This is a genomic window from Agrobacterium sp. fls2-241-TYG-188a (genome assembly GCF_030209845.1).
Genome location: NZ_JARVRD010000001.1, coordinates 1 through 230686, shown reverse-complemented (window position 1 = coordinate 230686; position 230686 = coordinate 1). Strand labels below are relative to the sequence as shown.

Sequence of the window (230686 nt, the reverse complement as noted above, 5' to 3'; positions counted from 1 at the left end):
TCAGCGAGCGCAAGGCAAAAGCCGACGTTCTCTCTGCGAAAGCAGCGCTGGCATCGTCGCAACTGACACTGAACCGGACAAAGGTATATGCCGTCGATGATGGGATCATATCGGCACGTTCGGCCTCTCTCGGTAACGTCGTGAATGCCGGTGACGAGCTGTTCAAGCTCATCCGGCAGAGCAGGGTCGAATGGCAGGCCGAATTGCCGGTCAAGCGGTTGGCCGATGTAAAGCAAGGAACCAGAGCAGTTATACCGACGCCTGACGGTCATATAAGTGGCGTGGTCAGGTTGGTTTCACCCACCACGTCCACGAATAACGGTCGGGTCACGGTTTATGTGACCCTTCAGCCCGAGGCAGGAATGCAAACCCCGAAGACCGGCATACTCGCCAGCGGCTACTTCGAATTCGACCACACCGATGCACTGACGGTGCCAGCGACCGCCGTTACGCTCCGGGACGGATTTTCCTATGTCTTCATTCTGAATGAGGCCGACAAGGTAACCGTTGCGCGCAAGCGCGTCGAAACAGGCCGCCGACAGGGCGACCGTGTTGAGATCGTTTCTGGTATCGAAAAGGCGGACAGGGTCGTCACAGCAGGTGGCGCTTTCCTCGCAGATGGCTCGGTTGTCAGAGTGTCTGACGGTGCCACGATCGCCGGGAAGGAGCGAGCAAAATGAATTTCTCCTCATGGTCCATCCGCAATCCCGTTCCGCCCGTTCTGCTTTTCGTGTTGTTGACCGCCTGTGGTCTGTGGGCCTTCAATCGTCTCGACGTCCAGAATTTCCCCGATATGGATCTTCCAACCATCGAAATCAGTGCTTCGCTGGATGGGGCGGCGGCGTCGCAGCTCGAAACGGAAGTGGCTCGCAAGATCGAGGATGAACTCACGGGCCTTTCCAAGCTGGACTCCGTTACAACAACGATTACCGATGGTTCTGTCAGCATCTCTGTTGCCTTCCAGGTCGGAAAGGACACCCAGGAAGCACTGGATGAGGTCAAGAGTGCTGTCGACCAGGCAAATAACGACCTGCCGGAAGAAATGAACGCGCCAATCGTTTCGAAACAGTCGTTGAACGCCTCGCCACTCATCACCTACGTCGTGCATTCAGACAAATTGGATTCTGCAGAGCTGTCCTGGTTCATCGACAACGATCTGTCGCGCGCGCTGATGGCGGTGGACGGTGTTGGTGAAGTCGGCCGCCTCGGAGGGGTCGATAGAGAAGTCAGGGTAGAGCTCAACGCAAATCTGCTCGAGGGCCTCGGTTTGACCGCGAATGATGTCAACAGCCAGGTCGAAGCGGTCCAGTCTGATCTGTCTGGAGGCAAGGGCAGGATTGGCGGCGAAAGTCAGTCTGTCCGGACGCTGGCAACGGCAGACAGTGTCGAACAGCTCCGGTCTTTACCTATCCCTCTGCCAGCCGGGAGTTGGGTTCGACTGGACGAACTCGGAACGGTGACGGATACCCACAACGACCTGACCTCGCTTGCGTACCTGAACGGCAAACCCGTAATCGCCGCTCAGATCAAGCGTTCAAAAGGTTATTCGGATACGGCAGTGACGGAGAAAGTTCGCGACGCGATGAAGGCATTTGCCGCGGCCAATCCAGGCGTGACGATTGAGGAAGCCTACAATACCATCGTGCCCACCGAGCAAAATTACGAATCCTCTATGCACATGGTCTATGAGGGCGCCCTGATCGCCGTTTTCGTCGTTTGGTTGTTTCTGCGCGACTGGCGTGCGACGCTTTTGGCGGCTGTTGCCCTGCCGCTGTCGATCATTCCGACTTTCCTCGTGATGTATCTGCTTGGCTATACGTTGAACACCATCACCCTGCTGGCGATTTCCCTCGTGGTGGGAATTCTCGTGGATGACGCCATTGTCGAGATCGAAAACATCGAGCGACATCTCAACATGGGCAAAAGTCCCTTCGAGGCAGCGATGGAGGCCGCTGACGAGATCGGCCTTGCTGTTATTGCCACCACGTTTACCTTGGTCGCGGTCTTCCTCCCAACCGCTTTCATGGGGGGCATTCCCGGCATTATCTTCAAGCAGTTCGGTATCACGGCGTCGGTTGCCGTTCTCGCCTCGCTTCTGGTTGCGCGACTGGTAACGCCAATGATGGCGGCATATATGATGAAGGCCAGCGGCAAGACACATGACGAGGACGGCCGCCTTATGCGCGGTTACCTCTGGCTTGTGAAAGGTGCATTACGCCGCCGCTGGATTCCCGTGCTTGGGACGGTCGGGTTTCTGGCATTAACGATCCTGCTGTTGTCGCATTTGTCGACAGGCTTTTTCCCGGCTTCTGACAATAGCCAGACGCAAGTTACCCTCACCACGCCATATGGATCGACGATTGAAGCGACCGACGAGGCGGCGCGAAAGGCATCAGAGATCATCGCAGGTGTAAACCACGTCACCTCGGTGTTTCAGGCAACTGGCACTGCCTCTACGGGCGGGATGAACAGCACGTCGAACTCAAGCACCAACAGTGCCACGCTCGTCGTCAATCTGACACCGATCGACGACCGCGATATAAAGCAGGCGCAGATTGAGAATGACATACGGAAAGCCTTGGAGCAGTTGCCCGGCGTTCGTCTGGAAATAGGCTCTGGAGGCAACGGTACAAAACTCACGCTCACGCTAGCAGGCGACGACTCTGATCTTCTTGATAATGCGGCAGCGAGCCTTGAGGCTGATCTGCGCACTCTTCCAGGCATCGGCAATGTCACCTCCTCTGCGGCCATGCAGACGCCGGAGGTCACCATCAAACCCGATCTTGCGCAAGCGGCCTCGCTTGGTGTTACGTCCAAGGCCATTGCCGAGGCTATTCGAGTGGCGACGGCGGGTGCCTATGATGCAGCCTTGTCGAAGCTTAATCTGCCCGAACGCCAGATCGCCATCCGTGTCATGCTTGACAGCGAGAGCCGTCAATCGCTTGATGCGATCTCACTTGTCCCCGTCGAGGGTAAGGACAGCAAGGTTGCGCTAGGAGCTGTCGCCGATATCTCCATAGGCTCCAGTCCGAGCCAGATCGACCGACTTGACCGATCGCGCAACGTATCGCTTTCAGTAGAGCTGAATGGCAGAAACCTCTCCGAGGTGACAGCAGAGGCCGCACAACTGCCCAGCTATAAAAACCTGCCGCAGGGTGTGAAATTCGTCGAGCAGGGCGAATTGAAACGACAGAGCGAACTGTTCAGCAGTTTCGGCACGTCCATGGCGATCGGCATTTTCTGCATCTATGCGGTTCTGGTCCTGCTGTTTCATGATTTCCTGCAACCCGTCACGATTTTGATGGCGTTGCCTTTGGCGCTTGGCGGGGCCCTGTTACCTTTGGTGCTCACAGGAACCAGCTTTTCAATGCCCGCCGTTATCGGTTTGATCCTGCTGATGGGGATTGTGTCAAAAAACTCCATCCTCCTTGTGGAGTATGCAATCGAGGCGCGCCGGGCTGGCATGTCCCGTTATGATGCCCTTGTCGATGCCTGCCACAAGCGAGCACGCCCCATCATCATGACGACCATCGCTATGGCCGGGGGCATGCTGCCAGCAGCTCTCAGTCTCGTCTCGGGAGACTCAAGCTTTCGCCAGCCCATGGGTGTCGTTGTGATAGGCGGATTGATTACATCCACTTTCCTAAGCCTTCTGGTCATCCCGGTGGTCTTCACCTTTCTGGATGACGCACTTGTATGGCTTAAGGCGAAGACTGGAAGGCGCGAGATCAAACAGGCGAAGGAATCGTCCCCGTCCTAAGTCTCACGCGGTCAAGACCTGCCGGTGGCAACCCAGGCGCTGCATTAGGTCACGACGTCCGACAGACGCCGATATCGTTCGAGACGATCCCGCCATGTGATTTGCTTGGCACCGGAGAAAGAGATGACCAGATGCGCTACTGATGCCGCTGGATGTGTTGGGTTCGTTACAGCGGCGGGCGCGTCAGACCGAGGTGATCGCGCAGCGTTGACCCCTCATATTCCGTGCGGAACAGACCCTTTTCCTGAAGGATCGGGACAACAAGCTGCGTGAAGTCCTCAAGGCCTTCCGGGAAGAAGGGAGGCATGACGTTGAAGCCATCGGCGGCGCGTCCTTCAAACCATTCCTGCATACGGTCGGCAATTTCGACTGGCGTGCCAAGGACGATGTGATGGCCGCGACCGGCGGCCACACGCAGGGCCAACTGACGGATCGTCAGGCTTTCGCGGCGTGCAAGAGCCGTCAGCAATTCGGCCCGGCTGCGCAACTGGTCCGATATCGGCAGATCCGGCAGAGGACCATCGGGATCGTAGTCGGCAAGGCTGTGGCCGATGCGCTCTTCCAGAAGCGGCATGGCGCTTTTCAGATCTGTCCACTGGTCAAGCTCGGCAAGTTTTTCCGCTGCTTCCTTGGAGGTGCGACCGATCACCGGCAGGAAGCCGGGCATGACGGCGACATCGTCGGGCCTGCGGCCAAACTTCTCGACGCGGGACTTCAGGCTTTTGTAGAAAGCCTGCGCTTCGGCGAGGCTCTGCTGAGCCGTAAACACCACGTCAGCCGTGCGGGCGGCGAGATCCTGTCCGGGGCCTGATGACCCGGCCTGAATGAGGATCGGATGGCCCTGTGGAGAACGGGGAATGTTGAGCGGACCTTTGACCGAGTAATATTTACCCGCGTGGTCAAGCATATGCACCTTGTTCGGGTCAGCATAGACGCCGCTCTGCTTGTCTTTGATAAAGGCGTCATCATCCCAGCTGTCCCACAGTCCGCGAACGACATCGACGAATTCTTCGGCCACCGCGTAACGTTCGTCATGCTCCGGGTGCGATTTCGAAAAATTGTTCGCCGTGCGGGCATAGGATGTCGTCACGATGTTCCAGGCGGCACGACCGTGGCTGAGATGGTCGATGGAGGAAAAGGAGCGCGCTGTGTGGTAAGGCTCGCCATAGGTGGTCGAGGACGTCGCGGCCAGACCGATCTTCTCAGTCACCAGCGCAAGTGCGGCAAGCAATGTCAGCGGTTCGAAGCGCGCAATTGTCGACGGATGCGCATCCACACCGCTGGTCAGGCCGTCCGCCAGGAAAACCATATCGAACTTCGCCTGCTCGGCCATTTGCGAAACGCGGCGCAGCAGATCGAAGTTTTCGCTGCCTGCTTCCGCATTCGGGTGACGCCATCCGGAAACGTGGTGGCCCGCACCCTGAAGGAAAAGACCCAGATGAATTTTTCTCTTGGCACTCATGGTAAAATCTCTCGTCAAACGAAGTTCTGATTAAGCAGTTCAAGAAGCCGGGCAAAATCTGCCTCACTCCTCATGCTGCGCACAAGGTCCGGAATATCTGCAAAAATCGGTTTGCCCGCAGTTGCGTCCTGGAATTTTTGCGTCGGATCAGTCACGCCCGGCAGACCATTGAAGCGACGCTGGATAGTGCTGCCATCTTTGAGCGCAATATCCAGCACGACAAAACGCGTGGTCGGATCACTCGTCATGCGCGGTGCCGTTTCATCATGTTGGCGGCCGGCAAGGCTGGCGAGCGCCATGATGCGGCTCTCGACCGGACGTTCATCGAAATGGTCAAGCCGCAATGTGCCATCGAGCAATGCGGCGGCAAACACATATTCCGGGCTAAACCGCGCTTCGATGCCATTGCGCGGGCTTGTCACGACCAAAGCCGCATCCGCCCCGGGCGGATAGGTGAAGGTGATCCTGTCAATCTGCTCGGCTTTCAACTTTTCGCCGTGAAGGTCGATGCCGAGCGCGGCGACAGGATGGCTCGCCGTGCAACAGGGATAGGCTTTGAGCGTCAGGCCGGGTGACAGGATCTGCCATGGCTCACCCCAGTCTTTGCTCGTCAGTTCCGGCTGTGCTGCGCCAAATGCATAGGCGGCGTAGAAGCTGACCGGATTGTCCAGAAAATCAGGCGCGCCACCAAAGCCTGCCGCTGCCAATCGTGCCGCGAGAAGGCCGGACCGTGCGGCCATGCCGGCATGATAAGGCTTTGCATCAAACCCGAACTGCAACCGCAGCCCGGCAGCCTGTGTCGCGGCCAGTCCAAGCGAAACGGCAGTTTCTTGCACTGATGCGCCGCTCAGGTGGCAGATCGCGGCTGCGACACCCACGGGCCCAAGCGTTGCCGTGGCATGAAATCCGTTTTCGTAATGCCTGGAGCCCACAGAAAGCCCCAGCCGCGCCATGGCTTCCAGCCCAACAATGTAAGACGCGATAAAAGCATCTGCACTGAAGGTTCGTTCTGCGGCCAGCGCCAGCAGTGCAGGCACAATCACTGTTGTCGGGTGCCCTCGAACGCTTGCATGAACATCGTCATAATCCAGCACATGGCCTGCATATGCATTTAGCACTGCCGCGACCAGCGGATCTGTTTGTCTACTATGTCCGACAAGGATTGCCTTTCCCGGCAAATCGGCACCGATGGCATTGGCCAGAATACCCGCCGTGCGATCGTTGGCTCCGGCAATCATACAGGCCAGAAAATCCGTTATCGCCGTGCGCGCCGCATCCATTGCAGCGTGATCCCCGCTCGGATCGGATTGGACGATTGCCTTGGCAAAGGCAGTCGTGAATTTGGCATTCTCCATGGTCAGATACCTTCGCCGTCACGCACCGAGGCGCGGGCACCGGACAAGCCGCCGACGAATTGTCGGATACGGGAATTGTCGGAATCGTGAAAAATCTCCTTCGGCGAACCGTGGGCCACGACGCGGCCATTTTCGGTAAACACAACCGTGTCGCTGATCTCCTCGGCAAAACGCATTTCGTGGGTCACGAGGATGCTGGTCATGCCATCACGGATGAGGTCGCGGATAACCCACAGAACCTCGCCCACCGTTTCAGGGTCGAGCGCCGATGTAACCTCGTCAAACAGAACGAGTTCCGGCTTCATGGCCAATGCACGGGCAATCGCCACGCGCTGCTGTTGGCCACCGGAAAGCTGGCCGGGATAGGCATCAACCTTTTCAGACAGCCGGACTTTCTCCAGCAATTCGCGCGCAAGTTTCTCGGTCGCCGTGCGGTCGGCACCCAGAATGCGCGTCGGCGCAAGCACGATATTGTCGAGAACGGTCAGATGCGGAAACAGGTTATATTGCTGGAACACGATGCCAACACGCTTGCGAAGTTCAATACGCTCGCTTTCTTTCGTCAGCGTGTCCACCCTTGCCCCCGCCACGGTGATCCTGCCGCTTTGCGGCATGGCCAGCGCGTTGATGCAGCGCAGCAGGGTCGATTTGCCGGAGCCGGAGGGACCGATGATCGAGACGGCGTCACCTTTATTGACGGTGAGATCAATGCCCTTGAGCACCTGCGTATTGCCGAAAGACAGGTGGACGTCTTCAAGTTTCACGATTTCGGAATCGTTCGATGCGGTCATCGTCAAAATCCTTCAGCCCGCGTTGAAACGCTGTTCGAGGCGGCGGGTAAGCCGGGATATCGGGTAGCAGAGCGTGAAAAACGCAGCCATGACGACAACATAGGCAATAATGGTGAAATCAAGCCTGCGTACCGCGGTGCTGGCGTCGGTCGCGGCATGCATCAATTCATGCACGCCCACAAGCGAAGCAAGCGATGTACCCATGGCAATCGAAGACGCGACATTCATCCATGGTGGCAGCGAGCGGCGCACACATTGCGGCAGGATGACGAAACGGAGCGATTGCATGCGGGAAAAGCCAAGCCCCTTGGCCGCTTCCCACTGCGTCGTCGGTATGGAAAGCACGGCACCCCGGGTGATTTCGGCTATGTAGGCGCTGGCAAGAATGGCAAGGCCGATCACCGCCTTGATCCAGTCAGGAAACGCCAGATAGTTGCCGAACAATACGACCTCAAAGGGAAAGATGTAGGTGGTTGCAAAGATCAGAACGAGCGCCGGTGCGTTACGAAAAATCTGGACGTAGATGGCCGCTGGCCAGCGAATGAACCAGTAAGGCGCCAGTTGCATGAGGCCGAGCAAAACACCTGCCGTCGTGCCGATCGTGATCGCGCAGAGTGTGATCAAAATATTCATCAAAAAGCCGGACGCAAGATAGGGAAGCCACGTCACCAGTTCCTTGCCCAGTGTCAGGTCAACAAGGGACCAGACGACAACCAGAAGCGGCATGGCAACGAACCCGGCATAACGCAGAATACCGCTGCTTTCCTTGGGTGCATGGGTCTGTGTCATGCTGATAACCCGTATCCCGGAACGGCCAGCTTTCGCTCCACCCACGAACCGGCGCGGGCGATGAGAAAATTGATCAGGCTGAAAAAGGCGAGAAGGACAATCATCAGCTCAACGACGTTGTCGCGCTGTGTCCATACCATGATGGACGCATAGGTGATTTCACTGACGGCAATGGCATTGCCCACGGTTGTCGATTTGACCAGACTGATCAGCCCGTTGACAATAGCGGGCAGGCAAGCGCGAAACGCCAGCGGTATCTGCACATAACGCAGGATTTCGAACTGGCTGAAGCCCATGCCTCGCGCCGCCTCGATCATCGATGACGGGACAGCCTCAATGCCGCCGCGGATGGCTTCCGCATGCAGCGCCGCGACATGCAGCCCAACTACGGCAACCACCCAGAAAAAGGGAGACAGGGGATTGTGCTGCGCCCCGCCAAACAGGTTGGAGACAAATGTGTTCAGTACGAGAAAGCTGAACATAAGCTGCACAAGTGTCGGCGTGTTGCGGGTCAGCTCAACAAAGGCGCGCACCGGCGCAGACAGCCAAAGCCTGCCTGATGTGAGGCAGCCTGCAAAAATCAATCCGAATACCAGACTGACGGGAATAGTGATGGCGACAAGATAGAGCGTGGTTATGAAACCATCGCGCCAGATCTGCGCCTCATAACCCGTTGCCAGGAATTCATAATTGAGACCAAGCCTGCTCGTCAGGTCGACGAACAGGCTTGTGAAATTCACATCATTCATCAGGATTTACCGCGGGCTTCCGCTCATTGGACGGCAGAAAGCTTCTTGTTCTCTTCTTCCAGATACTTGGTATTGAGCAAGCGGTTTTCCTTCGCCATCTCAAGCAGCTTGCCTGATTTGTGAAGCTTCTTCACAGCGGAATCAAGAGCAGTCTTGGTGTCACTTTCGTCCTTGCGCAGCCAGATCACCGAGTCGGACGGGATCAGCTCAGTTGGAAACGGAATGGCAAAGTCTTTCCACTCGTCTGCACGGTCAACCAGCAGCAAGCCCACCGTGGCGCCGACATGCACCGCTGCAACGCAATTGCCGCCCTGAAGTGCCAGCAGCGATTCAGGCTGGCTTGGCAGAGCCTTTACGATGGCTCCATATTCTTCCGCCAGCGGCTGGGCATAATTCGAACCCTGCGAGATACACACCGGCTTGCCCTTGAGATCAGCCCAATCCTTCAAGCCGCTATCCTTGCGCACGACAGCAGCGCCACCGGCCCGGTCATAAGCGGTTGGCACGTAGTCGAGAATCTTGGCGCGCTCGTCAGTATATTGCATGTTGGCAATGAGGATATCGACTTTGCCCTGCTGCAGAAACTGCACCCGGTTTGGCGGCGTCACAGTGACTGTTTCCAGCTCCACGCCGAGATCCGCGGCCAGCGCTTTCGCGAGGTCCACATTGTAGCCTTTCTGCTCCTGCGACTTTGGATCGATAAATCCAAACGGCGCACCTGAGAGAATAACGCCAACGGTCAGCTTGCCACGACCCTTTATCCGGTCAAGCGTGGCATCCGCAAAAGCCTGAGTGCTCGCCAGTGTTGCAAGCGAAATGGAGACCCCGAAAATAGCTTTAGTAATGGCTTTGGCAAACATCGATGACTCCTCGTTTGCGGCAAACATAGCCAAAGGCGTTATTCGCAGCGAGGAGAGATATTCCAAGAGTGGAACCAAAAAAGAAATAATTTTACATCCTAGGAATGAACTAGGCGTGGTCGAAGGGAGATATCCTAGGCGAGAATGTGATCCAGACGTTCTGAGGTGAGAATGTCGGCTTGGGACTGGCAGGGCGCTGTTCGTCAACTCCTGGCCGTCCAATTTCAGAAGACACGATGGCTATTGATCAACTCCTGGATGCCAGGTCGCGGATGCTCTCCTCTAGAAGGAAATAGCTTGGATGGCAGACTATACCATGCCATTGATGCATGCAGGTCAGAAAATGCATTGACTGCAATTAGCCTGAAATGGGTTGGTCTCGATATTGTTTTCACCAAGCAGGCGGCTAGCTATCCTCTCCGAAATGTATGGCGGGCCGCGTAGATCACTATCGGCAGCTTCGGCCACCTAAAACTCTATCCCTCTGCTACAGCGAATATGCACCAAATCTTCAAAGCTTAAAAATTGCTGTTTCCGACAGTATAGCCGCGCCACCCGCCCCACGTCGTTATGTCTGAGGCTCCTACCAAAGCAATCGGCTCGGCGAGAAAGCCTTTTGCCGTGGTGCCATCTGCAAGGGTTACGGTTCCGATACCAAGCGGGGCGGGTATCGAGGCGACGAAGGTGCCGAAGGCTGCGGGAGCGAGTGCCCAGACTTCAACCTCGATTTCGCCGCCCTCTCCCTCACCGACACGCACCATGCCTGGCTTTGCGGGTGTGGTGCCTGGCAAGGCATAGAGGCGATAACAGCCTTGGGTTCTGGCCGTGCGTTTGAACACGGCGTCTAGCTCTTTGAGCTGATGGTTAAGCGGCATGCCGGACAGATGGGCCCCGACGACGACCAGATCGATCAGTTCGCCGCCGGCTTCGGCCTCAGGCTCAGGCGCGGCGGTGGCTGCAGGTTCGGGCCGCACGGTGGCGCCGAGTGGAAGGCCGCTGGCGCCGTGAAGCGCGCGCGCAACTGTCGCGGTCAAGCCGTCCTTGCCGGAGGGTGCAAGCAGGGTCACGCTGGCTGGCAGACCATCCGGGCGCTTGCCTGTTGGAACCGCAATGCCGCACATGTCGAGCAGGTTGACGAAGTTGGTATAGGTGCCAAGGCGAGAGTTCTCTCGGATCGGTTCTGCCGCAAGCTCAGCTAGCGTATAGTGGCGCGGCGCGGTCGGCACGCAAAGGAGATCGACCGAGGCAATGGCGGGGGCAAGCTTTTTCTTCAGCGCTTGCAAGGCGTAGAACCCGTTGAAGGCTTCCGCTGCGGTGAGAGATTTCGCACCCCTATAGATTTCCCGGGTGACCGGATGGAAGCTTTCTTCTTTTGTATCAAAAAATGATTGCACGGCCGCATAGCGTTCTGCAACCCAAGCGCCCTCGTAAAGAAGATTGGCGGCATCGTAGAAATCGGCAAAAGGCATTTCAACAATATGATGACCGTGCTCTTCAAGCGTTTTCAGTGCATCAGAATAAGCCGCCGCCATAGCCTCATCACCGAAGAATTTCCGATCCTGCAGTGCGGGAACGCCGATCTTCAGCACAGGCGGACTGGACCCATAGCCTTTGGCCGGAAGGTCTTTTGAATAGGCGTCGGTTTCATCCTGTTGGGCCGCAACGGAAAACACCCTCCATGCGTCATCAACCGTAAGCGAAAAGATGGAGACGCAGTCCAGCGTCCGGCAGGCAGGCACGACGCCTGTCGAAGATAGGGCCCCGACGCTGGGTTTTAGCCCAACGATGTTGTTGAGACCCGCCGGAATGCGACCGGAGCCAGCGGTATCGGTGCCGAGCCCGAAGCTGACGATGCCATGGGCCGTCGCCACTGCCGAGCCGGATGACGACCCTCCCGGGACGAGCGTCGGATCGATGGCATTCCTCGGGATCGGATAGGGTGAGCGAACGCCCACGAGTCCGGTGGCGAACTGATCGAGATTGGTCTTGCCGATAACGAGAGCGCCAGCCTCTTTCAATAAACGAACGACGGTCGCGTCTTTATCGGGATGATAGGTGTAGTCAGGGCATCCAGCCGTGGTGGGCATGCCGGCGACATCGATGTTGTCCTTGACAGCAAAGGGAACGCCGAAGAGTGGCTTGGCCGGATCATAGCCCCCCAGTTTTTCCGCCTCAACAATCAGGGATTTTTTGTCGGCCAGATGGAGGAAAATGCCGGGATCGTTTACTTCCGAGATACGGGCAAAAACCGCCTCTATGATCTCGAAAATGCTGCCACCCTGTTGGTAGAAGCTGTGCAGAGAGGTGATATCGAGCGCGGGTGTCGTTCGCATTAAGCCATGTCCTCTTTCAATATTGTCACGGGCCGATCCCACTGGATCAGCACCACGCATCCGCTTGCGCTCCAGACGGAGTGTTCCGTGCCCGGCGCATTGACGATATAACTGCCGTAATCAAAGTCACCCGTCTCGTCAGACTGGATGCCATCCAGCACCAGAATGGTTTCAAGGCCCTCGTGGCGGTGGCGCGGTACCGCTGCGCCGGGCTCGTATTTGAGAAGCGCGACGCCCGGCTGGTCGCCTTCAAAGCGGTGAATCCAGTGGATCGTGACGCCCTCGCGAAAGGCTTCAAAAGGCAGCTGTTTCCATCCGCCCGATGTCAGTGATGGGCGTGTTGTCTCAGGCATGGGAAATCCCCTCCAGAATGTCGTCTATCTTTGTCGTCCAGCCGACAATGGCACCCTGGGCGCGGATCATCGCAATCGTGGCAGCCTTGAAATCGGGGAAGTAGCTTTCCGTCGCATCTTCAGCGAGGATGCACTCGAAACCACGGTCATTTGCTTCCCGCATTGTCGTCTGCACGCAGACCTCGGTCGTTACGCCGGCAAAAACGAGCTGTGTTATGCCCTTGCTTTTCAGCACGTCCCCAAGACCGGTGGCGTAAAATGCCCCCTTGCCCGGTTTTTCGATCACGACCTCGCCTTCGATGGGTGCCAGTTCCGGCAGGATCGCGGTCCCAGGCTCCCCGGCAATCAACACGCGACCCAGCGGGCCGAGATCGCCGATCCTCAGCGAGGGAGTGCCGCGATCGCGCTTGGCAGGGGGAAGGTCGGAAAGGTCGGGGCGATGGCATTCCATCGTGTGGATGACGGGCAGACCAGCTGTGCGGAAGCCTTCGATCAGACGCTTGACGTCAGGAACGATCCTGGCGATTCCGCTCACATCATTGCCAAGGCTCGCCCCGAAGCCTCCGGGGTCTGGAAAGTCGCGCTGCATGTCGATAACGATGAGCGCCATTTCCTTCAGCCGCGCTGGAAAAGCAAAGGGTTGGGCTTTGATTTCGACCATCAGTGATGTCCTGCCATATGAGCGCCGATGACACCGATATCGGCGCCGAGCGCAGGTGTTTCGTAGACCAGCCTGCCTTCCGAGATGACCAGAATGCGATCCGACATTTCCAGCAACTCGTCCAAGTCTTCCGACAACAGCAAAACGGCTGTGCCGGAATTGCGGGCCTTCATGATGCGAGCGCGAATCTCCGCGACTGCCGAGAAGTCGAGGCCAAAGCAGGGATTGGAAACGATGAGGAGATCAACATCCCCTGTGAGTTCACGTGCCAGAACCGCCCGCTGGACGTTGCCACCTGAAAGTGCGGCAATGGGTGACGAGGAGGACGCGGTCTTTACCTTGAAATCGGAAATCAATGCTTTCGCTTTCTCGCGCATATTGCGCCTGTTCAGCCACATGGCGTTTTTGCCATTGGCTTTCAGATCGAAGCTTCGAAATGCCAGGTTTTCGCTCACCGTCATTTTCGGCGCGCACGCGTTCTGTAACGGCTCCTCCGGTATAAAGCGGATATTGTTCTTGCGGGTTTCAGCGCGTGTCGCTCCATAGGTCCCGCCGTTGACGGTGACGCGACCGGTCGTGATCGGTCGCTGTCCGGCGAGAATTTCGCCAAGCTCCTTTTGCCCATTGCCCGAGATTCCAGCGATGCCGACGATCTCGCCGGCACGAACGGCAAGGTGAGCGATGTCGATGGTCTTCAACCCGGAACTATCGGGTGCGGTGATGCCATCGACTTTCAGCACGGGGTCAGCCGTCTCACGCACCGGTCGCCGGCTATCGAGCTCGGCAAGCTTCACATCGCCGATCATCATCTTCGCCATGTCGGCCTTGGACAGATCGCCGATCTTTCCAGTTCCGACGAGTTTGCCGCGCCGCAGGATCGAGACGGAATCGGCAAACTTCGTCACTTCGTGAAATTTGTGGCTGATCATCAGGACCGTCAGTTCGCCTCGCTCGGTCATGCCGCGCACCAGACCCAGCATCTCGTCAGCTTCCGCCGGTGTCAGAACAGACGTCGGCTCGTCCAGCACGAGGAAGGAACGACCGAGATAGAGCTGCTTGACGATTTCGAGCTTCTGCTTTTCACCAGCGGCAAGTTCGCTGACCGGGCGGTCCAGCGGAATACGAAACGGCATACGCTCCATAAAGTTGGAAAGGTCGCGACGCTCTTTCGCCCAGCTGATGACGGCAGGGACTTTCGCGCGGCTGATGACGAGATTTTCAGCACCCGTAAGCGACGGTACCAGCGTGAAATGCTGATAGACCATGCCAAGCCCATAAAGCGCTGCATCCTTGGGAGAAGCGACCGATACCTCTCGACCATTGACGGACAGCGAGCCTGACGTCGCGTGATAAAAGCCCATGATGCATTTGACCAAGGTCGACTTGCCTGCACCGTTTTCTCCAAGAAGAGCGTGGAAGCTGCCAGCGGGTATGTCGATGGAGACGTTATCGAGGGCGGTGAAACTGCCGAAGCGCATCGTCATGGCCAGGGTCTGGATGCCGATGGCGCGGCCAGCCTGTGGAAGGGGCGTATCGCGAATGACGCTCAACTCAACTCTCCTTTTCAACGATGATGGCGACAGGCCCGCCGCCGGGTGGTCCTTGATGTTCGGCACCGCCGGATACATAGAGGTCGGTCATGCCGAAGACGCCTGCCAGTACGCCACCGACGAAGGCGCGCGCATGCCGGGTGCCGGAAATGTCGGAATCGTCCAGCATGGTGTGGCGTTTGCCGCCGACCTTTCCGGAAGGATCAGGCTCTGCCTTGGCAAGGACTGCGGCAATCCTCGCCCTTTCAGGCAAACGGACGCGCGCCGCGCGTACCGAAGCGGTATCGATAGCGCTCTGCATGATCGCATGGTCTATGGCGAAGGGGCCGGACCATCCGTCTGCCATGCCGAGCACAATGATTTCGTGATCCGTCAGCTCGACGCCAGCCGAGGTGGAGGCGCATCCAGAAAACAGATCTTGCCGTGTGCCGATGTCCGCGTCCGCTATGTCGCTGGCTTCGACTTCGTCCAATGCGACTGCGACACCCAGAGCCGAGGCTCCGCGTGAAAGCCCCATGGATTTCAGCGTGTCACGCGTTGCAACAGTCTCTCCGCCTTCTTGCGCCTCTTCAATGCGGCGAAGGGTAAGCAGCGGGCACTTGATCTGAACGAAATGAACGTCTGCGATATTGTCGATACCGGCATCGCGCATGGCGGCGCGCACGCCTTCTGCCACCATCGTCACCTGTTCGCGTCGACCAAGATGGTGGAAGGGAAGGTGCGGTGTGCGCGATGTGCCGATGGCAAGCGCCCGCTCGCCCGAGGCGTTGACCGCCTCGCGGGTGAAAATCGTCCAGTGCGGCGATAGCGCGCCTTCCGTGCCGCCCGACATGACGGTTGTTACGCCTTCGATCCCGTAGCGGCGAAAAAGCCCTTCGAAACTCTGGCTGGCATAACCGCGACTGAAATCATTGACGCAGCCATTGCCTTCGGTCTTGCCAAGGACCGCGACGATGGTTCTCGGATCGAGGCCCCGTGCAATCAGGGCTTCGACGCCGGAGACGTCATCGGGTCCGTCTGCGGCAACGCGATAGACATGGGCACGCATGGACGGCATCAGGGAAGTGCCTCCACCAGCGTTTTGGAATTGGAGACCGCGCCAAAGACACCGCCTTGCATCTTCACCATCTTGATGGCTGCTAGATGATTGCCGTAGTCGGTCGCGCCGCAGCAATCCTCCAGCAGCAGGCATTCAAAGCCGCGATCATTCGCCTCGCGCATGGTGGTGGAGACGCAAACATCAGTGGTGATGCCGGTGAGAATAAGGTTTTCGATGCGCTTCTGGTGCAAGATCAGTTCAAGATCCGTGGCGCAGAAGGAGCCCTTGCCGGGCTTGTCGATGATCGTCTCACCCTCGACCGGGTAGAGTTCCGGAATGATATCCCAGCCCGGTTCGCCACGTGTTAGAATGCGCCCACAGGGTCCGGCATCACCAATGCCAGCACCGATGCGCTGCGAGCGCCAGCGCTTGTTGGCCGGAAGGTCGGCGAGGTCAGGCCTGTGCCCCTCGCGGGTGTGGATGACGTGATAGCCCTTGGCCCGCATGGCGGCGAGCACCGACTTGATCGGCTGGATAGGCGCCTGCACCATGGCCAGATTATAGCCCATGTGATCGACATAACCGCCCTTGCCGCAAAAGTCAGTCTGCATGTCGATGATGACAAGCGCGGTATTGTCCGGCCTCAAGGCCCCGTTATAGGGCCAAGGATAGGGATCGGCAGCGATATAATGCCCTGCGGTTTCAACCTTCGCATCCATGATGTCTCTCCTATTTGTCAGCCGGTTTTGAGATTTTTCCATAAAGCCTTGTGGGCTTTTCAAAGCCGCAGGAGGTGCCATCCGTCACCTTCACGGCATCTTCGTAGGGAAGGCGGTATTGCCCGGCGATGAGGTCGTGCATGTAGGTATAGGGCGCGTCCTGCGCGCCGCCCGCCACGGCCACATATCCGCGATGGCCAAACTGGTAGATGTTGTTTTCCACGCCCCAGCCAAGACGAGCCTCGCGCACGAGATCGGGCCGGACCTCAGCGGTAATGATCTCGTTGACGCGACCGGAGGTGCCATGGGCGATGATGGAGCCGTCGAAATTGCAGATCATGCCTTCACCCATGGAGTCGAAAGTACCATCGGTGCCGCACATGCAGACATTGGCTGTGACCATCAGATTGCAGAAGGCGTTGGACTGGTTGGTAAAGCGCCAGCTCTCACGGATCGGTGCCGTATAACCTGCCGTGCGGATCATGATTTCCGCACCCTTATAGGCGCATTCCCGGGCCATTTCCGGGAACATGCCGTCGTGGCAGATGATGAGCGCCAGCTTGGCACCCTTCGGCCCGTCGATGACAGGAATGCCGAGATCGCCCGGTTCCCATGGCTCGACCGGCACCCAGGGGTGCATCTTGCGATAATAGAGTTTCAACTCTCCGGTATCATCGATGACGATGCCGGAATTGTAGGGCATACCGCCGGGGTTCAGCTCCATAATGGAAAAACAGCCCCAGATCGCATTGTCGCGGCACGCCTGTTGGAAGGCTGCGACTTCCGGGCCATCCAGCGTGCACATGATGTCGGGATTGATATCCATCGACAGGCCATGCAGGGCGTATTCCGGAAACACGACGAGGTCCATGCCCGGCTGGTTGCGCCGCGCCTTGGCAACGAGATCGACGATGACCTGTGTTTGGGCGGCAAGATCCGCCTTCGTCACCGTGACGGGCAGTTGCAGCTGGACAAGGCCGATGCCGACACCATGGTCGGATTTGTTGAGGCCACCAAGACCATTCATATTCGTCTTCCTTATTTTGTCAGCGATAACGCACCCGGCGCCCCGGCCATGGACCGGACAGGCGAGGATGTGGCGATCAGAATGGCAAGCGTCAGCACGTAAGGGGCGGCGTAAAACAGGTAATAGCCCTGGGTGACGCCCACCGATTGCAGTGCCGGGCCCAGCGCACCCGCGCCGCCGAAGAGAAGGGAGGCAAGGAAACAGCCGATGGGGTTCCAGCGGGCGAAAATGACCAGCGCGACGGCCATGAGGCCCTGACCGGACGAAATGCCTTCGTTCCACGTGCCGGGGTAAAACAGCGACAGATAGGCGCCGCCAATGGCCGCCAATGCGCCACCCGCTGCCGTCGCCAGCAACCGCACGTGATCCGGGTTGATGCCCATGGCGCGGGCCGCATCGGTACTATCGCCGACAACGCGCAGGATGAGGCCGGTCTTCGTGTTCTTGAAAGCCCAATGGAGGAAGAGGGCAAGTGCTGCGCCGACGAAGAACAGGACGTTGATATTGAGAGCCGCCTGTACCTGACCGAGCGACGACCACCCGCCGAGCGGGATCGAAGGCAGCTTCGGTGCGACCGGCTGGATAAAGGACTTGCCGAGAAAGAAGGCCAGCCCGAGCCCGAATTGCATCATTGCAATGCCAATAGCGATATCGTTGACCTTCGGAAACTTGCAGATCCAGCCGTGCAGCAGACCGAAAACTGCACCAGCGGCCATGGCGGCGAGAACGCCGAGCCACGCCGATCCGGTCATGACAGCCACGCCATAGGCAGTCATGGCGCTGAAGACGAGCGTGCCTTCCAGCCCGAGATTGATGCGGCCGGATCGTTCGGTGATTGTCTCACCAAGGCTGACGAAGATGAAGGGCGTCGAGACCCGGATTGCGCCCGCGAGGATCGCAAGGGGGACACCCCACATGCCGATACCGGTGTCGTCCATCGTCAACTCCTTTTCCACAGATCGGGATTGAAGACCTTGAAGCGGCCGTAAGACATCTCGCAGAACAGGATGACGACGAAGAGCGTCCCCTGAAGCACCAGAACGGTGGCATCCGGCAGGCCCATGCGCCGCTGGATCAGGCCGCCAGAGGCATCGAGGCCGCCCAGGAGGATCGCAACCGGTATGATGGCCAGCGGATTGTGGCGGGCCAGAAAGGCGACAAGGATGCCGGTGTAGCCATAACCGGCGGCAATTGTCGCATTGGCGCTACCTTGCACCGCTGCCACCTCGATCATGCCTGCAAGACCTGCAAAAGAGCCTGCCAGTGCCGTGAAACCGAAGATCAGTTTGCCGACCGGCAGCCCCTGAATTTGTGCAGCACGCACATTGCCGCCAGCGATGCGTGCGGCAAAACCGACGCTTGTCACCTCGATGAGAACCCATGAGACGATGCAGGCAACGATGCCGATGACGAGTCCCCAGTGAACATCCATGCCGGGAATGTCTCCCATCATGTACTCAGCAGGCAGCGGTGCAGTCGAAGGTTTGTTGAGACTTGCCGGGTCGCGCAACGGCCCTTCAACAAGCTGATTCATTAGTGCGATAGCGATATAGGCCAGAAGCAGTGAGGAAATCGTTTCGTTGACGCCCCTGTAGTGACGCAGAAAGCCCGCAAAGCCGATCCAGAGGCCACCCATCGCCATGGACGCTAACGCCATCGCCGCGATTACCATGGTGGGCGATGCTGTGCCGACAAGCGGCAAAGCCGCCGCTGCTGCTGCCACGCCGCCCAGAACGACGGCACCTTCACCACCGATGATGATCAGGCCGAGCCGCGCAGGCAGGGCGACACACAGGGCTGTCAAAAGCAGAGGTGCCGCGCGACTGAGGCTGTTTTGAACCGAAAACCAACTGCCGAAACCGCCGGTATACATCAGCTGAAACAGCATGAGCGGTGATTTGCCCACTGCGAGAATGAAAAGCGAGAAAAGCGCCAGCCCCACGGCCACCGCGCCGACCGTGATCGCCGCGGGCTCGGCACGCCGCGCCAACCACGCGAGAAGTGGCCGCAGCGCGGAGGGATGGTCAGACGCAATGGCCAAGGCCCGGTTGTTTGCCTTTGAGGTCATGGTGCTTTCCCCGCTCGTGCCAATCAGGAGGTGGAGCCGATAACGCCCTCAACGAGGTAAGCCATGCTTTCCAGCTCGATGGCATCTTCGGCATAGGCTTTTCCAGCACCGACAACCTCATTGCCCTTGTTGTCCTTGAGCGGACCCTTGAAGACGGAGAACTTGCCGGTCTTGATCTCGGCGAGCGTCGCTTCAAATTGCGTGCGCGCTTTCTCGGACACGCCGGGACCTAGCGGGCTCATCTTGACAAAGCCGTCCTTGATGCCGCCCCGCACGAAGTTGCCCAGCGGCTCGCCGTCCTGCGCCTGCTTGACGAATTTGCTGTAGACATTGCCCCAGTTCCATTCCGCGCCCGTCAGATATTTTTCGGGAGCGAGCGGACTTTGGTTGGCATGATACCCGCAAACAAAGGCGCCTCGACCGGCTGCCGTTTCAACGACGACTTTCGGGCTATCCACGTGGCAGGTGATCACATCTGCACCCTGGTCCACCAAAGCATTGGTGGCTTCTGCCTCCTTCACGGCCAACGACCACTCGCCTGTGAAAATCACCTGGCAGGTAATCGCTGGATCAACGGAGCGTGCGCCCAGAAGAAAGGAGTTGATATTCTGGACCACCTGCGGGATTGGCTTTGCCGCAACGAAGCCGATCTTCTTGCTTTTGGTGGCGTGACCGGCAGCAACACCGTTCAGATATTGTCCCTGGCTGATATAGCCGAAATAGGATCCAGTGTTTTTCGGGTGCTTTCCCTCCTGCCACAGACCGCCGCAATGGCGAAACTGGACATCGGGATATTTGGCGGCCATGGCCAGCATATGCGGGTCGAAATAACCGAAGGACGTCGGGAAGAGGAGCGTGGCACCGTCGAGATTGATCATCGACTCCATGGTCTTTTGAACGTCGACGGTCTCTGGAACATTCTCTTCCTCAATCAGGGTGATGCCCGGCATCGCCCTGATGATGGCAGCACCTTCGGCGTGGGCCTGATTATAGCCATAGTCATCTTTTGGGCCGACATAAATAAAGCCGACCGTGAGTGCGGTTTGTGCTGAGGCCTTGGCACCAAGAAAGCCCGGAGCCAGACCGGCGACAGCGCCGGCAACCGATGTCTGAAGGAAGTGGCGGCGATTGATAGGCAGGAATTTGGTCATCGAGATGCTCCCTGGGGCTACGGCGAGTTTTGTACGCATCAAAGTGTATGCAATGCGCATGCCAGATTCCAAGGCACTGAAATATATCGATATATTTCTTCGTATCGCTGCAAGCATAAAAAGTGCATACAGATTAAGCATGCCTGAAGATGAATAAATGTGCGTCACAGCCTTCAGGCAATCCGCTATTCCAGCTGTGTGTGGTCCAGCCGGATGGTGTGGTTTTTGCATGCAACTTCACATACGCCCGCACCGGATTTGACATCGCAGGTCGCGGGCGTCATCTGTATGCCATGAGGGAAAGCAGGCGGAATTCGTGAAACAGGTCAGACGCAGAGAGGTCATTCGGACCGGAACAACCGTGGAGCAGATGACGCGCTCGATTGCTGACATGATCGTTACGGGCAAGATGCCGCCAGGTACGAAACTGGATGAGGGCTCGCTGGCAGCACGTTTTGAAGTATCAAGAACACCTGTGCGCGAGGCGTTAAGAGAGCTGGGTGCGATGGGGCTGGTGGAACGCGAACCGAACCGCAGTGCTGTCGTGACGAATGTCACAGGCGCCTATCTTCACTCCATGTTCGAGGCGATGGCCGAACTGGAGGCAATTTGTGCCCGGCTTTGCGCGGAGAGAATGACCTCTGACGAACGGCACGCTCTGGCAACCGAGCACCGCCAATCACAACGCCTCGTTGCCGAAGCTGCCGAGGAAGACTATGCCGCTTACAATACTGAATTCCACAACCGTCTCTATCGTGGCGCACACAACGACCACATCGCCGAGATGGTCATGCAAACCCGCGCGCGGCTCGCCCCCTTCCGCCGCGCCCAATTCCGCCTGCAGGGTCGACTCCGCAAGTCTTATGAGGAGCACGAGGAAATCGTAAACGCCATTCTTCGGCAAGACAGCTTGGAAGCGGGCAAATCGGCATATCAGCACGTTTCTATAGTTAGCGATGCAAGCCTTATCTTCGTCGCCCACTAGCGGAATGTGTTGTGTGATCGGAAACCTCTAGCAGGCCTTTTACAAACTCGCAGAATTTGGAAATGGCCAAGATCGGGGCTTCCAGCCCTCCAAAAAGGCGCGCCGAATCATCACCGGGCTCGAAGCGATGTTGTGGCTGCAGAAAGGCTTCGGCTTTTCCGGCGACTGGACCGTCAACGATCAAAGCGATCTGCTCGCGAGCCTCTTCGGACATTAAAAGGTCAACGAGGCATAAATGCTGCGTGGTTATCGGCTCATTGCGCCCTATCGCCAGCTTTGCGACACGCCCATTCAGAATTATGGCTACACTCCGCTACATCGCGAGCAAAATTTTCAACGTAGTGGCCAACAGCTAGTTAACCGACAAAATACGTGGCAAGACGCTGCTCCTCCCGGCTTGGCAAGTGGGTGCAGGGGCCGGAAGGAGCTGGGATGGAGAGGATGCCTTAGAACCTCACACGCAGATTTGCCAGGACGCTGTTCTGCCACGCATGTGACGCGAACTGGCCCTTGTAGGAAAGGGAGAAATCTGCATCGTCCCGCAGAGGCACATTCAGCCCGGCTTCCAGAAGCGCTGTGTCGCCAGCAATGGGGACGCCCGTCACGGTAAACGCATCAGACCCGTCAAAGGCGTGGGTTGCCGAAGAGGTGGTATCGCCTTCCGCATGGCGCCAGCCCAATCCTGCATGCAACCGGCCGGTCTTGTCACCGAGTTGCAGGGGCGTATCCATTCGGGCACCAAGGGTGCTGTAGATCACCTGCTGGTTGCTTTTTTCTCCATGAAGCCCGGCGGTTCCATTCTCATCATAGGCGTCCGTATGAAGGTTCACGTAAGCCAGCCCGACATAAGGCTCGTATGTGGTGGTCCCATCCGTGATGACATAAGCCGCTTCACCAAAGGCCTGCATAGCTCGGGCGTCGTAGGCTGCCCTGTTGTTCTCCTCAAAGCCTGAGAAGCTGGAATTGCGATTGGTGTCGATTGTGTGCCAGCTATTGCTGAGGCCCATGCGCAGGGCAAGCTTGCCTACCTGTGTGCCGGCATAGGTTCCAACGGTGTAGCTATCCATGTCGGCGCTTGAGGCGCGATCATCAAGTGTGTCACGGGACTTTCCATAGCCTGCCGCGATGCCGACGCGCCAGTCGCCGGGCAGCGATGCGTCACCACCGATAATCAATCCGCCTGTCGAAGTTTGAAGTCTGGCCGCGTTCGGGCTGTCGCCACCGGTTTTGCCCCAGGCGCCGTAGCCGGACGACCAGAAGCCTTCGTCCCAGTCATTCCTAGCCCCACGCAGGCGCGCCGTCATGGCATCCCGCACATAACTGCTGTCTTCCAATATCGCCGTTTTCAGGCTGGCATGGATTTCGCCGCTCAGCATGTCGAAAGCGCTCGCGGCCTCATTATCCGACAGCATCAACAGTTTGTTGTAGAGTGCAAGCGAAGAGCCAGACTGCGTCAGCGTTTCGAGTGCCTGCCCCGTGGCCCGCTGATTTGGCGTATAGCCGACGTCTGCGAAGCTTCCGACCTTGGTGATTATCAGCTCGACCCCTGTTGCCGTGTAATCGAGCTGTAGCTGGAGAAAGCTAGAACTGGTCGTCACACCATCAAAGGTGCCTGTCAGATTCGTGTCGGACGAAAGGATGGTATAGGTCTGACCCGAGACATAGCTGCTCTTTGAATCCAGCGTTGTGACGACGACGGTGCCGTCGACACTCACGTCTCCGGTTGCGGTTACCAGATCGCTGGTGCCGTTGCCTGCGATATCCACGAGGAAGGTGGAGCCATCATCTAGCTGGAGCGTGCCGTCAACCGTGAGCGTACCGATACTGTTGCCGCCTGCCGAAAGTATGCCGCCGGAGTTGATGACGGTACTGCCGACTGTTCCGGCGCCTGAAAGCGTGGCGCCACTTCTGACCGTTGTGTTTCCACCAATAATGCCGTCAACTTGGAAGACGCCGCTGTCGATAAAGATATTGCCGCTATAGCCTGCGCTGTTGCCGGTCAGCACAGTCGTGCCGGTGCCTGACTGCGTAAAGGTCCCATTTCCGCTCATCGAGTTGCCGAGCGTCAGCCTACCGCTTCTGTTGACGACAAGCGCGCTGTTGTTGACCAAATTGTCCGCGCCGAGCGTGCCTGTCGTGCCGCCATTTCCGATCTGCAGCGTACCGGAAGAGATGGTCGTGGTGCCCGCATAGCTGTTGCCGCCGGTTAGAATGGTGGTGCCGGTTCCAGCCTGGGTGAGCGTGCCCGTGCCGCTGATCGAGCTACCAATAGTTAGACTGTCGCTGCGATTGATGACGAGGGCGCTGTCATTGACCACATCGCCATTGCCGAGCGTGCCCGAGGTACCGCCATTGCCGACTTGCAGTGTCCCGGAGGAAATAGTTGTCGTGCCGGTATAGCTGTTGTTCCCGCTCAAAATGGTGGTGCCGGTGCCAGCCTGGGTCAGGTTACCGGTTCCGCTCATATTATTGTTCATTGAGACCGTGTTGCTTCTATTGACGCCCAGCGTGCCGTCATTGACGACATTGCCGGTGCCGAGGCTGCCTGTCGTACCGCCATTGCCGAGCTGCAATGTGGCGCCAGAAGAAATCGCGGTGGTTCCTGTGTAACTATTGTTAGCGCTAAAAACGATTGCGGATGTGCCGCCGCTGACGGCCACTGTTCCTGAACCGGAGATGATGCCGGATGCCTCAAGCGCTTGTCCTGTGCTGGTGTCGAAGGTCAGCGCAGAGGCGTTCCCCAGCACGATTGCGTTGGTTAAATTCATACCGCTGTTGAGCGCAGCGATGGTGCCGCCGCTGCTGTTGGCAAATTCAATATTGCCCGTAATGGCCGAGCCCGTGAGCAATTCAAGCCGATTTCCTGTACCGTTGAACAGGATGGCGTTGGCACGCGTCGCACCATTGCCGGACATGCCGCCCGAAATGCTGCCGCTATTGGTGATCGTATCGTCGCCATAGGTGATGATGCCCACACCGCCAGCCATGCTGCTGAAGCTGCTTAATCCGCCATTGCCGCCGCTTATGTTGCCGCTGTTTATAATTGTGTTGTTGCCCCCCATCAGGTCGATACCGGCACCACCAGTGCCGCTATAGCTAGCCCGGCTGCCATCCGGCGTGCCGCTTGAGCCACCTGCGCCGCCTGAGCCACCTGTGATGTTGCCAGTGTTGGTGACGGTCGTATTGCTGCCCGCGACCAGCAAACCGTCACCGCCGCCACCGCCACCTCCGGCATAGCCACTACTACCATTTCCTCCATCACCGCCGGTCAGTGTGCCCGCATTGCCAATGGTTGCTCCTGCAATGTTGGAGACCAGCGCGGCACCACCGCCACCGCCGCCGCCGCCGCCACTGTGGGACGCGCCGCCATCACCGCCATTGCCACCAGAAACGTTGACGCCCGAACTGACCGTGATGCTGGCGCTGCCTGCCTGCAGACCTGCGCCACCGCCACCGCCGCCGCCGCTGCTATAACTGACACTTGCTGCCCCATCACCACCATCGCCACCAGTAATATCACTGGTCACGGCAATGGATGGGCCGGTCGCAACGCTTCCCGCCGCGCCACCACTGCCTCCGGCTGCGCCGACAGCGCTGGTGCCGCCATTGCCACCTGCGCCATTGCTGCTTGAGGACGTGTTGTTCGTGATGGTTCCGGAGCCGTTGTTGTCGCCACCGGCACCGCCGTGACCGTTTCCGGCTCCCCCTATCCCGCCATATATCGTCATGACGGCACCGCCAGCCGCGTCTGCCGCCAAGCCGGTCTGTGGAAGCGCAAGCGTGGAGCCAAAGACTGCGATGGCTAGAGGGGATGCCACAAGGCGCAAGCCGACATGGCCGCTGTGGGCGAGCGCCGCTTTTTCGGCGCGTGATTTAGCGTGATCGGTGCGGGAGGGTGTGTCTTTGCCGCGGGTCTCACTTTTTTCGCTCTTCATGCCATGCTTTCCATGCTTCAATTTCGCTCACCAGCCCGGACGTTTTCCGCACGGAGTGCCTCATTCCCGCGAAGAGCCGCATGGCTCGACGTTCCACTTGTTGACGAAACCGCAGACCCAATCTTGTGGCTCCACTACACATCTCGACGTGATCCATTGCCCGGCTCCGCCGTTGAACAGCTGCTTGCCAGGGGGTGGCCGTCCGTGCCTTTTCGTTTCACTGCGTTAAACCGACGCGCCGCAATTCGCATATTTTGCGCGCAGGGTAGCAACCAGCACGCACTGCTTTTTGATCGAAAATGCGGTTTGTAAAATTTTTTGTTTTCGAAGCATTGTGCTGCTGTGAATCATTTTTTTATGGCTTATGCATGGGTGCATATTGCCCACGTGCAGCGGCTCGCGGGCCGAAAATATATTTGAGGTTTAATATGATTTTTGAACCCGATACCCGTTCCGCGCAGGAGCCGACACGCAACGAAAACTCCATTGCCGGTGCGCTGGAATTTTCGCAGCCTTCCATCGGACCGCTAGAGCCGCCCCTGCGCACGCGTCTCCCGCCCATGCTGTTGGATGATCCGGCTATCCTCAATGCATTGCGCGCGATGGAGGGCTATCGCGCCTCTGCCTTGCCGATCGTCCCGCTCGAGGCCGTTGCTGCACAGGCGGGGCTCAGCCTGCACCATTTTCAGCGCCGGTTCAGCGCAGTAATGGGCGAAACCGTGGGGGCCTTTGCCCGGCGCCAACGGCTTGAGACGGCGGCAATGCTGTTGAAGATGACGGAGACGTCCGTTCTGCAGATTGCTGTCGCGGTCGGTTATAACAGTACGGAAGCTTTTTCGCGGGCGTTTTTGCGGCAGTTCGGCCACGGGCCAAGCCAATACAGGGTGTGGTCCCGTGCTGCCGCGACACCGTCTGAACCGCATGAGTATGAACTTGCCCGGCATGTCAGCGCAGACTCACGCGATACGCTGAACCTTTTGGCCGTGCGCTTCTTCGGTTCGCATGCCCGTGTGGGCGAGTATTGGCAAGCCTTTGCCAGATTGCTGGAGGAAGCCGAAATCGACACGCGGGGCAAGCGCTTCTTTGGCATATCGCTGGATGACCCGCAGATCACTCCGCGTGGCCTGATGCGCTACGACTGCGCGATCGAAGCACCGCAACCCATGCCTGCCTCACTGCATGGGACACCTTTCTCAGCGATGTCTTTGCCACGCAGCCGCGTTGCGCGGGCGCGACATCGTGGGCCGTATCACACTGTGTTTTCCTCCTACCGCGCCATCATCATCTGGGTGTCGGAAAAGCTGCAACAGTTTGGCGATGCGCCCGGACTGGAAATCTACGATGAACTCCCCTGGCGCGCTGGGCTTGATCAACCCGATAACTTCGCAGTGGAACTGGCGATTTTATAAGTATCTCAGGCAGTGAGAAGCTGTCGCGACCTACGCCGGGCGACTAGTCATAGCGTCCTAAACGGTCTCGCAGGAGACAGTCTGAGCAGCTGCTCTTACGCGTTGTTTGTCGCTTTCCAGGCTCAAAGCAAGCTCAGCTCGAGATAGCGCCTCCGTCGAATGTCGGATGGCATTGTCTCGAAAGCCAAGCGCGTCGAACCGTGCTAAAACACCAAAAGCCTTCTGGAGGCGAAGGCCGACTTCGACAATCGCTGCGCCATCGCGGGCGATCGGCGTGAACAGGTCGTCGAAAATGTCATCGAGCTGGATGGCCGGGACATAGACATTTGAATATGGGATGGCTTCGTGATCCGAGGCCTCTACAGGTTCGTCCCAGACTGCTAGGACGCGGAGCGCACGGGCGATGACATCGATCGCAGTACCGGGATCATTGATCGCGGGCGAAAGGGCATGGGATGCAATCTCGGCAAGGACCGATGCGCCGAATCTTGGATCCTGATCGAAGGATCGGGTATCCTCCACGGAAAAACATGTTCGGATCGAGGCCAGGACGTCTGCGATCTTGTCCTCTGCGACACCATAGATGGATGCTACCGGACATTTAGGATTGATCAATTGTCCTGGGATCACGCGTACAAAAATGCGCGCGCTTGCGTCCGTTGCGATTTTGGACAGTGCGCCGGTATCGAGATGCTGGATGTAGCCAATTCTGTCGATAAAAACATCGATCGCCGAGACCGGAATATCCTTCTCATCGGTTAACCTCTTGCCACCGAGATAAGGGCTCTGACGTCGCGCGCGCATGGCGTCGATGGTGGCAATCTCCACCCGCTCAGTCGTCTCTGTCACGCGGCCCAGTCGTGAGAGATGATCGATCCAGCGCAGCAGTGTCACGACGATCAGCACGATAACCGCAATGGTCACGACAAAAAGAACGACCCGTCCGCGATCACCGTAAGCGCCCGTACTCAGCGCAATGATACCGACGAGGCTGAACAGGAATGAGCCGACGAAAGTTGCCAGAACATTTTGCGTCGTGCTGTCTTCCATCACCAGTTTTGTCGCGCGCGGCGTGACGTTGCTGGTTGCCGCCGAATAGGCTGAGACCATGGTGCTGAGGGAGAATGTTGTCACCGTCAGCATGCTGGAAGCAATAATGCCGAGGATGTTGTCAACGGCGTCAGCGCCGATTTTGGTCGGCAGGTCACTTGGAATAAACGGGCTGACAACAATGGCGATGAGAGCGGTGGCAACGGCAAGTATCGAGAACAATGTCGCCCGAAACCAGATGCGGCGCGCAACCTTTGCAAAAAACCATGCCCAGCGTGATGTCATTCGAATCCATCTCAAAAACGATGCGGCGGAACTGGCACAGGTGATGTTCGCTTCACCGGCGGGAGTAGAACCGGCGCTTATCGCACACCGGCTATTGAAAGGGCAAACGCAATGACACCGTCAATCGTTGTCGTTCGGAATGTTCAGCAAATGACCGCAAGCCTTGCAGTGGACCGCGTCAACTTCGTGCCTCTGGAGACCGCATTTTTCGCATGGGTACATGACCTTGTAGGGCCTGACGATCGATTGTGCCAACCTGACGAACAGCGAGATACCAACGATCATCGTGACAACGGACGTTAACTTTCCTAACGGCCCGGGCAAGGTGATGTCACCGAAGCCCGTCGTGGTCATCGTGGCGACGGTGAAATAAAGCGCATCGACAAAGCCGATAAGACCGCTCTGGTGGTAGAAAAACGTAGTGTAGACGAACCCTGTTACCATGAACAGGAAAACGAAAAAGTTAAGCGATGCGCGAGCGACGTCCCTGTACTGATGGCAACCCAGCCGTCTGAGAACGAAAGCAAAGAGCGGGCTCTCGCCGACCGCCCACAATCGCATTGCCCGCAGAAATGCGAAGTTGAAGAGAGCATTGGGAAACAGAAGCGTTGCCAGTATGACGATGTCGATCCATGTCATCGGTCGCTTGAGGGATGCCACGACTGAGCCGGTCGCAAAAGCCCTCGCGAGAATTTCGGCCAGGATCCAGATTGCGATGAGATAATCGATAATCAGATATGACGGCCCACTGCGCAGGAAAGGGCCGAAGATAAAGAATGCGATGATGCTGACATCGATCACGGCGAGCACCGCCTGCCAGCGCAGAGCCCATGTGTCGCGTCCGCGTTCGATACGGCGCAGCTTGCTTTGCAGCTGTTCGATCCGCCCTGCCAAGGGGCTTTTGGCTTCTACGTCTGGTGTCATTCTTAACGGATAAAGGTCCGCCACCCACAGGTCAACGTCAAGCGCTGCTCTCCAAGTCGAACTGATCGGAGTGTAAGACGACCACCGGTCTGACGGATGCCAGCTGACCGGTGGTTGTCATTTTTCAAAGCTCGTTTCAAGCCAAAGTGAAGATCAGTCCCGACAGAGCAAAGCCGAGGAGCCCCACCAGCGTCTGCATCACGGTCCAGGTCTTGAATGTGGTCTTGATGTCCATGTTGAAGAAACGACCAACAAGCCAGAACCCGGAATCGTTGACATGGGACAGCATGACTGAACCCGATGCAACTGCGATGACGATAGCCGCCAGTTCCACACCCTGGTAACCCGCCGCCTGGACCGCAGGCTGGATAAGTCCAGCCGCGGCGATGAGGGCGACGGTCGCAGAACCCTGCGCAACGCGCAGCGCCGTGGCGATCAGGAAGCCGGCGACAAAGACGGGCATGCCGATATCCGCTAGCGCGCTCGAAAGCGCGTTTCCAATACCGGATGCGCGAAGCACACCACCAAACATGCCACCGGCCCCGGTTATCAAAATAACGGAGCAGACCGGACCAAGAGCCGAATCGACGATACGCTCGACCTTCAGAGGGTCTCTACCGCGCATCGGGCCAAGCACAAAGGCCGCGACGAGAACCGATATGAGGAGTGCGATCGGTGTGGACCCTATGGCGCGCAAGAGCTGGAACCAGCCAGCATCTTTGTTCACCCATTCCTGCGCGCGCGCGAAATCAAGCCCCGTGTTCATGAAAATCAACAGCAGCGGCAAAAGCAAAAGCGCAACCACCAGGCCGGAGCTGGGTAAGGAGACGCCATCGTCAGACGATTTTGCTTCCGAGACATCGTCAGGCACCGGCAAAAAGATGCGCTTCCCGATCCACTGACCGAAGAAATGACCCGCCACGATCCACGTTGGCACAGCAACAATGAGGCCGACGATAATGAGCAGGCCAACATCAGCGCCCAGCAATTCAGATGCGGCGACGGGGCCAGGGTGGGGAGGCACGAAAACGTGCATGCAGGAAAACGCAGTCGCGACCGGTATTCCGTAAAGCAAGAGGCTTCCGCCCAGACGGCGTCCGACGGTGAACATGACAGGCAACATAACGACGAGGCCGGCGTCAAAGAAGATAGGAAAGCCGAAGAAAAGAGATGCGATGCCCAAAGCCATAGGCGCACGTTGCTCGCCAAAACGTTGGATAAGATCGTCGGCCAGAGCCTGCGCACCACCGGATACTTCCAATAGCCTGCCCAGCATCGCGCCAAGCCCCACGAGAAGCGCCACGCCACCGAGCGTGGAGCCAAAGGCTGTCGTGAGCGTATTCATGATGTTTGCCGTCGGTATGCCCGTGACAAGCGCGGTCAAGAAACTGACGAGAATGAGTGCCACGAAGGCGTGAACGCGAAATTTTATGATGAGCAACAACAGAAGCGCAACCGCGCCCACTGCTATGGAAATCAAGGTACCCGCAGACAATGTCTGTTCGAATTCCGGCAAATGAATACTCCTTTACTGAGGACGCTGACTTCGCCGCCCGTTTCAACAATCGCTTGTGACTGAGTGTTTGGCTTACCAAGAACGAGATCGGTCCCTTATCAAGAAGCAACCGCTCGTCTTCAACGCGAGACGGGGGTTTAACAGTAACATGAATGAGTGTCGCGCTGTTTTAGGACATTTCCAAGTTCTTGAACGAAATCGAACCAGCGACTTCCGGAAAATCTGCGACAGGGACTTGTTGATAATGCGGGGTGGGCGCGAGGCAGCCGCGCGGAAACTGATGTCGCACAGATTGAGCCCTACCCCGCTTAACAAAAGGAATGAACTTTTCCGATGGAGCAGCATCCGTCCAGTGAAGGCCGGATGCTGTCGTCGTTGGTTTGGTCGATTAATGAGCCTTCATTTCGCTGACAATCTCTTCTGCCTTCAATGAAGACGGATAATAAGTCGGCCAGTTGGTGACTTCCTTCAGCAAGGCTGCGCGGTCGTTACCCCAATAGAGGTGGTAATGGTCTGCTTTGTTCGGAGCAATTCCGTGGTCGCTGAACTGGATGTATTGCGGAGCCGTCGCGTCACCGCCTGTTTTTTTGAAGATGAACCGTACGCCACGATTGCCCTTCTTGTAGGTCAGGATTTCTTTGCCATCATAGGCGTAGGTGCCCTTCGACGGCTGACCGTCCTTGAAGAAGGTAACGACATCGCCGTCGATGGTGATACGCTCTACGTCAGTCTTGTATCCGACTTCGTACTCGGCACGAATTTCTTCTACGGTTGCCGTTCCCTTTTCAGCCTTATGCTTCCAGACGGGATCAAGGCTACCATCCTTGAGGTAAGGATAGACTGACTGCCAGTCTCCAACATAGTCAGCAAGCGGGCGGTCCTTTACCTGGTTGTCCTCGAAGTAACCGGCGTAGATTTTCGGGTCGCCATGACTGTGAGCATGATCATGACCGGCATGGTCGTGTGCTTCACCGTCAGCGTGCTCATGGACCTGGCCGCTGCCACCAGCAACCACAATGTTGTAGGGCTTGCCCTCAACCTTTATCGCGCCGACTTCCTTCAGGTCCGTCTTGGAGATACGACGTACCAGTCCGGCGTTGGGATCACTCATGACGACTTCGTCTCCAGCCAGGGCGATCCGAGGGCGCGGATCGTTCCAGTGCCCGTCCATGGAATAGGGTTCGGTTACCTTGGCGCCCTTGGAAATCTTGCCGCCGAGAATGTCGATCTGATGCAGCGTGCCGTCTTCCGTCAGCACATAACCAAAGCGAACGTTGACAGGATCCAGGGCAAAGTCGATACGGCGGAAGGGGAGCTCGATGTAACGGAAGTGCGGCTCATCGGCGGGGTCAATGACGACGAGACCCCTGGCACCGTAGTTGCCGAGGAATACCTGCATGCTCTTTGCGCCCAGCAGGGTGCCGGTGGTCTGGTCCTTCGGCAAAGCGGCGGGATAGGTCAGCATCTTGGCCACTGGGCCATTAGCGCTCGCGGTCACCGCCAAAATACCTTCCTTGCATCCAGCGGCGAGGAAGGCGCCAGAAAATGCTTCACCATGAATGTCTGTGCAGGTCACCACATCGCCTGTGGGCGTGCCGTCTTCCTTAACCGCACGCAAGCCGACACGGGTCGGAGCCACATTGCCTTCGACCGGGGCATCGGAGGCAACCGTGGTTACCCAGCCATTTCCGACAGGCGCGGCAAAACCGTGATGAGCACGGGCCTGTTTCAGGCGTGTCGTTTCAATCTCGCCATCGGATAGTTCATGTGCATCAACGATTTCGTTGTAACCGCCCTTGTCGAAGTTGATGACAATCTTGCCGTTGTGATCAATGACGTGAAAGGGGCGCGGGCCGGTCAGGGCTTTTGTCACGACTTGCGGATCGGTAATCTCGATGTCGGAATGGTCACCATGAGAGTGAAGGGTAATGCCACTATTGATAAAGTTGACGGCATCATTGTCAGACTGAACGGCGACGACACTTGCACCTTCATTGACGCTGTACAGCTTATTCTGGCCGACCGTGTTGAACGTCCAGCGCTTCTCGGGCTTACTCAGATCAAACGCCGTGACCTTTGGATCCTTATGGTCTCCCACAAAGACGCGGTACAGCGTCTTGCTGTCTTCATCGTCCTGCGCATGAGCCACCGACCCCAAAAGGGTCGCTGACAGCGCCAGCGCAGATACGCTTCGAATTAAATGTCCCATTCTTCTCTCCTTTTAATGATATTACATAACATTGTCGTTGTGGATTTCTTCGTCTCACTAGACGGCATCTCAGCTGCGGTAGGTCATAGATGCCGGGGTTTAACGCCGTGAAGCATCATGACGTTGGAGGCAGGTGCAGGTTCGTCGGCAGCCGACCGCGGTGCGAAGACACGATGCTGGACACACTCGCTCCTGCTCCCGAAGCGCGATGCTCCACGACGCGCGGGTTAGATTGTCAGAGGTCAGGCAAATATCAGTCACGACGACGCTGTAGCTCCATCCTAAAGGCATCTACGCTCAGTGCCCCATGTAATGCTATAACGTTTATGATCGGTGTGAAGCGTGCGCAACCCCTGGCGCTCAAATATTCAGCAAATTATTTTAACTCACAGGACGCCATTGAAGACGCGACCGCGCGACAGTATTGGACATTCATTTCCGGGCAGGCGATATGCAGGCTTACTCGCTACGTCGCCCGCTTTGGCGGCTTCCATTGTGCAAACGGCCTTGCTTTGCGCTCCTGCACAGGTGGAGAGATACAGCAATGGCGATTTAGGCGCGTTCGCCTTCCTCCCTCGTCAATCGCCAGAAACCGACACCGCAAAGGACATCTGATCGCTGGTAGCAGTCACGTGGCCTGCGGACTGGGCAGCATGGAGCTGGCTATAGCGACCATGCTTTCGGGCGATAAGGTCTGCGTGGCGTCCCTGTTCGACGATGTGGCCGTCTTCTACAACGAGGATGCGGTCGGCATTGGCGATGGTGGCGAGCCGGTGAGCAATGACCAGCGTCGTGCGGCCTTGGGAGAGATCGGCGAGTGACTGCTGGATCGCGCGTTCCGTTTCGGTATCGAGCGCCGAGGTTGCCTCATCAAGAATGAGGATCGGCGGGTTCTTGAGGAAGATGCGGGCAATGGCCAGCCGCTGCTTCTGGCCGCCTGATAGCTTGACGCCGCGCTCGCCGATGATGGTATCGAGGCCGCCCGGAAGAGCCGCAATCACAGTGTCGAGCCTTGCGCGCCGCGCCGCCTCCTCGATGTCACTTTCCGTGGCACCCAGACGGCCATAGGCGATATTCTCGCGGATCGTGCCTGCAAAAAGGAAAACATCCTGTGCGACAATGCCGATGCTGGAGCGCAGCGACTTCAGGGTCATCTCCCTGATATCGATACCGTCGATCAGGATAGCCCCGCCGGTTACCTCATAGAAACGCGGACATGCCTCGGCACGACGCAAATCCTCCATCGATGCCGCCTCGCCCTCTTGGCCTCCTCAACCAATGAAGGGATGCCACATCAGGTTACACTTCAAAAAAATAAATGAACCGTCCGTTTAATTTATTTTGCCAAGTCTTTTTTGAAAAGCACATCAGGCGTTCAACGGTCCTGATTTCGGATCAGAAGACTGCCCATCACGAGGTCAAGATGGGCCGCCATGAAGTCGGGCACCTCCAGTTCGCGGCTATCACCGTGGACCAGTGTATCGACAGCTATTGCGACGAGAGGAGCAAAAACGATGCGCGCCGTGGCCCGCGGGCCCCCGACAAACTCGCCATTGGCTACGCCCTCGTCCAGGATGGACTGTATGCAGGCCAGGATTGGCGCGATCAGATCATCGTGGTGCGTGGCGATGACCTGGGGAAAGCGTGTGCCCTCCGAAATGACGAACCTCAGAAGCTGACGAAGCCTCTTGTCGTCCAGAAGCCGTTTGTAAAGCAGATGCAACATCGCAATCAGCCGCTCGGGGCATGTGCCTTTCAACTCACGGCTCTCCGCCACCAGATCATCGAGTGGCGAAGCCGTATAGCGGATCATTGCTGCGAAAAGCTCTTCCTTGGTCGGGAAATAGACGTAGACAGTGCCTTTCGTTACGCCAACGCGCTCTGCGATATCTTCTACTCTCGCCGTCGCGAAGCCGCGTTCCACGAATTCCAGGAATGCTGCTTCAAGAATTTGGGTGGGCCGAAGTGCCTTTTGCTCGGCGCGCGTCAGCCGTTTCATATGCTATCCTTAACCATTAAATTTCAGCCGTTTCGAACATACAATAATTTCATTGACTGTCCGGTAAGTCAAATGTATCAGGGTTTCATCACGGTTCAAGAGGCAATAGATGAGAAGTCTTGCTATTAGTGCCCTGGCGGCGGCATCCCTGGCGGGCCTGACCGCTTGCACACCCGACGACCAGCAGGTGGAAAAGCCCAAGCGTCTGGTCGAAACGGTTCAGGTCAAATCGCTTGAATCCACCGATCAAATCTCGATCACGGGAGAAGTCAGCGCGCGCGTTCAGTCCGATCTTTCCTTTCGCGTTAGCGGCCGCATAACCGAACGTTTGGTCGACGTCGGCGACCACGTGTCGCAGGGCCAGATTCTCGCCCGCATCGACCCGGAGGAGCAGAAAGCCGATCTTCAGGTTGCGGTGGCGACACTTCAGTCGGCTGAAGCGCAGCAGATGCAGGCGCAACAGGCCTTCGACCGCCAGCAAAGTCTCTTCAATACCGGTGTGACCACCAGAGCCGCCCTCGACCAAGCGCAGGAAGCGCTTTTGACAGCACAGGGCACGGTCCAGTCCGCACAGGCGCAGGTGGATACTGCCCGCGATGCCCTTGAGCAAACGGAATTGAAAGCCGATGCCGATGGCATCATTACCGCAAGAAACGCCGAAGTTGGACAAGTTGCGCAGGCCGCACAACTGGTTTTCACGCTGGCGCACGATGGCCCCCGCGATGCGGTGATCAACGCGGACGAAAGCGTTCTTATTGGCGGTGAAATTCAAAACGATATCATGGTGCGTATGCTTTCAGGCGGGCAACCGATCAAGGCGACCGTCCGTGAGGTATCTCCAACCATCGATACATCGTCTGGCACCGTGAGGATAAAGCTGGCGCTGGACGCCAATGCTGATGTTCGCCTTGGCAGCGCCGTCGCCGCGACCGCGCGTTACAAGCCGAAAAGCATGATGCAATTGCCCTGGTCGGCAATGGCATCGATTTCCGGACAACCCGCAGTTTGGATCGTCGATCCCAAGGCAGGTTCCGTGTCCTTGCGGAAGATAGAAGTTGCAGACTATTCAAATGAACGCTTCTCAGTTCGCGCGGGACTTTCCGAGGGAGAAACCGTGGTGACCAGTGGCAACAAATTCCTGTCTGCCGGCGAAGTCGTGGCCTACAAGGGAGCCGCCCAATGAAGGTCCAAGCAACATTGATATCGCTGCTTCTTGCGGCGACCTTTCTTGTATCCTGCGAAAAACAGGATGAAGCGCCTGCCGAAAAGCCTCGTCCTGTGCTTTTCATGGTTGCACAGCCGGCACCGGAAGTCGCTTTCAGCCTCCCCGGCACGGTGGAAGCACGCATCGAGACCCAGTTCGGCTTTCGCATCCTCGGCCGCATCGTGGCACGAAATGTCCAGGTTGGGGACGTCGTCAAAAAAGGTGCGGTCCTTGCCGCGATAGATCCACTCTCTCTTGAACTGGCCGTCAGAAGCGCGCAGTCGGATTTGTCCAATGCCCAGGCACAGCTGGCAAATGCGGCAACCAATGAACAACGCCAACAGACCCTGTTCGAGCGCCAGTCCGCGGCCAAAGCAACCTTTGAAAGCGCACAGCAGGAGCGGGCTACCGCTGAAGCGAATGTCAACAAGGCGAAGGCTAACCTTGATAAGGCAGAGGAGCAACTGGGCTACTCCCGCCTCCTGGCCGAATTCGATGGTGTCGTCACCACAACATCTGCCGAGGTCGGGCAGGTCGTTTCCGCGGGTCAAAGCGTTGTTACAGTGGCGCGGCCGGAAGAACGCGATGCCGTGATCGACGTGCCGGAGGCCGGAAGCTCGCTTCTCAAGCCCGGCGCGGAATTCGATGTTTCGTTGCAGCTCGATCCGGCAATTCACACCAAGGCTGTCGTTCGTGAAATAGCACCCGAGGCCGACGATGCGACCCGCACGCGGCGCACGAAACTGACATTGATCAATCCTCCGGAAGCCTTGCGTCTGGGAGCCGTCATCATGGCAAGTGCCACGGCGACATCGGCGCCCGTCATCAAGGTTCCCTCGTCTTCCATCCGCAAGGAAGGTGCAAAAACCTTCGTGTGGATCGTGGATGACAAGAGCGGCACGGTATCTCCCCGTGAAGTTACCCTTGAAGCTACCCCAGCCTCAACCGGCACTGTGATCGTCGCCCAAGGCATCAATGCCGGCGACCGCGTGGTGACGGCGGGCGTGAACCAACTCAAAGACGGCCAGGCCGTTCGCATTGACCAGGAGAATGCCCAGTGAAACCGTTCAATCTTTCCGACTGGGCGCTCGAGCACCGTTCGCTCGTCTGGTATTTCATGATCATCTTCATCCTGGCGGGTGCATTCTCCTACATCAATCTCGGCCGTGAGGAAGACCCCTCCTTCACGATCAAGACGATGATCATCAATGCGCAGTGGCCGGGAGCCTCCGCAGAGGAGGTGACAAAACAGGTCACGGACCGCATCGAGAAGAAACTCGAAGAACTTGATGCACTCGACTATACGCGCAGCGAGACCAAGGCCGGACAAACGACGATTTATGTCGAACTGCTTCCCACCACCAAGGCAAGGGACGTCAGTGGCAACTGGGTCCGCGTTCGCAATATGGTCAGCGACATCAAGGGAGATCTTCCCAGCGGTGTCGTCGGTCCATTCTTCAACGATACATTTGGCGATGTCTACGGAAACATCTACGCCTTTACGGCAGACGGCGTTTCCCAGCGCCAGTTGCGCGACCTTGTCGAGGACGCCCGTGCCAAGCTTCTGACAGTGCCGGATGCAGGCAAGATTGACGTCATCGGCGCGCAGGACGAAGCCATCTATCTCGAATTCTCGACGCGCAAGATTGCCGCGCTCGGACTGGACCGACAGAGCATCATCCAGACACTGCAGTCCCAGAACGCGGTCACGCAGTCCGGTTTCGTTGATGCCGGTCCTGAAAGAATTGCCTTGAGAGTGGGCGGTGCATTTGCATCCGAGGAAAGCCTCAAAGCCATCAATCTGAGGGTCAATGACCGTTATTTCCCGCTGACCGACGTTGCGACGATCAAGCGCGGATATGTCGACCCTCCATCGTCGCTGTTCCGCTTCAATGGACAGCCCGCAATTGGTCTTGCAATCGGCATGACGCCCGGCGCCAATTTGCTGACCTTCGGCGAAAATCTCGACGCAGAAATCAAACGTGTCGTTGCCGACCTTCCCATTGGCGTCTCGGTCAATCGCGTGTCCGACCAGCCCGCCGTCGTTGAGGAAGCGGTCTCGGGCTTCACAACCGCCCTCTTCGAGGCTGTCGTGATCGTGCTTGCCATCAGCTTTATCAGCCTTGGCGTTAGGGCAGGACTTGTGGTTGCCGTTTCCATCCCGCTCGTGCTGGCAATCACTTTCGTGTTCATGGAATATACGGGCATTTCGCTCCAGCGAATTTCACTCGGTGCGCTCATTATCGCGCTCGGCCTGCTCGTGGACGATGCGATGATTGCCGTCGAAATGATGGTGTCGCGACTTGAGGCTGGCGACAACCTGAGAAAGGCAGCAACCTACGTCTACACGTCTACCGCATTCCCCATGTTGACGGGAACGCTGGTCACGGTTGCAGGCTTTATTCCCATCGGCCTGAACAGCAGCGCGGCTGGCGAATTTACCTTCACGCTCTTTGTCGTCATCGCGGTGTCGCTCGTCGTTTCATGGATCGTTGCGGTGGTCTTCACACCATTGCTGGGCGTCGTCATCCTTCCGAAGACGATGAAATCGCATCATGAGCAAAAGGGACGTACTGCGCGCGCCTTTGCCTGGCTGCTTCTGATTGCCATGCGGTGGCGTTGGCTCACGATTGGAGCGACGGTATTGGTGTTCGGCGCTTCCATTGGCGGCCTTGGTCTCGTTCAGCAGCAATTCTTCCCGGCATCGGACCGCGTTGAACTTATCATCGACTGGAGCTTGCCGCAAAACAGCACCATCGCCGAAACCAACAGGCAAATGGCCCAGTTCGAGAAGGACAAGCTTGTCGGAAACGGCGATATCGATCATTGGTCAACCTATGTCGGAGAAGGCGCACCCCGTTTCATCCTGTCCTACGATGTTCAGAGCCCGGCAAGCTGGTTCGGCCAGACGGTTATCGTGGCGAAGGATGTGGAAGCGCGCAATCGGCTGAAAGATGATCTGCAGTCTTACCTTTCGCAGACATTCCCAGGCACCGACGCCTTTGTGAAACTGCTCGATATTGGCCCACCCGTTGGAAAGCCGGTTCAATATCGCATCAGCGGACCTGATGTGCAGAAGGTGCGCCAATATGCGCAGCAATTCGGCACCATCATCAGCTCCAATCCGCTCCTGTCCAACATGACCTACGACTGGAACGAACCATCGCGTGTGGTGAAGGTTGATGTCCTGCAGGACAAGGCAAGGCAGCTCGGCGTTTCGTCCCAGGATATCGCGACCCTGCTCAACGATATTGTAGAGGGAACGTCCACGACGCAGATCCGGGACGATATCTACCTGATCGACGTCATCGGTCGGGCAGAAGACGTCGAACGCGGCTCTATCGAAACCTTGAAGAACCTCCAATTGGCAGGTTCGAACGGCAAATCCGTCCCTCTTTCGGCTGTCGCGAAGTTCCGCTATGAACTCGAACAGCCCATGATTGGACGCAGAGACCGTATTCCGACCATCACCATCAAGGCTGCGGTATTGGGCACGACGCAGCCGGCAACCATTGTCGAACGCTTGAAGCCCGAAGTCGCGAAGTTCACGGAAACATTGCCCGCAGGCTACAAGGTCGAGATTAGTGGTTCGGTGGAATCCAGTGCCGATGCGCAGGGGCCAATCGCCGCGGTTGCGCCGATGATGCTGCTGGCAATGGCAACGATCCTGATGCTGCAGCTGCAAAGCTTCAGTCGTCTGTTCCTTGTCTTTGCTGTTGCCCCGCTTGCTCTTATCGGTGTCGTCGCCGCGCTCCTGCTCAGCAACGCGCCAATGGGCTTCGTGGCGATCCTCGGTGTTCTTGCCCTCATCGGGATCCTGATCAGAAACTCGGTCATCCTTGTGGTGCAGATCGAACAACTGCGAAGTGAAGGCATGTCGCCCTGGAAAGCCGTCATAGAAGCGACCGAACACCGAATGCGGCCGATCATGTTGACGGCGGCAGCAGCCACCTTGGCTCTGATCCCCATCTCTCGCGAGATTTTCTGGGGGCCGATGGCCTACGCCATGATGGGCGGCATCGTTGTCGGAACGGTTCTCACGCTTCTGTTTCTTCCAGCTCTCTATGTTGCCTGGTTCAGAATTCCACGCGAAGATGATGTCGAGCCGACAGACACGCCGGCACCTGCCTGCTAAGAGACGGGGCGCCAGACGCCCCGTTACCTTTTTCCCTCCATAAAGCGACCCCCATGATGTTTCTTTCCCTCTCTAGAAGCGACAGAGGCCGTTTCAGTCTCCTCAGCGTGATTGCAGTCCTGTTTGCCCTGACCGGCTGCGTTTCGCGCCCAAGCCCGGATGTTCTCAAGCCCGTGGCATTGAAAAATGACGCAGCTGAAACGCTAAGCGTGCTTGCGGTCACCAATCGCGATCGCGAAACGAAGGACGGGACATTTGGAAACCGGTGGGGCCAAAACCTTCATTACGACCGTTTCGTTTTTTCCATTCCGAAAGACAGAAACGGTGCGGCGATAAAGTACCCTACCGCCAAGCCGGACCCGAAACGCGATTACATCGTGCTTGAACGCGAAAAGCTCTCGCTCGACGCGCTTGTGCGGGAAGCGACGCAGGCGGCCAGATTCGATGGGACAGTCGCTGTTTTCGTGCATGGCTACAATTATTCCTACCAGGAGGCCTTGTTTCGAACAGCGCAGGTTGCCGCAGACGCCAATGCAATGAGCCCTCCGATCATGTTCTCCTGGCCCTCGGCTGCAAGCGTTGCCGGCTACGTCGCCGACAGGGATGCCGTCTTGTATTCACGCACGGAGCTGGATGCGCTTCTCAAGGCACTTGGGCGATCACCAAAGATCAAACGCATCATTCTGTTCGGACACAGCATGGGAGGCTTTCTCTCGATGGAAGTCTCAAGGCAGCTGAAACTTCAGGGCCGTGACGACGTCCTGCAAAAGCTGCAAATTGTGCTGGCGGCACCGGATATCGACACCGACGTATTCCAGGCACAGCTCAAGGATATTGGCCGTATCCGCAATCCCATTGTTCTGCTTGTCTCGAAACAGGATAACGCACTCAGCATCTCCAGTTTCGTCGGAGGAGAACGTCCTCGCGTCGGCCTGTTGGATATCCACGATCCCATTATCGAAAAAACCGCCAAAGCCGAGCATCTCACCGTCATCGACATTTCATCGCTGCAGTCGTCAGATGGGCTTGGCCACGACCGATATGCTTCGCTGGCAAAGTTTGCAGGAAATCTGGACAAGGCGGAAACAAAAATGCGCACGAATGGCAGAAACATCGGCGCCTTTGTTTTCGACGCAGCTGGTGCCGCCGTGGCCAGCCCATTCAGACTGGCAGGCCAGCTCGTCAGCCCACAATAGGAATGTCGTGAACGCTGCTGTCAGCTTGAAGCAGCAGCGTTCACCACAATCTCGCGGTTCCAGTTTTCCGGCAGCGGCTCGGGACGGCCGATCCTGATATTTTCGGTGACAAGGTTGGACACACCCTTGGTAAAGATGGCTGGCATCCCACCCGGATATGCAATCAGGCCAATAATCTGGCCATCCGGGCCAAAGCGCCAGGCGTTGACGCGTCCGGCACTCTTATCTCCAATCGGAAAGCGGTCGAAACGATCATCGATGGTCGGGCGAATGTCGTAGCGCAGTCCCGTCTTCAGTGGGCCTGCCTTTTGCTCCAATGCGATGTTTCGCAATGTGATATCGGAAATGCCGCCTTCGGTTTCGGCGACCATATTGATCGCACCTTCAATCGTGCCTTCGACGTCTTCGATAAGCACGTTGCAGACCTTGCCGGCCGTAAACTCCTCTGGTCGACGGTCCAGCACAGTAATCGTGATAGCTTCGCCCGAGCCCCAGAAACCAGCCGGCGTTTCGTGGCAATCCACAGAAATGCGGACAAAGCGCACGCCATCAACCACCCCGCCATCACGTGAGAAAATTCCGAGACCGCGATTGGATTTTTCAATGCGGACATCTTCAAAGGAGATGTTGCGGAACGCAGAGAAGCTTTCCGTACCAAGTTTGAGGGCGCAGGATCTGCTTTCAACGACGCAGTTGCGCACGGAGACATTCTCGCATGGTCCGGTAAGGGTTCCATCCTCACGTCGTGTCGTCTTCAGCACGATGCCATCATCGGCCGTGCGGAACTCGCTGTCGATGATGTCCACGTTTCGGCAGCCATCGATCACGATGCCATCCGTGTTGGGCATACGCCGGTCGTTATCGACCGCCACACCCTTGACCTGAATAGTATCGCAGGCAGCAAAATGCATCGTCCACATTGGTGAATCGTCGATCCGCAGACCTTCAATGCGGATATTCTTGCAGCCGTCCAGAACGAGAATGCGGGGGCGATAGCGCGATGCGACCAATGTGCCCATGTCGCCATCCTCACCATGGGTATAGAGCGTCGATCCCGCGCAGAATATGCGGCCACCTCCAACGAGGGCAATATTGCTCTCTCCGACCGCAGTCATCATTGCGCGATCGCTTTCCTCCGCGACGATCGCAACCATGGTGTGGGCATAGGCCTCGTAATCGGGAATGAAATGCAGTTCTGAACCTTTGACGATCTCGATCGTGAGATTAGAGCGCAGACGCAACCCGCCGCACCGGTGAATGCCCGGCTCCAGGACGATGTGCAGCATGCCTTCATGCCTGTCGAAAAGCGATTGCAGCTGTTCGGTGAGGTCGTCCGGTTGTGCGGCAATATGGATCGTGGGGGAGAGAGACATGAGACTACCTGACATAGTGTGCTGGAATGTTATCGCGAAGGCGGAACTTCAACCGGTTTGGCTTTGCATCAGCAACGGGTTTGCAGCAGAGCTGCGATGTAGCCGTAGCAAAATGCGAAGGCCACCTGCTGCTGGTTTTCGCCGGAAAGCGTCGGCGCGTGGTCAGGCATGACCATGTATTTGTAGCCGGTATCACGCAATGCATCGATGACAGCGGGCATGTCGATGTCGCCGTCTTCAGGAAAGCTTTCCCGGAACGAATAGCGCTTACCGACGATGTTGCGGAAGTGAATATTCATGATCTTTCCCCGCTCTCCAAACCAGCGGGTGATTTCCGGTACCTGCCCGACATCCTCGACCATTTCTCCAAGGGTGCCAATGCAGAAGTTGAGACCGTGAACCGGGCTCTCATGCATTGAAACGAACCGCTTCATTCCCTCTACCGATCCCAGAACGCGCGTTACGCCCATATAGCCTGGTGGCGTGGCTGGATCGTGCGGATGGCAGGCAAGGCGGATATTGGCGGATTCGGCAACAGGCACCACACGCGCCAGAAAGTAATCCACCCGCTCCCAGATCGTGTCCTCATCGATATCGCCGATACCGGCTGGTGTCGGCTCGTCCGGATTGGCAAGATCCAGTCGAAATGCCTCAGCCATGTATCCACCCCGGCCGGGTTCCATGGGTGTTCTTGGAATGCCGATGTAGTTGAAATTGTACCGGACGGACGGAATGCCTGCTGCTGCGCAGTTTTCGATCAGGCGGCAGATGCCATCGATCTGGCTATCGCGCTCCGGGCCAGCCAACATGATATCCTTGCAGGGAACGTCTCTGTCCACTCGCGTCGAGGGCATCGGCAACTGCGTCATGTCGAGCGTCAGACCGAAACTCTCCACCTTCTCCCGGAATGCCTCCAGCGTCGGGCGGTCCCACGTGCGCCAGTCGCCGGGCGGCGTTGCGGAAACATTGCTGACGCCGAGCTGCTTCATCACCCTGTAATCGTCATCATGGCGGGCCGGGATTTGTGTGCCGAGATACATATCGTTACTCCGGTTGGGGTCTTTTGGTTTGGGGGATAAAGACGACAATCAATTTCGCTATCCCTGCGATTGTTGCGACAGGCCTGGCTGGTATCGAGGCTCACTCATGCCCTGAAACGGAAGATGCACGGCATAGACATCGCCTCCCGGGCCAACACCATCGGCCCGCAGAGTCGTTATGAACGCCGTTCTCATGTCGGGACCGACGAAGCAGATATTCGTGGGATTTGGCACGTCTATCCGGATCTGCGCATCCACCACGCCATCGGGTGTCAGACGGACGATCTGCCCGCCGTCGCTTGCGGCAATCCAGTAACAGCCGTCGACATCGATTGCCGCTCCATCGGGCCGTCCGCCCAGTGTCTCGACATCGGCAAACAGGCGTCCGCCACTAAAATGTCCTGTCGATGGTTCGAAATCATGCACCATGACCTGCGAATAGCCCGGCTTGGAATCCGAGACATACATGCAAAGCCCGTCCGGGCTCCAGGCAAGGCCGTTCTGCGTTCGGAAGCTTCCGCCCCTTTGAACGACTTCGCCGCCGTTTCCGATGCTGAACAATGTGCCGAAAGCGCCTGGTGTCGAGGTGTTGGGCGCGATTGACCCGGACCAGAAACGTCCCTGCCTGTCACATGCGCCATCATTCATGCGCCACCCCGCTTCCAGTTGCGGGCCGTAGCCCGCTTCAAGCAAGACCTGACCGTCAATGATGTCGAGCGTTGCAAAACCTCGCTCCGTCGAAGCAATGAAACCACCATCCACCCGCAAGGCGATCGCACCCACTCTTGTCGGTAGCGCGAACCTCTCGATGGTCGCATCGGGGAACGTCATTCTGTGGAGATATCCAGCAGCCACATCGATCCATGTCACGCGATCATGCTCAGGCTCCCAAACGGGCGTTTCCCCGATGGTGCAAGCGGTCCTTGCGATCCGTTCAGCCGTAAAGACCGATGTACCAGCTTTGGTCATGTCACCAGATCCGTTTCATTCCAGTGGTTTTGCGGGTCACGAACTGGCCGGTTTCAGACGCTGCTCGGTCTGCCCATCGAAGATCAATGCCTTGCCCTCGGCAATTTTGAGGCCGATTTTTGTTCCTGCGTTGAGCAAACTCCTGCTTTTGGACGCGGCTAGGATCTGCCCTACCGGACTGTCGCAGATGACAGTGGTATCGGAACCCGTCGTCTCAACAGCGTGAACGGTTGCAGGCAATGCATCAGCGGTATCTTCAGAGACAATTTCCAGATATTCCGGCCGCACGCCGATGATCACGTCACGCCCGCGCGCGTCTGGATAATTGCCGGGTATGGGCAGCACCTTCTGACTATTGTCGAGAAGCAATGTCCTGGCGTCCTCGCTCACCTTCGCCTTGAACAGGTTGATGGCTGGCGAGCCGATGAAGCTTGCGACGAACACGCTGTTGGGCAGATCGTAAAGTTCCAGAGGCGTTCCAGCCTGTTCGACACGTCCATCCCGCAACACAACGATCTTCTGACCCATCGTCATCGCTTCCACCTGATCGTGGGTCACATAGACGGAGGTGGTGTTCCATTTTTGATGAAGGTCGCGGATTTCGCCGCGAACCTGGCTTCTCAGCTTCGCATCCAGATTGGAAAGAGGTTCGTCGAAAAGAAACACCGACGGATTGCGCACGATGGCACGCCCCATGGCAACACGCTGCCTCTGTCCGCCGGAAAGCTCCTTGGGAAGGCGATCGAGGAGTTTTTCAAGGTCCAGCATATGCGCGACGTCGTCTATCTTCTTCTTGATTTCCTCCTTGGGGCGCTTCGCCAGACGCAGCGCAAAGCTCATATTTTCGCGCACGGTCATCTGGGGATAGAGCGCATAGCTCTGGAACACCATGGCGATATCGCGCTCTTTCGGTTCCAGGTCGGTCACGTCACGCTGCCCGATCTCAATGGTGCCATTGCTGGCTTCTTCCAGTCCGGCAATGATGCGCAACAGGGTCGATTTGCCCGAGCCACTCGGCCCGATCAACACGCAGAACTCGCCATCCTCTATGTCGATGGACACGTCCTTGATGACATCGACGGCACCGAATGACTTGGAAACATTCCGCAGGGATACTGCACCCATATTTTCCTCCTGAATATACTGGCGCCTCGGCGCAATTAGCCTTTGACCGCGCCTGCCATGATGCCGCGATTGAACTGCCGCTGAAGCAGGAGATAGACGATGACACTCGGCGCCATGGCCACAAGCGTCGCAGCAACGAGTATGTTTGGTGTAATCGTATCGTCCACGCGCAGGGAGCCAAGTGCCACCGGAAGCGTCATCAGATCCTTGTCGTTTACGACGATGAGAGGCAGCAGATACTGATCCCAGATCATGATGAAGCCAAAGATCAGCACGGTTCCGAGTGCGGGCCTGACCAGAGGCAGGATGACGCGGAAGAATATCTGCCATTCACTTGCACCGTCGATGCGGGCAGCCTCTTCCAGCTCAAGCGGGATTGCCCGCATGAACTCCGTCAGCATGAAGATCGAAAAAGCCCACCCCACCACCGGCAGGATCATTGCAAGATAGGTGTTGTAGATCGAAACGTTGATGATCGGCAGTTCCTTCTGCATCACCAGATAAAGCGGGATGGCGATGACCTCTTCAGGCAGCATGAGCGTGCATAGGATGAGAAGGCTGACGACAGCAGCACCACGAAACTTCTTGCGCGCCAGCGCATAGGCCGCCAGCGCGCTGACGGTAACCTGCAAGGCGGTGCCGACAATCACGACGATTACCGAGTTCGTCAGGTAGCGCCACACCTTCATGTCCACGAGGGCGATGCGGAAATTTTCCAGCGTCGGGCTCTGCGGGATCAGCGTCAGTTCACCGGGTTTGAGGCTGACGCCACTGAATGCCGTGACGAGTGCACCCCAGAATGGGCCTACGAAGACGGCAATCAGCACCGCATAGAGAACATACCGGATCAGGGTCAGCCAGAGGGGAGTTTTCATCTATGGCCTCCTTAGCGGGTAAGTCTGGATTTGATGGTCATGTGCAGAACCGTCAGCAGAACGGTAAAGACAAGCAGCATCAGGGAGACGGCGGACGCGTAGCCGTAATTCAGCTCTTCGAAGCCGACCTTGTAGATGTGCGTCATGATGGTGGAAGTAGATCCCGCAGGGCCGCCGCCGGTGGTGGCATAGACCTCCGCAAAGACCCGGAAACCGCGAATGAAGGACAGCATAAGAACGACGGAAATGGACGGAATGATTCCGGGTAGCGTAACGTGCCAGAGCTTGCGCCAGTGGCTTGCTCCATCGACGCTCGCCGCATCATAGAGTTCACGGTTGACGCCAACCAGCCCGGCGACAAAAATGACCATGTCATAGGGCGCGCTTTTCCATACGCTCATCAGGATCAGCACCCACAGTGCCTGATTGGGATCACTCAGAAACCCTTGCGGCGCAATGCCAAAGAAGCCGATGACGGAATTGACCAGACCGTAATCTGCCGAATTGAAAAGAATGCGCCAGATTTCTGCGATAATGGCGACGCTGGTAATCGCTGGCAGAAAGACCGCCGTGCGGATGACGGAGAGGTGACGCGCTGGCCCTTCAAGCGCCAAGGCCATGAAGAAGGCGATGAAGGAGGCCGAAAGCGTCGCTACAATGACGTAGATCGTCGTGTGAACCACTGCCTCTCTCAAGGCCAGATCGTTGAAAGCGCGGTAGAAATTGTCCAGCCCAACCCATTTGCTGTCCGAGTAGAACTGGACGTCATAGAAGGACATCGAGAAGCCCGACACCATGGGATAGAACTTGAACCATGTGAAAATGATCAAGGCAGGCGCCAGAAACAGCCATGGCGTCAAGGATGCACGAAAGCTCTTTCGGGCGCGGTGGCGTTTGGGCGCAGACCGAACGGCTGCTTTTCCAACAGGGGAAACCTGGGATGTGACGGACATGTGCACCTCGCTGAACAGGGCCTGTCCCGCGCGGCCATTTTTTGGCAACGCGGGAAGAACATTTACTGCTGGGAAGCCGACAGGGCATCCTGCCCGCTAAGCTCGATCGCGACCTGCTTGTTCAGCGCTTCGAGTTCCTTGGCGACATCTGCATCGCATTGCGCCAGAATACGGTTGAAGCCTTCACCCGTGACGGTACGGATCGCAGTCCAGTTGGGAACAGCGGGCATGTAGTGTCCGTATTTGTCGAATGTTTCCTTGAAGACCATCCAGCGCGGATCGTTGCGGACCTTGTTGACATCGACCTTGTTGTTGACCGGCAAACGGACAATAGGTGTCTTTCCAGAGCCTTGCGCCATCGCAATCTCCTGTCCCTTTGGCGAGATCAGGAACGCCAGAAACTTGTTTGCAGCCTCGACGTTCTTCACGCTTTTAAGGAGATAGGCACTGGTGCCTTCCGCAAGAGAAGCAACGCCACCGGGACCCGCTGGCATCATCACCACTTCAACGACATCCTTGCCCGGTTCTGCATCCAGCTGAGGAATGTGATACGGACCGGAAACGAAAATCCCCGTCTGCCCGGAACGGAATGTCGGCAGGGTGTCACCCGTTGTGGCATTGATCGCGCCCGGCTGCGCTAGCTTGTCGCAAATCATCCCACGCATGTAGGTCAGCGCTTCCGCGACCTCCTTCGTATTCAGCGTCGGAACGAAACCATCGCCTTCCTGCTTGACGTAATCGCCACCGGCCTGCCAGATGAAACTGCTCATGAACCAGCTGGCGTAGCCTCTTGTGGTCGATCCGGGAATCGCCATGCCGAACGTATCTGCCTTGCCGTTGCCATCGGGATCCTTGTTCGTGAAAGCTTCGGCGAGCTTGCGCACGTCCTCCCAGGTCTTTGGCTGGGGCAGGCCGAGCTTTTCGCGCCAATCCTTGCGGATGAACATGGCGAAGGACTGGGCGGAAATTGGAACGGAATAAATCTTGCCATCGTTCGCCTTGGCGCCGTCCCAGGCCGAAGCCGAAACATCCTGGCTACCGTCGATCTTGCTGGCATCAATAGTTTCGAGAATGCCCATCTGCCGCATCTGGCCCATGGCAGTGGTGTCATTCAGCACGATATCCGGCAAGGTCCGACCTGCCGCAGCGCGCGCAAGGCGCTGCTCGAAGTCGATCCCGGTATTGAAAGTCTCCACCGTGATACCGCTTTCCGCAGTGAAGGCATCGGTCAGCGCCTTCAGGACGCTGATGGATTCATCGGTCTGCCGGGACCAGACGCTGATGCTTTCCGCCTGGGCGGTCGCGATGCTGCCGCAGCAGATTGCGCAACCCATCAGCAGCGCCTTCAGAGAATTTCTTTGCATTCGTACCTCCCAAGCTTTCTCCCAGAACAGCCGGACGACTGCTCAAACTCAAATGATGAGTTAGCCTAACTTATACGATGTTACAAGAAATTTATATGCTCGACCGCTGAGAGCCGGGATGAAGACAGGCCCGTTTCGTTGGAAAAACAACCTAAAGGTCAATCAAGAAACGAGATGCTTCGAGCGTGACTCGCTGACTTTACGAGCGAAAAACGGTTAAAGCTACGCCGTAGGCTGCTGCCGTCGGAGCGACGATCTTATTGTTATTACTTATTTTTCCGATTTTCTTTTTAATATTCAATCAGAGCAGATAGCAGAACGACCGGATATTTTTAGTCACGGGGTCCACAGCCGCCGCTATATTTTAGTAATTCAAAATACATATGATAAGTTTAGAAAACTCATCGCGCTGATAATGAGAAACGGCCCCCTCGGTTTGAGGGAGCCGTGTCGCGGAGGTCAATTGATGCTCTGCTGTTCAGGACTTGTCTGGATCAGTCTCGTCAAAGTTCACGTCCCAGTCCTTGTCCGACTTTTCCTTTCGAGGGGAATCGCGGTTGACGGTCGCGTCTTCCGAATGCGTGACGACTGTGGGCTTCGCACTCGCCACTCCCGAAGCTTTGGGATCGGCCTGCGAAGGCGCGTATTGGCCTTTTGCATCACCCTCTACTGCACTTTTAGGATCGTTGTTGTTCATTTGAGAAACTCCTTATGTGCATCTAACAGCCCCAGGCGCAGTTCGTTCCCGCCTCCTGCGGCAAGGGTCATCCACGTGGGCGCAAAGCGGCGATACCGAAACCAGCCCAATAAAAAAGGGCCGAGGCTTTTGACCTCGACCCTCCATTTGCGATTGGCGAGCTGGGATTACTTGCGAGCTTCCTTCAGCTCCGCCATGATGGCATCGACAACGTCAGCACCGATCTGGGCCTTGTGCTTTTCATAGACGACCATCGATTTCTCACGGATACGGGCCTGCTCTTCCGCAGAGAGAACATTAACCTTCAGCCCGGCCTCCTTGATCTTCTCGAGCGAGGTCTTGTTCAGCTCCTGGATGACCTTCCGTTCCTCGTCACGTCCGACAACCGCGCACTCCCGGAGGGCTGCCTGTTCTTCTGCTGTGTATGTGTCGAAGATGGCTTTCGAGAAAAGCAACAGGAACGGCGTATAGGCGTGGTTCGTCTCGGTGATGTATTTCTGAACCTCGAAGAACTTGGATGTATCGATCGTCACATAGGGATTTTCCTGTGCATCGATGGCATTGGTCTCAAGGGCGGAAAACACCTCGCCGAAGGCCATCGGCGTCGGGTTGGCTCCGAGGTTCTGGAATGTGTCGAGGAAGATGTTGTTCTGCATGACACGAACCTTCATGCCCGAGAAATCTTCCCACTTCGTCACAGGGCGCACCGAGTTGGAAAGATTGCGGAAGCCATTCTCCCAGTAGGCGAGATTGACCAGACCTGCGGCTTCCAGCTTCTGGTTCATCATGTCGCCGAACTTGCCGTCAAGCACCTTATAGGCTTCCTGCGGTGTCGAGAACAGGAAGGGAAGATCGAAAACGCCGAGCGCCGGAATGATACCGACGAGTGGCGATGATGAGGTAACCACACCTTCCTGCACACCGGAGCGAAGGGCCTGGGTCGCCTGCAGGTCGCCGCCAAGAGCACCGCCCCAGAAGGCAGTAATCTTCAGTTTGCCGCCGGATTTTTCATCGAGGCAGGCTTGCATGGCCTTGATGCCGTTGCCGACAGGATGGTCTGCGTTGATGCCGTTGGAAATACGAATGTTTCTGGCATTGAACTCAGCCGATGCCGGAAGGGCACCTGACAGGCTGAGGGCGATTGCCGTGGTGGCTAGAAGCAGTTTTCTCATAATATCCTCCCTGGATCATTGAAAACGACAGTATGGCGTCAGGCTGCTATCGCAGCCAGCGAGCAGGCACGAGCACGAGGTCCGGAAACAGGACGAGCAGAAACAGAACGATGGTCTGGGCCAGCAGGAACGGCCAGACACCGATGGTGACTTTGCCGAGCGGAATGCGTCCGACGCCGCTGACGACGTTCAACACGACACCCACCGGCGGCGTGATGAGGCCGATGCAGTTGTTCATGATGAACATCACACCGAAATAGACGGGATCGATGCCAGCCTGCTTGATGATGGGCATCAGGACGGGCGTCAGAATAAGGATCGTCGGCGTCAGATCGAGCGCGGTTCCCACCACCAGCACAAGCACCATGATAACGAACATCAGAAGTGTCGGGCGGTCGATCAGAGGCTCGATATATCCGGCGATCTCGGCAGGAATGTTGGCAGCCGTGATGAGCCACGCCGAAACCAGCGCCGCACAGACCAGAAACATGATGACAGATGTGGTCTTGGCAGCCTGCAAGATGACGCGTGGCAAATCCTTCGGCTTCAGCTCCCTGTAGATCACCATGCCAACGAACATGGCATAGGCAGCCGCAATCACTGCCGCTTCGGTTGGTGTCACGACGCCGGCCTTGATGCCGCCGAGAATGATGACCGGCATTCCCAGTGCCCATGCGGCACGTCCGGTGGCATGGAGCCGCTCGGACATCGGTGCCTTCGGCAAAGGCTCTACCTTGTCCTTGCGAACCACGATCAGCCAGGCGATCACCAGCGACAAACCCATCAGAACGCCGGGCACGATACCCGCCATGAAGAGCTGGGTAATGGAAACGTTGGCAGCCACACCGAAGACAATGAACGCCATGGATGGGGGAATGACAGGTGCGATAATGCCTCCGGCCGCAATCAATCCGCCAGCGCGTGGCACATTATATCCGGCTTTGGCCATCATCGGCAGCAGAATGGCGGCAAGGGCAGCCGTATCGGCTGCTGCAGATCCCGAAATGCTGGCCATGATGACGGCCGCAAGAATTGCCACGATGCCAAGCCCGCCACGGATATGACCGACGCAGGCGATTGCAAAGTCGATGATGCGGCGAGACAATCCGCCGGAATTCATCAATTCGCCGGCCAGAATGAAGAAAGGGATTGCCAGAAGCGTGAAGGTGTCGGCACCGGCAATCATGTTCTGCGCGATGATCTGCGTATTGAACATGCCCATGAACCACATGAGCATGACACCGCAAAACATCAGGGCAAATGCCACAGGCACGCCGATGACCATTGCACCCAGAAGCGACGCTAGAAAGACGAGAAGTGTCATCAGGTGCGCTCCGCCAATTGCTCAATGGTCAGGTTTTCCCCGGCAAAGGCGGCAATTTCCTCATCTGTTACCCGTCCAGTGACCAGACGAAGCACCCGTTCGAGCGCAATAATGGTCATGCCTGCACCGGTGAACAGGCCGATCCCGTAAACCCAGATCATCGACATGCCCGTTACCGGGGCAGCCATGCTGGCGTTGATGGGAAATTGCTTCCATGTGCCCCAAAAGAAAATGCTGGAGCAGAGGATGATCACAAGGTTGGACAGGATCATGCAGAAAATCCGGCCACGCCGCGAAAGAAACATGACCAGCGTTTCAATGCCAAGATGACTGTGTTCCCGGAACGCGACGACCGCGCCGATGAATGTCAGCCAGACGAAGAAATAGCGAGAAAGTTCCTCCGAGACATTGAGGCCGGAATTGAAACCATAGCGCAGGATCACGTTGACGAAGACCATGATGGCCATGCCGGAGAGCAGGACGATCAGCAGCAGTTCAAGAAAGCGGTAAAAAAGATCCGATATTCTTTGCATGGCTCAAGCCCTCCCCAGAAGGTCGCGTTCCGCCAGATTGCGGATGAGCGCGCGCACGCCGAATGTCCATTCCGGGCAGGCATCCGTTCGCTCCACCCAATTGACCAGACGTCCGAGACTGGCTGTCGAGATATCGACGCGGTCACCGACCTCGTGAGTAAATCCTTCGCCGGGGCCGCGGCGATCCTTGACCGGAGCGAACATGGTGCCAAGGAACAAGACAGCGCCATCGGGATATTGATGATTTCGGTTTCGCAATTGCGAGGCAAGATTGTCCGGGGAACGACTGATTGCTTCCATCGGGCTTTCGCCCGTCATCTCGAAGCCGTCCTCGCCATGAACTTCGAGAGCGACACGGACCTTCTGGAGATCCTGCATCGTGAAATTGCTGTCGAACAGGCGGATGAAGGGGCCAATCGAGCATGACGCATTGTTGTCCTTCGCCTTGCCCAGAAGCAGCGCCGAGCGCCCTTCAACATCGCGAAGATTGACGTCATTGCCAAGTGTGGCTCCAAGGATCGTTCCATCCGAACGCAGAACGAGGACCACCTCAGGCTCGGGATTGTTCCATTGCGAAATCGGGTGGATGCCGACGAGATCGCCACACCCGACGGAAGACATCGGCTGCGCCTTGGTGAAGATTTCAGCATCCGGGCCGATGCCGACTTCCAGATATTGTGACCACAGGCCCATATCCTGAAGCAGCTTCTTGACCTTGGCGGCCTGCTGCGAGCCGGCAACGAGGCCGCGGAGACTGTCACCGAGGACCGGCGCAAGCCGCGCGCGGATGTCCTGTGCCCTTGCCGGGTCGCCCTTGGCCTGCTCCTCGATAACACGTTCCAGCATGCTGTCGGCAAAGGTGACGCCGGCCGCCTTTATCGCCTGCAGATCAATGGGAGCGAGCAGCTTGCCTGTCTCACCATCCAGAAAGCTTTGCAAACTGCCCAGATCGTCAAAGCCCTTGGAATCCTTAAGAACTTCGGCCAGATTTTCGGTTTCCAGCAGTGCCGACATCGTCGCTGCCATGCTCGTGAGATCGAGGACACGACCCTCAGAGATCATGACGATGCAGGGGCCCGACAAACGATTTGACCACACCCGCCCGAGAAGCAGGGCGTGATCGACATCGTCAGGCAGAATGGATTCTGCGCGCAGTACACGTTCAAGCGGCAAAGATGACCCTCCAAATATGCTCGCAAGCGCGCCCTCCAGCGCCGCTTGCCCAATTGTCAGGATGTCTGACAATTGTCCTCACGAAACTTCTAGTATGACTTATTCCGCATGTCCAGCACTCCTGAAGCGGTAAATTTGAAGTTTCTACAGGAACCGGTCCAGCGTCGTCTAATAGATCTCAAGGGTCAGCGCGAGACGCGAGGCCGCCCCTTCGACGTGATGTCGCATTGCCTCACGAGCCTTCAACGGGTCGCGCGTCACGACGGCATCGCGAATGGCGACATGTTCGGCAATCGTCGTCTCGACAATTTCCTCCAGCACCGCAGATGCCCGCGCGGCATTGATTGCCAGACTGATTCTTTCCGCGATGAAGCCGACGAACAAAGGAAAATACTCATTATGTGTGGCGGTCGCCAACGCACGATGGAACATGAGATCGGCGGTAATGCCCTGATCAGTCCATTTTTCCGCACCCGTCATTTGCGCAAGCGCTTCGTCCAGCTTCCGCAGATCCTCCGCATCGTGGTGCACGGCGGCAAGACCCGCCGCTTCAATTTCAAGCGGCATTCGAAGCTGGAACAGGCTGCGAAAGCTTTCCCTGTCATAAAGGTCGGTTTGCTCGATACGGATGGAACCGCGTCCCGTCCCTTCCAAAACGAAGGCACCGATGCCTTGGCGCGTTTCCACCAGACCTTCATTGCGCAACTCGGCGATTGCCTCCCGCACGACGGACCGGCTGACGCCGAAAGTCTTTGCCAGAATATGCTCGGTCGGCAGCTTTTCGCCCGGCAGGATGCGGCCCTCGGCGATTTCCTTGCCAATGTGACCGGCTATACGTGCCGGTAGATGCTCATTACGTCTGATCTGGCTAAAGTCCGCTGCCATGCATGTGTCCGCCTTTGGTGTCGCAAGACTATTCTACGATAAGCCTTCGAATTTCAATTGGCAGCCGGGGTTCATGATGCCAGCCGGATCAATCGCGTTTTTCACGGCCGTCAGCAAGGTGCGTTGCGGCGCAGCCAATCTCTCTTCGAAGTCGGATCTCTTCAGCCGACCGATACCGTGTTCGGCACTGATACTGCCCTTGTAGATATCGACGACCTCATTCACCACGACCTTTGCCCTGTAAATCGCTTCGTCTCTTTCAACCTTTGCAAGGCCGGTGGGAGGCAAGACGTTGAGATGAACGTTACCATCCCCGACATGGCCATAGGATACGCTGACGCAGTCCGGCAAGGCGCGCGTAACCGCCGCTTCGGCGTCGCGTACGAAATCGGCAAGGCGTGAAAGCGGCACGGAGATGTCAGTGCGCATATGCGCACCGCGCTTTGCTTGCCCTTCATTCATGCCTTCGCGCACCAGCCACAGATTGCGGGCTTGCGCCTGGGAGGCGGCGATAACCCCATCCAGCACAAGTCCGTCCGTCATGACGTTTTCCAGAAATCGCTCCATCAAATCGGCGACATCAACCAGACCAGAGCCCGAAATTTCCATGAGTACATAGGCGGGATAGTTGGTTGAAAGCGGCAGGGGCAGATCCGGCATGGCTTCCCTTGCTAGGGTGAAGGCAAGCGGTGGCATGAACTCGAATGCGGACATAAGATCGCAACAATCACGCCGGGCACGGCGATACAATGCAATGACATCATCAAGAGAATTCACGCCCAGAAGGGCGGTGGAGATCTGGTCAGGATGCGGCATCAGCTTCAGTGAGACGGCGGTGATGATGCCGAGCGTACCCTCGGCCCCGATGAACAATTGCTTGAGATCGATGCCGCGATTATCCTTCCGCAAGGTTGAAAGGCCATCATAAATGGTGCCATCAGGCAGGACGACTTCCACTCCAAGCACCAGCTCGCGCGTCATGCCGTAGCGCAATACGTTGATACCTCCTGCATTGGTAGAAACATTGCCACCAATGCGGCATGAACCCTGTGCACCAAGCGCCAAGGGGAAGAACATGCCCTGTTCCGCAACGCGATCCTTCAATTCAGACAGAATACAGCCCGCCTCCACGACAGCAGAGAAATCATCCGCATCGATCTTTCGCAGGCTTGTCATGCGTTCCAGGCTGAGAACCACCTGATTTTCCGGCTGATCTGGAATGCCTCCCAATACAAGTCCCGTATTGCCACCTTGCGGCACGATGGCGATGCCGAGTTGACTGCAGACACGAACAGCCGCGCTCACCGCTTCGGTCGAGCGGGGGCGTAAAACAGCCACGGCACCACTCGTCACATCCCCGTGCCAGTCCCTGCAATAGCGAGATATCTCGCCCTGGTCGGTCAAAACGACGCCGCCACCGAGAGCGGTTAACAAGGCACGCTGCAGATCTCCTACGATGCGATCGGTGTTTATATCCATTTTTCCCTCTTCTCTGCGCCTCGTCGGAGACGCATGGCGCGCTAACTGGTCCACAGGCGCGCGGCATATCCCTTTTCAACTCGACAATATAAGGTTATCAGACAACCTTACAATCGGATTTTTTCAGTTCGCCAGAATGTCGCGGCGACTGACGATCCCGGTGAACAAGCGGAGGAGAGAACATGCATATATTGATCATTGGCGCGGCTGGAATGGTCGGTCGCAAATTGGCGGACAGGCTTTCCAGCGATGGCCATCTGGGGGGCAAATCGATTGATGCCATGACGCTGGTAGACGTCATCGTGCCTGCGAAACCGTCCGGCTTCAGCGGCACTGTCACTTGCATGGAAAGCGATCTGTCTGCGCCGGGGGAAGCTGAAAAACTGGTCGAAATGCGACCCGATGTCATCTTCCATCTCGCCGCAATTGTATCCGGCGAAGCCGAACTGGACTTTGAAAAGGGCTACAGGATCAACCTCGACGGCACGCGCTATCTCCTCGATGCCATCAGGCTGGCCAATGGTGTGGACGATTACAAGCCGCGCCTTGTGTTCACGTCATCGATTGCGGTGTTTGGCGCGCCCCTACCCTACCCCATCGCCGACGACTATCACACCACGCCGCTCACCAGTTACGGCACACAAAAGGCAATATGCGAGTTGCTGCTGTCAGATTACAGCCGAAGCAACTTTCTCGATGGCATCGCCATCCGCCTGCCGACAATCTGCATCCGCCCCGGAGCGCCGAACAAGGCAGCATCCGGCTTCTTCTCCAACATCCTGCGAGAACCACTTGTCGGCAAACCTGCTATCCTCCCAGTCCCGGAAGACGTTCGCCACTGGCACACATCTCCAAGATCAGCGGTCGGATTTTTGATCCATGGGGCAACGATCGACCTCGAAAAGGTTGGCCCGCGCCGGGCGCTTTCGATGCCGGGACTAAGTGCGACCGTTGGCGAGCAGATCGAAGCGCTGCGGAGAGTTGCTGGCGACAGCGCTGTCGCGCTTATCGAGCGAAAGCCGGATGAGGCAATCATGAAAATGGTCGCGGGCTGGGCGCCCGGTTTCGATGCAACACGGGCGAAATCACTCGGTTTCAAGTCGGAAACATCCTTTGACGAGATCATCAAGGTCCATATCGAGGATGAACTTGGCGGAAAACTGCCGAACTAGATCGGCGCAGGCCAGCAAGAGCATGACTCTTGCCCAATAGAGCGAAGCCCCCAGGCACGTATGGGGGCTTGCAAACTGACAAAATTAGAGACGGAAGCGGCCAGCGGGATAGACTTTCCAAATTTTGACAATATAATAGAAATTATTTCTAAAATTGCCATCTCGGAGAGATAAATCATCGTGACGACCGCGGTTATTGAATGTCCTGTTTATGGGCCAGAGCGCTCGATTTCCCTTGAGCGGAGTGACGCCTGATGCAAGAATGTCTGCATATGCCGCCCGTTACCGCCCTGCCCGCCTGTGAAAATCGTGATTGGGCACGGCGTGCCATCGGCATCCTTCAGGGTGACGGGCGGCGCTCTGCCGATACGCATCTCGTCAAACCCGTTTTCAAGGGGCTGCGCGGCATCTCGATCTATCTCAAGGATGAATCGACCCATCCCACCGGCAGCCTGAAGCACCGTCTGGCACGCTCTCTCTTTCTCTACGGCATCTGCAATGGCAAAATTGCGCAGGGAACCACGCTTGTAGAGGCATCTTCAGGCTCGACAGCTGTCAGCGAGGCCTATTTCGCTCATCTTCTCGATTTGCCATTCATAGCAGTGATGCCGCATTCCACCAGCCCGCAAAAGGTCGAGGCCATCGAGCGGTTCGGTGGAAAATGCCATTTTGTCGACCGCCCGTCGGAAGTCTATCTTGCTGCGGAAAAACTGGCCTCTGATACCGGAGGCTACTATCTGGACCAGTTTACCTATGCGGAACGGGCAACGGACTGGCGCGGAAACAACAATATTGCTGACTCCATCTTCGAACAGATGAAAAGCGAGGAGCATCCGGAGCCCGAATGGGTGGTGATGAATGCGGGCACGGGCGGCACATCGGCAACGATCGGACGGTATATTCGCTACCGCAATCTGAAGACCCGCCTCTGCGTGGTCGATGTCGAGCACTCCGCTTTCTATACGTCCTATGTCTCAGGGGATCGCAACGTCACCTGCGCCACACCCTCCCGCATAGAGGGGGTTGGTCGCCCCAGAGTCGAGCCATCCTTCATTCCCGGTGTCATCGATCACATGATCAAAATCCCGGACGCCGCATCCATCGCCGCCATGCACGTGTTGTCTGACCGCCTGTTCAGAAAGGTCGGCGGTTCGACAGGGACGAATTTCTTCGGGCTGTGCTGGATTGCCTCGGCCATGATGAAGGAAGGCAAGCAGGGCTCGCTCGTATCGCTCATCTGCGATAGCGGCGACCGCTATGCCGCCACCTATTATAACGCCGATTGGCTGGCGAGGAACAACATCGACATCACCCCCTACCGTGACATGCTGGAAACTTTCATCGACACCGGGGAATTGAACTTGAACGATGAAAGCCTTGTGCCAAATACAGCTGGATAAGGGGAAGCGGCCTGTCTACGCCGGGCCGCAACGCTTTCCGTAAATGAGCGGTACAGCAAAAGGTCATAGTTGACCTGGATATTGCGGCGCATTGTGACGACGCGCCGCTTTTTCGGCCTGCCATATCGCTTTCTGCGATATTTTAAGCGTCCGCCCCGGACAGCAGATTATATTTTTGCAGGATGTCGCGAATTTTGGCGTCCTGCTCAGCATTAGGCATCAGCGCCGGCTGTCGACTGGCGCCGACAGACGCGTCTTGCAAATACAGCGCGCGTTTGACCATGGCAGGGGGGAAACCATGGGCGTAAAGGTCGGTACGGAAAGCGGTATAGACGGACTGGTGCCGTTCAGCTTCCTCGATGTCCCCTGAGTTAAAGCCTTTGACAATACCTGCAAGAACATCCGGCATGGCGTTACCAAGGCCGGAAATGCAGCCCGCAGCACCGTTCTGCAACGCCCAGAGAACCAGATGATCGGGACCGGAATAGACCTCGAAGCCTTCAACCTCCTTTGAAACCTGCAGATAGGCCTCCAGTGTTTCCTGTGCGCCTCCGGAATCCTTGATGCCGGCAATGTTGCCATGGCCTGCCAGCTTGCGCGCCGTTTCAGGTTCGATGTGGTTTTGGGTGCGCGCAGGAATATCGTAGAGATAGACAGGCGTGTTTACCGCATCTGCCACCGTCGAGAAGTGGCGAACGAGGCCGTCCTGCGTGCAGGCAATGAAGAACGGCGTGATGACGGCGATGCCCTTGACGCCGATACGGTCAAATTCTCTGGCAAGCTGCAGCGTCTCGAAAGTTGCGGGCATTCCGGCATTGACGATGACATCGGCCTTGCCGCCAACTTCATCAACCACTTCCTCCAGCAGCCGGATTTTTTCAGAATGGGTGAGCGCGGTGAAGTCACCATTGGTGCCAGCGCACATGATGTTGTTGCCAGCAACCACCTGACGGCGAACCTGTGCGCGGGTGGCTTCGTAGTTGATCGTTTCGTCATCATTGAAACAGGTTACGATCGCGACAAAGGCTTTTTTGGTCATCGGCTTTACTCCGGTCATTCAAATCAGGAAACGCTGGCGAGGCGGGCATTGCGGTTGGCTGCCTGCACGTCCGGGTCAGGGTCGAGCGTGGCAGAGATCAGGGCTTGCGTATAACGTTGCTGCGGATTGTCGAAGACTTGCCCGACCGTGCCGAATTCGACGATCTCACCCTTCTGCATGACCATGACGTAATCCGCGAAATCGCGCACCAGAGGCAGGTCATGGGCAATAAAGATGAAAGCAATCCCCATCTCCCGGCGCAGCTTGTCGAGCAGGCTGACCACCTGCGCCTGTACCGATACGTCGAGTGCTGAGACCGCTTCGTCGCAGACGATCAGCTGCGGTTCAAGTGCCAGTGCACGGGCGATGGCGATACGCTGGCGCTGTCCGCCTGAGAACTGATGGGGATAGCGACCCATATGCTCTGGCGACAGCCCGACCTGATCCAGCAATTCTGCGACGCGTGCGCGCCACTTGGCCTTAGGCAGTATCTCCGGATGAATGACCCAGGCCTCGGAGATCAACTGATAGACCGTCATACGCGGATTGAGCGATTGTGTCGGGTCCTGAAACACCATTTGCAGATCACGCCGCAGTTTGAACAGCTCGCCCGGCGAAAGCGCAAAAAGATCCTGACCCTTCCAGTGTGCTGTACCGCTGTCGGGGTCATCGAGCCGCAGCAGGATGCGGGCCAGTGTGGATTTTCCAGAGCCGCTTTCTCCAACCACGGCAACCGTCTCACCAGCCTTCAGATCAAAGGAAATGCCTTTGAGAGCTTCAAAACCGCCATAGGATTTGCGCGCGTTGCGTACCTTCAGGATCGGCTCGCCATCGGTAGCTGGCTCGTGCAGTTCGCCCTTGCCGGGGGCAGCGGCGATCAGCTTCTTTGTATAGGGGTGCTGTGGATTGCGGTAGACCTCCCGGACGGTGCCGCTTTCGACAAGCACGCCCTTTTCCATCACCACAACGCGATCGGCAACTTCTGAGACGACGCCGAGATCATGGGTTATGATCAGCACGCCCATGCCGGTTTCGCGCTGGAGTTCTTTCAACAGCGCCAGAACATCCGCCTGCACCGTCACGTCCAGCGCCGTCGTTGGTTCGTCGGCTATCAGCAGGTCGGGTTTCAGCGCCAGAGCCATGGCGATCATAACGCGTTGGCGCTGGCCGCCGGAAAATTCGTGTGGATATTTATCAAGTGCCTTTTCAGGTTCTGGGAGGGCGACCCGCTTGAACAGACGCAAGGCTTCTGCCTGCGCTTGGCGGTTATCGATACCGTGGGTTCTCAGGGCTTCGCGCATCTGCCAGCCCACCGTATAGACCGGGTTCAAGTGGCTGAGTGGATCCTGAAAAATCATGGCGATGAAACGGCCATTGACGGCCCGACGCTCATCCGCACCCATTTTCAGGAGGTCCTTGCCGTTGAGCAGGATTTCGCCGGATGAAATCTTGCCGGGCGGCATGTCGATCAGGTTCATGATTGCGGAGGAGGAAACAGACTTGCCTGAACCGCTCTCACCCAGAATGGCAAGCGTTTCGCCGCGATCCAGATGGTAGGAAATGTTGCGCACAGCGTGGACGGTGCCCGTCGCGGTGTAAAAATCCACCGAGAGATTACGTACCTCCAGCAAATGATCAGCCATGTTTCGGTCCTTTCATCTCCAGGCGCCAGCGCTGGACGGGATCAAGCGCGATACGCAGCCAGTTGGACAGAAGGTTGAGCGATAGCGTGGTCAGGATGATCGCCAGACCGGGCCAGAAAGACAGCCACCAGGCATTGGTAAGATACTGACGGCCCTGACTGATCATCAGACCCCAGGTAATCTCCGGCGGTTGAATGCCGATGCCAAGAAAGGAAAGGGCGCTTTCCGCCAGCATGACATAGGCAAAATCCAGCGTCGCCAGGGTCGTCAGCGTCGGCAGAACAACGGGCAGGATATGCCGGAACAGAATGCGCTTTGAAGAAGCGCCCATGACGCGTGCCGCCTGCACGAACATGCGGCTGCGGATTTCCATGACTTCTGCGCGGGTGGTGCGAAGATAGACGGGAATACGCGTAATCGACAGGACCAGCATCAGGTTGAGGATCGAAGAGCCGAGAATGTAAAGCACGATCACGGCCACGAGCAGGGAGGGGAAGGACATGATGACGTCTGCAAGCCGCATGATGATCTGGCTGGTGCGTTGAGATGAAAAGCCGGCTATCAATCCCAGCAGTGTACCAACAACGGCAGAGATGAAGACGGCACCGGCCGCGACCAGGATCGTGTTCTGGGTGGCAGCGATGATGCGTGGCCAGAGCGGGCGCCCCAGCGCATCGGCACCGAGCCACATGAACCATTCGCGACTGAAATCGAAGGGCGCGAGGTTGCGGCCTCTCAGGTTCTGTTTGGTGGCGAGCTCATTGAGCAGGGTGGGTCCGACGATCGCGAGGATTATCACGACGACGAGGAATATTGCGGCGCAGAGTGCAAACTTGTCTGCCCACAGCATGCGCGCCATACGCACGATGGCGCTCGCTTCTTCGGTAACTGGTTCTTTTGCCATGCCGTTATCGGCGGTTTTGGGGGATTGAGAGGCCATGTTCATGTCGATCCTCAATAGCGAATGCGCGGATCGAGCAAAGCATAGGCCAGGTCGATCACGAGGTTCATGAGGAAAATTGCGAAAGCGGTGACAAGGATTGCCGCCAGCACGACGTTGAAGTCACGCTGTAGAATACTGTCGATCATCAATTTGCCGACACCGGGGAAACCGAAGATCGTTTCAATAACGACAGCGCCATTGAGCAGGCTGGCGGCCTGGTCGCCGATCACGGTAATCACGGGCAGCATCGCATTGCGCAGTGCGTGGATGAAAATGATTGGGCCGGATTTTACGCCCTTGGCGCGGGCCGTCTTGACGTAGGCGGAGGATAGCGCCGAGATCATCGATCCGCGCACGACCTGCACGATGATGCCGAAGGGGCGAACGAAGAGAACGCAGATCGGCAAAATCCAGTGGGAGAATGTGCCGGTGCCTGACGTTGGCAGCCAGGAGAGCTGGATGGCGAATACGACGATGGCAACGATGGCAAGCCAGAAATCAGGCACTGATGCCCCGATCAGCGAGACCATCGAGGAAAAGCGATCGAAGAAACCACCCGTGCGGAACGCAGCCAGCGACCCGACGACGATGGCACAGACGGTAACCAGCGTCATCGTGATAACCGCAAGCCAAAGCGTCCAGGTAAAAGCTTCCAGAACGACGTCGAGAGCGGGGCGGGCCTTGCGCAGGCTTTCGCCGAGATCGCCGGTCATGACGTTGCCGACATATTGCACAAATTGAACGAGGAGTGGCTGGTCCAGCCCATGCAGCGCCCGAAATTCGGCCTTCATTTCAGCGGAGGCTTCCACGGGAAGAAACAAGGAAGCGGGGTCGCCGGTCAGGCGGGAGAGAAAAAACACCATGATCAGAAGCCCTATCAGCGAGATAAGGCTGGCGAGGGCGCGTTTGCGGATGAATCTGAGCATTGAGACCTCGATCAAGCTGGAATGGGCGACTGGCATTGCGCCGTCCACTTCACATCGACAGGACGATCAATCGCCCTCTTGTTGAATGGACAGGATGGCAACGGGATGCGTGCCGCCCTGACCTTTGTTGACGGGCACCACCCTCCCGACCTGATGATGATCGATCAGGGGTCGGATGGTGCCTTTTCATGCTTACTGCTTGAGGCCGATCTCAGAGAGCTGCAACATGGAGTTGGTGGCGATGGTTGGTTTGAAATCCAGGCGTTCCGACACCCGCGAATAACCGACCATGTGGAACAGGAGGACATCGGCAACCAGATCGTCATGGACGTAAGTCATGAGTTGCGACCAGAGTTTTGCACGATCTTCACCAGTGGCAGCAGAGGCACGGGCGATCAGATCATCGACCTTCTTGTCGGCGAAACCGGACTGCGTGCCCTTGCTGTCATATTTGAAGAACATGGTGAAGGATGGGTCACCCTTGGAATTGTCGTGCATGGCAGCGACGATCTGCGGGCCACGGCCTTCCTTGAAGGGCTTGGAGTAATAGACCTCGTGCTCCGCCACTTCGACGAACCGAAGCTCGACCTTGAAGCCAACTTCCTGCAACTGCGCCTGCACGGCTTCCATGATTTCCGTCACATTCGGGAAATTGGCTGTGCGGGCAATGATGGTGATAGGCGTGTCGACCGGAACGCCAGCGGCCTTCGCTTCTTCCAGCAGCTTCTTTGCCTGATCCGGATCGTAAGGGAAGACCTTGACGTCAGGGTTCCAACCAAGCGTGGTTGGCGGCACCAAAGCTGTTGCAAGCACGGCATCCTGCGGAACGAGCGTGCCGATAAAGGCCTGCCGGTCGATGGCAAGGTTCAGCGCCTTGCGAACGCGAACGTCGTTAAGTGGCGCTATGTTGCCATCAAGGCGCAAGTAGACGGTTTCACTGTCGAGATAGGAGAAGTCTGTCTTGTCGTTGGTGGCGTCCACCTGGGCAATCGAAGGCGCCAGATCGGCTTCACCGGCTTGAACCATGGCGGCGCGAACGGCCGGATCAGCACGGAACAGATAGGTGGCCTTTGTGACGGCAGGCTTCTTGCCCCAGTAATCGTCACGGGCCTCGAGAACGATCTGCTGGCCCGGCGTCCAGTTGGACAGCTTGTAAGGGCCGGTGCCAACAGGCTCGCGCACGAATTCCAGCGGCGTTCCCTCTGGAACAATGGTAACGAGCGACAGCAGCAGAGGCAGGATCGGCTGAACCGGGTCAACCTTGAAATCGATGGTGTTTTCGTCAACCACCTTCACGTCGAACTTCATGCCCCCGAAATAGCGGCGCGACTCGCAAATATTCTTGTCGCTGAAAATGCGGTCAAAGCTGTATTTGACATCCTTGGCACCGAACGTCTTGCCATCGGAGAATTTCACATTCTGACGCAAATGGAACCGCCAGACGCCATCGCCTGTCTGTTCCCATTTTTCTGCCAGACGCGGCATGACGCCTTTCTTCCCGCGGACATCGAGCTCGGTCAGCGTTTCGCTGACATTTTCCATGATGACGCGGCCGATGTTGGAGCGCGTTGCCATGCAGGGCTCAAGCAGGTCGGCCTCCTCAGGCAAAACGATCTTGATGTCCGTCGAGGCGGCGTTGGCCGGCGCGATGCCGGGCCCGAATGCGAGAACGGAACCCAGAACAGCTCCGAAAAGACGCGAGGTTTTCATGTCATTCTCCTCCCTTGTGGGTGCTGGTCGCACCGCTTGATCTTCACCTCGCGACGGCATGACTGCTGCGCGGTTTGAAAGCATTCCTCCGTGAAACCCTGCGCGCCACCGTAGACGGATCATTGCCCGACGGCGCCTTAACTGGGCTGACGCTGAACATGGAATTTCTCGGCAAGTTTGTCAAATTAATTATTCGTTTCGATCTATTTGTGCAAAATACAAACATATAAAATACAGTATTTACAATTATTTATGACGCCGAAGCGACCTGAAGTTTGCAACTGACGAGATTTTTCAAACTTGACAACTTTGCAAATTTGATGATTTTCGTGGTTGTAAGAGGAGGCCAAAATGACGCCTGAAATGATTGCAACCGTCATGACCGGCAAGGTTGAAGCTGCTGGAAAGGGGCGACACGAAGCCGTGTTGGCCTCGCCCATGATTCAGAACCATGCATCCTTCCTGCACCTTACCGATGATGGCGCGCTCATCTGCGCCTGGTTCGGTGGCACGCTGGAAGGAAAGTCGGATATTTCCATCTTCGCGTCAGTTCTGACGGCAGGGTCCGATCAATGGGGCGAACCGCAGCGGCTGAGCTTCGATCCCGATCACTCCGAGCAGAACCCGGTTTTGTTTTCGGCACCCGACAAGACACTGTATTTGTTCCACACGTCGCAGCCATCCGGCAATCAGGATGAATGCCGTATCCGCATGGCGCAGGTTTCGCGCGACGCGTCGGATCCGACCAGACTGACGGCTGGCGACGGGCGATATCTCGACCTGCCGCGCGGCTGTTTCGTTCGTGCCCCGCTTATGGTTCGCGAAGATGGTGCATGGCTTTTACCGATCTTCCGGTGCATCCAGCGTCCAGGCCAGAAATGGAACGGCAGTCATGACCGTGCTGCGGTTGGCATTTCCGAAGATGGCGGCGAGACCTGGCGTCTGGAGGATGTCGCCCAGTCCACTGGCTGTGTGCATATGAGCCCGGTCTCCATCGGGGATGAAAAGCTGGCAGCGGTGTTTCGCCGTCGTCAGTCCGATTTCGTCTATCGCACGGAAAGTGTTGATGGCGGCCGCACGTGGTCGCAACCTCAGCCAACGGATGTGCCCAACAACAATTCCTCGATCGCCGCGATCCGTCTGCACGATGGCCGCATCGCGATGATCTGCAATCCCATCAATGCCGATATGTCGAGCGACCGACGCGCCTCGCTTTATGATGAGCTGGGCGAAGATGACGACCGGCCAGATGCCGACCCCGATGGCGGTTGCGTGCCCATCTGGGGTGTGCCGCGCGCGCCTGTCAGCGTCTGCATTTCCAGCGATGGCGCAAAAAGCTTTCCGCAGCGGATCATCATTGAAGAGGGGCCTGGCACCTGCCTTTCGAACAATTCGATCGATGGCCACAACAAGGAAATGTCCTATCCGTGGCTCCTTGAGGGAGCCGATGGCTCGCTTCACATCGCCTATACCTATTATCGGCGCGCTATCAAATATGTTCGTCTGGCTCCGGGCTGGGCACATGCGGCAGACGGGAGTAAATCATGAGCAATATCATTGGCATTACCATGGGCGACCCCTGCGGCGTAGGGCCTGAAATCACGGTACGGGCGCTGGCCGAGATGGATGAAGCGAACCGCGCCGCCACCCGCATCTATGGCAATCTTCCAACCCTGGAAGCGGCTCGCAAGGCGCTGAATGTCAATATAAATCTGGCGCCTTACGTTGTCGATTTGACGGTCGAGGGTGCACCACTGGCCTGGGGGCAGCTCTCGCCCGTCGCCGGTGACGCTGCGTTCCGCTTTATCGAGAAGGCAGTGCGCGACGCCGAAGCCGGGAAGATCGGCTGCATCGTCACGGCCCCCATCAACAAGGAAGCGCTCAATCTCGCAGGTCACCATTATGATGGACACACCGGCATGTTGCGCAGCCTGACCAAATCAGCCGCCGCCTATATGCTGCTGGCCTCGGAAAAGTTGAAGGTTATCCACGTTTCCACCCACGTATCGTTGCAGGAGGCGATCCGCCGGGCAACGACGGAACGGGTCCTCGCGACGATCAAAGCTGGCAACGAACACCTGAAACGCACCGGCTACGAGCGCCCACGTATCGCGGTTGCCGGTATCAACCCCCATTGCGGTGAAAATGGTCTCTTCGGCACAGAGGACGACGACCAAATCGCGCCTGCTGTTGCCGCCGCTCGCGCCGAAGGCATTGATGCCTATGGTCCGATTTCCGCCGACACGGTGTTTCACCGCGCCTATTCCGGCGGGTTCGATCTTGTTGTGGCGCAGTATCATGATCAGGGACACATCCCGATCAAGCTCGTCGCTTTCGATACGGCGGTTAATGTTTCCGTTGATTTGACAATCGACCGTACCTCTGTGGATCACGGCACGGCTTTCGACATCGCCGGCAAGGGCATCGCCAACCACGGCAATATGTTGTCCGCCATCGCCTATGCCCGCAAGCTTGTGGCTGGCAGCACTTCCAAGGGAGCGCAGGCATGACCAGCACCCCAGTCATTACCCTGCATCAGCCAAAACGGCTGATCGTCGGTGCCGGAACGATCGGAGACGTCTCCACCTGGGTCGGCGAAGTCTCGTCGACGCTGGTCATCGCCTCACCGATCACGGGCAGCTTCGTTGAGCGCCTGAAGCTACCGGGCAAAGTCGCTTTGTTCGATGCTATTTCGGGCGAACCGGAAATCTCGACGCTCGATGCGGCACTTGCGGCAGCACGTACGGCCAAGCCGGATTTGGTGATAGGCCTGGGTGGAGGTTCTGTCATGGATGTGGCCAAGCTGGTGGCAGCGATGTGGGATGGTGAGCAGACGCTCGCAGATGTCGCAGGACCCAACAGGGTGGCTGGCCGGCGCACGCGGCTGGCGCAGATTGCCACCACTGCGGGTACAGGTTCCGAAGCGGGCATCCGCTCTCTGATCACCGATCCGGTCAAGGGCAACAAGATCGCGGTTGAAAGCCCCCATCTGATTGCCGATCTCGCAGTTCTAGATCCCGAGCTGACCTACTCCGTACCGCCAGCGGTCACAGCCGCAACAGGCGTGGACGCGATGGCGCATTGTGTCGAAGCTTTTACCAACAAGCGTGCGCATCCCATGATCGATGGCTTCGCCAGGATGGGCTTTCACCTCGTTGGGAAATATCTGGGCCGAGCGGTGCGTGACGGGTCGGATCGTGAAGCGCGCGAGGGCTTGCTGCTGGCCTCCTATTATGGTGGCATTTGCCTCGGGCCCGTCAATACGGCGGCAGGTCATGCCATTGCTTATCCGCTTGGAACGCTGCTACACCTGCCGCATGGTCTGGCCAATGCCATCGTGTTTCCGCACGTCCTTGCCTTCAACCAGCCAGTCGTTTCGGCAAAGACAGCAGAAGTTGCCGAGGCGCTCGGTCTCGGGAGTGGCCTTTCTCAGGCGCAGTTACGTGACGCCGCCTTGGCGTTCTGTGGCGATCTCGGAATAGAAATGTCGCTTGCCCGGCACGGCGCGACGGAAACCGATCTATCCCGCTACGCTGAGGATGCCCACGCCATCCGTCGGTTGATGGACAACAATCCGGCCGATATGAGCGTTGATGACGTTCTTGCTATCTATAGAGCCAGTTTCTGACGCGAACCATCGGGGCAGCGCGGTCTCGCTGCCCTTCAATCTGTCAGTTCGTGCAGTCTCGTGAATCAGCGAAAGACTATTGCGACGCCTGAAAAAGCCTTCCACGCGATCCCTGAAGGTGCTCGAACATAAGCCTTCGCGCATCCTCCTCCCGGCGATCCGCAATTGCGTTGGCGATAGCCTCATGCTCGGCAAAAACGCGGGTCAGCCCAGAGGCCTCCCGTCTGATCGAAGCACCGTGAAATTTCATTCCCACGGCAATGTGGTCTTTCAGGGCTTCCATGGCTGTCGAGAAATAGGTGTTTTGCGCGGCGCGCGCGATAGCAAGATGAAATTGGAAGTCAGCATCTTCGCGGTGCGATTGTCTGTTGGTCGCGTCGCGGAGCAGTTCCAACGCTTGCCTGATGGCTTTCAGACTTTCAGCATCATGGCGGCTGGCCGCTGCCGCAGCGGCGGCAGGCTCGAGTGTCAGGCGAAATTCATAGCAATTGAGGAGATCGGCGACATTTTCCAGCTGCCCGAAACCGAGCGGCTGCCTTAAGCCCACGGAGCGGACAAAACTCCCCGCACCACGGCGGGAATAGATCAGACCCTGGTCGCGAAGGCGCTTGAGAGCCTCGCGAACAACCGGACGGGACACCTCGAATTCGGCCGCAAGTTCGTGTTCCGTGGGCAGCCGCTCGTCAGATTTGTAGGCACCTGATTTGATCGCCCGCAACATGCGTTCGAACACGATGTCGGGAAGGCCTTTGCGAGCGATTCCGGCTTCCAGTCCCATGTCTCAACTTGCCTTCCGCAGAACCATCTCTGCAATAATCTTAAGGGTATCGGAATGGCCGAACCCGCCTGATTTGGCTATGATATAGCGCCCATTTTCGGAGGCAACACCCAAGCCCGGCAAGCATTCACCATGGAGATGGAGCCGGGATACACCAAGGCTTCGCATCACGGCATCCGCCGTGGCACCGCCAGACAGAAGCAATGTGGCGTCATTCCTGGATAGAATGGCCCCAAGGCCGCCACCTAGAGCGTCAGCAACCGCCTGCGAGGTTGTCTCACTGGGACCCGGCGTTGCCTGTATCAATGTCAGCGCGGCATTGGCTTCAAGGCCACCAGAGATATGACCGTTTGGCGCTGCTACATAACTCACCGCGCCCGTCGCGCGCAGTGCGTCGATTTGGGCGAGTGTAATCGGATCGCGCGAGCCAATAACGAAAATGGCTCGGCCAGGCGGCACGATCGCCACCTGCGGGACTTCCCCTCCCGTCATGCGGCAGGCAAGCGCCTCGGCAAGGCCACGCGCCCCGATCAGAAGGTCAGTACCGTCGTTCTCGGCTGCGGCAAGCACATCTTCCATGTCGTCATGAGACAGCGTATCTGGAGCTTCGACACGGACAAAATGCGACCCGAAACACTCCGCAATTGAGATCGGTGTATCGATACCATGCCCTTTGACATGCGCTGCCTCTACAATGCGGTCAAATGCCGGAATGGCAGGTGCGACAAGTGCGCGGGAATATGGGATGGCCTCGAGCTCGGCGGCAATATTGCCCTTAAGCCTGGAATCGACTTTCTTGAAGAGACGCGTCCTGGCTGGCAAGAAGCCAATCGCTGCAGCCGTGGCAAACCTTGCCTCATCGGCGCTGATCTCGCGGGTGTTCAGGTTGATCGAAATGACATCCGGCTTGTCCGCGATGATTTCGGCCACGGCCGTCAGGTCAAGCGCAACATCCGCGCGAAGCCCGCGTGCGGCAAACGGCGCTGCCGAGTCCAGCGCACCGGTCAAATCGTCCGCGAGAATCGCCAACATGACATTTACCTTATAAAGTTGTCATCTTATAATTCAAAAAAACTCTTTATTGTCAATCTTTGATCGATATTTCCAGACAAATTATAGAGGTCAGTTTCGCCGAGACCTTTCATACCCTCCACCGATGCCTGATCGCCAGGTTCAATTGGTAACAGTCGCCATTTCCACCACGCCAAGGCCTGGTTTTCTCCACTGTGGCAATCCGGGCGTCACAATGTAGTGGCGCGCCTCGATGTCCGGCCGCGGCAGGCAGATCATGACCCATCCAACGAGCCATGCGTCTTCAACGACGCCATTGTCGGCACAGAATTCTATTCCATGGAAACGCAGGAGCTTCTGTCTCGGGCCAATGCGTGAGCGGTGTTTGCCCTGTCTCACCCATCGGCTCCAGCACACGCAGCGACCGAGACATATTTAGATCTCTGCTTCCTCAAACAATTGCCTAGGACAATGCGGAAAAAGACTTGTTCGATAGCGATAAGTGCAGGATTGATAGGCATCTCTAAGAGGGAAACCCAATGGATCACAACAGCAAATCAAACCTGCCCAATCTTTCAAATTTCTGGATGCCCTTTACTGCCAACCGCCAGTTCAAGGAATCCCCTCGCCTTCTGGCGAGTGCCGAAGGCATGTATTACACCGACATTGACGGCAACAGGATTCTGGACGGCACCGCCGGTCTCTGGTGCGTCAATGCCGGCCATGGCCGCAAGAGCATCACCGCCGCTGTAGAGCGGCAGATGTCGACCATGGATTTCGCCCCCACGTTCCAGATGGGCCACCCGATTGCCTTCGAGTTTGCCGAGAAACTCGCGGCGAATGCGCCCGGCGGTCCTGATGCCCAGCTCGATCGTATTTTCTTTACCGGCTCCGGTTCGGAATCTGTCGATACCGCGCTTAAAATTGCGATCGCGTATCAAAGAGCAATCGGCCAAGGCACCCGCACCCGTTTCATCGGTCGTGAAAAGGGATATCATGGCGTCGGCTTCGGCGGAATTTCCGTTGGCGGGCTGGTCAACAACAGACGCGTTTTCCCGCAGATTTCCGCAGACCATATGCGTCACACACTCGATGTCGATCGCAACGCCTATTCAAAGGGAATGCCCGAGCACGGCGTCGAACTGGCGGAAGATCTTGAGCGCCTGGTTGCCCTTCACGGTGCGGAAACGATCGCTGCGGTTATCGTTGAACCCATGTCAGGGTCTGCCGGCGTCATCCTGCCGCCTAAGGGATATCTGGAGCTACTTCGCGCTATTGCAGACAAGCACGGCATCCTGCTGATTTTCGATGAAGTCATCACCGGCTTCGGTCGCCTCGGCAAACCATTCGGGACGGATTATTTCGGCGTGGTGCCGGATCTGGTGACCACCGCGAAGGGCATCACCAACGGGGCCATTCCCATGGGGGCGGTTTTTGCAAAACGCGGCATCTATGACGCGCTGATGCAGGGACCACAAAACCAGATCGAACTCTTCCACGGCTACACCTATTCCGGACATCCGGTAGCCTGCGCCGCGGGTATCGCGACGCTCGAAATCTACGAGAAGGAAGGCTTGCTGACACGCGCTGCTTCCCTCGCTCAGGCATGGGAAGAAGCCCTCCATTCGCTAAAGGGTGCTCCTCACGTCCACGACATTCGAAACCTCGGTCTCGTCGGTGCTATCGAACTCACGCCCCGGGACGGTGCTCCGGGAACCCGCGCTTACGATGTCTTCGTTGACTGCTTCAAGAAGGGATTGCTGGTTCGCGTCACGGGCGACATCATTGCACTCTCCCCTCCCCTGATCATCGAGGAAAGTCAGATCAGCGACATCGTTTCCATTATCGGAGATGCCTTGCGCCGCGCTGCGTAACGCCAGAACGCAGCCGGGGCGGCCAACGGTCGCCCTGGTTCAAACGCTAAATTTTTCTTAAATTTTACATCACATCATCGAACTGTTTTCATTCAGGAAAAACAGGGAAATGAAAGCGAAAACGGCGTTTCGTTTCATCACTTCGTATAACGCTTTTCAAAGCTTTCTCGATTGTTTGTCCTGAGTTGCTCAGACGCTCCGTTGGCGTCGATGAGTCTGGCCTTCAGCCTAGGACGAGCAAGTAATCCCCCAAGTCCGCGCTCCTGTCAAGGCACCTGAAATGACATTTACGCGTGGCAGTCAGATCATGCGACGACCCCATGGTGCCGTTTTGCTCATCTACAAAAGCTCACCAAAGATCTCGATGGAACGAGCGAAGTGCTCGAAATCTAGCCGCCGATTGAGTGATCACATCGCGCTAGGCGCATCTGTCCCGTCTCTCAGAGAGGCATTTGCTCAACCGATGGATTCGGTTTGGAGACAGGATCATTGGGTACAAAAGAAACACTCGCTATGACCGGCGCAGCTCGATCTCAAGGTCAAGTCCGTCTGCGATCACGGATGCCTACCTCAACCGGCGTGAGGTCGGGAATTCAGCAATCAGAAGGAGGACTGAACAAGGCAGACCTCGCGCTCCGTACAAGCGACCCTCTCACATCAGAGAATGACCTCATGCCTAGTGAAGCAACGTCGGGGCAAAAGCTATCAGCTAACGCGGACCGGCATCGATGCTCTCGTCATTGCGCGGGGCAATCTAACGATGCGATCTCAAACGGGTGGCGCGCGCCTCGATCGAGTTAGCCGCGGCAAACTTTAGGCACCAACACTGATGGGTGAAATTCAAGCTCACACCCACCCCCACCTTCAACCAAATTTGGCAGTCAACGGAGGGAAAAGAACGAGAGCAAATAACTATAGCTCAAAAATCGATACGACATTCTTGCATCTAGCACAGTTCGCTGCCCAGCACCGTTAAAGCTTCACCCGCATCCGAGAGCGAATGCGGCAGCCATCCCGGAATATATCATGAGAGATATCTGCGCATGTTAGAGCAGCCGAGCGCGACGAAATTTATGCGGTGACTAACGCAGTCCCGACATCGCCCTCCGCAATTGGGAGGTGCCATTCAGCGCCAGCGACGGATCAATCCACAGACGCTCGCCTCAAGATCCTGAAGTTAGCCGCGGCAAACTTTCTGAGAAGAGTCGCCGCAGACGGGAAAATCTTTCACGTCCACTGCAAAAAAACGCCCTTACCAGCCTGAAAAGATTCATGTCTTGGTAACACAAATGCCTATTGCACCGGAAAGAGAATCGGCGCTTATATCCCAGTTGCGGTAAAAACCGATTTCAGCGGAAAAAACCGCAACTGATCCAACAAGCGGAAAAGATGAGATATGACACAAAGCGCCGATCTGAAATCTGCTGGCAAGGCACCCGATCTCACGGGGCTCATATTACAGCATTCGGCCGCGTTGTCTGCGCAGCTGCAAGCACACAATGCAAATACCTTCGCACCGCTTGCCGAAAAAAGCATGCGAAACTTTTCTCCATCGGAAACAGCGAAGCTTATCGGTATTGGTGAGGCCTACCTGCGCCAGATCGCTTCCGAGCAGCCGGAGCTTGCCGTGGCAAACAGTGGCGGGCGGCGCAGCTATTCCGTCGAAGACATTCACGAGATCAGGAAGTTTCTGGATCAGGGAGCCCGCGGCACACGTCGTTATCTTCCGCACCGCCGTGAAGGTGAAGACCTTCAGGTGATCGCGGTCATGAATTTCAAGGGCGGCTCTGGAAAAACGACAACGTCTGCGCATCTCGCACAATATCTTGCCCTGCGCGGTTATCGGGTTCTGGCGATCGATCTCGACCCACAGGCCAGTCTCTCGGCGCTGTTCGGCCACCAGCCTGAACTGGACGTCGGACCAAACGAGACGCTCTACGGCGCAATTCGCTACGACAAGGAACAGCGGCCGATCGCCGAGATTGTCCGTGGGACCTATATTCCGGATCTCCATATCATCCCGGGTAATCTGGAGCTCATGGAATTCGAGCATGATACGCCACGTGCCCTCATGCGCCGCGCTCCTGGCGATACGCTCTTCTTCGCCCGTATCGGTCAGGCGATTGCTCAGGCTCAAAATTTCTACGACATCGTCGTCATCGATTGCCCACCGCAATTGGGCTACCTCACTCTGTCGGCACTGACCGCGGCAACGTCCGTTCTTGTCACCGTACACCCGCAGATGCTCGACGTGATGTCCATGAACCAGTTTCTCGCGATGACAGGCGACCTGCTCGCCGAAATCGGCAGAGCTGGCGCAACATCGGACTATCACTGGATGCGCTATCTTGTGACCCGATTTGAGCCGAGCGACGGACCTCAAAATCAGATGGTCGCTTTCTTGCGCTCGATTTTCGGCGAGCATGTTCTCAATCATCCCATGCTCAAGACGACGGCCGTTTCAGACGCCGGTTTGACCAACCAGACCCTGTTTGAGGTGGAGCGTACCCAGTTCACCAGATCGACTTACGATCGCGCACTGGAATCCATGACAAATGTAAATGCTGAAATTGAAGGCCTGATCAAGAAGGCCTGGGGTAGGACTGCATGAGCAGAAAAGAAATCTTCGCCAACCTCGGCGGTAAGTCCAGTGAGAACAATGATGCGCCTGTAGAGCGCGCACGTCCTCGTATTCGTCCCATTCTTGGTTCGCCAGAACTGGTGACTGATGTCGTTCACTCGCCCGTCGGCATGATCGGGCAGTCGCTCAACGAGGTGTCTGAACGGTCAAGGCGCGCAGAAGAAATCGAAAAGAAGCTCGCTGAAGGCCTGACGATCGTCGCACTCGATCCTGCAGATGTCGATCCATCCTTCATTCCCGACCGTATGCCGTCGTCAATAGAGGCCGATGTTGGCTTGGTCGAGGCTATTCGTGAACAGGGGCAGCAGGTTCCAATTCTGGTCCGCCCTCACCCTGACCATCCCGGTCGCTATCAGGTGGCATTCGGTCACCGCCGCTTGCGTGCCGTTGCCGAAATTGGCATTCCTGTCCGCGCCGTCGTCAGAAATCTAACCGATGAGCAGCTTGTTGTTGCCCAGGGCCAGGAAAACAACGAACGCCGGGACCTCAGCTATATCGAAAAGGCCCGCTTTGCCCAGAAGCTGCAGATGCGGTTCACGCGTGAGACAATCATGGCCGCCATGTCTCTCTACAAGGGCGATCTGTCAAACATGCTGTCTGTCGTTGGGCGTATTCCGGACGATATCGTTGATAGCATCGGGCCTGCGCCTGGCGTCGGTCGTCGTAACTGGATGGACCTCGCCGAACAACTTTCTTCGTCCAAGGTCAATGAGGCTGCCCGCGCCTATCTTCGTGACGATAGCGTAGCGCGTCTTCCATCCGAAGAGCGGTTCAAATCACTGCTGGAGTTTCTGAAGCCGAAGCCCGAGCCAAAGAAGACTGGTGTTCTCTCCACCGAGAGCGGCCAGAAGCTGGCGAAGATTGTCGAGACGGACAACAGGCTCGATATTTCGATCGATCGTCGGCAGGCACCAGAGTTCGCCGCCTTCGTTCTCGAACACCTACAAACGCTGTTTGAAGAGCATCGCTCCAAGCAGTGAGACCGTCATAACCGATTAACGACTAACAGGAGCAGTAAGCACAAAAGAAAAAAGCCCCCGAACGTTGCCGCACGGAAGCCTTTCTTTGATCTAAGCACCCAAAGAATCTCATTTCCGCGAATCATAGTCAAGAGTCTTGGCATCGATATTTTTTCGGTGAGCGATTTTCTTTTGCCTTTTTGAAGGTGAAAGACATGAACAGTGATAATCTAACGACGCCTTTCGGGCGGCGAGGGGTTTCTATTGGCCTGCTCGCAACCCAGTTTGCGTCGAGAAACATCGATCCTGCGCGTTCGATAGATAAATGGAAGTTGTTTCGAGCAACCTGCGAAGCCCGACCCCATCTCGGTATTTCCGACAGGTCATTGGCTGTGCTCAATGCACTGATCAGCTTTTATCCAAAGGCAGAACTGTCTGAGGAAAACGGTCTTGTGGTTTTCCCGTCGAATCAGCAGCTTTCCCTGCGTGCTCATGGAATGCCGGAGCAGACACTGCGTCGGCATCTGGCAGCATTGGTTCAAGCCGGGCTCATTATTCGCAAGGACAGCCCGAATGGAAAGCGCTATGCCAGGAAGGACCGGAGCGGCGGCATTAGTGATGCCTATGGTTTTTCTCTTGCTCCGCTCATTTCCCGCGCGGACGAGATCCAATCAATCGCCGAAAAGGTCGTCGAGGAACGCCTGCACCTCCAAAGACTGCGGGAGAAAATCACCCTCTGCCGCCGCGACATCGTCAAGTTCGGTGAAATCGCTATTGAGGATCAGATAAAGGGAGACTGGGATCGCATCCGAAATCGTTACGTCACGTTGATTTCTTCCCTCGATCGCAAATCAAAGGCCCCTTTTCTGGAGCTTCTTCTCGCAGATCTTTCAAAACTGCGTGCTGAAATGGCTAACCAACTGGAAAAACACGTAGAAAGCCAAAAAATAAGCGCCAATGCCTATCAAAATGAGCGGCTTATACAGAGTTCAGAATCCGAATCCCTTATTGAAGATGAGCAGCCGGCGGCCAAGAACGAAGTCTCGAATGTTGAGCTTGCTGCAACCAATCAGGCATCGAAGACTGTCAGTGCAGTCAGGAATTCTGAAAAAGACCTGGAAGCCGTCAGCAAAGCAGGTTTTGATCTCGCTACACTCCTCAAGGCGTGTCCGGAAATTACCCTTTACGGTCCAGGCGGTGCGGTCAGAGACTGGAATGATCTGAAACATGCAGGGAATGTCGTTAAATCGATGCTCTCCATCAGCCAATCCGCTTATGATGAAGCCGAGCAGGCTATGGGAACACAGAATACGAACGCAATCATAGCGTGCATTCTTGAGAAGTCCGACGTGATTCAATCAGCCGGAGGCTATCTCAGAACTCTTACGGAGAAATCGAAAACCATGCAGTTCTCCATAAAGCCAATGCTGATGGCTCTGCTTCGGGCACGCATGACATCACATCTTTCACCAGCCCGCTCGCTATGCTGACCAAAAGTCATCTCGACGTTCCAACAAAGGAGCGAGGCATAAATTGACTCCGAAGTGAAAGATTTCTATGTCCGTAATTGAGCTTGAAAGGAAACGAATATGACTGCTGCAGAACTGGCGACGACCACACCCGAGCTTGAGCCCAGCCGGACGAAACGCCTCAAAGCAGCGACGCGCCAGGCGCATGAGGAGCTCGACAGCTTTATCATGTCTGCAAAACCCTTTGAAAACCGTGCCAATTTCGGAAAATTCGTTCAGACACAATATCTCTTTCACAGGGATCTCGATGCACTCTTTGCCAATGAGCGTCTAAGCGAGCTTCTTCCCGATCTAAAGGGCCGTAGACGTCTTGGCTATGTCGATCAGGATCTTGCAGATTTGGACATTGCAGCACCTGCAGGCGGAGAGGTCCGTTTCCGTGCGGAGGATACATCTTTCGATCTCGCAGAAGCCCTTGGCTGGCTTTACGTCGTTGAGGGTTCAAATCTGGGGGCTGCGTTTCTGTTGAAGGACGCCGCGAAACTCGGCCTTGATGACAGCTTCGGTGCGAGACATCTGGCCGGTGCGCCTGAGGGGCGGGGATTGCATTGGCGCACCTTTGTCGCAGCGCTCGACACTATCGATCTGAGTGAAGAGGAAGAAGGCCGGGCGATTGCCGGTGCGCAGGACGCCTTTCGGACGGTCCATGCCTATGCACGGGAAATGATGGTTTAACTCCGGGCGGGCAAGACTTAGGTGTTGCTTGCTCTGGAGAAGGTTTGAGCTAAACTGGCACGGTGGCGGGGAGGCCGCTCCACAGGAGGTTCAATGACTTACAAGCATTTCACCCGGCGCGCTGCGCTGGCGCTTGCTGCATCAGCAGCCGGTTTTCTCTCATTTGCCGGATCAGGCCAGGCGCAAAGTTTCCCTGATCGGACAATTACTCTCGTTGTCCCCTTCGCAGCGGGTGGTTCGACGGACGTTGTTGCCCGCGTTATCGCCCAGAAAATGGGGCAGGAGCTTGGCCAGCAGGTCGTGGTCGAGAATGTTGCCGGCGCTGGCGGCAATCTGGGCGCAGACCGCGTCGCACGGGCGGAACCGGATGGCTACACCATCCTGATGGGCACCGTCGCTACACATGCGCTTAACCCGCTCATTCTCAAGACAAAGCCCTATGATCCGGAAAAGGATTTCGCCCCGATTTCCTTGCTGGTCGTCGTGCCCAATGTTCTCGTGGTCAATCCTCAGCTTCCGGTAAAGACGATTGCCGAGCTGATTGCATTGTTGAAGGCTGAACCCGACAAATACGCCTATGCGTCCTCCGGCAACGGAACGCCGCTTCACCTGTCGGGTGAGCTGTTCAAGGCCATGACGGGCGTATCCATGCAGCACGTGCCCTATAAGGGGTCAGGCCCGGCACTAAACGATCTTCTGGGAAATCAGGTTTCGATCATGTTCGACAACCTGCCATCATCGTCAGGTCATATGAAATCCGGGACGTTGCGCGCGCTGGGTGTCACGACTGCGGAGCGCGCATCCTCTTTCCCTGACGTGCCAACTATTGCCGAAACGGTGCCGGGTTATGAGACCTACACCTGGAATGCGCTTTTTGCACCCGCTGGCACTCCGGCAGCAGCAGTCGATGTCCTCAATGCTGCTGCGAAAAAAGCACTGGCAGACCCTGATGTCGCCGCCCGCATGGCTGATTTCAGCGCGAAGATCGTCGGCTCCACTCCCGATGAACTCAAGGCGCATGTTTCAAAGGAAATCGCCAAGTGGGAGCCTGTGGTCAAGAATGCAAATGTCCAGATGGACTGAGCCAAGACCAGGCGAAATCTGAAGCCTGAGCGTTTTAACTCGCGTGAAGACGACAGCGTGTTTTTCAACAGGTGCCGTTCGAAAGTGCGGCGCCTCTTTTTTGGTCGAGCACGGCCACAGCAATACATCGCAAAGTAAAAAAGAAAGCTGCTGCGATACACGCGGCACCGCCGCGCTTCTCTGAAATCGCTGCTCCAAATTTGAGCACATAAATTTACCGAACGATAAAAAATTTATCATTTGATAAAATTATTGAAGTGTGCGCCTATCAAGTCATTGAAGTCATTTAAAATAAAGAACTGGCACAGAACCTGCATTCCCATGTGAGAACCTGATACGGGCGCTAACTGGAGAATGCACATGGAAATCGGCGTATTCATTCCCATCGGAAACAACGGCTGGCTGATCTCGGAGAACGCTCCGCAATACAAGCCGACGTTCGAGCTCAACAAACAGATAACCCTGGCCGCTGAAAAATACGGCTTCGACTTCGCGCTCTCAATGATCAAGCTGCGGGGCTTTGGTGGCAAGACGGAGTTCTGGGACTACAATCTGGAATCCTTCACGTTGATGGCAGGGCTGGCCGCAGTCACGTCCAAGATCAAGCTGTTCGGGACGACGGCAACATTGGTCATGCCGCCAGCAATTGTGGCACGAATGGCGACAACCATCGATTCCATTTCCGGCGGCCGCTTCGGCATCAACCTCATCACCGGGTGGCAAAGGCCGGAATACAGCCAGATGGGTCTATGGCCGGGCGATGATTATTTTGGCGACCGCTACGCCTATCTCAGCGAATACACCACCGTCCTACAGGAACTGCTGACCAAGGGACAATCGGACCTGAAAGGCCAGTATTTCACGATGGATGATTGCCGGATGAAGCCGGTGCCGCAGGGAGACGTCAAGCTCATCTGTGCCGGCTCTTCCGATAAGGGCATGGAATTTTCCGCAAAGTTCGCGGACTACAGTTTCTGCTTCGGCGTCGGTGTGAACACGCCCACCGCCTTTGCGCCGACCAATACGAGGCTGATGGCGGCGACGGAAAAAACCGGCCGTGATGTCCGCTCCGTGGTGCTAACCATGGTTCTGGCTGAGGAAAAATCCGAGGACGCCTGGGCAAAATGGGAGCATTACAAGGCAGGCGCCGATCAGGAAGCGATCAAATGGCTTGGTTTGCAAAGCTCTGTCGATACGAAGTCCGGTGCCGATACCAATGTCCGTCACATGGCGAACCCTGTCTCAGCCGTCAACATCAACATGGGAACGCTGATTGGCTCCTATGAGGAAGTCGCGGCCATGCTGGACGAGATGAGCGAAGTTCCGGGCACGGGTGGCGTCATGCTGACTTTCGATGACTTTGTGGAGGGTATCGAGAAATTCGGCAAATATGTGCAGCCCCTGATGAAGAGCCGTCAACACATCACCACCGTGCTGGAGGCCGCAGAATGACCGATAGCGGCATTTCCGGTTACCAGCCTCTCAGAAGCAACCTGGACAGCGTAACGCTGCCCGCGCGCCCGGAGCCGCTTTCGTTGAAACCCAGCGAAACCGCAGTCGTGGTAGTGGATATGCAGAACGCCTATTCGACCGAAGGCGGCTATGTCGATCTCGCCGGTTTTGATATTTCCGGCGCGAAATCCACCATCGCCAATATCGGCAAGACGCTTGATGCGGCGCGGGCCGCCGGGGTGCAGGTCATCTATTTCCAGAATGGCTGGGACAGTGACTATGTCGAGGCCGGTGGGCCGGGTTCTCCCAACTGGCACAAGTCCAACGCCCTGAAAACCATGCGGGCGCGGCCGGAATTGCAGGGCAAGCTGCTGGCAAAGGGCACATGGGACTACGCCATTGTGGACGAGCTGCAGCCGCAACCCGGTGATATCCTGGTACCCAAGACGCGATATAGCGGCTTTTTCAACACCAACATGGACAGCGTACTGCGGGCGAGGGGCATCCGCAATCTCGTCTTCGTCGGCATTGCCACCAATGTCTGTGTCGAGAGCTCCCTGCGCGACGCGTTCCATCTCGAATATTTCGGGGTGATGCTGGAGGACGCGACCCACCATCTGGGTCCAGATTTCATCCAGCAGGCGACCGTCTACAATGTCGAGAAATTCTTCGGCTGGGTGGCGACCGTCAATGATTTCTGCGCCGTCATCTCGCAAGCAGCCCCGATGGAAGACTGATCAAACTTCAAGAGGAGAACAGACATGCCAAAGACCATTATCGTTCCTGAAGGCACACAAAAGCCGATAGCGCCCTTTTCTCCCGGCACACTTGCCGATGGCGTCGTCTATGTCTCTGGCACGCTGCCCTTCGACAAGAACAATGATGTGGTGCATGTCGGCGATGCCGCAGCCCAGACACGGCATGTGCTGGAAACCATCAAGACCGTCATCGAAACTGCCGGCGGCACGATGGAGGATGTCACGATGAACCACATCTTCATTACCGACTGGGCGAACTACCAGGCGGTCAATAAGGTCTATGCCGAGTATTTTCCCGGAGACAAGCCCGCGCGCTACTGCATTCAGTGCGGGTTGGTGAAGCCCGATGCCCTCGTGGAAATCGCAACAGTTGCCCATATCGGCAGCCGATGACAGGAAGGCGTGACATGCACTTCGAGGTTTCGGGTCGAACGGAGCCGGATGCGGAAACAATTGTCCTGTCTTCGGGTCTGGGCGGGGCAGGGGCCTATTGGGCGCCGCAGATGGACGTGCTGCAACGGCATTTCCGCGTCGTCATCTATGACCACCGCGGCACCGGCCGAACCGGCGGAGAGGTACCCGTGGACGGTGGCATCGCCGCCATGGCAGATGACGTCATGGAGATCGTAAGCCAACTAAGTATTGCAAGATTTCACTTCATGGGACATGCGCTTGGCGGGCTCATCGGACTTGATATCGCACTGCGCTGGCCGAATTATCTGGACCGTCTCGTCCTCATCAATGCCTGGAGCAAGGTGGACGAGCACTCCCTGCGTTGCTTCGAAGCCAGAATTGCCCTTCTGGAAAACACAGGCGTCGAGGCGTTTGTGCGGGCGCAGCCGCTGTTTCTCTATCCAGCGGTGTGGATGTCCGAAAATGCAGAGCGTCTGGCCCGCGACGATCTCCATGGCGTCGCCCATTTCCAGGGCAGGGACAATGTTCTGCGCCGCATAGACGCGTTGCGCCGTTTCGACATTGATGACCGGCTTGGGGACATAAAGAGCAACACTCTCGTCATCGCTGCCAAGGATGATCTGCTCGTGCCCTATACGCGCTCGTTGCGCCTTGCCGAAGGACTGGAACATGCCGAGCTCATGGTTTTTGACGCGGGGGCACATGCGGTGAACATAACCGAAGCGGATGATTTCAATCGCGAGCTGGAAAGGTTTCTGCTCGCTCGCAAAGCTTGATAAGGTATTGAGATATGACAGTTGACCAGCAGGCACTTGCTGCATTGTTTACGGATGCCCGTACGCACAATGGCTGGCAGGACAAGCCAGTGAGCGACGAGCTTCTGGCGAAGATTTATGATCTGTCCAAAATGGGTCCGACATCGGCCAATTGCTGCCCGGCCCGATTTGTTTTCATCCGGTCGCCTCAGGCAAAGGAAAAGCTGAAACCATGCCTCTCTTCGGGCAATCTTGAGAAGACCATGACGGCGCCGGTGACTGTGATTGCTGCAATGGATGCAACATTCTATGAGAAATTGCCCTTCCTGTTTCCGCATACGGACGCGAGAGCATGGTTTACCTCAAGCCCTGCGATGGCTGAAGAAACGGCTTTTCGAAATGCCAGCCTTCAAGCGGGATATCTGATCATGGCTGCACGTGCGCTAGGGCTGGACACCGGTGCAATGTCAGGCTTTGACAAGGCCAGGGTCGACGAGGCATTTTTTGCCGGGACATCGTGGAAATCCAATTTCCTCATCAATCTCGGCTATGGCGACACGTCGAAACTGTTCGCGCGTCTGCCGCGTTTGCCCTTCGATGATGCCTGCCTTCTGGCGTGACAAGAAACTGAAAAGGATAGAGAAGATGCAGACGCTGTCTCTTACAAAGGATGCCGAGATGGAGACCAAGACTGCCGAGCAGAGCAGCCTGGACTATAAAAACGCCATGTCGCAACTGGCCGGTGCCGTCAACATCGTCACAACCGATGGGCCTGAGGGAAGGGCGGGCTTTGCCGCCACGGCAGTTTGCAGCGTTTCGGACAATCCACCGACATTGCTGGTTTGCCTTAACCGCAACTCCTCCGCTTACAAATATGTGACCGCAAACGGTGTTCTCTGCGTCAATACGCTTGCGGCGGGCCAGCAGGATCTAAGCGCGCTGTTCGGCGGTAAAACCCCTATGGATGTGCGCTTTTCCGCAGGGGAGTGGACCACACATGAAACCGGTTCGCCGCTGCTTTCCGGTGCGCTCGCCTCTTTCGATTGCCGCATTCGAACAGTGCATGATGGTGGCACACATGATATTCTGATCTGCGATGTGGTGGAATCCATCGTAAGCGACGAAGACGAAGCACTTGTCTATTTCAGGCGCAGCTACCGGCAAATTTGATGCCTAAGATTCCGAATAAGTGCGGATTTGACGTTCTGATGAGATTCCCGCCGCTTGCCATCGCCGGCTCCAGGCAGACGCGCATCGTCAAAACGCGCCCGATAGACAAATATTAACAATTCATAACTCACCAGTTGACTTTGCGGCAGGGTGCGCTTTACTGCGCCGTAATTGGTAAGACCATTTTACCAGTCTGGGAGGACTTCATGTTCGTGGCTTTGGAGCCGCGCCGCCTGCACCGGCAGGTCGCGGACCAGATACGTGCGCTGATCGAAACGGGGGAACTGGTTCCCGGCGCAAAATTGCCTGCCGAGCGTGATCTCGCAGAGCGTTTTGCCGTCTCCCGCCCCACCATTCGCGAGGCGCTTATCGTTCTCGAGGTGGAGGGTCATATCCAGATTCGCATGGGCTCCGGCGTCTATGTCAGCCAGCGAACGCCTCAGGCTGCATCGAAAGTTCTGCCGGTGGACGAGAATGACAGCCCATTCGAGATACTGCAGGCACGCAGCATTATCGAAGGTGCGATCGCCGAAGAGGCGGCGATGATGGCGACGCCTGAGGGTATCAAGCATCTCGACGAATGCCTGCTGCAGATGGAACGGGCAATCGGGGACCCCGTCGACATGCTGGTGCAAGACCGCGCCTTCCACACGGCAATTACCGATATCGTTGGGAACGCGACACTTCATCGCCTGACGGGTCAGATCTTCGACCGGCGGATGACACCCTATTTCGAGAGGCTGGCAAGCCATTTCGAAGGCCCCCACACATGGCGACTGGCGCTTGAGGAGCATCGCGTGATCCGCGACGCCATTGCAGCCAAGGACGCGGTCGGCGCCCGCAACGCAATGCGGCGGCATCTTACGCTGTCGCAGAAAAGATTTTCCGAAAGCTTCGGGGAGGAGCCGTAGGAAAAACCGGCGCCGTCAGGAGAGAGGGCGGTGCCGGGACAAGACGATCTGATTTCAATCCGGGAGGGAATACAATGATATCAAGATTATCCGCCTTGCTAGGCGCAACCGCTCTTGCCTTGGCCGCCGCATGTTCGGCTCAGGCGCAGACCGCGCTGAAATGGGCGCATGTCTATGAGACGACCGAACCATTCCATACGGAATCCGTCTGGGCCGCAAAGGAGATCGAAAAGCGCACCGAAGGACGCTACAAGATCGATGTCTTCCCCGCCTCGCAGCTTGGCAAGGAAGTCGATATCAATCAGGGCTTGAAACTCGGTACGGTCGATATGATCATCTCCGGCTCCAGCTTCGCCGCCCGCGACTACAAGCCCATCGGTGTCACCTATTTCCCCTATATCTTCCGCAGCCCTGAGCATCTGATCGCCTACAAAAAGAGCGATGTCTTCAAACGGCTCGCCAAGGGTTATGAAGACAAGACCGGCAACGTCATTACGGCAGTCAGCTACTACGGAACACGCCATACGACAGCCAACAAGCCTATCGCCAAATGCGGCGATCTTGCTGGCGTGAAGATGCGTGTGCCCGATGTTCCCGCCTATCTCGCAATGCCGCGGGCCTGTGGTGCAAACACCACGCCGATTGCCTTTGCCGAGGTCTATCTGGCGCTGCAGAACGGCACCGTCGATGCGCAGGAAAATCCGCTGACAACAATCGAGGCGAAGAAATTCTTCGAGGTCCAGAAGAACATCATTCTGACCGGACACATCGTTGATCATCTCAACACGGTCGTTTCCAAGAGCCGCTGGGCAAGCCTTTCGGACGAGGACAAGAAGATCTTTGTCGAGGTGATGCAGGAAGCGGCAACCAAGACGACCAAGATCATCGAGGAACGGGAAAACAAGCTGGTCGACGATTTCAAGGCGCGCGGTCTTTCGGTGACGGAAGTCGACAAGGCCGATTTCGAGAAAAACGTGCTGGAAAAGGTGAAGTTCGAGGACTTCGGTTATGACAAGGCCGATTGGGAAGCCATTCGCGCCATTCAATAGACCGCATCCGGCGCGGTCTTCGGATCGCGCCGCCCTTTCTTCTCAGCCGGGACAATTCAATGTCGAAGGAACTTCACACTCAGGTGACGCCTGAGGAACTCGCCCATACATTCGATGAGGCGCCGCCGGATACCGATCTCTCTGTCTATTCGTTCGAAGACTGGATCACGCTTGCCCTCTTCTGGGTCATGACGGGCTGCGTGTTCCTGCAGTTCTTCACGCGCTACGTCCTCAATGACAGCTATGCATGGACCGAGGAAATCGCCGTCAACTGCCTGATCGGCGTCGTCTTCATGGGCTCCGTGATGTGCGTGCGCCTGTCACGCCATATTCAGGTGGACGTGCTCTATCACTACCTGCCACCCCATGTGACGCGCATCATGTCGCTTGCCGTGGATGTGCTGCGAATGGGCTTCTTTGCCTATGCATCCTGGCTGATGTGGCGGTATCTCGATATCGTCGCGGATGAGGAGATGGTAACGGTGGCCTTGCCGCGCGGCATCGTCTTCTACACGGTCTTTGCCGCATTCGTGCTGATGTTCCTGCGGTCCATTCAGGTCTTCGTCGCCAATCTGCGGCGTGGCTATTCCGTTCTTGAACGGCCTGAAGAGTTTCAAAGCGTGGAGGAAGTGTAAGATGCTGGTTCTCATCGGTTCCTTCCTTCTTCTGATGCTCATCGGCCTTCCCGTCGCCATTTCCATGGCTGTGTCGTCGCTGCTCTATATCGTGTCCTACAACGTTGCTCCCGATATCATAGCGGCACAGCGGATGATCGCGGGTGTCGAAAGCTTTCCGCTGCTTGCGGTGCCATTCTTCATCCTTGCGGGAAATCTGATGAATGTTGCGGGCGTTACCGGCCGCATCTACTCCTTCGCCGTCGCACTTGTTGGCTGGATGAAAGGCGGGCTGGCGCAGGTCAACATCATCGGTTCGGTGATTTTTTCCGGCATGTCCGGAACAGCCCTTGCCGATGCGGCCGGTATCGGCACCATCGAAATCAAGGCCATGAAGGACCATGGATACCCGGTGGAGGCTGCCGTCGGCGTCACCGCCGCCTCGGCCACACTCGGTCCAATCTTCCCGCCGTCCCTGCCATTCGTGATCTATGGAATGATGGCGAATGTCTCGATTGGCGCGCTGTTCATGGCTGGCATCGTTCCAGGTGTCGTCATGACGCTGTTGATGATGATCACCGTGGCGGCCTTCGCCTATATCAAGAATTGGGGTTCGGACACGCCATTCAGCCTGAAAACGATTTTTGGCGCATCTTTGGAAGTGCTGGTCGTCATGATGGTGCCTGTCGGCATTTATCTGCTGACAATGCTGGGCATGTCGCTGAACCTTGCAATCGTCATCGTGCTTGCGGTTCTGATCGTCTGTGACTGGTATTTCGACTTTTCCGCCGTGATGGCTTTGATGACCCCGGTCATCCTGATCGGCGGTATGACGATGGGGTGGTTCACGCCCACCGAAGCGGCGGTTGCGGCGGTCTTGTGGTCGCTCTTTCTCGGTCTCGTCCGCTACAGGACCATGACGCTCAAGACATTGGCGAAGGCGACCTTTGAGACGATCGAAACAACGGCCTCCGTGCTGTTCATCGTTGCGGCAGCTTCCGTCTTCGCGTGGCTTTTGACGGTCAGTCAGGCGGCGCAGGTTCTATCGTCAGCAATCCTTACCCTGACGGACAGCAAGTGGATATTCCTCGTGCTCGTCAATCTGCTGATGCTGTTTGTCGGGTGCTTCCTCGATACGATTGCTGCAATCACCATTCTGGTGCCGATCCTGCTGCCGCTCGTTCTGCAGTTCGATATCGACCCGGTGCATTTCGGGCTGATCATGACGCTGAACCTGATGATCGGCCTTCTGCATCCGCCGCTGGGAATGGTGCTGTTCGTGCTGTCGCGCGTCGCGCGGCTATCGGTGGAACGCACGACGATGGCCATTCTTCCCTGGTTGGTGCCACTCTTCGTGGCGCTCATCCTCATTACCTTCGTGCCAGCCATCACGCTGTGGCTGCCGACGGAAATGGGCCTGATCCGCTAAGTCATCACCCCGCGCGATCATTCGCGCGGGATTTCCCACCCATACGAGAGTGAAGTGCATGTTGACCCGCGTGGCGCGTCTTTACGGCAAACAGGACATCAAGGTCGAAACACAGGACGTCAGGCAGCCCGGCGTCGGGGAGGTGCTGCTGCGCATGGCCGCAGGCGGCATCTGCGGCTCTGATCTGCACTATTATCAGGATGGTGGTTTCGGCCCTGTCCAGGTGCGAGAACCAATCATTTCCGGCCACGAAGCATCTGGATATGTCGAGGCACTAGGGGAGGGCGTAAGTGGACTGGCGATTGGCGCGCTTGTTGCGGTCAACCCGTCCCAGCCCTGCGGTGAGTGCCATTACTGTAAGTCCAACCTGCCGATCCATTGTCTCGAAATGCGTTTCATGGGCAGCGCCATGCGCCTGCCGCACGAGCAGGGCATGTTCAGGGACTGGCTTGTGGTGCCGGCAGAACAGTGTTTTGCTTTCGAAAACAATTCTACCTCCGCCGAAGCTGCCTGTGCCGAGCCATTGGCCGTCTGCCTCCATGCCGTTGCGCAGGCGCACGACGTGGCTGGCAGCCGCGTGCTGGTGACCGGGGCGGGCCCGATTGGCCTGTTGACGGTGGCTGCCGCACGGCACGCCGGTGCCGGAGAGATCGTCGTAACCGATCTTGCCGATGCGGCTCTTTCTCGTGCTGTTGCCATGGGCGCAACCCGCACAATCAACGTTCTCACCGATCCGCAAGGGCTTGCACCATTCCAGGAAGGCAAGGGCAGTTTCGACATTGTCTTCGATTGTTCCGCTGCCGGACCTGCCCTGCGCTCTGCATTCGCTGCTATAAGACCGCGCGGCACGATTGTGCAGGTGGGCGTGACCGGAGACATGACCATCCCGCTCAATGCTCTCGTCGGCAAGGAAATCGTCTGGCGCGGCTCCCAGCGTTTCGATCAGGAATTTGCGCTCGCCGTCAAACTCATTTCGGACCGCACCATCGACGTGCGGCCCATCATTTCCCACGAATTTCCACTCGTAAGCGTTGCCGAGGCGTTCGAACAGGCAGGCGACAGATCCGTCGCCTGCAAGGTGCAGATCCTCCTCGGCGGCTCGAACTGATATCTGAAGGACATAGACATGAAGCATACCTGGCGCTGGTTTGGGCCAATTGACAAGGTAACGGTGCGGGATGCGGCACAGGCCGGTGCCGAGGGCATCGTCAGTGCGCTGCACCACATTGCCACCGGAGCCGTATGGCCGGTGGATGAGATCGAGAAACGACACCGGGACATAAAGGCGGGTGGCCTTTACTGGGATGTGGTGGAAAGCGTGCCGGTGTCGGAAGACATCAAGACCCAGACCGGAGACTGGAAAGCCCATATCGTCAACTGGCAGGAAACCCTGCGGCGACTTTCCCGAAGCGGCATTCGCACCGTGTGCTACAACTTCATGCCGATACTGGACTGGACACGCACCGACCTGCGCTGGGAAACCCGCCACGGCGCCAAGGCGATGCGTTTCGACCTGACCGATTTCGTTGCCTTTGATATCCACATTCTCAAAAGGCCGGACGCGAACCATGATTACCCGGAATGGCTGATCGAGGCCTCCGCCAAACGCTTTGCCGAATTGAGCGGCGACAGGATCGCCGCCCTTGGCAAAAACATCGGTGCCGGTCTGCCGGGTTCTGCCGATGGCTACACGCTGGAACAGCTGCTGGAAAAACTCAAAACCTATCAGGGCATCGATCGCGAGAGGCTCCAGTCCAATCTGGTCGATTTCCTGTCGCAGGTCGTGCCTGTGGCAGAGGAGGTGGGGATCAACATCTGCGCCCATGCGGATGATCCACCATGGCCCTTGCTGGGCTTGCCGCGTATCCTGTCGACAGAGGCCGATTATGCGCACATGCTTTCCAAGGTCGATAGCAGAGCCAACGGCGTGACCCTGTGTACCGGTTCATTGGGCGCCCGTCCGGACAATGATTTGCCACAGATCGCGAGACGATTTGCTGACCGCATTCATTTTGTGCATCTGCGCAATGTCACGCGTGATACGGAGGCCGTTCCATGCTCTTTCTTCGAGGATGAACATCTGGAGGGGGCAACGGACATGGTCGCCGTCATCGCCACATTGCTTGAGGAGGAAAAGCGCCGACGTCTGGAAGGGCGCGAAGACCACCGTATTGCCATGCGGCCGGACCATGGGCAGGAAATCCTCGATGATCTCACGCGCGGCGCGCAACCCGGCTATCCCGCCATTGGGCGTCTCAAGGGGCTTGCGGAACTCCGCGGCATAGAGCGCGCCCTTCTTCATCCTCACTACGGTCGAGTATAGGCCCATGGACACGCTTTCGAATTCTACCGTTTTGCCAAATGCGGTCTTGTCGCCTTCATTTAACCGGCGCGAACTTAAACCCGGTATCGTCCATATCGGGCTTGGAGCATTTCATCGCGCCCATCAGGCGGTCTATACGCAGCGCGCGCTGGAAAAGAGCTTTGGGCCATGGGGTATTGTTGCGGTCAATTTGCGCTCCCCGGAACCCGTTCGTGCCCTGGAAAAGCAGGATGGTCTCTATTCAATCATCGTGCGCAGTGCCGAAGGCGATAGAGCAGAGGTGATCGGCACGACAGTCGACTGGCTTTGTGCCGCTGAAAGTCAGCAGGACGTACTGGACTATTTGTCAAACCCGGATATCCGCGTCGTGACGCTCACCGTGAGCGAGAAGGCCTATGGGCTCGATCCGCTGACGGGCGGTCTTGATTTCCATCACCCAGCGGTGGCGGCCGATATCGCGCAACCAACCAGGCCGCAAGGCGTCATCGGTTTTCTCGTCGAGGGCCTCTTCAGACGTTGGGAGAGGGGGATTGATCCCTTTACGGTCCTGTGTTGCGACAACCTGCCCTCCAACGGCAGGGTGGTGCGTCGTCTCGTGCTGGAGATGGCAGGCAGGCGGGATCAGGCCCTGGCAAACTGGATAGGGAGCCATGGAAAATTCCCGTGCAGCATGGTGGATCGCATCGTTCCGGCGGCAACGGACGAAACACGCGCCCGCGCCGCCGCACTGCTGGGTGCTGAGGACCGGCTGGCAATCGAGACGGAACCGTTCATGCAATGGGTCATCGAGGATGATTTCGTTGCAGGCAGGCCCGCATGGGAAGAGGCGGGTGCGGTATTTGCCGATGCCGTTGCGCCTTACGAAGACATGAAGCTGCGTCTGCTCAACGGTTCTCACACGCTCATCGCCCATCTGGGTATTCTACACGATCTCGACTTCGTGCGCGACGTGATGGCCGTCCCCGAATTCGTTGAGATCGTCCAGCGCCATATGGAGGCCGCAACCGCTACCCTTGGCGCCGTGCCCGGCATCGATCTTCCCGCTTACAAACATCAACTGCTGGAACGCTTTGCCAATCCGACGATTGCGCATCGCAACACGCAGATTGCGATGGACACAAGCCAGAAGCTGCCGCAACGTATTCTTGCCGCAGCTGTAGAAACGTTGAAGGCTGGTGGGGAGGCAAGGGAATTTGCCTATGTTGTCGCGCTCTGGATTGCCTCAATCCACAAGCGCGGTGATCTGAACGACCCACGTCGCGACGAAATCCTGGCCGCAATCCGGCAGGCTGACCGGCAAGATCCCTCCGCCCCCCTGTTTTCCATCACAGGACTTTTCCCTCAGGAACTGATCGAAGACCGAAGCTGGCGCGATATTGTCAATCGCGAACTTGCCAGCTTCGATATGACGGCCGACGTCGAAAAAACCTGAGGCGACCTGGGAGGCTCAATGGCGGGAATTGCTGATCGTTAATTCCCGCTCGAGTGGCGTTCGTGAAGATATTGGCCTAGTGGAAGCGGCCTGCGAGCAAGCGCTGTTTTATGGCCGAATGCCTGAAATAAGCCTTTCTTTTAGCACTTCATTTATGGGCTTCACAATCCTGTAACAACAGACCTAATATACAGGTGCAGATGCCGAATCGATCAGGAGACGCCCTTGACGATTGCAGTTTCACCACAGGCCCTGCCCGCGCTCGTTTTGAACGCAGACTACAGGCCGCTGAGTTATTATCCCTTGTCGCTCTGGTCCTGGCAGGACGCGATCAAGGCCGTGTTTCTTGACCGTGTAAACATCATCGCAGAATATGATCACGCGGTGTGTTCACCAAGCTTTTCCCTGAAGCTGCCAAGTGTTGTCAGCCTCAAGACCTATGTTCAGCCAACCCGAAATCCGGCTTTCACCCGCTTCAACGTCTTCCTGCGCGACAAGTTCGAGTGCCAGTATTGCGGCTCAAAGGACGACCTGACCTTCGATCACGTCATCCCGCGCGCACATGGCGGCGAAACGACCTGGCACAATGTTGTCGCGGCCTGCTCGCCCTGCAATTTGAAAAAGGGAAGCAAGCTGCCCCGGATTGCCGGAATGTTCCCTAGTCAGAAGCCATACCAGCCAACCGTTCAGGACCTGCATAACAATGGGCGGTCTTTCCCGCCCAATTATTTGCACGAAAGCTGGATGGACTATCTGTACTGGGATACCGAACTGCAGCCATAAGAGCCTCAGGCCGTCTTGCGGCTCGCTCCGAAGAACGCGATGGCTGCAAGAATGACGCTTGCAATCACGTTCCATCCGGCAAAGGAAAGGCCAAGGACGCGCAGTGCAGCGTCGTTGCACGATGGCGGCTTTACAGCGTTGAGGTCATTCAAGAGGTTTCCGGCATTCGTGGTCAATGAAGGCGCTCCGGTCGAGCAGGTAATGGGCCCTGGCCAGAAGCCCCATTCAACACCGGAATGATAAACACCAAGAGCGGCGCCGATCAGCATCGCGATCCCGATCAGGACGAGCGCGGACCGTGTCAGCCATGACGGCAATTTGAACATGGCCGCCGCAATCGCCAGAATTCCGACGGGTATCGCATAATAATAGGGATCGCGCTGCAACAGACATAGCGCACACGGTGTATATCCGCCGATATGCTGGAACCCAAGTGCAGAGCCCACCGTGAAAATCATTCCAGCGGTGACCAGAACCGCCGAAATTGTTCGGTTCTTCTCTGCGGAAACTGCACTTTCCATCTATAATTCCTCACTCTACGCGGCCTTGGGACCGCCCATGATATGACCCAGCGAAGCGGCCCGAATTGAAAACGCTCCATAGCCTCTAATCCAGTCCAGCGACGCTTGCAATTCGCACCTTCGTCAACAATTCAAGCGCTGTACGTGCTGTCTTCTAAGCGCACTAATTTTGCAAAAATAAGTTGACCTCCCATGGCTTGTTCGTATAGTCCGCGACATACCAAGATGTAAGCATCCAAAGTGCCCCTTTGGCGGAATTGGTAGACGCGCCTGACTCAAAATCAGGTTCCGAGAGGAGTGCTGGTTCGATTCCGGCAAGGGGCACCACTACAGCTTGAAATCCATTGAAATCGTTGTGCTTTTAAGATGTTTTTGTCCCACCTTTTATAACCCTTGTTCGCGTGGGACATTTTCATGGCTGATGTGTCCGACACCAGCGACAGCTTTTTTGGCGATGTATTCTCCGTCATGCTGACCCTAAACAACAACATTCCAGCGGTTTTTCAGATGCTATCAAAGTGTCTGTCGGCCTGGATGAGCCCTCACGGGAATGGGTCTTTCACAAAGTTGTTGACTTCCAGCACTTGAGCCGACTTGCAAATTGTTAAACTCCATCCGCGGTATGACAGATTAAGCCGCAAGCATGGATGCGGTCACGAGCGGCACGGGGGCAACTCAGAAAAATCCACACGGCAGCTTAGTACCTGGATCCATATGATGCGCTCTGGGATACGGGCCCGCGACCTCCTTGGCGCTGCTTTCCCGGGAGGTGCTGGCCGCGCTACAGTATTGTCCGCGCCGGAAATAGCGATGTTGAGGGACGTGTTAGGGCTTTCGATTTAACCCTTAACAATCGCGTTACAGCGATCTTGAGAAGTGCGCGGTCTTGCGGTCAACAGCATTTTTCGAAAATCCTTGAGCGATCAGGAAGGCAGACACCTGTTCGACTTTGTCCTCACCGATGATGTGCGGATGAAGCTCAACAATGATATCACGAACAGTGTGCATATTCGCACCGACAAGCAGTTCATGCTCGGCTCCTTCAACATCGATAATGAGTATGTCAGGCGACCTGAGTTCCAAAACAGTGTTGAAAGCAATGCTGCTTACATTGAAACGCTTGCTCGGTGTATCGCGCTCAAACGCACTGGACGAGATGATATTTTCTGCTGCATGGAATTCCAAGTCCCGACCATCTTTGGTCACGGCCTTCATGGTCAGATGAGGATGTATGTCGTTTAGCGCGTAGTTTTCTCTGATTATCGGCTCAACTAGGGGGTTCGCCTCATAAGTGAACACGCGCTTTTCACCACATATTTTAGCCGCAAGCATGGATATAAACCCCATTCCCGTGCCTAACTCTACCACGACCGAATGAGGCGTCACCGTTTTGAGCAACAGGTTCCTCTCCGTGTCCTCGTAAACGTCTTTAAACATCAAGCGGCGGAGGTAAGCAGGCACTCGCCTTTCATCGGAAATAAGCCTTATTCCGTCAATTTTGACGGTTTTTGCGTTCACCAGTTTTCTTGCTCGGGCTTTCAGCGATCGTATCAGTTTTTTCATTTGGGCCTCTGATCATCTTGGAACTGTTCATATTTGTTGTTGTAGCGTTTCGCTAGACTTTACAGAGGCGTCAATGAAACATGTGTTCGCAGCATTCTCTATATTGCGCTTGATTTCCTGCTAATTACAGCCGCCTGTGGCGACGCAGATTAAGAGTGAGAATACAATTGAGGACGCAGGCAAAGCGAAGCGAGGCCCCTTATCCATAAGCGGGGTTATGTTTCACAGATCGTCGCCATGATAGACACCTGCCTGCTAGCCTGCGTCCACTGGATTGTCTTAGCCGTCTAGCCGCGTGATGGCGGTCGTTGGCATAAGGTTCTTGCTACCAAACGGCTGGCAGGTCGGGCAATGTGAAAGCTGCGCGGTCAGGGTGACCGCAGGGCAGTTTCTCTGTCCCGTTGAAACCGAACTTGACACGGACCGCTGCCTGACCTGCCAGTCAATTCCGCTCAGCGACATGGTGATCGACTTTTAAGGAGACATGCGATGTTGAAAGCGTTCTTTTTCTCCGTCGCATGACAAACAAGTCGCCTTGGAAATGCACGTCGACGGAGAACCGTCCCCACCCAAAAGCAACGCGTTTAAGGAAGCGGCACATTCATGCGCCGCTCCGGAGGCCGGCATCTTAGGCAGCTGCGTTGATGACCAGTGTTTGTGAATTGGTGTATTCGCTCAAGCCCTCAAGCGCATTTTCAATCCCGATACCCGATTGTTTGTGGCCGCCAAATGCCACATGCGGTGAGAAACTGTGGATTTCGTTTACCCAGACAGTGCCTGCCTCTATCCGCTCGGCAATGCTGCGTGCCTTGACCACGTCCTTGCCCCAGACGGAGGCCGCCAGGCCGTATTCCGTGTTGTTGGCGCGGTCGATGACATCGTCGAGATCCTTGAACTTGAGAAGAGGCAGGACGGGACCGAAGGCTTCTTCGACCACCACTCGGCTGTCCTCTGGTGGATTGTCGATGATCGTCACGGGGACAAAGAAGCCTTTGCCTTGCCCGATATCGCCGCCCAGCAGGAAACGCAGTCCCTTGTCCTTTGCGTCTGCCAGAAGGTTCTTGAGTTTTTCAAACTGCATCCGATTCTGGATCGGGCCAAGATCCGTGCCCTGGTCGGCGCCATTGCCCACTTTCACGGTTCTGGCATAGGCCACCAGCGCCGCTGCCAGTTCATCGTAGATATCCTCATGGATATAGAGCCGCTTGGCAGCCACGCAGAACTGGGCGCTGTTCTGGAAGGCGGCCCAGAATAGTTTTTCAGCTGTTTTCTCGATGTCTACGTCAGGCAGAACGATTGCCGGGTCATTGCCGCCGAGCTCCAGCGTGATGCGCTTGAGGTTTCCGGAACACGCTTCCATGATCTTGCGCCCAGTGGCTGTGGAACCGGTGAAACTGATCTTGCTGATGTCCTTATGCTGGGTCAACCACGAGCCGAGCTCGTTGCCGCCCGATACGATGTTGAGGACGCCCGGAGGGAGGATGTCGCGGACAATCTCACCCAGTTTCAGTGTGCACAAAGGGGTGTAAGGCGATGGTTTGAGGACCATGGTGTTGCCGGCAACCAGCGCAGGTGCAATCTTCCACACGGCAAGGAGGATCGGGAAATTCCATGGGGTGATGCTACCGACGACACCGAGCGGAACGCGCCTTGTTTCCACTGTCCGGTCATCGGTTTTCTCGACGACGTGTAGGGGCAGCTCCTGCTTGGCGATTTCCCGGCACCAGATGGAAGATCCGCCGACTTCCCACTCGGCCCCTTTGAACGCCTTTCCCTGTTCCCGCGTCAGAAGCCGCATGAAATCGGCCGCATGGGCTTCGATGGCATCGCCAAGACGTGCAACGAAGGCCTGACGTTCGGCCAAGGGGCGTTTCGACCATGCGGGGAAGGCTGCCTTGGCTGCGGAAACGGCTGCTTCCAGCTGTTCGCGGCTGGCGTCAGGTGCGGTTGCGATCACCTCTTCCGTTGCGGGATTGAACACCTCGAATGTCGACGCGGCCGTGACTGCCTTGCCGTCGATGGTCATCGTATAGTCTGCATTGAAATTCACGGACATGATGGAACCTCCCATTCCCCGCGCATGGACGCGCACATAGTGATGAAGGCAAAGCGCCGTCAGACGCTTGCCTGAGCTTCTCGAAGCGAACGGCGTAGAATTTTTCCGGTGCTGTTTTTAGGAAGATCCTCAACGAAAATGACCTTTCGCGGAATCTTGTAGGATGCCAGATGCTTGCGGCAGTGGGCGATCAGGTCTTCTTCACTCAAGACCGCATTTTGGTGAGGCACGACGAAAGCCTGGGCGATTTCGCCCTTCTCGGCGGTGCCGGCAACGGCGACCATTGCGACAGACGGGTGCATGGCAATGACCTGCTCAAGCTCAGCAGGATAGACGTTGTAGCCCGCGGTAGTGATCATGTCTTTCTTGCGGTCGACGATGAAGATGAAACCGTCCTTGTCAGCACGTGCAATATCGCCGGTCGCAAGCCAGCCCTGCGCATTGATGGTTTCTTTTGTGGCAGCTTCGTTGCGCCAGTAGCCCTTGGTGACCATGGTGCCGCGCACCATGAGTTCACCTGCTGCACCCGGTGCTGCGTCGCGCGACGAATCCTCCAGATCCGCAATACGTGTCTCAAAGCCGGGCATCGGCAAGCCGATGGAACCGGGTCTCGGGCTCCAGTATGGCGAATGGGTAACGGCAGGCCCTGCAACTTCGGTCATGCCCCACAGTTCCAGAAGCGGACATCCAGAGCGGCTTGTGACGGCATTTATCTTGGCGGTCGGCATGGTCTGCCCGCCGACGGTGCACCGTGTCAGACTGCTCAAGTCGGCATCGCCGATACTGGGGTGGGCCAGCATCTGGTAGAACATGGTCGGCACCCCCTCGAAAAGGGTGGCTTTTTCCTCGCCGATGAGGCGCAACGCCTCAGCTGCATCGAAGCGCGGCGTTGTAATCAGCCGCGAACCGACCAGAAACGTCGCGTTCATGACGATGTTTCCGTAAACATGCGGGAAAGGCAGGGACGTCAACACCGCGTCGCCTTCATGGCGGACGTGGATCGTGGCTGTTCCCGAAAGGCTGGCGAAAAGGCCTTCATGGCTCATGGTCGCGCCCTTGGGCCGACCGGTCGTTCCGGACGTATATCCGATGGTAAAAAGGTCTTCCGGATTGCGCTCGACGGGTAACATGTAGTCACCGTCGAGAAGGCGGGTCAATTCTTCGGCCTCCGGTGCCTCCCCAAGCGTGTAAACCTGGGCTCTCGTCGTGAAAGAGGCACGGCGTTCCGCCGGAACGATCAGGGCAGCCGCTTCGGAGTCCTCAACGATATAGGAGACCTCTTCGGCGCTGAGGAGGAAATTTGCAGGCACGACGACCGCACCCAGCCTGGCTATTGCGTGATAGGCAACCACCCATTGCCAGCCGTTCGGCAGATGCAGGACGATCCGGTCGCCGCTCACACGGGATTGCAGCATTGGCGCACCACCGCGGCATTGAATTCGATCATCCAGGTCCCCTCCCATCAGCGCCCCGTCCCACCGGGTTGCGTCTTGATCTTCGGGAAAGCTATAGTCGAACAGGCATCAAATCCTGCCAAAGAATTGACGCATTGAGACAACTGCAGGGAGGCATCGCGATCCCATGCAGCTTTCACGCTTTGGCGTGCACCGACCTGCCCTGGCGGGCGTTGACAGCATAAGCGCGTGGGGTTTGGCCGCTCCAGGATTTGAACGCCCGCACAAAACTTGCCTCGGCGTCAAAACCGCATTCGCGCGCGATTCGCTTGATCGGCCATGGTGTCGATGCAAGCAGTCTTTCCGCCAGACGGCGGCGCGAAAGATCCTTCAGAGCCTGAAACGAGGTCCCTTCCTGCTTGATGTGCCGGTGCAGGCTGCGGGTCGACAGATTCAGCTTCTCGGCCAGTTCATCGGCACTCGCCGCAGGCATATCGCCCAGCAAGCGCAGGATTTCGCGAGACAGGAGACGGTCACGGCGATACTGGCGCACCATCAACGGCAGCGGGCGGCGCAGCATCTGCCTCAGGGCGGCATCATCGCGAAGGACGGGCAGAGCCAGATAGGCCGCATCGAAACGAAGCGTGGTAAGCTCTGCTCGGAACGAGGCAGGTCCATCGAACAGATAGCGGTAGCTTTCAGCATGGGCCGGTGCCGCAAAGGGAAATTCGACATCGATCAGGGGTATGCGCGTGTCGCCGAGCCAGGAGGCCACACCTTGCAGATTGCGCAGCAGGCTTACCAGGCAAAACTCTCTCAGAATGCCAAGGTCGCGCTTCTCTTCGATCCGAACCTCAGCCAGATGTCTGTCGGCTTTGAGGCTGAGTTCAACATCCTGCGCTATGAGGTTGTGATGGCGGCACCAGCGCGCGATGGCTATGCCGAGGGTGGCGGAGGGCAGGGAGGCGCGGCACAACATGCCGTAACTTCCCCAGGGCAGCCGTCTGGAAAACCAGCCAAGCGCCTCGTCGTCCAGCTCCCGCATGGCGTGGTTTGAGAGGCGCTCAAGCTGGTCCGCCGTAATCCTGCTGTCCGGATGAAGTTCACCAAGTGCCAGACCGGCTGCGTCAAGCGCTTCCTGCGGGTTCATGCCCCGCATGTGATAGGCGGAAACAATGGCCGAGGCAAAGCCGGACGGCGTTCTTGCATGGGTCATCGACCCCTACCCCCTTGGCACTATCCATCAATTCTTTGACGGGATTTGAGTATCTTGAAACGTTAGATTACGCGAAAGTCAATAATTGCCGGCGCGGGGGAACGCCTGCAGTAGAGGAGGCCGGACGTGAACCCTTTGTCAACAAGCATCAACTCCGCTTCGGCAGAATTTCGCGCCAATGCGCAGGCGATGGCCGATGCGGTTGCCGATCTCGTTGGTAAAACGTCGCAGGCGGCCTTGGGTGGCGGTGACGTCGCGCGCAAACGCCACACAAGCCGCGGGAAGATGCTGCCGCGCGAACGCGTCGATCGCCTGCTGGATGCGGGATCGCCATTTCTTGAAATCGGTCAGCTCGCAGCGCACGGGCTGTATGACGGTGAAGCACCGTCTGCCGGCATCGTGGCAGGCATAGGCAATGTCGAAGGCCGCCGATGCATGATCATCGCCAATGACGCGACCGTCAAGGGCGGCACCTATTACCCGATGACAGTCAAGAAGCATCTGCGTGCCCAGAAAATCGCCGCAGAAAATCGTCTTCCCTGCCTTTATCTCGTGGATTCAGGTGGTGGTTACCTGCCTCTGCAGGACGAATTCTTCCCGGACGAAAATCATTTCGGCCGTATCTTCTATAATCAGGCACAGATGTCGGCGGCAGGGATCGCCCAGATCGCCGTTGTCATGGGCTCCTGCACGGCGGGTGGGGCCTATGTCCCCGCCATGAGCGATGAAACGGTCATCGTCCGTGAGCAGGGCACCATCTTCCTGGGAGGGCCACCTCTGGTAAAGGCGGCGACGGGTGAAGTCGTCACGGCCGAGGATCTTGGCGGTGGAGACGTGCACACCCGCATCTCCGGTGTTGCCGACCATCTTGCTGAAAACGACGCGCACGCTCTCCACATTGCCAGACGCATCGTTTCGACATTGCCAGAGCAGAACATTGCCGCCGCACCATACGACGAACCAATCTATCCCGCCGAAGACCTCTACGGCATCATTCCCTCGGATACACGCAAACCATATGATGTGCGCGAGGTCATTGCCCGTCTGGTCGACGGCTCCTGTTTCGACGAATTCAAGGCGCGATATGGCACGACGCTGGTGACGGGATTTGCCCGGCTCTATGGGATGCAGGTCGGCATCATCGCCAATAATGGCATTCTATTCGGTGAAGCGGCTCTGAAGGGTGCGCACTTCATAGAGCTTTGTGTACAGCGCCGCATTCCCCTGCTGTTTCTGCAGAATATTACCGGCTTCATGGTCGGTCGCGCCTATGAGAATGAAGGCATCGCCAAGCACGGGGCCAAACTTGTGACAGCTGTCGCCACAGCGGCGGTTCCCAAGCTCACGCTCGTCATTGGCGGAAGTTTTGGTGCCGGAAACTATGGCATGTGTGGACGTGCCTATAGTCCGCGTTTTCTCTGGATGTGGCCCAATGCGCGCATCAGCGTCATGGGTGGGGAGCAGGCCGCATCCGTTCTTGCAACGCTTCGTCGTGACGGCGCTGCCGCCAAGGGAGAGACATGGCCTGGCGAAGAAGAAGATGCGTTTAGAAACAACATCCGTGACCAATATGAACGGCAGGGCCATCCCTATTATTCGACCGCACGGATGTGGGACGATGGCATTATTGACCCTGCCCAGACCCGTCGCGTTCTTGGCCTTTCGCTTTCGACCGCGCTGAATGCGCCGATTGGCGAAACGCGCTTCGGCCTTTTCCGCATGTGAGGTTCCCATGACCTATAAAACGCTTCAACTCGAGATAAATGATAAGGTCGCAACGGTCTGGATGAACCGGCCCGGACAGCACAATGCCTTTGATGAAAACCTCGTTCGGGAAATGACTGATGTCATAGAGATGCTTTCCAAAGACGCGCGTGTGCGTGTTCTGGTCCTTGCCGGACGCGGGGCGAACTTTTCGGCGGGAGCAGATCTTGCATGGATGAAACGGCAAGGCGCTGCCTCCGTTGAAGACAATGCTGCCGATGCTGCGGCCATGGGGCGCATGTTCCTGGCATTGCGTGAATGCCCCAAACCGCTGATTGCTCGTGTTCAGGGTGCAGCCATTGGCGGCGGTATGGGGCTGGTGGCAGCCTGCGACATCGCAGTCGCTGCTCCAAATGCGGTGTTTGCGACATCGGAGGTCAGGCTTGCATTGATCCCAGCCGTTATCAGCCCCCTGATTGCCGCCGCGATCGGTGAACGCCACTGCCGCCGGTATTTTCTGACCGGGGAGCGTATGGACGCGACACGCGCACATGCGTTGGGTCTCGTTCATGAGGTCAGCGACAGGGACAGTCTCGATGACGTTGTCGAGGGGATTGTCGCCGCTCTGCTGAGAGGCGCCCCACAGGCTGTTCAGGAAGCGAAGTCGCTGGTCGGGCGGATTTCAGGGCGCACCATTGACGGCGCGCTGGTGTCGGAAATGGCGGAGCTGATCGCAGCGCGCCGGGCGAGCCAGGAGGCACGCGAAGGTCTTTCTGCCTTCCTCGAAAAGCGCGATCCCGGCTGGATCGCAGAGCGGCCGAAAGGATCAGGTTAAAGTCATGTTCAAGAAGATCCTGATCGCCAATCGCGGGGAAATCGCCTGCCGCATCATTCACACCGCGCGGAGCATGGGCATTGCTACGGTGGCTGTGTATTCCGAGGCGGATGCGGGTGCGCGGCACGTGCGGCTTGCGGATGAAGCAATCCTCATTGGACCTGCATCTGCCCGTGAATCCTATTTAGTTGCCGAGAGGATTCTGGCTGCGGCGCGACGCACCGGCGCCGAGGCCATTCACCCCGGCTACGGCTTCCTGTCTGAAAATGACGACTTTGCCGAAGCCTGCGCTGCGAGCGGCATCGTGTTCATCGGTCCACCTGCGGCCGCCATTCGTGCCATGGGGTCCAAGTCGGCCGCCAAGGAGCTGATGGGCAAGGCGGGTGTGCCGCTCGTGCCCGGATATCACGGTGCGGATAATGATCCGGCGCTGCTTCAGCGCGAAGCGGACCTTATCGACTACCCCGTCCTTATCAAGGCCTCTGCGGGCGGTGGCGGCAAGGGAATGCGGCGCGTCGACCGCCCGGAGGATTTTGCCGATGCGCTCGGCTCCTGCCAACGCGAGGCGCGCAACGCCTTCGGCGACGATCATGTTCTTATCGAGAAATATATCCTCAAGCCGCGCCATATAGAAATCCAGATTTTTGCGGATGTCTTCGGCAACTGCATCCATCTCAATGAACGCGACTGCTCGGTACAGCGCCGGCACCAGAAGGTTCTGGAGGAAGCGCCCGCACCCGGAATGACGGATGAGCGACGTGCCGCCATGGGCGCTGCTGCTATAAAGGCGGCAAAAGCGGTGGGATATGTCGGGGCAGGAACCGTCGAGTTCATCGCGAACCAGGACGGATCCTTCTATTTCATGGAAATGAACACCCGCCTGCAGGTGGAGCATCCTGTCACGGAAATGGTGACCGGGCTTGACCTCGTCGAGTGGCAGTTGCGCGTTGCGTCCGGCGAGCCATTGCCGCTACGCCAGCAGGACGTGCTTTTGATGGGGCACGCTATAGAGGCGCGTATCTATGCGGAGGACGCGGACGCGGGGTTCCTGCCGTCAATCGGTACCATCAGGCATCTAAGGCTGCCCGCAACGGATGCCCGGGTGCGGGTAGACAGCGCGGTTGACGCAGGCGATGCCATATCCCCTCATTATGACCCCATGATTGCCAAACTGATCGTCCACGGGGCGGATCGAGAAGAGGCGCTGAAACGCATGGGCGAAGCACTGGGCTCGATCCAGATCGTCGGATTGACCGCCAATGTCGCCTTCCTCAGCCGCCTTGTCCAGACACCATCCTTTTCCGGGGCCGACCTCGATACTGGCCTGATCGAGCGCGAACAGGAGGCATTGTTTGCCGCTTCACCGGTCCCTGACGAGGTGTGGTATCTCGCGGCTCTGGACGAACTTCTGCGTGATGAGCCAGAGCAAAACGCATCACCATGGACGGCGATTGACGGCTGGAGGCTGAGCGGTCGAGCAGAACGTCGGATCGAGCTTTCCTGCAGGGGTGAGACTTGCAAGATAACGGCCTTTTCCTCGGGTAAGGGCTGGACGTTAGCGCTTTCTTCTGCGCGGGACACATCTGTTTTCGCACAAGGTCATGCGCGCAGAAGCGGCGCCGAAGCGACAATTTGCGTGTACCTTGGAGAGCGCCGATGCGAGGCGACAATCGTCAAGGATGCGGACGACCGCCATGTCTTCCATTCCGGGCAGAGCTATGTGGTGCGCCGACTGCCTGATCTCCAGTGGGAAAGCGGCACGCAGACCGGCAGCGGCGGCCTTCGTGCGCCGATGCCGGGCTCGGTCATTGCGCTTCTTGCGGAGGCCGGCGCATCCGTTAAGGCGGGAGATCCTTTGCTCATCATGGAAGCGATGAAAATGGAGCACACGATCACTGCGCCGTCAGATGGAACGCTTGCCAGCTTCCATTATGCAGTTGGCGATCAGGTGCTGGCAGGGGCGGAACTCGTCGATTTCCAGCCTGCGGTACAGGGATAGGGTGATGCAGCGAGCAAACGAAGACAAGGTCGTCATCGTAGAGGTTGGCCCAAGGGACGGATTGCAGAACGAAGCCGCGATTGTTGCGACGGAGGTGAAAGTCGAGCTGGTAAAGCGTCTTGCCAAGGCAGGGCTTCACCATATCGAAGCCACCGCTTTCGTTTCGCCGAAGTGGGTTCCGCAGATGGCGGACAGTACAGATGTGATGATGGCCTGCGCCAGGGCATCCGAGCTGGAGAATGTCACTCTCTCGGCGCTTACGCCCAATATCAAGGGTTTCGAGGCTGCAAGGGCAGCCGGAGCGCGAGAGGTCGCGGTATTTGCTTCTGCCTCCGAGACCTTTTCCCATCGCAACATCAACTGTTCCATCGATGAGTCCTTTGCGCGCTTTCGTCAGGTGTTCGAAGCTGCCCGGCTGGCCGGACTGCCGGTGCGCGGCTACGTTTCCTGCGCCATCGCCTGTCCCTATGAGGGAGCAATCGATCCCCGCGCTGTGGCGCGCGTCACGCGTCTGCTGCTGGAAAATGGTGCGCGTGAAGTATCGCTGGGTGATACGATCGGCGTGGGCACGCCAGCCAGGGTGAAGCGGATGATTGAAGCGGTCGCGGCAGAAGCTCCCCTATCGGCGCTCGCTGGCCATTTCCACGATACATACGGCATGGGCATCGCCAATATTCAGGCCGCACTGGATGCCGGAATACGCGTCTTCGACAGCTCGGTCGGCGGTTTGGGCGGCTGCCCCTATGCAGCTGGGGCAGCCGGCAACGTCGCGACGGAAGAGGTGGTCTATTTGCTGCAGGACCTTGGCCTTTGCCGCGATATAGACCTGGAGCAGCTGGCGGAAACGGCCTTATGGATTGCTGACGTCACGGGTCGCGCTGAGCTTTCGCGGGTAACGAAAGCACTGACAGGCAAATTGCGAAGGTGACGCGGCTTTATAGGGCCCCGTCGCCGCTTGCGTTCACAGCCCTGTCTTGAAAGATAATTACGCGACCGGTTTTAAAAACATCTCGCTAATTGGTGGCACTCCGGTTTCCTCGTCAGTCACCTGATTTCCTCCACCTCATCTCTGCCCTTACACCCCACTTTTCTGCATCTGTAGGCATGTGGGCTGATGCCAGGACGTTTAGCTCCGTCTCTCGCCCTCAGTTAACGTGCCTTTCAAGCCGCTGGAAATGAATGTCTTCAGGTCTGCGCCACTTTTGGCGATATCCTCATCATCCACTTTGCCATCGGATAACATGCGCATCCGGCCGGTGATGGAGAATATGTGCAGCATCGCCCCTACGGTGCAGACGTATCCGCGTACGACCTTGTCGTCTGGTACATTCGGACAAATTCTCTTGAGTTCAGCAATGAAAAGTTCGGACGTTGCGTCGAAATATCTATGGATGAGCTCGATCCAGCGGCTTGATTGGGCAAGGTGGGCAATCAGCCTGCCATAGTTTCGCCAGCCGTCGTTTTTCGTCGTCATCATCTCAAGAAAAGGATCGATGAAGGCATCCACGATCTTTTCGATCGAGCTTTCACTGGTTCCGGCAAAAACGAGCAGACGATTCTTTCTCTCACTGCTCAGGACATCGATCCGCCGCGCGATGACGGCTTCGAGCAGAGCCTCCTTCGACTCGAAATAGTAACTCATCAAACCAAGCCGGGCATCCGCGCGGCGCATGATCTCGCGTATGGGAACGGCGTCAAAGCCGGCTTCGGCAAACAGCGCCTCGGCGGAGTCCATGATTCTTGTCTTCGTATCCCGCGGCTCGGTCACACTATCTCCTTGGTAGAATCGAAAGTGGCAGTCATCCGTTGTCATCAAGATTGGCTCTGTTTGGATCAACGAGATGGCCCAGTAAATGCACTTAAGCAAGTTCTGAACACTTTCGATCGTCTCTACCTCAAATCCAGGAGTGACGTCGAGAGAACTGACGGATCAATTGACCGGTGAAGTGAGAGGGAGCGCCCACGGAAGCCTGGCATCACCATGGTTGATCGTCAGCGACGCAAAGCGGAAGCGTCACGGGTGATCGGTTCGGCATGGACACAACCGCATGATCCCGGCGACGTAGCCTAGGACTTCGCCGCTTCCATCGTCGTGAGCAAAGAGAAAAGGCAATGCAGATGTGAAGGGGATCGACTTTCTGTCGTCCCCCTTCCAAGGCTTGACCACTTTTCCATGGGGCGGCTCGGATTACCCGCCCCGGGCAGCCCGGCTGGGCGTTAGCCGGATTTGGCTATCCGCTGTCCAGACGTGGCCGAAAACAGGATTGGTTGATCAGGATCGATTGTGAGCGATACCGGCTGTCCCATCGACAATTCACAATAGCCGGGAACTGTCACCATGACCGCATCGAGGTCACCGTCGTCATTATGGGCTGTCCTGCCATCGGTGAGGCGCACGGCGATGATTGAATCGGCACCGACATGTTCGACCATGACAACCTCGCCACGCAGTGAGCCCGGCCTGGGCTCGGTGGTCAATGTGATTGCGTTGGGCCTTACGCCAAGGAGGACATCGCTTTCTGTCCCGGAAGTGGGGAGGTTGATGGGAACGGTTGTTGATCCCACCGTCAAGATGTCTCCCTGGTGTTTCGCGACGATGAGGTTCATTGGTGGTGTGCCGATGAAGCGCGCGACATAGGTATTTGCCGGATCGGTATAGATTTCCCGTGCCGTGCCGAACTGCTGGATGATGCCATCTCGCATAAGGGCAATCTTGGTGCCCATCGTCATTGCTTCCACCTGATCGTGGGTCACGTAGACGAAGGTTCCCCCGATCTCCTTATGGAGCCTCGATATTTCCGAGCGCATGGAGGTGCGCAGCTTTGCATCGAGGTTGGAGAGCGGTTCATCCATAAGGAAGACTTCAGGCTCGCGTACCATGGCGCGACCAAGGGCAACGCGCTGTCTCTGTCCGCCGGACAATGTGCGGGGAAACCTGTCCAGCATCTCCGTCAAGCCCAGGATTTTCGAAATCCTGCCGACTTTTTCAACGATGCGAGCAGAGTTTTCAATGCGGCGTTTTGCAATGCCGCCAATGAAAGGCAGGTGGTGCCACAGGCGAAATTCCTGCATCAGAAGGGGAAAGGACATGTTCCTGCGAACGGAGAGATGCGGGTAGAGTGCGTAGGACTGGAAAACGAAGGCGATGTCGCGATCACCCGGCGGCAGCTGGTCGACCCTTTTGCCTCCAATCATGATCTGACCGCCTGAAATGCTTTCCAGCCCTGCCAGCATTCGCAGCAGCGTGGATTTTCCACAGCCGGAGGGACCCAGCAGAACGAGGAAGTCATCCTCATCGATGGAGATATCGATATCGCGAATGACTTCCTTCGCGCCGAATTTCTTGGAAATATTGATGAGCTCGATAGCGGACATGACAGGTTCCTATCAGCCTTTGACGCTGCCAGCGGTCATTCCGGCGACCACGTAGCGTTGGGCGAAAAGATAAAAGACGATGGCAGGCAGGGTGTAGATGACGCCGACCGCCATGACGGAATGGATGGGCGTGGAAAGCTCGCCGACGAAACTTGCAAGACCGACCGAAGCGGTCCGCATGTTCTCGCTGCTGATCAGCGTTTGAGCGAAAACATATTCATTCCATCCATGGAAAAAGGAAATGACTGCGGCGGCTGCGAGTGTGGGGGCGATGAGCGGAATGACGATGCCGAGCACGATATCCAGCCGTGAGCATCCATCGACCCGCGCCGCTTCCTCAATTTCGATCGGTATGCCGTCAATGGCGCCCTTGATGATCCACGTTATGACCGGCACGACAAAGGCGGTATTGGCGAGGATGAGGCCAGAGGCGGTGTTCAAAAGATTGAGGTCCGCGAAGATTGAATAAAGCGGCACCACCAGCATTGCTTCCGGCAGCATCTGCGTCGCAAACAGGGCGAAGCCCAGAAGGGCCAGCCCCGTAAACCTGAAGCGAGACAGGGCATAGGCTGGCAAGACTGCAAGCAGGATACTGAGCACCGTTGTTCCCGCTGCGACGAGAAAACTGTTTTTCAGCCAGGTTGCGACCGGTATCGTGTTGAAAACCTCAAGGTAGATGCCGAGTTGCGACCATTCCGGCAGCAGCCGGGGCGAGGTCGCAAACAACTCCGATGACGGCGTCATCGACGTCACGAACATCCAGTAGATCGGAAAAGCGGCAAAGCCCAGCATGAGAAGAACCAAGAGGATGCGAAGGTGCTGGCCGTTGTGTCGAGTGCTCATCACCGTTTTCCCTGTGCCTGCTCGGTCATCTGGGTGACCTTGAAATAAATGACGGTCACCAGAAGAGCGATGGAGAGACCGATCATGCCGAAGGAGGCGGCGGTGCCGAGATCACGATAGACAAAGCCCTGTCGGTAAAGCTCGATGACGAGGGTGTTGGTCGCTCCAATCGGCCCGCCCTGCGTCATCAGCCAGATGAGATCGAAGCGTCGCAGAGACCAGATGGTGACGAAGAGTGTCAGCATCAGCACGGTCGGCTGGATGGTGGGCCAGGTTGCCGTCTTGAAAATGTTCAGGCGGTCTGCGCCGTCGATGACGGCCGCCTCTTTCAATTCCTGCGGCACACCTTGAAGTGCTGCAAGAATGACGACCGATGAGAACGGAAAGATTTGCCACACGGTGGTCAGGAGAATGGCTGGCAAAGCCAGGCCTGGATTATCCAGCCAGTTTTCGCTGCCCAATGGGAGGCCGAAAGCAGTCAGGATGCGGTTGAAGATGCCGTATTGGGAATTGAAAATCCAGGTGAAGATAAGGGCGACTGCCACCGAAGGCGCTGCCCAGGGAATGGTGACAAGCGCGCGGGCGACACCGCGCCCGAAAAACGGAGAATCGAGAAGCAGCGCCGATCCGAGGCCGACGCCGATAGCGAAGATCACGCAGGCCAGCGTATAGATCGCCGTAACCCACAAGACTTTCCACAGTTCGCCGTCTTCAATCAGGAAGGCATAGTTCTCCACGCCGACGAACGGATTGATATCCGGTGTCAACAGGTCCGTCGCGGTAAAGCTCATGTAGAGCTGCTGTACCAGCGGATAGAACTGAAATAGCAGAAGATAGATGCCGACAGGGGCGGCGAAGAGATATGGCGTCCACGGGTGGCCGTCTAGCCGTGCTCGAACGTGTCGGGCGCGTTCCATGATTGACCTCAAACTGAAAGCGGGTGGTTATGCGGAGGCCCGTGTCGAGCCTCCGCTGTTGTGTCACCGAAGAACGCGGCGCTCGACCAGAGTTTGCGCGCGGTCCATCGCTTCTTTCGGGTCTGCATTTTCGAGAAGGACTTTCAGCACCTGTTCCAGGACGATCTGCTGAATTTCAGGCGTTTTGCTCTCGTGCCCCATGACGAGTTGCGGAAGCGCGTTCTGCATCTGCCCCTCGTAGACTTTAAGCCAGGGTTGCTTGGCTTGTTCTTCGGCGGACATATCCAGCTTGGTGCCGACGCCGGTTCCCATGGCGGCCTGAAGGGCTTTCTGGTTTTCGGGCGAATAGACCCATTTGATAAATGATCCGGCCGCATCCTTGTGCTTGGTGTTGGCATTGACGACAAGCGCCGTCATGATGAGACCCTGGGCCTTGTCAGGAAACGGCGAAGGGGCAGCGGCAAAGGGCAGCTGTGGCGCGTTCTGGTGGAAAATGGCTGCCACGCCGCCATTGTCGACGTTCATGGCAATCTTGCCTTCCCAGAACATGCGGCGATAGGTTGCTGCATCAGCACCCTTTGGCGTTACGCTTGCGTCGTAAACCTTCTTATAGGCTTCTACACCCTTGATGACCTCTGGGCTGTTGAGCGTCAGCTTGCCATCCTTGTCGCTCCAGCGGCCGCCAAAGCCGAAGACATAATTGCACAAATCCTGCCAGAAACCTGCGCGCTCGGCCATCGTGGCGCGGTAAGCATAGCCGAAGGTACCATCCTTCGTCTTTTCCTTGGCGGCAGCCAGGAAGCTATCGAAGTCCTTCGGCGGCTCAGGCAGGATATCCTTGTTGTAAAGCAGGGCGTAACCCGTGGTATCGAAGAGCAGACCGTAACGAACGTCCTTCACCTTCATGAAGCGGTCGGGCCCCAGGAATTCATAGTCCTTGTCGTTGATCAGGTCGTTGAGTGGCAGCAGCCGACCGGACGGCACCGCAGCAAAAAAATCGGTCTGGTCAAATCGAACGAGATCCGGGCCTCCACCGCCACCCATCTGGGTGAAGACGGTATTGGCCAGGCTGGAGAAGGGAATCGCAATTGCTTCGACTTCGACCTTATCCTGACTTTCGTTGAATTTCTGAAGCCATGCTTTAACGCGGTCACCACGTCCGGCTTCGGCAAAGACGGCTGCTGCGAAAGTGATCTTCTCCTTTGCGAATGCTGTGGCGCCCCAAGGGACCAGAGCAGCCACCATCGTGGCCGCCATCAGTGATTTCATAGATATTTTCATTCTTGCTCCTCCCTGAGCGTTGTAGCGACACCTCCCCAGCGTCACCATCAGTTAGAATTTCGTGATATTTCAGCGTCGAAGATAAAGTGAGACGCCGCGCAATTGGCTTTATTGCGCGGTATTTCCTACGCTTCAGATATTGAAAATCGGCTCGATGCTACAGTCCAGAAGCCGGGGGTCCATCCCTACCTCCATCTCGTCGAACATCGAATCCACGAAGCCGATCAGTGCATCGGTTGCTGATATCGCGGTGTCGAGATGTCTATTGGCGACGGCATTGAGCACCGACAGATGGCAGTCGACGGTCTGTGAAAGATCTGCCTTCCCAAGCGTCAATGTGTGGTGGATAAAACCGATGCGACGATAAATCGTGTGCAATGGGCGCAGCGTATGCTCAAGGAAAGGCTCGTTCGCGGCAGAAAGCAGGATCTGATCTATCCGGCGGTCCAGAAGGTTGAATTCGGTCAGGGTAATCTTGTCGCGGCGCTCGCGCAGCGCGCGTTCTATATGCAGCATCTGATTGCGATGGGAGAGGCTGGCGCGTTCGATTGCCAGGCGCACGACAAACCGCTCCATATCGCGGCGCAATTGCAGAAGCAGCCGCTCCCGCGCCAGATCGATCGGGGCAACCCGAAGGCCGTGTCGCGGCAAAACGATGAGAAGTGTATCTGCGGCAAGCCTGCTGACGGCATTGTGGACAGGTGTGCGGCCAAGGCCTGTCACATCCTGCAGTTCCTGAAGGGTCAACTGGCGGCCGGGTTTCAGCTCGCAATTGATGAGGAGTTCTTCGATCCGTTCATAGGCGAGATCAAAAAAATTCACCCGGTTTGCCCGCTGCGGTTTTTGGCCGTCGGTTACGAGTTCGGGCTTGGTTTGCTTGCGTGCCATCTCCGGTCTCCTCCCACTGCGATCCAGAAAGCCAGCCTCATGCCGATATAAAACATGTTGTGAAATTTCACAAGGGCTAGTTTCCGCTTGGCCTGGGGCACAAAATCGATGTCCAGGCGGAAAGGGACATCCGCGCCGTGAGGTGTCCCGTTACCAATGCTCATGGAATGATACCCATGCCAGGGCAATGCCCAGATTGACCATGATTTCGAAGTTAACAACGAAGTTCTGAAAAGTCTTGACGGGAATAATAAATCCATTAATCTGGATATATGGAAAACGAAAATGCTATTTCGATACTCGCGGCCTTGGCTCAAAACACGCGGCTTGAGACATTCAGATTGCTCGTGAGCCACGAGCCCGATGGCGTGCCAGCTGGAGAGCTGGCGCGTCTGCTCAATGTTCCGCAGAACACGATGTCTGCCCATCTGGCCACACTCTCTCGTGCCGGCTTGGTCAGAAGCGAGCGTCAGAGCCGATCAATCATCTACCGGGCCGACCTCGACGCTTTGCGCGACTTGACGCTGTTCCTGCTGAAAGACTGCTGTGGCGGATCGACCGAGCTTTGCGCGCCGCTGATTGCAGAACTGACGCCATGCTGCGCACCGCTGGCGAAGCCATGTTGAGCGCGATCACGCTTTGCCAAGTGTCCGGTGACGACGTCCGTCTCTACAAGGCGCTCGACAGCGCTGCCGCGTGCTGATGTGCCGGCTGCGGTGCTTGCAACCCACCAGATGTCGTCAATTTGTAATTGTAGGCGACCATCATGACGATGAACATGACACCAACCTCATTACGGACCACACCCATGACTGACAAAATTTATAACGTACTGTTTCTCTGCACGGGCAATTCCGCCCGCTCTATTCTGGCCGAATCCATTCTCAACAAGGAAGGTGCAGGCAGGTTTAAAGCCTATTCCGCCGGAAGCCAGCCGAAGGGCGAAGTCAATCCCCATGCGCTGAAGGAACTGAATGCGCTCGGCTATGATTCGCAGGGCTTCTCGTCGAAGAGCTGGGATGTTTTCGCTGAGCCTGGCAGCCCGGAGATGGATTTCATCTTCACCGTCTGTGATAGCGCAGCCGGTGAAGCCTGCCCGGTATGGATCGGCCATCCGATGACCGCCCATTGGGGCGTCGAGGATCCGGCGGCTGTGGTTGGGACTGAGGTCGAAATTCAGCGCGCTTTCGCTCAAGCTGCACGGTTTTTGAAAAACCGGATCACCGCCTTCATCAATTTGCCAATCGCCTCGCTTGACCGCCTGGCCCTCGAACAGCACGTTCGCCAGATCGGCTCGCTTGAAGGCGCATCGGTCAAGTCCGCAAAGGCCGAGTGAAATGTCCACATTCGAACGATATCTGACGATCTGGGTGTTTCTCTGCATCGCAGTTGGAGTAGCCCTTGGACATCTGATGCCCGGCTTTTTCCAGATGATTGGGGCTGCGGAGATTGCCAAGGTCAATATTCCCGTCGCAATCCTGATCTGGCTGATGATCATTCCCATGCTGTTGAAAATCGATTTTCGGTCGCTGGGGCAGGTCGGGTCCTATTGGCGCGGGATCGGGGTTACGCTTTTCATAAACTGGGCGATCAAGCCGTTCTCAATGGCGCTTCTCGGATGGCTGTTTATCGGGTGGTTGTTCCGCCCCTATCTCCCGCAAGATCAGATCGATTCCTACATCGCAGGGCTGATTATCCTGGCTGCGGCACCATGCACCGCCATGGTTTTCGTCTGGAGCAATCTGACCCGTGGTGAACCGCTGTTTACGCTGTCGCAGGTGGCACTCAACGATGCCATCATGGTCGTCGCTTTCGCGCCGGTCGTCGGTTTGCTGCTCGGGCTTTCCGCAATCACGGTGCCATGGGCAACACTGGCGCTCTCTGTCGGTCTCTACATCGTCGTCCCGGTTGTGATCGCGCAGCTTTTAAGAAAACGGCTGACCGCGGACGGAAGCAGTCGCGCACTGGACAGCCTCTTGGCAAAGCTGCAGCCCATGTCGCTTGTTGCCCTGCTGGCGACGCTGGTTCTTCTCTTCGCATTTCAGGGCGAACAAATCATTTCCCAGCCGACCATCATCGCCCTGCTGGCTGTACCGATCCTTATTCAGGTCTATCTCAATTCCGGGCTCGCATATCTGTTGAACAGAATGGCGGGCGAGAGGCATTGCGTCGCCGGGCCATCCGCCCTGATCGGCGCCAGCAACTTCTTCGAACTGGCCGTTGCAGCGGCAATCAGCCTGTTCGGCTTCCAGTCCGGTGCGGCCCTGGCGACGGTCGTCGGCGTCCTGATTGAAGTTCCGGTGATGCTGTCTGTCGTCTGGATCGTGAACCGCTCGAAGGATTGGTACGAAGCATCGCCTGCAGTCTCGAAACGAGCAGCAGCTACCGAAAGGACATGAATATGAATGTCACCATCTACCACAACCCGGCCTGCGGAACGTCTCGCAATACGCTTGCCTTGATCAAAGCCGCGGGGATTGAGCCAACCGTCATCGAATATCTCCACAATCCGCCATCGCAAGAGCAACTTGCGAAGATGATTTCGGATGCGGGGCTGAGCGTGCGCGCGGCAATTCGTGAAAAGGGCACCCCCTACGGCGAACTCGGTCTCGACAATCCGGACTTGACCGATGATGAGTTGCTGGCGGCGATGATCGCGACACCGATCCTGATCAACAGGCCATTCGTCGTCACTCCGCTCGGCACCAGGCTTGCCCGGCCCTCGGAAGTTGTGCTCGACATCCTTCCTGCTGATGCCTTCAAAGGGTCTTTCACCAAGGAAGATGGAGAGCAGGTTCTCGATCAGGAAGGAAAGCGTATTGTCTGAAACATTCCCAGCGCTTCTGGAAAGCTCCCTTCAGCCGATTGAGCCCGCGATGCTGCAAACGGCATTCTCGACGCATAAGCCCAGAATATTGATCCTCTATGGATCTCTCCGCGAAGTTTCCTACAGCCGTCTGCTGGCTTTCGAGGTTCGTCGCCTGCTTGAGCGGTTTGGATGCGAGGTGCGGCTTTTCGATCCGGCCGGATTGCCGCTTCCAGACGAGGCACCTGCCAGCCACGCAAAGGTACAGGAGCTTCGCGCGCTTTCCGAATGGTCGGAAGGGCAGGTCTGGATCAGTCCTGAACGCCACGGCGCAATGACCGGCATCATGAAGTCTCAGATCGACTGGATACCCCTGGCAATCGGTTCCGTGCGCCCGACACAGGGCAAGACGCTGGCCGTGATGGAGGTCTCCGGCGGAAGTCAGTCCTTCAATGCCGTCAATCAGATGCGCATTCTCGGTCGCTGGATGCGGATGATTACCATCCCCAACCAGTCATCGGTCGCCAAGGCGTTTCAGGAATTCGATGCGGACGGACGGATGAAGCCGTCGTCCTATTATGATCGCGTCGTCGATGTCTGCGAGGAGCTGGTAAAGTTCACCATCCTTACCCGCGATGTTTCGACCTATCTGACCGATCGCTACAGCGAGCGGAAGGAAAAAGCGGCTGAGTTGGAAGAACGGGTGTCTCTCAGGTCCATCTGACCTTGCCTGACAAACGGAGGTTTTCAAATCTCGCATAAAAAAACCCGGCGATGGTATCGCCGGGTTTTCAGTATCAAAGGTTCTGTCAGTTCATTTGATGAATGTCACGATCCTTCGTTTCCGGCAGGAACAGAAGCCCGATGACGAGTGTAATGCCTGCGAAGATGATCGGGTACCACAGGCCATAATAGATATCGCCCTTGGCCGCACTCATGGCGAATGCTGTTGCGGGCAGAAGACCACCGAACCAGCCGTTACCGATGTGGTAGGGCAGGGACATGCCGGAGTAGCGGATGCGGGTCGGGAAGAGTTCGACCAGAAGCGCTGCGATCGGGCCGTAGACCATGGTCACGTAGATGACGAGAACGGTCAGCACGGCAATGATGACAACCCAGTTCACGGCTGCCGGATCGGCAACCATGGTAAAGGTACCACCGCCAGCAACGCTGTAGACAGGCATTTCAGTGACGCCGTTGACCTCTGCCGCAGTCAAGAGCTTATCGGCCACAAGCTTGTCTGCCGGAACCGTCTTTGCCGGTGTTGCACGCACTGCGTCGGCGTTGAGGCCAAGTTCAGGGTTCGCGGCGATGAAAGCATCGAGCTTGGCAGCCGGAACCTGCGCGGCACCGCGTACCAGCGGATAACCGCTGTCATGGAGCGCGATGTTGATCTGTTTCTGGAAGGCACGGTCATTGGCGGCAGCGTTGGCACCTGCGGCAATGGCGTCGTAGCTGGTGATGGTCTGCTCACCGATCTTGACCGTTGCTGGTTGACCCGCAGGCCCTTCGACAACGTCATAGGGCACGGAGTTTCTTGTCAGGAATGCGGTGGCAATATCGCAGGATGTGGTGAATTTTGCCGTGCCGGTTGGATTGAACTGGAACCGGCAGTCGCCAGGCGCGGCGGTGACGGTCGCACGGACTGAAGCCTGGGCCTGCGCAAGAGCCGGGTTACCTGCCCATGTCAGTGCCTTGAACAGCGGAAAGTAGGTCAGCATGGCCAGAACCAGACCCGCCATGATGATGGGTTTGCGTCCGACCTTATCGGAAAGCCATCCGAACAATACGAAGAAGCCGGTGCCAAGAAGCAGGGCGCATGCCACCATGATATTGGCGGACTGGCCATCGACCTTCAGAATGCTCTGCAGGAAGAACAGCGCATAGAACTGCCCCGTGTACCAGACGACCGCCTGACCGACGACTGCGCCCAGAAGTGCGATGATGGCGATCTTCGCATTCTTCCATTGGCCGAAAGCCTCGCTCAGAGGAGCCTTGGATGTCTTGCCTTCCTCCTTCATTTTCTTGAAGGCAGGGGATTCATTCATCTTCAGACGGATCCAGACGGAAACGCCGAGCAGGATGACGGAAAGCAGGAACGGAATGCGCCAGCCCCAGTCGGCGAAGGCTTCACGACCGACAGCAAATTGCACACCGAGAATGACGACGAGGGACAGGAACAGGCCGAGTGTCGCTGTCGTCTGGATCCATGATGTATAATAGCCGCGGCGGCCATTGGGGGCGTGCTCGGCAACATAGGTCGCCGCGCCGCCATACTCGCCACCCAGTGCCAGGCCTTGAAGCATACGCAGCAGGATGAGGATGATGGGAGCGGCAATGCCGATCTGGGCAGCGCCCGGCAGAATGCCCACCACGAAAGTGGAAAAGCCCATGATCAGGATTGTGATGAGAAAGGTGTATTTGCGTCCGACGATGTCGCCCAGGCGGCCAAACACCAATGCGCCGAACGGACGCACGAGGAAGCCAGCGGCGAATGCCAGAAGCGCGAAGATGTTGCGCGTTGTTTCCGGATACTGGCTGAAGAAGTTCGCGCCAATATAGATCGCCAGCGATCCATAAAGGTAAAAGTCATACCACTCGAACACTGTTCCAAGAGAAGAGGCAAAGATTACCTTCTTCTCTTCACCCGTCATCGGACGGGCTTTTTCCGCAGTTGCGGTCGCTATGTTTGCCATTGTCTGTCCTCCACAGAATGTCAATCGACGCATCACCTGCAGCCACGCTCTCCTCCAGGCTGCCCTTGCGGTGTGATGCACCTGACAACAGAGTGACAGATAATTAGCAAAAGGAAGAGCAATGCTTTCGGCTTATGACTTTAGTCTAAGGAAGGGGTTTGAAATTGCTGATGGCTGGAGCGGCTTTGGCAGCGTGAAGACGGTTTTGCCCTTTGATTGCGCTTGACAGATAGTCGAAACACCATAATAGGTTTGCCTCGAAAAGGAGCGCGATCTTGATCAGACATGTCCAAGACATGGTTGTCATGCACAATCCGGCAGGGTCTGCCGGTGGCGAATCGCGCTTTTTCTATTCCATCCGAATTACGGCCAAAACGACGATTAAAACCGTCTGACGTCTCTGGCCCGCCGCTCTCTCCCCGGTTTGGTCGGGGAAGAAGGAAGCCGCAGTTATGCGGGTTCCCCTCACCAAAAAGAGGAGAGGCAGAAAGAGAGCTTTATCATGGGTTTCAAAGTTGCAATCGCAGGCGCTACCGGCAATGTCGGTCGTGAAATGCTCAATATTCTCGCCGAGCGCGGGTTTCCGGCAGACGAAGTCGTTCCTTTGGCTTCGGCTCGTAGCCAGGGTACCGAAGTCTCCTATGGAGATCGTACGCTGAAGGTATCCAACCTGGAAAACTACGACTTTTCCGACACGGATATTTGCCTGATGTCGGCCGGTGGCGATGTATCCAAGAAGTGGTCACCAAAGATCGGCGCGCAAGGTTGCGTCGTGATCGATAACTCCTCTGCCTGGCGCTATGATCAGGACGTTCCGCTGATCGTGCCTGAAGTCAACCCCGATGCGGTTGAGGGCTTCAGCAAGCGCAACATCATTGCAAACCCCAATTGCTCCACGGCACAGCTTGTTGTTGCCTTGAAGCCTCTGCATGACTTTGCCAAGATCAAGCGCGTGGTCATCTCCACCTACCAGTCCGTTTCCGGTGCCGGCAAGGAAGGCATGGATGAGCTCTTCTCGCAGACCCGTGCGGTCTTCGTTGCTGACCCGATCGAGGCGAAGAAGTTCACCAAGCGCATCGCCTTCAACGTCATTCCCCACATCGACGTCTTCATGGAAGACGGTTACACGAAGGAAGAGTGGAAGGTCCTGGCCGAAACCAAGAAGATGCTCGACCCGAAGATCAAGGTCACCTGCACCGCCGTGCGCGTTCCCGTCTTCATCGGTCACTCGGAATCGGTCAATATTGAATTCGAAAGCGAAATCACGGCCGATCAGGCTCGCGACATCCTGCGGGAAGCCCCCGGCTGCCTTGTTATCGACAAGCATGAAAATGGCGGATACATCACGCCGGTTGAATGCGCTGGTGAAGATGCCACCTATATTTCGCGTATTCGAGAGGATGCGACTGTTGAGAATGGTCTCAACATCTGGGTGGTTTCCGACAACCTGCGCAAGGGCGCTGCCCTGAACGCGATCCAGATTGCTGAGCTTCTCGTCAACCGGGGTCTTATCAAGCCGCGCAAGGCTGCTGCCTGATACGGTTTTTTAACATCTATTAACTATAACCCGTCCACTCAGCTGCTGTAATGGGCGGGTTTTCCGATGTGTCTGCATCACGGGCAGTTTATTTGCCGGTTATGACTTAGCTAGGCAATTTGAAAATCCAAGCATTCTCTGCGGTGTGGCGACAGGTCTGGGTATAATCCCAAAATATTGAAGGCAAATTCTCATGCGGGCAATGAAAGCTTTTTCCGTTGGCGTAGTATTGGCGGCGGCGCTTGCGGCCTCACCGGTTCTGGCGGCGCAATGCGGCAATACATCAGCAGGCTTCAACGCCTGGGTCGGTGCGTTCAAACAGGAAGCTGCAGGGCGCGGCGTCAGCCCCTCCGTTCTCGACAAGGCTTTCTCGAATGTGACCTATAATCAGGCGACCATTCGGGCCGATCGTGGTCAGCACAGTTTCAAGCTCTCATTTGAGCAATTCATGCAAAAGCGCGGCGGTCAGGCGATCATCAGCCGTGGCAAGACAATGAAGAAGAACAACGCTTCGCTCTTTGCCAATATCGAACGCGCCTATGGTGTGCCTGCCGGCCCGCTTCTGGCAATCTGGGGCATGGAAACCGGCTTTGGCGGCTTCATGGGCAACCAGCATACGCTGTCTGCCGTCGCGACTCTGTCTTATGATTGCCGTCGTTCCGACTACTTTACCGAACAGCTCTATGCTGCCCTGAAGCTTGTCGGTAGCGGTAATCTCAGCACAACGGCAAAGGGTGCTGCCCATGGTGAAATCGGCCAGACCCAGTTCCTGCCGCTCAACGTGGTTCGTTATGGCGTCGATTTCGATCGCGACGGTCGTATAGACCTCGTCGGCTCACGTGCAGATGCGTTGGCATCGACCGCAAACTTCCTCGTCGGTCACGGCTGGCAGCGTGGTGCGGGATATCAGCAAGGACAGGCAAACTTTGCGGCAATCCAGGGATGGAATGCAGCAAGTGTCTATCAACAGTCGATCGCCTTCATCGGTAAGGCAATCGACGGCCAATAGGTCAGCCGCCGATCGCTTTCAGACTTCAAAAATCCGGGCGGCGAAAGTCGCCCGTTTTGCTGTCCATCACCCACAATTCGCCGGTCGAGATATCGAACCATGCGCCGTGCAGTTTCACCTTGCCGGCTGTCTCCTGCGCTTTCACAAAGGGAAAGCCGCGCAGGTTCTTGACCGAGTTGCGGATCGAGACGCGCTCCAGCGCAGTCTGGCGTTCGGACGCCGTCATCACATCGTTGCTCTGGATCTGCTCGGCGGACGATTTGACCAGATTCATCCACTTGCCGATGAAGTCACCGGGCGACAGGGGCTCGAGGTTGGGATCGAGTGCGGCCTGAATACCGCCGCAACGTCCATGACCCATAACAACGATATCTTTGACCTTCAGGACCTGAACGGCATATTCGATGGCGGCTGAGGTTGCGTGATACTGGCCATCCGGCTCAAAGGGTGGCACCATGTTGGCGACGTTTCTGACGACAAACAATTCGCCAGGGCCGCAGTCGAAAATGGTCTCCGGTGCTGATCTGGAGTCACAACAGGCAATGATGAGCGTTTGCGGCTTCTGCCCGGTGTCGGCAAGGACGCGGTATCTTTCTCGTTCATCGATGTAACGGCCGCTCATGAAGTTTTTGTAGCCGTTGAGCAGGTAGTCTGGAAAATCTTTCATGATATCGCAGTACCATCGTCTTGGGGCCAGCCTCACCATCGAAGCCAGCGCGTTGAAACCCGTTTTTCGCTCCGCTATTTGCGCTTGCTTCGGGAAGGATGCAAGAGATGACGCATCTGAACCATTGCCATTGGTGTGGAAAGGCTGGATGCGTCGGTTTCCAGTGTCAGTTCGTTGACGCCGCGCTTCATCGTTCTGGCCAGAACTTCAAAGACGCTGGCTGTGGCCAGTTGCAGCGCTTTTTCATCACTGCAACCCTGAAGCAGGCGTGCCAGGAAAAGTGAGGCAAGAAGGTCTCCCAGCCCATTGGGCACGTTTTCGATGGCACGATGCTCGGCCAACAGGGCGTGGCTTCCGCTCAGGAACAGGTTGCCGATGCCACCACTCATCATCGGAACGGACGATGTAACGAGCATCTTTGCAGGGCCAAGCGCCAGCGCCGCATCCATGATATCAGTGTTGGTCTCAAGCTCGGCGCCACTCATCCAGGCAAGCTCGTAGCGGTTGGGTGTCGCAACGGCTGCCAGTGGCACCAGTTCATCGCGAATGGCCTGTGCCGTTTCGACGGGCACGTAAAGGCCGCCCTTGTCGCCCATGACAGGATCGCACAGATAGAGCAGGTCGGGGTTGCGTTCCTTCATTTCCCGAATGAGCTTTGCGACCGAGCGGACCTGTTCTGCGCTGCCGAAATAACCGGTCAGGATAGCGCGGACTTCCCCAGACCAACGGGATTGGGCAAGCTCCTGCATTGCCCTGTCGAAATCGCCATTGTCGAAGCGCAGGCGCGTTGACGGGCCGTGGCCGGGATGCCAGGGCAGGACAATCGTGGGAACGGCCCAGACCGGAAAACCGAGCGTCTCCAGCCCGAATACAGCGGCCCGGTTGCCAACGGAGCCACGCATGACGTGGCTTGAAATGACGATTACGGAGCCGTTGGTATTATCCTGCATGGCACACTCTTCGACTGGTCAGACGATGCTGCCTCAAGCAGCATCTTTTCCTGGCTCCTCATGGCACATCGGCTTTCAGCTTTCCACCAATAAGTAAGCGCGCCGGGGGCTACCTTGCTATGCGCTCCAATGCCTTCAAAACTGTCCGCTCCGACAGATTGAGGTAAAGCTCCATCTGGGACGCTGCTTCAACGACCTCGCCCTTTTCGACGAGCTCAAGAATTTGCGCATTCATGTCCACAAAGGGGGAGTGAAGCTGCTCTGGATCCTTCAGAAGTCCAAAGCTCAAGCGAAGTTCTGCCGCCACGCGTGCGTAGAAATCGCTTAATCGGCTGCTGTCCGAAAGATCGACCACGGCTGCATGAAACTTCATATTGGCGCTGCCAACCTCGCGCCAGTCAGCCAGATCATGCTGTTTTCTGGCGTGCTCCACCGCCCCACGCATGACTGCCACCGCCGGGTGCTTGGGCCATGCCTGGCGCAGGGCGCCGCATTCCAGCATTCGTCTGACGCGGTAAATATCGATGATGGAGTCAGTGCTGGGGACGGAAACGAAGACGCCGCGATTGGCTTCGTGTCGCAACAGCCCGTCTTTGGTAAGAAGCCGGAACGCTTCACGCAGGGAATTGCGCGAAATGTCCAGTCTCTCGCTGAAAGCCGCTTCTGAGAGCCGCTGCCCCGGCGCAAGTGCACCCGTGATCAGGAGGTCGCGAATATCTTTCGCCACACGATCCGCAAGCGGCAAAGGTTCGGTCATGGGTTTCTCTTCATCTGGCAATAGCTGGCTTGAGGAAACGGGAAATCGGCTGTCTCCTGTGGGTTGCAATACCATAAATAATAGGCATGGCACGTAAAAATCCTGCTTATTTTCAACGCATTCGTCCCAAATATTGCTCAAAATGAAAGAACGATAAAATTTAATTGTTCAACAATATTGACAATTTTGTAGATGCGGACAAGATTTCCAACAATGCACCGCGAGGGGCGGTTGCAATAAGGAGAAAATCCATGGAGCAAACAAAAATTGCCCAGACTGTCGAGTTCGCCCGGTCAAGACGCGCGTCGCTCACAGCTGCCATCTTCCTGATGGCAACATCGGCCATCGGGCCTGGCTTTATCACGCAAACGGCAACATTTACCGCCAAACTCGGTTCGGCCTTCGCCTTTGCAATCCTCGCCTCGATTGTCATCGACTTCGTGGTGCAGCTGAATATCTGGCGCATCGTCACCTTGACCCGCATGAGAGCGTCCGACATCGCCAACGCGGCGATCCCTGGCTCTGGCTATGTTCTCGCCATTCTTGTCATCGTCGGCGGGCTGTTCTTCAACATCGGCAATATCGGCGGGTCCGGGCTTGGTCTGAATGCGATGCTCGGCCTTGATCCCAAGTGGGGCGGCGTGCTGAGCGCACTCCTCGCCATCGGCATCTTCCTTTCCAAGCGCGCTGGCATGGCTGTCGACCGGTTCATCATCTTTGCCGGTATTCTGATGATCGTGCTGACCGTCTACGTTGCTTTTGCATCTGGTCCACCGGTTGGAGATGCGCTGTTCCAGACATTTCTCCCATCCACGATCGACTTCGCGACGATCACCACCATCGTTGGCGGGACCGTCGGTGGCTACATTACCTATTCCGGCGCCCACAGATTGCTCGACAAGGGAATGGTCGGCGTTGAAAATCTCGGTTCTGTAAACCGGGCAGCTCTGACAGGCATAGCGGTGACCGGCGTCATGCGTTACGTGCTGTTTCTCGCCATCCTCGGCGTTGTCGCAAGCGGCGTTGCCATCGATGTCTCGGGCAAGGGCGCAAACCCTGCGGCGCAGGCCTTCCAGGTTGCGGCTGGCGATATAGGTCTGAGAATATTCGGCGTCGTTCTCTGGGCTGCTGCCATCACATCCGTCATTGGTGCCGCTTATACCTCGGTGTCTTTCATCACCATCTTCAACAAGAATATCACCGAACGTGGCCGCAACATCGCCACCGTCATCTTCATCGCAGTATCGCTCTTCTTCTATATGGTCATCACCACGCCACCGGCTCAGATGCTTGTATTCGTTGGCGGACTCAACGGTCTCATCCTTCCAATCGGTCTGTCCATCTTCATTTATGCGGCCTGGGCGCGCTCCGATCTGATGGAAGGCTATCGTTATCCCCGTTGGCTTCTTGTGCTTGGCGTTATCGCCTGCGCGCTCACGTGGTACATGGGCTACAAATCCATCGGTCCAATCTTCGCACTCTTGACGGCGTAAGGAGAAAAACATGGCCTCCATTGATCTGAACAGCGACCTCGGTGAAAGCTACGGTGCCTGGAGCATGGGTGACGATGGCGCAATGCTTTCCGTCGTTTCCAGCGCCAACATCGCCTGCGGATTTCACGCGGGTGACCCGGCGGGCATTTATCGCACCGTCAAGGCCGCCGTCGCCAATGGCGTGGTCATTGGAGCCCATGTTTCCTACCCGGATCGCGTCGGTTTTGGCCGGCGCGACATGGACGTCACCACAGATGAGTTGATCGCCGATGTGATTTACCAGATCGGTGCGCTGAAAGGCATCGCTTCGGCCGCAGGTGCGTCTGTCCGGTATGTCAAACCCCATGGCGCCCTTTACAATCGCATCGCCAATGACGCAAAGCAGGGCCAGGCCGTCATCGATGCGATCAAGGCCATTGATTCCTCTCTGGTTCTGATGGGGCTCGCCAACGCGCCCATTCTGGAGCTGGCCCGCAAGTCCGGATTGTCGGTGGTGTCGGAAGCGTTTGCCGATCGTGCCTACACACCGCAGGGACAGTTGGTGTCCCGGCGAGAAGAGGGTGCCGTCCTGCATGATGCGGATGCGATTGCCGCGCGCATGGTTCAGCTTGCGCGTGAGGGAACCCTGGAAGCCATCGACGGAAGCATCATCAAAATCGATGCGCAGTCCATCTGTGTTCATGGCGACAGCCCCGGTGCCGTCGCTATCGCGAAGCAGATCCGTCAGCGGTTCGAAGCTGAAGCCATCGCAATCCGTTCGTTTGCCATTACGCAACAGGGAGTGTGAGGCATGAACCCAACATCCTTTCTGAGCCACACCGATGCATCTGCCGCACGCAACGCAAGGCAAAGCTATCGCGATGGCCTGGTTGCGCCGACATCGGGCATCGCGCCCGGTTTTACCCAGGCGAACATGATTGTCCTGCCACGAGACTGGGCTTTCGAGTTTCTGCTTTATGCGCAGCGCAATCCAAAGCCATGCCCGGTGCTGGACGTGTCCGATCCCGGCGTGCCGACGACCTTGCTTGCGCCGGGTGCGGATCTTCGCACCGATCTGCCTCTCTACAGAATCTGGCGAGATGGCAAGATGGTTGAGGAAACCGCTGACGCGACGGCTGCCTGGGCCGAGCGCGACGATCTCGTGGCATTCCTCATCGGTTGCAGCTTCACCTTCGAAACGCCGATGGTGGAGGCAGGCATCGAAATCCGCCACATGACGGATAAGCGCAATGTGCCGATGTATCTGACGAACCAGCCCTGCCGTCCGGCCGGTCGCTTACAGGGCAACATGGTCGTCTCCATGCGTCCCATCCAGGCGTCGCGGGTTGCGGATGCTGCAACGATCTCAGGACGGTTCCCTGCGGTTCACGGTTCTCCTGTCCACATTGGCTCGCCCGAGGAAATCGGGATTGCCGATCTGGCCAAACCGGATTTCGGAGATGCCGTGCGCATAGAGCCGGGTGAAGTCCCGGTGTTCTGGGCCTGCGGTGTCACACCTCAGGCTGCGGTCATGGCATCCGGCGTTCCCTTCGCAATTACCCATTCGCCGGGACATATGTTCATCACTGACATCCCGGATTCGGCCTATCATGCGTGAGGACAGAATGCGCTTTCTCCCCGCAAGCCTCACAACCGTTCTGGTAGAGCTCGCCGATCTCGATCAGACGCTTGCCCTGTTCGCGTCGCTGGAAGCAAATCCCATCAAGGGCATTGAGGAGACGGTGCCCGCTGCCCGTACCTTGATGATCCGCTTCAGGCCCGCCGATATCAGTGCTGAAGATCTGGCTTGTGAAATCGCAACACGTGATCTGTCTGCCAAGATCGTGCCCTCGGACAAGCTGGTTGAAATTCCGGTTCGTTACGATGGCGAGGATCTCGCCGACGTTGCCGAACTGACGGGTCTGAGTGTCGAAGAGGTTATTCGTCGCCACACAGAGAGTGAGTTTACGGTCGCATTCTGTGGCTTCGCTCCCGGCTTCGGATATCTCGTCGGTGGCGATCCAGCCCTGCATGTGCCGCGCCGTCAAAGCCCGCGCACCCGTATTCCGGCCGGATCTGTTGCTCTCGCGGGTGCTTTCAGCGGCGTCTATCCACAAAACAGCCCCGGCGGCTGGCAGATACTGGGCACCACGCCTTTGAAAATGTGGGACATTGGACGGGACCCTGGCGCTATCTTGCAGCCCGGCTATCGCGTGCGGTTTTTCGATATGGAGAAGTCCGGCAAAGAGGTTGAAACGGCTGAGACCCCATCAACGGGCGCCGATGTCCGCTCGACCTCCAATTCCGCCCGCTTTGAAGTTTTGTCAGCACCGATCCCGGCCATTTTTCAGGATCTGGGACGCTTCGGGCAGACCGGTCAGGGCGTGTCTGCGTCGGGGGCTCTCGATCGTTCCTCGTTCAACGCTGCCAATCGCATTGTCGGCAATCCCGTCAACACGGCCTGTCTGGAACTGACACTGGGCGGCTTTTCCTTCAAGAGCACGACGCGCGCCGTGATCGGCGTGGCAGGCGCGCCATGCGTCATCACGGTAGAAGGCGCATCCTGCAGCTTTGAGACTGGAACATACACTCCGATATCCCTCGAACCAGGCGATGGGGTCAAATTCGGAAATCCGGCTAAGGGTATGCGGAGCTATCTCGCGGTTCGCGGCGGCTTTGATGTCGCGCCGGTCTTGGGAAGCGCTGCAACGGATACCCTCGCCGTCGTCGGGCCTGAGGCCATCGTGGCGGGATCCGTGCTGGAGCTGCGCAATGACAAGAGCGGGCTTTCCTCCGTTTCAATCCATGAGCTTCCGGCATTCGATTTGCCCAGCTCCGGTGACACTGTGACACTCGACATTGTCTATGGTCCCCGGACGGACTGGTTCACGCAAAAAGGTGTCGAAACACTGACGAGCCAGCTTTGGCAGGTCACACCCCAGTCGAGCCGCGTGGGCATTCGGCTGGCGGGTGATGAGCCACTGGAGCGCAGGGACAGTGCAGAACTCCCAAGCGAAGGCACCGCGACCGGCGCGATCCAGATTCCCCATAGCGGGCAGCCAGTTCTGTTCCTCGCGGACCATCCGCTCACTGGTGGATATCCCGTCGTGGGCGCTGTTGCAGAGTATCATCTTGATCTCGCGGGCCAGATACCCATCAACGCCAAGATACAGTTTCGCCCGCTTGGGCCCTTCGCAGAGATTGCTGCGACCAGGAAAACAAAAATATCGGGAGAGCAGCCATGAAGAAAGTACTGATTGCCAATCGCGGTGAGATTGCGGTGCGCATCATCCGCGCCTGTCGCGATTATGGTATCGGATCCGTGGCGGTCTACGCCGACCCCGATCAGGATGCCGTCTTCGTTCGGCTCGCCGATGAGGCCTATGCGCTGGAAGGCGTTAGACCCGCAGACACCTATCTGAACATCGAAAAGCTGATTGCCATTGCCCGCCGCTCCGGTGCCGACGCGGTTCACCCCGGCTATGGCTTTTTGTCGGAACGGGCTGAATTCGCTCAGGCCGTCATCGATGCAGGGTTGATATGGATCGGCCCTGATCCTGAGGTGATCAGGATATTGGGTGACAAGGTCGAGGCACGCCGCATTGCAACCAGTGTCGGCGCCCCGCTTGTTGCAGGCAGCGACGGTCCGGTTGCGACCGCAGCCGAGGTTGTCGCATTCGCAGAGCAACACGGCCTGCCGGTGGCCATCAAGGCCGCACATGGCGGTGGCGGACGTGGCATCAAGGTTGCCTGGAAGCTTGATGAGATCGCCGATCTCTACGATTCCGCCGTTCGTGAAGCGACGGCAGCCTTCGGGCGCGGCGAATGCTTCCTGGAGCGGTTTCTGGATCGCCCACGTCACATCGAAGCGCAGGTCATAGCCGACAAGCATGGCAATGTGGTCGTGCTTGGAACCCGCGATTGTTCACTGCAGCGCCGGAACCAGAAACTGATCGAAGAGGCGCCCGCGCCGTTCTTAAGTGGCGAGCAGCGGCAGAAAATCCACGAAGCTGCGAAGGCAATATGCGCCGCAGCCAAATATTCAGGCGCCGGAACGGTCGAGTTCCTGCTGGGAGTAGATGGCACCATTTCCTTCCTTGAGGTCAATACACGTCTTCAGGTGGAGCATCCTGTCACAGAAGAAACGACGGGCATCGATCTTGTCATCGAGCAGTTCCGCGTCGCAGAGGGCCATGCATTGCGCGTGACCGAGACCCCGGAACCCCGTGGTCACTCGATGGAATTTCGTATCAATGCCGAAGATCCCGGTCGTGGCTTCCTGCCGACACCGGGCGCGATCTCGCTCTTCGAGCCCCCGTCTGGACCCGGTATCCGGCTCGACAGCGGCGTGGTCACGGGATCGACCATTCCCGGTGTTTTCGACTCGCTTATGGCAAAACTCATTGTGACCGGAGCGGACCGTGAACAGGTTTTGCGCCGCGCCCGCCGTGCGCTGAAGGAATTCAAGATCGAAGGCATCGCCACCGTTCTTCCCTTTCATCGTGCCGCAATCGACTCTCCCGATTTTACGGCTGAGGACGGCTTCAAGGTTCATACGCGCTGGATTGAAACCGATTTTGCCGACATCCCGGAAGCAATGGAGCGGCCCGCTCCGGTTGACGACGCCACGATGATCCGCACATGGCTGGAAATCGATGGCAAACGGACAAGTGTCGGCCTGCCTCACCTTCTGCTGGCTGGACTAGGCGGGGTTGGGACAGATCGGCCTGCGGCTTCAACTTCCACCGCCACACAGCAGGACGGCATCATGGCCCCAGTTTCAGGCACCTTGCAATCATTCAAGGTGGCCGATGGCGACGAGGTGTCGCAAGGCGATCTCGTCGCGGTGATGGAAGCCATGAAGATGGAAACGCAACTCATCGCGCCGAAATCCGGCACGGTGCGGTTACGGGTAAAAGAAGGTGATTACCTTCAGTCCGGTGACGTGGTGGTCATCTACGAATGACCGCGCTTGGCCAAAATCGACAGTACGACGTGACGCCTTCTGTCGATCTTGGCCAAGCTTTCATTTTGCCCCATAGCTGCCCTAATATGCTGATGTAGTTGACGATAAGCACTGTATCGTAACGAGACCGGACAGCATTTTGGATACCAGGGTTACGGCATTCGGCCAGAGCATTCGGTCGCCAGACAAAGCGGTACCTGATGATGTGGACGACATCCATCACCGGACATTTGAATATTTCTGGCTCGGTAGCCATCCGGTATCTGGACTGGTGCGCGACCGTCTGAGAGCCGACGGGACGCCGATCAACGAGATCGCCTCCATCTCCGGAACCGGTTTCGGCTTTCTGGCTATCATCGTCGGTGCCGAGAGAGGCTGGATCACACGCGACCAGGCTCTGGAACGTGTGACGACAATGGTCCACAGCTTGCGAAAGGCGAAGCGATTCCACGGTGCCTTTGCACATTTCGTGGATGCGGGGACCAGCAAGGTCATTCCATTCGGTCCGAAGGACGATGGCGGTGATCTGGTGGAAACAGCACTTCTGTTGCAGGGGCTGATCTGCGCCCGCGAGTACTTCTCAGGGCTGACGCTGGCCGAAACCAGGTTCCGCAACCTCGCCCACGATCTTGTAACCGCGGCGGAATGGGACTGGTACACACAAGGGTCCGATGGGCCATTGTGGTGGCATTGGAGCCCGAAATACCGATGGTGCTTCGATATTGCCATCAGCGGCTGGAACGAGGCGCTGGTTTGCTACATCCTCGCCGCAGGTTCGCAGAACCATTCCATCAATGCCATCAACTATCATCAAGGTTGGGCGCGCTCAGGGGCAATGGTCAACGGTAACAGCTATATGGGCACAGTCCTGCCTTTAGGCGAGCCATTTGGTGGCCCGCTGTTTCTCTCGCAATATTCCTTCTGCGGACTGGACCCGAGGGGTTTGTCAGACCGCTATTGTCACTATCAGGAGCAGGTGGAAGCGCATACGCGCATCAACCACGATTATTGCCTGTCGAAATTTTCCGGGCAGGATTTCTGGGGCATGACGGCGAGCGATGGCCCGAACGGATATCGCGTTCATTCGCCTTCCAACGATGACGGTGTCATTGCACCCACCGCTGCCCTATCTGCTTTTCCGGTGATGCCCGACGAGGCAATCCGGGCAATACGGGCATTTGCTTGTTATCAGGATGGCAAGCTCATCGGTCGCTATGGCTTTGTCGATGCCTTTGCGCCCGGGTCGAACTGGATTGCAGACACGCATCTGGCCATAGATCAGGGGCCTATCGTCGCGATGATGGAAAATTATCGCTCCGGTATTCTATGGAGGCTGTTCATGAACGCGCCGGAAGTCCGCCGGGGTCTGGATAACCTTGGCTTCCGGCACGAAAGCAGAGAGAACTAACTCCGAGCGCTGTCTTCTTTAATCCCGAGGCATTCCTGCCGGGCGAGACATTCGTCTTTGCGCGCCGATGCGGAATGGGGCATTCATCGCACCGTAGCCATTATATTGGCCCCGCCGTTCCACGATTTCGAAGAAGAAGCCTTCGCCAAAGGTCTGGCTATAAATCTGGAAATATTCGCCATTCTCATCGCGATCATACAGAATGCTCGATGCGCGCAGCGCATCTGACAATTCCGGCTCCAGTCCGAAACGGGCTTCAAGATCATCATAATAGTTTCGCGAAATCGGCAAAGGCTGAAAACCGCAGGCATGAAGCTGCTTTGCGGTCGCGAAAATATCATCGGTGGAGAAAGCAATGTGCTGGATGCTGGTGCCGAAGCCCTCAGCCAGGAACTTGCCGGCAAAGGTCTTGCGGTTGTCTGCGCCGTTCATGGTCAGGCGGAAATCAGGCTTGGGTAGGCTTTCTATTGCCTGGCTGCGGACAAGCCCGCCCGGCTCCACCACATCGACCATGGATGTGCGCCGCATCGAAAATATCGACGTATAGAACAACAGCCATGTCAGCATTTCGTCATAGCGCGTCGTCTGGGCGAGATGGTCTATTCTGGTCAAACCGGCATCGGCGCCGATGGAACCTTCGACGGGCACGAATTCCTTTTTCCATATGTCTGAAAGGGCCGGAGAGCCGTCAAGAAAGTAGATGACGCCGTTTCCGACACCCTGAATGGCCGGGATAGACGCCTCGCCGCTTTTTCTAGGTTCAAGAAATGTGGTCGCGCCCAGGGCCGCAGCACGCTCCAGGGCTGCAGCCGCGTTTTTGACGCCAAGCCCGAAAGCATAGGCATTCGTGCCGTGGACCGAATAGGAAGCGCCCGCGAAACTGTCTCCAGTGCTGTCGGTATTGATGACGATGCGGATATCGCCCTGTGTGTACAAATCGACTTCGCGGTTGCAGTGGCGTGCGGCTTTGCTAAAACCGAGCGAGCCCAGCAATGTCTCCAGCTGCTCCTTTTCCGATGGTCCGGTGGTAAACTCGACGAATTCGACGCCCGAAGTTTCCACGGGGTCTGGCATGTGCGGTGCCGCAATACGAATGTCTGGCTCCAGTCGGCCCACCTTGTCCATGAGGTTGATCAGGGACCGATGGCCATCTTCTGCCAGAAGACGGGCCGAGCCGCCGCGGAACTGGTCGTTGAAAATCTCCAGCGAAAGCGGTCCGCAATAGCCCGTCGCTGCAACGGCCCGCATGAACTCCACCACGGGTAGATCGCCTTCACCCGGCATGTTGCGGAAGTGACGGCTCCAATAAAGAAGATCCATGTCAAAGAGAGGGGCATCGGCTAGCTGGACGATGAAGATCTTGTCGCCTGGAATGGAGCGGATCGAGTTGGGATCGATCTTGCGTGAAAGCGTGTGGAAACTGTCCAGGATGATACCGACATTGGCGTGATCTGCACGACGCACGACTTCCCACGCATCGCGATGGTCGCTGATATGCCGACCCCATGCCAGCGCCTCATAGCCGACACGCAGTCCGTGGCGCGCAGCACGCTCCCCGAGCTCATGGAAGTCATTTGCGGCCCTGTCGATTCCGCCAAGCGAAATCGGCGAGACGTTGGAGCAGATCAGCATCAGATCTGTGCCGAGCTCGCCCATAATGTCGAATTTGCGCTCTGCTCTTTCGAAAGCCCGCTGCCGATGCTGGTCGGGCATTCCTTCGAAATCTCGGAATGGCTGAAACAATGTTATTTCCAGCCCGTGGTCACGAACCATGGCGCGGACCTCGCGCGGTGAGGCGTCGTAGGTCAGGAAATCATTCTCGAAGATTTCGACACCGGCAAAGCCCGCCTTGGCGATTGCGGCCAGCTTTTCGGGGAATTCTCCGCTGATGGAAACTGTTGCGATGGAAGTCCGCATCGGCAGCTTTTGCTTCTCCGTGCCAGAGGTGACCATATTGCCTTCCTTTCCGGTGTTATGTACTAATTAGTTAATAATACGGGTTCGGTTTGGGATGGGCTGACCGCTAATGGGTGGAACAATGACGAAAGCCGCAACTTTGAGCAGGCCAACCGCAACGCGGCAGGCCAAGCGCGACCCTGAGGGCGTCAGGCGCGACATTCTTTCGGTGGCGATGGAAGAGTTTTCCCAGAACGGTCTCTCGGGTGCGCGCATCGATGAAATCGCTGCGCGCACCCGCACGTCCAAACGCATGATCTACTATTATTACGGCGACAAGGAAGGCCTGTATCAGCAGGTGCTTGAAGAGGCCTATGCGAAGGTGCGCGGCGGCGAAAGCGATCTTGAGCTTGACGATATGGAGCCACGGGCTGCGCTTGAAAAGCTCTGTCGTTTCACCTTCGACCATCACCGGCGCAACCCGGCATTCATTCGCATGGTGATGATCGAAAACGTCCATCACGGCAGACATATGCAGGCGTCCGAAACCATCCGTCAGCTGAACCGACCCGCAATCGAAGCGCTGGAGGGCGTTCTTGCCAGAGGTCAGAAAAAGGGCGTCTTTCGCGCTGGCATCGAAGCGCTGGAACTGCACTGGCAGATCAGCGCACTTTCCTTTTTCAACGTGTCGAATTCCGCTACCTTTTCCTTCATTTTTGGGGAAAAGCTGTTCACCGATGAGGGGCAGGAGGCCTTGTCGAGGCATGTTGCCGACATGGTCTTGCGCTACGTGCTTCGTGTCGACCACATGGAAGCCATCGGAACAGGCGATTAGGGCCTTACCCGCAGACAAGTTCAAACAGAGCTTTGGCTGCGGTGCTGCGTGTCTCATCCCAAGGCCTCGGCTTCACACAATTCCTTGAAATGCGCTGCCATCCGGTCAGAATCTGGCTCCCGCTCGGCAAACAGCCGGAACGCTCCAACCGCCTGGAACACGGCCATTCCGCCGCCGGGCAGGGTCTTGCAGCCCTTCGCTTCCGCTGCTGCCAAGAGCGCTGTCACCAGCGGCATATAAACGATATCAGCGACCCAGTGACGGCTTTCGAGGAGCTCTTCCGCAACCGGAATTCCCGGATGCGCTGGCATCCCCACAGGTGTGGCGTGGATCAAGCCATCGGCATGGGGAAGCGACTTCTCGGGCGCTTCGACCGTAAAGGCGCGTTTGCTCCCGAAACGCTCGTTGAGCTGTTCTGCCAGCTGTCGGGCGCGCTCCTTGTCCTGATCGAAGATATCGAGATGCCTGATATCGAGCTTCAACGCCGCGTGGGCGACCGCTACTCCCGCGCCGCCCGCGCCGATGAGGAGAGCCCGGTCGCGTTTCGCATTGGGCAAGCCCCGCTTGAAGCTCTCGAAAAAGCCGTACCAGTCCGTGTTGTGACCGGTGCGTTTTCCATCGCGAAAGACGACGGTGTTGACCGCGCCGAGCATACGGGCATCGTCCGAAAGGGCGTCGAGGTGGGAAATGACGCGTTGTTTGAAAGGGTGGGTGATGTTCAAGCCTGCAAAGCCGCGTGCCTGCGCTTCATCCAGCAGCTGGGGCAGGGCGCTTTCCGGCAGATTTCGCGCGTGGATGTCCATCAGCTCATAGGAATAGTCGATCCCGTGCGCCTGGCCCTCGCGCATATGCATGGGCGGCGTCTTGGAAAGCTGGATGTCGGCACCAATCAGCCCGACTTTCAGGGATGGTCTGTCTGTCATGGAATGCATACTCGTCGATTGATGTGGTGACCCAGCCCGCATCTGGCGCTGTTGTCCGTCGTCTCGTCAGTGATGGGCGAGAATTTCGCCAAGGAACGTGCGTGTCCGCTGATGTTTGGGATCACGGAAAAACTCTTCAGGCGGGGCTTCCTCGATGATCTCGCCGGACGCCATGAACACCACGCGGTCTGCAACCTGACGGGCAAAGCCCATTTCGTGGGTCACGCAGATCATGGTCATGCCATCTCGGGCAAGTCCAATCATCGTGTCCAGCACTTCCTTGACCATTTCCGGATCCAGCGCCGATGTGGGCTCGTCAAACAGCATGGCTTTAGGCTCCATGCACAATGCCCGGGCAATTGCCGCACGTTGCTGCTGGCCGCCCGACAACTGGGCCGGATATTTTTCCGCCTGATCGAGAATGCGAACGCGTTCGAGATATTTGCGAGCGATTGTCTCGGCCTCGGCTTTGGAAAGACCTTTTGCCCGCATCGGTGCCAAAGTGCAGTTTTCGAGAATTGTCTTGTGCGGGAACAGATTGAAGTTCTGAAACACCATGCCGACTTCGCGCCGAACGGTATCGATTGCGGCGGCAGAGCTCGTCAGCTTCGTTCCCTCGACGGTGATCGTGCCGCCCTGGGTATCTTCGAGATGGTTGATGCAGCGGATCAGGGTCGATTTGCCCGAGCCGGACGGCCCGCAAAGGACGATTTTCTCGCCTTTGCGAACCGAAAGGTTGATGTTCTTCAGGGCATGAAAGGCTCCATACCACTTCTCCACCCCTTCAAGGGCAATCAGCGGAACCTGCGCGGCGGTATCTTGCGGCATGGTAACCTCCTTCATTACTTGGCTGTGAACGGGATCTCAGGCAGGGATGCCGGGAAGCTTGGAACGTCGCGCTTCATCCACTTGGTGTAGATCTTCGCGAGCTCTCCATCGCCCTTGATCTTGGTCAGGAAGGCGTTGATCGTTTCGTTCCAGTCCTTCTCGCCCGGACGCGTGCCTGCGCCGTTGTAAAGGGTCGTCAGATCGAACTTCGATTCGTACTTGCCTGCTGCGGCTGCATTCAGGCGGTCGCCGTAGAACTGATTGCCGCCAACAACTTCGACCTGGCCGGAAATGAGAGCCTGAATGTTGGCTGCGTCATCATCGAAGCGCAGAATGTTGGCCTTTGTGCCTGCACCGGCAGTAATTGCCGTGTCCATCGCGCTCGACTTCGGCACGCCGACAGCGACACCGGAAAGGTCGTCAAAGCCAGCGATCTTCTTGTCCTTCGGTCCGTAGACGGACAGGACGTTGCCGGCATATGGCTGCGAGAACTGGATCGTTTTCGCACGCTCGGCGGTCATGCCCATGGTGGCGAAGAGAACGTCGACCTTGCCGGTCATCAGTGCTGGAATGCGGTTGGCAACGGCCAGCGGCACGAACTCAGCCTTCACGCCGAGGTATTCGGCAAAAGCCTTGCCAATGTCGGCATCGAGGCCATCTTGAACGCCGCTCGAATTGACGAAGCCCCAAGGCGAGTTATCGCCCTGAATACCGATGACCACTTTGCCCTTGGCCTTTGCCTCATCGACCGTGCCTGCAAAGGCATCCACCGGTGCGATAAATGGCAATGTGACCGTTGCAGCGGCCAATGCAAGAATGGCGCGGCGGTTTAGTTTTACACTCTTGGATTTCATCTTTTGCTCCTCCTAACAAAGCTGATGACGGATACTATCGCGATGCAGTCTGCAGTCGCTTTTCGACGCTGGCGCCCCAAAGAGAAAGCGGCCAGCAAATCAGGAAGTAGATCAGGCCAACGATGGCAAAAACCGTCAGAGGCTTGAAGGTCTGGTTGGAAACGATCTGTCCGGCGCGGGACAGTTCAACAAAGCCGACAATGGCGGCCAGCGACGTGCCCTTGATGAGCTGGACCATGAAGCCGATTGTCGCCGGGAGCGATATCTTGAAAGCCTGCGGCAGGACGACGTCCTTCATGCGGGACACGTAGTGAAGCCCAAGCGCCTTGGCGGCCTCGGTCTGGCCCTTTGACACCGCCTGGATGCCACCACGCCAGATTTCACCCAGAAAGGCACTGGCATGAAGCGTAAATGCAATGGCAACCGCGATCCATGCGTCGATGTCGAGGCCAACCAGCCCAACGCCGTAATAGACGACAAAAAGCTGCATGAGCAGCGGCGTGCCCTGAAACACCGCGATATAACCGGCGGTGATACGCTGCCCGATGGGGCTTTCCGCAGTTCTGGCAAGCGCCACGCACAGGCCGAAGATACCGCCGCCGATAAAGCCGATGACCGTCAGTGCAAGCGTCCATTTCAGGCCCTGCATCAGGAAAAACAATTCGTTGGCACCGATAGGCGTCATTGTTTCCCCTTACTTGACCGGATAGCTGAAAGAAAGGCGAGAAATCACCGAGAAAACGCCCATCATCAGGGAGGAAATGACGAGGTAGAGCAGCGTGATCGAGAAGTAGACCTCGAAGGACCGGAACGTTTCCGCCTCGATCCTCTGGGCAACCGACGTCAATTCATATGCGGCAATGGATGTGCAGACAGAGGTCGTCAGCGTCAGCATGATGAACTGGCTGGTCAAGGATGGGTAGACGGCGCGCAGGGCTGGCTTGAGGATGATGTGGCGGAAGATCTGCGCACGTCGCAGTCCCAGCGCAAGGCCTGCTTCGACCTGACCTTTGGGAATTGCATCCACACCGCCGCGAATGATCTCGATGGCATAGGCGCCGCCGTTTAAGGCAAGCGCGACGACGGCAGTGGTTGTCGGATTCAGCCGCAGGCCCAGTTGGGGAAGCGCGAAGAAGATGAAAAAGATCTGGACCAGAAACGGTGTGTTGCGGATGAGTTCGACAAAGCCGATGACGAGCGCTCGCAGAGGCTTGAAACGCGAACCGCGCGCGACGACACCGAGAACGCCGATGATCATCGCGAAGAACATGCCCGCCAGTGCCAGCCCGATCGTGGCAAGGCACGCAAGCAGCAACTCGGGCAGGCGGTCATAGACAGCCGAAAAATCAAGCGTGTAAGACATTCATCCTCCCTCTTCGGCCAGAGCTATTCTCTGCTCTTTCCTCACAGCCGCCACCGCCTTTTACCGTGGTGGATGTCAAACTGCACGTCCACGCCTCCCGCGCTGACGGCCGTAACACTATTGTTTGTACCAGTTAGTTCATTTGTGTCAAGCGACGTCGGAACGGATTGCGCTCATCTCGAAAACTGGCCCTGAAAGTCGTAGAAATGCCGCGCCAAGCCCTGTGGATTTCTGCTATCCCATACTCAAATCGGTGCCTTGCCGAACGCCAATCGCGGGACATTGTACCGTCTGCGGCACTTTTTTCTGCTCAGATCGTTCCCTGATCCGTTGAGCTCACGCCTTCGTATCTCATTCGAAACGTCAGAGAGTCCCGCCATGTCCCGTTGCCGCAATCTCATCTTCATTCTGGGCGATCAGTTATCCCTTGAGATTTCGTCGCTGGAGGGCGCTGACCCCGCCAACGACGTGGTTCTCATGTGCGAGGTGGCAGAGGAAACGACCTATGTTCGCCACCATCGCAAGAAGATAATCCTTATCCTCTCGGCAATGCGGCATTTTGCAGAAGAGCTTTCTGCCAAAGGGTTCGAGGTCCGCTATATCAGGCTTGATGATGATGAAAACACCGGCTCTTTCACTGGAGAACTGAAGAGGGCGGTTGGCAGCCTCAACCCGGAACATATCGTTGTGACCGAGCCGGGGGAATGGCGCGTGTTGCACGCCATGCAAAACTGGGAAGAGCAGATGGGCCGGTCCGTGGATATCAGGACCGATCGCAGGTTCATTGCCTCCCATGAAGACTTTCGGCAATGGGCCGAAGGGCGCAAACAGATGACGATGGAGTTTTTCTATCGCGAAATGCGCCGCAAGACCGGTCTCCTGATGGAAGGCGACCAGCCGGTTTCCGGACGATGGAACTATGACAGCGAAAACCGGGCCCCTGCAAAGACCGACTTGTTCCGCCCGCGTCATCCAACCTTCGCACCGGATGAAACGACACGCTCCGTCATGGAACTGGTCGATGCGCGCTTTCCCGACCATATGGGCAAGGCCAAGGGATTTTCGTTCGCGGTAACGCGCAAAGATGCCGAAAAGGCAGCGGACGCGTTCATTGTCGAGTTTCTGCCCCGGTTCGGAGAAACGCAGGATGCGATGGTGAGAGACGATCCGAACCTCAACCACTCGCTCATTTCCTTTTACATCAATATCGGCTTTCTCGATCCGCTGGCCGTATGCCAGGCGGCAGAAAGGGCCTACCTGCAGGGGGATGCCCCCATCAATGCCGTGGAAGGCTTTATCCGCCAGATCATTGGCTGGCGGGAATACATCCGGGGTGTCTACTGGATGTTCATGCCCGACTATGCGCGAAAAAATTTCCTTGACGCCAGCCGGCCGCTTCCGGACTTCTACTGGAGCGGAAAAACCGACATGGCTTGCATGGCAACGGTCATCCGTGAAACCATCGACAACGCCTACGCCCACCATATTCAGAGGTTGATGATCACAGGCAATTTCGCTTTGCTTGCCGGGCTTGATCCCCATGCCGTCCACGAATGGTATCTAGAAGTCTATGCTGATGCCTATGAGTGGGTGGAACTGCCCAATGTGATCGGCATGAGCCAGTTTGCCGATGGCGGCCTTCTCGGATCGAAACCTTATGCCGCCAGCGGCGCCTATATTTCCAGAATGTCTGATTACTGCGAAAACTGTCGCTATGACGTTCACCGCAAGACCGGCGAGGGGGCATGTCCGTTCAATGCGCTCTATTGGGATTTTCTGGACAGAAATGCCGAAAAGCTATCGGGCAATCGAAGGCTGGCCCAGCCTTACGCGACATGGCGGCGGATGAGCGATACAAAACGCGAGGATTACAGGCAGAGCGCCCGCCTGTTCCTGCAGAAGCTCGATAAAGGAGAGCCGGTCTAGACGGGTGGCGCTCTTCTTTATGTTTTCCTTATGTGCCTTACCTTTATTCCCAATCGAACCCTGACGCGGTCCGGACGTAAGGTTGCCTCCTCATCATAGGAGAAACACATGTCCGACATTGTCTTCATTCTCACTGGCAGTTGCGTGCTGATTGGCTTTGCCCTTTACGCCCGCGCGCTCAGCTCATTGTGAGGACGGCATGATCGAAGCTTTGCTCGCGCTGGCCGTGGCCGGCGCTCTTGTCGTCTATCTCGTCGTGACGCTGTTGCGTCCCGAGCGCTTCTGACCTTCGGGGAGAATTTCCATGACCATTATCGGGTGGCTGCAGATCAGCCTCCTCTTCCTCGCCGTGCTCTGCGTCGTCAAACCGCTGGGCCTTTATATGGCGAAGGTGTTTTCGGGCGAAAGGACCTTTCTTTCTCCTGTTCTCGTGCCGATTGAGCGCGGCATCTACCGTGCCTGTGGCACCAGCATGGACAAGGAGCAGGGCTGGCTGGCCTATACGCTTTCCATGCTGGCCTTTTCGCTGGCGAGTTTCCTCTTCCTCTACGGGATTTTGCGGCTGCAGGCCTATCTGCCTTTCAATCCGCAGGGTTTTGTCGGTGTTCCGCCTGATCTCGCATTCAACACTGCCGTCAGTTTTGTCACCAACACGAACTGGCAGAACTATGCTGGCGAAGCGACGATGAGTCATTTCAGCCAGATGGTCGGCCTGACTGTCCAGAACTTCCTGTCGGGGGCGGTTGGTATTGCCATGGCAATGGCGTTTACGCGCGCCTTCATGCGTTCACAGGCAACGACCCTCGGCAATTTCTGGGTGGATATGACCAGGGCGACGCTTTACGTGCTTGTGCCACTGGCACTCGTCATCGCACTGGTCTTTGTCTGGACCGGCGTGCCCCAGACGCTCGACGCCAGCGTGACGGCAACGACCCTTGAAGGTGCCCAGCAGGTCATCTCGCTTGGGCCGGTTGCCAGCCAGGAAGCTATCAAGCAGCTGGGAACGAATGGCGGCGGCTTCTTCAATGCCAATGCGGCCCACCCCTTTGAAAACCCGACCGCATTTTCGAACTACATCAACATTTTCGCGATGTTGTGCGTCTCTTCTGCGCTGGTCTATACCTTTGGCCAGATGGTCGGTAATCGCCGCCAGGGCTGGGTGCTGCTGTCGGCAATGGCTATCCTGCTCATTGCCGGTGTTGCAACGATCTACTGGGCGGAAGCGTCGGGCAACTCCATCGTCACCGCGCTTGGCGTTGATGCCCTACAGGGCAATATGGAGGGCAAGGAACTGCGCTTCGGCCAGGCCATGACCGCGCTCTATGCCGCCGTTACCACCGGCCTTTCGAATGGTGGTGTAAACGGTATGCACGGCTCCTTTACGGGACTAGGCGGCTTGGTGCCGATGTTTCTGATCCAGCTCGGAGAAATCCTTCCCGGTGGCGTCGGTTCGGGCCTCTATGGGATGCTCGTCTTTGCTCTTCTGGCGGTCTTCGTCGCTGGCCTGATGGTTGGCAGGACCCCGGAGTTTCTGGGCAAGAAGATTGAGGGACGGGAAATGAAATGCGCCATGCTGGCCGTTCTCATTCTGCCTTTGACCATCCTTGGATTTTCGGCGGTCTCGGCCATGTTGCCATCTGCCGTTGCCAGTATCGGTACGGCTGGTCCTCATGGTCTCTCGGAAATCCTCTATGCCTTTACGTCTGCCGCGGGCAATAATGGCTCGGCCTTAGGTGGCCTTTCGGGCAATACCAGCTGGTACAACACAACGCTTGGGCTCGCCATGTTGCTCGGACGGTTCGCCTACGCCATCCCGGTCATGGCTATCGCCGGTTCGCTTGCCGCAAAGGTCCGCGTTCCCGCCTCCACCGGCACCTTCCCAACAGATGGTCCGCTCTTTGTCGGACTTCTGGTCGGTATCATCCTCATCCTGGGCGGGCTTCAATATTTCCCGGCTCTGGCACTTGGGCCCATCGTCGAACATTTCGCCATGCTGGCCGGTCAGACCTTCTAAAGGAAAACAATAAATGTCACAAAAGCCGGAAAAACCTGGTCTTTTTGATCCAGCCATCATCTTGCCCGCCATCAAGCAGGCATTTGTCAAGCTCGATCCTCGACAACTCATACGAACACCCGTCATCTTCGTGACGGAAGTGGTGGCCGCTATGGTGACCGTCATTTTTGTTCGAGACGCCCTGGCAGGCAACGGCGCGGCTGGCTTCTCTGGCCAGATTGCCGCCTGGTTGTGGTTCACGGTCCTGTTTGCCACCTTCGCAGAAGCGGTGGCGGAAGGACGTGGCCGCGCACAGGCGGAAAGCCTCAAACGCAGCCGCTCCGATCTCACCGCGCGTCGCATTGGCGCCAACGGCACCATCGAGACGGTTCCCGCCACCATGCTCGCGCTGGGCGACGTGGTGGTGGTGGAAGCGGGAGAGCTCATCCCCGGAGATGGAGAGGTCATCGAAGGCGTTGCCTCCGTCAATGAAAGCGCCATCACCGGCGAGTCCGCCCCCGTGATCCGCGAGTCCGGTGGCGATCGCTCTGCCGTCACGGGGGGAACGCAGGTTCTGTCCGATCAGCTGAAGATCCGCATTACCACACCGCAGGGTGCCAGTTTTGTGGACCGTATGATTGCGCTCATCGAAGGGGCAGAACGGCAGAAGACACCGAATGAAATCGCCCTGTCCATCCTGCTTTCCGGCCTTACCCTTGTGTTCCTGATCATCGTCCTGACTATCTGGGGTCTGGCAGGCTATTCCGGCACCGTCCTTTCGGTCACGGTTCTCGCGGCGCTGCTCGTTACGCTCATTCCTACCACCATTGGTGGGCTGCTTTCTGCAATCGGCATAGCCGGGATGGACCGCCTTGTCCGCTTCAACGTCATTGCCACATCGGGGCGTGCGGTCGAAGCCGCGGGCGATGTCGATACACTTCTTCTGGACAAGACAGGCACGATCACCTTCGGCAACCGAATGGCGGCAGACTTCATTCCCGCCCCTGGTGTAACGCAGCATCAACTTGCCGAGGCAGCGCTTCTTGCCAGCCTGTCGGATGAAACGCCGGAGGGACGTTCCATTGCGGCACTTGCGACCGGAGAGTTTGGCCTTTCCACTCCAAAGGCCGTTGTCGACAGCACGATTGCGTTCAGTGCACAGACCCGTCTTTCAGGCGTCGATATGGGGTCTCACCAGTTGCGAAAGGGTGCGATCGATGCGGTCCTGAAATTTACCGGACTGACGGACAAGGATGCTCCGCGCGGATTCATGCAGGCGGTGGACAGCGTCGCACGTTCGGGCGGTACACCGCTTGGCGTGGCGGATGGGAAACGTCTGCTCGGCGTCATTCATCTCAAAGACGTGGTCAAACCTGACATCAAGGAGCGTTTCGCAGCGCTTCGTGCCATGGGCATCCGTACCGTCATGGTGACGGGTGACAACCCGGTTACGGCCGCGGCCATCGCTTCTGAAGCCGGTGTCGACGATTTTCTCGCCGAAGCCACGCCTGAAGACAAGCTCGCTTATATCCGCCGCGAGCAGCAGGGCGGCCGTCTGATCGCCATGTGTGGAGACGGCACAAATGATGCGCCCGCTTTGGCGCAGGCGGATGTGGGCGTTGCGATGCAGAGCGGAACCCAGGCTGCGCGAGAAGCCGCAAACATGGTCGATCTCGATTCCAGCCCGACGAAGCTCATCGAGATTGTTGAAATCGGCAAGCAGTTGCTGATGACGCGCGGATCTTTGACGACATTCTCCATCGCCAATGACGTTGCAAAATACTTCGCGATCATCCCTGCTCTGTTCGTAACGACCTATCCTGCACTCACCGCCTTTAACATCATGGGGCTTTCCACGCCGCAATCGGCCATCCTTTCGGCGGTCATCTTCAATGCGCTCATCATTATCGCACTCATACCCCTCGCCCTGAAGGGTATAGCCTACCGGCCATCCAGTGCTGCTGCACTCTTGCGCCGTAACCTTCTGATCTATGGTTTCGGAGGGCTTTTGCTGCCTTTCGCCGGGATCAAGCTTGTCGATATGGCCGTTACGGCCCTGCATCTGGTGTAAATCATGTTGAAACTTGTCAGACCCGCTTTTGTCATTCTCGTTCTTCTGACGCTCGTCACCGGTGTTGCCTATCCGCTTGCGGTCACCGGCATCGCGCAGGTGCTCATGCCGCAACAGGCCAATGGCAGCGTCATCAGGCGCGGCGATGCGGTCATAGGCTCCGATCTCATCGGCCAGAATTTCACGTCTCCGCGTTATTTCTGGTCTCGTCCGTCCGCGACGTCGCCCGATCCCTATAATGCATCGGCTTCATCCGGCTCGAACCTGGGCACAACATCGGCCAAGCTGCGTGATCGCGTTGCGGGCGATGTCGAGCGGTTGAAATCCACCGGCATTACGGGCTCCATCCCCGCAGATGCCGTGACGACATCTGGTTCGGGCCTTGATCCGCATATCTCGCCGGAATTTGCCCTGGCGCAGGTCGATCGCATCGCGGCTGCGCGGCAACTCCCTGTCGAGCAGGTCAGGGCTCTGCTTGACAAAACTATCGAGGGTGCGGCCTTCGGAATTGTCGGGCAACCGCGCGTGAATGTGCTAGAACTCAACCTTGCGCTGGATGCGCTCAAGAGCTGATATTGAATGCCGACGAACGAGCCTTACGGGACCAACCGTCCTGACCCTGACGCATTGCTTGCCCTGGCGGATAAAGACCGCCGGGGCAAGCTGACGATTTTTCTTGGCGCTGCGCCGGGCGTCGGCAAGACCTATGCGATGCTCAACCGCGCCCAGAGATTGGCCGCAGACGGGTTTGAAATCGTCGTGGGGCTGACGGAGACCCATGGGCGCAGTGAAACCTCAGCTCTGTTGGCTGGTCTGGAAAAGCTGCCTCGTGTGCAGGTGGCGTATCACGGCAAGGACTTGCAGGAATTCGATCTCGATGCTGCTCTGGCGAGAAAGCCGGGCACGATCATCGTGGATGAGTTGGCCCACTCCAATCCCGAAGGATTTCGCCATCCCAAAAGATATCAGGACATAGAGGAACTGATAGAAGCCGGAATAGACGTATGGACCGCGCTCAATATCCAGCATCTTGAAAGCCTTTCCGATCTGGTTGCGCAGATCACCGGCGTGAATGTGCGCGAGAGAGTTCCCGATACTGTCCTGAAGAAGGCGGATGAGGTCGTGCTTGTGGATTTGCCGCCCGCCGAGCTCATTACGCGACTGCAGGAGGGCAAGGTCTATCTTCCGGCAAGCGCCAAACGCGCCGCAGACAGGTTTTTCCGCCTGGGCAACCTGACCGCATTGCGCGAGCTGGCCCTGCGGCGCACCGCAGACCGGGTTGATGACCAGATGATAGATTATCTGCGTCAGAACGCAATCGAAGGACCGTGGGCGACGTCAGAAAGGCTTCTGGTCTGTATCGGCTCCGACATCCTGTCGGAGAAGGTGGTTCGGGTAGCCAGCCGCCTGGCATCTGGGCTGAATGCGCCGTGGCTGGTCGTCAGTATTGCGCATTCAGACCGTGAAACCCTTGATGATGACGAGCTTCGCCGCATCGATGACACCTTCCGGCTTGCCGAAAAACTGGGAGCGGAGACACGGCGCATAACCGGCAGCAACTTCGTGACGGAAATCCTGAAACTTGCCAGACGGGAGCACGCCACGCAGATCGTGATCGGCTCTCACTGTCGCTCATGGTTTCGAAACCCGTTGCGCAGCAGCCTTGCCGATGCGTTGACGCGGGAAATGAGCGGCATAGGGCTTCACCTCGTCACTGCCGATGAAAAATCGGGCCGTCAGGCGTCTACGAGGAGAGCCTGGCCAAAACTTCCCACTCTTGCAAAGCCACTTGGCATTGCCTTTCTATGCGTCTTGCCGGCCGCCTTGATCGGCGCGCTGATCGACCGCATCGTTTATCTACCAAATATATCACTGCTGTTTCTGATTGCTGTCCTGGCCGCTGCGACCTATGCCGGTTTTGCTGCCGCCCTCATGGCGGCCATGCTGTCCGCCTTGGCATACAACTTCTTTTTCATACCCCCGCTTTACACATTCACCATCGCCTCGCCGCATGAGGTGTTTGCGCTCTGCATCTTTGTCGTGGCGGCCATTCTGGCCGGTAGTCTCGGATCACGCATCCGCGAACAGGCAAAGACCGCCCGTGCCCGCGCCGCCGCCATGCAGGCGCTGTACGATTTTGCCCGCAAGCTATCCGGCACCGCCGATGTCGATGAGGTGCTTTGGGCTTCCGTCAGCCAGCTTCATGCCGGCATCAACAGAAACATCGTCTTTCTGCGGGCAAGTGGCGATACGTTGGAGACAGCTGCAGCCTGGCCGCCCGATACGGAGCTTGGTATTGCCGAGATTGCCGCCGCACGCTGGGCCAATACCAGAAACGAACCTGCAGGTGCCGGCACCGGAACGCTTCCAAATTGCCGCTTCCAGTTTCGACCCCTGACCAGCCCGCATGGCGTGGTCGGTGTCTGCGGATACGAGGTGGGCAGCGAGGCGCTGGATTCAAACGCCGAGCGCATGTTCTCCGCAATCATAGACCAGACTGCCACCGCGATTGACCGCGCACGCCTGTCTTCCGAAAGCGCCAAGCAGGCAGTGAGGCTGGAAAGCGAGCGTTACAGGGAGGCACTTTTATCCTCCATTTCGCATGATCTGCGCACTCCGCTTGCCACGATCACCGGTGCTGTGACGAGCCTGCGAGAGCTTGGCGAGAAGATGACGCCCGAAAGCCGCGACGATCTTCTGCAGTCCATAGAAGAAGAGGGCGCGCGTCTCAGCCGTTTTGTCGCAAACCTTCTCGACATGACACGGATTTCGACAGGAACGTTAAAAGCCAAGCGCGATTGGGTCGATGTGGGCGATGTGGTCCGCTCTGCCGTGGCGCGGGCGCGCAGGTATTTTCCAGCCCAGCCCTTCGAAACGGGCATTGCAGCAGACCTGCCGCTGTTGCGTGGTGACAGCGTGCTCTTGGAACAGGTCCTGTTCAACCTTCTGGACAACGCCGCCAAATACGGCGGCGGCGATGCCGTCAATGTCTACGCCCGCTGTGATGGCAAGGAGGTGGTGCTCTCGGTAACGGACCTTGGCAAGGGTATTCCGGCCGGTGAGCTTGATCGAATTTTCGAGAAATTCTACCGCCGCTCCAAAACGGATGGTCGCTCTCCCGGCACCGGCCTTGGTCTTTCCATTGCCCGTGGCTTCGTTGAAGCCCTTGGAGGGCGCATCCATGCCGAAAGCCCGGCTGTGAGGAAGAGAGGCACTCGTATTGTCATGCGTTTCCCGGTAGAGGAAAGAGACCGAACGCAAGGACTGACATGACGCTTGCCCGTATTCTCGTTGTTGATGATGAGCCGCAGATCCGCCGTTTCCTTAGGCCGGCGCTGGCCGCTGCAGGCTATGACGTCATCGAGGCGGAAAACGGCGCCGATGCCCTCAAGGCCGTTGCAACGGCAGCGCCCGATGCGGTCATTCTCGATCTGGGGCTTCCCGATATGGATGGCAAGGACGTTATCGCCAGCCTCCGCGGCTGGTCTACCATCCCCATCATCATCCTATCCGCACGGGACAGGGAGGCAGAGAAGATTGCTGCTCTCGATCTGGGGGCGGATGATTATATCGAAAAGCCTTTTGGCATTGGCGAACTTACCGCCCGCATCAGAACGGCAATGCGCCACCGCGTGGATGCCAGCAAGGCACCATCGCTGGTCAATGCGGATGGTTTGGTGATCGATGTGGTTCAACGCATCGTATCGCGGAACGGTCAGTCCATTCGCCTGACTCCCAAGGAATACGACCTCCTCGCCCTGCTTTCACATCATGCTGGCCGCGTGGTTACACATCGAACCCTTCTGACGTCCGTGTGGGGGCCTGCCCATGAAGAGGATCTGCATTATTTGCGTGTCTTCATTGGTCAGTTGCGCCAGAAAATCGAAAAAGATCCGGCGCAGCCAAAAATCGTTCAGACAGAGCCAGGCGTTGGTTATCGGCTGGTTGGTGATTGAGCTCCGATGAAGAAAATGACCGCCCACGGCGGCCACTTTCCCGTTTGGTCTATTTTTTTGCCTGCTGGGACGGAATGACCGGGAACAGCAGATGGGAGTCGTAGCGCTCTCCCGTGCGGATCCGGTGCCTGCCGTGATTGCGTGTCGGCAGATCAAGAATGGCCCCTGGCAGCGTTCCGTGAGCATGGGGGCCAACGGGGTGCCCCGCTATCTCAACAACAAGCCGCTCGCCAGCATGGACCACCATGGATGTTGGCCACAGCGAAAGCTCGATTGGTACGCATTCGCCAGGAATCAGTCGCTCCTCGCTTTTGTGGGTGATCAGCGGCTCCGATGGCGTCGACCGCTCGGGATCGATGGCGCGCTGCGAAACCCTCAGGCGACCAAGCGGGCCGGTGTAGCTGAGGGTACCCGGCAGCTTGCCATCCTGTTCAAGCGATTTCACGAAACCCCGCGCCTGCGGGCCAATAAGCGTGATGTGATGCAGACGCTTCCCGACGGCCGATTCCTTGTAAAGGGCGGCAAAAAGGTCCATGTCATCGGCATCCGCCGCCTCGACCCAGAGGTGGAGATTGAGGTAGCCGGTGATTTCGGTTTCCTCTTCGAACACCTTCGAAAACCTGACGCATTGTGTCAGATCGTCACCGGCATATTCCGCCACCGATGAGGGTGTAAGAGGTGCGTCCGAAAGTCCGAAGGACTGCGCATCGAGATAGAGCTTGCGCCATTCCTGGCGTTCCAGCGGCCAGGACGTTTCGGGCCGATTGACCTGATCTTCGCCGCCGGGATCGAGAATGGACAGCCGTACCTTCGGTGTTTCATCCCAGTCATTGTCGATGTTCTTGAGATAGCGGTCAAAGAACTTCCGGAGATCCGCCGTGCTGCCCGCATCGGCTAGATCGAGCCATTCCTGATTGTTGTGGACACGCAACCATTTGTGCTCCGAGGCCATGCCACGGAATGCTTCCAGCGTTCCGCGCGGATGGATCGCACTTGTGAAACTTGCCACGACATAGGCGGGCACCGTGATCGCCTTCAGGTCGGGACGCTTGTCCTCCCAATAGGCATTGTAGAGCGGATAGCGCTGCGCCATCTTCGTCAGGGCTTCGCGATTGTTACGGCCGAAGATGAAGGCTGCGATGTCCCTGTCATGAAATTTCGTATCCAGAATACCGCCACGCATGACAACGTCGCGATAGCTGTCGTTCAGGCCTTCCCAAGGTGCAATGGCGGCAAGATGCGGTGGCTGCAAGGCGGCGGTGGCCCACTGGATCATGCCGAGCTGGGAATTTCCGGCCATGCCAACCTTGCCGTTGGACCAGTCGCGCTCTCCGAGCCACTCGATCACATCATAGACGTTGCGTCCTGAAGCCGTGCCCATAAAGACTTCATCGCCGCCGGAATTCGACGTGCCGGCGGCATCCACGACAGCCACGGCATAGCCGGCATCGCACCAGATTGCAGGGTCTGGTGCCTCGAAGGACTGAAGACCGGACAGCGTGCTCTGTGGCACGCCGAATTTGGTCGCATTGAAATTCAGGTTCCACCAACCGCCGCGTTTGCAATAGGGCGTATAGGCCAGAATGATGGGCACATTTTTCTGGTTGGAAGGACGGAAAATATCACCGTAGAGGATGGTTCCGTCTCGCAGCGGGATCGCAACATCCTGTTCGAACGTGATGTCACAGGTCAAGGCCAGTGCGCCTTCGACATGGACATAGCCTTTCTTGAGCTCGACTGTTCTGGTGTCGACAGCAGGAACGGGCGGCTCCGATGCCGACAAGGGAGTCGTCGGATCGAAAATGACATTAACACCGAGGGCTTCGATAAATTTTTCCATGGCAAATAGTTCCTCCCTACCGGTTAAAAACGAGGATGGGGCCCGGAACTTTCAGACTTCACGCCGACGTCAAGGCATACAGATGTCTGCCAAATGCCGCGGTGTCATCGCCGACTGGCCTCTCTTCCCGACAGGAAATTGGCACGGCAATCTCCATTTGCGAAATCGATTGTTTGGATAGTTGATATTCGTTTCATGGATATGTGGCCGGTGCGATGACCGCTTAAGTTTGCCAAAATACGACGGCGGTTTGGTCATGCTGGTCAGACCGCATTCCAGGCGCCTTTCACCTGCACGGGATTGGAGATTTCAGTGTCGATTGCTTTGACGGGTGCTGCCGAAGTTTTTACATATAGTATTTCGACGCTGGCAGGCGGAGTTCACTTCATGCGTTCGGCGTCATCCAGAATGATGCTGCGGACCCACTCGGCGGCAAGGTCGCCATTGTGTACTGGCGACCACTGTATGACTTCCGTAAAGGAGGGCAGTGGCATTGGCAGGTCCATCACGCGTACGGGCATGGTCTTGGCAACCTCATCCGCAAGGCGTTTGCACATCGTTCCGACCCGATTTGTCCCTACCAGCAGATGAGGGACCATCGCAAAACTCTGAACCGCAACTTCGACACGGCGCTTTACCCCGTGTTCAAGCATCAGCCAGTCCTCGATGGAGGGTTTGTGTGACCGCCCAAACTGACTGGCGACGTGCCCCATCGACATATATTGGGCGAATGTCAGGGATTCTCCGACAATACTATTTCCCTCCCAGATGACTGCGACCAGCCGATCTTCAAAAAGCCTTGCTTGGGGAAAAGCTTCAGACAGGAAGATATTCGGGAAAATCAGGAAGTCGACCTCACCGCGACGGATCAGTTCATCGGGCTTGTCATCGAATGGAACCAGATCAAATGTGATGTTGGGTGCCGCGCTGGCAATCTGTGCCATGGCGGAAGAAAACAACACGAGCATGGCGTAGTCTGACAAGGCAACCCGAAATCATCGACGTGACGTGGACGGATCGAAGGCGTCCCGCTTGGCAAGCATAGCCTTGATCTGCAGGAGCGCATCGCGGGTGGGACCTGCAAGGCTCTCGGCAACAGGGGTAGGCACCATGCCGCGCGCCTGTATTCTGAAAAGGTCGTCACCGAAATAGGATCGCAGGCGTGCCAGCTCGGCACTCATTGCGGGCTGGCTCAGATTGAGCTTGTTCGCCGCTGCCGTCAGGTTGCGCTCCGTCAGAAGCTCGTCAAGCGCAACCAGAAGATTGAGATCAAGACCCTGAAATCGCATCCCCGTAACCTCCCGGGATATCCATGCCTATCATATCCATATTGCGGATAGTACGCATTTAAACAATCGATTTTTTAAATAGTGCGCAATGTGCTTAGCTACCCATAGGCGACACTGGAGGGTGTCCAACAGGGAGGAAACAAATGGCCTTTAGTCCTTAACACGAAGTTTCGCGGCACCTGCTTCGCTCGACGTTCAGGCGGGCATATCGGCGGTGATACATCCTGCCCGACCATGACTCGTTGGTGACTTCCAGCCTGTTTGGCAGGCACCAAAATCGAATCTTCAGTCCACTAGATCTGCGAACAACTCGTCACGCCATTTCGATGGCTTGCGGTTGCTTCGCCATGACCTTTTTTTAAGGGAAGACCATGAACAACCAAGCCGACAGTAATCCGATAGCAACCAGGACTTTCAGCACCCGTCCGCCGTTTCGTTCATTTGTCGATGGCAAGATGCGTGTCGATAAGAATGTGGCGATTGAGGTCGAAGATGGCCGGATCGTTATGGCAGACGTGTACCGGCCTGATACGACGCAGCAATATCCCGCAGTCATGTGCTTTACGCCCTACGGCAAGGACATTCACTTCGAAACGAAAGAGCCAGCCGTTTACGCGCGCATCTCTATGAAGAACGAGTACGCGGTCTATGAGGCTCCCGATATTCTGCGATGGGTCGCGGATGACTATGCTGTCGTCATCGTAGATGCCTGCGGGCTTGGTGCCTCGCCGGGCGTAGCCGACGTCTGGTCGCCGCGCGATATCGAGGATTACGCCGCCGCAATCGAAGCCATCGCCGTGCAGCCCTGGTGTACCGGTCGAGTCGGTCTAAATGGAATTTCCTATCTCTCGGCAACGCAAATTGCAGTGGCAACGCACAAGCCACCGCACCTCACCTGCATGATCCCCTGGGAAGTTGGCGGCGACAATTACGAGATGACCTATTAGGAAGGCATGTTCAACACCTTCTTCGTCAACTCCTGGTTTGACGCGTGGATCGTGCCCAACCAGCATGGCTATGGAACGCTGCCGCCGCAGGAGCTGGAACGTATGCGCGAGAACTGGCCCGCAAAGGCCATAGCTCACCCCTTCTTCGATGAGTTCTGGGCGGCACGTACACCCGATCTTTCTGTCATCGACGTTCCGTTCCTGACTGCGGCGAACTGGACAGGTTCGCTGCTGTCGCTTCAGCAGCATTTCGATCTGTTTTGCCAGTCCGCCTCGAAGCACAAATGGCTGCGTGCCCATATCGGCGGCCACATTGAGCCCTACTACAGCGAAGAGGGATATGCCGCGCAAAAGAAGTTCATGGATTTCTGGTTGAAGGACATTCAGAACGGTATGATGGAGACACCGCCGCTGACGCTTTGCGTGCGCAGACCCGGTGCCATAGAGTGGATGGAGGCCAGGGAATGGCCGCTACCGCAGACGCAGTGGGTGAAATGGGAACTGGACGCCGAGGCCATGAGCTTGAGCAGCGATCCGGTACAGGGGTCGGCCACTGCCGATCTTCTCGCAGTCCCGATTGAGCCGCCGCGGCTTGAAAAGCCGGCTGAAGATGACAGCGAACACCATGCGGTTCACATGAATGAATCGGTGATGCAAGCCTATATCAAGGATGGCCTGAGCCGCCCGTTGCAGCAATCCTGGAACGCGGTGTTCACGTCCAAACCGCTGGAAGACGATTTGCGGCTGGTCGGCCCGGTCACGGTGCACCTGACGGTCACCGCGTCTGAAGGTGATGCGGACCTGTTTGTCTGCCTGCGCGACATCGCACCTGACGGCACGGAAGTCGTCTATGACGGGTTGGACAATCCCGAGACGCCTCTTGGTCTGGGTTGGGGACGTCTGTCCCGTCGTGAGCTTGACCCCGATCGAATGATCGACGGTTCTCACCGTCCGGTCCACCGGCGCGATTGCGAAAAGGCACCTGCACCCGGAGAAACGGTCACCATCGACATTGCAGTGGGACCGACGAGCGCGGTGTTTGAAAAGGGGCACCGCCTTATCATCGAGGTGTCGACGCGCGACGTCTTCCGCTCATTCCCCTTCTTCCATGTCACGCCGGAGCATCAGCGAATCGGCGGGGAGGTGAAGATCAAGACCGGGAAAGGCGCGAGCTGGGTAGAACTGCCGGTCTGCCCATAACGGCCGGATGATGCCAGCCCACCGTTGGAGGCGGTGGGCTTTTTTAAAAACGGGAGGAGGAAACATGTCAAATCGCAAGGGTCTGCGCGGTATCGCCGCGCTTTACGTCGGCCACATGGCCGGAACGATCGATCTGGCGGCATTGCCACTCTGGATTGGAGTACTGATGGCGCATTATGGGCTGGCACCAGAGCAGGCGGGCCTGACGGTGACGCTTTTCCTTGGCGGTATCGTGGTTATGAGCACCATTCTGGCGCCGAGGTTCGATCGCCTGTCGCCCCGCTGGATCGCATTTGCGGGTTTCTGTGCCGCAGCGCTTTGTTTTTCATGGGCCTGGGGTCTTCCCGTGGCTCCATCAAGCTTCGGCAAGCTTCTTGCCATCCACGGCATAGCGGGACTTTGCGTCGGCTCCGCCCTGTCCATGGTCCATGGCAGTATTGGACGCACGGAAAACCCGCATCGCCATTTCGGGCTTGCAAATGTCATGGTGGGAGTTCTCGCGGTCCTGATGTTCGCATTCATCCCCGGTGAGATCGCAGCTTATGGCGGGCAGGTCGTCATTATGGCGATTGGCGCGGGCGCTATCGCGCTGTTTTTCCCCGAGCAGACCACGCAAGGAGAGGATGCTGCAGATGAGGCTGGAGTTGAAGCCAAATCCGGCGCTGGCCGTGTCCCGCTCATTGCCTATCTGACGATAGCGGCTGTCGTTTGCCTGATGCTCAATCAGTCCATGGTCTTTGCATTCATCGAACGCATAGCAGCGACGCGCGGCTTTGACGCGAGCCAGGTCCAGATACTTCTCGTTCTGCTCGGTTTCATCAATCTCATGCCGGGAGTGTTGGCAGTCCTGCTGCAAAGGCGCTTACCCGCGCTGGCGGTCGGCATCGCTGGCGCACTCACCCAGGCGGCTCTGGCGCTGACATTGACTAACGCCACTGTTTTCAACGCTTTCGCTGCGCCAACGCTATTTTACGCATCGATTGTTCTGTTTACCCACACCTTCCTTTTCGGTGTGCTGTCCCGGCTTGATCCTTCAGGCCGGGCCGTCGCTGCGACACCTGCCATGATGATGACGGGCGCTGCACTTGGCCCGGCGCTGGGCGGCGCCATTGTCGCCATCATTGGCTTTGAAGGTCTCGGTTTGGCGACTTTCTGCTTTTCCGCCATCGCAGCTGCTTTGCTCATGGCGGTCAAGCGCAACCTATCCCGCAGGAAACATGATCTGGTCGCCACGCTTCCCGCGCATTCAAGCTAAGTCGCGGAAAGGCAGCGCGAAGCGGTTTCAGCCCTCCTTGCGCAAAACCCATTCTGCGGCCGCATCGAGTGTCTTGAACTCGGTCATCGATCGCGAGGCGATGGAAGGGACGGCGTCTCTGGCCATTGCGGAAAGATCACCGCCGGGCAGAAGTTCAAGCAGTGTCGTGCAGCCCACTTCCTTGAGGCTTTCCATACAGCCACGCCAGTCGATGCATGTCTCCAGCTGGGCGGAAAGCCGCTGGATGGCGACTTCGCGAGAACGAACGGTTCCGCCATCGATACCGGCCAAGACCGGCGCGGTAGGGCTTTTGAAATCCGCCGCTTCCAATGCCTTTGCAAAGGCAGCGACGGCCGAATGCATCAAAGGCGTATGGGAAGCGATACGCACGGGAAGAGGTGTGACATGCGCGCCGCGTTGTTCGGCATCCCTTGCCGCGCCCGCGATATTGTCCAGAGGTCCAGCGACGACAAAGCGGTCCTCGCCGTTGCGAATTGCGATATGAACGGCGTTGCTGCTGCATATCGGCGACACACTCGTTTCCCGGGGGCCACGAATGGCGATCATGCCGGAAGGTGTCGGGCAAGCCGCGTCCATCAGAGATGCCCTCAGGCTTGCCAGGTGGATCAGGTCCCTCGCGCTGATCGACCCGGCGCATCCATATGCTGCCAGCTCACCGATACTGTAGCCGGCGAAGTAATCGGGCGCGGGAAGGGCGCGTCTGACAATCCGGAACGCCGCCAGTTCCACAGCGCAGATGACCGGTTGTGCAATGGCGTTCTCGTGCAGGCGCCCCTGCCTCACCACCTCGAAAATCGAGCTGCCCATCACCTCCTGAAATGCCACGAAAACATCGGTTGCCTCTGGCGCGTCGCGCAGGCGATCGATCATCTCCGGAGCCTGTGCGCTCTGACCGGGACATAGAATGCCGAGCGTCATTGGCCTGCCCTCACATCATGAAGGAAAATAGCGCATGAAAGAAGATCAGCCGCTCCTCCCGGTGAGATGCGGCGTTGAGAGAACGCCCGATTCAGCTCTGCGGCGCGGTCTATGGAGCCAGAGGCGAAGACGCCGCCGTCAGACAAAAATTCGCGTGCCTGCTGGTGCACGTAATCGAGTCCTTCACGTCCAGCCCGATGCAGGATGTTCGTGTCGTTCAGCACGGACATGAGCGTAAAGAATGTTTGCAACGCTGCCAAATTGCGGTCGCCTGACTGCTTCAACGCATTGTCGTATGTCGGTACAGCCACATGCCTCAGAACCGGGTATCCCAACGCCGCCTGCTCTCTGGCTCCGGGGCCACCATGTCGGGCAATCGCACGTGAGCCATTTGAGTCTACTGGCATGTCCGCCATTAGATCCTTGCCCCATAGCGTGGCGACGGTCATGCAGATTGCATCGGTATCAAGCGGCAAGCGGTTGGCTATATGATATCCAGCAGAGGCGGAAAGCAGTCCGAGATTGAAAATTGCTCCCCGGTGCGTGTTGATACCCGCCGTGGCTGTCAACATGCGTCTTTCGGCATCCATGCCCAGTTGCTTGAGGGTGATGAACCGGCTTTCAAACCCGCCTGCGGCAGCAATCTGGACGAAATAGGTCCTGAGCGAAAACAGGCTGCGCATGAAGGTGGCCATGCTCATATCGTCATGGGCACCGTTGTCGACCGGGCTGACGAGGCCGGGTTTCGGATAAAGCGACAGCTCGGTGTAGAGCGAACGGATCGCCATTCTGCCGAGCACCCGGCTGCTATCCCGCCGGACAATGCGCGGTTGCTCCGCAACTGGGTGAAGCACCGTGGTCATGCGGCACTCCTTGCAACGGACATGAGCGAAGAATATTCAACCAGTCTCGGCCCACCATGCTGTTTGATAAGGATCCGGCTGGGCCGCGCAGCGTATTCCCGCAGATTGACGCCCGAACCGTCTGTCAGCAGCAACTCCCCATCCAGTCGCGGCTTTCCAGCGATGTCGAGAAGCGACTGAACGGCTTCAAGGTAGCTTTCGGGAGTAGAGGTGGAAACGAGCAGATCGAGGTCAGAGCCAGCACGCAAATGGTTTTCGCCGGAAAGATGTGTCCATGCCAGAGACCCAAAGACGTAGAGACTGAGCCCGAACCGCACTGCTGTATTTGATACCAACCGAATGGTGTCCTGCCATTCATCCGGCGCACTGGTGGCGGCATCTTCGAGCGCGACAGGAGGCAAAACGCGATTGATGGCCTCTAGGGCCACGCAAAGTCCAAGTCTGCGTTTTTCTGGGGTCGAAAGACCGAGGCGAATTGTCGTCTCGTCGTCTCCTGCGGCGGAGGAAGCCACGATCAGGGGACGACCCGCATCAACCCAGTCAGGAAGCAGTTCACCCGCTGCGATACCGCAAGGAGAGAGGATCGCGTGTTCACGCCACGAGGATTTGAGCGTGACGAAGCGGTGCCTTTCAGGCCGCATCATGCCGCACCCGATGAGAAACGGAACGTGCCAGCGTCCGTCCCTTGCGTTCTTCTCCGTAGTTGCGGCGGGTATCGCTGCCGGGATCGGGGTTCTCTTCCAGCGCCTTAACCAATGCACTGGCGAGATCGCCGTTCCAGGTTTCACGCACTGCACCCATGGCGACGTAATTGGCAACGCCTGGAGCAAAGACCGCGCTGTCCTTCGACAATTCCTCCAGCCGCTCGACGGGAATTTTCGTCACACGCGACATGGCGGGCAGGTTCATCACCCTTACCTCGGCTTCCGGCAGCGCATAGCAGGCGTCCGCCAAAAGGCTGGACGATAGGAACCCGGCGCTGACGGCTTCTCCATAGACGAGGCCAATAATTTTATGGCCTCGACGTCTCGCCACATCGATACATTTGGCCAGGTGGGCTATATAGCCGTTCAGGCCCAGAAGCTCGTCACGGCGGCTCATTTTCTGACCGGCAGTATCCACCAGAAGCAGGATCGGGCTGCCCGGACGCTCCTTCATGATGCGAATGACCTCTGACGCCATGCGCATGGCCAGATCGATGCCGATATGCGCCTTTTCGCGCGTGCCGATGACCGATACCGGTTGTGAACCAGCCTTTGCAGTCCCCGCGAAGAAGAGACCCTCTGAGGAAATGTCGTGGCCTTGCGGAAACAGGCGGTCGAACAAAACTTCCGGCGTCATCATGCGCTTCTCCTTCCATCGACGGCCTGGTGGAATTCCTCCGTTGTCATCAGGGGAATCCTGTCCACATCGGCAATATCCAGTGCCGACCAGATATCGCTAGCATCCTGCACGTCGCCAAAACGGGCAAGGCGCGCAGAGAGTGCAGCGTGTTCCGCTTCAACGCCATCGAGATCGAGAGGTTTTGCCGTGCCGAGAAGGCCAATCGCTGCGTTTCTGAACGCATCCATGTCATCCGAAACGAGACCTGCGGTCTCGCCGAGGATATAGCGATGCTTGCCGCCAACCGTGCGCCAGACGAGAGCCTTGTCGGATGCATCGAATTCCTCCACGCCCATGGTGGTTTCGATGACTTCGGGCCCGGACAGGCCAAGCCGCCCCTCTTCCGACATGACTATCGATGAGCAAAGCCGCGATGCTATGCCCATGCCGCCAAAGACGCCGTAGCGTCCGCCGTCGAGAACGATGACGGGAATACCGGCGGCGCGCAGATTGAGAATGGCGCGCATGATTTCGGAAACGGCGATCAATCCCGCATTGGCCTCATGCAGCCGCACGCCGCCGGATTCCAGCAGCAGCAGAACCGCACTCGGCTTTTCGTCCAGTCCGCGCTCCAGAAGCCCGGTGATCTTGGCGCCATGCACCTCGCCCACCGCGCCGCCCATGAAGGCACCTTCCTGCGCGGCGATGAGGACGGGCTTGCCGTCCAGCAGTCCCTTGCCGACGGCCACGCCATCATCGAAGGCGGCGGGGGAGCCGAGGACCCGCAGATGCGGGCTTGTCATGCGGTCCTGCGGAGGAAGGAGTTCGATGAAACTGCCTGCGTCCAGCAGGCCGTCAATGCGCTCACGCGCTGTTGCTTCGTACCAGCTTCTGCTCATGATGTCGCCTCGCTGCTTTTGCCCGAATAGGCCTGGAGTGCCTGATCCAGCCGCAGTGCCACGACGGCGGGCGTTGCGCCTGCATCGTTGATCGACACTTTCACGTCGCCGATCTTCCAGCGGTCGAACACATCAGATAGCACCGCCTGCCAGATCGTTCCAAATCCAACCGCCGCAGTTTCCACTTCTACCCGGCATTTGCCAGCGAGATCGCCGGACTCGACGAGCACCTCGAGATTGCCGGAGCCGAGAACGCCGGACAGGATGGGCTTGTTGCGAGCTGCCAGAACAGTGCCGCCTGCAAATTCATATTCCAGTTTTTCCATCGTCGAACCTCACCAGTTCCGGAACCGTGCAGGGGGGCGATAAAGGCCACCCGATGCACGTACGAGATCTTTCATCGATTTGGCTGCCAGAAGATCGCGGCTTGCCAGCGATACATCGACGCCCAGATCGGCTGGCCGTTTGATGATGCCACGGTCCCGCAGATTTTCCACCATGCGCTTGTCGCGACCAAGGCCGACAGCCGTATAGCCCGCAACACCACGAATGGCCTGCTCCCGCTCCTCTGCCGTGCGGCACAGAAGCAGATTGGCAATGCCCTCTTCGGTGAGAATATGGGTTACATCGTCGCCGTAGATCATGACCGGCGGCAGGTCGAGACCAGCGGATTCGGCCAGTTTCCACGCGTCGAGCTTTTCCACGAAGGCCGGTGCCATATGTTCTCGGAAGGTTTCCACCATCTGGACGACGAGCTTGCGGCCGCGCGGCATAGTGCCAGTCGCGGCCTCTTCGCCTGCTTTCAGCCATGCTTTCGAGCCATGCCTGCGCCCTCTGGCATCCGATCCCATATTCGGGGCGCCACCAAATCCGGCAATACGGCCTAGCGTTGCCGTGGAACTGTTGCCATCGAGATCGATCTGCAGGGTGGAGCCAATGAACATGTCGCAGGCATAAAGGCCTGCCGTCTGGCTCAGCGCCCGGTTGGACCGCATCGAGCCATCGCGTCCGGTAAAGAACACGTCCGAGCGGGCGCGGATGTAACCCTCCATGCCCAGTTCCGAGCCGAAAGAATGCACGCTCTGGACAAAGCCTGCCTCGATGGCGGGAATGAGCGCCGGATGCGGATTGAGCGCCCAGTGGGTGGCGATCTTTCCCTTGAGGCCGAGACTTTCCGCATAGGTTGGCAGGATGAGCTCGATTGCTGCGGTATCGAAACCGATGCCGTGGTTGAGGCGCGTCACGCCATATTCGGCATAGATGCCTTTGATGGCCATCATCGCCATCAACACCTGAATTTCCGAAATCTGGGCCGGATCGCGCGTAAAGAGCGGCTCGATGTAGTGTGGCTTGGGGCTTTGCACGACGAAGTCGACCCAGTCGGTGGGAATGTCGACACGCGGCAGCACGTCAACGATCTCGTTGACCTGGGCGATCACGATGCCCTGTCGGAACGCTGTGGATTCGACGATAACAGGCGTGTCTTCAGTGTTGCCGCCGGTATAGAGGTTGCCGGCTCTATCCGCTGCCTGGGCGCAAACGAGGCTTACGCGCGGAGTAAGATCGGTAAAGTACCGACCGAACAGTTCGAGATAGGTATGGATCGCGCCGATACGGAGCTGACCGGCGCTCAAGAGCCTTGCAAGACGCGCCGCCTGCGGTCCCGAAAAGGAAAAATCCAGCTTGGATGCAATGCCCTTCTCGAACACGTCGAGGTGTTCCGGCAGCGCCAGAACCGATTGGACAATGTGCAGATCGTGAACCACTTGCGGATTCACATTTGCCAGAGCCTTTGCCAGGAAATCGGCCTGTTTCTGGTTGTTGCCTTCGATGCACAGCCGATCGCCCGGTTCAATCACGGCCTCCATGAGAGCAATGATCGCATCTGCTTTGACCACCTTGCCGTTTGAGAGCGGTGAAGCCCGTTCCAATCGGCTCGCGCGGTTTGTCGCAAGTTTAGTCCACATGAATGCGCCTCCACAGCATTTGCGCCCATATGTATTCCGCAGCTCAAATTTTATCAACGTATAAATTCATTATTGCCTATTCGCGTTTTTTGCGCATACATACCCCAATGGGTTGTGCGGGGACGCCGCACGGATGGCGAACGGCAAGAGGGTGCCGCTTCCACTCCGACCCACTGGCTTTCGGGAGGAGCTGTCATGTCATCAGAAGTCATTACTATACTCGGGCTCGTCGTCATGTTTATCGTGGCGACTGCCCTGCCGATCAACATGGGCGCGCTGGGTTTTGCCCTCTCGTTCATCATCGGCACGCTCGTCGTCGGCATGAGCGTCAAGCAGATTTTCGAAGGTTTTCCGGGTGACCTTTTCGTCACGCTTGTCGGTATCACCTATCTTTTCGCGATCGCGCAGAACAACGGTACGGTTGACTGGCTGGTTCGGGCCTGCGTTCGGGCCGTCAAGGGGCGCATATCGGCCATTCCGTGGGTCATGTTCTTCGTCTCGGCGCTTTTGACTGCAATTGGTGCTGTCAGCCCGGCGGCGGTTGCCATCATCGCCCCGATTGCCCTGCGCTTTTCGGCAAAATATGGCATCAATCCGCTTCTCATGGGCATCATGGTCATCCATGGCGCACAGGGCGGTGGCTTCTCTCCCATCAGCATTTATGGCGGCATCACCAATCAGGTGGTTCAGCGCGCTGGCCTGCCGGGTGACGAAACCGTTCTCTTCCTCGCCAGCCTCGGCTTTAACCTGCTGATTGCCATCGGCGCAGCCATGGTTCTGGGCAGGAAATCGAAAGCGGCTGCTGGCGCGAACGGTTCCGGCGACGTCTTCACACCGGGCGTATCCGTGGATGTGCGCGGCAGTGGCGGTCATATGGCGATCGATCCGCGCCAACGTGAATCGGAAATGACTGAGGTCACGACGAGCGGCAAGCTTGATCTGGAGCAGGCACTGACATTGACCGGTCTTGCCGCCTTGGCCATTCTGTCTCTGGCATTCAGCCTCAATGTCGGTCTGGTCGCCATGTGCGTCGCTGTCGTTCTGGCACTGGTTTGCCCACGCGGGCAGAAGGGCGCCGTCGACAAGATTGCATGGTCAACCGTGCTGTTGATCGCGGGTGTCATCACCTACATCTCGGTACTGGAGAAATCCGGCGCCATCACCTATGTCGGCAACTCCGTGTCCGCACTGGCCATGCCGCTCGTTGCTGCCCTTCTCCTGTGCTATATCGGCGGCATCGTCTCGGCCTTCGCCTCCTCGGTCGGCGTTATGGGGGCTATGATCCCGCTTGCGGTTCCCATGCTCATGCAGGGTGAAATCGGTACGCCGGGCATGATTGCGGCACTCGCCATTTCCGCCACCATCGTTGACGTTTCGCCCTTCTCGACCAACGGCGCTCTGGTTGTCGCCAACGCCCAGAATGTCGATCAGACGAAGTTCTTCAAGACGTTGCTTTACTACAGCGCATTTGTCGTCGCTGCGGGCCCGCTTCTCGCATGGCTCGTCTTCGTGGCTCCCGGCTGGCTTTGATGCCAGCCCGGATCGCACCCCTCAGTCAACGTCAACAGTAAAGCTGGATGCACATGTCCCAGAAACTATATCCGGTCCTGAAGTCCGCGAGACAACGCACGAAGATCGACAATGAGCGTTACCAGAGATGGTACGAGCAGAGTGTCGAGGATCCGGATGGGTTCTGGGGCAAGCACGGCAAGCGGATAGACTGGTTCAAGCCTTACACCAAGGTCAAGAATACGTCGTTCAAGGGCAAGGTGCCGATCAAGTGGTTCGAGGACGGCCTGACGAATGTCTCCTACAATTGCATCGACCGGCATCTGAAGACCCATGGCGAGCGCACGGCGATCATCTGGGAAGGCGACAACCCCTATATCGACAAGAAGATCACCTATAACCAGCTTTACGATGCGGTGTGTCGTCTGGCCAATGTGATGAAGAAGCACGGCGTCAAGAAGGGCGACCGGGTGACCATCTACATGCCGATGATCCCGGAAGCCACCTATGCGATGCTGGCCTGCGCACGCATCGGGGCGGTGCATTCCGTGGTCTTCGGCGGCTTTTCGCCGGATGCGCTGGCGGGTCGCATCGTCGATTGCGAATCCACCTTCGTCATCACCTGCGACGAGGGCGTGCGCGGCGGCAAGCCGATTGCGCTCAAGGAAAACACCGACAAGGCCATCCACATCGCCGCACGCCAGCATGTCATCGTCAACAAGGTGCTGGTGGTGCGCCGCACCGGCGGCAAGACCAACTGGGCGCCGGGCCGCGACCTCTGGTACCATCAGGAAGTCGCCTCGGTAAAACCCTATTGCGAACCGGCAAAGATGAAGGCGGAAGATCCGCTGTTCATCCTCTACACCTCAGGCTCCACCGGCAAGCCCAAGGGCGTGCTGCACACGACCGGCGGCTATCTGGTCTATGTGTCGATGACGCATGAATATGTCTTCGATTACAATGATGGCGATATCTACTGGTGCACCGCCGATGTCGGCTGGGTGACCGGCCATTCCTACATCGTCTACGGACCGCTCGCCAATTGCGCCACCACCGTCATGTTCGAGGGCGTGCCGAACTTTCCCGATCAGGGTCGCTTCTGGGAAGTCATCGACAAGCATCAGGTCAACATCTTCTACACCGCCCCAACGGCGCTGCGCTCGCTGATGGGCGCGGGCGACGAGTTCGTAAAGCGTTCCTCGCGCTCGTCCCTTCGCCTTCTCGGCACGGTGGGCGAGCCGATCAACCCGGAAGCCTGGGAGTGGTATTACCACGTGGTGGGCGAGGACAAGAGCCCGATTGTCGATACCTGGTGGCAGACGGAAACCGGCGGCATTCTGATCTCGCCACTGCCGGGGGCGACCGATCTCAAGCCCGGCTCGGCCACACGACCCTTCTTCGGCGTGCAGCCGCAACTGGTCGATGCCGAGGGCAAGGTGCTGGAAGGTGCAGCCGATGGCAATCTGTGCATTGTCGACAGCTGGCCGGGTCAGTCGCGCACGGTCTATGGCGATCACCAGCGCTTCGTCGAGACCTATTTCTCCACCTACAAGGGCAAGTACTTCACCGGCGATGGCTGCCGTCGCGATGAAGATGGCTATTACTGGATCACAGGGCGTGTGGATGACGTTCTCAATGTCTCGGGCCACAGGCTGGGCACGGCAGAAGTCGAATCGGCGCTGGTGTCGCACAATCTGGTCTCGGAGGCGGCCGTCGTCGGCTATCCGCATTCCATCAAGGGTCAGGGCATCTATTGCTATGTCACGCTGATGGCGGGGCAGGTGGGTGACGATGCGCTGCGGGCAGAACTCATCAAGCATGTGCGCAACGAAATCGGTCCTGTCGCCACGCCTGACAAGATCCAGTTCTCGCCCGGCCTTCCCAAGACGCGCTCGGGCAAGATCATGCGCCGCATTCTGCGCAAGATCGCCGAGGACGACTTCGGCGCGCTCGGCGATACCTCGACCCTCGCAGACCCAGCCGTCGTCGATGACCTCATCGAAAACAGGCAGAACAGGCAAGAAGCCGCGTGACAGGCGGATTTGGAACTTTAGCCGTCGCTTCAACGATGATACTGAACCTCGCGTGACACCAAGGCGCATTGTCTTGGTGTCACGGATATTCTGAAAGCGAGGAGAGCCCGATGACCACCGGAAGTTCGATCAGTGAGCATATTCGCGTCGTGCTGTCGGATGAGATTTCAACCGGTACAATCCGCCCCGGTTCTGTGCTGGACGAGGGGACGCTGAGCGCCCGGTTTTCGGCCTCTCGCACCCCGGTTCGTGAGGCCCTTCGGCAGCTCGAAGCCAGCGGGTTGGTGGAAATACGGCCGCGCAAAGGGGCCTTCGTCCTGCCACTGACCTTGCCGCGCCTCATGCAGATGTTTGAAGTAACAGCGGAGATCGAGGCCATGTGCGTAGGCCTTGCCACACACCGCATAACCGGGGTGGAGCGTGCCGAACTCCTCGACATTCACCAGAAGGCCTCGGTTGCCGCCCGTGAGGAAAACTTCGAGCAATATGATGAGCTCAATCTTGCTTTCCACGAACTGCTCTATCGCAGTGCCCATAATGATTTTCTGTTCGAGGAACTGATGCGGCTTCGCGGTCGGCTGCTGCCCTTCAGGCGCACCCAGTTACGCTATGCGCAGCGCCTGCATTCGTCCAACAACGAACACGAGGCCATCATCCGGGCGATGATGCAGGGCGATGCCGCACAGGCAAGCCTGATGATGCGCGAACATATGCTCAATGCCGGGGTTGCGCTGGCCCGCTTCATGCGGGCCACAGGCGATCTTGCGGCAGAATAGCGTTGCCGTTTACACGGTGTTGGAGCTCAACACCTTGGCGATTTCGCTGGCAAGTTGATCCTGCGTGTATGGCTTGCCCAGCCGGGTGATCTCAAGATCGGTGCCTTCGGGCAAGTCGGCATAACCGGTGGCGATCAGAATCGGCAAGCCGGGCAGCAACTCCCGCGCCTTTCGCGACAGCTCGGCGCCATTCATTCCGGGCATGGAAAAATCGGTGACCAGCAGGTCGAATGTCGGGTCCTGCGACAGAATATCGAGCGCCTGCATACCGGAATTCGCCTCGATCACATCGTGTCCGAGATCTTCCAGCATGTCGACGGAACTCATCGCAATCAGCGCATCGTCATCGACCATCAGGATTTTCAGGCGCTTGTCGCCGGAATTGTCAGGGAGCGGCGCTGCAGCCACCACGTGAGACTGCTCCGGCATTTTGTCACTGATCGGGATCCAGAGTTCAGCGGTCGTGCCGTCGCCTTTCACGCTGCGCAGAACCAGCGCGCCTTTCAGCTGGAGAGCAAGTCCGTGGATCATCGACAGGCCAAGGCCGGTGCCCTTGCCCAATTCCTTGGTCGAGAAAAACGGATCTATTGCCTTTCTCAGCGTTTCCGGGTCCATGCCGACACCCGTGTCTGAAACCGACAGCACGACATAGTCGCCTGCGGCAAGCTCTGGCGTGGCACGCGCATTGCTGTCCTTTCGCAGCCCAATGGAAATCGTGCCACCATCCGGCGTTGCGTCGCGGGCATTGACGACAAGATTGAGGAGCGCCAGTTCGATCTGGTTTGCATCGCCAAGTGCCAGGGGCATATCGGCCTCCAACGACCAATCCAGCACCAGTCCGGAGCCCACGGACCGCCGCAGCAGATCTTCCATACCCTCCACAAGTCTTGGCATGTCCACCGGCTTGACCTGCAGGTCCTGACGCCGGGCAAAGGCCAGAAGACGCTGGGTCAGCGATGCACCGCGCTTGGCGCCTTTCAGCGCCCCGTCAATCAGCCGCATTGCCCTGTCATCGCCCGCGGCATGTTTGGCCAAGAGTTCCAGGTTGCCCATGACCGCCATCAGCAGATTGTTGAAATCATGCGCGACACCCCCGGTCAACTGGCCGATTGCTTCCATCTTCAATGCTTGGCGAAGCTGTTCTTCGGCGCGCTGGCGATGTTCCATTTCCGCCATCATGGTTTCATGGGCCTTCAGCAATTCCGCCGTTCGCTCGGCAACCCTCAGCTCCAGCGTCTCGTTGATCAGGCGCTGTTTCTCCAGCACCTCCATCCGTTCCGTAATGTCAGCACAAACGCCTACCATCTTGACCGCGACGCCCTGTCTGTCGCGATAGAGCTTGGCGTTGATTGCGGCCCAGTGCAATGACCCGTCTTTCCAGACGATCCGGTGTTCAATCGCACATTCCCGGCCGCTGTCGATCGTGTCCTGAATGGCCGCCTGCATTCGCGCCCGGTCATCGGGGTGGACACCGGCAATAAGCAGATCGTAGTCGAAACGATCGTCAGATTCATAACCGAATATTGCTTTGCACCGTGCCGAACAGATCAAGGTCTTCGAAGCAAGCTCGAGCTCCCAGGAGCCCAGACGACCAGCGTTCAATGCTGTCTGCAACCATCGTTCCCCGTCGGCCAGAGCCTCGATCTGCAGGCGCGCATCGAACTGCCGCAGACGGTTTCGATAAGCCGTGCGCGACGCGCTGATGAAGGTCGTCGCGTGGAATGGTCGCTCCACGAAGCTCACATTTCCCAGGATTTCCGACAGGCGCAGTGCCGCCGGATTGCGCTCCGGGCCGCCGCCGCGATGGGTGAGCACGATAAAGGGGAGGTCCGACCATGCGGCCTGCGCACTGACCCATCCCGAAAGCGAGCGCAGATCGGCTGAACGCAAGGTTTCCTCCATCACGACGACGAAGGCAACGTCGTCGTTGAGGCTCCCGACCATCTCGGCGAGCGTTTCAACAGGTCTGGATGCTATCTGCGCTTCTTTCAGAAGGGCCGCGGCGATCTGGTAATCCCGGCCGGTGGGCGCGTAGACGATAGCCTGATGTCCGGGTTCAAAAATTTTCCGAACTCCTGTCCGAGAGCGCAAGTCCAGGTGGCTCTGTCAACACCGGCACACCGCGCAGCACGCCCTGAAAGCCGGAAACGGGTTCTCCGAGCGTCAGGCCGCGATCGTCGATCTTGTATTCGCGAATGGTGTCCTCGTGGTGCCCGGTGCGCTTCTTGATCACGGAGACGGCGCGTCTGACCCGTCCGGCCGCTTCGAAATAGCGCAGCAGAATCACCGTGTCGGCCAGGTAGGTGACGTCGACAGGCGATTTCATGTCGCCGACCAGTCCATGCTGGGCAACTGTCAGGAAGGTATTGGCCCCCTGGCGGTTCAGGAATTGCAGCAATTCGTGCATATGGAGGATCAAAGCGTTTTCTTCCGGCATGGATGCCTGGTAGCCATTGACGCTGTCGATCAGCACGGATTTCGCATCGTAGGTCGCAACTCTTTCGCGTACACGCTGCGCAAATTCGCCCGGCGACAACTCGGCGGCGTCAAGCTGTTCGATGTGGAGCAAGCCCTCGTCGCGCAGTTTCTGCAGATCGATGCCGATCTCGCGCATACGGTCGAAAAGAAGGCCAAGTTCTTCGTCGAAAACGAAGACGGCTGCCTTCTCGCCGCGCTTGATGGCGGCATCGATGAACTGAAAGCCAAAAATGCTCTTGCCGGTGCCTGCCGGGCCGATCAACAGCGTGCTGGATCCGCGATTGATGCCTCCGCCTAAGAGCCCGTCCAGTCTTTCGATACCGGTGCTTAAAATATCGCGCTTGAAGGATGTCTTGTGTTCAATCGCCCTCAATCTCGGGAAGACCGCAACGCCGCCCGTGCGAATGACGAAGTCATGGTAACCGCCACGATAAGCCTGTCCACGGTATTTGAGAATGCGAACCCTGCGGCGCTCTGAGCCATAATTGGGCGAAAGTTCCTCCAGATGGATAACGCCGTGGACGACGCTGTGGACCGTCTTGTCGAGCACATCGGCTGTCAGATCGTCCAGCAGGAGGACGGTAGCCCCGGATCTCGAAAAATAATGCTTCAGGGCGAGGATCTGACGGCGATAGCGCAGCGAGCTCTGGGCCAGCAGCCGGATTTCCGAAAGGCTGTCTATCACGACGCGGTCGGGCTTCACCCGTTCGAATGCACTGAAGATGAGCTTGGTGGTTTCCCCCAGTTCAAGATCGGAGGAGTAGAGAAGGCTTTGTTGCTGGTCGCTGTCCAGAAGGCTTTCCGGCGGCACCAGCTCGAAGATTTCGATGTTCTCATTGAGAACCATATTGTGGGACGCGGCGCTGTCGCGCAGCTCCTCTTCCGACTCCGAAAGGCTGATGTAGAGGCACTTTTCGCCCCGCATCGCACCTTCGATCAAAAACTGAAGAGAGACCGTCGTCTTGCCAGTTCCAGGAGAGCCCTCTAGCAGAAAGACATGGCGGCGGGACAGCCCGCCCGACAGGATATCATCGAGCCCTTCGACGCCGGTGGTTGCTTTACTCAAGATATCTCGCATATTTCTTCCTGGATTAACGCTTAAGGCTAGAGCCCGATACTGGAGATAACGGACGCATATTGTATATAACTAAACGATGAAATGGATTGTTGCGAGCGCTGTGTTCGCAAACCACAAATTTGACATTTCTCAAGTATCTTTCACAACTGTGGCAGGTATCGGGCTGGCTGCTTTCTTGGAAAGTGAGGACGCGGTCCTGCGGTTTCAAGTGCTCTGCCACATCTTTCAGTTGCCGGTTGCGACCTGATGAATCGGTGCTTTCGCTCTTGCGGTTCCGGTCCCAAAAAAACCAGTGTGTGTCGGGCTTGCGGCGTGCTATGGAGGGCTGATCAGGAAAGCATTTTCACAGATGAATGACATTTCAAAAGACCAGCCAAGCCCTGCCAATATCGCCGATCTTCCCAATCTTGCAGCCGCGTTGGATGATGATCGTTTTCGGCAATTTCTCGACCATGTCCCCTTTGCGGTTGCTGTAGCCGAATTTGGCGACAGTGAGCAGATCGTCTATGGAAATCTCGAATTCGAGCGGTTGACGGCATTGCCTTCGGAGCAGCTGCAGGGCCAGCCATGGTCGGTGCTGCCTGTGGGCACCCCGCTTGCCGATGGTCCGGAACTGGCCGCTGCACTTTTGGAGAACGAGGAATATCTCGGCGCTTTCACCATTCAGACCGATGAGGCAACCCTCGTCGTGGATGCCTGGTCCAATACGATCGTCGATGAATCCGAAGAGCCGCTGTTTCGCCTTCTGGCCATGTCCTCGCGCGAAAGATCCGATGTCACGGCAGCGCTCAGTGAAAGCCTCGCGGAAAAGGATGTTCTCCTCAAAGAGCTGCAGCATCGGGTGAAGAACAATCTCCAGATGATCACGGCGCTCATCCGCATGGAAGCCCGCAACGCACAGGGCAAGGAAGAAAGCATTCAGTTCGGCCGGTTGGCAGGACGGATCGATGCGCTCTCTATCCTTTATCGGTCCCTCTATAGCGGCCAGGAAACAGAGACAGTCGATCTCGGCATTTATGTGAGCCAGATTGCGTCTTCGGTCATGGCGGCCCATGCCGTCGAGGGTATTCGTCTCGATCTCAAGATCGATACCTGGCCGGTCTCGGTCAACGTCGCCATGCCGGTTGGCCTCGTGATCAACGAACTCATGACAAATGCCCTGAAACACGCTTTTGTCGGGCGCGACAGCGGTTTGATCGCCGTTCGCTGTGTTGTGGACGATACTGGCTGCAAGATTCTTGTTACCGACGACGGCATAGGTCTTGCCGAAGCGTCGGATTGGCCAAGACGCGGCAAGCTCAGCGCCATGATCGTGGAATCGGTCAAACGAAACGCCAATGCCGAGATCACAGTGGAGTCTGAGCCGGGCAAGGGAATGACCGTGACGATTTCCTTCAAGCGCAGTGATGCGGTGGATGAGTAAGGTTCCGCGCCTTCAAGCGTGCCGTCGCAGCCAGTCCTGCAGATCAAGTTCGGCACGTTCCAGGGTGACCTGATTGAGCAGTTTGCGCAGCATTGCCTCGGTCACGGCGCGCGATCTGAAATTGTAGCGCGGTTCCTTGCCCGCTTCCGACCGCTCATAGACACCGAGCTTTTCGTAGATTTGCTGCAGGCGGTTCTGCACGCTCCTGAGTGAAAGGTTGCGGCGTCGCGCGATGATGCGGTCGGTCAGTCCGAGTGCGATGTCGATCAGCACTTCATATTCGGTTTCGCTGAAACCCTGCAGATGGCCAAGGCTCTTTTGCTGCATACCTCGTATTTCGCTGTCGATGACACATTGCGCCTCGATGAAGATGGATCGCAACGCCAGGCGAAGCCTCTCGTCGGAGGCCGATTTCAACACATATCCATAGGCGGCATTATCGGGCACGATGCGTGCAATGCCGCGCACATTGGCCTCGTCGGCATAATTGGACCAGAAAAGAATGCGCGTCTGCGGGCGCTCGCGCCAGATTGTCCGTGCGGCCTCTATGCCGTTTCGAGGGCTCATCTGCAGGTCCATGACGATCCACTCGAAATGGTGGTCACGGGCGAGCTTTTCGCCCGCCGTCCCGTCGCCAGCTTCCAGAACGAGGTCGCATTCCGGCAGCGCTGCTCTGACCGCTTCGTTGAGATAGGAACGATGAAGCGGATCGTCCTCCACGATGAGAACCTTCATGGGGTTTTCTCCTCCTGCGCAATCGGCAGCGTCACACGCACATAGGTTTTTCCATTCCTGCCACCACAGAAAAAGCGCGCTCCTATCAGCCGTGCGCGCACACGCATGTTCTCAAGTCCGCTGCCAATGTTCGTCTCGGTCTTGCCACCGCCGATGCCAATGCCGTTGTCGGATATGGCCAGCGTCAGCGCGTCGTCGTTACGCGTCAGGGCAACCGCTATGTGGTCCGCCTGGGAGTGGCGGATGGCGTTGTTGATGGCTTCCTGAGCGATGCGGAAAAGCGCAATGGCGACATTGGCCGGCAGCCTGCCGCTCTCGCCGTCGGAGCCGTCCTTCAGGCCCCAGGTCATGGACAGGCCGCTGTCACGGGTCGACCGTTCGAGATGGTTTTCGATGGCATCGACAAGGCCGAAAAGCTGCAGGACCGAAGGTCGAGCCTGTTCGATGATCTGACGCAGATCCTGCATTGATTGTTGCAGGCTGCGAAATAGCGGCTTCAGATCCTGACCGGGCACGGATGGCAGAAGGCTGAGCCGTTCCAGACGTTTGGCAAAGCGGGTCAGATCGCCAAGCGTCTGGTCATGCAGATCCATGCCGATCCGCTGTCGCTCCGCCTCCAGAAGTTCAGTCAGGCGCGCCGCGCCCTGCCGCAGCGCCTCCTCGCGCACACGGGCTGCGGCCTCCACAATGGCCGATTGCTTGGCCTGCTCGGCAGCCCTGATGGCATAGAAATAGGGGGCCAGAAGATCGCCGATGGATTGCGCGCGGGCAAGATCGCGCGGCCCGTAATGATCGACCGTCAGGCTGGAGAAGGACAACGCGCCGATGGTTTCGCCATGGACTTTCAAGGCAACATGCAGGCGGCTCTTGAGACCGTGTTCGTGGATCGGATCGCAGAACGAGCCCTCGAAATGAAACCGTGGATCGAGCGATGCATCGGCGGTAATGAAACTGTCCGTCTGGCCTTCGAGCAGCGCCCGCAACGGACTGTTTTCGATCAGCGCTGGCGGTCTTTTGCTCCAGTCGGTTTCCAGCCCGCTTTCATAGGCTGTGTGAAAGGTGCTGCCCGGCGCGATGATGCAGACATCCATGTGGTCGTGCGGAATGATCTGCGCGATTTCCTGCGCAACGGTACGAATGGCCGACTGGAAATCCAGCTGCCCTGCCAGCAGCCTGGCAATGGTCAGGTACTGGCGAAACGAAGAAGCCGCAGCGTCCTCAATCATGGTCTCCTCCCGGATACGCGCCACCCCTCCCGGACGTTGCGTATCGTCTCTATTCATTCCTTATCACAGGTCCCATGTCTTGCGGGAAACCGCAACTGATCTGCTAGAACCCGCAGCTGCGTGGCCCAGATGTGTCTGTACAGCATCTGGGAATTCGAGCATCATCATTGCCGCTGGAGGAACGCTCCAGAGAAAAAACTTCCGGAACTGACGTCGTTGAGGAGCGGCACCGGAAGAAGCCGGCGGGACTGGCACCCAGGGAGAGAGACATGACCATGAAATTCATTCTAGCGGCGACCGCTGCCGCCATGCTGAGCACTGTTGCATCTACGGCTGTTGCGGAAACGTCGGCCAAGAAGATTGCGCTGTCGAACAATTATGCCGGAAATTCCTGGCGTCAGGCCATGCTGACAAGCTGGGACAAGGTGACCAAGGACGCCGTCAAGTCCGGCGTCGTTGCGGCCGCCGATCCGTTCACCACGGCCGAAAATCAGGCGACCGAGCAGGCGGCGCAGATTCAGAACATGATCCTGCAGGGCTATGATGCGATTGTCGTCAATGCGGCATCGCCGACCGCGCTCAACGGCGCCATCAAGGAAGCCTGTGATGCTGGCATCACGGTCGTGTCCTTCGATGGTATCGTGACCGAGCCCTGCGCATGGCGCATCGCCGTCAACTTCAAGGAAATGGGCCGCAGCCAGGTCGAGTATCTTTCCAAGAAAATGCCCAAGGGCGGCAATCTGCTGGAAATCCGCGGCCTGGCCGGTGTCTTTGTCGATGACGAGATTTCTGCCGGCATCCATGAGGGCGTCAAGCAGTTCCCGCAGTTCAAGATCGTCGGCTCCGTGCATGGAGACTGGGCACAGGATGTGGCGCAGCGTGCCGTCGCGGGCCTTCTGCCAAGCCTTCCGGAAATCGCGGCTGTCGTGACCCAGGGTGGCGATGGCTATGGTGCGGCGCAGGCTTTTGAAGCCGCCAAGCGCCCGACGCCAACCATCATCATGGGCAACCGTGAAGACGAGTTGCAATGGTGGAAGAAGCAGAAGGATGCCAGCGGCTATGAAACCATGTCGGTTTCCATCGCGCCCGGTGTCTCGACGCTCGCCTTCTGGGTGGCGCAGCAGATTCTGGATGGCCAGGAGGTCAAGAAGGATCTGACAGTACCATTCCTCAGCATCGATCAGGCCAGTCTCGAAAAGAGCCTTGCAACGACCCAGAAGGGTGGCGTGGCCAATGTCGAATATTCGCTGGAAGACGCCAAGGCCGTCATTTCCTCCGCCAAGTAGGCGGGCACCGCACGGCAGGTGTTGAACGTTTCACCCGGCACGCTTTGCCGGGTGATGCATCATTGACTTGAAATCCCTTACACAAGAGACGGCAGCGTGGAATGACGGATATGTCAGAAACCGGGGCGGTGGTGTCGGTCCGCCAGGTCCGCGTCGAATTCGGTGCGGTCAAGGCGCTTGATGGCGTCGATTTTGAAATTCGCCCCGGAGAAGCGGTGGGGCTTGTCGGCCATAATGGTGCGGGCAAGTCGACTATCGTCAATGTCATCAATGGTGGATTGTCTCCGCATCACGGCCAGATCGCCTATGAGGGAGATGAGGGCGGTGGCATTGCCACGGCCCGCGCGCACGGCGTACGCTGCGTGTTTCAGGAACTGTCGCTTTGCCCCAACCTCACCGTTGTCGAGAACACCCGCCTGATGCATGGCGGGCTCTCAGGGCTTGGTTGGCGCAGCCGGGCGGCAACCCTTATCCGTTCCTCGCTCAACGATATCTTTCCCGGCCACGGTATCGATTGCCTCGCAACCGTCGGCTCGCTCTCCATCGCAGAACGGCAGATGGTGGAAATTGCCATCAATTTCCTCAGCGTTACCGAAGATCCGAAACTCGTCATTCTGGATGAGCCGACATCGTCGCTGGATGCCCAGCTTGCAGGGCAGTTGATGTCCCATGTACGCCGCTTTGTCGGCAGTGGCGGGGCGGTGCTGTTGATTTCCCACATATTGGGCGAAATCCTCTCCACCTCCAGCCGCATCGTCGTGATGAAGGATGGGCGTGTAGTGACCTCACGGCCGTCGCAGGATTTCACCGTCCGCAGCCTTGTGGAGGCCATGGGCAGCGTGGTCAAGGAAAGCACGCGCAACGCTACCTCCGTCGACGTCAGCGCCACAAAGGTCATTGACGTTCCCGCCGTCGCGGGTTCCACCATTCCCTTCCACGCCCACAAAGGCGAAATCATCGGCCTGGCCGGTCTGGGCGGGCACGGACAGACCGCGACGCTGCTTGACCTGTTTGCCGAAAGCAGCAGCAAATGGTTTCCCTCGGCCAGCAAACCAATGGCCTTCGTTGCGGGAGACAGGGCGCTGAACGGCACCTTCCCGCTCTGGAGCATCCTGCGCAACCTCACTATCGGCAATCTCCCCGCCCTTTCCCGGCGTGCGGCCGTCAACCGCAGCGCTGAAACGGCCTATGGCGAGGACTGGAAGCAGCGCATGGGCATTCGCACACCAGATATGACCAACCCCATCCTGTCACTGTCGGGCGGCAATCAGCAGAAGGTCCTGTTTGCCCGCGCGCTGGCGGGCGATGCCGCCATCGTTTTGATGGACGATCCCATGCGCGGTGTCGATATCGGCACCAAACAGGAGGTCTATGCCACATTGCGCCGCGAGGCCGCTGCCGGGCGAACCTTCATCTGGTACTCGACGGAAATGGATGAGGTACGGCTCTGCGACCGGGTCTATGTGTTCCGCGATGGCGTCATCGTGTCGGAACTGGAGGGCGACAGCATTACCGAGGACAATATCCTTGCCGCTTCCTTTGCGGGAGAGGCCGCATGAAAAACCCGCTGAACAATTTTCTGCCGATCCTCATTCCAGCCTTGTCGCTTTTGGTGCTGCTGTGTGCCGTGTTCTACATGCAGCCGCGCGCCATGAGCTATAACGGGCTTAATCTGCTGTTCAACCTGGCGGTTCCGATCGCGCTGGCCACCATCGCGCAGATGATCATCATGGCGGTGAACGATCTTGATCTGTCCATGGGCACCTTCGTCAGCTTTACCGCCTGCGTGACTGCGGTCTACATGCCGCAGCAACCGGTCTTTGCCTGCTTCATTCTGGCCTGCGCTGTCGGGGTCTATGCACTTCTCGGCGTTATCATCACCCTGCGCGATCTGCCCTCGATTGTCGTCACGCTCGGCATGAGTTTCGTCTGGGGTGGTCTCGCGGTGCTGATCCTGCCAGCACCTGGCGGCGAGGCCCCGGCATGGCTTCGCGCCGTGTTGATTTCAAAGCCGCCTATGGTGCCCATGGCCATTGTCGCCAGCGTGGTGATTGCTGTCGTCTCCCATCTGCTGATCATGCGCAGCACATTCGGCGTCCTGCTTCGCGGCGTCGGTGGCAACAGCCGGTCTGTTGCCCGCGCGGGCTGGTCCGTGCTGGCGCTGAAAGGTGCCGCCTATGCTACCGCTGCCTTTTTCGCCGTTGCTGCCGGCATGGCCCTTGTGGGGCTGACCACATCGGCGGATGCCAACATCGCCCTTCGCTACACCTTGCTGTCGATTGCGGGCGTCATCCTCGGTGGTGGTGAATTCGTTGGTGGCAAGGTCTCGCCGGTTGGTGCCGTCATCGGCGCGCTAACGCTTACCCTCGCCGGGTCCTTCCTGTCCTTTCTGCGCATTTCGCCGGATTGGCAGATCGGCGCGCAGGGCGGCATCCTCATCATCGTGCTGGCCTTGCGCCTTGTCATCAATCGCCGCGGACGGCAGGAGAAGACGCTATGAACCGCCTGGCGAAGCTTTCCCGAAAGCCCTGGCTGTGGTCCTTCGTTGCCGCCCTCGCAACGTGGCTTGTGACCATTCTCTTTACCGGCGGCGCCAGCACGGCCAGCCTTTCGCAGGCCACGCTTACCTTCGCCGCTTTCTCCGTTATCGTCGGTCTGGGGCAGATGCTAGTCATTACGCTCGGGCCGGGTAATGTCGATCTTTCCGTTCCGGCAACGATCACGCTATCAGGAACGGTGGCGCTGAAGGTCATGGATGGGCAGGACAACATGATCCTGCTCGGCCTTCTGGTCTCTGTTACGATTGGCCTTGTCATCGGCATTCTTAATTATGGCCTGATCAAATATCTGCGCATACCGCCCATCATCGCCACCCTGTCGATGAGCTTTCTCGTGCAGTCCTCGGCCATCTGGTACAATCGCGGCCTGCGGGTCAAACCGCCTGAAGCGCTCGCCTCCTTCAGCACAGGCACAAGTTTCGGGGTGCCCAACACGGCCATCGTTGCGCTTCTCATGTCGCTTTGTGTCTGGTGGCTGCTGGACAGATCAATGTTCGGGCGCTGGATTTCTGCCATCGGACAGAACGCCTTTGCAGCCCGCATGGCCGGAATTGCCGTGGATGGTTGCCGGTTGGCCACCTATGTCCTTTGTGCCGTCCTTGCCTCCGTCTGCGGTTATCTTCTGGCCAGCTTTTCCGGCGGTGCCGCACTCAACATGGGCGCGGAATATCTGCTTATGTCGATTGCGGTCGTCGTTATCGGCGGGTCGGCGGTGGCGGGCGGAAACTCCAATGTGCCCGGCATCTGGGGCGCCTCGTTGTTCATGTTCCTGGTCGTGTCGATGCTAAATACTTACGGGTTCGGTGCCGGTGTGCGGTTGATCATGACGGGTCTCATCATCATCAGTGTCATCGTTGTTGCCAGCCGACCCGCCGGATCGGCGCGTTGAACAGCATGAAATCACAACAACAATTACCGGAAACCATCATGCCGAACGCCCGCGCCGGGATTTACGAAATCCACGATCCACGCTTCCGCCACCTGATTGTCCCGAGTTCGGCTCTGGAAGAATTGTACAGCGGTTGCCGCTGGGCCGAGGGGCCGGTCTGGTTCGCTGATCTGGAATGCGTGATTTTCAGCGATATCCCGAACCAGCGTTTGCTGCGCTACGCATCCGGCGGCGACGTTTCCATTTTTCGAACACCGTCCAACTTCGCCAACGGCAACACACGGGATCGAGAGGGCCGCTTGATCACATGCGAACATGGCGGGCGCCGCGTAACGCGTACCGAACTGGATGGCCGCATCACGGTGCTGGCCGAAAGCTTTGAAGGCAAGCGGCTGAATTCTCCCAACGACGTGGTTGTCAGGTCGGATGGCAGCATCTGGTTTACCGATCCAAGCTACGGCATCATGTCGGATTATGAGGGCTATAAGGCGAAGCCCGACCTTGCCACCCGCAACGTGTTTCGTCTCGATCCTGTAAGCGGAGACCTCACCATCGTCGCAGATGATTTCGGCCAACCTAACGGCCTTGCGTTCTCTCCCTGCGAAAAATTCCTCTACATCGCTGACTCGGCTTCGAGCCATGACGAGACATGGCCAAGACACATCCGTGTCTTTGACGTGATGGATGGCTGCCGTCTGACCAATGGCCGTGTTTTTGCAACCATCGACAAGGGGTTGCCGGACGGCTTTCGTCTGGACACTGAGGGAAATGTCTGGACGAGTGCTGGAGATGGAGTCCACTGTTTTGCGCCTGATGGAACGCTTCTCGGCAAAATCCTTGTGCCGCAGACAGTTGCAAACCTTACCTTTGGTGGTCCGCGCCGCAACCGCTTGTTCATTACGGCAACTAGGTCGCTATATTCCGTGTATGTCTGCGCCACCGGTGCCCAGCACCCCTGACGCAGTCTGAGAGTCTCACCTCGGAAGAGGTCGATTTCCGGCCCTATGCAGGCCGGAAATCAGCACATCAGGGATGTTTGAAGAAAAACGAAACGCTTCGGGGAATGACATCTGAAGAAGCCGCAGCAGTCTGTTCCGGCCATATAAGTTCTCCGACATCATGGACGGAAACGGGCTGATTGGAAAGATTGAGGCGCAACTGCAGGATGGCTCTTCCTATTTTCCAGTCGACAAACACGCAGTCGTCTGGCGCCTCCACCACGCGGCCGGAATATGCTCCAGCTTCTGGAAGCCAGGGCATGATTGTCTCACGACGAATTTCGATCAACCGCCGCAGCAGGGCGGACCATTCCTTGCCATCAGCGGTATCCGCCTTCGCCCAATCTAGCTTTGATCCTTCGAACGTGGCCTTAGCATTGGGGTCGGGAATATCCTTCTCTGATTTTCCTTCAGGATAGCCGCCGAAATTCTCGGCCTGTGGCGGCCGATTATCGCGGATGGATTTCGCCAGTTCCCCCGTGTAGTCGGAAAAGAAATGGAACGGCCTTTCGTCCTTATAGGTGTCCCCCATAAACAGCAGCGGCACCTGCGGGGACAAGATCAGCATCGCCGTCAGTGCCCGGTAAAAATCATCGTCTGCTGTCATATGCAGCCGGTCGCCCATGGCCCGGTTCCCAACCTGATCGTGATTTTGCAGGAAGTGAATGAAGGCGGTAGGGGGCAGGCATTCGCTCGGAGGAAGCTCCGTGCCGACAATCGGCTCGCCAGGCTCCAGATATCCGTCGGACATGATCTTGCGCAGCTTGTCGAATGGGTGGTCGGCAAATTTTTCAAAGATACCGGACGTTTCGCCGGTGGCTATGCGACGGATGACATGGTGGAATCCGTCATTCCAGTCCGCAATAAAAAGCCCCTCCGTGAGAAGGTCAGTGCCATTCGGCGGGTTTTCGATCATCAGATGCACCTGACGGTCGGTGAAAGACCGCCGCACCGTTGAGGAAATTTCCTCGAGAATATGAGGCTTGGTGTCATCCTTGATCGCGTCTACCGCATCCAGCCGTAGACCATCCAGGTGATACTCTCTCAGCCAATGGATCGCATTGTCGATAAAATAGCGTCTTACGGGCTGTCGACTGAAATCGATTTGCGCACCCCAGTCGTTGTCTTGCCCCTCGCGGAAGAACTCAGGCGCGTAGACGCCGAGGAAGTTCCCCTCGGGGCCAAAGTGATTATAAACGACGTCGAGGAAAACCATCAGGCCGAGCCGATGCGCCTTGTCAACGAAGGCCTTCAGGTCATCGGGAGAGCCATAGGCGCTATGGGGCGCATATTGCAGCACGCCATCGTAGCCCCATCCCCTTGATCCAGGGAAATGCGCGAGCGGCATGATTTCGACCGCAGTTATTCCGATCTGTGCAATGTGTTCGAGCTTTTCCGCTGCCGCCGCAAAGGTTCCCGCTTCCGTAAAGGTACCTATGTGGATCTCCTGGACCAGCGTTTCGTGCCAGGGTCGCCCGCGCCAGTCCTGGTTTTCCCAGTTGTAAGCACGGGGGTCGGTCAGCACCGACGGGCCGAAAACATCGCCCAATTGCTGGCGCGAGGCTGGATCTGCCACCACGCGCCCGTCGTCCAGCACGAACCCGTAAGTTTCGCCGAATGGCTGGTGGTCGATGAAGACATCAAACCAGCCATCGTCGGAACGGGTCATCGCATGATCGCCGGAAAGGCGGAGTTTTACCTGTTGCTGAGCGGGAGCCCACAGGCGAAATCTTGTTCCGCCTGCAACAAAGACAGGTCCCCAGGCTTCTTCGGCCCGGCTGTTTCCCTGTCCATCCTTAAGAGCCAGATTATCAAGCATGTAACGAACCCTGTAATTGCAAAAATACTGACGCTTTTGTTGCTCGCTCGGGTGTCAACCGTGCGGGCGAATGACGACCTTTACGCAACCATCGGTCTTGTCGCGGAAAGTCTTGTAGGCATCTGGCCCTTCTTCGAGGCCAATGCGGTGCGTGATCAGGAACGATGGATCAATCTTGCCATCCACAATCAACTGCATCAGTGGCTCAAGGTAGCGCTGGACATGCGTCTGCCCGGTTTTCATGGTCAGGCCCTTGCCCACAAAGGCACCGAGCGGCGTTGGTACGGCAGAGCCGATGAAAACGCCGGGGAGTGAAACTGTGCCACCGGGGCGGCATGCAAGAATGGCCTGGCTGAGGGCGTAGGGCCGCTCTGTCGATGTTATCTTGCTCTGAAGCGTTTCCATGACGCCTCCGGTCCCATGGCTTTCCATGCCGACAGCCTCGATTACGGCGTCGGGCCCCTGGCCGTTGGTCATGTCGAGAATGCGCTGCTGCAAGTCTTCGTCATCATAATCCAGCGTTTCAGCGCCAGACTGCTGGGCAAGTGCCAGACGTTCCGGAATTGTGTCGATAGCGATGACGCGTTCTGCACCCAAGAGGAAAGCAGACTTGATTGCGAAAAGGCCTACGGGTCCGCAGCCAAATACGGCAATGGTCTGCCCGGGTTTGATATCGCAATTTTCCGCGGCCATATAACCTGTCGGAAAAATGTCACTTAGAAACAGCACTTGTTCGTCGCTGAGACCTTCAGGCACCTTGATGGGCCCGACATCCGCGTAGGGAATACGAAGATATTCAGCCTGGCCACCAGGGAATCGGCCGTACATTTCGGAGTAGCCAAACAGTCCGGCTGTGGGATAACCGATTTGCTTGGCCTGCATTGCGCCGGATGGGTTTGAACGTTCGCAAAGCGAAAACAGGCCGCTCTTGCACATGCGGCAATCGCCGCAGGAAATGGTGAATGGGACGACGACCCGGTCTCCAACCTTAAGCTTGGAATTTCCGCGGCCGACTTCCACCACTTCGCCCATGGTCTCGTGGCCCATGACATCACCTGAATGCATGCCGGGCACGAACCCGCCATAAAGGTGAAGATCCGATCCACAGATTGCGCAACTGGTGACCTTGATGATCGCGTCCCGGTCGTCCTGGATGATCGGGTCATCCACCACTTCACAACGAATATCGCCGCTTCCGTGCCATGTCAGAGCTTTCATGTGGGCGTTCCTTCTTGCTGAGTTCCAGAAGACGGATCAGGCCAACGGTCAAACTCCACCAGCCCCAAAATATTGAGGACAAGCGTCGTTCGGTTGTGATGGTCTTTTCAGTCAGGTTGAATGGGGAACACGCCAGAGGACCGAATGTTCCTCGATATTATCGCACGGCAAACAGGACGCGGACTGTTTCTTCGATCAAACGCGCATGAACGACGCAACAGCAACGTATTCGGTCAAGTATGAGCAATGCGCCGGATGATGATTTGAAATAGCGTGGAGAAACGAATTTGAAGGATTTGGTGGAGCTAAGCGGGATCGAACCGCTGACCTCTTGCATGCCATGCAAGCGCTCTCCCAGCTGAGCTATAGCCCCATAAGGGTTCCGGCATTTATCCGGTTCCGGGAACCGAAGCGTTTGATTGCGTTCGGTGGCGGCTTGATACTTGCGCTGTGGTGCATTGGCAAGCCGAAAAATTCGCCCGACGACATTTTTTTGACGCCGGGCGAAAAATTGTGTGGAAATCAGGACTCGTCGTCGTCGCCGTTCACGCCGATGATGTCGGAAACATCGTCGTCATCTTCGTCTTCGTCGGCTTCCAGGAATGTATCGTCGTCATCGTCGAGTTCGACATCGTCGTCGCCGTCGATATCTGGAATTTCATCAGCGCTGGCATCGCCATCGGCGTCTTCCAGAGGCACCAGTTCGACTTCCGTGTTTTCGGTATCGACTTCGGCAACATCTTCCTCTTCAGCCTGCTCCATCTTGGCAGCGGCAGTCGTTTCCTCGAAGAAGGAAAGCGGCCAGGACTTGCCCGTATAAGGAGATACGATGGGATCGCGGTTCAGGTCGTAGAATTTCTTGCCGGTATCCGGGTCTGTGCGCTTGGTTCCAAGGTCCGCTTTTGCCACTGTCTAAGCCTCAAATTGTGAGATGAGTTCGGTGTTTACGCCGTGTTTCCGGCAGTAGACGGTAAATTCTAGCCGGTCCCATTAATCGCTGATGCCTTTCCTGTCAAAGATAAACTTCAAGAGCGGTCTGAGCGCCCCAGGTTCACGCCTCTCTTGATGATCGGTATCGGCACTTATAAGAAGCACCAGCATCATCCTTCGTTACGCCAGAGCAGGATATATTATAATGACTTTCACCATTGCTATCGATGGTCCAGCTGCCGCAGGCAAAGGCACGCTGTCGCGAAGGATCGCCGAGGTCTACGGCTTTCACCATCTGGACACGGGTTTGACGTATCGCGCCACAGCCAAGGCATTGCTGGATGCTGGCTTGCCGCTGAATGACGAGACCGTGGCCGAGCGGACGGCGCTGACGCTGGATCTGGCGGGGCTGGACCGCGCTGTGCTGGCAAGGCATGAGGTGGGGGAGGCCGCCTCCAAAGTGGCGGTCATGCCGGCTGTAAGGCGCGCGTTGGTTGAGGCGCAACGTGGCTTTGCGGGCAAGGAGCCGGGCACGGTGCTGGATGGCAGGGATATCGGTACGGTCGTCTGCCCGGATGCGCAGGTAAAGCTCTATGTCACGGCTTCGCCGGAGGTCCGTGCGCGACGCCGATATGACGAGATTGTTGCCTCTGGCAATGCCGCGGATTTCGACGCCGTTTTCGCGGATGTGAAGACGCGTGATGAGCGCGATATGGGTCGCGCCGACAGTCCGTTGAAACCAGCTGAAGACGCGCACTTGCTTGATACGTCGGAAATGGGTATAGAGGCGGCGTTTCAGGCAGCCAAGTCGATCATCGATGCTGCTCTGAAGAAATGAGATTTGCGGGGATCCCGAAAGTTCGGACCCCGTTTAGACCGGAATGTCCCGAAAGCATGTCCTGCGCCGGAAAGCCTCACAATGTTCAAGAGGCGGGCATGGATTTCGGGAGTGATCAACGCGAACCCCCGGCGCTTTGTGTTCCTTGCGGAGCACTCTCAGGAGATTTAATGTCAGTAGCTACACCCACGCGCGACGATTTCGCAGCCCTGCTCGAAGAGTCCTTTTCTTCCAACGACCTTGCTGAAGGCTATGTTGCCAAAGGTATCGTTACGGCGATCGAAAAGGATGTTGCAATCGTTGACGTCGGCCTCAAGGTCGAAGGCCGCGTTCCGCTGAAGGAATTCGGTGCGAAGTCCAAGGACGGCACTCTCAAGGTCGGCGACGAAGTCGAAGTTTATGTTGAGCGCATTGAAAACGCTCTGGGCGAAGCCGTTCTGTCGCGCGAGAAGGCTCGCCGCGAAGAGAGCTGGGTCAAGCTCGAAGCCAAGTTCGAAGCTGGCGAGCGCGTCGAAGGCGTTATCTTCAACCAGGTCAAGGGTGGCTTCACCGTCGATCTGGATGGCGCTGTTGCCTTCCTTCCGCGTTCGCAGGTCGACATTCGTCCGATCCGCGACGTAACGCCTCTGATGCACAACCCGCAGCCTTTCGAAATCCTCAAGATGGACAAGCGTCGCGGCAACATCGTTGTATCGCGTCGTACGGTTCTTGAAGAGTCCCGCGCCGAGCAGCGTTCTGAAATCGTTCAGAACCTCGAAGAAGGCCAGGTTGTTGACGGCGTCGTCAAGAACATCACCGATTACGGTGCGTTCGTTGACCTCGGCGGCATCGACGGCCTGCTGCACGTCACCGACATGGCATGGCGCCGCGTCAACCATCCTTCGGAAATCCTTAACATTGGCCAGTCGGTCAAGGTTCAGATCATCCGTATCAACCAGGAAACCCACCGTATCTCGCTCGGCATGAAGCAGCTCGAGTCGGATCCATGGGATGGCATCTCTGCCAAGTACCCGGTTGGCAAGAAGATCTCTGGTACCGTCACGAACATCACCGACTACGGTGCATTCGTCGAGCTGGAGCCAGGCATCGAAGGCTTGATCCACATTTCCGAAATGTCCTGGACCAAGAAGAACGTACATCCCGGCAAGATCCTGTCCACAAGCCAGGAAGTCGACGTTGTCGTTCTCGAAGTCGATCCTTCCAAGCGCCGTATTTCGCTCGGTCTCAAGCAGACCCTCGAAAACCCATGGCAGGCATTTGCCTACAGCCATCCGGCCGGCACTGAAGTTGAAGGCGAAGTCAAGAACAAGACCGAATTCGGCCTGTTCATCGGCCTCGAAGGCGACGTTGACGGCATGGTTCACCTGTCCGATCTCGACTGGAACCGTCCAGGCGAGCAGGTCATCGAGGAATACAACAAGGGCGATACCGTCAAGGCCGTCGTTCTGGATGTAGACGTCGAGAAGGAACGCATCTCGCTCGGTATCAAGCAGCTCGGCAAGGATGCTGTCGGCGAAGCCGCAACATCTGGCGAACTTCGCAAGAACGCCGTTGTTTCCGCTGAAGTCATCGGCGTGAACGAAGGTGGCATCGAAGTGAAGCTCGTTGCACACGAAGACCTCACATCCTTCATCCGCCGCAACGACCTGGCACGTGATCGTGACGATCAGCGTCCTGAGCGTTTCTCGGTTGGTCAGGTTCTCGACGCACGCGTCGTCAACTTCTCCAAGAAGGATCGCAAGGTCATGCTTTCGATCAAGGCTCTGGAAATCGCAGAAGAGAAGGAAGCTGTTGCTCAGTTCGGTTCGTCCGACAGCGGCGCTTCGCTCGGCGACATCCTTGGCGCGGCTCTGAAGAACCGCGGCGAGTAATCGTCCCTGCCTTTGAAATGAGAAACCCGCCGGAGCAATCCGGCGGGTTTTTTAGTTTTTGTCGCCCCATGCAGGCGCCAGCTGTTCGATCTGCTCACGTCTCAGGACGCGTCGCTCATCCGCAGATAATAGGATTCGGCACTGCCCGCCGATGCATCATCATTCGCGCCGTCGGAAAGGGAACGGTCGATAATCTCGTCATTGGCGGCCGCACGCTCCTCCTGTTCGGAGCCGCCATCTGGTTGGCTTTCGCCACTGTCCTCCTCATATCCGCCTTCGGAGGATGGCCACCGCCCGCGCGGCGGCGCATCGCCCTCATGCTCGTCTTCTCCAGCGGGATAATGAACGAAGGGAAGCGGAATTCCTTCCTTGGCCATCATCGCTGCTGCTGCGGAATGCGGGCCGGGTTGGGTAAAAAGGGCGGCATCCAGCTCTGTCGCCGGTCCTGATCTATGCGCGACGGCTGCCTCGTGGCGCGGCAGTGTGCCCGAGACCGCGTCTTCCTGCGCACTGTCCTTCGTTGAGGCCGGCATGTTTGGCGATGCCATAGCGTGCTGCTTTGCGAGCTGCTCATCCTGAGGCGGGAGGGCCTGCGGCGGCAGTCCGATTGCCTCATCCAAAACCTGCGCCTGGGCTGGGGGTGATCGAAGAAGCGCAGCCAGAAGCAGGCCTTCCATGTCCTTGGCTGAAGCAGCAGCGAATGGGTGGGGCAAAGCGGAAGGGGCCTTACCATCAGCGGATTGGAGTGGTGCTGTCGGTGCCCTTCCGATGGTTGCCGTCTCTTCGGGCAGCGTGGTCCTGACGGCATGTACATCCACCGAAAGGTTCTGAGCCTGAGGCGGTATAGGACGCATTGCCGATGCAGGTGGGAATTCGCCGTCACTTCCTCCTGCTATTGCAAGCGTGGCCCCGGGCGCGACAGATGTTATGCTCGCGGACCCGGCAGCCGGTGTGGGTACAGAGGCCTGCGCTGGCAGTGCTGTCGCGTTACTTATGCGGATGGGCGGGTTACCCGAAGACGCCGCGGGTGGCGTCAGGCTTGCGCTTTGCGAGGGGGTGCCAATCCCTTGTGATTGAGACAGCGGGCGAGGCATCTGCTCGTCTCCGCTACCCAGCAGCAAGGCGGTTTTCGCTGCTTCCGAGATTGGGCTGGTGGGCAGGGCTGGTGCGATGGAAACACCCCGAACCGGCAGCGGCAGCGCTGTCAGGTTGGCGGGTATCAGATCCTGCAAATAGGAAGAGATCGGCGGCTTGGCGCCGCGCGCGCCGCCGCTGGAACGGGCAAGTTCAAACATGACGGCAAGCCGCGCCGCATCTGGCCCTGCCGAGTTTCTGAGGGCATCAGTGAGCATGGAAAGGGTGACGCCGCGCAGGATGGTACCCAATTGCTTTTCCAGCGCGGCACGTTCGTCGGCAGGCAGGGACTGCATCGTGATCACAAGGCGATCGATATAGGCTTCGGCCGCCTCGCCATCCATGCGGGCAATGTTCAGCAGTTTTCCGAGTGTTTCGGCAAGGACACCGGCATTCTGTGCCAGACGCAGTTCTCCTGAAACCGCGCGCGCCATTGCGCTGGCCCCCGCTGTTGCATCTTCCTGCTCAATCTGGAGCGGAGCGATTGCCGCAGCCGCCGGTATTACGTTTTCCGCACGGGTGCTGGCTGGCTGAAAAGAGATATCAACCGCCGAAACGGCGCTGACAGGCGGCAGCATGGCAGCAATTCCTTGTTGTTGATAGGCCGGAACGTCCTGCGCCGACGCGTATCAGCTACATTCGCACCTTTCCCGGATGGGAATCTCTGCGACATCACAGGTCCTATGGGCGACCGCTCATGCGGTGCGTGGATCGCTCAAGGTCGCGGGTCTTGCAAACCAATAGCGAAACGGAAATGTCGAATCATCTAAGGAGAGAGTGACCGCAAAAGATTAACGATCCGCTAACCAAGGTGGCGCGAAGTCAATGTCATTTTACGTATCAGGGGTGCCGACGATCAGCTGTGGGCGAAAATATCGGTGTCTTCCCAGCCAAGCAGATCAAGCTTGGCTCTGGTGGGAAGGAATGCAAAGCAGGCTTCGGCGTGCTCATAGCGGCCATCGCGCAGCAGGCGGGCAGTCAGCTTGTCACGCAGGGCGTGGAGGTAAAGAACGTCGGAAGCCGCATACTCCAGCTGGGCCTGGGAAAGCTTTTCAGCCGCCCAGTCGGAGGATTGCTGCGCCTTGGAGATGTCGACTTCAAGCAGTTCCTTCAGATTGTCCTTCAGCCCGTGCCGATCCGTATAGGTGCGGCAAAGCCTCGATGCGATCTTGGTGCAGAAGACCGGGGAGGATGTGACACCGAAGGTGTGGAACAGCACAGCGATATCGAAACGCCCATAGTGGAAGATTTTCTGACGCGCGGGATCTTCCAGCATGGCAACCAGATTCGGGGCTGACGTCTGTCCGGCGGCGATGCGAATGACGTCTGCGCTGCCATCGCCGGAGGAAAGCTGCACGACACAAAGGCGATCTCGACGCGGTATCAGGCCAAGCGTTTCCGTGTCGATGGCGATTGCGCCGGTGTAGCGGTCAGCATCGGCCTTTGAAATATCGCCTTCATGATAACGGATCGTCGCTGCCATTCTTCTCTCCACGGCTGGATTGGTGTTGGGGCTATAACCGAAAGCGCTTGATTGCGATACCGCTTCATCGCGCTTTTCATGGCGGATGCGGCCTTGCGCGGCCATGAAGGCGCGCGGTAGGGTGCCTTCCTAGTCTCTGGTTCTTAAAAGTGCTTCATCCCCATGTCAGTCAAAATTTATCTCGCCGGCCCGGAAGTCTTTCTGCCGAATGCACGTGAAATGCTGGACGCAAAGGCAGACCTTGCCCGTCAGGCAGGCTTTACGCCCCTTTCTCCGGGCGACTTGGAAATACCACCCGCGGATACGAAAATTGGCCATGGGTGCAATATCAATGCCATCGACGAGCAAATGATGCTCGAAGCGGATGCTGTCATCGCCAACCTCACACCCTTTCGCGGTATTGCCGCCGATACTGGCACAAGCTACGAGTTGGGCTTCATGTGTGCCCTCGGCAAGCCGGTTTTTGCCTATACCAATATCGCCGCCAATCACTTTACGCGCATCCTGGGCCATTATGGTGGGGTGGCGACGCAGGACGAAACAGGACGGTACCGGGGCCCCGATGGACTTTCCATTGAGAATTTCGATATGGCGGACAATCTCATGCTCCATGGCGGCATCGTTCGGCGAGGCGGTGCCGTCGTCGTGGGCGACGCGCCGGCAGATGCAATTTACACCGACCTGACGGCCTTCAGGGAATGCCTTCGACGGGCAGCCGAGACACTTCTTAAAAAGACAGCTTGATAGCGGGAGATATTCATATGAGCGGAACAATTCTCATCACCGGGGCGACCTCGGGATTCGGTCTGGCGACCGCCCGTCTCTTCGCGAGGGACGGCTGGAAAGTCATTGGCACGGGCCGCCGCGCAGATCGTCTTGCGGCATTGGCAGACGAACTCGGCAAGAACTTCCACAGCATGGTTTTCGATATTACCGACGAAGCGGCGATGGCATCGCAATTTGCGGCCTTGCCAGCGGAATTTCGAGACGTAGACATATTGGTGAACAATGCTGGGCTGGCACTTGGCACAGCGCCAGCACCCCAGGTTCCGCTCAAGGACTGGCACACCATGGTCAACACAAACATCACCGGTCTGTTGAACATCACGCATCACCTCCTTCCAGGTCTCATAGAGCGGCGTGGCGTCGTCATAAACCTGTCCTCCGTCGCCGCCCACTGGCCCTATGCCGGTGGCAATGTCTATGCCGCCACAAAAGCCTTTCTGCGCCAGTTTTCTCTGGGGCTGCGCTCTGACCTGCATGGCAAGGGTGTGAGGGTTACGTCAATCGAACCCGGCATGTGCGAAACCGAGTTTACCGTGGTGCGGACGGGCGGCAATCAGGATGCGTCGGATACGCTCTACAAGGGCGTCAATCCCATTATGCCGGATGATATCGCCAACACGATCCACTGGGTCGCGACCCAGCCCAAGCATATCAACATCAACAGCATTGAGATAATGCCGGTTAACCAGTCCTTTGCCGGGTTTCAGGTGCACAGGGACAGCTGATCACGCACCCCCAACAGGAATGTGATGAAAAACCGGGCACAGTTTAGCCACCTATGCAATAAATGCATTGCTGCATTGCGAGACTGGCTCTGTTAAATTCCGGCAGCGTCGCTATATTTAAATCATCGAAGCGACGCACTCCTCCTCCCAGCGTCGCGAGATGTGGATCGACAACACTCCTCCTCCCAGTTGTCGATCAAGTTTAAAGCCTGCCGCACCTCCTCCCGCGGCAGGCTTTTCCACTTTCTGGGACATTTATCTCCATTCAGTCAGCACTAAATCCGGATGCCACGTGATCTCAGCATTGTCTGGATATCAACGGCAGATCCCGTTTCGATGGATGCGTTTGCCGCTATGCCCGTCAGAATGGACCATGCGCCGGATATATGGTCCGATGCGCGGCTGTGGCGGTCCGGCTCCATGGTATCGGGCGCAAATATGTAGCCAAGCATGACAGGATCAGCGCCGCCATGGGTGCCCTTGCCCTGAGCCACGTCGATCATCACCGGCTTCTCGCCCGCCAGGTGCAACTCCGTCGTCACCGCTTCCTCATCGGCATGAGCGCGAACGCCACCAAAGACGCCATGCACTTCGACATGCTTGTGCGTAATTTCCCCCTTCGTGCCTTGAAAACGGATTTCCAGGCCTTCCCATGGAGAGTAAGCGGTCAACGTATAGTTGGCGGTTACGCCGGAGGCGTAGCGGATATGGGCCTGCATCGTGTCCTCTATGCCGATATCGGCATCGAACACGCAACGATCGCGAAAATAGCCATCCTCGTCCTCGGCATCGAGGTAAAGAGAGCGCAATTGCTCGTCTGCGGAAAGATCCAGCCGGAAGGCGCATCGCTGCGCCACGGGACAGTCTGCGCAACGGGGCCCATGGTCCTGCAACCCCAAAGCAACGGCGGTTTCAGGACGGTAGAAGGCGCGTTGGCCAGAAGCAAAAACCTGTGTTGGCGCCGATGCCAGCCACCAGTTGAGCAGATCGAAATGGTGCGTGGATTTATGGACGAGAAGGCCGCCTGAATTTTCCTTCTGCCTGTGCCAGCGCCGGAAGTAATCCGCGCCATGGACGCGGTCGAGGTGCCAGCGGAAGTCTACGGCGGTCACGGTGCCAATCACGCCGGATGCCAGCATGTCCTTGATCTGCGTGCGGGCAGGCGAATAACGGTAGTTGAAGGTCACCATGACCTTGCGTCCCGTGCGGGCCTGCGCATCGACAATCTGCTTCAATCTGGCAAGATCGATCGTCAGGGGCTTTTCGCAGATAACATCGCATCCCGCTTCAAATGCACGCACGATATAATCCGAATGCAGGAAATCCGGCGTTGCGACCACGATCGTATCAGGCTTCTGCTCGGCAATCAGCTGGTCGAAATTCTCGGCAAGGTAGGTGGGAACGCCGTTGGTGCCGGGCCTGGAAATCGCCTTTGCAGCCTCTCCCAGCCGATGAGCATTGCTGTCACACAAGGCGACGATTTCGTGCCTGTCCGCATAATCTTCAGTCACGGAATCTCGGAACATCTTGTGACGCGATCCGCACCCTACAATGGCGATTTTCACTGCTTTACCCTTTGCTTTGCGTATCTGACCGCAGCGACATGCCCGCATCAACGATCTGAAGGTCGTAACGTAAATTGGTAGTATCTAACATTAAAGTCATAATATGATTTCATGGCAAGCGGAATTGCGATGCTGCAATGCACTCATTTCACCGGCGCGGGCAAAGAAAAAGGCGACCCTAAGGCCGCCTCTTTTGGTTTTCTGCTGAGAGAAACCGGTCACGCCGTGACCGAAATTTCGCGTCTTTCGCGGTCGGTGACGATGGAGAGATCCAGCACCTTCTGCAGGTTCGCAGCGTGGCGGAAATCCGGGTCTGCCTTGCCACCTTCCATCACGGCCTTTGCGAATTTCTGGTAGTTGGTTTCCACCGGCTCCACCTCGATATCCCGCCAGATCGCTTTTTCCACATCCTCGCCGAGGCAGCCGCGCAGGGTGGAATAGTCGGGCGTGTGGATCACCTCGACCGCACCTTTGTCGCCGTGCAAGCGAAGGCGCAACTCATTGAGGTGCCCCGTTGCCCAGCGACTGGCATGGATCACGCCCATGGCGCCGTTTTCAAGCTCGGCGGTCATGGTGAAGCTGTCATTGGCGTCGAGATCGTAGACGTCGATCTTGTTGCCCTCGTATTTGTCGAAGGTCTTAAGGCGTGTGAAGATGCGGTCGACATCGCTGGCTGCGCCGTAGGATGCGAAGTCGAGAATGTGGATGCCCACATCGCCCAGCACGCCGTTGGAGCCGTGCTTGGTGGACAGGCGCCAGAGCCACTTGCTCTCGGTCATCCAGTCCCCCCAGGCTTTGGAAACCAGCCAGCTTTGCAGATAGGAGGCTTCCAGATGGCGCATCTTGCCGATCTTGCCATCCAGAACCATCTGCCGCGCGGCCTGCAGCGGTGCCACATTGCGGTAGGTCAGGTTGACCATGGCGACGAGGCCGGATTTTTCCGCAGCATCGGCCATTTCCGCGGCCTTGGCATAGGTTTCGGCCAACGGCTTTTCGCAAAACACATGCTTGCCCGCCGCCAGAAGCTTCAGGCTGGTCGGGTGGTGAATGGCATCCGGCGTGACATTGGCAACGGCATCGAATTCGCCCCAGGCAATGGCATCGTCCAGCGATGTGAAGGTCGTTGGAATATTGTGGCGCACGGCAAAGGCCCGCACGATGACGTCATCCACATCGACAGCTGCGACCACTTCGACGCCAGAAATCTGCGAGAAGTGCATGGCATGGGTATTGGCCATGCCACCTGTTCCAAGAATAAGAAGTTTCATGATTGATTACCTGTAGCCTGCTTCGCCTGCGGAGTGCAGCTTGGGACCACGCTCCTCAATCTTTTCCGGTGCCTGCTCAACCGGCACGTTCGGGGCCTCGTGAATGGAGGTCAGCGCGCCAGCGGGGTTGTAGGCCCACTTCACAGAGTTGCTGATGACCTTCTGGACATTGGCATCGTGATAGGTCGGATAGGTCTCGTGCCCTGGGCGGAAATAGAAGATGTTGCCCGCGCCGCGCCGCCATGTCAGGCCGGAGCGGAAGACTTCGCCACCCTGGAACCAGGAAATGAAGACGGTTTCCAGCGGCTCAGGCACGGAAAACTGCTCGCCATACATTTCCTCATTCTCGAGTTCGAAATGTTCCGGCAGGCCAGCCGCAATCGGGTGGCGCGGGTTGATGGTCCAGATGCGCTCGCGTTCGCCCGCCTCACGCCATTTCAGCGCGCAGGGTGTTCCCATCAGTCGCTTGAACGGCTTGCAGAAATGGCCCGAATGCAGAACGATCAGGCCCATGCCTTCCCAGACGCGCTTGGCCACGCGCTCGACGATCTCGTCGTTGACGGCGCCGTGGTCCTTGTGGCCCCACCACACCAGAACATCTGTCTTGTCCAGCCGCTCCTGCGAAAGGCCGTGCTCCGGCTCCTGCAGCGTGGCAGTGGTCGCATTGATGTCGGGCGAAGTGTTCAGCGCGTCGGCAATCGTGTTGTGCATTCCGTTGGGATAGATCGAGCGAACGGTCTCGTTGATATGTTCGTGGATGTTCTCGCCCCAGACGACGGTATTGATGGTCATGTCATGCTCCTTGAAATTCCGGCATGTGGGAGAACAGCCGGTGAAGATGTGTGTCGAGCGCCTCAGGCGGCGCGTGTTTGTGCTTTGGGCAGGGCCTTGCCCTCGGCGTCAAAGCGATGGATGTGTTCGGGCAGGGGAAGAAGGGTCAGCCTGTCACCGGTCTTGCGGGCAGAAACGCCGTCTTCGCGCACCACCACCGGCTCTTCCGTTCCCATGTCAACGTAGATGTAGCTGTCGGAACCCAGCATTTCCGAATGGACGATATCGCCTTCCCAACCGCCACTGTCGGCGGCCGTTGCAGTAATATGTTCAGGCCGGATACCAACCGTATGCGCACCATAGGCTTGCGCCAATTTGCCCGTCAGAAAATTCATCTTGGGAGATCCAATGAAGCCTGCCACGAATGTATTGACCGGTGTCTCGTAGAGTTCAAGCGGCGTGCCCACCTGCTCCACACGGCCATCACGCAATACGCAAATTCGGTCTGCAAGCGTCATGGCCTCCACCTGATCATGGGTAACATAGATCATTGTCGTGTCGGGCATACTGCGGTTCAATTTGGCTATTTCGAGACGGGTTGCAACGCGCAGCGCCGCATCAAGGTTCGATAGCGGCTCATCGAACAGAAAAACCTTGGGATCGCGCACAATCGCCCGGCCAATGGCCACGCGCTGGCGCTGGCCACCGGAAAGCTGCTTGGGCAGTCGCTCGAGATAGGGCGTCAGTTGCAGCATTTCCGCTGCCACTTCCACGCGCTTGCGGCGCTCGTCTTTGGTGGAGCCCGCAAGCTTCAAACCGAAGGCCATGTTTTCGAACACGGTCATGTGCGGATAAAGCGCATAGGACTGGAACACCATGGCGACACCACGGGCGGCGGGCGCCAGACGGTTCACCACCGTATCGTCAAAGGCCAGTTCTCCGCTGGTGATTTCTTCCAGGCCGCAGATCAGCCGAAGCAGTGTGGACTTGCCGCAGCCGGACGGGCCGACGAACACCATGAACTCGCCGGAGCGGATGTCCATGTCGACACCCTTAATCACATCGAAGGCACCGAAGGATTTGCGAACATTGCGCAATTGTATGCTGGTCATGAATGGGTCTCCTAACCTTTGACGCCACCGGCGGTCAGGCCGGAAATGATGCGTCGCTGGAAGATCAGAACAAGGATGACGAGAGGAACGGTCACGATGACGGAGGCCGCCATGATGGTTCCCCAGGGAATTTCGAACTGGGAACTGCCCGACAGCAGGGCAATAGCCACCGGCACCGTGCGCTGCTCGTTGGACGAGGTGAATGTCAGTGCAAACAGGAACTCGTTCCACGCCGCGATGAAGGCCAGCAGACCGGTTGTCACAAGTGCCGGCCACATCAAGGGCATGAAGACCTGCGTGATGATGACCCAGGGTGACGCGCCGTCAACAATGGCCGCTTCCTCGATTTCGACAGGCAGATCTCGCATGAATGTGGTCAGAACCCACACCGTGAAGGGCAGGGTAAAGATCATGTAGGAGAAGATCAGCGCAAGTGGCGTGTTGAAGACACCGGCCCAGCGAATCAACTCGAACAGTCCTGCAAGCACCGCAATCTGCGGAAACATCGAGACGGAAAGAATCGTCAGCAGGAGCAGCGAACGTCCTTTAAACCGCACCCGCGCCAGTGCATAGGCTGCGGTAACCGCAAGAAACAGTGACAGGGCCACCACGCAGGAGGCAACCATCAGCGAATTTCCAAGATTGCGCAGGAAGCTGTCATTGCCCAAAACATTTGTATAATTGGCCAGTGAAATGCTGGTCGGCACATAGTTCACTTCAAACAGCGCCGTGCCGGTTTTGAAGCTTGTCAGGATTGCGTAGTAGAAGGGAAACACCGCCACGATGACGATGATGGCGACCAGCGCATAGAATGCAGCCGACTTGATAAGGGATGAAGCGGTCATCGTGCATCTCCATCGGTGTTCACCCGGCCAAGCCACATATAGATGATGGTGATGGATGCGATGATGAGGAACAGCATGGTCGACGCGGCCGCGCCATAGGCAAACTTGTCGAAATCGAACAGGTTCTCGCGGGCAAGGACAGACATCGTTCTCGTCTGCGCATTGTTGGGCGTCAGAATGTAGATGAGGTCGAAAACCCGCATGGCATCCAGCATCCGGAAGATGACCGCGACCATCAGCGCAGGCCGGATCATCGGCAGCGTGACACGCCAGAAAACCTTGATCGGATGAATGCCGTCAACCTTGGCGGCCTCATACATGTCCTTCGGCACCATCTGCAGCCCGGCGAGAATGAGCAGCGCCATGAAGGGCGTCGTCTTCCACACGTCGACGATCAGCACCGCTGTCATCGCCGTTTCGGGATTGGCGGTCCAGGCAATCTTTTGCGAGATGAGCCCAAGGCTCAGCATCATGTCATTGAGAATGCCGAATTGGTCGTTCATCATCCAGGCCCACATGCGCGCGGATACGATGGTTGGAATGGCCCATGGAATGAGAATGGCAGCGCGCACAATGCCCCGCCCCTTGAATTCGGCATTCAGAACGAGCGCGACAATCAGGCCCAGCACGGTTTCGACGGAAACGGAAACCAGCGTGAACTTCAGCGTGTTCCACACCGCGCCCCACCAAGCGGGGTCGGCAAGCAGGCCGCGATAGATGGTGCGGCCGCTGCTCAGCGTGATCCAGGAAAGATAATTCTTCAGCCCGACAAACTGGGCGTCGGAAAGGCTGGTCAGCGATGCGTCGGTCAGGCTGAACCAGACGGTTCTGACCAGCGGCCATCCGGCAACCAATGCCAGCGTGAGAAATGTCGGTGCAAGAAAAAGCCAGGCGGCGCGCAGACGTTCCGATTGAAGATCGGAGCCCGTCATTGCTGCAGCCGCAGGCGGCGGAGAAGCGTTTTTGGTCATGGAAAGGTCCCACCGGTTTAGCAGTGGTCAGGCGGCAGGTTAGGGCCGCCTGACTGTTAAGGCTGATTACCAGCTGTTGCCCTTGAGATCGGTGAGCTCGACTTCAAGCAGTTCGAGGTTTTCGGCGGCCGTGCCGGTGCCCGACAGGGTGTTGTGAACAGCACCCCAGAACTTGGCGGAAACCTCGTTGTACTTCACCTTTGTCGCAGCCGAAGGACGCGGAACCGCGGTCTCGAAGATAGGCTTCCACAACGGCATGAATGGCTGCGCGGCGGCCACATCCTTGTCATCGTAAAGCGATGCGATGGTCGGCATGTTGGAAAGCTCGACGGCTCTCTTCTTTTGCGTTTCCTCGGAAGACAGGAATTTCACCAGCGCGATGGCTGCCTCCTGGTTCTTGGAATATTTGGAAACTGCCGCATTCCAGCCACCCAGCGTAGAGGCGCCTGCCTCGCCTTCGGTACCGCCGGGCAAAGGCACGACACCGAATTTGCCCTTGATGGCGCTGTCGTCACCGTTGCCAAGCGCATAGACATAGGTCCAGTTGCGCATGAAGACGGAATTGCCGGTCTGCCAGACGCCGCGTGCTTCCTCTTCCTTGTAGGCAAGGGCGCCCGGCGGGGAAATGGTGCCAATCCAGCCCTTGGCGGTTTCAAGGGCGGCTGCGGCCTTCTCGTTGTTGATGCTGATATCGCCATTGGCTTCAACGATATGTCCGCCGCCGGCAGAGGCAATCCATTCCAGCGCGTTGCAGGTCAGGCCCTCATAGGCGCTGCCCTGAAACACGAAGCCCCACATATCCTTCTGTCCGGCTTCGCGCTCCTTGTCCTGGATTTCCTTGGCTGTCTGCGACAGCTCAGCCCAGGTCTTGGGTGGCTGCTTGCCGTGTTTTTCCAAGAGGTCCTTGCGGTAGAACAGAGCCGGCGCGTCGGTGTACATCGGCATGGCCACCAGCTTGCCATCAACGGTCTGCGAGGCGATCACGGATGGGAAATGCTTGGCGACCACATCCTTTGCGGCGTCCGTCAGGTCGACAAACTGTTCCGCCAGCTGGGGTGCCCACACCACGTCGGTCTGGTAGACATCGATATCCGTATTTCCGGCGGCCAGCCACAGGCGATACTGGCTAAACTGTTCGCTAGACGAAGGCGGCATTGTCACCATCTTCACCTTGTGGCCGCTCTGCTTTTCAAACTCCGCCAGCCGCTCGCGAATGAAGTTCACGTTCTTGCCCGTCGAATTCAGGGCCATCGAGATTTCGGCAGCCTGCGCTGCGAAGCCCGTGGACAGCACGCTGCCGCACAGGAACAAAACTTTCATTGAAACATTCATCGTCAAAACTCCTCCATGCCGATTTCAATCATCCTCTAAATTGAAAACGCTTTCGACTTCGCAAAGCTGGCAAATTCGAAGCACAGTGTCAATGGGTCCCACTTGAAGCGCTATTCAGCCTGTTAACGGGTAAAATGTCGCAAAGTTTCCATGTGATTCCAATATATTATTGGAGTTGAAAGTGGTGTATTGAAACCGCTTTCAAAACTTTGCCGCTTGAAACTTTCTGTTGATGGCCGCATTCAAAAGAAAAATCCGGCGGGGACTCATGAAACTCAAGGAATTCGCGGAAAAGGTCGGCTTGTCTGCGACGACCGTCAGTCGCGCGCTAGGCGGGTACCCCGAGGTGCGCCCAGAAACACGCGAGCGTGTCATGGAGGCGGCTCGCAAGTTCGGTTACCGGCCCAACGCCAATGCCGTTCGTCTGGTGACCGGGCGGGCAGGGGCCATCGGCGTCGTCATGGGGCGCAGCGGCGGAGGCCATTTCTTTTCCGAATTCATGGGCGGCATGGCAAGTCGGCTCGAGTCCGAAGATACGGACATCGTCGTCAGCGTCACCACCGATAATGATCTTGGCGAAGAATTGCGCATCTTTTCGCGCCTTGCCGCCAGCGGTCGTGTGGATGGAATCATCATTCATTCGCCGCGCCCCGATGACGAGCGTATCGCGCTTTTGGACAAGCTCGGCGTGCCATTCATCGTCCACGGGCGCTCACGCACCAAGTTCGAACATGCCTGGCTCGATATCGACAATCACGCGGTAACCTGTCTTGCGACAACGCATCTTCTGGAGCGCGGCCACCGCAGGATTGCCTTCATCAACGGTCCCAAGGGCCGCACCTTCGTCATCGACCGTGAGAACGGCTACCGGGATGCCCTTGGCGGCGCTGAGGTCGAGTTCGACCCGCGTCTGGTGCTGTCAGCCGCTTTCAGCGAGGAAACCGCTTTCCAGTTTGCCCGGTCGTTGCTGGAGCAGGCTGCCCGCCCGACCGCCTTTGTGGCTGGCGCGATGATGACGGCGCAGGGCGTCTATCGTGCGGCCAGCCAGCTCGGGCTCGTCATCGGCAAGGATGTGTCCGTTATCGCCCATGATGACGTCTTTCCGTATCTTACGCCGGAAAGCATGTTGCCTTCGCTCTCGACCACCCGGTCTTCTCAGCGCATGGCGGGAGAGCGGGTGACGGATCTGCTGCTGCAAATCATCGCCGGACGCCCCGTTGCGGAGTGTCAGGAACTCTGGCCGGTGGACCTGGTGTTGCGGCAATCGTCCGGTCCGGCCCCGTGATCATATTCGACGCAATACCGTAACGGATTGTCAAAAATCTGTGTGATATGTTTGCTATAATGCATTTAAGCTGTTGCTTCCGTTCGGAGGGAACGCAGGCCGCAGCTTATGCGTTATGATGCTCGAATAGGGAGGAAGCCATGTTCGATTTTCTGAAAGCAGCACCGCACACCATCGTCGATGGAGACGAGACCGGCACCTATGCCGATGCCTTCCTTCAGATGAAAGACGACAAGTCCGACTTAGGCTTTGTGCGCGAGTACGGTCATGAAGCGCACCTGCGAGACTATGGAGACCAGCGGGAAGTCGCGCGCAGCGCGCTTGGCTTCGCATAATGCCTTTTTAGGAACTCCTTTCCCATCGGAGCGTTTACCTTTCGAGAAATGAGGCGGGCAACGGGGCAAGAACGGACTGATCTCGGCAAGCGCAAGCGGACCGAACGGCGACTTCAAGCCCATTGCCCGCCTATAACAGGAAGGGTTTGCTATGACCGCTATTCCAACAGAACCGGTGCCGGGCCCGGTACCACCGCTCCCGCCTCAGCCACCTGTCCCACCCGTGGGTGAACCAGAGCCTGACCGTTTACCTGACGATGAGCCGCTTCCAAACCCGGACGAGAACGACGAGCCTCCAATGGTCCTTGCGGCCTCCTAGCGCGATCACAAATTGGTCGCCAACGGCTTAAGGAGTGATGGAATCTTCGGGGTTTCTGTCCGCTTCGCAGCTGTAGCCCTCAGCGTCGTATTCCCTAATCGTGAAATCATAATCGCTGGGCAGGCCTTGCGCCTGCTCGGTGTTCGTGATGCCAAATGGTATCATTGTTCCATCTCTGTCAGACACGCAAACCTCTACAACTGTTTTCTGTGTCATGACACTGTTCCTTAAGATCTGGAATCAAAAAGCCGCGCCCGGCCCCACTTCGGTGGGTCTGGAACGCAGCACGTGGTGTTAGAATGTCGCTGGCTCGGAAAGGTTCCGCGAAAAGCGGTTAATTTTTTCGAAGTCGCCTCAGGCGCTCGCGGTCCGTCGAGGTGCCGGGGCGTCCAGCAGTCTCTCGATCTGTTGTATCAGACTGCTCGGCAGGCAAGGCTTCTGACAAAAAGCGGATTCGGGATATTCGCGTTCTAATGCCTTTCCATCGGCGTGACCGGAATGAAAGACGAAGGGAACATTGGCTTCCCGCAGGCGATCAGCGACAGGGAAGACGTCGCCATCAGTCAGGCGCACGTCAAGAATGGCACAGCTGGGCGTGTTATCGGCGAGATAATCCAGAGCTTCTTCAGTGCTTGGAAACGGTCCCGCGACGGTCCAACCCTCGTCTTCAAGCGTCATCTGAATGTCCATCGCGACGAAAACTTCGTCTTCCACCAACAAAACAGTCTTATGCGTCATGTCGTACCTTGATCTGCATTGTCAGGGTATGCGTAAGGCTCGCCCCGTCCACTTCGGTTGTCACTGCGCCGCCCAGTTGCCGGGCAGCACTTTTCATGAGAACCGTACCAAAACCGGCCGCTCCCGGCTCCTCAACGGGCTCAGAACCGATTTCGTTCCAAACCAAATGAATTTCTGTTTCCGTTTCACGCCAGTTGATCCGAAGCTGACCTTCGGATTTGCCGAGAACACCATGTTTGAGGGCGTTCGTAGACCATTCGTGAAGAATGAGAGTCAGCGGTGTAATGAAGTTGACGGCGATGAGGAAGTCTCGCCCTTCGACCTTAATCGAGGCGTGCCGGTTGTAAGGCGTCAAGATGGTGTCGATCAGCTCATGCACCGGTACCGCAGATGTCCGCTTTTGGTTGGATGCAAGCGAATGGGCGCTTCCGAGCGCCAGGATCCGCCCTTCGACATCTTTTACCAGACCCTGAACCGTGTCGTGCTTGCGCGCTGCCATGCGCAAGATGCCGCCGATCATCGCAAAGAGGTTCTTTACGCGGTGGTTCATTTCGTTGAGCATCAATTCGCGTGCTTCCGACAGCTCATGCTCTGCCGTCACATCGACGCTGACGCCGATGATCCGAACAGGATCGCTCTCTGCCACGTGCCGAGCAAAGGTCTTCAGCCACCTTGGGCGACCGTTATGCGCCGTGATGCGGGATGTCAGCTCGAAGCCGGTATGGCCGTCCACTGCCGCATCAAGCGCATCGCGCAGCTGCTGACGGTCGACATCGTTGAAATTCTGAAGCACGGCTTGCAAGGCAGGCGTGCCGTCGCGTGTCTGCAGGAGCTCCATCGCGGCACCGCCCAGCACGAACTCGCCGCGGTCAGGCAGATATTCCCATACACCGATGCCAGCAGCCTCGATTGCAAGCTCATGCCGCTCCTGCTCGGCAGCCAGCTGGCTTTCGACATTGATGGCATGGGATATGTCGGTCATTACGATCGTTGCGCCGTCAATGGTCCCCTCGGCGGTCCGATAGGGCAAGATACGCAACGAAAACGTTCGCTCCTGCTCCCTGTCGAGCACCGTCTCGTTATATTCCGAACCGTCTTCCATCACGCTTTGGACGCGGGCCGTAAAGTCGAAGGAAGGAAAGCGGCTCGCGACATCGGAAAGTGGACGCCCGCGGTCTGTCGGTTGCAGGGGAAACATCGCCGTTGCCGCCCGCGTGTAGGAGCGCAATCTCATGCCCCTGTCCAGCACGATAACCGCAAGACTGGTCGAATCGAAGAAATTCCGCAGATCCGTGTTTGCGACAGTGACCTCGTCGACTTTGGACTTCAGTTCGTCGTTGACCGTCGTCAGTTCCTCATTGGTCGATTGAAGCTCCTCATTCATCGACATCATTTCTTCATTGGAGCTTTTCAGCTCCTCATTGGCTGTTTCCAGTTCCTCGGTGGCTGACCGCAGCCTGTATTTCGCAGAGCGCAGTTCCCGCTCCAACGCCTCCACATGGCCGTTGCCCGGCTCCAGCTCAATCAGTTCACTTGGCTCAAGCGGGGTGAATGTGGAGGTCTCCTGAAACACCAGAAGAAATGCGTTTTCTTCCAACGGATCGCAGACAATTTCCGTCTTCAGCATGCCAAAATCGGTCACGACGTCGATATTGCGCGCCACCACCCTGCGCCTCAAAGTATTCGCCTGTCGCACCAAGGCACCGAGTTGTTCCTTTACACCCGGGCGGGCGAGTGTGGCGGCGCTGGTTTCGTTGGTGCCGGACACGGGGAACTCAAAGTAGCGACTCAAGCGTCCGAAGGCAGCGACGATCTGGCCGTCGCTGTCCAGCACCACACTGGCAGGAGCGTAGCGCTCCATAAGGCGGGTCGTGGCCATCTGTTCGATGGTGTCAGAAATCTTTGGTGTTTCGGCCCGAGAAATGGCCTTGTGGCGTTCATGCCGCTCACCCGGCAGCGGAATCGGATAACTTGGCGAGCCCGGCAGTCGCTCGAAAAGGCGCGCTTTCTGGTCGATCACCGAAAACACGCTGTCGAAACGCCCCACGCTTTCCGATGAGCCCAGAAACAGAAAGCCACCCGGGCGGATTGCGTAATGCAGCAGTGGCATGACGGTTTTCTGAAGCGTGTCATCGAAATAGATCAGAAGGTTGCGGCAGGATACCAGGTCAACCTTGGAGAAAGGCGGATCCTTGATCAGGCTGTGACCCGAAAATCGGATCATATCGCGAATCTGGCCGATGAAGTTGAACCGCTCCTTGTGGGGAATGACGTAATATTCCTGAAGCTCCTGCGGAATGTCGGCCAGAGACGCTATCGGGTAGGAGCCATCGCGCGCAATCTTCAACATGCTTTCGTCAATGTCAGTGGCGAAAATCTGCACGTTGCATGGCATATTCAACGCTCTCGCAGCCTCGGCAAACAGAATGGCAATCGTGTAGGCTTCCTCACCACTGGAACAGCCGGGAATCCAGACACGTACACCCTCTTCGGTTCCTTCCGCGTCCTCCATCAGCTTTTTGATGGCGGATTCGTAGAGAACATCGAACGAATGCCGGTCGCGGAAAAACCGCGTAACATTGATCAGGAGATCGCGGAAAAGCGCGTCGCATTCGCTGTGGTCTGATTGAACGCGGGCAAGATATTCGTAGCCCTTGCTGATGCCCAGCACATGCATCCGACGCTCTACACGGCGCACGAATGTCGTCTGTTTATAGCCCGTGAAGTCGTGACCGATCGTGCGTCTCAGCGCCCCGCAAAGGTCATCGACGATATCGATGACCTTTGATGCCTCCCGCTTATCGACATCTTGGCTCCTGCGAAAGAAGAACCCGCCGATGCAGGCGAGTATCTTTTGTGGCGGCTCCACGAAATCGACAAGGCCGGTGCCGGTTGCTGAGACTGGCATGCCATCATATTTTGCGGTGGCGGGATCCTGTACGACGCAAAGACCGCCATATTCCTTGATCGCACGCAGACCGGTCGAACCATCGGCTCCTGTTCCGGAGAGAATGACGCAGGCCGCATTGGCCTGCTGGTCATTGGCGAGCGAGACAAAAAAGTCGTCGATGGGGCGTCGCAAGCCACGTGGCTGCGCAAAATCGCTTAGCACGAGCCTTCCCTGTTCAATGCTCAGCCCCTTGCCAGGCGGAATGATGAACACCGTGTCGGCTTCAATCTCCTCACCACCTTCGCACTGGCGCACGTTCAGCTGAGTGTGACGATCAAGAAGTTCCGCCAGCATACTCTCGTGATGTGGATCCAGATGCTGCACCACGACGAAGGCTAGACCGGTTGGAACTTTCGCGGGGCTTAGCATTTCGCGCAAAGCTTCAAGGCCACCGGCAGACGAGCCGACGCCTACAACGGGTACGGGGTGAACGAGAGGTTCCTGAGGCAAATTCTGTCCTTGCAATTTCGAAAGCTTGACTGTCAATACGGAGAGTTCTGTTCCAGTTCCGCCAATGTCAGTTTTGCTTGGGCGATGGTCGTCGTCGAATTGGCGATCGTCGCAAGCGTGCCTTCGATCATGATGTTGTGGTCGTCAAGAAGTGGCTTTATCCGAGTCAGCGCGCTTCCAAGCTCGGACTCGTAGTCCTGCAGCAGATTTGGATGGGCACGGCTGATGTCGAATTGCGAGGCGAGGATATACCTGACCACGCCGGATCCTCCGGTCAGTTTTGACATGAACAGCAGGTTGACGAAGGGCTTGCCATCCTTCTTGAAGTTGACGATCGGTGTTCTTACGGTTGCCGGGCCGTCGGCGCGCAAAAAGTCGTGGATCTTGGCACGGGCCTCATCGTTAGGTGCTTTTTTTCCAGACGGGCTCGTTTGCAAAAACCTGCAATTCTTGCCCAGCACGTCGCTGCTGTCATATCCAGTCAGCTTGCAGAAGGGGTCATTGACCAGTGCGAGGCGGTTGTCTGCGTCGGCAAAGGACATTGCCAGCGCAATAGTGGATTTTTGGAAGAAATCCTGAAGCGGACCATTGATTTCAAGCTGGTTCATCGTGCTCATCGTTCAAACTTTTTGCAGGCCGTGGAATAACCGTCTGGTTGTTGAAAGGCTCCACGCAAAAGCACGGCAGGCCGTTTTCCGGGCGCGGATGCGGATATTACTGCAGTATTATGCAGCAAGATCAATGCGTATTGCCTAAAAAATGAATGCAAAATCTTGCTGCAAGCCGCAGCGGTATCGTCTCGGCGTGCTGCACTACACGGTATGGACGCATTTCGTGCGCGTGGCACTCCGGCGGTTCGCCGTGTAACGCTTTGCATACTTTGTTGCTGTAGGCTGCAATCTGCATTAACTGCGGCGCGTCCTGCGCACAGGATCAAGGGAATTTCGGGGATGGCGGGCTTAGGTGTGCAGAAATTGATCGCGCTCCGCAATGATCGAACAGGGGCAACCGCAATCGAATATGGTTTGATCATTGCCATCATTTCGGTGGCCGTTATCGTGGGAATGGAAAGCATTCGCGACAGCATTCTGGCCATGTTCGATCTGGTGGCGACGACTTTCACCAACGCTAGCTCCTGATAATCCTCTTGACCGTCACTTTCCGCCCGGCGGCAGCTTGATCTCTGCTGTCTTCAAGGCGTCCGCCAGACGATGTTTCGCCGAACCGGGTTTGAGCGGTTTCTGCTGGCTTTCATGCGGTGCCCAGCCGGAAACATATATGATCGAGAAAGTGGCACGGATGCGGCCATCGGCATCACTGTATCGTTCCGCGTAGAGTTCCGCTGCGCGCATCAGAAAGCGCCTGTTCAGCGGTCTGCGGCTGCGTCCAGTCAGCGGGTTCGCCATGCCCATGGCACGCAGGTCCCGCATCAGGGGTAAAATCGAGTCATATCGCACCGTATAGGTTTCCGTATCGGTGACCGGCAGGGCAAAGCCCGCCCGTTGCAAAAGCGCACCCACATCGCGCACATCGGCAAAGGGCACGACGCGGGGGCTTGCGCCACCCGTCAGTTCCGCCTCGGTCGTTAACAGAACATCGCGAAGCTCCTGCAGCGTTCCGCTTCCCGGTATGGCGGCCAGAAACAGGCCGTCGGGCTTCAATGCACGGCGGATCTGGATCAGCGTACCGGGCGTGTCATTGGTCAGGTGCAGGGATAGCGGTGATACGATGAGGTTTGCCGACGCCGGTGGCAGCGGCACGTCCTCAAGCGGCGCAACCTCGATGGCCTCGCCATCGCCTGCAAATTCGGCGTCGGTCTCCACCCTTGTCACGGCGTCGACTTTACCGGTCTGCAACAGGCGCTGCGCCGTTACACCCGTTGCGCCGTGCAACTCCACCGCCGTTTCGAAGTGGCGCTCGACAATGGCAATCCGGTCTGCCAACTCCTCCGCGGCAATGTCCAGCAGGAACAGGGCCTTGTTGTCGCCAAGGTGCAAAGCGCGCTTGCGGTTGGCGGCAATCAGACGAGGGTCGAAAACTATGTCCATGGCATCATCCATCCAAACTTTGCAGTCGCAAAGGCACCCGTTCGCGCCTATTGTCAACTCCATGGGCTACGGGGAAAAGCTGTTTTCGAGAGGTGTTTGCGCCTCGGTGCTGGGCGGTATCGCGCGCGCCGTTGCGGATATTGTCTATCCGCCGTCCTGCGTTGGCTGCGGCCGACAGACACAAAAGGGCGGCGCGTTTTGCGTGTCGTGCTGGGCAGGCGTTCATTTCATCGAGCGGCCCTATTGCGAGGTGCTCGGCATTCCCTTTGCCCGTGATCATGGTCCTGCTGTCCTGAGTGCGCAAGCTATTGCCGAGCCGCCGCCCTTCGAGCGTCTGCGGGCGGCGACCATTCATGAAGGTGCGGCCCGCAGGCTGGTGCATCAGCTGAAATATCTCGACCGAACCGATCTTGCCCGGTTGATGGCATCATGGATGCTGCGGGCGGGCGATGGGGCGGTAAAGGCGTGTGATTATATCATTCCGGTGCCGCTACATCGCCGCCGGTTTCTGGCACGCCGTTTCAACCAGTCAGCGGAGTTGGCCCGTCACCTGTCGGCGCTGTCCTCAAGGCCGTTGCTGGCGTCCACCCTGGTCAGAATCAAGCCCACCAGCAGGCAGGTAGGACTGTCGGCCCGCGCCCGCAAGGAGAACGTGCGCGGGGCCTTTGGCATCGCGTCAGGGCGGGAAGGGGACATCACGGGAAAGCGCATCGTGCTTGTCGATGACGTTTACACCACAGGTGCGACGGTGTCGGCTGCGGCGCGTCGTTTGAAGAAGGCCGGCGCCGCAGATGTCACTGTTTTGACCTTTGCAATGGCGATTTCCGGGCCTATATGACACGGCAGGGAAACGGGCCCACAGGCCCATAATGCAAGGGATATGACTGATGGCATCCGTTACGATCTACACACGGGATTTCTGCGGCTATTGCGCCCGTGCCAAGGCTCTTCTGGAGAGCAAGGGCGTCGAGTTTACCGAATATAATGCCACGGCACATCCTGATTACCGTAAGGAAATGATGGATAAATCCAATCGCAACACATTCCCTCAGATCTTCATCGGCACGCAGCATGTCGGCGGCTGTGACGATCTGCACGCGCTGGATCGCGACGGCCAGCTGGACGCGCTTCTGGCCAACTGACATCGACAAGACGACGACATAAGGGAACGCAAAGATGAGCTTCAAGGCCGCCGCAATCCAGATGTGCTCGGGCACCGATCCGAAAACCAATGCCGAGACCATGGAACGGCTCATTCGCGAGGCAGTCAGCCAGGGCGCGGTCTATGTTCAGACGCCGGAAATGACGGGTGCGATCCAGAAGGATCGCGCCGCGCTAAAAGCGGTCCTCAAGGATGAAAAAGGCGACATCGTGGTGCTGACGGCTGCAAAGCTTGCGCGCGAGCTTGGCATTTACGTCCATGTTGGCTCCACCGCCATCGCCCGCCCGGATGGCAAGATCGCCAATCGCGGTTTCCTGTTTGCGCCCGATGGCGAGCGTATCTGCACCTATGACAAGATTCACATGTTCGACGTCGACTTGGACAATGGTGAAAGCTGGCGCGAAAGCTCGGCCTATGAACCCGGCACGCAGGCGCGTGTCGCGGAACTGCCTCTGGCGACATTCGGCTTTGCCATTTGCTACGACGTGCGTTTTCCGTCGCTGTTTCGGACCGAAGCTGTGGCAGGCGCTGAAATCCTTACGGTTCCCGCCGCCTTTACCCGCCAGACGGGCGAGGCGCATTGGGAAGTCCTTTTGCGCGCCCGCGCAATCGAGAACGGGGCGTTTCTGATTGCCGCGGCGCAGGCCGGCACCCATGAAGATGGTCGCGAGACCTTTGGTCACTCCATGATCGTCGATCCCTGGGGTAACGTTCTGGCGGTCGCAGGCGGTGAGGGCGAGGAAATCGTCTTTGCCGATATCGATCCTTCCGCGGTCACTGCGGCCCGCAGCAAGATTCCCAATTTGAAAAACGCCCGCGATTTCAATCTCGAAACGGTCAGGAACGCGGCTGCTGCGGGAGGCCGCCAGCAGTGATCCGCTATTCGCTCCGTTGCGAAAAAGCCCATGAGTTCGAGGGCTGGTTTTCCGGTAGCGCCGATTTCGACGACCAGCATCAGCGCGGCCTGATCGGCTGCCCGGTTTGCGGCTCGGCACAGGTTTCCAAAATGCTGATGGCGCCCTCGGTCTCAACCGCGCGCGAAAAGGAGGCCACGCGCACGCTGGCACTCGATACGGCCCAGAAGCAGGCTTTCGCGAAGATCAGGGAAACGCTCGCCACCATCCGTGCCAATGCCGAGGATGTCGGCGACAAATTCCCGGAAGAAGCCAGGAAGATCCATTATGGCGAAGCGGAAGAGCGTGGCATCATAGGCCAGGCAAGCGCGCAGGAAGCCCGGGCGCTGATTGAGGAGGGTATCGAGGTCGCACCCCTTCCGGTGCTGCAGGATGACGTCAACTGAGGTATCGCCCGGTGGCGCTTAGGCCGGGCGTTTGGCCAGCACCATGTAGTTCACCTCCATGTCCGGGGAGAGGTTCCAGCGGTCCTGAAGGAGATTGTAGAAAACGCCCGTGCGATGGATGATCTCCATTCCATCTGCAAGCATCGGCTTTTCCAGTTCGTCAGGGCGCACCAGCTTTTCATATTGGTGGGTGCCGCGCGGCAGCCAGCGCAGCACGTTCTCAGCAGCGAAAATCGCAAGCGCGCGGGCTTTCAGCGTGCGGTTTATGGTGGCGGCAAACATCAGCCCGCCGGGTCGCACCATCTTTGCGCAGGTCGCCACAAACAGGTCGACGTCGGCCACGTGTTCCACCACTTCCATGTTGAGAATGACATCGAAGGTCTCGCCAGCCTGTTGCAGCTGCTCGGCGGTCACGGCCCGATAATCCACAGGCACATTGTTTTCGCGCGCGTGTGTCGAGGCGATGCCGATGTTCTTTTCAGAAGGGTCGGCCCCCACCACATCGGCACCCATGCGCGCCACAGGCTCGGACAGCAGACCGCCGCCGCAGCCGATATCCAGAACCCGCAGACCTTCCAGCGGGCGGTGGCCCTTCGGGTCGCGGCCAAAATTGGCGCAGACGCGGTTGCGGATATAATCCAACCGAACGGGATTGAACTTGTGCAGCGGGCGGAACTTGCCGGTGGGGCTCCACCACTCCGCAGCCATGGCGGAGAAGCGGTCCACTTCGCTCTGGTCGACGGTCGTCTTTGCGCTCTCGCTCATGGTGATGCTCCATTCTGTCCTGTCCCTGAAGTCGGATGATTGACCTGTGAAGTCAAGGGGCGGCCGCCATCATCACAGCCAGCAGAGCTGCGCCTTCCTGTCGCAAGGAACTGAAATCAGGGGCTTTTCGTTTCATGCTGCGTTCATCATCAAGGGCGTATTTTCTGCAGCGTTGAAAGCCGATGTCGGCGGTCAAGCCTGTGCTTGAGGGAGAATGAAGTGAAGAAGAAACTGTTTGGTGCCCTTGCGCTGCTTGCGCTTGTTGCAGCCCCGGCCATGGCTGAAGCGGCGACGCAGGGTTTCGCCACGGCCAATGTCAATATGCGGTCTGGCCCCAGCACGGCCTATCCCGCCGTGGTTGTCATTCCCAACGGCGAACCGCTGACCATCCATGGCTGCCTGTCCGACACGCCGTGGTGCGATGTATCGTTCAGCTATGGTCGCGGCTGGGTTGCTGGCCGTTACGTCCAGGCCATCTATCGCCAGAACCGTGTCTATGTGGAGCCGCGCTACTACCGTGATCTCGGCGTGCCGATCATCACATTCGAAGCCGGCCGCTACTGGGACCGTTACTACCGTGACCGCGATTTCTATCGTGAGCGTGACCGCTGGCGCCGTCCGGCCGGTGGTGGATACTGGAATGCGCCGCCGCCCCGCGGTGGTTATGATCGCCCCCGTCCACCTCGCGATGAATGGCGCGATCAGCGTGGCGATGACCCGCGTGGCCGCGGCCCGAATGATGGCCGTTGGGAAGAGCGCTATGGCGACTGGAATCAGGATGATCGGCGTCGTCCTTCCCTGCGTGACAACGACAATGACCGTCCGCAGTGGAACAACGACTCCCGCGACCGCAACTCCGTCCGCGACCTTGAGCGTGACAGACAGCGCGACAGGGATCGCGATCCCAATCGCAGCGATTTCAACCGCCCCCGCCCGGATGGCAGTGGCAGACCGCGTCCCGATGGCAATCTGCCACCAAGACCGCCACAGGAAAATCAGGTGTTCGGCTGCATCGTCGGCTCGCCCGGTTGCCCACCGCGATAAGCCCAACAAGGCTGCATGACATGAAAAAACCCGGCGGAGATATCCGCCGGGTTTTTCGTTAGGTGCGATCCTGCTTCTTCGGCCCGCGTTTTTCAAAAGGCTTGTCTTTTTTGCCTTCGAATTTTGCTGGCTTGCCGCCGCTCGAATGGTCTCCGGCAGGCTTGGCCTTCTTCTTCCAGGGCTTGTCATCGCCGGGACGACCGCCAGCATTGTCGGACTTGACGAATTTCTTCTGCGCTCTCGGTGGGCGCGTGTCCTCACGGTTGGCGCCGGTCATGTCGGGCTTGCCGTCCATGGCCTTCACGCGAATGCCCTTTTCCAGCATCATGTCCTTGCCAAGCGCCGAAGTGAAACGGTCCACCGCATCTGCGGCCAGTTCCACATAGGTCTCGGTCTGCTGCATGCGGATCGCGCCGATGTCCTGGCGTGTCAGCTTGCCGAAGCGGCAGAGCATGGGAATAAGCCAGCGTGGTTCGGCATTCTGCTTGCGACCCACAGACAGTGTAAACCAGCCGCTGTCGGAAAAGTCGGAACGGTCGCGACGCGGTTCGTTGTTTTCCACGTGTTCGAAGCTGTCGCGACGTGGCTTGCGGCCATCCAGCGAAACCTCGGCAATATCTTCCGGTGCAGAGCGACCGGAATGATAGAGGCGCACGAAAGCAGCGGCGACCTTCTCGGCACCATGCTGTTCCAGCAGCTTGGTAACGAAATCGCGCTCGTCGTCATTGACGTTTTCCTGCAGGGACGCATCGGCCAGAAGCCGCTCGCCATCGCGTTCGATGATCTCTTCGGCAGATGGCGGACGCACCCAGGCGGGACTGACCTTCGCGCCTTCCAGCAGGCGCTCGGCCTTGCGGCGCTGGCTCATTGGCACAACGATCGCGCTGACGCCCTTCTGGCCCGCGCGGCCGGTACGGCCCGAGCGGTGCAGCAATGTTTCGGAATTGGTCGGCAGATCGGCGTGAATAACCAGTTCCAGCCCCGGCAGGTCGATACCACGTGCAGCAACGTCCGTCGCCACGCAGACCCGGGCGCGGCCATCGCGCATGGCCTGCAGCGCGTGCGTACGCTCGTTCTGGCTCAACTCGCCAGACAGTGCCACGACGGAGAAGCCGCGATTGTTCAGGCGTGCTGTCAGATGGTTGACGGCGGCGCGGGTGGAGCAGAACACAATGGCATTGCGGGCTTCATAAAAGCGCAGCGCATTGATGATGGCGTTCTCGCGGTCGGATGGCGAAACCACCATGGCGCGGTATTCGATATCGACGTGCTGCTTCTGCTCGGATGTCGTTGCAACGCGCACGGCATTCTTCTGGTAGCTTTCGGCAAGCTTGGCAATGCTGCGCGAAACGGTTGCCGAGAACATCAGCGTGCGGCGCTCCGCTGGCGATTCTTCCAGAATGAATTCCAGATCTTCGCGGAAACCGAGGTCGAGCATTTCGTCGGCCTCATCCAGCACCACGGCGCGAATGGACGAAAGGTCCAGCGCCTTACGCTTGATGTGGTCGCAAAGGCGGCCGGGTGTGCCGACGATGATGTGGGCACCGCGTTCCAGCGTGCGGCGTTCGGCGCGGATGTCCATGCCGCCAACACAGGAAGCAATGGAGACACCGGTGAATTCGTAAAGCCATTCCAGCTCGCGCTTCACCTGCATTGCAAGTTCGCGCGTCGGAGCAATGGCGATACCCAACGGGGCGCCTGCGGGGCCGAAGCGGCCGTTCTTCTGCAACAGCGTCGGCGCAATGGCGATGCCGAAGGCAACGGTCTTGCCAGAGCCCGTCTGGGCGGAAACCAGCGCGTCCTGTCCATCCAGCTCAGGCGCAAGCATCGCCTTCTGAACAGGTGTCAAATCTTTATAGCCGCGTTTTTCCAACGCCTGTGCAATCGCCGGGGCGATACCCTGGGTTTCTGTCATATACCGTCTTTCGGATATTGGGCTGCCTGCATCCGCTTGAAACCATTAGATCATAAGGGTTATAAAGCAGCCGACACGGGCCATTTCGGCCATTCAGCCAGTTGAATTGACGCGCTCATACTGGAAATGGCGAGGTTTGTACAGACCACAGCGGTACGCTTGTCGCATTGGAACACGCGTGTGGGGTTCGGCTTCGCCTTCAAGGCGTACCGTGCGGTCCATAAACGGCATTGCGTGGACCATGCCTTTTCGCTATGAGACCCGCAACTTGAGGCCTTTTCCTTCAGGGGAGGCCGACTGGGTTGTGCTCTTGCCCACCGCGTCCGGTGGCAAATTGGGATGGTACTGGTCAACTATGGCTCGCATTGTCATGAAATTCGGCGGCACGTCCGTCGCAAATCTCGAACGCATTCATAATGTCGCACGGCATGTGAAACGCGAGGTGGATGCTGGCCATGAAGTGGCCGTCGTCGTTTCCGCCATGTCTGGCAAAACCAACGAGCTGGTGGACTGGGTTCAGAACACGCCGAAGGTTGCCGGTTCCAAGGAGACCTCCTTTTACGATGCGCGCGAATATGACGCCATCGTCGCATCCGGCGAACAGGTGACCTCGGGTCTTCTGGCCATTGCCTTGCAGTCCATGGGCATCAATGCCCGTTCCTGGCAGGGCTGGCAGATCCCGATCCGCACCGATAACGCCCATGGCGCCGCCCGCATTCTGGATATTGATGGCTCCGATATCATTCGCCGCATGGGTGAAGGCCAGGTTGCCGTTGTTGCCGGTTTCCAGGGCTTGGGCCCGGACAACCGCATCGCGACGCTGGGTCGTGGTGGTTCCGATACGTCGGCTGTTGCCATCGCTGCTGCCGTCAAGGCAGACCGTTGCGATATCTATACCGATGTCGATGGCGTCTATACGACCGACCCGCGCATCGTGCCGAAGGCGCGCCGCCTGAAGAAGGTGGCCTTCGAAGAAATGCTGGAAATGGCGTCTCTTGGCGCAAAAGTCTTGCAGGTTCGCTCGGTCGAACTTGCCATGGTGCACAAGGTTCGCACCTTCGTACGCTCCAGTTTCGAGGATCCCGATGCGCCGGGCATGGGTGACCTTATCAATCCGCCCGGTACTTTGATTTGTGACGAGGAAGAAATCGTGGAACAGGAAGTCGTAACCGGCATCGCCTATGCCAAGGATGAAGCACAAATCTCGCTGCGCCGCTTGTCAGACCGGCCGGGCGTGTCTGCTGCCATTTTCGGACCGTTGGCCGAAGCCCATATCAATGTCGACATGATCGTGCAGAACATCTCTGAAGATGGTTCGCGCACCGACATGACCTTCACCGTGCCCTCGGGCGATATGCCAAAGGCCATCAAGGTTCTGGAAGACAACAAGACGCAGATCGGCTTTGACGTTGTTCAGAACGAGACGGGTCTGGCCAAGGTGTCGGTCATCGGCATCGGCATGCGCAGCCATGCGGGCGTTGCGGCCAGCGCTTTCAAGGCACTTGCTGAAAAAAACATCAACATCAAAGCCATCACGACGTCGGAAATCAAGATTTCCATTCTTATTGACGGTGCCTACGCGGAACTTGCAGTTCGTACTTTGCATTCTGCTTACGGTCTGGATAAGAGTTGATTCTGTAACGTCGATACACGTCATCCGATTCTTTTCGGATTGATTGAGTCCTAGACGTTGCGTTGACTGCGCATCCCTGCCGTACGGCTTGCTGTGCAGGCTTTGTTTTGGGGGATCCTTTGATGCGGGCCGTCGTGGCCCGCATGTGAAGGTGTCAGGGAGCACACGCGATGAGAGACCTTTCCGCAGGTCCACGCGTTCTTCTCAAGCGGCTTCGCGAAATGATGGCGGAGCACCTTGAGCCACAAGAGCGCCTCGACCAGATTGTCCGACAGATCGCCAGCAACATGGTGGCGGAGGTTTGCTCCGTCTATGTGCTACGCTCGGACAGTGTGCTGGAGCTTTATGCCACCGAAGGATTGAATAAGGACGCCGTCCACCTTGCCCAGTTGAAAATGGGGCAAGGTCTTGTCGGCACCATCGCCGCATCGGCCCAGCCGCTTAATCTTTCCGATGCGCAGGCGCATCCTGCATTCCGCTATCTCCCTGAAACAGGTGAAGAAATTTATCATTCCTTCCTGGGTGTACCGATTTTGAGATCCGGTCGCACTCTTGGCGTTCTTGTCGTTCAGAACAAGACCAGCCGGACCTATCGGGAGGATGAAGTTGAAGCGCTTGAAACAACCGCGATGCTTATTGCGGAAATCGTGGCGAGCGGTGAATTGAAGAAAATCACCCGTCCCGGCGTGGAATTGGACCTGACACGGGCCGTTTCCATCGATGGCGATGCCTATGGCGAAGGCATCGGCCTTGGTCACGTTGTCCTGCACGATCCGCGAATCGTCGTCACCAATCTGCTCAATGAAGATGCCGACATGGAAATCACGCGGCTTGCCGAGGCGATCGGCTCGCTGCGGCTGTCCATCGACGACATGCTTCAGCGCCGCGATGTCGCGACCGAAGGCGAGCATCGTGAAGTTCTGGAAACTTACCGCATGTTTGCCCATGATCAGGGCTGGGTGCGGCGCATGGAAGAGGCCATTCGAAATGGCCTGACGGCGGAAGCTGCGGTCGAGAAGGTGCAGAGCGATACCAAGGCGCGCATGATGCGCCTGACCGATCCCTATCTGCGTGAGCGGATGCATGATTTCGATGATCTTGCTAACCGGTTGCTGCGTCAGCTGATCGGTTTTGGTGGTCGCGGACCAGAGCAGGAATTTCCGACGGATGCCATCGTTCTGGCCCGCGCAATGGGTGCCGCCGAACTGTTGGACTATCCGCGCGAGAAACTGCGCGGGCTGGTTCTGGAAGACGGCGCGGTTACCAGCCACGTGGTCATCGTCGCCCGCGCCATGGGCATTCCCATCATTGGCCAGGCGGTCGGCATCGTCGCGCTCGCCGAAAACAACGATCCCATCATCATCGATGGCGACGACGGCCAGGTGCATCTGCGCCCCGTCGTAGACCTGCAGCGCGCCTATGAAGAGAAGGTCCGCCTGCGCGCCAAGCGTCAGGAACAGTTCCGCGCGCTTCGCGATGTGGAGCCTGTCAGCAAGGATGGCGTGCGCGTCGATCTGAAGATGAATGCCGGCCTGCTGGTCGATCTGCCGCAGCTGGACGAATCCGGCGCTGACGGCATCGGTCTGTTCCGCACTGAGCTGCAATTCATGATCGCCTCCAACATGCCGAAGGGCGAGGAACAGGAAGCATTTTATCGCAGCGTTCTGCGCAACGCCAAGGGCAAGCCCGTCACCTTCCGCACGCTCGATATCGGCGGTGACAAGGTCGTGTCCTATATGCGCGGTCAGGAAGAGGAAAATCCGGCGCTTGGCTGGCGCGCCATCCGCCTGTCGCTCGACCGCCCCGGTCTTATGCGGACCCAGATGCGTGCCCTGCTGCGCGCCGCCTCGGGTGCCGAACTGCGCATCATGCTGCCGATGATTACGGAAGTGGCCGAAATCCGTGCCGCCCGCGAGCTTCTGCAGAAAGAAGTGCAGCATCTGTCGAAATTCGGCCATTCGCTGCCGCGCAAGCTGCAATTTGGCGCCATGCTGGAAGTGCCGTCGCTCATGTGGCAGCTGGATGAGCTGATGTCTGAAGTCGATTTCGTCTCTGTAGGTTCAAACGACCTTTTCCAGTTCACCATGGCGGTGGATCGCGGCAACGCCCGGGTTTCTGACCGTTTCGATAATCTTGGCAAGCCGTTCCTGCGAATCCTGCGCGATATTGTCCGGGCCGGAACACGCAACAACACCCATGTCACGCTCTGTGGGGAAATGGCGAGCAAGCCGCTTTCCGCAATGGCGCTGATCGGTCTTGGGTTCCGCTCGATTTCCATGTCGCCAACAGCCATCGGTCCGGTCAAGGCCATGCTGCTGGGACTGGATGTGGCGACGCTTTCGGAAGAGCTGGAAGCGGCACTTGACGACAACAAGTCGGTGGAAAGCACGCGCCAGCTGCTTTTGCGCTTTGCAGCGACCCATTCCATCCCTATTTGAGAATGACGAAAAATTGGAGTGTGTGACAGGTGGCGAAGCTTCCCGTCGAGAAAATGCGTGAGCTTGAGCGGCGTTTCGGTGAAATCGAAGCGCGCATGTCGGCTGGCCCTGCCGCCGATGTCTATGTGAAGCTTGCGTCGGAATATTCGGAATTGCAGCCGGTGGTCAAAACCATTCGGGAGTATGAGAAAGCGCTGGCAGAAGTGGCCGATCTCGAGGCACTTCTTGCCGACAAGTCGACTGACAGGGACATGCGCGAACTTGCCGAAGCCGAGCTTCCGGAAATGTCGGAGCGTATTGAGCAGCTCGAGAAAGACATGCAGATTCTTCTTCTGCCGAAGGATGCTGCGGATGAGAAGAGCGCCATCGTTGAAATCCGTGCCGGTACGGGCGGTTCGGAGGCTGCACTTTTCGCTGGCAACCTCTTTCGCATGTATGAACGCTTCGCCAGCACCAAGGGCTGGAAGGTCGAGGTTCTTTCCGCCAGCGAAGGGGAAGCAGGGGGCTTCAAGGAAATCATCGCCACCATTACCGGACGCGGCGTTTTCTCCAAGCTGAAGTTCGAATCCGGCGTTCACCGCGTTCAGCGCGTCCCGGAAACCGAAGCGAGCGGGCGCATCCACACCTCTGCGGCAACGGTTGCTGTTCTGCCAGAGGCTGAAGAGATCGATATCGAAATTCGCCCTGAAGACATCCGCATCGATACGATGCGCGCTTCGGGCGCTGGCGGCCAGCACGTCAACACCACGGACTCGGCGGTGCGTATCACCCACCTGCCGACCGGTCTTATCGTGACGTCGTCAGAAAAATCCCAGCACCAGAACAGGGCGAAAGCCATGCAGGTGTTACGTTCGCGTCTTTACGATATCGAGCGCCAGAAGGTCGACAGCGAAAGGTCGGCGGACCGCAAGAGCCAGGTCGGCTCCGGCGACAGGTCTGAACGCATCCGCACCTATAATTTCCCGCAGGGGCGCGTGACCGATCACCGCATAAACCTCACCCTTTACAAGCTGGACCGCATGATAGAAGGCGATATCGATGAGATGGTCGATGCCTTGATCGCCGATTATCAAGCCGGCCAACTCGCCCAGCTTGGCGAACAGCAGTGACGGGAACTTCGCGCACCGTTCGCGAGCTCGTCGCTGCGATGCGTGCGCGTCTTGCCGCCGCGCAACTGGCCGATCCACTGAACGATGCGCGTTTGTTGATCGGCGAGGTGCTTGGCTTCTCGCTTACCGACTTCCTTCTGAATGATCAGCGGCCTGTGAGCGCAGATGAATTCGCGCGGATAGAGGCCATGATTGCCCGTCGTGAAAGCCATGAACCCGTGCACCGCATTCTAGGCCACCGCGAGTTCTATGGCCTTGATCTGCTCCTGTCGCCCGGCACGCTGGAACCTCGGCCCGATACGGAAGTGCTTGTCGATGCTCTGCTGCCTCACCTCCGACGCTTGGTTGCAGTCAAGGGTCAGGCCCGCATTTTGGATATGGGTATCGGCACGGGTGCTATCTGTCTTGCGCTTCTCCACGAATGCCCGGGCGCGACGGGCCTCGGCAGCGATATCTCACGCGACGCTATTCAGACGGCGCGAAGAAATGCGGAGCGTCATGGCTTGGCTGACCGGTTTGAGACCGTGGAAAGCAACTGGTTCGACCAAATTTCCGGTCGTTTTGACATAATCGTGTCGAATCCGCCCTATATACGGTCAGACGTGATCAGAACGCTGGATCGTGATGTCAGGGATTTTGATCCGATGGCTGCACTGGATGGCGGCGAAGACGGGCTGGCGCCTTACCGAGCCATTGCCGAAAATGCAGCGGATTTCCTTGGGGATGACGGGCTTGTCGGCCTTGAAATCGGATATGATCAGAAGCTAACTGTGACGGCCCTGTTTGAGCACAACGGGTTTCGGTGCGTCGAAGCTGTGAAAGATTTTGGCGGCAATGACAGGGCATTGGTATTTTGCAAATAGATTGCATCAATCCTATATGCTTTTTGTTCAAGGATATTTTGCAAAGCAAAAGAAAAGGCTTGGATTTCCGCAGGAAGCGGGATAGTTTGCGGCAACATGCTGGGTGGCTGAGGGCGAATTTAGATTCGCCAGAGTATGGATCAGTCCCGAAGCGGGTTTCTTTTAGAACCCTGAAAGGCTGGGCATTCCCGGCATGTGAATCAGTAAACTTTGTTCGCAGGCGGCTCGATGCAGCATTTGCGCATCCGGGCATTATACGCGAGGTCTTTGTCCAAAAGGCAAGGCGCGCGGTGGGAGCATTTCGGTAGACTGGCCGTGATAGCCGTTATTCCGGATTGCATCGTAACAACGAGAATTATCAGCAAAACAGAATTCAGGTGAGCAATTGATGAGGCCAGGACAGCAAAACAAGCGCGGCCGGGGGCGTGGTAGCAACAACAATAACAGCGGTGGCGGTGGCGGAAATAATAATAACAATTTCAACCGCAAAGGCGGCAATCCGCTAACCCGCACCTACGACAGCTCCGGTCCCGATGTTAAGATCCGTGGCACGGCCCAGCACATAGCCGAAAAATACGCGACACTCGCACGGGATGCCCAGAGCTCCGGCGATCGCGTCATGGCCGAGAACTATCTGCAGCACGCGGAACATTATAACCGTATCATCGCAACTGCACAGGCGCAGATGCAGGAACGCTTCCAGCGTGATGATCGCGGCGAGTTCCAGCAGGAGCGCGATGGTGACGAGATTGACGGCGACGATAATGACGACAACGTCGGTTCGATGTCGTCGGCCCAAGATCATTCAGAACAGCGTTCGCAGCGCAACGAACAGCCTGAACGCCAGGAGCGGCAGGACCGTTCGGAACGTCAGGATCGCCCGGAGCGGCAGGACCGCAATGAGCGACGCGACCGTCGTGAGCGCCCGGCCCGGCCAGAACGCCAGCCGCGTGAAGCGCAGGACGAAAACGGAAACAACAACACCAACGCACCCGCACCAGTTGCTGCTCCTGTTTACGACGCGAGTTCAGCGCCTCAGCCTGTAATCGAAGGTACGCCGAAGGAAGTTGCCGTCGAAGAGGAAGCTCAGGGCAGCACCGCAGCAACCGAGCGCGCTCCACGTCGTCCGCGCAGCACAAGCCCACGTCCCCGTCGTCCGCGTCGTACTGCGGGTGAAGAGGGCGAAGCCGCTGCGGAAGGATCGGAAGGCGGCGAGGCTCCAAAACTGGAAAACGCCGCGGAATAATCCGCATATTCTGCGAAGATTAAAAACCCGGCTAGCCCGGGTTTTTTTATGCTTTGCGCGCAGCTGTTTGAGCAGAGGAAATGGTTCGCGCGATGCTCGACCGCCAGCTGGCAGTGTCGAAGGATTGAGGGTCTAAAGCGCCACTGGGTTATAGATCGGCTTTTGCAGCGCCCCTGCCGTTACTCACAATTCTGCTGCTTGTCCTGATTTGCCAGTGTCAATTTTACGGGCGTTTACGAGAGAGGACGTTTGGCGGGAAACGTACTGGCCGCCAGCCTTCGCATCCGCGAGCAGGCCGTCATTGATGACGGATTTTCCGCGTAACAGAAGCCGTATTGGCCAGCCCTGAACCTCAAGGCCTTCATATGGCGTGTAGTCAGAGCCATGAGACAGCAAGTCGTTGGTGATTGTCACCTTCTGTGCAGGATCCCAGAGAGCGATATCGGCGTCTGCGCCAACGGCGATCGTTCCTTTGTGCGGATAAAGCCCGTATAGCTTGGCGTGGTTGGTGGACGTCTGCGCGACGAACTGGTTGAGCGATATGCGACCCTTCATCACGCCCTCGGAAAAGAGAATCGGCAGGCGGGTTGCCACGCCGGGAATACCGTTCGGTATCCAGCGAAAGCTCCTTTTACCCTTCTCGTTCAGTTTCCCCTGCGGGTCGTCATAGCGGAATGGGCAATGGTCTGACGAGAACAGATCAAAGACATCCTGTTCCAGACCCTCCCAGCAGGCATCCTGGCTCTGTGTGTCGCGAGGTGGCGGCGAGCACACAAATTTTGCGCCCTCAAGCGCGTCCTGGTCAAGATCTGCGGCTGTCAGCATCAGATATTGTGGGCAGGTTTCGCCTGCGATCTTCTGGCCTCGCATTCTCGCTCTGCGGATTTCTTCCATGGCCTCACGGTTGGAAACGTGAACGATGACGATAGGAACGTCCACAATTTCCGCCAGAGACAAGGCACGGTGCGTCGCTTCACGTTCCGCTGCAATCGGGCGCGTGGTGGCATGGTATTTTGGCGCAAACTTGCCTTCGTCCTCGTGACGTCCGATCAGATAGCGGATTGCATCTTCGTTCTCACAATGGACCATGACGAGAGCACCGGTGCGCCGCGCCGCATCCAGCGTGTCCAATATCTGATCGTCACGCAATCGCAGCCCTTCGTAGGTCATGAAGACCTTCAAGGACGTATAGCCTGCAGCGACGAGGGCTGGGAGTTCCTGCCCCAAGACCTCGGCAGTCGGATCGGTTATGACCAGATGAAAAGCAACATCCGTATAGCATTTCCCCTCGGCTTTGGCGTGATACTCCTTGAGGGCTTCCCGAAGTGTCTGGCCTTTCTCCTGCATACAGAAGGTCAACACCGTGCTGTTGCCGCCGATAACGGCAGAGCGCGTCCCGCTTTCGAAGTCGTCAGCCATGACGACGCCTTCTCCAGAGGGCTGGTCCAGGTGGACGTGGCTGTCGATTCCACCTGGCAATACGAACAGGCCCGTGGCGTCGATGATCTCTGCTGCGTCTCCAAGCCCCGTGGAGAGAGAGGCGATCTTTCCGTCGAGAATACCGATATCACAAACGAAGGTATCGCTTGCCGTCGCTACGGTTCCGTTCCGGATGATTGTATCAAAGCGCATCGATGCCCGTCCTTTTCTCAGCTTGCTCTGGCAAAACCCGTTTCACTGGTGAGAATTTTATCGAGAGCCTGCGTGAAGCGGTCCACTTCTTCAAGCGTATTGTAATGCACCATCGATACCCGCAGCATTCCGCCGTGATCGGTGAGGCCAAGATACTCCGCAAGCCTGCGTGAGTGGAAATCGCCGAAACGCATTGCGATATTATAATCGTCCATCGCTTTGCAGATCTCGCCAGCATCGCGACCATCAAATCGAAAAGCGATCGTGGGAACTCTGGAACTGTTCACATTGTGGGTTTGGCCGATGATCTGGCAGTCGTTTCGCGAGCGCAGATAGGACAGAAGTCTTTCGGCCAACACGTCTTCCTGAGCGGTTATCGCCTTGAACGCAGTGGTGATGCGGCTGCGGACACTGCCCGTGTCGCCCGCTTGTTCTCCAAGGCTCGCCAGATAGTCGACGATGCCACAGGTCGAGTAGGCGAGCTCATAATTCGGGTTGCCGGGCTCCAGCTTGCCAGGAACTTTGTCCTTGCCGTAGAAATAGTGATAAAGCGTGTCGAGCTCCAGCAGGTGATCATACTTGCCGTACATGAGAGCATAGTGAGGGCCATAGGTCTTGTAGAGGCTGAAGACATAGTAGTCTGCATCAAAAGCCTGAACGTCTACAAGGCGGTGAGGAGCGTAGGCAACCGCATCCACACAGAGCCGCGCGCCCCGTGCGTGGACGAAGTCTGCAATAGCACGGATCGGATTGATCGATCCTAGAATGTTGGAGACGTGTGTGACACAGACAAGCCGTGTCTTGCTAGACATCAGCGGCTCAAGGTCTGCCAGGTCGAGGGTGAGGGTGTCTTTGTTGAGCGGCCAGAACTTGATCGTAACGCCGGCTGATGTGAGGCGATCCCATGGGCCAATATTGGATTCGTGATCGCTTACAGTGACGATGATTTCGTCGCCAGATGTAAGCTGGCTTTCCATGGCGCGCGCCAGATTTTGAAGCAGCGCAGTGGTTGAGCTGCCAAAGACAATTTCCTCGGGCCGGTTTGCATTCACAAGATGCATCGCGGCCGTGCGGGCTTCGTAAAGTGCTGCCGCCGCCTTCTGGGATACTTCGTAGGATCCGCCAATCTGGACGTTCCGCTCGATCAGAAAGCTGTTGATGCGGTCGATTGCGCCCTGGAGTATCTGCGAACCACCGGCATTGTCAAAAAAGCTCCAACCTCTTCCCAGTCCTGGAAACTGACTGCGCACGAATTCCAGATTGAGCGATGGGGTGTCGTTCATGGGGTGTCCTCCACAGACTTGATTTAGTGATTGAGTACGGCGCGCAGAAAGCTGCGCGTTCTTTCTTCTTGTGGGTCGTCGAAAATCTGCTGAGGGGTGCCCATTTCAACGAGTTTTCCGCCATCCATGAAGATGACCCGGTCTGCGACCTGTTTGGCAAAGCCCATTTCATGCGTAACGACGATCATGGTCACACCTGTGCCCGCCAAACGCCGCATGACATCGAGAACTTCACCGACCATCTCGGGGTCGAGAGCGGATGTGGGTTCATCAAACAGAAGCACCTTGGGCTCCATGGCCAGCGCGCGCGCTATGGCAACGCGCTGCTGCTGACCACCGGAAAGCTGGCCAGGAAATTTGTCTGCCTGCTCCGATATGCCCACACGGGCCAGCAGCTCTCGTGCCTTCGTGGCGGCTTCAGCTTCACCCAAGCCACGAACACGCATCGGTGCCAACATGACGTTTCGCAACACCGTCATGTGGGGGAAAAGGTTGAAGGACTGGAACACCATGCCAACTTCGGCCCGAACCTTGGCCAGCTCCTTGCCGGGACGCACCCTTATTCCATCAACCGTAATCATACTCTCTGGAGAGAACGGCTCCAGATGATTGATGCAGCGGATCAGCGTTGATTTGCCCGAGCCTGACGGCCCGATGATGCAAACGACCTCACCTTCAGCGATGTCGAGATTGATCCCATGAAGAACCGTGTAGGTTCCATAGGCTTTGAACAGGTTCTCGACCCGGATAAGACCTTTGTGTTGGGATGTCATCTGCGCCTCCCAGCGCCGAAGCGCGTTTCAAGCCGGGACACGACTGCCACCATCGGCCACAGCAGCAACACGTAAATCACCGCCGCACCGATCAAGGGCGTGGGGTTTGCTGTCAGAGCTTGCGCCTGGGTCGCCTGTTTCAGCAGGTCGGGCATCGCAACAACCGACGCCAAGGCTGTATCCTTGAGAACGTTGATGGAATTGTTGGTGAGCGGAGGGATTACGATCCGCACCGCTTGTGGAAGAATGATGTCTGCCATCGTATGCCGGTTGGAAAGTCCCAAGGCAGCAGATGCTTCAAATTGACCGACCGGAATTGCATCGATACCGGCACGAAAAATTTCCGCGGTGTACGCCGCCGAGACCAGTGAAAGAGCTGTGACCGCCGAAAGGAAGGGCGATAGCCTTATACCGACGAAGGGCAGTGCGTAGTAGATGACGATGAGAAGGACGAGCAGGGGTATCGATCGCAGGACGTCCACATAGATGCGGATGAGCACCACGATTGTCTTCGGCGCGTAAAGCCGTGCCACCGCAAGAACAAGGCCACCGACCAGACCTGCGACGATGCTGACGATGCCTATCTGCAGCGTGACCACAAGTCCCCACAAAAGCTGTGGTAGGCTCTGAACGAAGACATCGTAGTTGAAAAAGGTATTGAGAAGATTCATGCCGCTAGGCTCCGTTGGGCCAGCGGAGTTGCTATCCGCTGGCGGCTATGGCGCTATCAGTTCTTCGGCATGTCCAGGACCGTTACGGTCGATGTCTTCTCTTCTGCTGGTGCACCGAACCAGGTCTGGTGCAACTTGGCCAGATAACCGTCCTTCTTCATTTCGGTAATCGCTCCATTAACCTGCTCGGCCAAAGGATCACCCTTGTTGAACATGACGGAGTATTTTTCTCCCGTCGGAATACGGGCCACCACTTTCAGCTCCGGCTTGTCCTTGACGTAATAGAGCAGGGCAGGAATATCGCTGATGTAGCCATCGATCCGGCCCGCGACGAGATCGAGCATTGCAGGAGACAAGCCCTCGAAGCGGCGGATGTCCGAGAATTTGTATTCGGTTTTGCTCTTCTCTGCCCACATGTCGCCGGTAGAACCGGTGTCCACACCGACCACCTTGCTAGCCATCTCGCTCAACCCTGTAATGCCGGATTTCGCTGTGACCGTGAGCGACTGATCACTGTCATAATATGGCTGGGCGAATGATACGGATTCGAGTCGCTTTGGAGTGATTGTTATTGATGAGATGGCCATGTTGATGCGACCGGACTGCACCGCCGAAAACAGGCCGTTGAACGGCGTGTTGACGAATTCGACGGACTTGCCCAAGCGCTTGGCCACCTCGTTGACGAGGTCAACCTCGAAGCCGACAACCTTGCCCGTTGCGTCCTGAAATTCCCATGGAACGTTGCCGATATTAGCACCGACCACGAGGTCGGCGGCCCTGGCAATCTGCAGGCTCATGAGAGAGATGCCTGCGGCGATCGATGCAGTTATAAACGTCGCTTTTATGCGTTTCATCAGTGTTCCCCTTGTTATTTGATACACGATCACACATTGTGGTCTAACTGGTCGGACCAGTTAGACCACACAAGCATGGACTTTCCGCCTTGGCAAGACGTGATGTTGAAAATAGATGTTGAACCAGTGACGAAAGGGACGAGCGCGAGATGCTGAACAAGACGCTTCTGCCACAGACCGTGGCTCGCGAGATCCAGAACCTGATACAGACAGGTGTCCTGAAGCCGGGCGAGAAAATTCAGTCGCAGCGCGAATTGTCGGAACGGTTCGGCGTCAGCCGCGCTTCGCTCAGGGAAGCCCTGTTGACCTTGGAAACTCTCGGCATGGTCAAGACCGAGGCAGGGCGGGGCACCTTTGTTACCTCACCGGCAGAGCGGGCCGCCGGTCCCGCCGCAAACATGGCGCCGTGGCGATATTCCCAAAGCTACTCGGCTTTTGACGTTTTTCAGACGCGCGCCCTTCTCGAGGGAGAGGTCGCAAAGCTCGCTGCCGGACGGTTGACGCAAAGGCAACTGGACGAGATGGAACAGGCAACCGAAACAATGGAGCGTTCCTGGGAAAAGCAGGATGTCGTGTCCAATGTTGAGGCTGATTTGCAGTTTCATTCGACCATCGTTTCCGCCTGCTCCAACCTCATGCTGCAGGCGCTCTACCAGACTGTGCGCGAACTCATCACTGAGACGCAACGCCAGCCTATTCCCATCACCGATCCTGAACGCATGAAGAATTCCATCGCGGAACACCGTCGCATCATCAATGCGCTACGCCTCAATGACGGAAATCTGGCGAAGATCGAAATGGAAACGCATATCCGCAATACCGCGAGATGTGCAGGGCTCGATCCCTGACTGAGACATGGTTCGGTGTGAATGAAACGGACCGAGGCGATTGGAAGAAAGCTTAAGCCCGCCGCAATATTTGCGGCGGGCTTTGTTGTTGAACGTCTGGAAGGCGCTGAATGGAAATTGTTCCTCAGTGCCCTTTACCCAAGTTTCTGACGACACTAACGTCCTGTGCGGTGACTTCAGGCGCCTTGTTAGACCAGGCGTTTCGCAGGAAGGTTGCAAGTGCGGCTATTTCCTCATCCGACAAACGATCCTCGTAACCCTGCATTCTGACCTTCATCGGACGCTGCTCGGTCGAGGGTAGCTCTGCACCATGCAAGATGACGCTGATCAGACCCTTGGTCGATTTCGCGGTGACCAGGGAGTTGCCATCGAGTTCCGGGAATATCTCGGGCGCGCCCTTGCCATTGACGAAGTGACAGCCGCCGCAATTGTCGAGATACAGCCGTGGGCCCAAGGGCATGTCTGCTTTGGCGCTTGAAAGCAGCTGCTCGGTGTCCGTTGGCGCGTCTGCCTTCTTTGCTTCCGATGGCTTGGTAGAGCCGATCTTCTTCAGGTAGCTGGCGATTGCCTTGTTGTCGTCGGTCGTCAGATATTGCGTGGAATCTCTCACCACCAGCATCATTTCACCGGTCGCGGTGGAATGGGCGTTGCGAGCCGTTGCGAGATAGGCGGCGGTTTCTTCCACCGTCCATTTTTGCGGACCGCTGTCGGGCCCTCTGAGATCAGGCGCCGTATAGTTGTCGATTTCGCCGCCCGTGAGGAAGCTTGGCGATGTTTCGTCAATGCCATCCTGCGTCATAAGTACAGAGCGCGGGCTATGGCATGCAGCGCAGTGGCCCGGACCTTCGACGAGATATTTACCGCGGTTGAAGATGCCGTCTTCTGCTGCGTTGGGTTTGAAATCGGCCTCGCCCCGCAGAGCGACCCAGTTCCAGGCACGCAGGCCGAATCGCATGTTGAATGGAAATGCGAGTTTCGTCGGTTCGACCTTGTTGGAGACTGGTTTTACCTCGTGCATGAAGTAGTCGTAGAGCGCAACGACATCTTCTTCTGTCAGCTTTCGGTAGTTCTCATAGGGCATCGCCGGGTAGAGATGCGTTCCATCAGGTGTTACGCCATCATAGAGCACGGCACGGAAGTCATCGAGCGTATAGTTGCCGATGCCGGTTTCCTTGTCCGGAGTGATGTTGGTGGTCCAGATCGTACCCATAGGGCTTTGAATTGCGCGACCGCCAGCAAAGGGCGTGCCGCCCTCATTGGTGTGGCAGGCCATGCAGTCGCTGGCGCGCATGAGATATTCTCCACGCCCCTTATCAGCCTTGAAATCTGCGGCCAGTGGGGAGGGTGGTTCCGTGCGTTGAACGGGTATGAAAATGAAGGCCACGAGGCAGGCAATTCCAACCACTACGAGGACGGCGAGAAGTTTGAGGAGCTTTTTCATCGTGACACTCCTCAAACCAGCGGCCGTGGGTTCGGAAGATAATCCTTACGGATGTGCTCTGCCGCCCAGTAGGCGAGACCACCGACCATGCCCGTCGGGTTGTACTGAGTGTTCTGCGGAAAGGCGCCAGCACCGAGAACGAAGATATTGTGCTTGTCCCAGGCCTGGAGGTAGCGGTTGACAGCCGACGTCTTCGGGTCATCTCCCATAACGGAACCGCCGACATTGTGCGTCGTCTGGTAAGGCCTCACATCATACATCGCGCCTTCCTTCTTGAAGCCCTCCTGCATCGAAGTGGGGTTGAGCGCCTTTGCAATCGGCTCGATCTTCGACTTCATGAACTGGGTCATGCGGATGTCGTTGGCATTCCAGTTGAAGGTCATCCGCATCAGGGGGCGTCCGTGCCGATCCTTGTAGGTTGGGTCGAGGTCGAGGTGATTACCGCGATAGGCCATGTGCGATCCGTGTGAGCCAATCGACATGGAGTGGCCGTACCATTCCCCTACGGCCTCTTTCCACTTGGCACCCCAGCTCGGTGTGCCAGCGGGAAGCGCCATGGAGCGTATTGGCTGACCGTTGGACTGGCCCGCGGAAATGTAGGAGCCGCCTATGAAGCCTTCCCGGCGGAAATCGATATTGTCGATGCCAAAGTCGTCGATGGTCATGCCGTTCGCACCGGTGCCGATGAACGGATTGAACACTTCGTCCTTGAAGAACAGGGTGTAGCCGCCATTCATCTGGTAAGCATAATTGCGCCCCGTGACACCTTCATTTGTGTTCGGATCATAGGGCTGGCCGATGCCGGAGAGCAGCATGAGGTGGACATTGTGAAGCTGATAGGCGGCAAGGATTACCAGATCGGCTGGCTGGAAGACCTCTTCCTGCGCGTTCTCGTCGAAATAGGTGACGCCAGTCGCCGTCTTGCCATCTGGAGCCATCTCGATGCGAAGGACTTCCGCATGCGTACGGTACTCGAAATTCGGTTTGCGTTTCAAAGCGTCGAGAATGGCTGTTTGCGGAGACGACTTGGAATAATTGTAGCAGCCATAGCGCTCGCAGAAGCCGCAATGGTTACAAGGACCCATCTGCATCCCGTATTCGTTGACATAGGCTTGCGAAGCAATCCCGCCGGGACGAGGGAAGGGGTGATAACCCATTGACTTCGTAATCTCGCCGAATTTTGCACCGTCCCAGGTCGTCGGCATCGGCGGCATCGGATAGTCACGTGAACGGGGAGCCTCAAATGGATTTCCGCCCTCGATCTTTTGTCCCTTGATATTACCCGCCTTGCCGGAAATGCCGGCAACGCGTTCGAACCGATCGAAGAAGGGTTCAAGTTCGTCATAGGTGACAGGATAGTCCTGAAGGTTCATGTCCTCGGGAATGATGGAAGCGCCCCAACGCTCCTCAACATGGGAACGAAGACGATATTCCGAGGTCATTGGACGCCAGTTCAGCCCATTCCAGTGAGTGCCCGCACCGCCGACGCCGATACCTGGAAGAAACGATCCCAGACTGCGATACGGCAGCGCCACTTCGCTGTCGTTTCGCCGGATGGTGACGGTGGAGTTGCGAGGCTTTTGCATCATGCCCAGACGCACACCGTATTTCAGCTCATCGATCATCTCGGGATACTGAAAGTCCGGGACGGTATTCTGATCGTGACCGCGCTCAAGGGCGACGATCTCCAGACCGTCCTGCGCGAGTTCCATTCCGAGAATCGAGCCGGTCCATCCCAGACCAACGATAACGACGTCTTTCTTCTTTTCTACTCGTGTCATCGGTTAAGCCCTTTCACCGGAGATGGAGACAGGCCCCAATGGATATTTGACGTTGTGCTTGAGGACCCACTCCTTGTAGGAGCCTCGGGCGCCTGGAAATCCGATATATGTCCAGGCCTGCATCTTGTGGTTTCCGCCATAGATGGGATCGGCGAAATATCCCTCCTTGGTGTTGCCCAGCAAAATCGAGAAGAAATCACGGATTTCAGGAGCAAGCTTCATTTCATCCTTCTGGAGAGATGTCAGCGCCTGATCCTGGAGCGTTGCGTCCAGCTCCATGAAGATCTTCCCGTGTGTCGTCCGGCACCATTCATCGAAAACCGGAATGGCCATTTGATAGATTTCCAGAGGTGTCAAAGGCGTCTGCCAGCCGCGCAGCGGGCTCGCGGCAGCCTCATGAGGGCCTTCCATGTACCAGTCGGCCGCCCGACCGTAGTCTCCGGCCAATTGCATATCGATGAAGACGGGAACTCTTGCTTCGATGGCGCCGGGGCCGGTCCCTTCCGAAGGAATGAGCCTTGCGACTGCGGCGACAACAAAAGCCCACTCACTGGGCTTGAGACAGATCGGCTTGTAGGCGTCCAGGGCAACAGGTTCAGGCGTTTCCTCTGCCTTTACCGGGACTGCCGTCAATCCGGCCACTGCTGCACTTGCGGCTGATGCTTTGAGGAAATTTCTACGGGAAGGACGGCCAGGAAGGTCTCTCATGGGCAACTCGCTTCGTGACTGACGTCACATTGAAATGTTGAAGGCTCATCGAACGATGAGCGAGGCGGGTACTGCGATGTATCGCCGCAGGTCGATGCGCACAAGGACAGATAAGACAGAAATTGTTCGTTTTAGCAATTTTTAGAAATAGTTTTTCGTTATTGTACTAAAAAGAGGAACAAAATCGATGATTTAGATCGCTCTCGCTCTAGATGAGGAGATGGAAATTTATGCATCCGTTCCGAAAATCCATGCCAGCGTGGGACGCAGGCATCCCTGCGTTGCAAGCTGTGGTCTGACGGCACCAAATTTCGGGCCGCTGGATCTCGCTGATTTTATTTCGAAGTGTCCGCAGTATCGTCTTCCGCTGAATGCTTCCACGGTTGGCTGCGAAAACACTTCACAATAGCCGCAGCATGAGGTCCCGTCTCAAGTTCCCTACAAACGACCGTAGTTGCCGACTGGTTTGCCAGTCGGCTTGGAAAGACCTGAACGGAGGACTGCAGATCAACTGAAAATCTAATGTGCTGTAATCCTGCTTAATGGGACGGCAAGGATTTGCGATTGGTGCAGGACTTCGCTGCAATTCTGTGATAACCAGTAACTCCGCGACCTCAACATGGTCGGGACACGCTGAGCAGGACCGAAGTCCTGTTGTGGATGATGATCTTCGTCTGCAGAAAATGCCTCGCAATATCTCGGTGAGGCAGGGTTTGACGTCGCCACCGCGCCAAGCGGATTAGAACTGCAGGTGAGACTGCAGCGCTTTCTTTCGACATCTTTCTTTCCGCTGACGCCGACGGCCTTGCCGTTACGTCGGTTTCCAAAAGGCTTGAGGATGCTCGTTCCGACAGCATCCTTCAGCTTCGACGCACGCCATCGCACCAACCGGGCGAATGGACTCTGTTCTGCGTCGAAATGCGTTTGGACGGTCGACCGTGCAAATTTTCACTTGTCTATATTTGACCCTGATCAAAGACAGAGGGGTGGGCAGCCCGTTTTAATCCGCCTGTGACCGCCGAAAGGCTGTCGGAATATGAGGTTGCGAACGTTATGACAGTCGCCCTGGTTTTCAATGCGGGTTCTTCGAGCCTGAAGATTGCGGCTTACCGGTTGGATCCGGGGCAGCCGGTGCAGATATCGCGGGGCATTTTGCGCATTGGCACCAAGCCGCAACTTGAGGTCAGCACATCATCGGCAAAGGAGGTCGTTGACCTTGACCCCGGCGCCAGTCTCGACAGGAAGCTCATCCGCGACTTGATAGGCAGGATGTTGCCGCCAAACTCGACCATCGAGATATGCGGGCATCGTATCGTTCACGGCGGGCCGACATTTCACAAGCCGGTCCTGTTGGACCAGCAGACAATTTCTGAAATTGAAAAGCTGGGCTCATTTGCTCCGCTTCACATCCCTCCCGCTCTTGAGGTTATTCATGCGGTCAAAGAGGACTACCCGGATGTCCTCCAGACTGCCTCCTTCGATACGGCTTTTCACAGCTCTCTCTGCAATCTCGCGAGTCGCTTCGCCATTCCCGCGTCGATGCACGAGCAGGGTTTGCGACGCTATGGCTTTCACGGCCTCTCCTACAAACATGTCGCCTCGGAACTGGCAACATTGGATCCCGACCTGGCTAAAGGTCGCGTCATCTGCGCCCACCTGGGCAGTGGGGCCAGCCTGTGTGGAATGGTCGAAGGCGTCAGTATCGACACAAGTATGGGATTTTCCGCACTTGATGGCGTACCCATGGCGACGCGGCCAGGGTCGCTCGATCCCGGCGTTCTGCTGCATCTTTTGCGGAACAACTTCGCTGGCGCCGATGAACTCGAAGATTTTCTATATCACAAATGCGGACTGTTGGGCGTCTCAGGCAGGAGCGGCGACATACGCGACTTGCTGGATGACTTCCATCCGGCATCGCAGGACGCTGTAGACCTGTTTTGCTTTAGAATTGCCGGCGAAGTCGGAAGGTTGGCGGTCTCACTTGGCGGGATCGATGCCCTGATATTCACGGCAGGGATTGGCGAGCATCAGCCGGACGTCAGAAGCAGGATCATCCGCCATTTGTCATGGCTGGGCATCACGCTGAGCGAAGCCGCCAACAGGGCGAATGCGACGATCATCAGCACAAAAGAGAGCGGTGTGGCGGCGCTGGTTGTCCCCACCGACGAAGAAAAAGTCATTGTACAGGAATCCATTCAAGCCATAGCCCAACACCGGCTGGAGGTATCGAAACATGCTTGAGAATGCCACTGTAAGCGTAACAGATCACGAGCTCGAACTCATTGATCGTTACTGGCGGGCTGCCAACTATCTTTCAGTTGGACAGATTTATCTGATGGATAATCCTCTCCTGAGGGAGCCGCTCTCTGCGCAGCACATAAAGCCGCGGCTTTTGGGGCATTGGGGAACGACGCCCGGCCTGAATTTCATCTACGCACATCTCAATCGCATCATCCGGCAACGCAATTCTGACCTGCTATACGTATGCGGTCCAGGGCATGGCGGCCCAGGGATGGTCGCCAATGCCTATCTGGAGGAGACCTATAGTGAAGTCTATCCGGAAGTTGCCCAGAATATCGACGGGATGAAGCAACTGTTTCGACAGTTCTCCTTTCCCGGCGGCATACCGAGCCATGTCGCGCCCGAAACTCCCGGTTCGATCCACGAGGGTGGTGAATTGGGATATGCTTTAGTCCACGCGTTTGGTGCCGCATTTGACAACCCCGATTTGACCGTCGCCTGCGTCGTCGGTGATGGTGAAGCGGAAACGGGTCCAATTGCGGCGGCCTGGCACTCTACGAAATTTCTCAATCCCACAAGAGACGGGGCTGTGCTGCCCATCCTTCATCTAAACGGCTACAAGATCGCGAATCCCACTCTGCTAGCGCGCATGGACGAGCGTGATCTGGCCGATCTGTTTGCCGGATATGGATATGAGCCGCTTTTCGTTGAAGGTTCGGATCCAAGATTCATGCACCGTAAAATGGCTTTGGCGCTGGACCTTGCCTTCGACAAGATACACGCAATCCAAAGCCAGTGGCGTTCAAACCCTCTTCAAAGTGGATTGCCACGCTGGCCGATGATCATTCTGCGCAGTCCCAAGGGCTGGACAGGACCGGTAGAAGTGGACGGAAAAAAGGTCGAGGGCTTTTGGCGTTCTCATCAGGTTCCGGTCAACAATTGCAGGGCAGATGCCGCGCACCGCGATATTCTTGAAAAATGGCTGCGCAGCTACCGTCCCGATGAGCTCTTCGATCACGAGGGCAGTCTGAAACCAGAGCTTCGGCAACTGGCCCCCGTAGGACCGAAACGCATGAGTGCCACGCCCCATGCCAACGGAGGCATCATACGCAAGGAACTCAAATTACCCGAGATCAAAGCCTATGCTGTCGCTATCGAAGAACGCGGCGCCAGCCAGATACAGTCCACGGAAGTACTGGGGCGATATCTCAGGGACATTTTCAAGCTCAACGAGGAAGCCAGCAATTTCCGGGTCTTTGGTCCCGATGAAACGGACTCTAACAGGCTGGGACCCGTGTTTGAAGCAACCGACCGGGTCTGGATGGAAGCAATCGAAGGATATGATGTCCACCTTGCGAAAGATGGACGAGTGATGGAAGTGTTGAGTGAGCATCTTTGCCAGGGGTGGTTAGAGGGTTACCTCCTGACCGGCAGACATGGACTTTTCTCCTGCTACGAAGCTTTCATCCACATCATCGATTCCATGCTCAATCAGCATGCCAAATGGTTGAAGGTCTCCCGCAATCTTGCCTGGCGAGCACCGATTTCGTCGTTGAACTATCTGCTTTCATCCCACGTATGGCGGCAGGACCATAATGGCTTCTCGCACCAGGATCCGGGATTTCTGGATCTGGTGGCCAACAAGAAGGCTGATATTGCGCGCATCTATCTGCCGCCTGACGCTAATACGCTGCTGTGGGTCGGTGACCATTGCCTCAAAACCTATGATCGTGTGAATGTCATCGTCGCCGGAAAACAACCGGCTCCACAGTTCCTGACGATGGACGAAGCCGTGGCCCATTGCGAAAGAGGCATCGGTATCTGGGATTGGGCGAGCTACGAGGGCGGCTCGGCCTTGCCGGATGTGGTCATGGCGTGCGCGGGCGATGTTCCGACTATGGAAACCCTGGCGGCTGTCATGATTTTGCATGAGAAGATACCTGACTTGAAGATCAGGACTGTGAATGTCGTCGATCTCATGGCGCTTCAAGATCCAGCCCAGCATCCTCATGGATTGGACGAGGAACTGTTCAACGCCATATTCACGGCAGACAAGCCGGTGATATTTGCGTTCCACGGCTATCCATCGCTCATACACCGGCTGACCTATCGGCGTGCAAACCACCAGAACTTCCATGTTCGAGGCTTCAACGAAGAGGGAACGACAACGACGCCATTCGACATGACTGTTTTGAATGAGCTTGATCGATATCACCTCGCGCTCGAGGCTATCAAACGCGTCCCAGCCCTGGCCAGCCGTTTCCCGGATGTTGTAGCCGCCTTGACCAATGAGCTGGAAGAACATTCGCGATACGTCAGAGCTCACGGAGAAGACATGCCAAAGATCCGCGATTGGCGTTGGAAAGCTTGAACGGAGAACGATTGCAGATCGGGCCGCCGGGATCATGTCGCAGCGGCTAAGTTAAGGGTCAACAGCCCGAGGGCAAGGGCGCAAAAAAGGCCCCAGAAGGAAGGCAAATCGAAATAAACATTAAAAATCATAAATTTGATGATTTTTTTGATATTTCTTCAAGGGTGAGTGTTGACTTGTTTGAGGGGTGTCCTCTATAAGTCCGCTCACTGACGAGGGCGG

Annotated in this window: 195 protein-coding genes, 2 tRNA genes and 3 pseudogenes (1 of these 200 cut by a window edge); 93 read left to right on the top strand and 107 right to left on the bottom strand. The window is 57.4% G+C overall.

What is annotated here, in order from left to right; translation table 11 throughout:
- A protein-coding gene (locus tag QRN85_RS00995; RefSeq protein WP_113170716.1) for an efflux RND transporter periplasmic adaptor subunit crosses the window boundary here: on the top strand, positions 1-680 show its 3' portion. Its footprint begins 442 nt before the window's first position; only the last 680 of its 1122 coding nucleotides appear in the window; the start codon falls outside the window, past its left edge; it ends in the stop codon at positions 678-680.
- On the top strand, positions 677-3760 hold the full coding sequence (locus tag QRN85_RS00990; protein ID WP_113170717.1) for an efflux RND transporter permease subunit: 3084 nt from the start codon (positions 677-679) through the stop codon (positions 3758-3760). The genes QRN85_RS00995 and QRN85_RS00990 overlap by 4 nt, the downstream gene beginning before the upstream one ends.
- Before the next feature lie 166 nt (positions 3761-3926).
- Here QRN85_RS00990 and QRN85_RS00985 read toward each other — a convergent pair whose 3' ends face one another.
- From QRN85_RS00985 to QRN85_RS00910, 16 genes are all read right to left on the bottom strand, one after another.
- Positions 3927-5222, bottom strand: coding sequence for an LLM class flavin-dependent oxidoreductase (locus QRN85_RS00985; protein WP_113170718.1), 1296 nt, complete (start codon positions 5220-5222; stop codon positions 3927-3929).
- A 14-nt stretch (positions 5223-5236) separates the two neighbouring features.
- The gene (locus tag QRN85_RS00980; RefSeq protein WP_113170719.1) at positions 5237-6577 is read right to left on the bottom strand and encodes an MmgE/PrpD family protein; all 1341 of its coding nucleotides are present in this window, start codon (positions 6575-6577) and stop codon (positions 5237-5239) included.
- Between the two features lie 2 nt (positions 6578-6579).
- On the bottom strand, positions 6580-7368 hold the full coding sequence (locus QRN85_RS00975) for an amino acid ABC transporter ATP-binding protein (protein WP_113170720.1): 789 nt from the start codon (positions 7366-7368) through the stop codon (positions 6580-6582).
- 12 nt (positions 7369-7380) lie between these two features.
- Positions 7381-8094, bottom strand: coding sequence for an amino acid ABC transporter permease (locus QRN85_RS00970; RefSeq protein ID WP_284757236.1), 714 nt, complete (start codon positions 8092-8094; stop codon positions 7381-7383).
- 59 nt (positions 8095-8153) lie between these two features.
- Positions 8154-8906 (bottom strand): amino acid ABC transporter permease, encoded by a 753-nt coding sequence (locus tag QRN85_RS00965; RefSeq protein WP_113098839.1) that lies wholly within the window; start codon positions 8904-8906, stop codon positions 8154-8156.
- Between the two features lie 23 nt (positions 8907-8929).
- On the bottom strand, positions 8930-9766 hold the full coding sequence (locus tag QRN85_RS00960; protein ID WP_113170762.1) for a transporter substrate-binding domain-containing protein: 837 nt from the start codon (positions 9764-9766) through the stop codon (positions 8930-8932).
- A 518-nt stretch (positions 9767-10284) separates the two neighbouring features.
- Positions 10285-12099, bottom strand: coding sequence for an allophanate hydrolase (gene atzF, locus QRN85_RS00955; protein WP_113170722.1), 1815 nt, complete (start codon positions 12097-12099; stop codon positions 10285-10287).
- A complete protein-coding gene (locus tag QRN85_RS00950; protein ID WP_113170723.1) occupies positions 12099-12452 on the bottom strand; it encodes a cupin domain-containing protein in 354 nt (117 codons plus the stop codon). The genes atzF and QRN85_RS00950 overlap by 1 nt, the downstream gene beginning before the upstream one ends.
- Positions 12445-13113, bottom strand: coding sequence for a cysteine hydrolase family protein (locus tag QRN85_RS00945; RefSeq protein WP_284756873.1), 669 nt, complete (start codon positions 13111-13113; stop codon positions 12445-12447). Before QRN85_RS00945 ends, QRN85_RS00950 begins: the two co-directional genes overlap by 8 nt.
- Positions 13113-14663, bottom strand: a complete 1551-nt coding sequence (locus QRN85_RS00940; protein WP_113170725.1) for an ABC transporter ATP-binding protein — start codon at positions 14661-14663, stop codon at positions 13113-13115. Before QRN85_RS00940 ends, QRN85_RS00945 begins: the two co-directional genes overlap by 1 nt.
- A 1-nt stretch (position 14664) precedes the next feature.
- On the bottom strand, positions 14665-15720 hold the full coding sequence (gene atzD / locus QRN85_RS00935; RefSeq protein WP_113170726.1) for a cyanuric acid amidohydrolase: 1056 nt from the start codon (positions 15718-15720) through the stop codon (positions 14665-14667).
- Positions 15720-16421 (bottom strand): biuret amidohydrolase, encoded by a 702-nt coding sequence (gene biuH, locus QRN85_RS00930; RefSeq protein ID WP_113170727.1) that lies wholly within the window; start codon positions 16419-16421, stop codon positions 15720-15722. The genes atzD and biuH overlap by 1 nt, the downstream gene beginning before the upstream one ends.
- Before the next feature lie 10 nt (positions 16422-16431).
- A complete protein-coding gene (locus tag QRN85_RS00925; RefSeq protein WP_113170728.1) occupies positions 16432-17448 on the bottom strand; it encodes a formamidase in 1017 nt (338 codons plus the stop codon).
- Positions 17449-17459: 11 nt separating this feature from the next.
- On the bottom strand, positions 17460-18386 hold the full coding sequence (locus QRN85_RS00920; RefSeq protein WP_284756868.1) for an ABC transporter permease: 927 nt from the start codon (positions 18384-18386) through the stop codon (positions 17460-17462).
- 2 nt (positions 18387-18388) lie between these two features.
- On the bottom strand, positions 18389-19516 hold the full coding sequence (locus QRN85_RS00915; protein ID WP_113170730.1) for an ABC transporter permease: 1128 nt from the start codon (positions 19514-19516) through the stop codon (positions 18389-18391).
- Positions 19517-19539: 23 nt separating this feature from the next.
- Positions 19540-20667: a BMP family ABC transporter substrate-binding protein gene (locus QRN85_RS00910; protein WP_113092190.1), complete on the bottom strand. Its 1128-nt coding sequence runs from the start codon at positions 20665-20667 to the stop codon at positions 19540-19542.
- A gap of 316 nt (positions 20668-20983) precedes the next feature.
- On the opposite strand from QRN85_RS00910, the gene QRN85_RS00905 reads away from it, so the two are divergent.
- Together QRN85_RS00905 and QRN85_RS00900 are read left to right on the top strand one after the other, a co-directional pair.
- Complete coding sequence (locus QRN85_RS00905) at positions 20984-21652, top strand: GntR family transcriptional regulator (protein WP_284756864.1); 669 nt, start codon at positions 20984-20986, stop codon at positions 21650-21652.
- 94 nt (positions 21653-21746) lie between these two features.
- Positions 21747-21869 (top strand): annotated as a pseudogene (locus QRN85_RS00900) (IS6 family transposase); the annotation flags it as partial.
- Between the two features lie 229 nt (positions 21870-22098).
- Here the strand turns inward: QRN85_RS00900 and QRN85_RS00895 are convergent.
- A complete protein-coding gene (locus QRN85_RS00895; RefSeq protein ID WP_162734077.1) occupies positions 22099-25587 on the bottom strand; it encodes an autotransporter outer membrane beta-barrel domain-containing protein in 3489 nt (1162 codons plus the stop codon).
- Positions 25588-26015: 428 nt separating this feature from the next.
- Here QRN85_RS00895 and QRN85_RS00890 point away from each other — a divergent pair, with 428 nt between their 5' ends.
- Positions 26016-26996, top strand: coding sequence for an AraC family transcriptional regulator (locus QRN85_RS00890; RefSeq protein ID WP_284756860.1), 981 nt, complete (start codon positions 26016-26018; stop codon positions 26994-26996).
- Positions 26997-27053: 57 nt separating this feature from the next.
- Here QRN85_RS00890 and QRN85_RS00885 read toward each other — a convergent pair whose 3' ends face one another.
- The 6 genes and pseudogenes from QRN85_RS00885 to QRN85_RS00860 all read right to left on the bottom strand — a co-directional run bounded on the left by QRN85_RS00885 (position 27054) and on the right by QRN85_RS00860 (position 34979).
- The gene (locus QRN85_RS00885; RefSeq protein WP_113170734.1) at positions 27054-28331 is read right to left on the bottom strand and encodes a DUF2254 domain-containing protein; all 1278 of its coding nucleotides are present in this window, start codon (positions 28329-28331) and stop codon (positions 27054-27056) included.
- Between the two features lie 120 nt (positions 28332-28451).
- Entirely contained in the window at positions 28452-29255 is an 804-nt protein-coding gene (locus QRN85_RS00880) for a potassium channel family protein (RefSeq protein ID WP_062586231.1), read from the bottom strand.
- 136 nt (positions 29256-29391) lie between these two features.
- Complete coding sequence (locus tag QRN85_RS00875) at positions 29392-30771, bottom strand: GntP family permease (protein WP_284756856.1); 1380 nt, start codon at positions 30769-30771, stop codon at positions 29392-29394.
- 388 nt (positions 30772-31159) lie between these two features.
- Positions 31160-31849 carry a ZinT family metal-binding protein gene (locus QRN85_RS24450; RefSeq protein WP_502870753.1) on the bottom strand — a complete coding sequence of 230 codons (690 nt, stop codon included), beginning with the start codon at positions 31847-31849 and terminating at the stop codon, positions 31160-31162.
- A 1709-nt stretch (positions 31850-33558) separates the two neighbouring features.
- Positions 33559-34194: pseudogene (locus QRN85_RS00865) on the bottom strand (ABC transporter ATP-binding protein); the annotation flags it as partial.
- A 161-nt stretch (positions 34195-34355) separates the two neighbouring features.
- Positions 34356-34979, bottom strand: coding sequence for a TetR/AcrR family transcriptional regulator (locus QRN85_RS00860; protein ID WP_113170736.1), 624 nt, complete (start codon positions 34977-34979; stop codon positions 34356-34358).
- A gap of 109 nt (positions 34980-35088) precedes the next feature.
- Between QRN85_RS00860 and QRN85_RS00855 the strand changes: the two genes are divergently transcribed.
- The 4 genes from QRN85_RS00855 to QRN85_RS00840 are packed head-to-tail and all read left to right on the top strand — an operon-like array spanning position 35089 to position 41514.
- Complete coding sequence (locus tag QRN85_RS00855; RefSeq protein WP_062590033.1) at positions 35089-36162, top strand: efflux RND transporter periplasmic adaptor subunit; 1074 nt, start codon at positions 35089-35091, stop codon at positions 36160-36162.
- Positions 36159-37244 carry an efflux RND transporter periplasmic adaptor subunit gene (locus QRN85_RS00850; RefSeq protein WP_113170737.1) on the top strand — a complete coding sequence of 362 codons (1086 nt, stop codon included), beginning with the start codon at positions 36159-36161 and terminating at the stop codon, positions 37242-37244. The genes QRN85_RS00855 and QRN85_RS00850 overlap by 4 nt, the downstream gene beginning before the upstream one ends.
- Positions 37241-40318, top strand: coding sequence for an efflux RND transporter permease subunit (locus tag QRN85_RS00845; protein ID WP_284756854.1), 3078 nt, complete (start codon positions 37241-37243; stop codon positions 40316-40318). The genes QRN85_RS00850 and QRN85_RS00845 overlap by 4 nt, the downstream gene beginning before the upstream one ends.
- Positions 40319-40374: 56 nt before the next feature.
- Positions 40375-41514 carry an alpha/beta fold hydrolase gene (locus QRN85_RS00840; RefSeq protein ID WP_113100345.1) on the top strand — a complete coding sequence of 380 codons (1140 nt, stop codon included), beginning with the start codon at positions 40375-40377 and terminating at the stop codon, positions 41512-41514.
- Positions 41515-41534: 20 nt separating this feature from the next.
- Here the strand turns inward: QRN85_RS00840 and pglB are convergent, their stop codons facing one another.
- From pglB to QRN85_RS00770, 14 genes are all read right to left on the bottom strand, one after another.
- A complete protein-coding gene (gene pglB, locus QRN85_RS00835; protein WP_113170739.1) occupies positions 41535-42887 on the bottom strand; it encodes a polygalacturonase PglB in 1353 nt (450 codons plus the stop codon).
- A 68-nt stretch (positions 42888-42955) separates the two neighbouring features.
- Positions 42956-43927 (bottom strand): mannonate dehydratase, encoded by a 972-nt coding sequence (locus QRN85_RS00830; protein ID WP_113170740.1) that lies wholly within the window; start codon positions 43925-43927, stop codon positions 42956-42958.
- A gap of 57 nt (positions 43928-43984) precedes the next feature.
- A complete protein-coding gene (locus QRN85_RS00825) occupies positions 43985-44896 on the bottom strand; it encodes an SMP-30/gluconolactonase/LRE family protein (protein WP_113170741.1) in 912 nt (303 codons plus the stop codon).
- Between the two features lie 36 nt (positions 44897-44932).
- Positions 44933-46021 carry an ABC transporter ATP-binding protein gene (locus QRN85_RS00820; RefSeq protein WP_113170742.1) on the bottom strand — a complete coding sequence of 363 codons (1089 nt, stop codon included), beginning with the start codon at positions 46019-46021 and terminating at the stop codon, positions 44933-44935.
- A 35-nt stretch (positions 46022-46056) separates the two neighbouring features.
- Positions 46057-46896, bottom strand: a complete 840-nt coding sequence (locus tag QRN85_RS00815; RefSeq protein ID WP_113170743.1) for a carbohydrate ABC transporter permease — start codon at positions 46894-46896, stop codon at positions 46057-46059.
- Between the two features lie 11 nt (positions 46897-46907).
- On the bottom strand, positions 46908-47849 hold the full coding sequence (locus QRN85_RS00810) for a carbohydrate ABC transporter permease (protein WP_113170763.1): 942 nt from the start codon (positions 47847-47849) through the stop codon (positions 46908-46910).
- 62 nt (positions 47850-47911) lie between these two features.
- Positions 47912-49213 carry an ABC transporter substrate-binding protein gene (locus QRN85_RS00805; protein ID WP_112960737.1) on the bottom strand — a complete coding sequence of 434 codons (1302 nt, stop codon included), beginning with the start codon at positions 49211-49213 and terminating at the stop codon, positions 47912-47914.
- A 478-nt stretch (positions 49214-49691) separates the two neighbouring features.
- Positions 49692-49910, bottom strand: a complete 219-nt coding sequence (locus QRN85_RS00800) for a hypothetical protein (RefSeq protein ID WP_113092226.1) — start codon at positions 49908-49910, stop codon at positions 49692-49694.
- 167 nt (positions 49911-50077) lie between these two features.
- The gene (locus QRN85_RS00795; protein ID WP_062590017.1) at positions 50078-51082 is read right to left on the bottom strand and encodes a TRAP transporter substrate-binding protein; all 1005 of its coding nucleotides are present in this window, start codon (positions 51080-51082) and stop codon (positions 50078-50080) included.
- A gap of 46 nt (positions 51083-51128) precedes the next feature.
- Positions 51129-52406, bottom strand: coding sequence for a TRAP transporter large permease (locus tag QRN85_RS00790; RefSeq protein ID WP_062590015.1), 1278 nt, complete (start codon positions 52404-52406; stop codon positions 51129-51131).
- The gene (locus QRN85_RS00785; protein WP_062590013.1) at positions 52406-52939 is read right to left on the bottom strand and encodes a TRAP transporter small permease; all 534 of its coding nucleotides are present in this window, start codon (positions 52937-52939) and stop codon (positions 52406-52408) included. The genes QRN85_RS00790 and QRN85_RS00785 overlap by 1 nt, the downstream gene beginning before the upstream one ends.
- A 3-nt stretch (positions 52940-52942) precedes the next feature.
- Positions 52943-54112, bottom strand: a complete 1170-nt coding sequence (locus QRN85_RS00780; protein ID WP_156462132.1) for a fumarylacetoacetate hydrolase family protein — start codon at positions 54110-54112, stop codon at positions 52943-52945.
- A 168-nt stretch (positions 54113-54280) separates the two neighbouring features.
- Complete coding sequence (locus QRN85_RS00775; protein WP_284756841.1) at positions 54281-54997, bottom strand: FadR/GntR family transcriptional regulator; 717 nt, start codon at positions 54995-54997, stop codon at positions 54281-54283.
- Positions 54998-55030: 33 nt separating this feature from the next.
- On the bottom strand, positions 55031-56476 hold the full coding sequence (locus tag QRN85_RS00770) for an FAD-binding oxidoreductase (protein ID WP_284756840.1): 1446 nt from the start codon (positions 56474-56476) through the stop codon (positions 55031-55033).
- 182 nt (positions 56477-56658) lie between these two features.
- Here QRN85_RS00770 and denD point away from each other — a divergent pair, with 182 nt between their 5' ends.
- A complete protein-coding gene (gene denD / locus QRN85_RS00765; protein ID WP_284756838.1) occupies positions 56659-57648 on the top strand; it encodes a D-erythronate dehydrogenase in 990 nt (329 codons plus the stop codon).
- Between the two features lie 254 nt (positions 57649-57902).
- Complete coding sequence (locus QRN85_RS00760) at positions 57903-59048, top strand: PLP-dependent cysteine synthase family protein (protein WP_082469797.1); 1146 nt, start codon at positions 57903-57905, stop codon at positions 59046-59048.
- A 142-nt stretch (positions 59049-59190) separates the two neighbouring features.
- Here QRN85_RS00760 and QRN85_RS00755 read toward each other — a convergent pair whose 3' ends face one another.
- From QRN85_RS00755 to QRN85_RS00735, 5 genes are all read right to left on the bottom strand, one after another.
- Positions 59191-60087: a dihydrodipicolinate synthase family protein gene (locus tag QRN85_RS00755; protein WP_284756836.1), complete on the bottom strand. Its 897-nt coding sequence runs from the start codon at positions 60085-60087 to the stop codon at positions 59191-59193.
- Positions 60088-60110: 23 nt separating this feature from the next.
- The gene (locus QRN85_RS00750; protein WP_284756834.1) at positions 60111-61730 is read right to left on the bottom strand and encodes an ABC transporter ATP-binding protein; all 1620 of its coding nucleotides are present in this window, start codon (positions 61728-61730) and stop codon (positions 60111-60113) included.
- Positions 61723-62634: an ABC transporter permease gene (locus QRN85_RS00745; RefSeq protein ID WP_284756832.1), complete on the bottom strand. Its 912-nt coding sequence runs from the start codon at positions 62632-62634 to the stop codon at positions 61723-61725. Before QRN85_RS00745 ends, QRN85_RS00750 begins: the two co-directional genes overlap by 8 nt.
- Before the next feature lie 50 nt (positions 62635-62684).
- A complete protein-coding gene (locus QRN85_RS00740; protein ID WP_062590189.1) occupies positions 62685-63599 on the bottom strand; it encodes an ABC transporter permease in 915 nt (304 codons plus the stop codon).
- A 192-nt stretch (positions 63600-63791) separates the two neighbouring features.
- Positions 63792-65309, bottom strand: coding sequence for an ABC transporter substrate-binding protein (locus QRN85_RS00735; protein WP_284756829.1), 1518 nt, complete (start codon positions 65307-65309; stop codon positions 63792-63794).
- 351 nt (positions 65310-65660) lie between these two features.
- Here QRN85_RS00735 and QRN85_RS00730 point away from each other — a divergent pair, with 351 nt between their 5' ends.
- The 3 genes from QRN85_RS00730 to QRN85_RS00720 are packed head-to-tail and all read left to right on the top strand — an operon-like array spanning position 65661 to position 68937.
- Positions 65661-66857, top strand: a complete 1197-nt coding sequence (locus tag QRN85_RS00730; RefSeq protein ID WP_284756828.1) for a sialidase family protein — start codon at positions 65661-65663, stop codon at positions 66855-66857.
- Entirely contained in the window at positions 66854-67819 is a 966-nt protein-coding gene (pdxA, locus tag QRN85_RS00725; protein WP_284756827.1) for a 4-hydroxythreonine-4-phosphate dehydrogenase PdxA, read from the top strand. The genes QRN85_RS00730 and pdxA overlap by 4 nt, the downstream gene beginning before the upstream one ends.
- Positions 67816-68937 carry an iron-containing alcohol dehydrogenase gene (locus tag QRN85_RS00720; protein ID WP_284756826.1) on the top strand — a complete coding sequence of 374 codons (1122 nt, stop codon included), beginning with the start codon at positions 67816-67818 and terminating at the stop codon, positions 68935-68937. Before pdxA ends, QRN85_RS00720 begins: the two co-directional genes overlap by 4 nt.
- A gap of 76 nt (positions 68938-69013) precedes the next feature.
- Here QRN85_RS00720 and QRN85_RS00715 read toward each other — a convergent pair whose 3' ends face one another.
- The 3 genes from QRN85_RS00715 to QRN85_RS00705 form a co-directional block, all read right to left on the bottom strand.
- A complete protein-coding gene (locus QRN85_RS00715) occupies positions 69014-69715 on the bottom strand; it encodes a FadR/GntR family transcriptional regulator (protein ID WP_062590002.1) in 702 nt (233 codons plus the stop codon).
- Between the two features lie 3 nt (positions 69716-69718).
- Complete coding sequence (locus tag QRN85_RS00710) at positions 69719-70747, bottom strand: four-carbon acid sugar kinase family protein (protein WP_284756825.1); 1029 nt, start codon at positions 70745-70747, stop codon at positions 69719-69721.
- Between the two features lie 141 nt (positions 70748-70888).
- Positions 70889-71125: a hypothetical protein gene (locus QRN85_RS00705; protein ID WP_284756824.1), complete on the bottom strand. Its 237-nt coding sequence runs from the start codon at positions 71123-71125 to the stop codon at positions 70889-70891.
- A 140-nt stretch (positions 71126-71265) separates the two neighbouring features.
- Between QRN85_RS00705 and aptA the strand changes: the two genes are divergently transcribed.
- The 20 genes from aptA (at position 71266) to QRN85_RS00605 (ending at position 92577) form a co-directional block, all read left to right on the top strand.
- Positions 71266-72600 carry an omega-aminotransferase AptA gene (gene aptA, locus QRN85_RS00700; RefSeq protein ID WP_284756823.1) on the top strand — a complete coding sequence of 445 codons (1335 nt, stop codon included), beginning with the start codon at positions 71266-71268 and terminating at the stop codon, positions 72598-72600.
- A 1396-nt stretch (positions 72601-73996) separates the two neighbouring features.
- Entirely contained in the window at positions 73997-75211 is a 1215-nt protein-coding gene (gene repA, locus QRN85_RS00695; protein WP_082469796.1) for a plasmid partitioning protein RepA, read from the top strand.
- Entirely contained in the window at positions 75208-76221 is a 1014-nt protein-coding gene (repB, locus tag QRN85_RS00690; protein ID WP_284756822.1) for a plasmid partitioning protein RepB, read from the top strand. The genes repA and repB overlap by 4 nt, the downstream gene beginning before the upstream one ends.
- Before the next feature lie 194 nt (positions 76222-76415).
- Positions 76416-77690: a plasmid replication protein RepC gene (gene repC / locus QRN85_RS00685; protein ID WP_284756821.1), complete on the top strand. Its 1275-nt coding sequence runs from the start codon at positions 76416-76418 to the stop codon at positions 77688-77690.
- A 99-nt stretch (positions 77691-77789) separates the two neighbouring features.
- Positions 77790-78404 (top strand): biliverdin-producing heme oxygenase, encoded by a 615-nt coding sequence (locus QRN85_RS00680; RefSeq protein ID WP_113092239.1) that lies wholly within the window; start codon positions 77790-77792, stop codon positions 78402-78404.
- Between the two features lie 93 nt (positions 78405-78497).
- Positions 78498-79487 carry a Bug family tripartite tricarboxylate transporter substrate binding protein gene (locus QRN85_RS00675; RefSeq protein WP_284756820.1) on the top strand — a complete coding sequence of 330 codons (990 nt, stop codon included), beginning with the start codon at positions 78498-78500 and terminating at the stop codon, positions 79485-79487.
- A 360-nt stretch (positions 79488-79847) separates the two neighbouring features.
- On the top strand, positions 79848-80939 hold the full coding sequence (gene rutA, locus QRN85_RS00670) for a pyrimidine utilization protein A (protein ID WP_113218412.1): 1092 nt from the start codon (positions 79848-79850) through the stop codon (positions 80937-80939).
- On the top strand, positions 80936-81676 hold the full coding sequence (gene rutB, locus QRN85_RS00665; protein WP_284756819.1) for a pyrimidine utilization protein B: 741 nt from the start codon (positions 80936-80938) through the stop codon (positions 81674-81676). The genes rutA and rutB overlap by 4 nt, the downstream gene beginning before the upstream one ends.
- Before the next feature lie 24 nt (positions 81677-81700).
- A complete protein-coding gene (gene rutC, locus QRN85_RS00660; protein ID WP_062589992.1) occupies positions 81701-82090 on the top strand; it encodes a pyrimidine utilization protein C in 390 nt (129 codons plus the stop codon).
- 14 nt (positions 82091-82104) lie between these two features.
- Positions 82105-82887, top strand: coding sequence for a pyrimidine utilization protein D (gene rutD, locus QRN85_RS00655; protein WP_284756817.1), 783 nt, complete (start codon positions 82105-82107; stop codon positions 82885-82887).
- Between the two features lie 14 nt (positions 82888-82901).
- A complete protein-coding gene (locus QRN85_RS00650) occupies positions 82902-83486 on the top strand; it encodes a malonic semialdehyde reductase (protein WP_284756816.1) in 585 nt (194 codons plus the stop codon).
- A gap of 25 nt (positions 83487-83511) precedes the next feature.
- Complete coding sequence (locus QRN85_RS00645) at positions 83512-84036, top strand: flavin reductase (protein WP_284756815.1); 525 nt, start codon at positions 83512-83514, stop codon at positions 84034-84036.
- 206 nt (positions 84037-84242) lie between these two features.
- The gene (locus QRN85_RS00640) at positions 84243-84947 is read left to right on the top strand and encodes a FadR/GntR family transcriptional regulator (protein WP_062589988.1); all 705 of its coding nucleotides are present in this window, start codon (positions 84243-84245) and stop codon (positions 84945-84947) included.
- 74 nt (positions 84948-85021) lie between these two features.
- A complete protein-coding gene (locus tag QRN85_RS00635; RefSeq protein WP_284756812.1) occupies positions 85022-85996 on the top strand; it encodes a sialic acid TRAP transporter substrate-binding protein SiaP in 975 nt (324 codons plus the stop codon).
- Positions 85997-86055: 59 nt separating this feature from the next.
- On the top strand, positions 86056-86631 hold the full coding sequence (locus QRN85_RS00630) for a TRAP transporter small permease (RefSeq protein WP_062589986.1): 576 nt from the start codon (positions 86056-86058) through the stop codon (positions 86629-86631).
- Between the two features lies 1 nt (position 86632).
- Positions 86633-88039 carry a TRAP transporter large permease gene (locus QRN85_RS00625; RefSeq protein ID WP_112960763.1) on the top strand — a complete coding sequence of 469 codons (1407 nt, stop codon included), beginning with the start codon at positions 86633-86635 and terminating at the stop codon, positions 88037-88039.
- Positions 88040-88097: 58 nt separating this feature from the next.
- Positions 88098-89147 carry an L-idonate 5-dehydrogenase gene (locus tag QRN85_RS00620; protein ID WP_284756810.1) on the top strand — a complete coding sequence of 350 codons (1050 nt, stop codon included), beginning with the start codon at positions 88098-88100 and terminating at the stop codon, positions 89145-89147.
- A gap of 18 nt (positions 89148-89165) precedes the next feature.
- Entirely contained in the window at positions 89166-90362 is a 1197-nt protein-coding gene (gene uxuA, locus QRN85_RS00615; RefSeq protein ID WP_284756808.1) for a mannonate dehydratase, read from the top strand.
- Between the two features lie 4 nt (positions 90363-90366).
- Positions 90367-91794, top strand: a complete 1428-nt coding sequence (locus tag QRN85_RS00610) for a mannitol dehydrogenase family protein (protein ID WP_284756806.1) — start codon at positions 90367-90369, stop codon at positions 91792-91794.
- Between the two features lie 225 nt (positions 91795-92019).
- Complete coding sequence (locus tag QRN85_RS00605) at positions 92020-92577, top strand: HNH endonuclease (RefSeq protein ID WP_284756804.1); 558 nt, start codon at positions 92020-92022, stop codon at positions 92575-92577.
- A 5-nt stretch (positions 92578-92582) separates the two neighbouring features.
- Here the strand turns inward: QRN85_RS00605 and QRN85_RS00600 are convergent, their stop codons facing one another.
- The gene (locus QRN85_RS00600) at positions 92583-93098 is read right to left on the bottom strand and encodes a disulfide bond formation protein B (protein WP_284756803.1); all 516 of its coding nucleotides are present in this window, start codon (positions 93096-93098) and stop codon (positions 92583-92585) included.
- A gap of 242 nt (positions 93099-93340) precedes the next feature.
- Between QRN85_RS00600 and QRN85_RS00595 the strand changes: the two genes are divergently transcribed.
- Positions 93341-93425, top strand: a tRNA-Leu gene (locus QRN85_RS00595).
- 531 nt (positions 93426-93956) lie between these two features.
- Here QRN85_RS00595 and QRN85_RS00590 read toward each other — a convergent pair.
- The gene (locus QRN85_RS00590; protein WP_062589979.1) at positions 93957-94661 is read right to left on the bottom strand and encodes an FkbM family methyltransferase; all 705 of its coding nucleotides are present in this window, start codon (positions 94659-94661) and stop codon (positions 93957-93959) included.
- A 298-nt stretch (positions 94662-94959) separates the two neighbouring features.
- On the opposite strand from QRN85_RS00590, the gene QRN85_RS24445 reads away from it, so the two are divergent.
- Positions 94960-95139: a 2Fe-2S iron-sulfur cluster-binding protein gene (locus tag QRN85_RS24445; RefSeq protein WP_350225058.1), complete on the top strand. Its 180-nt coding sequence runs from the start codon at positions 94960-94962 to the stop codon at positions 95137-95139.
- Between the two features lie 150 nt (positions 95140-95289).
- On the opposite strand, the gene QRN85_RS00585 is transcribed toward QRN85_RS24445, so the two are convergent.
- From QRN85_RS00585 to QRN85_RS00575, 3 genes are all read right to left on the bottom strand, one after another.
- On the bottom strand, positions 95290-96717 hold the full coding sequence (locus tag QRN85_RS00585; protein ID WP_284756802.1) for an aldehyde dehydrogenase family protein: 1428 nt from the start codon (positions 96715-96717) through the stop codon (positions 95290-95292).
- Positions 96718-96776: 59 nt separating this feature from the next.
- Positions 96777-98132 (bottom strand): AMP-binding protein, encoded by a 1356-nt coding sequence (locus QRN85_RS00580; RefSeq protein WP_284756800.1) that lies wholly within the window; start codon positions 98130-98132, stop codon positions 96777-96779.
- Positions 98133-98307: 175 nt separating this feature from the next.
- Positions 98308-99327: an AraC family transcriptional regulator gene (locus QRN85_RS00575; RefSeq protein ID WP_284756799.1), complete on the bottom strand. Its 1020-nt coding sequence runs from the start codon at positions 99325-99327 to the stop codon at positions 98308-98310.
- Positions 99328-99516: 189 nt separating this feature from the next.
- Here QRN85_RS00575 and QRN85_RS00570 point away from each other — a divergent pair, with 189 nt between their 5' ends.
- From QRN85_RS00570 to QRN85_RS00555, 4 genes are read left to right on the top strand one after another with little or no spacing between them, the layout of a single operon-like run.
- Positions 99517-101052 carry a carboxyl transferase domain-containing protein gene (locus tag QRN85_RS00570; protein WP_502870752.1) on the top strand — a complete coding sequence of 512 codons (1536 nt, stop codon included), beginning with the start codon at positions 99517-99519 and terminating at the stop codon, positions 101050-101052.
- Between the two features lie 7 nt (positions 101053-101059).
- On the top strand, positions 101060-101866 hold the full coding sequence (locus tag QRN85_RS00565; protein ID WP_284756797.1) for an enoyl-CoA hydratase-related protein: 807 nt from the start codon (positions 101060-101062) through the stop codon (positions 101864-101866).
- Between the two features lie 4 nt (positions 101867-101870).
- Entirely contained in the window at positions 101871-103865 is a 1995-nt protein-coding gene (locus tag QRN85_RS00560) for an acetyl/propionyl/methylcrotonyl-CoA carboxylase subunit alpha (protein WP_284756795.1), read from the top strand.
- Between the two features lie 4 nt (positions 103866-103869).
- Positions 103870-104793, top strand: coding sequence for a hydroxymethylglutaryl-CoA lyase (locus tag QRN85_RS00555; RefSeq protein ID WP_284756793.1), 924 nt, complete (start codon positions 103870-103872; stop codon positions 104791-104793).
- Positions 104794-104991: 198 nt separating this feature from the next.
- On the opposite strand, the gene QRN85_RS00550 is transcribed toward QRN85_RS00555, so the two are convergent.
- The 6 genes from QRN85_RS00550 to QRN85_RS00525 form a co-directional block, all read right to left on the bottom strand.
- Positions 104992-105633: a TetR/AcrR family transcriptional regulator gene (locus QRN85_RS00550; protein ID WP_284756791.1), complete on the bottom strand. Its 642-nt coding sequence runs from the start codon at positions 105631-105633 to the stop codon at positions 104992-104994.
- 449 nt (positions 105634-106082) lie between these two features.
- Entirely contained in the window at positions 106083-107240 is a 1158-nt protein-coding gene (locus tag QRN85_RS00545; RefSeq protein ID WP_284756790.1) for an ABC transporter ATP-binding protein, read from the bottom strand.
- A 12-nt stretch (positions 107241-107252) separates the two neighbouring features.
- On the bottom strand, positions 107253-108083 hold the full coding sequence (locus tag QRN85_RS00540; protein ID WP_284756789.1) for a carbohydrate ABC transporter permease: 831 nt from the start codon (positions 108081-108083) through the stop codon (positions 107253-107255).
- Complete coding sequence (locus QRN85_RS00535) at positions 108083-109000, bottom strand: carbohydrate ABC transporter permease (protein WP_284756787.1); 918 nt, start codon at positions 108998-109000, stop codon at positions 108083-108085. Before QRN85_RS00535 ends, QRN85_RS00540 begins: the two co-directional genes overlap by 1 nt.
- A 63-nt stretch (positions 109001-109063) precedes the next feature.
- Complete coding sequence (locus QRN85_RS00530) at positions 109064-110281, bottom strand: ABC transporter substrate-binding protein (protein WP_284756786.1); 1218 nt, start codon at positions 110279-110281, stop codon at positions 109064-109066.
- Between the two features lie 132 nt (positions 110282-110413).
- On the bottom strand, positions 110414-111169 hold the full coding sequence (locus QRN85_RS00525) for a GntR family transcriptional regulator (protein WP_062589967.1): 756 nt from the start codon (positions 111167-111169) through the stop codon (positions 110414-110416).
- Between the two features lie 272 nt (positions 111170-111441).
- Here QRN85_RS00525 and QRN85_RS00520 point away from each other — a divergent pair, with 272 nt between their 5' ends.
- The 5 genes from QRN85_RS00520 to arsH all read left to right on the top strand — a co-directional run bounded on the left by QRN85_RS00520 (position 111442) and on the right by arsH (position 114699).
- The gene (locus QRN85_RS00520) at positions 111442-111795 is read left to right on the top strand and encodes an ArsR/SmtB family transcription factor (RefSeq protein ID WP_284756784.1); all 354 of its coding nucleotides are present in this window, start codon (positions 111442-111444) and stop codon (positions 111793-111795) included.
- 182 nt (positions 111796-111977) lie between these two features.
- Positions 111978-112505 (top strand): arsenate reductase ArsC, encoded by a 528-nt coding sequence (locus QRN85_RS00515; protein WP_113092264.1) that lies wholly within the window; start codon positions 111978-111980, stop codon positions 112503-112505.
- Between the two features lies 1 nt (position 112506).
- Positions 112507-113568: an ACR3 family arsenite efflux transporter gene (arsB, locus tag QRN85_RS00510; protein WP_113100185.1), complete on the top strand. Its 1062-nt coding sequence runs from the start codon at positions 112507-112509 to the stop codon at positions 113566-113568.
- Positions 113569-113570: 2 nt separating this feature from the next.
- Positions 113571-113996, top strand: a complete 426-nt coding sequence (gene arsC / locus QRN85_RS00505; RefSeq protein WP_284756780.1) for an arsenate reductase (glutaredoxin) — start codon at positions 113571-113573, stop codon at positions 113994-113996.
- Positions 113953-114699, top strand: coding sequence for an arsenical resistance protein ArsH (gene arsH, locus QRN85_RS00500; RefSeq protein WP_502870740.1), 747 nt, complete (start codon positions 113953-113955; stop codon positions 114697-114699). Before arsC ends, arsH begins: the two co-directional genes overlap by 44 nt.
- Before the next feature lie 85 nt (positions 114700-114784).
- Here the strand turns inward: arsH and QRN85_RS00495 are convergent, their stop codons facing one another.
- Positions 114785-116671 (bottom strand): MFS transporter, encoded by a 1887-nt coding sequence (locus QRN85_RS00495; RefSeq protein ID WP_113092266.1) that lies wholly within the window; start codon positions 116669-116671, stop codon positions 114785-114787.
- Positions 116672-117173: 502 nt separating this feature from the next.
- On the opposite strand from QRN85_RS00495, the gene QRN85_RS00490 reads away from it, so the two are divergent.
- Positions 117174-118208, top strand: a complete 1035-nt coding sequence (locus QRN85_RS00490) for an aspartate-semialdehyde dehydrogenase (protein WP_062589960.1) — start codon at positions 117174-117176, stop codon at positions 118206-118208.
- 193 nt (positions 118209-118401) lie between these two features.
- Complete coding sequence (locus tag QRN85_RS00485; protein WP_113218385.1) at positions 118402-119217, top strand: lytic murein transglycosylase; 816 nt, start codon at positions 118402-118404, stop codon at positions 119215-119217.
- A 25-nt stretch (positions 119218-119242) separates the two neighbouring features.
- On the opposite strand, the gene QRN85_RS00480 is transcribed toward QRN85_RS00485, so the two are convergent.
- The 3 genes from QRN85_RS00480 to QRN85_RS00470 all read right to left on the bottom strand — a co-directional run bounded on the left by QRN85_RS00480 (position 119243) and on the right by QRN85_RS00470 (position 121591).
- Positions 119243-119884 carry a carbonic anhydrase gene (locus QRN85_RS00480; RefSeq protein ID WP_062589958.1) on the bottom strand — a complete coding sequence of 214 codons (642 nt, stop codon included), beginning with the start codon at positions 119882-119884 and terminating at the stop codon, positions 119243-119245.
- A 74-nt stretch (positions 119885-119958) separates the two neighbouring features.
- Positions 119959-120834, bottom strand: a complete 876-nt coding sequence (pdxY, locus tag QRN85_RS00475) for a pyridoxal kinase PdxY (protein ID WP_284756776.1) — start codon at positions 120832-120834, stop codon at positions 119959-119961.
- A 109-nt stretch (positions 120835-120943) separates the two neighbouring features.
- Positions 120944-121591 carry a GntR family transcriptional regulator gene (locus tag QRN85_RS00470; RefSeq protein ID WP_062589956.1) on the bottom strand — a complete coding sequence of 216 codons (648 nt, stop codon included), beginning with the start codon at positions 121589-121591 and terminating at the stop codon, positions 120944-120946.
- 251 nt (positions 121592-121842) lie between these two features.
- On the opposite strand from QRN85_RS00470, the gene QRN85_RS00465 reads away from it, so the two are divergent.
- The 6 genes from QRN85_RS00465 (at position 121843) to QRN85_RS00440 (ending at position 129437) form a co-directional block, all read left to right on the top strand.
- Entirely contained in the window at positions 121843-123084 is a 1242-nt protein-coding gene (locus QRN85_RS00465; RefSeq protein WP_284756774.1) for an NRAMP family divalent metal transporter, read from the top strand.
- A gap of 10 nt (positions 123085-123094) precedes the next feature.
- On the top strand, positions 123095-123871 hold the full coding sequence (locus tag QRN85_RS00460; protein WP_284756772.1) for a LamB/YcsF family protein: 777 nt from the start codon (positions 123095-123097) through the stop codon (positions 123869-123871).
- 3 nt (positions 123872-123874) lie between these two features.
- Positions 123875-124681, top strand: a complete 807-nt coding sequence (locus QRN85_RS00455; protein ID WP_284756771.1) for a putative hydro-lyase — start codon at positions 123875-123877, stop codon at positions 124679-124681.
- 7 nt (positions 124682-124688) lie between these two features.
- A complete protein-coding gene (locus QRN85_RS00450; protein ID WP_284756770.1) occupies positions 124689-126308 on the top strand; it encodes a 5-oxoprolinase subunit B/C family protein in 1620 nt (539 codons plus the stop codon).
- The gene (locus tag QRN85_RS00445) at positions 126305-128029 is read left to right on the top strand and encodes an acetyl/propionyl/methylcrotonyl-CoA carboxylase subunit alpha (RefSeq protein WP_284756768.1); all 1725 of its coding nucleotides are present in this window, start codon (positions 126305-126307) and stop codon (positions 128027-128029) included. The genes QRN85_RS00450 and QRN85_RS00445 overlap by 4 nt, the downstream gene beginning before the upstream one ends.
- A 139-nt stretch (positions 128030-128168) precedes the next feature.
- Positions 128169-129437 (top strand): glucoamylase family protein, encoded by a 1269-nt coding sequence (locus tag QRN85_RS00440; RefSeq protein ID WP_284756767.1) that lies wholly within the window; start codon positions 128169-128171, stop codon positions 129435-129437.
- Between the two features lie 18 nt (positions 129438-129455).
- Here QRN85_RS00440 and QRN85_RS00435 read toward each other — a convergent pair whose 3' ends face one another.
- Positions 129456-131354: a bifunctional sugar phosphate isomerase/epimerase/4-hydroxyphenylpyruvate dioxygenase family protein gene (locus tag QRN85_RS00435; RefSeq protein WP_284757235.1), complete on the bottom strand. Its 1899-nt coding sequence runs from the start codon at positions 131352-131354 to the stop codon at positions 129456-129458.
- A 121-nt stretch (positions 131355-131475) separates the two neighbouring features.
- Here QRN85_RS00435 and QRN85_RS00430 point away from each other — a divergent pair, with 121 nt between their 5' ends.
- Positions 131476-132168 (top strand): TetR/AcrR family transcriptional regulator, encoded by a 693-nt coding sequence (locus tag QRN85_RS00430; protein WP_062589950.1) that lies wholly within the window; start codon positions 131476-131478, stop codon positions 132166-132168.
- Positions 132169-132221: 53 nt separating this feature from the next.
- Here QRN85_RS00430 and QRN85_RS00425 read toward each other — a convergent pair whose 3' ends face one another.
- The 5 genes from QRN85_RS00425 to QRN85_RS00405 all read right to left on the bottom strand — a co-directional run bounded on the left by QRN85_RS00425 (position 132222) and on the right by QRN85_RS00405 (position 136136).
- Complete coding sequence (locus QRN85_RS00425) at positions 132222-133091, bottom strand: shikimate dehydrogenase (protein ID WP_284756764.1); 870 nt, start codon at positions 133089-133091, stop codon at positions 132222-132224.
- A gap of 66 nt (positions 133092-133157) precedes the next feature.
- A complete protein-coding gene (locus QRN85_RS00420) occupies positions 133158-133919 on the bottom strand; it encodes an amino acid ABC transporter ATP-binding protein (protein ID WP_062590178.1) in 762 nt (253 codons plus the stop codon).
- Positions 133920-133933: 14 nt separating this feature from the next.
- Complete coding sequence (locus tag QRN85_RS00415; RefSeq protein ID WP_284756761.1) at positions 133934-134773, bottom strand: transporter substrate-binding domain-containing protein; 840 nt, start codon at positions 134771-134773, stop codon at positions 133934-133936.
- A 34-nt stretch (positions 134774-134807) separates the two neighbouring features.
- Positions 134808-135458 (bottom strand): amino acid ABC transporter permease, encoded by a 651-nt coding sequence (locus QRN85_RS00410; protein WP_284756760.1) that lies wholly within the window; start codon positions 135456-135458, stop codon positions 134808-134810.
- 9 nt (positions 135459-135467) lie between these two features.
- Positions 135468-136136 (bottom strand): amino acid ABC transporter permease, encoded by a 669-nt coding sequence (locus QRN85_RS00405; RefSeq protein WP_062589947.1) that lies wholly within the window; start codon positions 136134-136136, stop codon positions 135468-135470.
- A gap of 378 nt (positions 136137-136514) precedes the next feature.
- Here QRN85_RS00405 and QRN85_RS00400 point away from each other — a divergent pair, with 378 nt between their 5' ends.
- The 7 genes from QRN85_RS00400 (at position 136515) to QRN85_RS00370 (ending at position 146082) form a co-directional block, all read left to right on the top strand.
- Positions 136515-138062 carry a cryptochrome/photolyase family protein gene (locus tag QRN85_RS00400; RefSeq protein ID WP_284756757.1) on the top strand — a complete coding sequence of 516 codons (1548 nt, stop codon included), beginning with the start codon at positions 136515-136517 and terminating at the stop codon, positions 138060-138062.
- Positions 138063-138213: 151 nt separating this feature from the next.
- Complete coding sequence (kdpF, locus tag QRN85_RS00395; RefSeq protein ID WP_284756756.1) at positions 138214-138348, top strand: K(+)-transporting ATPase subunit F; 135 nt, start codon at positions 138214-138216, stop codon at positions 138346-138348.
- 18 nt (positions 138349-138366) lie between these two features.
- A complete protein-coding gene (gene kdpA / locus QRN85_RS00390) occupies positions 138367-140076 on the top strand; it encodes a potassium-transporting ATPase subunit KdpA (RefSeq protein WP_284756754.1) in 1710 nt (569 codons plus the stop codon).
- Positions 140077-140089: 13 nt separating this feature from the next.
- Positions 140090-142126 carry a potassium-transporting ATPase subunit KdpB gene (gene kdpB / locus QRN85_RS00385; RefSeq protein WP_284756753.1) on the top strand — a complete coding sequence of 679 codons (2037 nt, stop codon included), beginning with the start codon at positions 140090-140092 and terminating at the stop codon, positions 142124-142126.
- Between the two features lie 3 nt (positions 142127-142129).
- The gene (gene kdpC, locus QRN85_RS00380; RefSeq protein WP_062589943.1) at positions 142130-142699 is read left to right on the top strand and encodes a potassium-transporting ATPase subunit KdpC; all 570 of its coding nucleotides are present in this window, start codon (positions 142130-142132) and stop codon (positions 142697-142699) included.
- A 6-nt stretch (positions 142700-142705) separates the two neighbouring features.
- Positions 142706-145399 carry an ATP-binding protein gene (locus tag QRN85_RS00375; protein ID WP_284756751.1) on the top strand — a complete coding sequence of 898 codons (2694 nt, stop codon included), beginning with the start codon at positions 142706-142708 and terminating at the stop codon, positions 145397-145399.
- A complete protein-coding gene (locus QRN85_RS00370) occupies positions 145396-146082 on the top strand; it encodes a response regulator (protein WP_112960795.1) in 687 nt (228 codons plus the stop codon). The genes QRN85_RS00375 and QRN85_RS00370 overlap by 4 nt, the downstream gene beginning before the upstream one ends.
- Positions 146083-146131: 49 nt before the next feature.
- On the opposite strand, the gene QRN85_RS00365 is transcribed toward QRN85_RS00370, so the two are convergent.
- The gene (locus tag QRN85_RS00365) at positions 146132-147922 is read right to left on the bottom strand and encodes a CocE/NonD family hydrolase (RefSeq protein ID WP_284756749.1); all 1791 of its coding nucleotides are present in this window, start codon (positions 147920-147922) and stop codon (positions 146132-146134) included.
- Positions 147923-148302: 380 nt separating this feature from the next.
- Positions 148303-149211: pseudogene (locus QRN85_RS00360) on the bottom strand (LysR family transcriptional regulator).
- Positions 149212-149582: 371 nt separating this feature from the next.
- Between QRN85_RS00360 and QRN85_RS00355 the strand changes: the two are divergent.
- The 3 genes from QRN85_RS00355 to QRN85_RS00345 all read left to right on the top strand — a co-directional run bounded on the left by QRN85_RS00355 (position 149583) and on the right by QRN85_RS00345 (position 152613).
- On the top strand, positions 149583-150158 hold the full coding sequence (locus tag QRN85_RS00355) for a CocE/NonD family hydrolase (protein ID WP_284756748.1): 576 nt from the start codon (positions 149583-149585) through the stop codon (positions 150156-150158).
- Between the two features lie 6 nt (positions 150159-150164).
- Positions 150165-151358, top strand: a complete 1194-nt coding sequence (locus QRN85_RS00350; protein WP_284756746.1) for a CocE/NonD family hydrolase — start codon at positions 150165-150167, stop codon at positions 151356-151358.
- Positions 151359-151422: 64 nt separating this feature from the next.
- Positions 151423-152613, top strand: a complete 1191-nt coding sequence (locus tag QRN85_RS00345; protein ID WP_284756744.1) for an MFS transporter — start codon at positions 151423-151425, stop codon at positions 152611-152613.
- A gap of 27 nt (positions 152614-152640) precedes the next feature.
- Here QRN85_RS00345 and QRN85_RS00340 read toward each other — a convergent pair whose 3' ends face one another.
- Genes QRN85_RS00340 through mdcA form a run of 7 tightly spaced genes read right to left on the bottom strand, consistent with a single transcriptional unit; the run spans position 152641 to position 158604 of the window.
- Positions 152641-153552, bottom strand: a complete 912-nt coding sequence (locus QRN85_RS00340) for an ACP S-malonyltransferase (RefSeq protein WP_284756742.1) — start codon at positions 153550-153552, stop codon at positions 152641-152643.
- Complete coding sequence (gene mdcB, locus QRN85_RS00335) at positions 153549-154415, bottom strand: triphosphoribosyl-dephospho-CoA synthase MdcB (protein WP_284756740.1); 867 nt, start codon at positions 154413-154415, stop codon at positions 153549-153551. The genes QRN85_RS00340 and mdcB overlap by 4 nt, the downstream gene beginning before the upstream one ends.
- Entirely contained in the window at positions 154412-155059 is a 648-nt protein-coding gene (gene mdcG, locus QRN85_RS00330; protein ID WP_284756738.1) for a malonate decarboxylase holo-[acyl-carrier-protein] synthase, read from the bottom strand. The genes mdcB and mdcG overlap by 4 nt, the downstream gene beginning before the upstream one ends.
- On the bottom strand, positions 155046-155759 hold the full coding sequence (mdcE, locus tag QRN85_RS00325; protein ID WP_284756737.1) for a biotin-independent malonate decarboxylase subunit gamma: 714 nt from the start codon (positions 155757-155759) through the stop codon (positions 155046-155048). The genes mdcG and mdcE overlap by 14 nt, the downstream gene beginning before the upstream one ends.
- The gene (locus QRN85_RS00320; protein WP_284756735.1) at positions 155756-156637 is read right to left on the bottom strand and encodes a biotin-independent malonate decarboxylase subunit beta; all 882 of its coding nucleotides are present in this window, start codon (positions 156635-156637) and stop codon (positions 155756-155758) included. The genes mdcE and QRN85_RS00320 overlap by 4 nt, the downstream gene beginning before the upstream one ends.
- A complete protein-coding gene (gene mdcC / locus QRN85_RS00315; RefSeq protein ID WP_284756733.1) occupies positions 156634-156963 on the bottom strand; it encodes a malonate decarboxylase acyl carrier protein in 330 nt (109 codons plus the stop codon). Before mdcC ends, QRN85_RS00320 begins: the two co-directional genes overlap by 4 nt.
- A 9-nt stretch (positions 156964-156972) precedes the next feature.
- Positions 156973-158604, bottom strand: coding sequence for a malonate decarboxylase subunit alpha (gene mdcA / locus QRN85_RS00310; protein ID WP_284756731.1), 1632 nt, complete (start codon positions 158602-158604; stop codon positions 156973-156975).
- Between the two features lie 195 nt (positions 158605-158799).
- On the opposite strand from mdcA, the gene QRN85_RS00305 reads away from it, so the two are divergent.
- The 3 genes from QRN85_RS00305 to QRN85_RS00295 all read left to right on the top strand — a co-directional run bounded on the left by QRN85_RS00305 (position 158800) and on the right by QRN85_RS00295 (position 162922).
- Complete coding sequence (locus QRN85_RS00305; protein WP_284756729.1) at positions 158800-160134, top strand: SLC13 family permease; 1335 nt, start codon at positions 158800-158802, stop codon at positions 160132-160134.
- Between the two features lie 53 nt (positions 160135-160187).
- Positions 160188-162146, top strand: a complete 1959-nt coding sequence (gene acs / locus QRN85_RS00300; RefSeq protein ID WP_284756727.1) for an acetate--CoA ligase — start codon at positions 160188-160190, stop codon at positions 162144-162146.
- Between the two features lie 110 nt (positions 162147-162256).
- Positions 162257-162922 (top strand): GntR family transcriptional regulator, encoded by a 666-nt coding sequence (locus QRN85_RS00295; RefSeq protein ID WP_284756725.1) that lies wholly within the window; start codon positions 162257-162259, stop codon positions 162920-162922.
- Between the two features lie 9 nt (positions 162923-162931).
- Here QRN85_RS00295 and QRN85_RS00290 read toward each other — a convergent pair whose 3' ends face one another.
- Together QRN85_RS00290 and QRN85_RS00285 are read right to left on the bottom strand one after the other, a co-directional pair.
- Complete coding sequence (locus tag QRN85_RS00290) at positions 162932-165013, bottom strand: ATP-binding protein (protein WP_284756723.1); 2082 nt, start codon at positions 165011-165013, stop codon at positions 162932-162934.
- Positions 164979-166478: an ATPase domain-containing protein gene (locus tag QRN85_RS00285; protein WP_284756721.1), complete on the bottom strand. Its 1500-nt coding sequence runs from the start codon at positions 166476-166478 to the stop codon at positions 164979-164981. The genes QRN85_RS00290 and QRN85_RS00285 overlap by 35 nt, the downstream gene beginning before the upstream one ends.
- A 349-nt stretch (positions 166479-166827) precedes the next feature.
- Between QRN85_RS00285 and QRN85_RS00280 the strand changes: the two genes are divergently transcribed.
- A complete protein-coding gene (locus QRN85_RS00280; protein WP_062588962.1) occupies positions 166828-167901 on the top strand; it encodes a sensor histidine kinase in 1074 nt (357 codons plus the stop codon).
- Positions 167902-167913: 12 nt separating this feature from the next.
- On the opposite strand, the gene QRN85_RS00275 is transcribed toward QRN85_RS00280, so the two are convergent.
- Both QRN85_RS00275 and QRN85_RS00270 read right to left on the bottom strand, forming a co-directional pair.
- Entirely contained in the window at positions 167914-168636 is a 723-nt protein-coding gene (locus tag QRN85_RS00275; protein ID WP_062588961.1) for a response regulator transcription factor, read from the bottom strand.
- Positions 168633-169862: a GAF domain-containing sensor histidine kinase gene (locus tag QRN85_RS00270; protein WP_284756717.1), complete on the bottom strand. Its 1230-nt coding sequence runs from the start codon at positions 169860-169862 to the stop codon at positions 168633-168635. The genes QRN85_RS00275 and QRN85_RS00270 overlap by 4 nt, the downstream gene beginning before the upstream one ends.
- 275 nt (positions 169863-170137) lie before the next feature.
- Between QRN85_RS00270 and QRN85_RS00265 the strand changes: the two genes are divergently transcribed.
- From QRN85_RS00265 to QRN85_RS00245, 5 genes are all read left to right on the top strand, one after another.
- Positions 170138-171148, top strand: coding sequence for an ABC transporter substrate-binding protein (locus QRN85_RS00265; RefSeq protein ID WP_502870751.1), 1011 nt, complete (start codon positions 170138-170140; stop codon positions 171146-171148).
- A 101-nt stretch (positions 171149-171249) separates the two neighbouring features.
- Entirely contained in the window at positions 171250-172707 is a 1458-nt protein-coding gene (locus QRN85_RS00260; RefSeq protein ID WP_284756713.1) for an ATP-binding cassette domain-containing protein, read from the top strand.
- The gene (locus tag QRN85_RS00255) at positions 172704-173648 is read left to right on the top strand and encodes an ABC transporter permease (RefSeq protein ID WP_284756711.1); all 945 of its coding nucleotides are present in this window, start codon (positions 172704-172706) and stop codon (positions 173646-173648) included. Before QRN85_RS00260 ends, QRN85_RS00255 begins: the two co-directional genes overlap by 4 nt.
- Complete coding sequence (locus QRN85_RS00250; RefSeq protein WP_284756710.1) at positions 173645-174595, top strand: ABC transporter permease; 951 nt, start codon at positions 173645-173647, stop codon at positions 174593-174595. The genes QRN85_RS00255 and QRN85_RS00250 overlap by 4 nt, the downstream gene beginning before the upstream one ends.
- A gap of 38 nt (positions 174596-174633) precedes the next feature.
- Positions 174634-175554, top strand: a complete 921-nt coding sequence (locus QRN85_RS00245; protein ID WP_284756708.1) for an SMP-30/gluconolactonase/LRE family protein — start codon at positions 174634-174636, stop codon at positions 175552-175554.
- 67 nt (positions 175555-175621) lie between these two features.
- Here QRN85_RS00245 and treZ read toward each other — a convergent pair whose 3' ends face one another.
- The 4 genes from treZ to QRN85_RS00225 form a co-directional block, all read right to left on the bottom strand.
- On the bottom strand, positions 175622-177412 hold the full coding sequence (gene treZ / locus QRN85_RS00240; RefSeq protein WP_284756707.1) for a malto-oligosyltrehalose trehalohydrolase: 1791 nt from the start codon (positions 177410-177412) through the stop codon (positions 175622-175624).
- Positions 177413-177466: 54 nt separating this feature from the next.
- Positions 177467-178630: a zinc-dependent alcohol dehydrogenase gene (locus QRN85_RS00235; RefSeq protein WP_284756705.1), complete on the bottom strand. Its 1164-nt coding sequence runs from the start codon at positions 178628-178630 to the stop codon at positions 177467-177469.
- Between the two features lie 297 nt (positions 178631-178927).
- Positions 178928-179003 (bottom strand) — tRNA-Ala (locus QRN85_RS00230).
- Positions 179004-179152: 149 nt separating this feature from the next.
- Positions 179153-179539: a TIGR02300 family protein gene (locus QRN85_RS00225; protein ID WP_062588948.1), complete on the bottom strand. Its 387-nt coding sequence runs from the start codon at positions 179537-179539 to the stop codon at positions 179153-179155.
- A gap of 226 nt (positions 179540-179765) precedes the next feature.
- Between QRN85_RS00225 and cmk the strand changes: the two genes are divergently transcribed.
- A complete protein-coding gene (gene cmk, locus QRN85_RS00220) occupies positions 179766-180398 on the top strand; it encodes a (d)CMP kinase (RefSeq protein WP_112963155.1) in 633 nt (210 codons plus the stop codon).
- Positions 180399-180568: 170 nt separating this feature from the next.
- A complete protein-coding gene (rpsA, locus tag QRN85_RS00215; protein WP_062588945.1) occupies positions 180569-182269 on the top strand; it encodes a 30S ribosomal protein S1 in 1701 nt (566 codons plus the stop codon).
- Positions 182270-182370: 101 nt separating this feature from the next.
- Here the strand turns inward: rpsA and QRN85_RS00210 are convergent, their stop codons facing one another.
- Both QRN85_RS00210 and QRN85_RS00205 read right to left on the bottom strand, forming a co-directional pair.
- Complete coding sequence (locus QRN85_RS00210) at positions 182371-183981, bottom strand: hypothetical protein (protein WP_284756704.1); 1611 nt, start codon at positions 183979-183981, stop codon at positions 182371-182373.
- Between the two features lie 278 nt (positions 183982-184259).
- A complete protein-coding gene (locus tag QRN85_RS00205) occupies positions 184260-184886 on the bottom strand; it encodes a ribonuclease D (protein ID WP_113221300.1) in 627 nt (208 codons plus the stop codon).
- Between the two features lie 162 nt (positions 184887-185048).
- Between QRN85_RS00205 and QRN85_RS00200 the strand changes: the two genes are divergently transcribed.
- A complete protein-coding gene (locus QRN85_RS00200) occupies positions 185049-185630 on the top strand; it encodes a nucleoside 2-deoxyribosyltransferase (protein ID WP_062588942.1) in 582 nt (193 codons plus the stop codon).
- 17 nt (positions 185631-185647) lie between these two features.
- The gene (locus QRN85_RS00195; RefSeq protein ID WP_113219706.1) at positions 185648-186397 is read left to right on the top strand and encodes an SDR family oxidoreductase; all 750 of its coding nucleotides are present in this window, start codon (positions 185648-185650) and stop codon (positions 186395-186397) included.
- A 275-nt stretch (positions 186398-186672) separates the two neighbouring features.
- Here the strand turns inward: QRN85_RS00195 and QRN85_RS00190 are convergent, their stop codons facing one another.
- From QRN85_RS00190 to QRN85_RS00160, 7 genes are all read right to left on the bottom strand, one after another.
- Positions 186673-188010, bottom strand: coding sequence for a Gfo/Idh/MocA family protein (locus QRN85_RS00190; RefSeq protein ID WP_284756703.1), 1338 nt, complete (start codon positions 188008-188010; stop codon positions 186673-186675).
- Positions 188011-188180: 170 nt separating this feature from the next.
- Positions 188181-189230 carry a Gfo/Idh/MocA family protein gene (locus QRN85_RS00185; RefSeq protein ID WP_113221278.1) on the bottom strand — a complete coding sequence of 350 codons (1050 nt, stop codon included), beginning with the start codon at positions 189228-189230 and terminating at the stop codon, positions 188181-188183.
- Positions 189231-189236: 6 nt separating this feature from the next.
- Positions 189237-190022 carry a ThuA domain-containing protein gene (locus QRN85_RS00180; RefSeq protein ID WP_112963160.1) on the bottom strand — a complete coding sequence of 262 codons (786 nt, stop codon included), beginning with the start codon at positions 190020-190022 and terminating at the stop codon, positions 189237-189239.
- Between the two features lie 62 nt (positions 190023-190084).
- Positions 190085-191113: an ABC transporter ATP-binding protein gene (locus QRN85_RS00175; protein WP_112963161.1), complete on the bottom strand. Its 1029-nt coding sequence runs from the start codon at positions 191111-191113 to the stop codon at positions 190085-190087.
- 11 nt (positions 191114-191124) lie between these two features.
- On the bottom strand, positions 191125-191958 hold the full coding sequence (locus tag QRN85_RS00170; RefSeq protein ID WP_113221277.1) for a carbohydrate ABC transporter permease: 834 nt from the start codon (positions 191956-191958) through the stop codon (positions 191125-191127).
- Complete coding sequence (locus tag QRN85_RS00165) at positions 191955-192929, bottom strand: carbohydrate ABC transporter permease (protein ID WP_062588929.1); 975 nt, start codon at positions 192927-192929, stop codon at positions 191955-191957. The genes QRN85_RS00170 and QRN85_RS00165 overlap by 4 nt, the downstream gene beginning before the upstream one ends.
- Positions 192930-192995: 66 nt before the next feature.
- On the bottom strand, positions 192996-194261 hold the full coding sequence (locus tag QRN85_RS00160) for an ABC transporter substrate-binding protein (RefSeq protein ID WP_113221276.1): 1266 nt from the start codon (positions 194259-194261) through the stop codon (positions 192996-192998).
- 268 nt (positions 194262-194529) lie between these two features.
- On the opposite strand from QRN85_RS00160, the gene QRN85_RS00155 reads away from it, so the two are divergent.
- Both QRN85_RS00155 and QRN85_RS00150 read left to right on the top strand, forming a co-directional pair.
- Positions 194530-195546 (top strand): substrate-binding domain-containing protein, encoded by a 1017-nt coding sequence (locus QRN85_RS00155; protein ID WP_062588979.1) that lies wholly within the window; start codon positions 194530-194532, stop codon positions 195544-195546.
- Positions 195547-195686: 140 nt separating this feature from the next.
- Positions 195687-195881: a hypothetical protein gene (locus QRN85_RS00150; RefSeq protein WP_113221275.1), complete on the top strand. Its 195-nt coding sequence runs from the start codon at positions 195687-195689 to the stop codon at positions 195879-195881.
- Positions 195882-196227: 346 nt separating this feature from the next.
- On the opposite strand, the gene QRN85_RS00145 is transcribed toward QRN85_RS00150, so the two are convergent.
- From QRN85_RS00145 to QRN85_RS00130, 4 genes are all read right to left on the bottom strand, one after another.
- Positions 196228-196416: a hypothetical protein gene (locus tag QRN85_RS00145; RefSeq protein WP_284756699.1), complete on the bottom strand. Its 189-nt coding sequence runs from the start codon at positions 196414-196416 to the stop codon at positions 196228-196230.
- 138 nt (positions 196417-196554) lie between these two features.
- Positions 196555-196938 (bottom strand): response regulator, encoded by a 384-nt coding sequence (locus QRN85_RS00140; RefSeq protein ID WP_112963165.1) that lies wholly within the window; start codon positions 196936-196938, stop codon positions 196555-196557.
- Positions 196928-200338, bottom strand: coding sequence for a chemotaxis protein CheB (locus tag QRN85_RS00135; protein WP_284756698.1), 3411 nt, complete (start codon positions 200336-200338; stop codon positions 196928-196930). Before QRN85_RS00135 ends, QRN85_RS00140 begins: the two co-directional genes overlap by 11 nt.
- A gap of 32 nt (positions 200339-200370) precedes the next feature.
- Positions 200371-200955, bottom strand: coding sequence for a PAS domain-containing protein (locus tag QRN85_RS00130; RefSeq protein ID WP_244475491.1), 585 nt, complete (start codon positions 200953-200955; stop codon positions 200371-200373).
- A 333-nt stretch (positions 200956-201288) separates the two neighbouring features.
- Between QRN85_RS00130 and QRN85_RS00125 the strand changes: the two genes are divergently transcribed.
- Complete coding sequence (locus tag QRN85_RS00125; protein WP_113094295.1) at positions 201289-201477, top strand: Flp family type IVb pilin; 189 nt, start codon at positions 201289-201291, stop codon at positions 201475-201477.
- A 15-nt stretch (positions 201478-201492) separates the two neighbouring features.
- On the opposite strand, the gene QRN85_RS00120 is transcribed toward QRN85_RS00125, so the two are convergent.
- Positions 201493-202386 (bottom strand): methyltransferase domain-containing protein, encoded by an 894-nt coding sequence (locus QRN85_RS00120; protein WP_113094312.1) that lies wholly within the window; start codon positions 202384-202386, stop codon positions 201493-201495.
- Positions 202387-202447: 61 nt separating this feature from the next.
- Between QRN85_RS00120 and QRN85_RS00115 the strand changes: the two genes are divergently transcribed.
- The 4 genes from QRN85_RS00115 to QRN85_RS00100 are packed head-to-tail and all read left to right on the top strand — an operon-like array spanning position 202448 to position 204848.
- A complete protein-coding gene (locus QRN85_RS00115) occupies positions 202448-203224 on the top strand; it encodes a ComF family protein (RefSeq protein ID WP_284757234.1) in 777 nt (258 codons plus the stop codon).
- A 49-nt stretch (positions 203225-203273) separates the two neighbouring features.
- Complete coding sequence (gene grxC, locus QRN85_RS00110; RefSeq protein ID WP_062588920.1) at positions 203274-203528, top strand: glutaredoxin 3; 255 nt, start codon at positions 203274-203276, stop codon at positions 203526-203528.
- 34 nt (positions 203529-203562) lie between these two features.
- On the top strand, positions 203563-204423 hold the full coding sequence (locus QRN85_RS00105; RefSeq protein ID WP_113221272.1) for a carbon-nitrogen hydrolase family protein: 861 nt from the start codon (positions 203563-203565) through the stop codon (positions 204421-204423).
- Complete coding sequence (locus tag QRN85_RS00100; RefSeq protein ID WP_284756694.1) at positions 204420-204848, top strand: DUF1178 family protein; 429 nt, start codon at positions 204420-204422, stop codon at positions 204846-204848. Before QRN85_RS00105 ends, QRN85_RS00100 begins: the two co-directional genes overlap by 4 nt.
- An 18-nt stretch (positions 204849-204866) precedes the next feature.
- On the opposite strand, the gene ubiG is transcribed toward QRN85_RS00100, so the two are convergent.
- Complete coding sequence (ubiG, locus tag QRN85_RS00095) at positions 204867-205613, bottom strand: bifunctional 2-polyprenyl-6-hydroxyphenol methylase/3-demethylubiquinol 3-O-methyltransferase UbiG (RefSeq protein ID WP_113219714.1); 747 nt, start codon at positions 205611-205613, stop codon at positions 204867-204869.
- Positions 205614-205832: 219 nt separating this feature from the next.
- Here ubiG and QRN85_RS00090 point away from each other — a divergent pair, with 219 nt between their 5' ends.
- Positions 205833-206657 carry an SH3 domain-containing protein gene (locus QRN85_RS00090; RefSeq protein WP_162739324.1) on the top strand — a complete coding sequence of 275 codons (825 nt, stop codon included), beginning with the start codon at positions 205833-205835 and terminating at the stop codon, positions 206655-206657.
- 58 nt (positions 206658-206715) lie between these two features.
- Here QRN85_RS00090 and QRN85_RS00085 read toward each other — a convergent pair whose 3' ends face one another.
- Positions 206716-208572, bottom strand: a complete 1857-nt coding sequence (locus QRN85_RS00085; RefSeq protein ID WP_112963171.1) for a DEAD/DEAH box helicase — start codon at positions 208570-208572, stop codon at positions 206716-206718.
- A gap of 355 nt (positions 208573-208927) precedes the next feature.
- Here QRN85_RS00085 and QRN85_RS00080 point away from each other — a divergent pair, with 355 nt between their 5' ends.
- The 5 genes from QRN85_RS00080 (at position 208928) to QRN85_RS00060 (ending at position 215861) form a co-directional block, all read left to right on the top strand.
- Complete coding sequence (locus QRN85_RS00080) at positions 208928-210205, top strand: aspartate kinase (protein ID WP_062588909.1); 1278 nt, start codon at positions 208928-208930, stop codon at positions 210203-210205.
- A gap of 170 nt (positions 210206-210375) precedes the next feature.
- Complete coding sequence (ptsP, locus tag QRN85_RS00075) at positions 210376-212643, top strand: phosphoenolpyruvate--protein phosphotransferase (RefSeq protein WP_062588906.1); 2268 nt, start codon at positions 210376-210378, stop codon at positions 212641-212643.
- Positions 212644-212672: 29 nt separating this feature from the next.
- Positions 212673-213752: a peptide chain release factor 1 gene (prfA, locus tag QRN85_RS00070; RefSeq protein WP_284756689.1), complete on the top strand. Its 1080-nt coding sequence runs from the start codon at positions 212673-212675 to the stop codon at positions 213750-213752.
- A 38-nt stretch (positions 213753-213790) separates the two neighbouring features.
- Positions 213791-214615, top strand: coding sequence for a peptide chain release factor N(5)-glutamine methyltransferase (prmC, locus tag QRN85_RS00065; RefSeq protein WP_502870750.1), 825 nt, complete (start codon positions 213791-213793; stop codon positions 214613-214615).
- A gap of 388 nt (positions 214616-215003) precedes the next feature.
- Positions 215004-215861: a DUF4167 domain-containing protein gene (locus tag QRN85_RS00060; RefSeq protein ID WP_113219718.1), complete on the top strand. Its 858-nt coding sequence runs from the start codon at positions 215004-215006 to the stop codon at positions 215859-215861.
- 183 nt (positions 215862-216044) lie between these two features.
- On the opposite strand, the gene hydA is transcribed toward QRN85_RS00060, so the two are convergent.
- Genes hydA through QRN85_RS00035 form a run of 5 tightly spaced genes read right to left on the bottom strand, consistent with a single transcriptional unit; the run spans position 216045 to position 221017 of the window.
- Positions 216045-217493 (bottom strand): dihydropyrimidinase, encoded by a 1449-nt coding sequence (gene hydA / locus QRN85_RS00055; RefSeq protein ID WP_113221268.1) that lies wholly within the window; start codon positions 217491-217493, stop codon positions 216045-216047.
- Between the two features lie 17 nt (positions 217494-217510).
- Entirely contained in the window at positions 217511-218776 is a 1266-nt protein-coding gene (locus QRN85_RS00050) for a cysteine desulfurase-like protein (RefSeq protein WP_113221267.1), read from the bottom strand.
- Positions 218777-218799: 23 nt separating this feature from the next.
- A complete protein-coding gene (locus QRN85_RS00045) occupies positions 218800-219549 on the bottom strand; it encodes an amino acid ABC transporter ATP-binding protein (protein ID WP_113221266.1) in 750 nt (249 codons plus the stop codon).
- Positions 219546-220220 (bottom strand): amino acid ABC transporter permease, encoded by a 675-nt coding sequence (locus QRN85_RS00040; RefSeq protein WP_112963178.1) that lies wholly within the window; start codon positions 220218-220220, stop codon positions 219546-219548. Before QRN85_RS00040 ends, QRN85_RS00045 begins: the two co-directional genes overlap by 4 nt.
- A 56-nt stretch (positions 220221-220276) precedes the next feature.
- Positions 220277-221017 carry a transporter substrate-binding domain-containing protein gene (locus QRN85_RS00035; RefSeq protein WP_113094314.1) on the bottom strand — a complete coding sequence of 247 codons (741 nt, stop codon included), beginning with the start codon at positions 221015-221017 and terminating at the stop codon, positions 220277-220279.
- Between the two features lie 206 nt (positions 221018-221223).
- On the opposite strand from QRN85_RS00035, the gene QRN85_RS00030 reads away from it, so the two are divergent.
- Positions 221224-221922, top strand: coding sequence for a FadR/GntR family transcriptional regulator (locus QRN85_RS00030; protein WP_062588891.1), 699 nt, complete (start codon positions 221224-221226; stop codon positions 221920-221922).
- Positions 221923-222046: 124 nt separating this feature from the next.
- On the opposite strand, the gene QRN85_RS00025 is transcribed toward QRN85_RS00030, so the two are convergent.
- From QRN85_RS00025 to QRN85_RS00015, 3 genes are read right to left on the bottom strand one after another with little or no spacing between them, the layout of a single operon-like run.
- The gene (locus tag QRN85_RS00025) at positions 222047-223363 is read right to left on the bottom strand and encodes a c-type cytochrome (RefSeq protein WP_113221264.1); all 1317 of its coding nucleotides are present in this window, start codon (positions 223361-223363) and stop codon (positions 222047-222049) included.
- An 11-nt stretch (positions 223364-223374) separates the two neighbouring features.
- The gene (locus tag QRN85_RS00020; RefSeq protein WP_284756681.1) at positions 223375-225144 is read right to left on the bottom strand and encodes a GMC family oxidoreductase; all 1770 of its coding nucleotides are present in this window, start codon (positions 225142-225144) and stop codon (positions 223375-223377) included.
- A 3-nt stretch (positions 225145-225147) separates the two neighbouring features.
- Positions 225148-225852, bottom strand: a complete 705-nt coding sequence (locus QRN85_RS00015; RefSeq protein WP_062588886.1) for a gluconate 2-dehydrogenase subunit 3 family protein — start codon at positions 225850-225852, stop codon at positions 225148-225150.
- 1053 nt (positions 225853-226905) lie between these two features.
- Between QRN85_RS00015 and QRN85_RS00010 the strand changes: the two genes are divergently transcribed.
- Together QRN85_RS00010 and QRN85_RS00005 are read left to right on the top strand one after the other, a co-directional pair.
- On the top strand, positions 226906-228093 hold the full coding sequence (locus tag QRN85_RS00010; RefSeq protein ID WP_113221297.1) for an acetate/propionate family kinase: 1188 nt from the start codon (positions 226906-226908) through the stop codon (positions 228091-228093).
- Positions 228086-230464, top strand: a complete 2379-nt coding sequence (locus QRN85_RS00005) for a phosphoketolase family protein (RefSeq protein ID WP_113221262.1) — start codon at positions 228086-228088, stop codon at positions 230462-230464. Before QRN85_RS00010 ends, QRN85_RS00005 begins: the two co-directional genes overlap by 8 nt.
- The last annotated feature ends 222 nt before the right edge of the window (positions 230465-230686 follow it).

Coding starts and splice junctions, on each gene's coding strand:
- QRN85_RS00990 (WP_113170717.1), top strand. CDS start 677: ATGAATTTCTCCTCATGGTCCATCCGCAATCCCGTTCCGCCCGTTCTG.
- QRN85_RS00985 (WP_113170718.1), bottom strand. CDS start 5,222: ATGAGTGCCAAGAGAAAAATTCATCTGGGTCTTTTCCTTCAGGGTGCG.
- QRN85_RS00980 (WP_113170719.1), bottom strand. CDS start 6,577: ATGGAGAATGCCAAATTCACGACTGCCTTTGCCAAGGCAATCGTCCAA.
- QRN85_RS00975 (WP_113170720.1), bottom strand. CDS start 7,368: ATGACCGCATCGAACGATTCCGAAATCGTGAAACTTGAAGACGTCCAC.
- QRN85_RS00970 (WP_284757236.1), bottom strand. CDS start 8,094: ATGCCGCTTCTGGTTGTCGTCTGGTCCCTTGTTGACCTGACACTGGGC.
- QRN85_RS00965 (WP_113098839.1), bottom strand. CDS start 8,906: ATGAATGATGTGAATTTCACAAGCCTGTTCGTCGACCTGACGAGCAGG.
- QRN85_RS00960 (WP_113170762.1), bottom strand. CDS start 9,766: ATGTTTGCCAAAGCCATTACTAAAGCTATTTTCGGGGTCTCCATTTCG.
- atzF (WP_113170722.1), bottom strand. CDS start 12,099: ATGCGAACGACACCCGCGCTCGATATCACCTCTCTGCACAGCTTCTAC.
- QRN85_RS00950 (WP_113170723.1), bottom strand. CDS start 12,452: ATGCCTGAGACAACACGCCCATCACTGACATCGGGCGGATGGAAACAG.
- QRN85_RS00945 (WP_284756873.1), bottom strand. CDS start 13,113: ATGGTCGAAATCAAAGCCCAACCCTTTGCTTTTCCAGCGCGGCTGAAG.
- atzD (WP_113170726.1), bottom strand. CDS start 15,720: ATGCCGTCCATGCGTGCCCATGTCTATCGCGTTGCCGCAGACGGACCC.
- biuH (WP_113170727.1), bottom strand. CDS start 16,421: ATGGATGCGAAGGTTGAAACCGCAGGGCATTATATCGCTGCCGATCCC.
- QRN85_RS00925 (WP_113170728.1), bottom strand. CDS start 17,448: ATGAATGGTCTTGGTGGCCTCAACAAATCCGACCATGGTGTCGGCATC.
- QRN85_RS00920 (WP_284756868.1), bottom strand. CDS start 18,386: ATGGACGACACCGGTATCGGCATGTGGGGTGTCCCCCTTGCGATCCTC.
- QRN85_RS00915 (WP_113170730.1), bottom strand. CDS start 19,516: ATGACCTCAAAGGCAAACAACCGGGCCTTGGCCATTGCGTCTGACCAT.
- QRN85_RS00910 (WP_113092190.1), bottom strand. CDS start 20,667: ATGACCAAATTCCTGCCTATCAATCGCCGCCACTTCCTTCAGACATCG.
- QRN85_RS00895 (WP_162734077.1), bottom strand. CDS start 25,587: ATGAAGAGCGAAAAAAGTGAGACCCGCGGCAAAGACACACCCTCCCGC.
- QRN85_RS00890 (WP_284756860.1), top strand. CDS start 26,016: ATGATTTTTGAACCCGATACCCGTTCCGCGCAGGAGCCGACACGCAAC.
- QRN85_RS00885 (WP_113170734.1), bottom strand. CDS start 28,331: ATGACATCACGCTGGGCATGGTTTTTTGCAAAGGTTGCGCGCCGCATC.
- QRN85_RS00880 (WP_062586231.1), bottom strand. CDS start 29,255: ATGACACCAGACGTAGAAGCCAAAAGCCCCTTGGCAGGGCGGATCGAA.
- QRN85_RS00860 (WP_113170736.1), bottom strand. CDS start 34,979: ATGAAACGGCTGACGCGCGCCGAGCAAAAGGCACTTCGGCCCACCCAA.
- QRN85_RS00855 (WP_062590033.1), top strand. CDS start 35,089: ATGAGAAGTCTTGCTATTAGTGCCCTGGCGGCGGCATCCCTGGCGGGC.
- QRN85_RS00850 (WP_113170737.1), top strand. CDS start 36,159: ATGAAGGTCCAAGCAACATTGATATCGCTGCTTCTTGCGGCGACCTTT.
- QRN85_RS00840 (WP_113100345.1), top strand. CDS start 40,375: ATGTTTCTTTCCCTCTCTAGAAGCGACAGAGGCCGTTTCAGTCTCCTC.
- pglB (WP_113170739.1), bottom strand. CDS start 42,887: ATGTCTCTCTCCCCCACGATCCATATTGCCGCACAACCGGACGACCTC.
- QRN85_RS00830 (WP_113170740.1), bottom strand. CDS start 43,927: ATGTATCTCGGCACACAAATCCCGGCCCGCCATGATGACGATTACAGG.
- QRN85_RS00825 (WP_113170741.1), bottom strand. CDS start 44,896: ATGACCAAAGCTGGTACATCGGTCTTTACGGCTGAACGGATCGCAAGG.
- QRN85_RS00820 (WP_113170742.1), bottom strand. CDS start 46,021: ATGGGTGCAGTATCCCTGCGGAATGTTTCCAAGTCATTCGGTGCCGTC.
- QRN85_RS00815 (WP_113170743.1), bottom strand. CDS start 46,896: ATGAAAACTCCCCTCTGGCTGACCCTGATCCGGTATGTTCTCTATGCG.
- QRN85_RS00810 (WP_113170763.1), bottom strand. CDS start 47,849: ATGTCCGTCACATCCCAGGTTTCCCCTGTTGGAAAAGCAGCCGTTCGG.
- QRN85_RS00805 (WP_112960737.1), bottom strand. CDS start 49,213: ATGCAAAGAAATTCTCTGAAGGCGCTGCTGATGGGTTGCGCAATCTGC.
- QRN85_RS00800 (WP_113092226.1), bottom strand. CDS start 49,910: ATGAACAACAACGATCCTAAAAGTGCAGTAGAGGGTGATGCAAAAGGC.
- QRN85_RS00795 (WP_062590017.1), bottom strand. CDS start 51,082: ATGAGAAAACTGCTTCTAGCCACCACGGCAATCGCCCTCAGCCTGTCA.
- QRN85_RS00790 (WP_062590015.1), bottom strand. CDS start 52,406: ATGACACTTCTCGTCTTTCTAGCGTCGCTTCTGGGTGCAATGGTCATC.
- QRN85_RS00785 (WP_062590013.1), bottom strand. CDS start 52,939: ATGCAAAGAATATCGGATCTTTTTTACCGCTTTCTTGAACTGCTGCTG.
- QRN85_RS00775 (WP_284756841.1), bottom strand. CDS start 54,997: ATGGCAGCGGACTTTAGCCAGATCAGACGTAATGAGCATCTACCGGCA.
- QRN85_RS00770 (WP_284756840.1), bottom strand. CDS start 56,476: ATGGATATAAACACCGATCGCATCGTAGGAGATCTGCAGCGTGCCTTG.
- denD (WP_284756838.1), top strand. CDS start 56,659: ATGCATATATTGATCATTGGCGCGGCTGGAATGGTCGGTCGCAAATTG.
- QRN85_RS00760 (WP_082469797.1), top strand. CDS start 57,903: ATGCAAGAATGTCTGCATATGCCGCCCGTTACCGCCCTGCCCGCCTGT.
- QRN85_RS00755 (WP_284756836.1), bottom strand. CDS start 60,087: ATGACCAAAAAAGCCTTTGTCGCGATCGTAACCTGTTTCAATGATGAC.
- QRN85_RS00750 (WP_284756834.1), bottom strand. CDS start 61,730: ATGGCTGATCATTTGCTGGAGGTACGTAATCTCTCGGTGGATTTTTAC.
- QRN85_RS00745 (WP_284756832.1), bottom strand. CDS start 62,634: ATGGCAAAAGAACCAGTTACCGAAGAAGCGAGCGCCATCGTGCGTATG.
- QRN85_RS00740 (WP_062590189.1), bottom strand. CDS start 63,599: ATGCTCAGATTCATCCGCAAACGCGCCCTCGCCAGCCTTATCTCGCTG.
- QRN85_RS00735 (WP_284756829.1), bottom strand. CDS start 65,309: ATGAAAACCTCGCGTCTTTTCGGAGCTGTTCTGGGTTCCGTTCTCGCA.
- QRN85_RS00730 (WP_284756828.1), top strand. CDS start 65,661: ATGACGCCTGAAATGATTGCAACCGTCATGACCGGCAAGGTTGAAGCT.
- pdxA (WP_284756827.1), top strand. CDS start 66,854: ATGAGCAATATCATTGGCATTACCATGGGCGACCCCTGCGGCGTAGGG.
- QRN85_RS00720 (WP_284756826.1), top strand. CDS start 67,816: ATGACCAGCACCCCAGTCATTACCCTGCATCAGCCAAAACGGCTGATC.
- QRN85_RS00715 (WP_062590002.1), bottom strand. CDS start 69,715: ATGGGACTGGAAGCCGGAATCGCTCGCAAAGGCCTTCCCGACATCGTG.
- QRN85_RS00710 (WP_284756825.1), bottom strand. CDS start 70,747: ATGTTGGCGATTCTCGCGGACGATTTGACCGGTGCGCTGGACTCGGCA.
- aptA (WP_284756823.1), top strand. CDS start 71,266: ATGGATCACAACAGCAAATCAAACCTGCCCAATCTTTCAAATTTCTGG.
- repA (WP_082469796.1), top strand. CDS start 73,997: ATGACACAAAGCGCCGATCTGAAATCTGCTGGCAAGGCACCCGATCTC.
- repB (WP_284756822.1), top strand. CDS start 75,208: ATGAGCAGAAAAGAAATCTTCGCCAACCTCGGCGGTAAGTCCAGTGAG.
- repC (WP_284756821.1), top strand. CDS start 76,416: ATGAACAGTGATAATCTAACGACGCCTTTCGGGCGGCGAGGGGTTTCT.
- QRN85_RS00680 (WP_113092239.1), top strand. CDS start 77,790: ATGACTGCTGCAGAACTGGCGACGACCACACCCGAGCTTGAGCCCAGC.
- QRN85_RS00675 (WP_284756820.1), top strand. CDS start 78,498: ATGACTTACAAGCATTTCACCCGGCGCGCTGCGCTGGCGCTTGCTGCA.
- rutA (WP_113218412.1), top strand. CDS start 79,848: ATGGAAATCGGCGTATTCATTCCCATCGGAAACAACGGCTGGCTGATC.
- rutB (WP_284756819.1), top strand. CDS start 80,936: ATGACCGATAGCGGCATTTCCGGTTACCAGCCTCTCAGAAGCAACCTG.
- rutC (WP_062589992.1), top strand. CDS start 81,701: ATGCCAAAGACCATTATCGTTCCTGAAGGCACACAAAAGCCGATAGCG.
- rutD (WP_284756817.1), top strand. CDS start 82,105: ATGCACTTCGAGGTTTCGGGTCGAACGGAGCCGGATGCGGAAACAATT.
- QRN85_RS00650 (WP_284756816.1), top strand. CDS start 82,902: ATGACAGTTGACCAGCAGGCACTTGCTGCATTGTTTACGGATGCCCGT.
- QRN85_RS00645 (WP_284756815.1), top strand. CDS start 83,512: ATGCAGACGCTGTCTCTTACAAAGGATGCCGAGATGGAGACCAAGACT.
- QRN85_RS00640 (WP_062589988.1), top strand. CDS start 84,243: ATGTTCGTGGCTTTGGAGCCGCGCCGCCTGCACCGGCAGGTCGCGGAC.
- QRN85_RS00635 (WP_284756812.1), top strand. CDS start 85,022: ATGATATCAAGATTATCCGCCTTGCTAGGCGCAACCGCTCTTGCCTTG.
- QRN85_RS00630 (WP_062589986.1), top strand. CDS start 86,056: ATGTCGAAGGAACTTCACACTCAGGTGACGCCTGAGGAACTCGCCCAT.
- QRN85_RS00625 (WP_112960763.1), top strand. CDS start 86,633: ATGCTGGTTCTCATCGGTTCCTTCCTTCTTCTGATGCTCATCGGCCTT.
- QRN85_RS00620 (WP_284756810.1), top strand. CDS start 88,098: ATGTTGACCCGCGTGGCGCGTCTTTACGGCAAACAGGACATCAAGGTC.
- uxuA (WP_284756808.1), top strand. CDS start 89,166: ATGAAGCATACCTGGCGCTGGTTTGGGCCAATTGACAAGGTAACGGTG.
- QRN85_RS00610 (WP_284756806.1), top strand. CDS start 90,367: ATGGACACGCTTTCGAATTCTACCGTTTTGCCAAATGCGGTCTTGTCG.
- QRN85_RS00600 (WP_284756803.1), bottom strand. CDS start 93,098: ATGGAAAGTGCAGTTTCCGCAGAGAAGAACCGAACAATTTCGGCGGTT.
- QRN85_RS00590 (WP_062589979.1), bottom strand. CDS start 94,661: ATGAAAAAACTGATACGATCGCTGAAAGCCCGAGCAAGAAAACTGGTG.
- QRN85_RS24445 (WP_350225058.1), top strand. CDS start 94,960: ATGGCGGTCGTTGGCATAAGGTTCTTGCTACCAAACGGCTGGCAGGTC.
- QRN85_RS00585 (WP_284756802.1), bottom strand. CDS start 96,717: ATGTCCGTGAATTTCAATGCAGACTATACGATGACCATCGACGGCAAG.
- QRN85_RS00580 (WP_284756800.1), bottom strand. CDS start 98,132: ATGCTGCAATCCCGTGTGAGCGGCGACCGGATCGTCCTGCATCTGCCG.
- QRN85_RS00575 (WP_284756799.1), bottom strand. CDS start 99,327: ATGACCCATGCAAGAACGCCGTCCGGCTTTGCCTCGGCCATTGTTTCC.
- QRN85_RS00570 (WP_502870752.1), top strand. CDS start 99,517: ATGGCCGATGCGGTTGCCGATCTCGTTGGTAAAACGTCGCAGGCGGCC.
- QRN85_RS00565 (WP_284756797.1), top strand. CDS start 101,060: ATGACCTATAAAACGCTTCAACTCGAGATAAATGATAAGGTCGCAACG.
- QRN85_RS00560 (WP_284756795.1), top strand. CDS start 101,871: ATGTTCAAGAAGATCCTGATCGCCAATCGCGGGGAAATCGCCTGCCGC.
- QRN85_RS00555 (WP_284756793.1), top strand. CDS start 103,870: ATGCAGCGAGCAAACGAAGACAAGGTCGTCATCGTAGAGGTTGGCCCA.
- QRN85_RS00545 (WP_284756790.1), bottom strand. CDS start 107,240: ATGTCCGCTATCGAGCTCATCAATATTTCCAAGAAATTCGGCGCGAAG.
- QRN85_RS00540 (WP_284756789.1), bottom strand. CDS start 108,083: ATGAGCACTCGACACAACGGCCAGCACCTTCGCATCCTCTTGGTTCTT.
- QRN85_RS00535 (WP_284756787.1), bottom strand. CDS start 109,000: ATGGAACGCGCCCGACACGTTCGAGCACGGCTAGACGGCCACCCGTGG.
- QRN85_RS00530 (WP_284756786.1), bottom strand. CDS start 110,281: ATGAAAATATCTATGAAATCACTGATGGCGGCCACGATGGTGGCTGCT.
- QRN85_RS00525 (WP_062589967.1), bottom strand. CDS start 111,169: ATGGCACGCAAGCAAACCAAGCCCGAACTCGTAACCGACGGCCAAAAA.
- QRN85_RS00520 (WP_284756784.1), top strand. CDS start 111,442: ATGGAAAACGAAAATGCTATTTCGATACTCGCGGCCTTGGCTCAAAAC.
- QRN85_RS00515 (WP_113092264.1), top strand. CDS start 111,978: ATGACTGACAAAATTTATAACGTACTGTTTCTCTGCACGGGCAATTCC.
- arsB (WP_113100185.1), top strand. CDS start 112,507: ATGTCCACATTCGAACGATATCTGACGATCTGGGTGTTTCTCTGCATC.
- arsC (WP_284756780.1), top strand. CDS start 113,571: ATGAATGTCACCATCTACCACAACCCGGCCTGCGGAACGTCTCGCAAT.
- arsH (WP_502870740.1), top strand. CDS start 113,953: ATGGAGAGCAGGTTCTCGATCAGGAAGGAAAGCGTATTGTCTGAAACA.
- QRN85_RS00495 (WP_113092266.1), bottom strand. CDS start 116,671: ATGGCAAACATAGCGACCGCAACTGCGGAAAAAGCCCGTCCGATGACG.
- QRN85_RS00490 (WP_062589960.1), top strand. CDS start 117,174: ATGGGTTTCAAAGTTGCAATCGCAGGCGCTACCGGCAATGTCGGTCGT.
- QRN85_RS00485 (WP_113218385.1), top strand. CDS start 118,402: ATGCGGGCAATGAAAGCTTTTTCCGTTGGCGTAGTATTGGCGGCGGCG.
- QRN85_RS00480 (WP_062589958.1), bottom strand. CDS start 119,884: ATGAAAGATTTTCCAGACTACCTGCTCAACGGCTACAAAAACTTCATG.
- pdxY (WP_284756776.1), bottom strand. CDS start 120,834: ATGCAGGATAATACCAACGGCTCCGTAATCGTCATTTCAAGCCACGTC.
- QRN85_RS00470 (WP_062589956.1), bottom strand. CDS start 121,591: ATGACCGAACCTTTGCCGCTTGCGGATCGTGTGGCGAAAGATATTCGC.
- QRN85_RS00465 (WP_284756774.1), top strand. CDS start 121,843: ATGGAGCAAACAAAAATTGCCCAGACTGTCGAGTTCGCCCGGTCAAGA.
- QRN85_RS00460 (WP_284756772.1), top strand. CDS start 123,095: ATGGCCTCCATTGATCTGAACAGCGACCTCGGTGAAAGCTACGGTGCC.
- QRN85_RS00455 (WP_284756771.1), top strand. CDS start 123,875: ATGAACCCAACATCCTTTCTGAGCCACACCGATGCATCTGCCGCACGC.
- QRN85_RS00450 (WP_284756770.1), top strand. CDS start 124,689: ATGCGCTTTCTCCCCGCAAGCCTCACAACCGTTCTGGTAGAGCTCGCC.
- QRN85_RS00445 (WP_284756768.1), top strand. CDS start 126,305: ATGAAGAAAGTACTGATTGCCAATCGCGGTGAGATTGCGGTGCGCATC.
- QRN85_RS00435 (WP_284757235.1), bottom strand. CDS start 131,354: ATGCGGACTTCCATCGCAACAGTTTCCATCAGCGGAGAATTCCCCGAA.
- QRN85_RS00430 (WP_062589950.1), top strand. CDS start 131,476: ATGACGAAAGCCGCAACTTTGAGCAGGCCAACCGCAACGCGGCAGGCC.
- QRN85_RS00425 (WP_284756764.1), bottom strand. CDS start 133,091: ATGACAGACAGACCATCCCTGAAAGTCGGGCTGATTGGTGCCGACATC.
- QRN85_RS00420 (WP_062590178.1), bottom strand. CDS start 133,919: ATGCCGCAAGATACCGCCGCGCAGGTTCCGCTGATTGCCCTTGAAGGG.
- QRN85_RS00415 (WP_284756761.1), bottom strand. CDS start 134,773: ATGAAATCCAAGAGTGTAAAACTAAACCGCCGCGCCATTCTTGCATTG.
- QRN85_RS00410 (WP_284756760.1), bottom strand. CDS start 135,458: ATGACGCCTATCGGTGCCAACGAATTGTTTTTCCTGATGCAGGGCCTG.
- QRN85_RS00405 (WP_062589947.1), bottom strand. CDS start 136,136: ATGTCTTACACGCTTGATTTTTCGGCTGTCTATGACCGCCTGCCCGAG.
- QRN85_RS00400 (WP_284756757.1), top strand. CDS start 136,515: ATGTCCCGTTGCCGCAATCTCATCTTCATTCTGGGCGATCAGTTATCC.
- kdpA (WP_284756754.1), top strand. CDS start 138,367: ATGACCATTATCGGGTGGCTGCAGATCAGCCTCCTCTTCCTCGCCGTG.
- kdpB (WP_284756753.1), top strand. CDS start 140,090: ATGTCACAAAAGCCGGAAAAACCTGGTCTTTTTGATCCAGCCATCATC.
- kdpC (WP_062589943.1), top strand. CDS start 142,130: ATGTTGAAACTTGTCAGACCCGCTTTTGTCATTCTCGTTCTTCTGACG.
- QRN85_RS00375 (WP_284756751.1), top strand. CDS start 142,706: ATGCCGACGAACGAGCCTTACGGGACCAACCGTCCTGACCCTGACGCA.
- QRN85_RS00370 (WP_112960795.1), top strand. CDS start 145,396: ATGACGCTTGCCCGTATTCTCGTTGTTGATGATGAGCCGCAGATCCGC.
- QRN85_RS00365 (WP_284756749.1), bottom strand. CDS start 147,922: ATGGAAAAATTTATCGAAGCCCTCGGTGTTAATGTCATTTTCGATCCG.
- QRN85_RS00355 (WP_284756748.1), top strand. CDS start 149,583: ATGAACAACCAAGCCGACAGTAATCCGATAGCAACCAGGACTTTCAGC.
- QRN85_RS00350 (WP_284756746.1), top strand. CDS start 150,165: ATGTTCAACACCTTCTTCGTCAACTCCTGGTTTGACGCGTGGATCGTG.
- QRN85_RS00345 (WP_284756744.1), top strand. CDS start 151,423: ATGTCAAATCGCAAGGGTCTGCGCGGTATCGCCGCGCTTTACGTCGGC.
- QRN85_RS00340 (WP_284756742.1), bottom strand. CDS start 153,552: ATGACGCTCGGCATTCTATGTCCCGGTCAGAGCGCACAGGCTCCGGAG.
- mdcB (WP_284756740.1), bottom strand. CDS start 154,415: ATGACCACGGTGCTTCACCCAGTTGCGGAGCAACCGCGCATTGTCCGG.
- mdcG (WP_284756738.1), bottom strand. CDS start 155,059: ATGATGCGGCCTGAAAGGCACCGCTTCGTCACGCTCAAATCCTCGTGG.
- mdcE (WP_284756737.1), bottom strand. CDS start 155,759: ATGATGACGCCGGAAGTTTTGTTCGACCGCCTGTTTCCGCAAGGCCAC.
- QRN85_RS00320 (WP_284756735.1), bottom strand. CDS start 156,637: ATGAGCAGAAGCTGGTACGAAGCAACAGCGCGTGAGCGCATTGACGGC.
- mdcC (WP_284756733.1), bottom strand. CDS start 156,963: ATGGAAAAACTGGAATATGAATTTGCAGGCGGCACTGTTCTGGCAGCT.
- mdcA (WP_284756731.1), bottom strand. CDS start 158,604: ATGTGGACTAAACTTGCGACAAACCGCGCGAGCCGATTGGAACGGGCT.
- QRN85_RS00305 (WP_284756729.1), top strand. CDS start 158,800: ATGTCATCAGAAGTCATTACTATACTCGGGCTCGTCGTCATGTTTATC.
- acs (WP_284756727.1), top strand. CDS start 160,188: ATGTCCCAGAAACTATATCCGGTCCTGAAGTCCGCGAGACAACGCACG.
- QRN85_RS00295 (WP_284756725.1), top strand. CDS start 162,257: ATGACCACCGGAAGTTCGATCAGTGAGCATATTCGCGTCGTGCTGTCG.
- QRN85_RS00285 (WP_284756721.1), bottom strand. CDS start 166,478: ATGCGAGATATCTTGAGTAAAGCAACCACCGGCGTCGAAGGGCTCGAT.
- QRN85_RS00280 (WP_062588962.1), top strand. CDS start 166,828: ATGAATGACATTTCAAAAGACCAGCCAAGCCCTGCCAATATCGCCGAT.
- QRN85_RS00275 (WP_062588961.1), bottom strand. CDS start 168,636: ATGAAGGTTCTCATCGTGGAGGACGATCCGCTTCATCGTTCCTATCTC.
- QRN85_RS00270 (WP_284756717.1), bottom strand. CDS start 169,862: ATGATTGAGGACGCTGCGGCTTCTTCGTTTCGCCAGTACCTGACCATT.
- QRN85_RS00265 (WP_502870751.1), top strand. CDS start 170,138: ATGAAATTCATTCTAGCGGCGACCGCTGCCGCCATGCTGAGCACTGTT.
- QRN85_RS00260 (WP_284756713.1), top strand. CDS start 171,250: ATGACGGATATGTCAGAAACCGGGGCGGTGGTGTCGGTCCGCCAGGTC.
- QRN85_RS00255 (WP_284756711.1), top strand. CDS start 172,704: ATGAAAAACCCGCTGAACAATTTTCTGCCGATCCTCATTCCAGCCTTG.
- QRN85_RS00250 (WP_284756710.1), top strand. CDS start 173,645: ATGAACCGCCTGGCGAAGCTTTCCCGAAAGCCCTGGCTGTGGTCCTTC.
- QRN85_RS00245 (WP_284756708.1), top strand. CDS start 174,634: ATGCCGAACGCCCGCGCCGGGATTTACGAAATCCACGATCCACGCTTC.
- treZ (WP_284756707.1), bottom strand. CDS start 177,412: ATGCTTGATAATCTGGCTCTTAAGGATGGACAGGGAAACAGCCGGGCC.
- QRN85_RS00235 (WP_284756705.1), bottom strand. CDS start 178,630: ATGAAAGCTCTGACATGGCACGGAAGCGGCGATATTCGTTGTGAAGTG.
- cmk (WP_112963155.1), top strand. CDS start 179,766: ATGACTTTCACCATTGCTATCGATGGTCCAGCTGCCGCAGGCAAAGGC.
- rpsA (WP_062588945.1), top strand. CDS start 180,569: ATGTCAGTAGCTACACCCACGCGCGACGATTTCGCAGCCCTGCTCGAA.
- QRN85_RS00210 (WP_284756704.1), bottom strand. CDS start 183,981: ATGCTGCCGCCTGTCAGCGCCGTTTCGGCGGTTGATATCTCTTTTCAG.
- QRN85_RS00205 (WP_113221300.1), bottom strand. CDS start 184,886: ATGGCAGCGACGATCCGTTATCATGAAGGCGATATTTCAAAGGCCGAT.
- QRN85_RS00200 (WP_062588942.1), top strand. CDS start 185,049: ATGTCAGTCAAAATTTATCTCGCCGGCCCGGAAGTCTTTCTGCCGAAT.
- QRN85_RS00195 (WP_113219706.1), top strand. CDS start 185,648: ATGAGCGGAACAATTCTCATCACCGGGGCGACCTCGGGATTCGGTCTG.
- QRN85_RS00190 (WP_284756703.1), bottom strand. CDS start 188,010: ATGCGGGCATGTCGCTGCGGTCAGATACGCAAAGCAAAGGGTAAAGCA.
- QRN85_RS00185 (WP_113221278.1), bottom strand. CDS start 189,230: ATGAAACTTCTTATTCTTGGAACAGGTGGCATGGCCAATACCCATGCC.
- QRN85_RS00180 (WP_112963160.1), bottom strand. CDS start 190,022: ATGACCATCAATACCGTCGTCTGGGGCGAGAACATCCACGAACATATC.
- QRN85_RS00175 (WP_112963161.1), bottom strand. CDS start 191,113: ATGACCAGCATACAATTGCGCAATGTTCGCAAATCCTTCGGTGCCTTC.
- QRN85_RS00170 (WP_113221277.1), bottom strand. CDS start 191,958: ATGACCGCTTCATCCCTTATCAAGTCGGCTGCATTCTATGCGCTGGTC.
- QRN85_RS00165 (WP_062588929.1), bottom strand. CDS start 192,929: ATGACCAAAAACGCTTCTCCGCCGCCTGCGGCTGCAGCAATGACGGGC.
- QRN85_RS00160 (WP_113221276.1), bottom strand. CDS start 194,261: ATGAATGTTTCAATGAAAGTTTTGTTCCTGTGCGGCAGCGTGCTGTCC.
- QRN85_RS00155 (WP_062588979.1), top strand. CDS start 194,530: ATGAAACTCAAGGAATTCGCGGAAAAGGTCGGCTTGTCTGCGACGACC.
- QRN85_RS00150 (WP_113221275.1), top strand. CDS start 195,687: ATGTTCGATTTTCTGAAAGCAGCACCGCACACCATCGTCGATGGAGAC.
- QRN85_RS00145 (WP_284756699.1), bottom strand. CDS start 196,416: ATGACACAGAAAACAGTTGTAGAGGTTTGCGTGTCTGACAGAGATGGA.
- QRN85_RS00140 (WP_112963165.1), bottom strand. CDS start 196,938: ATGACGCATAAGACTGTTTTGTTGGTGGAAGACGAAGTTTTCGTCGCG.
- QRN85_RS00130 (WP_244475491.1), bottom strand. CDS start 200,955: ATGAGCACGATGAACCAGCTTGAAATCAATGGTCCGCTTCAGGATTTC.
- QRN85_RS00125 (WP_113094295.1), top strand. CDS start 201,289: ATGGCGGGCTTAGGTGTGCAGAAATTGATCGCGCTCCGCAATGATCGA.
- QRN85_RS00120 (WP_113094312.1), bottom strand. CDS start 202,386: ATGGACATAGTTTTCGACCCTCGTCTGATTGCCGCCAACCGCAAGCGC.
- QRN85_RS00115 (WP_284757234.1), top strand. CDS start 202,448: ATGGGCTACGGGGAAAAGCTGTTTTCGAGAGGTGTTTGCGCCTCGGTG.
- grxC (WP_062588920.1), top strand. CDS start 203,274: ATGGCATCCGTTACGATCTACACACGGGATTTCTGCGGCTATTGCGCC.
- QRN85_RS00105 (WP_113221272.1), top strand. CDS start 203,563: ATGAGCTTCAAGGCCGCCGCAATCCAGATGTGCTCGGGCACCGATCCG.
- ubiG (WP_113219714.1), bottom strand. CDS start 205,613: ATGAGCGAGAGCGCAAAGACGACCGTCGACCAGAGCGAAGTGGACCGC.
- QRN85_RS00085 (WP_112963171.1), bottom strand. CDS start 208,572: ATGACAGAAACCCAGGGTATCGCCCCGGCGATTGCACAGGCGTTGGAA.
- QRN85_RS00080 (WP_062588909.1), top strand. CDS start 208,928: ATGGCTCGCATTGTCATGAAATTCGGCGGCACGTCCGTCGCAAATCTC.
- ptsP (WP_062588906.1), top strand. CDS start 210,376: ATGAGAGACCTTTCCGCAGGTCCACGCGTTCTTCTCAAGCGGCTTCGC.
- prmC (WP_502870750.1), top strand. CDS start 213,791: ATGCGTGCGCGTCTTGCCGCCGCGCAACTGGCCGATCCACTGAACGAT.
- QRN85_RS00060 (WP_113219718.1), top strand. CDS start 215,004: ATGAGGCCAGGACAGCAAAACAAGCGCGGCCGGGGGCGTGGTAGCAAC.
- hydA (WP_113221268.1), bottom strand. CDS start 217,493: ATGCGCTTTGATACAATCATCCGGAACGGAACCGTAGCGACGGCAAGC.
- QRN85_RS00050 (WP_113221267.1), bottom strand. CDS start 218,776: ATGAACGACACCCCATCGCTCAATCTGGAATTCGTGCGCAGTCAGTTT.
- QRN85_RS00045 (WP_113221266.1), bottom strand. CDS start 219,549: ATGACATCCCAACACAAAGGTCTTATCCGGGTCGAGAACCTGTTCAAA.
- QRN85_RS00040 (WP_112963178.1), bottom strand. CDS start 220,220: ATGAATCTTCTCAATACCTTTTTCAACTACGATGTCTTCGTTCAGAGC.
- QRN85_RS00035 (WP_113094314.1), bottom strand. CDS start 221,017: ATGAGCCTGCAGATTGCCAGGGCCGCCGACCTCGTGGTCGGTGCTAAT.
- QRN85_RS00030 (WP_062588891.1), top strand. CDS start 221,224: ATGCTGAACAAGACGCTTCTGCCACAGACCGTGGCTCGCGAGATCCAG.
- QRN85_RS00025 (WP_113221264.1), bottom strand. CDS start 223,363: ATGAAAAAGCTCCTCAAACTTCTCGCCGTCCTCGTAGTGGTTGGAATT.
- QRN85_RS00020 (WP_284756681.1), bottom strand. CDS start 225,144: ATGACACGAGTAGAAAAGAAGAAAGACGTCGTTATCGTTGGTCTGGGA.
- QRN85_RS00015 (WP_062588886.1), bottom strand. CDS start 225,852: ATGAGAGACCTTCCTGGCCGTCCTTCCCGTAGAAATTTCCTCAAAGCA.
- QRN85_RS00010 (WP_113221297.1), top strand. CDS start 226,906: ATGACAGTCGCCCTGGTTTTCAATGCGGGTTCTTCGAGCCTGAAGATT.
- QRN85_RS00005 (WP_113221262.1), top strand. CDS start 228,086: ATGCTTGAGAATGCCACTGTAAGCGTAACAGATCACGAGCTCGAACTC.